Genomic DNA, 230,686 nt, shown 5'->3' on the forward strand with positions numbered 1-230,686 from the left:
GGTCTATCACGACTAAGACCATGGCTTATACAAACCACACTTTACTTCCTGAAGCATTAGAGAAGTGGTCAGTATCTTTATTTGCCCGATTACTACCGCGTATCTTAGAAATTATTTATGAAATCAATGCGCGTTTCTTAGCCGAAGTTGCGTTAGCTTGGCCTGGTGATGTTGAAAAACAGCGTGCACTGTCACTGATCGAAGAAGGCCCTGAGCCGCAAATTCGCATGGCATATTTAGCGATTGTGGGTAGTTATTCGGTTAATGGTGTGGCTGCACTTCACACTGAGCTGCTTAAAGCCGGCTTATTTAACGAGTTTTATCAGCTATGGCCAGATAAATTCAATAATAAAACCAATGGTGTAACACCGCGTCGTTGGTTAGCACATTGTAACCCTGAATTGGCAAAACTGCTTAATCAACACATTGGTGATGAATGGGTTGCTGACTTTAGCAAAATTAGCCAGTTACGCCGTCTATATGACGACCCTAAATTCCATAAACAATGGCAAGCTGTAAAGCACACTAATAAGCAACGCCTTGTTGAATTAGTAAAAAACCGCTGTGGTGTACAGTTTGACGCTGAAATGATGTTTGACGTGCAAGTTAAACGTATTCACGAATATAAGCGTCAGCTATTAAACGTACTGCACGTTATTCACCTTTACGATCGTATTCGCCAAGGCGATACAGCAAACATTGTTCCTCGCTGCGTGCTACTGGGCGGTAAAGCTGCACCAGGTTACTACATGGCGAAGAAAATTATTAAATTAATTAATAACGTAGCAGAAGTGATCAATAAAGATCCGCTTGCTAAACCGTATTTAAGAGTTGCTTTTTTACCTAACTACAACGTAACGGCCATGGAAACTATTTGCCCAGCAACTGATTTATCTGAGCAAATTTCTACAGCAGGTAAAGAAGCATCTGGCACAGGTAACATGAAGTTCATGATGAACGGTGCTTTGACTATAGGTACGTTAGATGGCGCTAACATTGAAATTCGTGATGCAGTGGGTGCTGATAACTTCTTCTTATTTGGTGCACGTGCAGAGCAAATTGACGATATCAAAGCACACTATAATCCTGAGCAGATTATTCACCAAACTGACAGCCTCTATAAAGTAATGCAATTACTTGAGAGCGGTCATTTTAACCTGTTTGAGCCTAATTTATTTGACGACATTATTGCGGCGATTAAGAGCCCGCACGATCCATGGTTAGTCGCTCATGATTTTGCCAGCTTTGTAGAAGCGCAAGAGCAAGTTGAACAAGCCTACTTAGATACTGCTCACTGGACAAAAATGAGTATTTTGAATACTGCAGCCAGTGGCATGTTTTCGAGCGATAGAACCATTAGTCAATACAGTGATGACATCTGGCATTTGGAGCCATTAATGGATACTAGTGTACAGCAAAACACACAGAAGAAAAGCAGCTAGCTTAAGACGGAGAGAGTTATGCCAAGTTATGCAAACCGATATATAAGTAGTTTAACAAGAGAAACGTATGCCCTCATCCTAGCAGGAGGGCGAGGTTCACGTTTACATGAATTAACAGACTGGCGTGCTAAACCAGCAGTCTATTTTGGTGGCAAACACCGAATCATCGACTTTCCACTGTCGAACTGTATAAATTCAGGTATTCGTCGAGTTGGTATTGCTACTCAATATAAGTCGCACTCGTTAATTCGTCACGTAAATCGTGCATGGGTCATTTCAAAAAAGAATTGGGAGAATCAGTTGAAATACTTCCTGCCTCTCAGCGAAATGGAGATGACTGGTATTGTGGTACAGCTGATGCGGTATTCCAAAATATGGATATTATCCGCCATGAGCTGCCTAAGTATGTGATGATCCTCTCGGGTGACCACGTTTATTGTATGGACTACGGTGGTTTGTTGGCTAAACACGTTGAGACAGGTGCTGATATGACGGTATGTTGTATTGAGGTACCTTGCGAAGAAGCGGCAGATACATTTGGTGTAATGACAGTTGATGAAAGCAATCGTGTTCGTCGTTTTGATGAAAAACCTGCTGAGCCTACTTCTGTGCCTGGTAAGCCAGGGACCTGTTTAGCATCAATGGGTAACTATATTTTCAATACTGAGTTCTTATTTGAACAATTGAAAAAAGACGCAGAAACTGAAGGTTCTGGCCGAGATTTCGGTCACGATATTATCCCTGCTATCATCGAAGAGCATAACGTATTTGCATACCCGTTTAGAGATGTACATGATGGTCAGCCATACTGGCGCGATGTGGGTACACTTGACTCATTCTGGGAAGCCAACATGGAGCTGGTAATGCCACAGCCACAGCTTGACCTTTATGATCCAAAATGGCCAATTTGGACTTACCAAGAGCAGTTACCACCTGCTAAATTCATTTTTGATGATGATGACAGACGTGGTATGGCTGTTGATTCAACAGTATCAGGTGGCTGTATTATTTCAGGTTCTAAAGTTAAGAAGTCACTACTTTTCTCAAATGTATATGTTCATTCATTCTGTGAAATCGAAGAATCCGTAATATTACCAGGTGTTAGAATCAACCGAAATTGTAAGATTAGGCGTGCTATTATTGACCGTAACTGTGAGATCCCCGAAGGACTTGAAATCGGTTACGATAACAAAGTCGACAAAGAAAATGGCTTTAGAGTCTCGAAAAAAGGGATTGTGCTGGTCACTCGTGATATGTTGAATGAGCTTGCAAAGAAGTTAGAGCAACAAGAGCAAGATAATAAACGCCTTGCTTAAGCAATCGCGCTAAGACAAAAAGGGAGGGCATGTCCCTCCTTTATTTATATTTGAATAATACCAGTTTGCTTAATTAAGTATTATTGCCAATTGGTATAAAAGTTTTATGGAGTACTGCAAAGCATGCATGTATTGATGGTAGCTGCAGAGAATGATGCATTACCGAATGCAAAAGTCGGTGGTGTAGCGGATGTTGTTAGAGATTGCCCTAAAGCGTTAGTAGAAAAAGGCCTTAGTGTTGATGTGGTGATCCCAGATTATGGCTTTGAGTATTTAGAGCGGCATCACATAGGTGTAGTGCACGTGCCCTTTGCAGGTCAAATGCAAAAACTGGATGTGTGGAAGCTTGCTAAAAGTGAAGAAGGTATAACGCAACTGCTTATTTCTCATCGGGAATTTAGCCGTCATAACGGCGCTGTTTATTGTAATGATGAACCGGGCCGTCCGTTTGCAACCGATGCAAGTAAGTTTGCTCTTTTTAACGCTGCTGTTTGCGAAGCCTTATTACAAGGGCTTATTCGCACGCCGGATGTTGTGCATTTACATGATTGGCACAGTGCTTGTGTTGCTCTATTACTTAAAACAGATAGCCGCTATAGAAAACTAGCTCACTTATTTTTAGCTTACACAGTACATAACCTTGCATTGCAAGGGATACGTCCTTTCAAAGGTGATAGCTCAAGCCTAGAAGCCTGGTTCCCAAGTTTAGGTTATAACGGCGAAAGGTTATGCGATCCGCGCTATTTTGATTGCTTTAACCCAATGCGTACTGCTATTAACCTGGTTGATAAAGTACACCTTGTTTCGCCAACTTATTGCCAAGAAGTACTGCGTCCAAGTGATGCTGAAAAAGGCTTTTTTGGTGGTGAGGGACTTGAAGCTGACTTGCAGGCTGCCTATGAACAAGGGCGTGTAGTGGGCATTCTTAATGGCTGCGAGTACCCAGGAATGAAGCTTGAAAACATCAGCTTAGCGAGTCTTTATCAACATGCCGAAAATGCGTTATTTCAATGGATGGCAAAAGGCCCAGTATTAAATCCAAGCTATTACATAGCGCATCAACGATTACTTCAATTTAAAACTCGGCCGTTTTCTGGGCCATTAGTAACCAGTGTGGGTCGTTTAACGGACCAAAAAGCACTGTTACTTCGTCAGCCTTATGATAAAGGGCTTGTGTTAGATGAGTTATGTCAGCGTTTAAAACAACATAACGGCTACATGATTATTTTAGGCTCAGGGGATACTGAACTTGAGCACATCATGACATCAGTTATGGCACGTCAAGATAACCTGCTATTTTTAAAAGGTTATGCGCATTATGTTGGTGAATACATGTACCACTTAGGCGATTTATTTTTAATGCCAAGTTCATTTGAGCCGTGCGGTATTAGCCAGATGTTAGCAATGCGAGCAGGACAGCCGTGCTTAGTACATGGTGTAGGTGGTTTACGTGATACAGTAGAACATCATGTGAGTGGTTTTAGTTTCCAAGGCGAGAGTTTGGCATCACAAAGCTACGAACTTGTTACTAGTTTTAGTGATGCGCTTGAGCTTAAAAAATCGCAACCAGAAAAATGGTGCTCAATATGTGAACAGGCTCGAAATGCCCGTTTTACGTGGCAATCCGTTGCAGAAGGCTATTTATCTGGCTTATATCAATAAAAAGTAAGTGATTCATGGTAATTAGGTGACTTTTTTACCAATTTCAGCTATTAATTACTTAGTGTGATATAAAATAAGAAAAGTAGGTAAAGTGGCTGTATTTGTTGCTAGGCAAGCGGTCTTTAATCGTCGTCAACAAGTTGTCGCCTATGAGCTACTATTTAGAGATAGTTTACAAAATAGTTTTCCTGATGTGTCAGAGAGCACGGCAACGGCTCGCCTAATTATGGAAAACCAGCTCAATTTAGGTACTCGTCATATAACGTCGGGTAAAAAAGCATTGATTAATATTGGTCCAGAGTCTTTGAAGCTGGACCTTTGCGCATTTTTGCCAACAAATGATGTCGTGATTGAGTTACTTGAAACCATTGAGCCAACGGACGAAAATTACGAATATTGCCGTGAGTTATTTCATAACAACTATAAATTAGCGTTGGATGATTTTGTTTACCAACCCGAATGGGACCGTTTTTTAAAACTTATTCGTTTAATAAAGTTTGATGTTCAGCAAACCCCTTTTGAAGAATTATCCGATTGTTCATAAATTAAAAAAGTATCAAAAGATAAAGCTATTAGCTGAAAAACTCGAAACAGCTGATGATTACGAAAAAGCGCATAAAATGGGCTTTGATTTTTTTCAGGGTTATTTTTTTGCTAAACCGAAGATGATTCAGCATCGTGATATTGATTACAATTATGCGCTGGTATTATCGATTTATGCACAAGTCATGCGCCCAGATCCAGATATCAGTGAAATCGCTGGTTTGTTTTCTTTAGATACTGCACTTGCTTATAAACTGTTACGTTTAATAAATAGCGGTGTTTTTCCTATAAAGAGTAAAATTGGCTCATTAAAACAAGCGCTTGTTTATTTAGGTCATGAACGACTTAAAAAGTTTGTTAGCCTAATTATTACTGCCCACAGTGCCCAGTCAAAACCAGCCGAGTTGACTCGGCTTTGTGTTGTAAGAGCCCGTTTTTGTGAATTAATCGCTCAGCGTGTTGCTAAACAGCAAACTGGTGAGGCATTTTTAACAGGGCTATTTTCATTACTTGATGCCATATTAGATCAACCTATGGAAAAGTTATTGGATAGATTGCCGTTTCCTGACGAAATTCATGCTGCTCTCATGCAAGAAAAAAATATCCTCTATTACATACTTGAAACGGTTAAAGCGTACGAAACTGGTAGCTGGTGGGCGCTTGAACAGGCTGTTGCCTATCTAAGTATTGAAAGCGCAGATCTTCCCAAGATATACGAAAATGCAGTAAATTGGAGTGATAGCTGCAGGCAAAACCTATAAGGGATTTATGCGCAATATAAATATGGATGTGTTACGGGGTATTGCGGTACTCGGCTTGATGTTTATGAACATCTACACCTTTGCTGTGTTTGAGTATGACTATACCCCAAGTGCTACGCCACCCTTTTCAGACTCGCTAATTTTCACTATTAATACCGTGTTTATTGATGGGCGTTTTAGAAGCCTTTTTTGCTTGTTATTCGGAGCATCTTTAGTTATTCAATGGCAGCTTTGGCAAAATGTTGAAAAACAACATAAACGGCTAAAAGTTTTGGCATTTATAGGCCTTGCCCATGGTTTTTTATTATGGGCTGGTGATATTTTGTTTATTTATGCTTGTGCAGGCTGGTTAACGCTTAAATTTAGTCAGCAAGATGAAGAAAAAAACTTGCGTATGGGTATGTTGTTTTTACTTCTCGGCGCCTTTATTTCATTCTTACTTACCTTTGTAGAGCCAGATTTTAACCCTGTAACGAGAAGCTCTGAGAGCTTTTTAATGGCGTATGATGCAGCGTATTCTTCTTACTTCGCAGGATTCGTCAGTAACTTTTTGGTATTTATCATAATGCTTATTGCTGTACCCCTTATCACTGTGTGGATGGCCGCAGGGTTAATGCTGATGGGTGTCTATTTATATAAGAAAGGCGTATTCATTCATGGTTTAACAAACTCCCAGTTCAAGTTGATTGTTCCAGCTGCGATAAGTTTAACGGCCCTGAGATTAATAATCGATCCAAACCAGAGTGTCTTTATGTACGCGATTGTAGAACCAATTAATTGGTTGGCTGCTTTATCCATGGCTATTTTTTATTGCCACATTATTGTGAAAGTAGTTAAGAATATCCCTAATAACTGGTTGCTGCTACAGCAAGCTGGGCGTATGTCATTGACGTTATATTTGATGCAAACAGTCATATTTATATTGTTTTTTAAAGTTGTATTTCCTACTGCTGCGCTTAGCTTTGATAGAATAGATTACTGGTTAGTTATTGCTGTTATGCTTGTTTTTCAATTGTTTTTTTGTAAAGTGTATAGTATGTATTTTAAACAAGGTCCGTGCGAGTTAATTTGGCGAAAATTATCTAATTAATTCCTCGTATACAATAATTATAATAGAGTGAGGCGGTAATGCGGATTTGCTTGTTTGTTCTAACCTTGCTTAGCTATTCACCGCTATATGCTGGCGAGCAATTCTCTGTGCTGTTAGTTAACCCCTCAGTTAAAAGTGATTTATTTTGGCAAAGAGTGACTAATGTGATGCAGGTTGCTGCCAAGCAAAATAATGTCGCTCTTACAACAATTTATGGCGGTGGAAATCGCCACATTCAATTAGCTGAGCTGAAACAATACCTTCAATATAACGCTAAACCCGACTACGCAATTTTAATTAATTACCCAGGTGGTGCAGAGCAGTCAATGACCTTGCTTGAGCAGCACAAAATTAAATTTATCACTCTTGAAGAAACGATTGTTGGCGTAGAGCGAGACGAAGTCGGTAAACCCCGTCAGCGCTTTAAGTATTGGTTAGGTGAAGTATTTCACGATAACTTCAAAGCCGGTGAGCAACTTGGCAAAGCCTTACTTGATGAGGCAATAAATACAAAGCAAACGCCTCATTTTGTTGCTATTAATGGCCATTATGGTACTGAATCTGACACCCGCAGTGATGACCTCGTTCATTATTTACGTAAACAAGATGTTGAGCTTGAGCAAGTTGTCTATGCAAATTGGAGTAAGCAGGAGGCTGCGAATAAAGTAAGCCGATTATTGCAACGACACCCTGATAGCAATGTGATTTGGTGTGCGTCTGATTTAATGGCGCAAGGCGCCCTAGAAGCTGTGAAAGGTAAAACAGATAAAGCCTATTTCATAGGTGGCATAGACTGGCTTGATGATAATTTAGACTTAATTGAACAACAAAAACTCACTGCCAGTGTTGGCGGACATTTTATGATGGGAGCGTGGGCACTAATTAGCGTGGTCGATCATCATAATGGCAACCCTTATTGGCAGAATCACGATGCGATTAAGTTTAAGCTTGGTGTGATCACAAAGCACAATATTCAAAGTTACCGCTGGCTAAGAAACATCAAAGATTGGTCGGTTATCCCTTTTGAAGCCTTCTTACTGCAAAACAGTAAAAGCACTGAGTACGCCTTCGATTTTGATACGCTACATAGTTTATTGAGCGAAAAGCCCAAAAACGCAGCGCAACAGTAAAAGTGTAGTCAAAGAGCCTAGATTCTACCTAGCTTGGTAAAGGCTTCTGGTATAAACTAGCGGCTTTAAAATCCAGACAGAAGTGTGCCATGACAGAGTTAAAGCGATTAAATAAATTTATCAGTGAAACAGGTTTTTGTTCACGCCGTGAGGCAGATAAATATATTGAAGAAGGTCGTGTTACTGTTAACGGCAACTTGCCTGAAATGGGCGTAAAAGTCAGTGACGCCGATGATGTACTCATTGATGGCAAGCCTTTAAAAGCAAAGCCTAAGCTGGTTTATATTGCCTATAACAAACCTGTTGGTATTACTTGTACGACTGAGCGAAAAATCCAAAGCAATATTGTTAAAGCAGTTAATTACCCAGAACGTATTTTCCCAATTGGACGCTTAGATAGACCTTCAGAAGGCTTAATTTTCTTAACTAACGAAGGCGACATCGTTAATAAAATTCTTCGCGCTGGTAATAATCATGAAAAAGAATACGTAGTAACGGTTGATAAACCACTTAATCGCCAGTTCGTTAATAAGATGGCAAATGGTATTCCTATCCTCGATACCGTTACTAAAAAGTGTAAGGTTAAACAAACCGATCGCAGCAATTTACCATTGTGCTAACACAAGGCTTAAACCGCCAAATACGCCGTATGTGTGAATATTTAGGCTATGAAGTGGTGACTTTAAAGCGCACACGAATTATGAACGTGACCCTAAAGGGTTTAAAAGTAGGGCAGTGGCGTCACTTAACCGAACAAGAAATGGCTGAGATCAATAACTCAATTGCCGACTCAGGTAAAACGGAAGAGCGTTCAATTGATGAAAACAAACAGCCAACGCAAGCTCGTGCGAAGCAAAAGCCACGCAATGAAGAAGAAAAAAAGCGCGACTTTTCTAAATACGTGAAAAAAGCACGCAATGATGCCAAGCAAGGTCAATCAAGATCAAAAGCTGGCAATCCACACTCATCAAAACCAAATCAAACGAAGCGTAGCAGTACTAAACGTACAGGTACATTAAGCCTGAAAAAGTAAGCTTCAGCGCATTAGAGCCCTGACTAGTCTTTACTGGTTCCCTCAGGGTTCTAAATGATACTGATTTCAACCTTAGCCTTTATTAGGGTAAATAGCATCATCTTCAAGACGGTCTCTTTTCTGTTTAAATTCTTTTTTAGTGAGTTTTTTCGAGATAATATCGATAAGTTGATGTTTTCTTACAAAGAATAGCTCTTTTGTATTGTCATCTTCAAATACTAATAGCGCTATTTCATTGTTTTTGACACTTGCTTCAATCAATTTGAGTCCATTCACAATCAAGTTAGGTCTAAAATACAGAGCAATCTGACTGTATTGTGGAAAGCCGTAATGAGATTCAACAGCGCGGCTTGAAACAGAATCACACCCAAGTTCAAAATCGGCTGATTGTTGCCCTTCACAAATATCTGCGATTGGCGTGCCGATTTCCCCAAAAATCCATCTTGAGTTAAATATCAATCCATTTTGTCCTTCAATTGCTAAAATAGCATCAGATAAAGTTTCAACGGCAACGTGAAAAGCCACATTAGACTCATGCTGATAGTATGCTTTTTCATTGGCACTTAAAGTACCACTGAGTATTGCAATCAATAAGTAAAAACCACTTCTAAACATCTTAATTCTTCAAGTACTAAATCAGCAGAAATAGGTTAGCACACAAGCTGATAAGTTAATCATTAAACAGACACCCACTTTATTTAGAGCCATAACCAGATCATCAAAATGGATAGCCACGTTAAATAAATTTCACGAAAGCTAGTGCGCTTCCCCAAAAATGGACACCCACTTTAAATGGAAATCCACTTTAAAAGTAACTAGACACCCATCTTAAATAACGTTAACTAGACACCCACCTTAACCCACCTTAAATAACAAAAATTTATTAGACACTGGCGAGCTCTCGGCACCCGACTTTACCGAGAATAATAAATAAGTTAATGATTGATAGCTGACCAATGTTTCACGACTAATAAACTGGGTTATCAATGGCTACTTTTCAGAATGCATTTATCTTTATTGCATCTCTATTGTTTGTTGGTTATGGGGTGTTGGGATTACTAACGAATAAAATTCGTGTAGGTAGCCGAAGTTATACAGGGAGCATTAGCACCACCCATAAGCACCAAGAACCAGTGCGTTTTTATTTTTGGTGTTGCTTATTTTTATTTGCTGGCTGTGGAGGATTTTATTACCTTTTAAAATAATAGGTAATAAAGAAAAAGCCCTAACAGTTTGCTGATAGGGCTTTTGGTTGAGAGTCAATCTGTATTAATTGGCGTGACGCTGTTTAGGTACTTTGATCTTAAACAGCATGGTATAGAGCACAGGCACAACAATCAGTGTTAGCACTGTCGCAAAACCAAGACCAAACATAATGGTTACCGCCATTGACTGGAAGAATACGTCAAATAGCAGTGGGATCATGCCTAAAATGGTGGTAATTGCTGCCATAGCTACAGGGCGAACACGGCTTACACCTGAGTCAAATACTGCTTTGTAAGGGGCTTTGCCGCTATCAAGTTCAAGGTTAATTTGATCAACTAATACAATGCCGTTTTTGATGAGCATACCGCTTAAGCTCAGTAAGCCAAGCAATGCCATGAAGCTAAATGCTGCATTCATTAGTAATAAACCAGCTGATACACCCACAATGGCAAGTGGCACTGTTGCCCAAATCACTAGAGGCTTTTTAACTGAATTGAACAGCAATACAGTTATAGCGAACATGGCTAAGTAACCAAGAGGTAATGAGCCAAAAATCGCTTTTTGCGCATCTGTTGATGACTCATATTCGCCGCCCCATTGCAATTCATAGCCACGAGGTAGTTCAATAGCTTCTATGTCTTTGCGAACACGTGCAAACAGCTTCGCTGGAGTTTCATCGCCAATAACATCGTGGTCAGCCATTACAGTGATGGTACGCTTACGGTCACGTCGCATGATCAAGCTGTCTTCCCATTCAACAATAAAATCATCAACTACTTGTGTCACCGGTACAAAAACACCTAACACAGGGCTGTAAATTTGTAAGTCACGCAAGCTTTCAACGTTTAAACGCTCTTCAGCAGGTGAGCGAGCAATAATTGGCAGCATTTGCGTGCCGTCTTTATATACGCCCACTTGTTTACCCGATAAGCTAGTTAACAGCAGCTGATCAAGGTCAGATTTGGCAATCCCTAAACGACGGGCTTTTTGCTCGTTAAATTGCGGACGAATTAACTTCGAGCGAGCACGCCAATCGTCACGAATATTAAATGCCCCCGCATCTTGATGCAGAATGTCTTTCGCCTCTTTTGCTAATTGGCGAAGTACCACAGGATCAGCACCAGAAAAACGCGCTTCAATTTTTGCATCTGTTGATGGATCAATTTCCATACGTTTTACTTTGAGCTGAGCATCAAGTACATGCTCGTGTTGGTAATCGCGTACTTTTTTGATCATGGTTGTAACAGCTTCGCGGTCTTTTACTCGAATAATCAATTGTCCATAGGCTGGGTATGATTTTTCAGGTGCGTAAGTCAGCATGAAACGCGGTGCACCTTGACCAACCGTTGTGGTTATTTCTTCAACCAGTGGGTCGGCTTGTAAGAATTTTTCGAGCTTTGCAACACCATCCATAGTGGTATGAATATCAGCGCCTTGCGTATGCCAATAATCAACATAAAACATAGGAGTATTCGATGCAGGGAAGAACGACTGCTTGATAAATTTAAAGCCATAAACTGAGCTAACAAGCAGGATCACCATCAGCAGTAGCGTAGTTTTACGGTAACGCATTGCTGTATGCAACACGCCTTTATAAACATTGAAAATAACACCTTGATAAGGGTCTTCATCGTGATGCGGCTGTTTTTCAGTGGCTTGTTTAAACATTAAATCAGCGAAAAAAGGCGTTAAGGTAATAGCTGTGATCCAGCTTAGTAACAAGGAAATAAATAACACCCAGAACAAGCTGCCAGCAAACTCACCACTGGCATCTGAACTCAAGCCAATCGGTGCAAAGGCAGTAATTGCAATAACCGTAGCCCCCAGTAATGGCCACTTGGTTTGATTAACAATGTTAGTCGCCGCTTGCAGTTTTGTTTGTCCGCGTTTGAGGTTTATTAATATGCCTTCGGTTACGACAATGGCATTATCTACCAGCATCCCTAAGGCAATGATTAAAGCACCAAGCGAAATTCGCTGTAAATCAATGGCAAATAACTTCATGAAAATGAAGGTACCTAGTACGGTCAGTAGCAGTATTACACCAATCAATACGCCGCTCTTAAAGCCCATGAAGACTAAAAGCACGATAATAACAATGGCAACGGCTTCAAGTAGGCTGATAATAAAGCCACTTACTGACTTTTCTACTTCAGCAGGTTGGTTATAAACGCTGTTTATTTCCATACCATGTGGTCGTTGATATTCCAGTGACGCTAAATGGGCATCAATATTTGCGCCTACATCAACAACGTTAACGCCTGTGCTAAATGACACGCCTACCAGTAATGCTTGCTGCTGGTTATAGCGAATAATATTGTTAGGGACTTCGGCGTACTCACGAAAAACGGTAGCAACATCACCTAAGTAAATAAGCTCATTTTCACCTGGCTTAGAAATAAGTAAGTTTTCGAGCTCTTTTACGTCTTTAAATTCACCGGTTGGGTGTAAGCGAATTGATTCATCGCCAACACGCACTTTACCAGCGTTCGACACGCTATTTTGAGTTTGTAAAAGCTGATAAATACGATTAGGCGAAATACCTAACTGAGCAAGCTTGCGGGTTGAAATCTCAACCATGACTTGTGCTTGTTGCTCACCACCCACGGTTACTTTACTAACGCCATCGACTAAAACGAGTTCACGTTTTAAATAATCAACGTAATCTTTAAGCTCATCGTAAGAATAACCATCGCCACTGACTGCATACATCACCCCGTATACATCGCCAAAGTCATCCATAATCTTGCTTGGATAAACACCAGAGGGCATCGACGATGCTTGATCGTTAATTTTCCGACGCAGTTCGTCCCATATTTGGCGTAAGTCTTGTTTACGGTAATTGCTTTTCATTTCGACGGTAATTTGCGATTTACCCGGTGATGAAATACTGGTTACGTAATCAACATACGGCAGCTGTTGAATTGCATTTTCAATAGGGAAGGTGACTTCTTCTTCAACCTGCTGCGGTGACGCGCCCGGATAAAGGGTGATCACCATGGCTTTTTTTAGGGTGAATTCAGGGTCTTCAAGTTGTCCTAAGCCAAAGTAAGCGACGGTTCCACCAATAAGTAGAAACAGCGCGAACATCCAGCTAATGACTTTTCTTTCAATAGCGAGTGCAGCAAAGCTCATTATAAGCCTCGCTCTTTTTGCCATGGACGCACTTTCATGCCTTCTTCTAAAAAGTGCACACCAGCAGCCACAACGATTTGGCCTTCTTTAATACCTGATAGTACTTCAATGCCATCACGGTGTAATTGGCCAACTTCAACAGCTTGCTTGTGCACTAAACCGGTGTTTTCGTCATAAATCCACACAAAGCTGTTGTCGTTTTCAGACTCAGTAGGCTCTGAGAATACCGCCTCAACAGGCAGCAATGTATAAGGTGATTGTGAACTGGTGATTTTGCTTAAGTCTATATCAACGCGGCCAGTCATACCGGCAAGTAGATTAAAATCTTCTGGCACAGGTAATGAAAACACAACTTTATACGTTAAAGTAATTGGGTCGGCTTGGGTATCAAACTCTTTAATGGTTAATTGATATGACTTGTTTGGATAACCATCAAATACAACATCAGGTTGATAGTGAACGTCTTTATCGATGCGTGCAATGAGTTTTTCAGGCACTTGAATAACCACATCCATTAGGTCGCGGGTTTCAAGGCGTAGGATGTTTTGTTTTGCTTGAATGTTTTCAAAGTTTTTCACAAATACCTTTGCCACAGTACCCGCGAACGGCGCGCGTAATTCGCTATTATCTAGGTTGGTTTTGGCAATTTTAAGCGCTGACTCAGCAACTTGTTTATTAGCAAGGGCTTGGTCTAACTCAGATTGGCTGGCAATTGAGCGGTTAAATAGCTTTTGCACACGCTCAAGTTGAGACGCTGCAAGTTCATAACGTGCTTTGCGCTCATCATATTGCAGTTGAAAATCTTCAGGATCCAGTTTGGCTAAAAGCTGGTCTTTCTCAACGTGTTGGCCCGCAAGAGCAGGGAACTCAAGTAACTCACCATTTACTCGAAAGGCAAGGTAAGATCCTTGGTTAGCAACCACTTCAGCAGGAAAGCTGCGAATGCTCTGCTCCGAATTATTACCAATATTAAACAGTTTTACAGGGCGAACTACCGGCTCTGCTTCACCTTGTTGTGCTTGCTCTGAACATGCCGCAAGTAACAGAAACATACTGCTCATTAACACGGCGGGTGCCAATCTCATTGTCTTCTCCATAGATAAGAAAGCATAAATTTGCTGCAGGATACGCTGCAAAGATATAAAATAAAAATTATTAAATTTTAGAAACAGCATAAGTTTTATTTATATAGTTTGCCATTAATGAATTTAAATCAATTAATCATTCTAGATGCTATTGTGCAAAGCTCTAGTTTGAGTCAAGCCGCACTTAAATTGCATAAGACTCAACCTGCGCTCACGCTAGCGATTAAGAAGCTGGAGTCAGAGCTAGGTTTTGAGCTGCTAGACCGTAGTCAATATCGATTACACTTAACTGAAAAAGGCCGAATTTTTTATCGAGAAGCCCGACAATTGCTTAATGCAAACAGTGAGTTAAGCTCACTCGCTAAAGAGCTTGCATTAGGTAATGAGGCCAATTACAAAATATGCTACGAGCAACTTTGTCATCAAAACAGCTATAACCAAGTGATCAGTCGTACATTTAAACGTTTTGCCAGTACAGAGTTTAGTATTTCTTCAGGTAAACGTTTTGTATCTCTTGAGCAAGTTAATAGCCATGAGGCTGATTTAGGAATTGGCCCTTGGTTTGATTTGTTTCATGCAACAGGGGATCTAGAAAGTTTGCCAATTGGTAAATTTGATATAGGTATTGTCAGCGCGCCTGATGTGGTGCCAAGTTCAATCACCTTTTCAGAAATTCAAAATTACCCGTGTTTAGCCATGTTTGAAAGCGACTTGAGCTTTGATAGCGATAGGCTTTCTTATACCTTAGGCTCTGCATTAATGAAAATTGACGATATAACCAGTGTTAAGTCGTTTTTACTCTCTGGTGCAGGCTGGGCAATGATCAGTTTGCAACATTGCCAAGCAGAAATCGACGCTGGTTTATTACAACAAATTAAAATAATCGATCGTGAACACCAGTTTGGTGCAGAAATTCGTGTATTTAGACAGCACTCGGTTCATCATGACCCTGTTGCAAGAGCTATTTGGCAAGATTTTAGCGAGGTTAGTAAACACTATTTGGAGTCGAGTCGTGCAGCAGGCAACTAAAGAAGAGTTAATTTATACCATTATTTGTGCCATTCCTGAGGGGAAAGTTGCCAGTTATGGGCAAGTAGCAAAGCTTGCGGGATACCCTAATAACTCAAGGTTGGTGGGGCGGTTATTAAAAGTGATGCCCGAGGGATTAAGCATTCCGTGGCATCGGGTGGTTAATAGTCAGGGTAAAATATCGTTTCCTGAAGGCAGCAATAAGTATCTTGAGCAACGACAAAAACTACTCAGTGAAGGTGTTACCTTTAATAAAGCTAAAATTAACATGCGCCTGTACCAGTGGGACTAATATACATACAAGCTAATTGATAAGTAGTGACAAACACAGCCAACTAACACGAATACATGCCAAATTGCATGACTGTAATGGCGGGTTTTAGCGCTGTAAAACACAGTACCTAAACTGTAGGCAATCCCGCCAGCTAGCAGCCACCATAAAGCGCTTAAATCAAGGTTCAAATAAAGTGGGTAAACAAGTGCTAAGGCAAACCAGCCCATCAATAAATAGGTAGCGAGAGAGACTTTCTTATTCGTGTTTTTGACCAGTAATTTATACGCAACCCCACTCAGCGCTAAAGACCAAATAAATACCAAAGCGGCAATTGCCCAAGCCCCAGATAACGAAATAACTAAATAAGGCGTGTAGGTACCGGCAATAAGCAAGTAAATCGCACAGTGGTCACATTTTTTATAAATGGCTCGTATACGCTCTCTGGTACTGGCGTGATATAAGGTCGAGGCTAAAAATAATACCAGTAGGCTTGAGCCGTACACGATGGCACTTACCGTAGCTGACACAACTTTAGATTGTGAAATTAAGTCCCACAGTACATATACCGCAAACAGGACTCCCATGCCGTGAGTAAGCACGTTAAGTTGTTCTTCTTGGCGTGAATAAGGGAGTTGTTCTGTCATATCTATCTACTAAAAATGAGTGAATAAAACATTTTCAGTGTACAAGTGTGCGCTGAAGTTGGCAATGCTTATTTTTTTGCTAAATATTGGTCAAAACATTTAAATTCGTTGGTTTTATTAACCAACCCTGAATGCGCTTAAAAAATTAATTTGTTTTTAAATCGTTAAAAATCAATAAATTAAAAAATATTTTCAGGATGGCACAACCTTTGATTAAGTAATTACGACTAATTACTTAAAGAGACAAGGAATACCATTATGAATAACTCACTTAAATTAACTACTGCTGCGTTACTTGTATTAGGGTCAACTCAAGCAAGTGCTACTGACTTTGAATTAGATATCAGCAACACAATTACACAATCTGTTAAAAGCTATGTTCAACAAGCGAGTAACGAGCTGAAGGAAAGTGTAATGAACAGCATTGAGTTTGATGCTCAAAAGTTACTAGATACTTACATGAGTGAAGATGCAATTGCTTCGAAAGAAGACGAAGTAAAAATTGCTCAAGCTCCTAAAGCAACAAACAAGCAGTAAGGAAACAAGACAATGAGTAGTGAAATCAGCTTATTTTTACTTATGGTTGCACCGGTTTTGAGTTTACTCAGTGCGTATGCATCAATCGAATTATTTCGTAACGTTGCGCAATGGTTCAACTTCTAGAGTACAAAGTAGATATTAAGATTTCATGAAATATTGATCGGCGGATTAAAAACGCACGTAATTAAAGGCATGTGGTTTTAGAATAGTAGACTTTATGAAGCGTGCGATTTTTCCTTTACCGGTTTTTATTTTACCAGAAGGGTTCACCAAGCTAAGAATTTTTGAGCAGCGTTACTTAACGATGGTTAAAGAAGCTGTACAAGATAATACAGGTTTTGTGCTGTGCACTTACCAACACGACACAGATCTTAACTTGCCCGAAATAGGTTGTTTAGTGCAAATAACCGACTTCAATCAAGATGATAGTGGCCAATTACTAATTGATGTTTATGCTGAACATGCAGTGTCTATGTATAACGCATATCAGGATAAGCAGCAACTACGCCATGCTGACATCGAACTAATTACATCGCCTTCATGGTATGTAAACACACCAATCAATGACGAAAACACTCTATTGAGCGACACGCTTCGTGCTGTGTTTGCAAATCAGCCTGATTTAGCTGGTCTTTATAAAACCCCACAATTTGACAATCTTGCTTGGGTTGTTGCCCGCTGGCTTGAAATTTTACCTATTTCATTAGTTAAAAAACAACAACTTGCCTTTAAATCTAATTTTGAAAACTTGCTAAGTTTCCTCCATACTCTAATTAACAACGAATTTACTGATTAATGTGATCTCACATCAACTTTTTGGCGTATAAGTTTTTACGACAATAATTGGATGACACAAAGATGGTAAGTCAACAACTTCAAACCGGTTGTAAACCTAACACAGGTCAATATTCTGCCATGCCAGATACACCAAGCAAAGAGCTTGCTGATGCCTTATTTGCTGTAGCAACGCACCGTGATAAGCGTGCGTTTGCTGTGCTGTTCCAATATTTTTCGCCAAAAATAAAACGTTTTGGGATCAAACAATTTGGCTCTGAAGCGCAAGCGATGGAATTAGTTCAAGAAACCCTTACCTCTGTATGGCGCAAAGCGCATCTTTACCACAAAGAGAAAGGTGCGGCGACAACCTGGGTGTATACCGTGATGCGTAACGCTTCTTTCGATATGCTCAGAAAAATGAAAAGCAGTAAAGAAGAGTGTATTAGCGAAGATATCTGGCCATTGATAGATGAAGCGGAGCCGGATAACACGAATTTAGTGACCATTTAGAAGATAAACAGATTAAACAATACCTTGATAAATTACCCCTTGCGCAACGAGAGGTTGTGCGCGGTGTATATTTCCAAGATATGTCGCAAGAACAGCTTGCTGAACATTTAAATATTCCCGTAGGCACAGTGAAATCTCGTCTTCGCTTAGCCTTGCAGAAGTTACGCAATGAAATGGGAGATCACCATGATTAAGCACCATCCTAGCAACGAATTACTTGCCAAGTTCAGTGAAGGTAATTTACCTGCCACTTTGAGTGTTGCAGTCGCTATTCATGTTGAAATGTGTCCTGTGTGTCAAAAAGAGCTCGCTGCGCTTGAAGCGAAAAATGCAGACAATGTATTTACTGAATCAGCTACCGACTTGGATGATATGTTCGATCAAACACTTTTTGATGCCATCACCGCTGATGAAACGATTGATGAAGTGTACGAGCAAGAGCAGGTATCGGTTAATGTTAAAGACAAAACCTACACCTTACCCAGAGCGCTCACGCGTATTGGCCACAGCAAGTTTATGCAAATTGGTAAGCTTGCCCGCTCTCGTATTGATTTAGAGGATGGTCCATTACGAGCAAGCTTGCTTCATATTGATGCGGGTGGTGAAATTCCAGATCACACACATACAGGTTTTGAGCTCACTTTATTATTAAATGGGGAGTTTAGTGATGAAGACGGACACTATGTACCAGGTGACTTTATGATGTTAGATGGTCGTCACAATCACACACCAAAAACGATTGAAGGGTGCTTGTGCTTTACAGTTGTAAGTAGTGCCCTACACTTCAATAAAGGTATTAGTAAATTACTGAACCCAATTGGTAATCTTATCTATTAGTAGAGTTTATATGCAGCAATCGACAATTAAAATTGGTTTAAGCGCCTGCTTAGCAGGCGACAAGGTTCGCTTTGACAGCGGGCACAAAAAATCTAATTTTTGCATGGATGAGTTGGCTAACCATGTTGAATATAAAAAGTTTTGTCCTGAAGTAGCGGTAGGGTTGCCAATCCCTCGGCCAACTATCCGCCAAGTGCGTGTTGGCGATACTATTAAAGTGTGCCGCCCAGATGGCACTGGCGATGTTGGTCCTAAGTTAACAGAATACGGTAAACGCGTTGCCACAGAACAAACGGCAGAATTAAGTGGCTTTGTATTTTGCGCGAAAAGTCCTAGTTGCGGTATGGAACGAATTAAAATCTACAATGAAGCGGGTACAGGTAACACCTCGGAAGGCGTTGGCTTTTTTGCAGAGCAAATAATGGCACATAACCCATTGTTACCATGCGAAGAAAACGGTCGTTTAAATGATATTCACCTTCGCGAAAACTTTGTAATGCGTGTTTATACCTACAAGCACTGGCAAACATTAAGCGAACAACCACTCACAGTACATCGATTGACTCAGTTTCATGCCCAATATAAGTACTTATTGATGGCTCATAACTACGAAGCTTACCGTAGTCTAGGAAATCTACTTGGCACTTTTGATGGCGAAGATATCCAAACTTTGGCTTATGAATATATTTTAGGGTTAATGACAGCCCTTAAAAAACCGGCTTCACGTAAAAATAACGCAAATACCTTAATGCATTTGCAAGGTTATTTTAAAAAATCGCTTTCTAAGATTGAAAAGCAAGAACTACGTGATGCCATCGATGAATATCGCCAAGGCTTGGTGCCACTATACGTACCACTTACGCTAATTAAGCATCATTTAAAAGTGCATCCAAACGAGTATCTTGCTAAGCAAGTGTATCTTGACCCCTATCCGAACGAATTAAAACTACGCTACGGAATTTAATGAATACATTATTTTGGTTTAGGCGCGATCTGCGCCTTTTTAATAACGACGCCTTGTATCATGCAATCGAAAATGGTTGCAGAAATGCGGTATTTTTTATTACTGAAAAGCAATGGCAAAAGCATGATGTGGCTGCTATCCAGCTAGATTTATTAAAGCGTAGGCTTAGCTTCTTGGGGGAGCTTTTAGCTAGCAAAGGTATTGAATTACATATTATTGATGCAGCTGATTACGCAGGCTGTGTTGAAAAATTAGCGTCATTTTGCGAGCAGCATCAAGTAAAAAATGTATACGCTAACAACGAATATGAGCTTAACGAGGTAAACCGAGATAAAGCCTTTTTACAGCACGCTGACAGCAATGGGATTGCTTTTTACGCATACGACGGCGATGTGATTGCGCCACCGGGAAGCATCAAAAATCAAAGCGGCGAAATGTTTAAAGTATTCACGCCATTTAAAAATGCATGGCTAAAAGTTTATCAAGACACCCACTTTTATTTTGCTGAGCCGCCACAGATGTTCGAGCCAATTAAGTGGCAGCCAAGTGAGTTTTTAGTCTCAGACGGCAGCTCAGAAAAATGGCCTGTTGATGATGAAACACTCAGCCACGTTTGCGCGCGCTTTATTGAAGAAAAACTCGCAACATATCAAGACCAACGAGATATCCCAAGCATTAAAGGCACCTCGGGTTTAAGCCCATATTTAGCCCTTGGTATTGTCAGCGTTCATCAATTATTGGCACTGATCCAGCAGCGCCATCCTGATGTACTACGCAGCAGTAAGAGCAATTTATTTTGTTGGGTTAACGAATTGATTTGGCGTGAGTTTTATCGCCATCTTATCGCGATTTATCCAAACTTAAATAAGTACGAAAATTTTAATGATAAATACAACGCTGTGAAATGGCGTGATGATGACAGCGACTTTAAAGCATGGTGCGAAGGTAAAACAGGCTACCCGTTAGTTGATGCTGCAATGAGGCAGCTTCTGCAAACTGGCTGGATGCATAACCGATTACGCATGGTGGTTGCGAGCTTTTTAACCAAGCATTTATTAATTGATTGGCGTAAAGGCGAGCGTTTTTTTATGCACCACCTAATAGACGGCGACCTTGCATCTAATAACGGTGGCTGGCAATGGGCTGCAAGTACGGGGTGTGATGCTCAGCCATATTTCCGAATTTTTAACCCTATCACCCAAAGCGAGCGGTTTGATCCAGATGGTGAATTTATCCGTAAATATTTACCAGAGCTGGAAAAAATACCTGCTAAGAAAATCCATTTTCCGCATGATTATCTAGCGAAACAGGGTAAGTCGAGCAGTTATTGGCCAGCAATTGTTGATCATAAAGCCGCACGAGAGCGAGCGCTTAACGCATTTAAGGTGTGACATGGATAAGGCGATCCTTGATAGGTTTATTGATGTTTATCAAACACTCAATAAAGACAATTTACAGTTACTGAATGAAATCTATCATACAGATATTCATTTCGCAGATCCCTTGCATGCGGTAAATGGTCTTGGGGAACTGCGTGAATACTTCAAAAACCTTTACGCCAATGTACTTTCTTGCGAATTTGTTATTGAAGACAGCTATGTTACTGAAAATACCGAGGGCAAAGACGACATCGCGTTTATCTATTGGACTATGCAATATCGACATCCAAAGCTTAACAAAGGCCAAGCAATCTCGGTTGCACGCCATAGCCGTTTAAAGTTTGCTGGCGATAAAATAATTAATCATCGCGACTATTTTGACGTAGGCGCTATGCTTTACAGGCATATTCCCGTGCTTGGCTCGGCTGTGAAATACATCGATAAAAGAGCGAGTGCATAATGACGACATTAATTACAGGTGCAACTTCAGGTATTGGCGAGTCATTAGCAACGCTTTATGCAGACAATAATGAACAGGTCATTGCATGCGGTAGAAATTCAGAAAAGCTTGCTAAATTGAGCCAACATCAAAATATTGAGTCTTGCCAGTTTGATGCAACAGACCTTCAAGATATTCGTTCGAGCACAGTGGCTTATACGCAATTTGACCGGGTTATTTTAAATGCTGGCAATTGTGAGTACATTGATTATGCTCGCAATTTTGACAGTAGCTTGTTTGAACGGGTAGTCACGACCAATCTGCTCAGTATGGGCTATTGTCTTGAGGCGCTATTACCAAAAATAAAGCCCGGTGGTCAGCTGGTGCTCGTAAGTTCTAGTGTGACTTATTTACCCTTACCGCGCAGCCAAGCATATGGTGCGTCTAAAGCCGGTGTAAGTTATTTAGCTAATAGCTTAGCGGTTGATTTAAAAGATATCGATGTCACTTTAGTTCACCCTGGTTTTGTTAAAACGCCGCTGACTGATAAAAACGACTTTCCTATGCCTATGGCGGTGAGTGCAGAAAAAGCGGCAAATTATATTTATAAAGGGGTCGCGAAAAGGCGCAAAGAAGTGCACTTTCCGCACCGTTTTACCTTCATTTTAAAATTTTTAAGAATGCTTCCTACGCCACTTTGGCTGAAGCTTGCAAAAGGATTATCACGTTGAAAAAAGTGGCTGTTATTGGATCTGGCATAGCGGGGTTAAGCTGTGCACACCTATTGCATAAACACTACGATGTAACCGTATTTGAAAAAAACGACTACATAGGTGGCCATACTGCAACCATAGACGTAAAAGTTGATGGCGTTGAGTACGCTGTTGATACAGGCTTTATTGTCTTTAACGACCGAACTTACCCATATTTTGAAAAGCTACTAAAGCGCTTGGGCGTTGAGCGTCAGAAGACCCAAATGAGCTTTAGTGTGCATAATGAGCAAACGGGCTTTGAATACAACGGCCACACTTTTTGGAGCTTGTTCGCACAAAAGCGCAATATCTTTCGTCCTAAATTTTGGAAACTTTTAAAAGACATTGTGCGTTTTAATGATGTGTGTAAATCATTGCATGCTGAAAAAAATTACAAAGAAAATCAAACTCTAGGCGAGTTTTTAGACGAGCATGACTTTAACGAGTTTTTCCGTTTTCATTATATCTTGCCGATGGGCGCTGCTATTTGGTCAACAAGCATTAAAGAGATGGCGCAAGTTGGCGTAGAGTTTTTTGTTAAGTTCTTTTATAACCATGGTTTGTTGGACATCACTAATCGCCCGCAGTGGTATGTTATTCCGGGTGGCTCTCGCGAATACATTAAACCTATGATCCAAGGTTTTGCTGATAAAATTCGTTTAAATAGTAATATCAGCTCGGTATCTCGAAAAGATGACAATGTGCATGTTCATTTTGATGATGGCCACAGTGAATCATTCGATAAAGTTGTGTTTGCTTGCCACTCAGATCAAGCTTTAAAGCTGTTATTAGACCCAAGCGAAGACGAAAAAAGTGTTCTCTCAGCGATACCTTATACGGCTAATTCAGTGGTACTACACACTGATACTACACTGCTACCAAAACGCAAAGCAGCATGGGCGAGTTGGAATTATCTGTTAAATAACAACACAGACAAAGCTGCTGTTGTAACTTATCAGATGAATATTTTGCAAGGCATTAAGAGCGACACGCAATTTTGTGTCACGCTTAACCACCTTGATGGCATTAAAAAAGATAAAATTTTACGCGAGTTTACCTATCATCACCCGGTATTTAATAAGCAGTCGATTGCCGCTCAGCAGCAAAAGTCTCTTATTGACGGTAAAAATAACAGCTATTTTTGCGGAGCGTACTGGTACAACGGCTTCCACGAAGATGGTGTAAGAAGCGCTGTAAATGTGGCAAAGCAACTCGGAGTCGAGTTTGAATAGCGCCATATATGTAGGTGATGTTCGCCATAGGCGCTTTGCCGTAAAAGAGCATCACTTTAAATACCCGCTTTATATGATGTGGGTCGATTTAGCTAAGCCTGATGAGCTTAATGGAGTTCATCCTTGGCTTGGCTTAAGTGGTTTCAAGGCGCTTAAATTTAATCAGAGCGACTATTTTAATTATCAAACCGATATGCAGTTGCCACTCAAGCAGCGTGCACTTAACAAAATTAAAGAGCTTGGCATTGACGATGAATTTACCCATGTTTTTATGCTCGGACAGGTGCGCTGTTTAGGAATTTATTTTAGCCCGGTTAACTTTTTCTTCTTCCAAACTAGTCATGGCGAGTTCACTCACATGCTTGCTGAAGTCAGCAACACGCCCTGGAATGAACGTCATTATTATGTCGTACCCCTTGAAAAAAAAGTGAACTTTAAAAAGGTTTTCTCCGTATCACCTTTCATGAACTTAGATATGAACTATCATTGGCATATTAGAATGAATTCTGATAACACCATGATTCATATTGAAAATAAAAAAGACGACACTCTTTTGTTTGATGCAACCCTGCGTTTGCAAAAGCAGCCTCTCACGAAAGAGCAGGTTAGTGCCGTGCTTAAACAGTTTCCGGCTATGACGTTAAGTATTTTTAAAGGTATTTACCTTCATGCTTTGAAGTTGTTTTGCAAACGTGTGCCATTTATTGACACTCGGGCAAATAAGAGAATTCAACTAGGTGATGTGATGGAAAAAGTATCAAATTTAACACAAGCCCAAACGACCGGCTGGATGACAAAGCTTTATAAAAAACTGGTAATAGGTGCATTCAACAGTATCAACATCGGTTGCATTACTCTTAAAGAGGGTAACCAAACAGAGCAATTCGGTGACAGTACAAGTGATTTACACGCAACGGTCACGGTAAATGATGCTGCTATGTATAAGTCATTTGCGTTATCTGGTAGTGTGGGTGCCGGAGAAGCGTATATTCTTGGCTATTGGGATTGTGACAACCTCACTAAACTTATTGAAATATTTGCCCTTAATCAAGATCAGCTAGATGCATTCGAGACAAAATTCGCCTTCTTAAGTGGCATTGCGCACCGAGTTAATCACATTAAAAATAAAAACTCTGCCAGTGGTTCGAAAAAGAACATCGCGGCGCACTATGATTTAGGCAACGATTTATACAGTGCATTTTTAAGTGACGAAATGATGTATTCATGTGCTGTTTACCCGTCAAAACAAGCTAGCCTTGAGCAAGCCCAAGCGCACAAACTCGCATTGATTTGTGAGCAGGTTGATTTACAACCAGGTGATTCGGTGATTGAGATTGGCACAGGGTGGGGCGCATTTGCGATTTATGCAGCAACACATTTTGATTGCCATGTAACGACGACCACCATTTCTGATGAGCAACATGCCTATGTTGAACAAAAGGTTAAAGAGCATAACCTTGAGCATAAAATAACGTTATTAAAGCAGGATTACCGCCTCTTAGAGGGCAAGTACGATAAGCTTGTATCAATTGAAATGATTGAAGCTGTTGGTCATGAGTATTTGCCTGGCTTTTTTGCAAAATGTCAGTCTTTATTAAAAGACAGTGGTGCAATGCTTATTCAAGCAATCACCATAGCTGATCAGCGTTACAGCCATTACCTTAAAAATTCCGATTTCATCCAGCAGTACATCTTCCCGGGGGGTGTTTGCCTTGTTTAGATGAAATGAATAAGCAAATAAAGCAGCAAACAGACATGGTTGTGCACAGTGTAAAAGATATTGGTGTTCACTATGCAAGAACTTTGGCTGATTGGCGTGAGCGTTTTGTGGCTAGCTGGCCTGAAATAGACAAAGTGAAATTTGACCAGCGATTCTATCGTTTATGGTTATTTTATTTAGCTTACTGTGAAGGTGCGTTTAGAACCCGTGCTATCAGTACCGTTCATTTAGTTGCCCGTAAACCTCGTTTTGGTCATTCTGGCGATGATATCGCGCTCGATTATTAACTTTGTTTTGTTTCAAGGAGTCTGGTTTATGGCCTTACTCCTTGAACATAATTCTCTGATACCCGCTTTAGCTGTTGTCGCTTTGATGATTTATCTATCAAAGCAACGCCAGCAAGATAGTTGGCTACTCTTATGTGGTTTGCCTCTCGCACTGGGCTATGAATGGCTTGCCAGCAGCTTAAATTTACTTGCCTTTAAAGTAAGCCCTTTTCCTCTATGGCTTGCTGTACTTTGGGCTGCACTACTTTTAACCATTAATACTTCGATGCACTTTCTACAAAAGCTGCCTTGGTATATTGCTTGGGGTGTTTGCGCGCTATTTGCTCCTGCTAGTTACTATGCTGGAATGCGCTTTGAAGTGCTTAATACTGAGCTCGTTCTTTGGCAGTTTTGGCTCGTTTATGGTTTGGGTTGGGCAAGTATGTTTATGGCGATAATCGCTATTAATAAGCGATTTTTAGCGGCTAAATGATCAGTTTTAAGTGGTTTTCCGTAGTGTTTGATAACACAACTTTAAGGATTATTCGATGAAACAGTCACTTAATTTAAGTTTATTTGCTGCGTTATTGTTCTCTGCGGGCGTATATGCAAATGGCTTTAAAACGGTGGGCCAAGCGAAAATGGAGTATCTGTTTTGGGATGTTTATAACGCTAAATTAGAGACCCCATCGGGTTCGTATCAGTTTGGTAACACCCCAGCAAACTTACACTGACTTATTTGCGAGATTTCGATGCGAAAGACATCGTCAAAGCAACCAACGAGCAATGGCAACATTTAAAGCTCAATGACATGGTAGGTGCTTACGATAAACAATTATTAGCCCTTTGGCCTGATATCAAAAAAAACGATTCTTTGTCGTTTCAAACCAACGAGCAAGGAATTGGTACTTTCTACTTTAATGATAAAAAGCTAGGTCAGATCGATGATAATAGATTCGCTGACAACTTCTTAGCAATTTGGTTAAGCGCCGACACGTCTGAACCATCACTTCGTAAACAGCTTATTGGAGGGAAACATGATTAAGCTCAAAGCACTCTTTATTTTTGCTATGGTATTGTTAATTACCAGCTGCTCTGCGCCAGATGTTGATTATTATCACGGAACAGAGCCTAAGTTTGACTTTAAGCAGTTTTTTAGTGGTGAGCTCAAAGCCTACGGCGTTGTGCAAGACCACAAGGGCGAGTTAACACGTAAGCTGGTAGTTGACATGCAAGCATCTTGGAACGGCAATCAGGGAGTGATTGACGAGCAATTTGTTTATGATGATGGCGAAACGCAAACCCGTGTTTGGTACATTACCATTAATGATGATGGCAGTATCACAGGAACAGCATCAGATGTGATTGGCGAAGCAAAGGGTGAGAGCAATGGAAGCGTGTTCCATTGGACATATTCTGTCGAGCTTCCATATGATGGTAGTACTTTAGTGGTAAATTTCGATGATTGGATGTACTTGGTAACACAATCACGCTTGATAAACCGTACCGCTATTGATAAGTTTGGCTTTGAGGTCGGGGAAGTTACCTTGGTTATCGAGAAAATTGAATGATGGTTTGGCTATCATAAAATTTTGTGATGGAAGTTAAATTAAGTCTTTATTAATACTGATGTCACTAACCTTGTGATTGATAGTTAAATAGTAGTCATTTTTGAATAAATTACGTAAAAATAGCAATTTGCTGTTGCTAACTTCTCAAAAATGCATAAAGATAGGTTTTGCGAAGGCAAAATAATAACGAATAGGAATCTAACAATGAATAAAGCTCAATTAGTTGAAAAAATTGCTACTGATGCAGAAATCTCAAAAGCGGCAGCAACTCGTGCACTAGATGCATTCACTGGCGCAGTTACTAACTCTCTTAAAGAAGGTAACTCAGTAGCATTAGTTGGTTTTGGTACTTTCTCAGTAAAAGAGCGTGCAGCGCGTACTGGTCGTAACCCACAAACTGGTGCAGAAATCCAAATCGCAGCAGCAACTATCCCAAGCTTTAAAGCGGGTAAAGGTCTTAAAGACCAAGTTAATCCTTAATAGGATAACTTACTAATTATTGAAAAAAGGGCTTATAGCCCTTTTTTTGTATCTTGCGTTTTGTCGCGCTAGCGAAAAAGGCTTATGCCTTTAACGCTTTATCACCACGACCAATACCAACCGCACCTGAACGTACAACTTCAATAATGTCTGATTCGTGACGCAGGGTATCAAGGAAAGATTCAATTTTTTCTGTGCTCGCTACGAGTTGTAGTGTGTAGCTGTGGCGCCCCATATCTAAAATAGCACCTTGGAATACATCAGCAACACGCGTTACTGCTGCTCGAGTGGTTTCATCTTGGGCAAAAACTTTCACCAATAATAGCTCACGCTCGATGTGCGCCATTTCGGTTAAGTCAATAATCTTAAGAACATCTACAAGCTTGTTCACTTGTTTAGTGATTTGCTCAACGATGCGATCATCACCCATGGTTGTAATGGTAATACGCGAAAGAGAATGATCGTCAGTCGTGCCAACAGTCAGGCTATCGATGTTGTAAGCGCGCTGTGAAAATAAGCCTACAATGCGCGATAACGAGCCAGGTTCGTTTTCTAATAAGATTGATAAAATACGGCGCATTATGCTTTTACTCCTTTACGTAACCACATATCATCGACTGCCCCTAGCTTGATTTGCATAGGGTAAACATGTTCTTTTTCATCTACACAGATGTCTAAAAATACCAGTCTGTCGTTAATAGACATTGCTTTTTCAATAGCAGGCTGAAGCTCATCAATATGATCAACGCGAATACCTACGTGGCCATAGCTTTCTACTAATTTCACGAAATCGGGAAGTGATTCCATGTAAGAAGATGAGTGACGACCTGAATACATCATATCTTGCCACTGACGTACCATGCCCAGTGAACGGTTATTCAACGACACAACTTTCACAGCTAAATTGTATTGTAAGCAAGTTGATAGCTCTTGAATGTTCATCTGAATTGAACCATCACCCGTCACACAGATAGACTCTTTATCAGGGAAGGCAAGCTTAACGCCCATTGCCGCAGGTAAACCAAAGCCCATGGTGCCTAAGCCACCAGAGTTAATCCATTGGCGAGGGTGTTTAAACGGATAATACTGAGCTGCAAACATTTGATGCTGACCTACATCAGAGCTAATGTAAGCATCACCATTGGTTGCTTTGTAAATTGCCTCGATAACCGCTTGTGGTTTGATTTTATCGCCATCAGTGCTGTAGCTTAGGCATTTTTGTTCACGCCAGCTAATGATTTGACGCCACCAGTCTTCTTGTGCAGAACGATCAATTGAAATAGGGCTCTTATCAATCGCCGTTTGTAACTGCTCAAGCACTGTTTTCAAGCAGCCAACAACCGGGATGTGCGCTTTAATTGTTTTAGAAATTGAGGTTGGGTCAACATCAACATGAACGATAGTGGCATTAGGGCAGAACTTTTTAACGTTATTCGTTACCCGATCATCGAATCGAGCACCTAAAGCTAAAATAACATCAGCGTTTGCCATGGCTTTATTTGCCTCAAGGCTACCATGCATACCTAACATACCAATAAAGTTAGGGTGAGTACCGCTGATACCACCTAGACCCATTAAGGTGTTAGTGATTGGCGCGTTTAATGATTCAACCAAGTGAGTTAGTTGCTCAGAGGTATTTGATAGAATAATGCCGCCACCTGAGTAAATAACCAGTTTTTTAGCTTCTAAAATTGCGTTCACTGCTTTACGAATTTGTTTTGAGTGGCCTTTAGTGTTCGGGTTATAAGTTCGAAGCTCAGTTGTTTTTGGAAATTCGAATGGGAACTTTAACTCAGGGTTAAGCATATCTTTAGGTAATTCAACCACAACCGGACCAGGGCGACGTTTGTGCTGGCTAAGTAAAATGCTTTAGCTAAGATTGTTGGAATATCTTTTGCGCTTCGACAGTTATAGCTGTGCTTTACGATAGGGCGAGAACAACCAACAATATCAGTTTCTTGGAATGCATCATCACCAATTAAACCAGTAGGAACTTGGCCAGATAACACCACCATTGGGATAGAATCCATGTACGCTGTCGCGATACCTGTTACACAGTTTGTAGCGCCAGGGCCAGAAGTTGCTAGCACCACACCGACTTCACCGGTAGCACGGGCATAACCATCAGCCATATGAGTAGCGGCTTGTTCGTGACGTACTAAGATATGTTCAATATCTTCTTGTTGAAATAACGCGTCATATAAATCAAGAACAGACCCACCAGGGTAGCCAAAAATATACTTAACATTCAATTCTTTAAGTGCCCGAACAACTAGTTCGGATCCATTGTATTCAGTTGTACTCATCCTCATTCCTCTGTGTGTGCAAGCATAAATGCATAAAAAAACCCCCGCATATGGCGGGGGTTTTTTAAAAAGCGTGCTTTCACCTTTTAATAGCCTCCCGCTGGGCTTGTAACTAAGACCAGTACGAGAACGTTGACGACTAAAAGGTGACGGCGAATATTCATTATTTTTTAATTTTCTTCTAAAAAATGCACAGCCGACTAGATGGCTGCTGTTTAAAAAATGTTAGTAGTATTTTTAAGTGTTTTGGAAACTGATGTCAACCGCAAATGCGGCTTTTTGCATTAATTTTTCTTTATTTTCATTTTTTGATATTTTTTCTGCACCCGTATGTTTTATTGTCATTGTTTTGGGGTGTAACTATGCATTTAATTGTTGGTGTGGAAAATTGGTAACTATACCAATAGTTAGTTCATTTCCATTTCTCCCACGAATAACTTAGCTACTATCAGAATAGGTTTCTTTTTTATAATTAGACACCCACTTTAACACCTCGCTACAATAAGGTTTGGATATTTTTAAATAGACACCCAACTTATATTTAATCAGTTTAATTAGACACCCAACTTATTTTTAAAAAGATGTAGCTTAAGTAAGATGTGAATTATTGAGAACAAGCTGAATTGCCAGAAAGAATAGTCATTTTTCATTGTTATTTATTAAATTTCAGCCTTATGTGCTGAGTTAATTTTTAGTTTTACATACTGGTCAGCGCTAGTTGCAAAAGTCGTTATGCTCCTAGAATTAAAAGGATTGGGTTTGCAAGGTTGATTTCTAGTGTAGAATGCGTAACTAAGTAAATAAGGCTAAGCTATTAGCTATAGAGCTTCTTCGTTTTCGTTTCATATGATTTGTATAAGCTGTGATAGCTTGTTCTTTACCTGCAGTATTTTTAAATGAGCGGGTAAAGGAAGTGGTGAGTGTAAGCCAGTTGTCAGTAGAAATGTTTAGTCTTTTAAGTATTGGTAATGCATCTTCTGGGATTTTCCCAGGCTTATTTTCTCGTATTGAGCTGTCAGTCCAATCGACGAGTTGTAGGTATGTTTTGAGCTCAAAAGGTAGTCCGTTAGGCATATGTTTACGTGGTTTACCTGCAAAACGCATAAGTGATTTTGGTTGCTTATTGTTTTGAGCTGCATTAATTCTAGATTTAATACTGGTGTAGTCAGATTGCTCAGGTAAATCAGCCGCTTTCGCTCTTACAGGGTTTAAATCTACATAAGCAAGGCAAGCTGCAAGAGCTGCTTCATCAAGTAATGCTTGTGACTTAAAGCGACCTTCCCAAAAACGACCTTTACAGTCATCTTCTTGATTTGCTTTTCGAGCAACACTCTCATTAAGAACGCGCATAAACCAACTGATGCTACTGAGCCTCTCTCGATATAAATTTACTCTGGCATTAACCGCAGAAACCTCTGCTTTTGTTAGCAATTCGCCATTTAAGAATTGTTGGCAAAGGAATGTACTTTTAAATAACTTGTGCCATCTAATCAGAATCGCTTTATTATTCAAACGATTTGCTTTTGCTATATCAATATGAAGTACTAGATGAGTATGGTTACTCATAACTGCGTAAGCACAAACATCAATACAAAATACACGACCAAGTTGAAGTAGTTTCTTTTCAACCCAATCGCGCCTGTGTTCATATGAACGACCAGTTAGTGGGTCTTGCCCGCACAAAAAAGCGCGACGAACGCAGCGTGAAATGCAGTGATAATAAGGCGTGTTTGAAACGCTAATTAAGTTTCTACGAGGGGTTGCCATGCTCTTCTCCTCCATGAGTTGAACAGTGTAAGTTTAGTCATAATTTTGAGAAGTGAGAAATATTAAATTGGATGTCTGGTTAGTATATTGAAAGAATAAATGTGGGTGTCTAGTTTTATGTGGGTGTCTAGTTTTATGTGGGTGTCTAGTTTTATGTGGGTGTCTAGTTTTATTTTTTAAATCTTGTTAGATAAAGTGGGTGTCTGGTTAAGTGGGGTAATAAAAAAGCCAGTCGTAGACTGGCTTTTACTAGGTGGTTAAGGGCTAAGTTTATTAGCCCCAAACAAGTGTTCTATTATAGACGCTCAATTACAGCTTGAGTGAAGTCTGTAGTACCGTGGCTGCCGCCTAGGTCGCGAGTTGTACGGTCGCCTGACTTGATAACATCAGCAACTGCGCTACGGATTCGCTCTGCAGTGTCGCCCATACCTAAGTGCTCCAGCATTTGGATAGATGCTAAGATCACTGACGTTGGGTTTGCAAGGTTTTTACCAGCGATGTCTGGTGCACTACCGTGTACAGCTTCGAAGATAGCAGCATCTTCACTGATGTTTGCGCCAGGAGCCATACCTAAACCACCAACAAGACCAGCACATAGGTCAGATAGGATGTCACCGAATAAGTTTGTAGTAACGATTACATCAAACTCATCAGGAGTCATAACCAGTTTCATACAAGTTGCATCAACAATCATTTCGGTTGATTCGATTTGTGGGTAACGCTCAGCTACTTCACGTGCCACTTTTAAGAATAAACCAGATGTAGATTTAAGGATATTCGCTTTGTGTACAGCAGTTACTTTTTTACGGCCTTCACGTACCGCTAGTTCGTATGCAAAAGTAACGATTTTTTCTGCACCTTCACGGGTGATTTTTGACATTGCTTCAGCTTCGTTACCATCTTCAGAAACAACTTGATTAAGACCTGAGTACATACCTTGCGTGTTTTCACGAATAGTGATGATGTCGATGTCATCGTAACGAGCTTTTGTACCTGCAAATGACTTAACAGGACGAACGTTAGCGTAAAGGCCAAACTTTTTACGTAAAGTTACGTTGATCGAAGTGAAACCTTCACCAACTGGTGTTGTTAATGGACCTTTTAAAGTGATTCTTGTTACGCGCGATTGTGTCAATTGTTTCTTGTGGAAGTAACTCACCAGTTTTTTCTAGGGCAGCAAGGCCAGCATCAACGAATTCATAATCAAAATCGCAACCTGCAGCTTTAAGGATCTCAAGTGCTGAATCAATAATGCTAGGACCAATGCCGTCGCCTTTGATCACTGTGATGGTTTGTTTAGCCATTTACTTTTCCTATTTATGAGTAGATAAACACGTAAACTTATCGCGAAATAGCATGCGATTTACTTGTTAGAGGGTTTACGTGGATGTGTTTGAAAATTTAAGCGGCTTTTATAGCAATTTATTCAGCTTTTTGCCAGTTTATCCTGTGAATACTGACTATAAATAGACTAAAGTTCATATTTATTTAACGTTTTCGCACTTTTTAACAACACAATCTAAAAATTGTCTGCAAATTCACAGTTTTTGAGATATGCATAAAAATCTGCTTTTGATTGCCATCCAGCGGCCGATAAACTATCGAAAATAATTTGTTCCTGCCAACTACTAAAAAGTGCTTTTGGCTGAAAAACATAATAAGTAAATAGCTTAATCGCGACCCAATGCTTTTCATTGATATCAAGTGTTTGTTTATCATGTTGCTCACTACCAAGTAAATGTTGCGTCCAACTGTTATCGCCAATCAGTCGATTTAAATACACCGTTAGTGGTTCTTGGTTTAATTGACTAACCCCAAACAAACAGCCAAGAGGAGGGCTAATCACTTGTTTTTCAGCTTGCTCAAATACCGTTTTACGGGAAATACTGGTTGCTTGATGTTCACAAAGATAAAGAACATAGGCATACAATGGCAAAGCAACCTGCTCAAATTGAATTGAATCGATGTGTTTAAATAACGCTTGGATAATACGTACCATGTTCTCAAGCCGCTTAGAGATATGCTGAAAAAGTGGGTGAGAGGTGGTTGCGACTAAGCGTTGAAATAATACTTTTTGAATAATCGCAGGGGCGTTATCGTATCCGACCATAGATAAACAATGGCGCAAGTCTTTAGCTCTTTGCTGCTCTTTATTATAGGGTTTAGCGGCAACAGTGAGCTGTGTTATTAATTCAGGGTAGGGGCTTAAAAGCTTATTTAAACCTTGATAGCTATATTCTTTTGATACTTTTAATGCACTAATTAACGTTAAATATTGTTGCCTACGTTGCTCATTTATTGGTTGTGGCTCAGCAAAACTTATGTTCTCACTAAACCAAACTGTGTAGAGCAAGCGAGTATCTTTACAAGGCGTTTTTGCTTAGCACAAGTCGTTAAGTTTGCCTTGATGCGATGCCAACGAATTTTTTCAGGACGACTCACATCGACTAAAATATGACGACCATGTCCATCTGTCGCTAAATAGATAAGTACTTGTTCGGCATATTTTACTTCACTGGCCGGAATGTAAGGGCCAATATGCGCAATCAGAGCTTTTATGGCATTTTGTGCAAATTCGTTCGGTGTACGCAAATATATATCAGCTAAGGCTTTGTACACGCTTATATGCCCACCTGACTCGCGATAAGTCGTATTCATCGCAATAATATTAGCCAAAGCAACTAAGGTTGTTGCACCATCGTAAATCATAATTTTTGGTGCACTGAGTAGTGCTTGTTTATATTTATTTAAACGCGCTAATAAGTGCTGAATAGGTAGCGTATGCGAGCCTGACTCTTTTAGTAGTTTTGCTGCTAATTGATGACGGCATTGCCAAAGTTTTTTATCTTGCGGGGTGAGAGCTTTACTTGCTGCCAATTTATTACTTTGCGATTGCACGCACAGGTAATTAGCTAAGCAGCAACTAATAATTTGCTCACTAATAGCTTGGTTGTAATTAAGACTACGGCATAAAATACAGGCTACAACACATTGGTTTACGACTAAATTTGTGGTGTAGCCGTGGTTCGCTACATACAAGCTTAATTGCGCTTGCATCGCTTTTGGGTAGGCTTGGTATAATAGGTAGTACCGCTCAGCAAGGTTACTTAATAAAGGGAAGATTTGAGACCATTTTTGCTTTTGATGGTAAAGTTTAAGTAATTGGTGCGTACTATCAAATAAGCGCGCTAGCTCCCGAGGGGTTACATTTTCCATCATAAGCGTTTAGGTTTCTTGTTGATAGCTTTCATAGGCACTTGGCCCCCATAACACCAACTGACCATTCTTAAAAAGTAGGCCCGTGCACTCGTCTATTGTCGTTATTCCATCGGATTTAACGTGCTGAGTGCGGTAAAAAATTATTTGCCAAACATTGTCTTCGGTGCGTTTTGCATAGGTTAGATCGGGGCTGCCTAAATAATCAAGCACCGCATTTAGATTTTCAGGTTTATCAACAGACAGCTTTGCAATATATCGCTTATTGAAGGCTTCACGGTCTTGCCAGATCATGGCTTGCGGATCATCTTTATAAAAAGTGATCACGAGGGTTGCTATCAGTGCATAAACACCTAACCCAAGTACCAGATATTGGAAAACCTTTTTAAACATGTGTAACTCTATAAAATTAACGCGAATTTTCAGTATACGCTCAGTTGGCCAACTGTGCTACGAGATTGCGACTAATTGAGCCTTAACTGCTTTAAACTAAAGCCTAAGTTAATATCAGTACGCAGCATAACGAGGTTTTTTGATATCACAAACATCTCCATTTCTGAGCTTAGCTTGCGTTTAAGAGTAGGGTTTAGCTCATCGTCGTTTATGGCCGCTTCTATCGACTCATAATCATTAATTAATTGCTGTGCCGACTTATTACCGATCCCTTTAACACCAGGAATATCATTGGTTTTATCGCCTGCCAAAGCCCAAAAATCAGCAAGTCGATGCCTGGGTACATTAAAGCGCTGTTTAATATCTTCAACTTCAATGTATTGCTTTTTAAAGTAGTCATAGATAGCTATTTGTTCAGATAAAAACGGCAAAAACCCTTTATCGGTAGACACGATAGTCGAAGCTACATTATTAGATGCGGCCTTGTAAGCAAGAGTAGCAATTATATCGTCGGCTTCATCATTATCAGGTGAAAACACCACAATGCCAGTGTCTTCAATTGCTTGTTTAAAGCGTGATAAGTTTTGCTTGAGGGTGTCAGGCATTGGTGAACGAGTGCTTTTGTAGGCCTCAAAGTAGTGATAACGCCAGCTTCTTTCACCATCAAACACGGCAATGGCATGAGTTGCATTACATTGCTGTCGTAATTTTTTGCAAGCATGTGCCACTCGGGCACAGCTTGCTTTTATCATATGTTCTTCACTGTGATGACTCTGATTACTATCAACAGCATAGATGCGCCTAATAAGATTTAGCGCATCTATTAAAAGTAATTGGGTTGTCACATAGTCTCCTGTTAAGCTTTGATCTCATAGCAAGGGATGTACTTACTGCCAGGCAACTTCATACGACCTTGATCTACAAATGCTGCCAGCAGCTTATCCATATCAGCCATTAACGAAGGCTCACCACTGAGTACAAAGCGGCCATGTTGTTTGATGGCTTGTAGACCTTCGTCTTTAACATTACCTGCAACAATGCCTGAGAATGCTCGGCGTAAGTTAGCTGCGAGTTGCTGAGTTGGTTGATCTAAATGTAAATCTAAGCTCGACATATTAGCATGAGTTGGTGCAAACGGCTGTTGGAAATCATGGTCGATTTTTAGCGTCCAGTTAAAGTAGTAAGCGTCACCTTGACTCTTTCTGTATTCACGCACATCAGCCATTTTCGCTTTGAGTGTTTTACCCACACGTTCAGGGTCATCAATAATTACTTCAAATTTCTCAAGCGCCGCTTTACCGAGTGTTTTCTCAACGAATTTACACAGCTCAATAAAGTAGTTTTCACTTTCTTTAGGCCCTGTAAGGATCACTGGTAAACATTGTTTTTCGTTATCAGGATGCAACAAAATACCTAAAAGGTATAACAACTCTTCTGCAGTGCCTGCACCACCTGGGAAAATGATAATGCCATGTGCGGTACGAATAAATGCCTCTAAGCGCTTTTCGATATCGGGTAAAATCACTAGCTCGTTGACAATCGGGTTAGGTGGCTCAGCAGCAATAATACTTGGTTCAGTTAAACCTAAGTAACGATTATCTGTAATACGCTGTTTAGCATGGCCGATGGTAGCACCTTTCATTGGGCCTTTCATTGCACCTGGGCCACAACCAGTACAAATGTTTAAGCCACGAAGGCCGAGTTCGTAGCCAACCTGTTTTGTATATTTGTATTCAACTTCGTTAATTGAGTGGCCGCCCCAGCAAACTATCATGCTCGGGTCGCTATTTACTCTCAGTGCGCCTGCATTTCGCAGCATGTCGAAGACCATATGAGTAATGGTTTTTTGCTCTGTTAAGTCTTTTTCGTATTTTTGACAAATAAACAGAATATCGCGAATAACCGAGAAGATATGTTCATGTATACCAGTGATAATTTCGCCATCAACAAAAGCGGATTCGGGTGGGTTTTCAAGTTCAATTTTAATACCACGCTCGCGGCTTAATAAGCGAATATCAAAGTCTTCGTATTTATTGTAAATTTCAGAGCTTGAATCGGTGTGGCTGCCCACATTGAGAACCGCGAGCACACAGTTCCTAAATAATTTATAGCGCTCGCTGGTGGATGACTGTTCGAGTAGATCAACTTCTAGTTGCGATAGTAAATCCAGTACACCTGTAGGATTCAGTTGTTTTAACATAAGCACTCTCCTGGCTCATCTATGAGCCTTTATCATTGTGTGTCAAAGACCTCACCATTGAGATAAGGGCTTTATTTGCTAATGCAAACTTTATTTCGTCCTTCATTTTTTGCTTTGTACAGAGCATCGTCGGCACGATCAAAAGCAATCAGCGGGGTATCACCTTTTTTAAGTTGGGTAGCACCAAGAGAAATAGTGATTTCTACTTGCTTATCTTTAAATTTAAACGGTATTGCCTGAATATTTTTGCGCAGTTTTTCAAGAGAGCTAACTGCATTTTCAATAGACATGCCTGTCATTAATAACACAAATTCCTCACCACCGTAACGGGCAATAAAGTCTGATTTACGAATTGATTTTTGTAGTGCTTTAGCAATAACTTGCAATGTTTTATCGCCAGCACTGTGGCCATACCTATCATTAATAGATTTAAAGTGATCGACATCAAGCACCACAAATGTCACATCAGACTCTTGGATGTTAAATAAATGAAATTCATGATTAAAACGTTCATCGAAAGCGGCTCTGTTTGGTAGCTTTGTTAAACCATCAAGTAAGCTTTTATAGCGTTGTTCATTTAACCGTTTTTTGTAAGTTGAGAGTTTGCTTTCTAAATGACTTATTCTTTTATTAATGTCGTTAAAGCTATTTAATAAATGCTCTCTTTCACTCTGTTCTAATTTTTCTTTTGCAATTAAATCATCACTTAATGATTTTAACTCTTCTTCGACTAGCTCTTTGAGGGACGATATTGACGTTGCTTGTTGCGTCTGAGTATTAAGGTTTTTAATTTTTGCTTCTATTTGCTTATTTAGCGACTCGTACTCAGCGCTAAGTGACTCAGAATGTTTACTGGTTGAAACAATTGAATGATGTAAATCTTCAATTGTTTGATTTAAAGAGATCAAAAAACTCTGTGCTGATTGACGCTCTTTACTCATATTACGAGTAATAATCGTGATAATTTTTAGAGCAGAATCAAGTAAATCATCAATACAGTCGTTATGTGTAATGTTATTCTTTACTGCTTTGATTTGTTCAGCGCTTTCATCCTCTAAAACGAGATCATTTGCTAGGTTAAGTAGTTCGGCTGCAAGCTCGGGTTTAATTTGTGATTCAGTTTCACTTTTTGTCGAAAGCTTTGCCTGTAAAGCTTGATGATAAATTATTACCAGCTTAGATAATAAAGGGATAAAGTCATGGTTAGATTGGATGTTATTTAACTCATGATCAAGCAAATGGCGTAAAGAACGACGGGCATCATCCGGTAAACCTTTTACTTTTTGTAGCTGCTTTCCTGCATCAGTGACACTGTTGTTAAGTTCGCGTTGTAAAGCAATTTGCTTTGCTTCTTGGTGTTTTAATAGCCCTAGAACATCATCAATAAAAGGTGAAAGAAGGTTAAAGTCAACCCCTTTTTTCAGAGCACTTCTAAACTTAGCGAGGCGATTATCTAACTCAATATCTAAGCCCTTACAACTTAGAGATAACTTTGCAGCAAACTGAGAAAGAACCTCAACTTGGTGTTTGCGTGCATCCTCAACAACCGTCCGGGCATCGATTGCTTGTTTTAACTTTTTATTAAGAAGATCATGCTGTTGCTGCACCGAGTAATACCGCCGTTATTAATCAACTGTCTATAAGCTAAGTTTACAACAAAATAGTACGAAATGTAGGTTCCAAGTCAAAAACTTAGCCATTTTGTCTATCAAACTTGTTGCAATGGCTGTTTATCGGTTTTTAATTCACATTTTTTATCGCAATTGTTAGTCTATTTGGTAATTTTGATAGTAATAAAAAGAGTTGTTATGAAAAAGTTTTTGGCCATGTCTATTTTGGCGGCCTGTTCTAGCAGTGCGTTTGCAGATGTAAACTACTCACTGTCTATTACTCAGCCTGAACACCACCTAGGTAATGTAAGTGTTGAGTTTCCGCAAACAGCACAAGCACATTTAGATATTAAACTTCCTGCTTGGCGTACTGGTCGCTACGAAATTTTAAATCTTGCCAATGGCGTGCGCTTTTTCGAAGCAAAAGATGATGATGGTAAGGCGTTAGAGTGGGAAAAAATTGACCACAGCACTTGGCGTGTTCACCTAAACGAACCTACTCAAGTCAATGTAGATTACCAAGTTTACGCTAACGAGCTAGGTAAACGTGCTCGTCATATTGATGATAGCCATGCCTTCATTGATGCTTCTGGCTTTTTCATGTTCAGCGAATCATTCCGCCAAGACCCAGTTAAAGTTGAGCTAAATGTACCAAAAGAATGGCGCTCAGTATCGGGTATGGAAAATGCGGGTTCTAAACACAGCTTTAAGGCCGCTGATTACGATATTTTAGTTGATTCACCAATCGAAACGGGTATCAACGAGCTACACAAGTTCACCGTTGATGGCCGTGAATATGAGCTCGTTATTTGGGGTGAAGGCAACTACGACGTAGATCAAATGCTAACTGACCTTAAAAAGCTAGTGACAACTGGTAATGTAATTTGGGATAGCTACCCGTATGAGCGTTATGTATTTATGGTGCATGCTACGTCAGGAGCAGGCGGTGCAACAGAGCATTTAAACTCAACAATTATCCAGCGCCCACGTGACCGTTTTGGTTCTCGTAAAGATTACCTTGCGTTTATCAGCACCGCAGCACACGAATTTATTCATACTTGGAACGTAAAAGCATACCGCCCTAAAGGTATCGCACCGTACGACTACACCAATATTAACTACGCGAAAACATTATGGATTGCAGAGGGCTCAACCAGCTACTTTGAAGATCACTTAATGGTGCGCGCTGGTATTGAAACAACCGATGAGTTCTTCGGTACGTTAACAAAAACCGTTAATCGCCACCTACAAACACCGGGTCGTGAAGTACAAAGCGCAACTGAAACCAGTTTTGATAAGTGGATTAATCAAGGCGGCGACCACGCTCGCAACTACAGCACTAATATCTATTTAGAAGGTGCGTTGATTTCAATGGCACTCGATATTGATTTGCTAGAAAAAAGCGATGGCAAAATTAGTTACCGCGATGTACACCGTGCGCTTTATAACAAGCACCGTTTACCAGATGGTTTTACGCCAGATGATGTTAAAGCGATTTTAAAAGAGCTAACAGGTCGTGATTACAGTGCTTGGTGGCAAGCGAATGTGGATGAGCCAGCTGCTATCGACTTTGATGAGCTACTTGCAAAAGTAGGCTTAGGTTTAATTCGCCCAGAAGGCGCAAAATCAGTACCGAGTATTGATTCGTTTGCTAAAAACAGCGGTGAGTTACTCACCCTAACTCATGTTCGCCGTGGTGGCGCTGCATGGCAAGCGGGCTTAACAACGGATGATAAAATCGTCGCGTTTAACAAAAAGCATGTGGGTAAAGATTTAACAGCCAGCCTCGAAACGTTCAAAGCAGGCGACACAGTGACTGTTGACTTCATTAGACGCGATGCACTGCAAAGCACAACGCTAACACTGAGCGAAGACTTTGATAAAGAGAAAAAGGTCAAAGCATTAAAAGATGCAACACCAGCTCAAATGGCATTGTTTAAAGCATGGATGGGTGTTGACCACCCAAATCAAGCTAAATAACAGCCAAGTAAATTAAATCGTTAATGATTTTTGATTGGTAAGAGAGGAGCTGCGGCTCCTTTCTGTTTGTTTGATACTAGCTGCGCTTTTACAAACTGCTTAGTGTATTTTGCGTTTAGTAGTGCACTTTGTAGCTGCTGTTTTTTACGTCGCCAAAACGACTTTTTAACTTTGACTGATCTATCCCTAATATCGCTTTGTGAATTATCGGGTTGTGATACCGGATAGGGCAGTAAAGAATACCCATAAACACCGGTTTCCCACACATGTTGTAAATCGCAGTCAACGGGGCGACCAAATGTGGCTGTGGTTTTTAATAGCGCTTTTGCTCCGGCCAAACTAACAGCCGTTGCACAGCAGCCAGACATAAGCTTTTTATGAATAACTAAATGTTGCTCATCGGCAAGGGGTTTTGTAAAAGCAATGTCGCGATTACGGTCTTTATAAGCCGCTAACTTTATTAGCTGCCAAGGCTGTTTTAATGTATTTATGTTTTCAATTGCACTGTGAATTGAGCGGTCGAGAACAAAGTCATCTTCTAAAATAATCGCGTAATCTAATTGCCTATCGACAATGGTTTGCCATGCTTTTCTGTGACTCAGGTAGCAGCCAATTTCACCTTTACTCAAGGGTTTATGGTATTTTTTTAGGTTTAAATCAGCACTATAGTGCTTGGCTATCTCTGTATCATACAGCTCTCTACCATCAATTGCATCAAGGCGTTCAAATGCCAAATTTTGTGCATTTAGCTCATGGCTTACACGGTTCAATCGTTCAGTAGAACTTGCTAAGTTGATTACAAAAATAGCGGTCATTATCGTTACCTGATGGTCAGTTTGAATCAGGCTAACAAGCTTTAATGACGCTTGGGTGTCAGAACTATTTCGCTTTTATGTCAGGGCGAGGAGTGTTTAAAATCGCTTGCTTTTCTTGCTCAGATAAAATGATCCAATCAAAAATCTCATCATTACTGCGACCACAGCCAGTGCAATAACCATTTAGGCGATGACATTGACCGATGCAATCTGTTTTGTATTGGCTGGTTGGTATTTTTGAATGTGTCATAGTGATGTGAAGGCTAATCTCTATTAGCCTTCCTAAGTGTATTACTTGCCTTCAATTGGCTTACCAATTTCAAGGGTAGTAGACCAAGGCTGTTTGCGTGATAGGGTTTTACCCGAATGAATTGAGATAACAGGGTTGTTTTCGTCAAGCACAAACGTGGTGCGTAACGATTCAGCTGACTCTTTTTGTGTTTGATGCCAATTATTACTTGCTAAACAAGCTTGGGTAAAATTAACCGCACGGGTGTGATCGGCAACAGCTTGTTGTTGTTGCTCGTAGTTGCCTACACAGCGGTAGGTAACATTGTCTTTATCAAGCGCCGTGATTTGACAGTTATCGGCAATAAGGTTGTATTTTGCTGTCCATGTTTCCATGTATTTTGTATTTACACGGCTACGTTTTAAGCCTTCAAAGCGGTTGTCGTAAGCACCTAATAGGGCGTTAATTTTCTCGCAAGGGGTTAAGTTATCAATGGCCGCTTGTTGTTCAGTTGTTAGTCCTGTACAACCGGTTAAAACAAGGCCAGTTAGTAAGGCGGCGAGTGGCTTTTTCATATCAGGCTATCCTTTTAAATAGCAGTTCCTTAAACGTTTCCTAAAGGATACCTAAGCCCTTGTAAAAATGCTAATAAAGATTGGTGATTACAAAGCAAAATGCCCTCGTAAAGGAGGGCATTTTAGTTGCGTATATGGTAAAAGCGCAGGCTTACATTTTAGTTTTACCAGCAATGTTGGTCACTTTTACTGAACCAGAGCCATCACTTAGTAACTCAAAGTTTGCTGCGGTGTCAACGCGAATGCTGCCTGAGCCATCTGAAACGACAACATCACCAGAAATATCATTTAAATCGATACCACCAGAACCATCGTGTACTTCGATATTGCCTTGTGCGTTGGCAACATCAATATTACCTGAGCCGTCATGAATTTTAATATCACGGCTGATATTACGTGCCTCTATGCTACCCGAACCATCATTGATTTCTAATGTGCCTGTAATGTCATTTGCGGTAATTGAACCTGAACCATCGTTAATCACTGTATCAGCGACTTTGCTAATAATAATTTCACCCGACCCATCGTGCACATTTACATTAAATGAACGAGGGATCGCAACAGTTAAATCAATGCGAGTTTGCTTATTGGTGTGGTAATCGCACTGACGTTTGCACTAAGTGCTGCGTTATTGCCTTTGGCTTCAAGGTTTAAGCAGTATTCATCATGAGGCTTTTCTTGATAAATCTCGGCTTTAACGGTTACTTCATCACTGTCACTTCCGGTAATGTGTAAAAAACCAGAGCCTGCTTCTACTTTTAAAGCGCTTAATGAGGCTGCATCTAGCGTTAGGTTTTTCGTGTCTTGTAGTGACATATCACCCCAAGCAAATGTTTGTGCTGATAATAAGCCTGCGGCAATGAGTGAGAGTGTTTTTACTGTACTTAACATGGTTCTTCCCTTTAATATCTGTGGTGTTATTAGCTTAGTCGCAGGTGATGATAAAAAAGGTTTAAAGGCTTTAAAAATTTTTTATAAAAATAATAGGCTGAACTTATGGATCCTAAGGATAGGGCCAACACTTACAAAGTACAGCGATAACGTGGGGTTCATAAATGTATCTGTATTTTCTATGTACGAAATAGAAGATTTGATAAGATTAACATTCTGATATACAAGATTAAGTAGAGCTTGAATCATCAAGCCCTACTAAAAAGGACAAATTTTTTAGTTTAATAATTTATTTCTATTTGACCAACTGAAACAGTTCCTTGCTGCCAAGTTGTTCTACATGTCAATGAAAGAATAGAATTGTCTTGATAATTATTATCTAAACTTGTTGTGAAATTAACACTTTGTTTAGATGAGTTATTTAGATCAGATATGCTAATCCAATCAAAACCCTGTCCAGTCCCATATTTAAGCCATACTTCACTGTTGCCATCATTTACTTTTTTAATCTGTGAAATTGAGCAACCACCAAAAGAGTTATTTAAACCTTGAGTAGTACCGTGAACTGTTAGTTGGTATTGACCAATGTTATCGTTCAATGGAATTGCACAATTGAAGTAACGTGAAGTTCTTGAAAATGTTGGGTTGAAAATAAAGTATCCGTTAGCGGTTGCGCCAACATTTTCTAAAGAGGCTTCTTTTAGTGCTGATAAATCGCCATTTGTAGCAATTAGCTCGTTTAAAGCTGAAGTTTTTTTCACAGTATCTTCACTACAATGCGCAGAGCCAGTAAAAGTAATTGTTTGTGAAAATGCTGATGTTGATGCAATCGCTAAAAGGGTAGCAATTGATAATGAAATTTTATTCATGATAAGAATCCTTCTTCTTTGTCCTTTTCAATTGAATTAGACCATAATTAGACTTACTAATCAAATAATGAAATTATATACATTGTTGAATTTATTGCATTTATTTTAAGTTGACCATCAATTCACGTTTTTACTGTTGTTGCAATGGATTCTAAAATCACACTATATGTGAGGAGGTGACCTTGCAGGACTTAAAGGCTTTAGTGAACATGACTTTACCCGTGATGTTTTAAAGCACAGGGTAGATAAGAGTGGATTTAAGAAACACTAAAAAAGATGCACCTAAAAAGGTGCATCTAACTGAACTTAATTTACTTATGGCGACCTTGTAAACAGCTCACCACATCAGTCAGCGATAGGCCTTGGCGCTGCAATAACACAGTTAAATGATACAGTAAGTCTGCCGATTCATTGGTTAATTCATCGTTATCATGTTTCATGGCTGCAAGGGCAACTTCAACACCTTCTTCACCCACTTTTTGGCAACTACGACTTAAGTCTTTTGCAAACAAAGACGCAGTGTAGCTTTTGCTTGGATCATCGTCTTTACGCGAGACAATCACTTGTTCAAGCTCAGCTAAAAACGATAAGCTAGGTTTAGCATCATCGCCGAAGCAGCTTTGTGTACCAAGGTGGCATGTTATCAAGTGGGTTTGCCAGTACTAATAGTGAGTCGTAATCGCAGTCGGTGTGTACAGAGACGACTTCAAGGTAGTTTTCTGATGTTTCGCCTTTGGTCCATAAACGCTCTTTAGAACGCGAGTAAAAGGTTACTTTTTGTTTGTCGAAAGTGGCAGCTAATGCATCTTGATTCATAAAGCCTTGCATTAAAATCACCCCAGAGCGTGCGTCTTGCACAATAGCTGGGATCAATTCGCTTTTGGCAAAATCGACTTGAGAAAGAGTGTCTTTGGTTAATTGCATAGTCTTGCCGCTACATTATTATCAGTTAAAAATTGTTTTAGTTCGCCAATATCAATGACGTTTTTGTGAAATACGCTGGCAGCGAGTGCGCCATCAACTTGACTTTGCTGAAACACATCAACAAAGTCTTGCATCTTACCTGCGCCGCCCGATGCAATCAGAGGAATATCGCACAGTGCACGCATTTTTGATAGCTGAACATTGTCGTAGCCTTTACGCACGCCGTCTTGGTTCATACAATTGAGCACGATTTCACCAGCACCTAGGTCTTGCACGCGCTTAACCCATTCTTCGGTTTTGTAGCGAGTACGGCTTGATGCATTTGGGTCGCCAGTCAGCTGGTAGACTAAATATTCGCCAGTGTTTTCATCATAAAAGCTATCAATACCCACAACTACGCATTGTTTACCAAACTCATCGTGTAACTCTTTGATAAGCTCTGGGCGAGCAATTGCAGGGCTATTAATACTGATTTTATCTGCACCACGTTCTAAAACACGTGCTGCATCGGCAACAGATTTAATGCCGCCTGCCACACAAAATGGAATATCAATGTGGCGTGCAATATTCTCTACCCAATTAACATCAAGTAGGCGTTTTTCGACGCTGGCACTGATTTCATAAAACACCAGCTCATCTGCACCGGCATCGCTGTAAGCTTTAGCAAGCGTTAAGATATCACCAACTACTTCATGGCCTTTAAATTTAACGCCTTTAACAACTTGGCCGTCTTTTACATCTAAACAAGGGATTATGCGTTTTGATAACATGCTAACGCCTCCTCAACATTAAAGGCACCATCGAGCAATGATTTACCTAAGATAACACCGCCAACGCCCAGTTTTTTCAGCTTTGCAATATCATCAAGTGAGCTTACACCGCCTGATGCTTGAACTTTAATCTCGCTGTTGTGGTTGGTTAAATCTTCATAAAGTGCAAACGAAGGACCGGTCATGGTGCCGTCTTTACTGATGTCAGTACACAGAAAATCAACTACACCCAGTGCCACGTAAAAATCAACAAGTTCGAACAAACCAAACTCAGATTCACTTAACCAACCATGTGTTGCGGGTGCCCAGCCATTGTCAGTTTTATTTACATCTAGTGCGATAACAAAGTGAGAGCTGCCAAATTTTTCAATCCACGCCTTTACTTGTTCGCGCTTTTCAACGGCCATTGAGCCGATCACGACTTGATTAGCACCGGCTTCAAGCCAGTCAGCAACATCTTGCTCTGAGCGAATACCACCGCCCACTTGATAAGGCACATTAAGCGCTTTAGTCGCAGCTTGAATATGCTGCCACTGTTTTTTATTTGGATCGCGCGCGCCTTCTAAATCAACAAGGTGCAGTTTGCCTGCGCCGCTGTTTGCGTACTCTTGTAAGCGTGCGCCAAGTTCGTAAGGGTAAAATTGTGCTGTATCATACTTACCTTGGTATAAGCGCACAATTTGGTTTTGTAATACATCGAGTGCTGGAATAATCACGTTTATTTCTCTTATTTGTTTGCTGCGCTTACAGCTGCCAATCTAAAAAGTTTTGTAAAAGTCGCGTGCCTACTTTGGCGCTTCGCTCTGGGTGGAACTGCATGCCTGCGTAGTTATCTTTAGCAACAATTGCTGAAAAAGCTTGCCCGTATTCACCGCTAACTAGGGTGGCATCGTTCACTGTGTGAGCAAAGCTATGCACAAAGTACACTTGATCTTGTGCCGATAACCCTTTGGTAAGGGCATGCTCTTTTAACACGCTTAGGTCATTCCACCCCATGTGTGGTGAGGTTAATGTGCCCACATCTAAGTGCTTAACAACACCCGGAATTTTGCCAAGGCAATCAACATTGCCTTCTTCTGTGCTGTCGCAAAGTAATTGCATGCCTAAACAAATGCCCATTAGCGGGCGCTGATATTCATCAATTGCTTGCTGCCAACCACCGTCTTTTAAACGCTTCATGGCAACAGAAGCATGACCTACGCCGGGTAAAATCGCACGTTCAAAGCCTTTTAGTTGCTCAGGTGAGGTGATCACCTCTGGCGTCTTCCCTAAGCGCTCAAAGGCAAAACGAACTGAGTTAATGTTGGCACAACCGGTATTAATTATGGCAATCATAAACACCCCTTAGAGCTGGCAGTTTGTTGTGTGGCATCTTTTGCAATCGCAGCGCGAAGTGCTCTTGCAAACGCTTTAAATAGACCTTCAACTTGGTGATGGCAGTTACCATCGCTAACCGACAAAATAAGGCTCATGGCGGCATTATCACTTAAGCTTTTAAAGAAGTGCTCAACCATTTGTACGTCTAAGTCGCCGACTTTTTCACGGCTAAAATCAGCATTTAATACAAACGAGGCACGGCCCGATAAGTCAATTTGCGCTTCTGCTTTGCATTCATCCATAGGGAGTGCAAAACCATAGCGACCAATTTGCGTTTTTGTACCTAGCGCTTGTTTAAGGGCAAGGCCAAGTGCAATGCCGATATCTTCAACTAGGTGGTGCTCATCAATGTGTAAGTCGCCAGTGGCTTGAATATTAAGTCCGATATTGGCGTGAGTACGAATTTGGTCAAGCATGTGATCGAAAAAGCCAAGGCCAGTGCTAATTTCGCCATTTTTTGTTTGGTCTAAATTAACTTGCACATCAATTTGCGTTTCTTTGGTATTACGAGTGACACGACCTTCACGGTTTGCGGTTGTCAGCTTAGTGACAATGGCATCCCAGCTGCCGTCATACAAAATGCCTTCGCAGCATAAGTTATTGGCAAGTCCAATATCAGTTTGGCGGTCACCAATCACAAATGAGCGTGCTAAATCGACTTTACCCGAGCGCATAAGCTCAGTAAGTAAACCAGTTTTTGGTTTACGGCAGTCACAATTTTGCTCATCAAAGTGCGGGCAGATCAGAACGTCATAAAATTTAATCCCTTGGCTGTTTAAGATATCCATCATCTTGTCTTGAGCAATATCAAAATCAGCGGTCGGGAAGCTATCAGTGCCTAAACCATCTTGGTTTGAAACCATAACAAGGCGGTAACCTGCCGCTTGAAGTTGTAATAGAGCAGGGATCACATTTGGCAAAAACACTAATTTTTCGAGGCTATCAACCTGTTTGTCGGTGATAGGCTCTTCGATAATCGTGCCATCGCGGTCAATAAATAAATACGGGTTGCTCATGATAATTCCTGTTCTACTGTTTTACTGGTCAGTGATAAGCCATCTAACCAAACTTTTACTTGTTCTAGTTCTTGCTCGTTACCGATAGAAATTCGTAACCAATCATCTTCGCCATATAAAGTGAAGGCACGCATTACGAGTCCTTGCTCAAGTGCGATATTAAATGATTGTTTGTCTTTTAATTTTAAAGTGACAAAGTTACCTTCACCGCTCAGTACTTTGATAACGGCAGGTGATTGCTCAAGCCAGCTTTTTAGTTTGCTTTTTAAGCTATTTAGAATTGTCACCTGACGGCGCATTGAAGCGATGTTGTCGCTACTTAATGCATCTGCGGCAATGCTCGCAACCACCGTTGATACAGGGTAAGGCGCAATCACTTTACGAATAGGTGCAAGTAGCTCGCTGTTGGCTAGCGTGAAGCCCGTTCTTAAACCTGCAAGTGCAAATGCTTTTGATAGAGTCCTTAGTACCACAAGGTTACTAAACTCGTTGATCAGGCTTGCCGCTGTTTGTTCTGGGCAAAATTCTATATAAGCTTCATCCACCACGACAATCGCTTTACCCGCAAGTTGTTGGGTGATTTTTCTGATTTTGTCTAGGCTTGTCATGCTGCCGGTAGGGTTATTTGGATTACAAATAAACACCAGCTTTGAATCAGCAACCGCAGTGACAATCTCATCAACTGTGCCTTTTAATAACAGCTCTTGAGTTAAACCGTTAATCGAGATGTTGTGGGTATCAGCAGTGACTTTGTACATGCCGTAAGTTGGTAAAAAGAGTGCAATGCTATCTTTAGCAGGGCTACAAAAAGTACGTACTAATAGCTCAATACCTTCGTCAGCTCCACGAGTCATCAATACTTGCTCTGGCTCCAAATTAGCATAGCAAGCGTAACGATTGATCACTTGCTGAGGCTGCGGATCAGGGTAGCGATTTAAATCCGTTAAATTGATATTTGGCGTACGTGAATACGGGCTTTCATTGGCATTTAACCACGTTGTGCCTGTCAGCTTTTCACTTTTCGCCGAACTATAGGCTGTTAGCGCTGCAATGTTGTCTGGCAACAGCGTTGTTATTTTTGAATTATCGCTCATTATTCATAGCCTCAAGACGAATTGAAACAGCATTAGCGTGAGCATCAAGCCCCTCTGCTGCAGCTAAAGGTAAAATTGCTTTAGATAATTCACGTAAGCCATTTTTACTGATGGTTTGCACTGTGTAAGTTCTAAAGAAGTCCAGTAAGTTTAAGCTCGAATAGGTCGCGCTGTAACCATACGTTGGTAGTACGTGGTTCGTACCCGATGCATAGTCACCGGCAGACTCCGGAGTGTAATCACCCACAAATACTGAGCCGGCATTTTTCACTAAGCTTAAATAAGGCTGCGCATCAGCAAGCTGTAGAATAAGGTGCTCAGGACCATATTGCGCAGACACTGCAAAGGCTTGATCAACCGAGTCGACTAATATCAAGCTTGAGTTAGCAAGGGCTTGCTCGGCAGTGTCTTTACGACTTAATTTTGCTAGTTGCTCTGTTAATGCTTGCTGTGTTTTTTCAATAATGCGTTCGCTGTTACACAGTAAAATAACCTGTGAATCTGCACCGTGCTCCGCTTGCGATAATAAATCTGCCGCAATAAAGTCTGGGTTTGCACGCTCATCAGCAATCACTAGCACTTCAGAAGGTATCGCTGGCATATCAATCGCCATACCCGGAATAGTTTGCGCAACAAGTTGTTTTGCCATGGTGACAAAGCTATTTCCCGGGCCAAAAATCTTGTTCACTTTAGGCACTGATTCTGTACCGTAAGCCATCGCTGCAATCGCTCCGGCGCCGCCACTTTCTACAATGGTTTTAATACCACATAGTTTTGCCGCATATAAAATGGCAGGGTTGATAGTTTCATCGGCTTTCACAGGTGTAGTAAGCACAACGGTTTGTGCACCACTCAACTGTGCAAGCACCCCTTGCATAATTACTGACGATGGCAGTGGCGCACTGCCACCTGGCACGTAAATACCTACCGCTTCAATGGCTTGATATTTAAGTTCACACAATACGCCAGGTTGCGTTGTTAACTTAATATCTTTAGGTAATTGTGCTTGGTGAAAGCGTTTTACATTGGCGTAGGCCGTTTCGATAGCGGCTTTTAACTCGTTTGATAATAACTGCTCAGCTTGGTTTATTTCTTCAACTGGCACTAATAAGCGAGGTGTTTCGCGCTTATCAAACTCTTTTGCCATCTTTAATAACGCTGCGTCACCTTGTGCTTTAACTGCATTTAAGATGTCGATGCAAATTGCTTCAACCTCTTTACTTGCAGTAACAGCAGGGCGGGTAAGTACCGCCTGCTGTGCTTGTTGATTTTCCTCATTCCAACAAAACATGGATAATTACTCCATCATTTTTTCAATTGGCATAACAAGAATTGAGTTAGCACCTAGTGCTTTTAACTGTTCCATTGTTTCCCAGAAAAGGGTTTCGCTGCTAACCATATGTAGCGCAACATAATCGTCGCTACCAGCAAGCGATAATAAAGTTGGTTGACCTGTGCCAGGTAGTAAGTCACATACTTCATCAAGCTTTGCTTTTGGTGCGTGTAGCATGATGTATTTACTTTCTTTTGCTTGGCGTACACCACGTAAACGCGGCATTAGCGTATTGATTAAATCAAGTTTGCTTTGATCAGTTAGATTCTTGTTTTGAATTAAACATGCGTTTGATTCTAAGATGGTATCGCCTTGCATTAAGCCGTTTGCTTCTAACGTTGCACCTGTAGATACTAAGTCACAAATTGCATCAGCTAAACCAGCACGCGGCGCAACTTCAACAGAGCCCGTTAACATAACTGTGCTTGCGTTAATACCTTCGCGTTTTAGGTATTGGCTTAAGATTTCTGGGTAGGTAGTGGCAATGCGTTTACCTTCGAACCAGCTTTTATCTTGTGGACCAAGTTCTTGCGGCCATGCAAGTGCAAGGCGACAGTAACCAAAATCAAGCTTAGAAAGTTTGTTTACTTCGAATTCCACACCTTGGCGTTCGCGTTCGGCTTGTACTTCAACAAGTACGTTTTCACCTACGATACCCAGATCACACACACCGTCCATTACTAGGCCCGGAATATCGTCATCGCGTACACGAAGTACATCAATTGGCATATTGGTAGAGTGTGCGATTAAACGTTGTTCACGAAGATTTAATTTCACACCAAGTTGCTTTAGCAACTCTTGGCAGTCTTTTGATAAGCGGCCGCCTTTTTGGATGGCGATTCGTAAACGGTTGGTATTGCTCATTATTCATTTTCCTTTAATTCAAAAACTAAAAACCCCGAGGGAACCTCAGGGCGAAAATAAATAATTTGGTTGATTGCTCGCCAGAGGTTCCTTTTAGGAATAACCTCTCAGCGAAAAACCTGACAGGCTATTCCGGTGAATGATGGTGATGATGGATAGTTGTCAGATTGAAGCGCATAATTTTTCCTGTATTGCACTCGTTTGTATAAACCAGTGCGTAAATCTGTTTAAATAAGTTACGTATATAGATAAACATGCTTTGCTAATATTTGGCAAGCATTTTTTTGCGAAATTAAAGTATATGCTATAACCGCCGATAATAAATGGATAGATAGGAGGTACAAATGGATATCATGATCCCCTTTTTAGGTCGAATTACACGGCTACAGTTAGAAAGTAAAGGCGCATTTCACATTGCGGGCGTAAAAGATGCGAACGTGCAGCGAATTGAACTTGAAAAACGCCAAAAACGAGAAATAGAGCGACGAAAAAAAGCTGCTAAAAAAGATGATAAAAGCGGTAAAAATGCCATAGAAGAAGATGAAGAGGGTAATAAACACCTAGATACATGGGCATAGCAGAAATTTAAGAAATTGTTTGTATGCAATAGACCATTTTTTTCTGCTAGGGTTAAGAAATACATGTGATTTTGATCAAAAGGCAATCTAATGGAACGACCAGCAGTGCCGTTAAATGAGCAAGCAAGGCTTGAAGAGCTTCGCTCTTTGGATGTATTAGACTCTCAGAGCGACCCCGCCTTTGACCGAATCACTCGCCTTGCCCAACAGTTTTTCTCTGTGCCAATTTGTGTCATTAGCTTAATTGACGAGCATAGACAGTGGTTTAAGTCATGTGTGGGGTTAGATGTGACGGAGACTGCAAGAGACATTTCTTTTTGCGCCCATGCAATTTTATATAAAGACCCCCTAGTGGTTGAAAATGCCTTAAACGATAAACGTTTTGCAGATAACCCGCTGGTAATGGGTGACCCAAATATTCGTTTTTATGCAGGTTGCCCAATCACACTTAAATCAGGAAATAGAATTGGCACTTTGTGCCTTATTGATCACCAACCTCGCAGTTTTAACAATAAAGATACTAAAGTTTTAAAAGACTTTGCAGCAATTGTCGAGCGTGAGTTTGCGGTTATGCAATTAGCAACCACAGATGAGCTTACCTTATTACCCAATCGTCGGGGTTTTATTAGCACAGCTGAACATTACCTTGATTTATGCATTCGCCAGCATTTAAAAGCAAAATTGGTATTTATAGATTTAGATAACTTTAAAGCAATTAACGACCAGTTCGGTCATGCTGCAGGAGACCGGTTGCTAAAAGATTTTGCAAGGTTGCTGGAAAGCTGCTGTCGCAAAGCGGATTTATGTGCGCGGTTGAGCGGTGATGAGTTTGTAATTTTGTTTACAGATTTAAATACCAGTGATTGCGAGGCTATTATGCAGCGTTTATTTTTGTCATTCAGTCACTTACATAATAGTTTTAATAACCAGGCTGAACTTAGCTTTTCCTATGGCATTGCCGATTTTTCAGATCAGCAGCCTTGCTCGCTGACTAAATTACTTGCTGTTGCAGACGCACGAATGTATTCCGATAAAGCACAAAAAAAGGCTCGATAATCGAGCCTTTAAAGTAAAAATCAGTGCTTAATTTTTCGCTTCTGCTGATTGAATACTGCTTTGGATCAACGGCGATATTGTCAAACCTTGTACGATAATCGAAAAGATCACCACCACATAAGTGACAATAACAATCAAGTCATGTAAATCAGAGCCTGCGATCATTACTTGATCGCGTGGGATGGCAGCTGCCATTGCCAGCGCTAAACCACCCCGTAAGCCACCCCAAGTGAGTATTTTCACTGAGTGCTTATCGTACTGGCGGTACTTTTTAAAGAATACAAATGGCGTGCCTACACTTAAAAAACGAGCCAGCAACACCACAGGCACCATGAGTAAACCTAAGCCAATTTCTTCAAGAGTAATGGGCATAGTGACAATTAGCATTCCGATGATCAAAAACAGCAAGGCATTTAAAAAGCTATCTGTGGCATGCCAAAAGTCTTTCACGTAGCGAGTATCTTCAGGTCCGGTACGCTCTGTTGCTTTTGAACGAGTAATATTGCCAAGTAAGATACCACTGGTGACCATAGCAAGGGCACCTGAGATTTCCCAAATATTTGCTGCTGCAAAGCCGGCTGTTGGAATGGTCAGGGTTAGTAGCAAACGAATGTTCACATCGCGGCTATTAATAATTAAAAAATGCCCGACTAACGCAATCACCAGACCAAACACGATACCGCCAATTGCATCAACTAAAAACAATTCTGCAACATCAGTAAAGGTAGCTTCGGTGCCATAAAAGGCCACTGAAAATATCGTTGTGAAAATCACTAAACCAATACCATCATTAAACAAAGACTCACCTTCAACTTGCACAGAAATACCTTCTGGGGCTCGCATTTGTTTAATAATGGCTAACACTGCAATCGGGTCGGTTGGGCTGATCAAAGCACCAAACAATAAACAGTAAATAAACGGTACTGGCCAGCCAACAAAAGCAAACAAATAATAGCTTAAGTAACCAACGATAACCGTTGAGGTAATGGTTGAAAATAATACTAATGCGGTAATTTCCCACCGTTGCTTACGAAGGGCTGCTAAGTTGATTTCTAGCGCACCCGCGAACAGCAAAAAGCCGAGCATCCCTTTTAATAGCAACTGATTAAAGTTGATACTGGAGACAACTTGAGTCATTTCGAGGGCGGTGGTATCACCAAGCATTTTAACGGCAAGTATAAGAAGTAGAGAAATAACAACAGAACCTGTTGTTATAGCAATTGTAGTTTGCATTTTGAGGATGAATTGGTTAGCAAAAGCAATAAAAATAGCTAATGCTGAAAGAAAACAAATGAGGTACCAAGCATTCATTGTTTGACCTTAAATATTTGTATAACAAGACGCAGAAAGCAGTCACTTTCTGGCCGCATATAGTACGCCTCTAAAATAGGTATGTCACAGTGTTTATGCGATTTTTATGACATTTTAGAGTAAAAATTCAAGGTGCTGATTGCATATGTATAATCGCTGTTAATAATGTCTCAAAAGAGACAAAAAAAACCTGATGAATGTGCAATTATGATAACTTCAGTTAGGTCAATCAGCCTGTTTAAAGTGAGCCGATTCTTGGCTGGTATTTATAGCTCTGATTGGGTAAGGGATCACAATTCCTTCTTTTGCGTAACGTTGATGTAATGCTTTGATAAACGCAGATTTTACCCAAAAGCGGTTAAAGTACTCTTTTGCTCTTAACATCACCGTAAAATTGATGCTTGATTGGTCAAAAGTATGAAAGACCACAAAGGTCTCGTAATCATCGATGCCCCATTCATGGCTTTTTAAGATTTGTCTTGCTACATCCAAAGTTACTTGCTCAACTTTTTCAAGGTCGGAGCCATAATGAACACCCACCTCAACGGGGACGCTGAGCTCTTTTTCGGGGTAAAAATAGTTAATGATGCGTGATTTAGACAGCTGACTATTGGGGATGACTATCATGTTGTTCGGCAACATTTTCACCCAGGTTGAGCGCCAACCAATTTTCTCAACAAACCCTTGGTCGCCACTTTCAAGCTCTATAAAGTCGCCGACCCGAATTGGTTTATCAATCACCAACTGCACGCCAGAAAAAAAATTTTCGAGTGTCGGTTGCAAAGCCAAAGCGACGGCAAGAGAGGTAATGCCTAATGAGGCAATAATTGGGGTGATTGATATGCCTAAAGTGCCTAATAACACCAATAAGCCAACACACACAATTGCACAGCGGATCAAGCCTTTAATGATGCTATGACTATTCGAAACCACCACCGAGCGGGCACTGTAATAATCAACGGTACCAAATAAGAAATGATCTAAAAATAACACTAAGGCAAAAATACAAATGGCTTTAGCGGTGACCGCAATAGGTAAGGGGTGCTCAGCCATAAAGCCGGTGGTGTTCAATAACTGACCAAAAATGATCACAAGCACCATCATTGTGCACAAGGTCAATGGTGTAGAGAGTGAGTCAACCAATAAAGAGTCGAACACAAAGTCAGTGCGTTGAGTCCATTTTTTTAAACAATAGATAATTACAAACCTCAATAAGAACAAAGCGATAGCGGCTAGTGCAGTGCCTCCAATGACAACCAGCCAAGGCTCATTTAGCCATTCATTTTGTATCAACTCAGTATTCATGCTTAGTCCTTAAATTCTAGGTACTTGGTATTGCTGCAAATTATGTACCCAGGCTTTTTGTGGATATTTAAGCCTTCAGCTTTGAACCACAAATAATGAAATGAGCAATATTAAATGCAAATAAAAGGTACAAATGTATACCAAATGTTATTATTTTGTATCAATAATTTTACACTTTAACTTTATTTGTTAACAATTAATAAACTTTAATTTTCTTATCCTGCTGTTAATTATAGGGTTTTAGTTTAGAGTTAATACTTTGTTTGTAAATTTTTTGTTTCATTTTCAATTTCGTTCCAATCAATCTAGGCTGGTCACTAATCGGGAACAGTGCAGTCCGGTTACTAGGAAAATATTAAATACATAACAATCTAACGGAGCGTAAACGTGAATTTATCTAAAATCACACTAGCAACTCTTGCTGCTTTTGCTTTGACTCAAGCAACAAGTGCAGTAGCTGCGAACAAGAAATACCTAAACGAACAAACAGGGATTAACCAAGCTTTGCAAACCAATGCATCATCTGTATTGAGTGCAAATCCAAATCAGTTAGTTGGTTTAGGTGCAGGGAATGATTTAGTTGTATTAAAAGAAATCAAAACCAGTAACGGCAACACCACGCGCCGTTATCAGCAGATGTATCAAGGTCTACCTGTCATCGGCGATACGGTTAGCCTTACATTTGATGGTAATGGCCAATTAAAACGCGCACATGGTGCAGCAGTGTATGACATTGCCGCCGACATCGATTCAGTGTCTCCGGCACTTAACAAGAAAAAAGCAATGGCGAAGGGCCTTGCTAACTCACCCGCTGCAATTAAATCAGTTGGGTTAAAAAAGCATAATGAACAATCCCGCTTAGCTATTTGGCTAGATGAAGACAGCGTTGCACACCTAGTGTATGAAGTATCTTATGTGACGTATGGCGATAACCCATCTCGTCCGTATCAAATTATTGATGCAAACAGCGGTGAAGTTTTATTTAGCTTCGATAACTTACAACATGCTAGTGCAACGATCAGGCGGTAACTTAAAAACCGGCAAATACATTTACGGTACTGATTTTGATAGCCTAGATGTTACTCAGTCAGGCAGTACTTGTACGATGAATAACGCTAACGTAAGAACCATTAATTTAAATGGTGGTACAAGTGGTTCGTCAGCGTATTCGTTTACATGCCCAGAAAATACCTTTAAAGAAATAAACGGAGCATACTCGCCATTAAATGATGCACATTATTTTGGTAACGTTATTTTCAATATGTATAGCGACTGGTTAGGTACCGCGCCTTTAACCTTCCAGCTAAAAATGCGTGTTCATTATGGTAATAACTACGAAAATGCATTTTGGGATGGCAGTGCCATGACATTTGGTGATGGTCAAAATACGTTTTATCCACTGGTTAGCCTTGATGTATCGGCCCATGAAGTGAGCCATGGTTTTACCGAACAAAATTCAGGGCTTATTTATTCTGGTAAATCAGGTGGTTTGAACGAAGCTTTCTCTGATATGGCAGGTGAAGCAGCTGAGTTTTACATGAAAGGCTCAAATGACTGGTTAGTGGGTCAGGAAATCTTTAAAGGTAACGGTGCATTACGTTACATGAATAACCCCACCCAAGATGGCAGCTCGATTGACCATCAAAACAATTACTACTCTGGTATGGATGTTCATTACAGCTCAGGTGTATTCAACAAGGCATTTTATAACCTTGCAACCACACCAGGTTGGGATACGCAAAAGGCATTTGTTGTGATGGCGCGTGCTAACCAACTTTACTGGACAGCCAGCACAAACTGGGATTTAGCAGGTAATGGCGTGATGGATGCGGCGTGTGATTTAAGCTATGACCCAGCAGATGTTCAAGCGGCACTTGCGGCGGTTGGTGTGACTTCAAGCTTAAGTGCGGGTAGTAGCTGTGGCACAACTGAGCCACCTCCGGGCGGTGATGAAGAGCTAACTAATGGCGTTGCTCGCACAGGGATCAGTGGTGCAGCGAAAGATCAAATGTTCTTTACTCTTGAAGTACCAGCAGGTGCAACGAATTTACAATTCAATACAACTGGTGGAAGTGGTGATGCAGACCTTTACGTTATGTACGGCGCAAAACCAACACTGAGCAACTTTGATTGTAAAAGTACTTCATCTACTAGCACAGAAAGCTGCGCTATCAGTAATGTGCAAGCGGGTACTTACTACGTAATGGTAGAAGCGTGGAATCAAATTTCAGGTGTATCACTTACTGGTAGCTTTGATTCGGGCAGCGGTGGTGGTGTAACACCAATAAACCGTACTGAGTCTAACTTAAGTGTTGGCACAAATAGCTGGACTCGTTTCACGCAAGACCTAGATGCTGGTTATTCATCACTTGATGTGACTATTTCTGGTGGCTCTGGTGATGCTGACTTGTATGTGAACTTTGGTTCTCAATCGACAACATCGAGCTATGACTGCCGTCCTTATAAAAACGGCAATAGCGAAACTTGTACATTTACAAACCCTCAAGCGGGTACTTGGTATATCGACCTTCGCGGCTACAGCGCTGCAAGTGGTGTAACTCTCACCATTTCGGCTAACTAGCCACCCTTTTAGGGAGCTTCGGCTCCCTTTTTTATTTTCATTAAAATACACATCATAAAAGGATTGATTATGACAACCCGCCTAACACAGTGCTTAGTAGGCTTTGCCACACTGTCACTGAGCCAACTAAGTTATGCAGCGCAAGACGAAACAATTTGGGTCACTATTGATGCCCTTGCTGCAGAGCACTTTCAACAAGATACCGTGAGTAAACGTAAACTAAACAGCAATTTTGCGATGCAAAAATCAGCTTTGAATCAAGTTAATTTTATGCGCGTTAACAAGCAGGATATCGCTGGTTTAAGTGAGTTTATGCACGATAACTATCATCGCTGCGGTGGTTTTGTAGCCCATGACTCATTAGAAGATGCAGAGCTCTATACTCAGCAATTAAATGCGGTTTCGCAGACTGCGATGAATGCGAGCCTAGTAAACTACAGTATTGATAATGCCGCGACAGTTAACGCGCTAATATCATCGATTGATAGTAGTGAACTGAGCGATACGGTTAATAGCATGATGAACTTTCATAACCGATATTATGCCGTGCAAAGTGGTGTTGATGCTGCTGATTGGTTAAAGAGCCATTGGCAGCAAATAGCTAGTAGCCGCAGTGATATCAGTGTTGAGTATTTTAACCATAGTTTTTCGCAATCATCAGTTATTGTGACCATTCCTGGTGCAGAAAAAGCAGATGAAATTGTCGTTATTGGTGGCCATTTAGACTCAATCAATCAGTCTAATCCAAGTAATGACCGAGCTCCTGGTGCAGATGATAATGCCTCGGGTATTGCAGTGCTCACACAAACCTTAAAAGCAATAGTGGAAAATAACTACCAACCTCAGCGGACCATACAAATTATGGGGTTTGCTGCTGAAGAAGTAGGTCTAAGGGGCTCAAAAGATATTGCTCAAAGTTATAAAACACAGGGTAAGAATGTTGTAGGCATGGTACAGTTTGATATGACTGGCAATAACGGCAGTAGCACAGATATTGTGATGATGACAGATTACACAAACTCATCGCAAAATCAGTATTTATCGCAGTTGCTCGATGCTTACCAGCCCGCAGTGAGCTATGGCTTTGATCAATGTGGTTATGGCTGCTCAGATCATGCCTCTTGGTATCAACAAGGGTTTGCCGCCTCAATGCCATTTGAATCAACGATGAGTGACATTAACCCTTTGATCCACACATCAAATGATGCCCAATTTGATGCGGCTCACGCGAGTAAGTTTGCAAAACTAGCTGTGAGTTATGTTGCTGAAATGGCAAAAAATGCCGGTGATGTAGTAACTGAGCCGACTAACCAGCTTGAAAATGGCGTAGCTAAAACAGGTTTGTCGGGCGCAGCAAAAGATCAGTTATTCTTTACACTTGATGTACCCGCAATGAGCAGTAACCTTGAGTTTGTAACCGAGGGCGGCTCGGGCGATGCCGATTTATACGTTAAATTTGGCAGTAAACCAACATTACAAGACTTTGATTGTAAAAGCACAACCTCTACAAGTAATGAAAGTTGTGTGATGTCGTCAGTTCAAACTGGCACGTATCATGTCATGGTTGAAGCGTGGAATGAGATTTCGAATGTGTCACTCACGGGAAGTTATAGCACCTCAGGTGGCGGCGAAAACGTTGACCGAACTGAGACAAACATGAGTGTCGCTACCGGTAGTTGGCAGCGCTTTACTCAACAAATACCGGCAGGCCTTAGTAATTTAACGGTGACTATATCTGGCGGTAGTGGCGATGCAGATTTGTATGTTAACTATGGCTCAGCGTCAACAAGTTCAAATTATCTATGTCGGCCCTACAAAAATGGTAACGAAGAAAGTTGTCAATTTGATAACCCACAAAGTGGAACTTGGTACATAGATTTACAGGGTTACCGAGCTGCATCGGGCGTGACATTAACGATTCAAGGACAATGATTTAAACGCAATCATACTTTTAACCATGAGGAAGCAACGCTTCCTCATTTAGTCTTGCCCTTGGCAAGTCAGTTACGTAAAATCTGCCCATCACTTTTAATCTATTGGCGAAGTTTATCAAACAACTTTTCAGTGCCACTATCCCCTTGCACTTTCTCTTGATGGATATACTCCTCGGCAGCCACAAATTGACATGGCTGTTGCAGTTGACGATGCCTTAAAAAAACGTCACCAATTAGTGGTTGAGGCGGGCACAGGCACGGGTAAAACCTATGCTTATTTAGCGCCTGCGTTAAAATCAAAAGGCAAAACCATTATCTCAACGGGTTCAAAAGCACTACAAGAGCAGTTGTTTCACCGTGATTTACCCAATTTAGTCAAAGCACTGAGCGCCACTAAAAAAGTCGCCCTTTTAAAAGGCCGCGCGAATTATTTGTGTACCTATCGTTTAAGTCAGCACGTTGCGCATGTGCCAACTGATGATCCAGATGTAATGCATCAACTTGCGATGGTGGCAAAGTTTGCAAGTGAAACCCGTTCGGGCGATTTAGCAGATTGTATAGGCATAGAAGAAGACGCCAAGGTACTGCCTTATGTTAGCTCAACGGCTGATAACTGTTTGGGTAAAGAGTGCCCCGATTTTCAAGATTGCTATATTCGTAAAGCCCGCTTAAATGCCATGGAAGCTGACGTGGTGGTGATCAACCATCATTTATTCTTTGCAGATATGGCTGTAAAAGACACAGGCTTTGCTGAATTAATGCCTACGGCAGACGCCTATATTTTTGATGAGGCGCATCAGCTCAGTGAAATTGCCAGTGACTATTTTGGTGAAAGTGTTAGCACCAAAAAGCTGGTGGATTTAATTAATGACTTACGAGCAATTTACCGTGCCGATATCCCTGATATGCTGCAATTAGGCAAAACCCTCAACAAGTTAGAAACTAGCGTGGCAGATTTACGCTTGCAGTTTGGGGTTGATGGTAGCCGTGGTGATTGGCGTGAAAAACTGGCTGATAAAGAGATTTGTGCAGCACTGCACCGGGTCATTAGCGACCTTGACTTTTTATATCAAGTGTTAAAGTTATGCTTAGACCGTAGTGAAAAAATAGAGCACCCATTTGAGCGCACACTGGCCTTTAAAGGTCAGTTAGAACGGGTATTTGATACCGCACAAACGGGTTATAGTTATTGGTACGAAACCACTCGCCGATACCTAACGGTAAACATTACACCGCTTAATGTATCGGCTAAATTTGCACAGATGATGAAAGACACAGGAGCAGGTTTTGTGTTTACATCGGCGACTTTATCGGTCGATAACGACTTAGCGCACTTTAACGCTAGTCTTGGCTTAAAGCCAACGCAAAGCATGATTGTTGAAAGTCCGTTTGATTATCAACAACAAGCATTACTTTGTTTGCCGCGCTACTTACCTGAGTCTCATGCGAATAATATGCCCCATGCAATTATCAAGCTGACCCTTGAGTTGATTAAATCAGCTAAAGGTCGCTGCTTTGTGCTGTTTACTAGCTATCGTATGATGCACTTAGTAGCGGAAGGTTTAACCACGCAGATGGATTATCCGGTTTATATGCAAGGGCAAATGTCTAAACGCATTATCCTTGAGAAGTTTACCCGTCATGGTAATGCCGTTTTACTTGGCACAGCTTCATTTTGGGAAGGCGTAGATGTTAGAGGCAGTACATTAAGTTGTGTTATCATTGATAAATTGCCGTTTGCCGCACCAGATGACCCATTATTGCAAGCAAAAATGCAAGATTGCCAGTTACAAGGCAAAGACCCATTTGCGCATATTCAATTACCCCAAGCGGTCATTGCATTAAAGCAAGGGGTAGGGCGACTTATTCGCGATAGCAAAGATAAAGGTGTGTTGGTTATTTGTGATAACCGCCTAGTAACACGCCATTACGGCCAAGTATTTTTAAAAAGTTTGCCACCTATGCGCCGCACGCGCGATTTAGCAATGGCAAACGCGTTTTTAGAACAGATCAATTAGAGTAACTTAGATGATTAAACACAATATTCTTGCCTTAGATGCATCAACTGAAGCTTTATCGCTGGTGCTACATTATCAAGGGCAAACATTTCATCATTTTGAAGAGTGCCCACAGCAGCACAGCCAAAAGATTTTGCCTTTAATTGATGAGTTACTCGCAAAGGCGCAATGTAAACTAACCGACTTAGATGTGATTGGTTTTGGTCAAGGACCGGGTAGCTTTACGGGCGTGCGTATCAGTGTTGCGATTGCACAAGGTTTAGCTTATGCCGCACGTTTACCTTTGGTTGGCGTATCAACATTGCAGATGATGGCGCAACAAGCATTTGAGCAAGACCAAGCCAGCGATGTGTTTTCTGCTATTGATGCACGTATGGGTGAGATTTATTACGCTCACTATAAAGTTGATGATAATGGCTTAATGCTGCTTGTTGATGAAGAGCAAGTCATTAAACCTGAGTTGCTAACGCTACCTGAAATGGCTGCAACAGCGGTGGGAACAGGTTGGCAGACCTATCCTGCACTTGTTACAGAACTTGCAAATGTAAGTTTAAATGAAGCCATTTTACTGCCTGATGCAAAGTACATGCTGGCCTCGATTGCAACTGCTTATGCTCACGGTGATACAGTGACTGCAGCCAATGCGCAGCCTAAATATGTTCGTGATACAGTGACTTGGAAAAAGCTACCAGGTCGAGAGTAACTGAAAGAATAACGGGACTTGCGTGCCCGTCAGTTATGGCACATAATTTAGTCATGTTTGATGTGGAATTACGAGTTTGACTTTACCTATTGGCTCAGGCTTTTATACCGGTGACATTCCCGGTCAATATAGCCGTAAAAATACCATTACTGATAAGCCTAAAGCGATATCAGACCAAACGGCTGAGCAAAAATCGTCAACAGAGTATGTTAAATCAAGTCCTCAAGCTGTTGCTATTGCCGATGAATTTAAAGCTGAGTCGCAAAGCTATCAGCAAACAATTTATGACAAACCAAGCAACCCAAAAACCAGTCGCGCGATTTCAACCTATACGGAATTTGCTAACTTAGAGCGCCGCGCCGAAGTGCAAAGCCTTATTGGCGTTGATGTATATGCATAGCTAATTGGTATGATTAATAAAAGCTAAAACTGAATTCACAAAAAAGCCTAAACAATATGTTTAGGCTTTTTTATGATTGAACAGTATTTCTAAGCAATAAAATTACTGCTTAATAAAATCTATCAGCTTGTCGGCAATCGCAGTATTGTTTTGCGAACCGTAGAAATCTTCTGCACGTTTACCATAGGCAAATACTTGTACATCAATAGCGGTGTGGTCACCAGTAGTCCACCCCGTGAAGCTGGCATGATTGATGATATCTTTTACAGCAAGTAGCAGTGCTTTATCGCCCATTTTCTTAGCTTCGCTTAGCTTGATGCTGTTTGCATCAGTAAATTCGATATCAGAATACTTTTGCCATACTGCTTTTAAGTCATCGTTTTCAAGTAGATCTTTTGTGATAGTGCCGGCAGTTGCTTTAACACCTTTAACAACGTCAGTTTCCCACTTATATTGACCATGCGCGCCCAGTGTTAAGCCACCTGTTGAGTGATCGGCAGTGATAACAAGTAGGGTATCTGGGTTTTTATCTACATACGCTTTTGCTTGTTCAATCGATTTAGCAAAGTCGTCCATTTCGCCCATTGCACATGCAATGTCGTTTGCATGACCACACCAGTCAATTTGGCTACCTTCGATCATTACAAAGAAACCTTTGTCGTTTTGACCATCAAGTAAATCAAGCGCTTTAGTCGTCATTTGCGTAAGGCGTGTTGGATTTTCGTCAAGGGCAAACGGTAAACCTACTTCAGCGAATAAACCAAGTGCAGGAACCTGTTTTAAGTCATTCATAGCTGTAAAGTCATCGCTGTACTGATAGCCAGCTGCTTTGAACTCTTCCACTAGATTACGGTCTTCACGAACGTAATATTTCGTGCCGCCACCTAACATTAAATCAACCGGTAATTTACCCGCGATTTTGTTATCGATATAGTCGTTAGCAATCTCGTCGTAGTTACGGCGTGATTCGTTATGTGAAGCAAAGCTTGCTGGTGTAGCGTGGTTGATTTGCGAAGTAGCTACGAGTGCTGTTGTCATACCGCGCTCTTTGGCAACTTCTAGCATAGTTTTTACAGGTTTTTTATCAGTATCAACGGCAATTGCGCCATTATAACTTTTATGACCACTGCTTAGCGCTGTTGCACCTGCAGCGCTATCTGTTACATAGGTATGATCGTCAGGGTAGGTATGTGCCATACCACGCAAAATAGTATCGAAAACAGTTGGGTCAACAACTTTAGTATTTGGATCATCTTTAAAGTAACGATATGCAGTTGTGTACGCCGGATCATACCATCACCAATCATATAAATGATGTTTTTTGGTGCTGATTCAGCCATTACTGAGCCTGCTGAGCATAATAATGCTAAAAGACTTAATTTTAATTTCATTGATGTAACCTTATTATTGTGCCCTTATTTATACTGCGAGGATTATTGTATACTAGCCAGACGATAAATAAACGCCTTTAAGTTGAAACGCTTAATAAATAGGAGTAATTGTGCAACCTTTTTCTTTTCAAACTGGCACTCAGGCAATGCATGGCCTAACCTTTGGTCATGGCGAAGAGGTTGTGATTGCCTTACATGGTTGGCTTGATAACGCACATAGTTACATACCTATGTTACAAAATGCGCAGCTAAATCAGCGTTGGTATTGCCTTGATTTTCCTGGCCATGGTTTATCTGATTGGCGAAGTAGTGACGCCCATTATTACTTTATTGACTACATTGATGACGTCTATAAGTTTATTGAGTCGCTTGATGTAACGAAAGTGCATTTAGTTGGCCATTCTATGGGCGCCATGGTGGCTGGCGTTTTTGCGAGCTGCTTCCCTGAAAAGGTAGCATCGGTAAACTTTATTGAGGGAATTGGCTGCGTTACAACCAACAGCAATGAAGTGAGCGGCCAACTTCGTAAAGCAATATTAAACAGAGCGCGGGTAAACAGCAAAGGCCCTCGCGCATTTGACTCAAAAGCGCACATTATTAGTGCAAGGCTTGCAAGTGGTGACCTTGAATACCCACAAGCTGAGTTATTAATGACACGAAATAGCTACGAAAAAGCAGGCAAGTGGTACTTAACAACCGATCCAAAGCTTAAAAATCACTCAGGATTTCGCTTTGATGAAGCACAATGTATTGCAACCATTAAACAAATTAACGCGCCATGTCAGCTTATTTTAGGCGATGAGGGGTTTCCTTTTGTAAAGCAAAACTTAGAAGCATATGGTAAATATTACAAAGAGTTAAAAATTCATAAGATACCTGGTGGTCACCATTGCCATATGCAATTTCCTGCATTAACCTTAGAACACGTTCATGCATTTATTGGGCAGTATAAAGCAAGTTAATTGTATAATTGCACCAAATGTGGGATTATCTGCACCATTAGAGTATTTACTCCATTGAGAAACGGCCTTAGTTAGCTTAAGGTTATTAAAAAATATAATTATAAACAGGAGCTAAGAGTGGAAAAAATCTGGCTTAAACGCTACCCAGAAGGTATGCCTGAAACAATCGACCCTGAGCATTATCACTCGCTACTCGACTTGTTTGAAAAAAGTTTTGCTGACTTTAGTGACCTTCCAGCTTTTACCAACATGGGTAAAGAGTTGACCTATCGTGAGTTAGACAGTGCTACAAGACGTGTTGCGTCGTACATTCAAAATGATCTTGGTCTTAAAAAAGGCGATAAAGTAGCGGTTATGATGCCGAACTTACTACAAACGCCTGTGACTATCTTAGGTATTCTTCGTGCAGGCTGTGTAGTGGTGAATGTAAACCCACTTTATACCGTGCGTGAATTAGAGCATCAGTTAAATGACTCAGAGTCTTCAGCAATTTTTATTCTTGCAAACTTTGCCGATACTCTAGAGAAAGCATTACCAAAAACTAACGTCAAGCACATCGTGGTTACTCAAGTGGGTGACATGGTTGGCGGCCTTAAAAAGCACATCGTTAATTTTGTGGTGAAGCACGTTAAGAAAATGGTGCCTAGCTACTCATTGCCAAATGTGATCAAATTTGCAGATGCGCTTGCTGGTGATGAAGCGGGTTACAAAAAACCTGAAGTTGATTTAAACGACTTAGCATTTTTGCAATACACAGGCGGTACAACGGGTGTATCTAAAGGCGCAATGCTATCGCATGGCAACATGGTTGGTAACCTTGAGCAAGTATCAGGTTGTCTAGACAAAGTATTAGAGCGCGGAAAAGAAGTGGTTATCACAGCACTGCCGCTTTATCACATCTTTGCACTGACAGCGAACTGCCTAACATTTATGAAATACGGTGGTTTAAACGTACTTATCACAAACCCTCGTGATATGCCGGGCTTTGTTAAAGAGCTAGCACAGCACAAATTTACGGCGGTAACGGGTGTAAATACGCTATTTAACGGTTTACTAAATACCCCAGGTTTTGCTGAACTTGATTTCTCAAGCTTAAAAATGTCACTTGGTGGTGGTATGGCGGTACAGCGTCCAGTTGCTGAAAAATGGCAAGCTGTAACGAAGACCAAATTAATGGAAGGTTATGGCTTAACTGAATGTGCGCCACTTGTAACTGTTAGCCCTTACGACCTTGAAGGTTATAACGGTTCAATCGGTTTACCTGCTCCTAGCACTGATATTAAGCTTATGCTTGAAAATGGTGAAGAAGCTGCGAAAGGTGAGCCGGGCGAGCTTTGGGTTAAAGGCCCACAAGTTATGCAAGGTTATTATAACCGCCCAGATGCAACAGCAGAATGCTTAAAAGATGGCTGGTTTGCAACAGGTGACATTGCTACTTACGATGATGAAGGCTTCTTCTACATTGTTGATCGTAAGAAAGACATGATTATCGTATCTGGTTTCAACGTGTTCCCAAATGAGATCGAAGAAGTCGTCGCTATGCACGATGGCGTGCTTGAAGTAGCAGCTATCGGTATTCCTCACGAGGTCAGTGGCGAACAAGTTAAAGTTTTTGTTGTGAAAAAAGAATCAATCTTTAACTGAAAAAGATATAATAAAGCACTGTCGTGATAATTTAACGAACTATAAGGTGCCTAAACTCGTTGAGTTTAGAGATGAACTACCAAAAACAAACGTTGGTAAGATTCTAAGAAGAGCCTTAAAGGACGAAGAAAAATAATTAAAGCCGGCATTAGCCGGCTTTTTTATGGTAAAGAAAGGGGTATAAGTGCAATATCAACTGATCGAAACGCAAAATCAATTAAATGATTTTGTAGAAAAAATTACAGGTAAACCGGTTCTGGCAATTGATACCGAGTTTATGCGTCGTCGTACGCTTTACCCTGAAGTTGCACTTATTCAAGTATACGATGGTGAGCACTTAGCGTTAATCGACCCTCTGGCTGAGCTGTCGCTTTTTGATTTTTGGCAAGTACTTAAAAACCCTGAGGTGTTAAAGGTACTACATTCACCGTCAGAAGATATTGAAGTGTTTCAAAAATACGCTGGCTTTGTACCAACACCACTGTTTGATACCCAGTTTGCACTACAAATACTAGGCCATGGTAACTGCATGGGCTTTGCGCACATGGTTAAAGAGTTACTTGATATCGAAATTGATAAAAGTGAATCGCGTACTAATTGGTTACAGCGCCCGCTCACTGAAAAGCAGCTAGATTATGCCGCTGCCGATACGTATCACTTATTGCCTTGTTTTGAAATTATTAAAAAACAAATTGATGAAGCTGGCTTTTTTGACATTGTTATCAGCGAAAGCGAGTTAGTCGCGCAAAAACGTGCTTACCAAACGCCCGCAGAGCAGCTCTACAAAGACATTAAAAATGCATGGCAATTACGACCGCACGACTTAGCGGTATTACGCGAGCTTGCTGCATGGCGCCGTGAAAAGGCTGAGCGCAAAAACCTCGCGCTTAACTTTGTGGTTAAAGAGCACAACATGGTTGAAATTGCTAAGCGCAAGCCTGCAAGTTTAAATGCGTTACGCAGAGTGCCAGGTGTTGAGCCAATGGAAGTTAACCGTTCGGGCGTTGAAATTTTAAAATGTATTGAACGTGGTAAAGCCGTTCCTGCAAGCGAACAACCTGCACAATTAAAACGATTAATTGATTTTCCGGCATATAAAAAAGCCGCGAAAGATATTAAACAAAAAATCACTAAAGCTGCAAAAGAGCGGGGCATTCCTGAAGATGTATTGGCCTCTAAAAAACAGATTAACCAGCTGATCAGCTGGAATTGGAAGCTCGATGCCGATGAGCGTAAAGCAGCATCAAAGCCAGATCTATTCAACTCATGGCGCTATGAGTATGTGAAAGACGTACTTAAAGAGTGGCAAAACTAATAAAAGCCCTTTATTGCTATTTACTTATCATTATAGGCCCTGAAACTTGCTGCGTTTATGAGTTACCTGTAACCAATGCAGCAAGTTATAATCATACCGTTTTAATCTTTGTAGTTGTCTAGACGTTAAACTATAAAAAGGGGCAAAAATAAAAAACTTTTCACCTATAATAATTACACCCGAATTCAGATAATAAGTGCACCACTCATGGTTAAACGGTGAGAAGAGATCAACTGCCTGTTGGTGGTACTCTGTAATCGCCAAAAAACAAGAGTAGATACCATGAGTTACAAGCAGTTGATCGAAGGGCAAAGATACCAGATTGAGGCCTACTTACGCGAGGGTTTTAGCTATCGAGAGATAGGGAAAAGGCTAAAAGTGAGCCACAGCACTATAAGTCGTGAAGTTAGGCGCAATAGTACTCGAAGTCATTACTTGCCTGAGGTTGCACATTCAAAGGCATGTAAACGAAAACATCTAGCTGCCAAGTATTCCATGCCAGCACTTACAATTGCGTTCGTTGAGTTTGGATTGGAGCAAAAATGGAGCCCTGAGCAGGTTGCGGGTGTAAGCAAAATTATCGGGCATCCTGTGAGTCATGAATGGATTTATGGCTATATTCAAAAAGATAAATTGAGTGGTGGCAAGCTATACAAACATCTGCGACAAGGGCACAGACGTTATCGTAAAGGCAGCCGAAGCAAACGTGTCATCATCCCAAATCGTGTTGGCATTGAACATAGACCTGCGATTGTTGACACTAAGACACGATTTGGTGATTGGGAAGCGGATACAGTACTTGGCAAGCATGGTACGGGAGCAATCGTTAGTTTAGTCGAGCGTACAAGTAAGTTTTACCTGATACGCAAAGTGCCAGCAAAAAGTGCAGCGCAAGTGAGCAGAGCAATGATAGGTATGCTGTGGCGCTATCGACGCCATGTTCATACGATAACCGCAGACAACGGGAGTGAGTTTTGTGAACATGAGCATGTTTCAGACAAGCTAAAAACCGACATCTACTTTGCTAACCCCTACTCATCATGGGAAAGAGGGTTAAATGAGAACTTTAATGGCTTGTTGCGTCAATATATTCGCAAAGGCACTGATTTACGAACGGTGACAGATAAGCAAATTGCGCACATAGAAAAGGCGCTCAATGCGAGTTCGAGAAAATGTCTAGGGTTTAGGCAACCAGCGGTAATATTCGATGAATTACGCAAAGCAGCCTAATTTAGCGAGTGGTGCACTTCGGACTTGAATTCGCGCACAATTAAACCCAAACTTAGAATATTGTTTAATCAACTTCGTTTTAGTTGCTTCTATATGCGCGTTGCCAAAAGGCGAGCTATAAAATACTCCGTGGCGACAGATTGTGAGTTCATTTTTACTACTAAGTATTAATAATGTTAGAACTAACGAAATTAACATGAATAGTATAAGAAGCGGCTCATATAAAAAGTGCTTCTGTGAAAGGGTTTTTAAAAGGTATACAAAAATAGCCTCAAGGGTAGCTAACATCAGCCATATGCTTTTTTCAGAAGTCTTTCTTAAATTCAATACTTTCATTCTCAGTCCTTGAGAGGCTTTTTTAATATAATACTTCGCAACTTAGATAAAACAATCTGCCGAAAAAATGAAAGTAAAAGCTGTTTTTAATGTTTTATTATTAATTCCTAATGGTGTGATTTATTTATCTTGTTGAAAATAAATAAGATATTAAACAATGAAAGGTATAAGATATATCTAAAAGAGGGTAGTAGAATAAGTCACGTCATATATCTCCATTAAGGATAATGAGTTATTGAAAACGGTCAAACTATTCTTTGTACATATTTTTGTGAAAATGATCGACGAGAGTATATTAATGTATTTATCTTTACATAAAAGATTTAAAAAACTTGTGATAGCAATACCTTAAGTAATTTGTTAAAACTATATCAAAGAGGTAAGCCACATAACAAACCGCTGTAGATCTGGAAGGAACATGCTGGGATTAAAGAATGTGAATCGTCCCCGCTTGTTAATATAGCCATCCTTTTTGTCCCTATGCGAGATGGGTGGTACATTTAAGGATATTCCCGCAATTAATTTTGACGTTGATATTTTTTAAATATAACAGATGCATTGAACGGAAATTTAGGAGTGCTTTTGTGAAAGGGACTGCATTCATTCTTCTCATCGTAGCAGTTTTCGGTATTCTAAAACTCATTGCTCCGAAGATTGTGGAATTTTTGCCTGAGTGGGTAAATGGACTTATTTTTCTCATTGTATTTTTAGTTTTGTGTTTTCAATTTGGGCGATTTATCTTTAAACACCGAAGAAAGGACGATTAGCTGTTCGTTTTAAAGCGTATAACAAACAATTTAAGCCGTCGTTCGGTCGTTTCCACAGTGTAATTTTGGCATCAATAGGATTAAGATATGGAAAACTATGCACTAGCTGGCTTGGGGTTGCTAATAGTGTTCAATATATTAATTAGTTTAGTAATTTCTAAAAGAAATGATTTTGAAACTTTTCAAAAATTAGCACAAACAGTGCTGGTTTGGTTACTCCCCGTCATAGGTGGAGCTGGGATCTTGATATTCTATAAAAGTATAGATAAACCAATCAGGAAACCTGAAAGCTTTGCAAAACGTTCTGAAGGCAATAGCTCCTGGCAAGATTAACCCTAATATAGAGCTGTGAGTGAACGACTATTTAAATTAAATCCGAGCCATGAGCTCACGTGTTTAAAGCGAGCTCACTTCTAAAGTAACCCTACAAACCAAGTAAAATCTTATCTAAGTTTTGTTTTGATTTAGCAACGCTTTGTAGTGGGGTTAATCCGCTTGGGTATTCTTCTTGCTCAAGCACTAACCATTTGGTGTTGCCGTGCGACTCTAAACTATCGATGATGGCAGGCCAATCAATGTCGTTTTCGCCGATAATAGGGCTCAGGTTGCTCCCCTCAATCGTACGTACTTTAATGTGCGTAGCAAGCGTGCGGTTAGGGTACTTTTTAATAAAGTAGATTGGATCTTTAGCAGCGTAATTGACCCAGCCAATATCTAACTGTAATGGCATGGTCTTGGGGGTATTACTGGCAATGTAATCCCAAAACGTTGCGTTATTAAATGCATTAAACTCTTTATTATGATTGTGAAAACCGATCTTCATATCAAAGCGGGTCGCATAATCACTGACTTTAGTAAGCTCTTTAACCAGAGACTTAACTCCCTCAGGGTGCCATGCTCTTTCATCCCAAGGTACATAAAGTGTAGTAACGCCAAGGGTCTTGTAAAACAGCAGGGTGCTATCAATGCTGTTTTCACTGAGTGCATCAAAGCCGATATGGGCGCTACTGGCAACTAAGCCTAATTCACTGAGCTTTGCTTTTAAGGCTGCTGGGTTATGTGAGTATGGGCCAAAGTCTCCGGCAAACTCCACGCCGTCAAACCCCATTTCGGCAAGAGACTTAAGTGTACCAGGAAAGTCATTTTTTAAGGTGTCTTTGACTGACCATAGCTGCACACTCACGGGCAGTTTTGCGAATAATTGACCACTAAATACAAGGCTAATAATGAGCAATAAAATGCGGGTTTTAAACATACTTCAATCCTAAAAAAGCAGGGGAGTGACCCCCTGCATTGTGTTAAAAATAACACAAGGGGGAAAGTTAATCGGTATAGGCGTACTCGCTCAGACCAAGCTCAGCTAAAACCTGATCTAAATGAGCTTTTGCTTCATCAGAAGGGCCAGGGTAATCACCTGCAATAGGCACATTACCAAGGTAACCTATGTCTTTACAGCCTTCAGGTGTACAGAAAAAGGCAGCAAGCACTAACTCTTTAAAGCGTAAAAAGGCTTTACCAATACGCTGAAATTGTAGAGGTGTTTGCTCGTTTAAAAACGCAATATCGTCTAAAATCGCGCGATGTTGCTTTTCATTAAGTGCAACAAATTGCTTTTTAAAACGAAGCTGTGCTTCATCGTCAAGCCATGCTAATGAATTTAAAATTTTAATTCTATCGCGTTGCTGGCCTTCATACGGTGCGCTTACCCATTCATTAATAACAGCCGGTACTTGTAGCTCACTGGCTGAAGGAATAGCGCCTTCGCGCGGTACAATGTAATCAGCTAAAAGCGCTACTAACGTGAGTTCGTCTGCTGTTAAGGTCAGTGGCCAAGGTGATTCTGGTGGCATCACCAAATTAGGATCTTGACCATAGCCTTTAGCGGTTACAGGCTTGATATCTAAATCAGGCCAATGCTCTTTTGCCGAGACTGCAACGTCATCTTCTAGTGCTTTTGTGCAGCCAGCAGTTAAACCAATCGCTGAGCCCGCAGCTAATAGACCAAGCCATTTTAAAGACTCACGGCGACTCATGTTAGAAACATAGTTATATGAGTCGTGTTCGTTACGATGATGCATAATTAAAGTACCCCGTTATCAATTTGTTGAGCAAGCCAAGTTGAATTACGCATTGCCAGTGTCATGATGGTGAGCGTACAGTTTTTATGAGGGTTAGAAGCAAATACCCCCGCATCCATTACAAATAGGTTATTACAATCCCATGTTTGACCCCATTGATTGGTGACTGAGTCTTTCTTTGAGCTGCCCATTCGTGTGGTGCCCACTTCGTGAATGATTTCGCCACCTTTTGAAATTGCTTTTTCAGCAGGTGGGAGCTCGCCAACAGTCGCACCCATGTTTTCGAGGATTTGCTTCGCGGTTTTTAAACCATGCTCGATTTGCTTTAATTCTCTGTCAGACCACTTAAAGTGGAACTTTGATACCGGAATACCCCATTTGTCTTTAACGTTTTCGTCAATTTCCATGTAGGTATCTTTGTTCGGTAACATCTCGCCACGCAGAGCAAAGCCAACGTAAGAGCCATATGCATCACGAACTTGCTGTTTAAGAGCTGGGCCATAGCCTTGTTTATCACCTGACACACCCGAACCCGGCTGGCCAAAGCCACTGCCAATTTCAAAGTGATAACCACGTGGGAAATCTAATTCATTGTTAGCTTGTGCTTGATGACCCCACCAAGGAATAAATAAGTGATTAGCAGTATGTCCATCTTCGTTATAACGTGGGCGACCTTTAAGTGCCGGAATTTGCGCACCTAACCATGCACCCGTCGAATCCATTAAGTTTCGACCTACTTGGTCACTTGAGTTAGCAAGGCCTTTAGGGTGCTTTTTATTCTTTGAATTTAATAAAATACGCGCTGATTCACAGGCGCTAGCCGCTAAGATAACCACATCGGCATCAACAGCGTGTTCGGTTACTGAGTGTTTATCAACATAGGTGACGCCAGTGACTTTACCTTGCACATCAACTTTGACTGATTTAACCATGGCATCAGTAATGACTTTTAAGTTACCGGTGGCTTTTGCCATTGGCAGTAATGATGTCGTAGTTTGAAAAGCTGCACCAATTGAGCAACCAGAGCCACAAGGTGTTGCATAAAAACACGCCATGCGATCATCTTTAGGGCGAGTTAATACCGCGCGATGCATAGGCACTGCTTGAATGCCCATTTTCTTTGCCGAAGCGGCAATTAAAAGCTCAGGAACACGCGGCTTTGGTGGCGGCTGTAAAATACCCGGTGACGAATCAGGCATATCTTCATGGCCAGTATTGGTGCCACATACACCCACAAGTTCTTCGGTTTTATCGTACCAAGGTGCTAAGTCAGCGTATTCAAATGGCCAGTCGGCACCGTGACCATCTCGGCTTTTGCCTTTAAAATCGTGCTCACTAAAGCGTAATGAATAGCGGCCCCAGTGGTTAGTTCGACCACCTAACATACGTGCGCGCCACCAATAAAAGTCGCTTCCTTTAGCGCTGGTATAAGGCTCATCAGGTACTTGCCAGCCGCCATCAACGGTTGCATCGTAAAAGCCAAAGTTTTTGTCTTTGTTACCAGCCCCCATAAGTGGAGCCTCACTGTTACGACGAAACATCGGGCTTTCTGTTTTCGGGTCATAATTACGGCCCGCTTCAAGTAATAACACCTTGTGACCAAGCTTGGTTAACGTGTATGCGGCCATTGCACCGCCAGCACCCGAGCCAACAACTAATACCTTATGTTTAAAATCAGACATCTTATAGCTCCTTGATTTTTATATTTTTAAACCACACTTTGTCACCATGGTCTTGAAGCCCGATATGACCTTGTTCAGCCGTTGCAAAGTTTTTCCAGGTTGCAAACTTACTGCCTTTTACAAGGGTGTTCCATGTTGTACTGCCAATCACAATGCTGGTGGTGTTAATACCGTTTTGCCAAACTTGTAAGTGGTTGTCTTGCATTTTAATGCGTACATGGTTCCAGCTATTTGCTGGTTTGTGAGCCGCAACTGGGGCTGCAAATAAATCGTAAATTGACCCCGCTAAGTGCGAGTCAATTTCGGTATCTGGGTGTTCTTCGTTATCGATAATTTGAATTTCAGGCGCATGAGAGTAAATCATCTGTCCGGTTTCATCTGCTAATACAAAAATACCGCTATTGCCTTTGGTAGAGATTTTCCAATCGATCTGTAATTCAAAGTTTTGGTACTGCTTTTTAGTAAGCAGGTCGCCACCACCTTTGGTTAATGTCATAGCGCCATCTTCAACGACCCATGCAGGATTTAAAGATTCGCTTTTAAAATTACGCCATAGCGACATATCTTTGCCGTCAAACAACAACTGCCAGCCAGCTTGCTTTTCTTGTTGTGTAAGCTGATTGTCAGCCGCATTAGCGAGTGCACAGCTACTAACGGTGAGCATTAAAGTCAGTGCTTTAAGAGATTTAAACATTGTGTGTTCCTCGACGATTTACTTGCTTAAGACGCACATTTTTCGGTGCGTTTGTTGTTATTAATTACCAAATGCAACCCAATGAATGCGACGATTAAAATAATTGGGAAGATCAGTAGGTTTTGTAATACAGCCTGTCCGGCTAAAATTTCAATTTGTTCAGCGCTTGCGCCACTTGCTTCTGCCGATGAGCGTGCCGTATCTATCCAGCTACCAATTACAGGGTTCCAGATGCTCATAGCAAACATGCCTGCACCGCCCATTAACGACATACCCAGCGCCCCTGACTTTGGAATATATTCAGCAACGCAGCCAAGCATGGTCGGCCAAAAGTAGGTAACCCCAAGAGCAAATAATATGGCCGCTATATAAATCATGCTGCCCTCGGCTTGGCTCATCATGAAGATACCTAAGCTTGCACAAATGGCAGAGCCAAGTAATACACCGGTAGGGTTGAGCTTATGCACTATAGGGACCTGCAAAGAAGCGACCAACCGCCATTAGGCCAGTGATCAAGGCTAATACCACCATAGGAGAGGCACCCGATGAACCTAAAATACGCTCAATCCATTGTTGTGTGCCAAATTCAGTGGTTGCGGTAAACGTCATACAAGCAATTAAAAAGATGTATAACGGCGTAAATAAGTGGCGAATATTGCTGCTGGTAGAGTGAGAGCGTGTATCAAAGCGTGGGAATTGTGCTTTGATCAGCATAGCGCCATAGATAACCGTAGGAATTAAAATTAACGCTACTTGCCATTGCCAGTTTAAACCTGCTCCCGACATAAAATTCGAAGCAAGTGCGCCAATCACAATGCCACCTGGGAACCAAACATGAAAACGGTTTAGCATAGTGGTAGTGTTTTTAGGGTACATTTCTGCAATTAGTGGGTTACAGCCAGCTTCAACAGCGCCGTTGGCAAAACCAATTAAAAAGGTAGAAACCAGTAAGCCCCAAAAACCATCAGCTGTTATCGTCAAAACAAGGCCAAGTAAATGACAGATAAACGCTAACGCCACTAATTTCTTAGCGCCAATGGCATTATAAATAATACCGCCGACCATAGTCGCAACCGGAAAGCCTAAAAATGCCATGGCATTAACCCAACCTAATTCGGTGTCGGTTAAGCCAAACTCACTGCCAAGTTGACCCAAAATACCAGCACGAATGGCAAAGGTCATAGAGGTCACAATCAGTGCTATACAGCAAAGCCGAAAGACAATGCGGTTATAATTATTGTTGTCCATATTGTGTGTCCTGTGTTCTATTGTTGTCGGTTTTATAAACCTAAAATTCGATTATTCCGCTCAGTGTTTGTTGCCCCACTGGCAAAATCGTCAAAGGCTTTGTCTGTTGGGTTTATTAAATGTGCTTTAATAAACTCAGCGCCTTCTCTTGCCCCATCTTCTGGGTGCTTTAAGCAGCATTCCCATTCAAGTACAGCCCAACCATCAAAACCATATTGAGTTAACTTGCTGAAGATTTGCTTAAAATCTACTTGGCCATCACCTAAAGAACGAAAACGCCCTGGTCGGTCTTGCCAGTTTTGAAATCCGCCATAAACACCTGAACGGCCATTTGCGATAAATTCGGCATCTTTGACATGAAACGCCTTAATGCGCGAATGATAAATATCGATAAACGCTAAATAGTCGAGCTGTTGCAATACAAAATGGCTCGGATCATAAAGAATATTAACGCGTGGGTGATTATTGGTTGCTGCTAAAAAGCGCTCAAATGTCACACCATCATGTAGGTCTTCACCCGGATGCAATTCATAACACACGTCCACGCCATACTCGTCAAAGCAATCTAAAATGGGTAGCCAGCGCTTAGCAAGTTCACTAAAGCCTTGTTCAACAAGTCCTTGTGGACGCTGTGGCCACGGGTAAAAGGTATGCCATAAAAAAGACCCCGAGAATGTCGCATGGGTTGTTAAGCCAAGCTTGTTACTCGCTTTCGCTGCTAGCATCAGTTGCTCTGTTGCCCACTTTGTTCGCGCTGCAGGGTTGCCTTTTACATGCTCTGCGGCAAAGTTATCGAACATTTCATCGTAGGCAGGGTGCACAGCAATTAACTGGCCTTGCAAATGTGTTGATAGCTCTGAAATTGTAAGTCCATACTCTGTAGCAATACCAGTGACTTCATCGCAGTAATGCTGGCTTTGAGCTGCTTTTTCTAAATCGAAAATTTCAGGGTTTGAGGTTGGTACTTGAATCGCTTTGTAGCCTAAACCGCTTGCCCATTCACATAAACCTTGAAAGCTATTGAACGGGGCTTGATCTGAAATAAACTGCGCCAAAAATATTGCTGGCCCTTTGATTTTATTCATTCTTTTTATCCAATCTGTAATTTGTGCCATTTAGTATCTTGCTTCGATGAAGCAACAACATGCTCAATGAATGCCATACCACGCACAGCCTCATTGATGCCTGGTACATCAAATGCTGAATTTGTTGCGTTATCGCCTTGCTTAAATGCGTGGATCTGCGCTGCAAAATTGCGGTAAATATTGGCAAATGCTTCAAGGTAGCCCTCTGGGTGACCGGCAGGGGCGCGTAGGGCATTTTGCGTGTCAGGGTGTAATTCACCCACGCCCGCTCTAAGTAATGTTGCAGCTTGATTGTGGACTCTTAGCCATAAGCTATTAGGTTCAAGTTGCGACCACTCAAGACTGGCTTTATCGCCATAAATACGCAGGCGTAAGTTGTTCTCATCGCCAATAGCAATTTGGCTTGCCAGTAAAACGCCTTTGCAACCATTATTGAATCTAAGGAGCACAGTGCCATCATCATCAAGAGCTCGGCCTTCAACCACATGATTTAAATCGGCGCAAAGCTCGGTGATTTCGAGATCAGAGACATACTCGGCCAAGTTAGCTGCATGCACGCCAATGTCGCCCATACAACAACTAATGCCAGACTTACTGGTGTCTAAACGCCAGCTTGCTTGCTTTGAACCTTCGTCTTCGCTGTGCGCTAACCAGCCTTGAGTGTACTCTACAATGACTTTACGTATGCTGCCGAGCTCGCCTGCTTTTACGCGATGCTTGGCTTCTTTGACCATAGGGTAACCGGTGTAAGTGTGGGTTAAGCCATATAAAACCTGCTGTTTTGCAATAATACTTTGTAATTGCTCTGCTTCTGCGAGAGTAAGCGTTGCAGGTTTATCTGAGAGCACATGAAAACCATGTTCAAGCGCCATTTTCGCGACCGGAAAATGTAAGTGGTTTGGGGTGACAATAGCTACAAAATCAATACGCTCATCAGCAGGTAATTTTGCTTCTTCGGAAAAAAGCGTTTGATAACTGTCGTAGCAACGGCTGCTATCAAGCCCAAGTAGTTCGCCAGTTGCTTTACATTTGTTTGCGTCTGAACTGAATGCGCCTGCAACAAGCTCTATCATTCCGTCTAATCGCGCTGCAATTCGATGAATAGCGCCAATGAAGGCACCATCGCCACCGCCTACCATTGCCATGCGGATCTTAGCTTTGCTCATCTTAAGCGCTCCTAAATTTAAATAGCGTCTGCTACTGTTAATGTCATGTTATTGATAATAGGAAAGCTTAGCCAATAAGCGCTAATAAAAATTCGGTTGACAATGCAACAAAATCGGCGTTTAAAATATATAGGGCTGTTCTTTATTGAGACAAAATTAAGCGATGGATATTCAAGAAATAATAAAAAAAGCTGGCGTAAATCAGCTAATTGCTGCATTTGATTTACTGCCAGATATCCTCTTTTGGGTAAAAGACACAGATAGTAGAATCTTGCATTGTAATCAGCATTTTATTGAGCATCAGGGTTATAAAACACTGGAGCAAATATTGCTAAAAACTGACTTTGATTTTTCGCCAAAGCACCTTGCGTTTCAGTATGTCAATGACGATAAACGGGTGATGGAAGGCTATATAGTAACTGACCGTTTAGAGCTTAACCAAACCCAACAAGGTGAGCTTGGTTGGTTTTCTACATCAAAGCATGCTTTAAAAGATCACGATGGCAATGTGATTGGCACTTACGGAGTGACACGACATCTACAAAAAACCTCAAAAGCGCTTTCTCATGTAAGGGCAATTGAAGAGCCGGTAAAATTTATTCGCGAGCATTATCATCGTCAGATCAGCATTGATGAATTAGCTGAGCTTGCACACTTGTCGGTAAGTGCTTTAGAGCGCCGCTTTAAAAAGCATTTAGCAAAAACACCTAATCAATTTATTAACGAAGTGCGTCTCGAAAATGCCCGCAAGCTACTGATTGAAACGCAACTGCCCATTTCACAAGTGGCTTACCAGTGTGGGTTTTCGGAGCCGAGTTACTTCAGCAAACAATTTCGGCGTTTGTTTGGTGAAATTCCCTCACAAATGCGCTCGCAATTAGGTGATTAAATTGCAGCTCTTGCAATTAAAATAGCCCCTTGCTCTGCACTGCCAAGGGCGGGGGTTAAATGCGCTTTACTGGCATCAGATAAGTAAGGCGTGATAGCACTAGCAATACCGCCCATCAAAGTAACGTTTTCAATAGCTTGCTTTTCAAAGTAAGTGATATAACGGGTAATGTATGCGCACGCTTCATTGATTAATTGCTGACAAAAAGCATCGTCAGAATGGCTAAAAACAAGCGGCGCAAATTTGGCAAGCTCTGCAGGGCGCGCTGATATTAAACGCTGACTTAACGCTTGGCTTGAGTTGCAGTTAAGCTGGGTGAGTAGGGAATCTATTGCGGCAGAACTTTGCGCAACACCATCAAGTGCTGCAAATGCTTTACGGCAAAGTTGTAAGCCTAACCAACCCCCACTGGCACCATCGCTCAGTAATAAACCATAGCCACCTAATTCGCTAAATTGGTTTTGCTGCTGGTAACCCGCACAAAAGCCCGTGCCCAGAATAATCACTGCGCCATCATGGTGTTGATGCGCGCCTTTACAGGCAATCAGCATATCTGTTGACAGGGTAAACTTGGCAAAAGGGTGCTGCCACTTGGTCATAGCTTGATAGGCAGAGTCGATATTAGCTCCGGCAAGTCCTGCATGCACATAGGTGTTTTTCAGCTCGCTTAAGGCAAGCCCAGCTTCATGAAATGCATGTTCAGTAGCGTGAAGTATTGACTCTTGGCTTTGTTGGCAGCTGGTGACCACATTTGCTGAACCACTTATGGCTTCACTCAGCAATGAGCCGTTTTCGTTTTCTAAACGAACTTTACACTTACTGCCGCCGCCATCAATACCTAAAAAATACGTTGCCATGTTTAATCCTTTGAAAGTAGCTTATTGATAGCCTCAGCATTAATTGCACCATTTTCGTTGTGCACACATGAGTGTACATGCACAGCCGCCTTTGCTGAATGGTTTTTTATTAATTGCCAAAGTGTTGCCGCGTTTTCTAAAGTAACGCCACCCCCCATAACAATTTCTATCTGATTAGCGCTGTGTGCTAAGTATGTGTTGAGCTGACTTAGACCATCAAATGCAGTTTTACCGCTTTGCCACGGCGTGCCTGCTGTTAAGATGCGGTCAACCTCTAAGCTAATCAGTTTCTCAAGTGCGCTTAACGGGTTTGTAAGGGTATCGAATGCACGGTGAAAGGTCACCATTAGGCCATGCTGTTTGGCTGTGGCAACTAAAGAGCGGGTCACTTTTAAATCAAGTCCACCGTTTTTAACTGCACCAAATACTACGCCACGAGCTCCCGCGTTCGCTGCCATTGTTATTTGTTTTTGCATAACTTGGTGACACTCAGCACTAACGAAAAAGTTGCCTGCTTCGGGGCGTATCATCACCACTAACTCTGCACTATTAGTCAGGTTTTTAACAGCACAGTCAATCGCATTAACACTTGGTGTTAAGCCACCTAGGTGTAAATTACTGCATAACTCAAAGCGTTTTGCGCCTAAGTTACTGGCCATTGAAATGTTGTTAACAAGCTGCTTTAAGCACCCTTCGTTTAGGCATACTTCAAGAAATTTACCATTGTTCATGGGCGTGTTTTTACCATATCTATTACACCTACTCATTAGTTAATTAATTTAACTTAAACTTAAAATTGTAATGAAAAATAATTTGGTGTTTACTATCAATTGGTTACTATTTTAACTAAGTCTGTGTTGATGAGTGAACTAGCTCTGCAACGACAGGCCTAACTATAAAGCAGAAATTATAAAAATGAATATATAATATTCCAAACGCCGATTTTGTCATATCTCTCACCGAATTTTTATTATCACTTTTTGACCGCTCACCCTATTCTGAGTTTGAGTTTAACAAGCTGTTAACTACCGATAATCAGTTTAAAAACCGACAACAATAAATCGTTTTTTGAGAGGTTATACCAATTCGCTTAATTAAATGGTCTATTTTGAGGCAAGAAAACCTTGTTGATAACAAGGCAAAAATTTCGTTATTTAGTTGTTCTAAATCAGAAATTTTTAACGCAGTTAGCGACAGGTTTAATCCCTCAAAATGACTAAGTATTATTGCGGGTTGGTATTAAAGGCTCTTAAACAAAACAGAACACACAACTGGAGATAGGCATGGGCAAGCAAACTGTAATAAAAACAAAAGGGCAAGGAAGGCATTTTAAGCGTAATGCAATTTTAATTTCGCTACTGGCGGCAATTAATACAAGCTATGCAGCAGAGCAAGCAAATGAAGATGTAGAAGTGATTGAAGTACGAGGTATTCGTTCTTCAACCGCAGAAAACTTAGCAATAAAACGACTTTCAACGGCTACAGTTGATGCAATCACCGCGGAGGATATTGGTAAGTTTCCTGATAAAAACGTCGCTGATTCATTGCAACGTGTATCTGGCGTTTTGATTGACCGCGACGGTGGCGAAGGTAGCCGCGTGAGTATTCGTGGTACGTCACCGGATTGGACTCTCACCCAATTAAACGGTAACTATATTGCTTCATCAGGTTCTGGTACTCCTACCCGTAGTTTTAATTACACGTTATTGCCTTCAAGCATGATCAAAAGTGTAGAAGTGTACAAAAGTGCAGAAGCACGCATCGATGAAGGCGGTATTGGTGGTACGGTTATTTTACACACCCGTAAACCGCTTGAGATGGAAGCAAACTCAGGGGCGTTAAGTGCCGAGGTGACTTACGATGATGTGTCTGAAGACACTAAGCCGCAAGTTAACGTGCTGTATTCATGGAAAAATGAAGACGAAAACTTTGGTGTACTGGCCGGTTTTACTCGTCAAGATCGCACTGTAACAACCATCACTAACAACGCATCACACTGGCGTTTTCACTCAGATACCGTTGAAGGTGTAGAGCGTCCTGCGCTGGTAGACCAAGCCACTGGCGAAGTGTACAACAATGTATGGGCGCCTCGTGCGATGAGTGTTAATAACTCAAACCAAGACCGTACACGCGATGGGTATCAAGTCGCTGTGCAGTGGGCACCGAGTGACAGACTTGATTTAAACTTTAACTATTTTGGTGCCAAGTTAGGCTACGACCAAACAGGGCAAAGTATTACTTTTGCCGAGTGGAACGATAACCACAACCCGTATTACGGCATTGTACTTGATGGCGATACCGTGGTTGCCTACGGTAATGGCGATAATGGTTTACTCAATGATAATAACTGGGGTGATGCCGATGTAAATGGTGGTGTGGCTGTTCGCCGTGGTTTGTTATCGCCGCAGTTAACAGGGCGTGAGCGTTTTGGCGAGTCAAAATCAAATACCTATGATTTTGAAGGTACTTATTATGGCGACACTTACAGCATTACAGTAAAACTTGGTCATACTGAAGCTGAAGGCGGAACCTCAAAAGAAACCTACGCCAATATTGATGCGCGTTTAGGCTCAGTAAATAGCTGGTTATGGTCAATTGAAAACGGTAAACCAAGCTACGAAGTGTCGACTGATTTAGCCACCGATAAAGAAGCATATCAATATTACGATTGGTTTGACTCATACTCATCTGAAAATGAGGACTCAGAAGATTACTTTCAAACAGATGTGAAATTTGACCTTGATGGTAGTTTTTTCACTCGTGTTTATGTGGGTGGTAAATACCGCGACCACGAAATTAAAGGCATTCGTAACGACTTTCGTTGGGATGACGGCATTGCTGATAACGGCGGTTACCGCGGTTACTTGCCAGGCACTGAGTGGTTCCATAATCCAGATTTTCACCCAGATGCGCCAACATTGGTAAGCGACCATGTGGTTGATAACAGTGCGGGTGATACAGGCGCATTTAACTTTTTAGCGTTTGACTTTGGAGCGCTGGATGATTACTTAAAAGAAAACTTTAGCCAGACAGTAGTGCCAACGCTTTCGGGTACCTATGCACTTGAAGAGAAAATTTGGTCTGTTTACACACAAGCTGATTTTGAATGGCAAGATTTCCGCGGTAATGTTGGTGTGCGCTATGTTAATACTGAACTAAGCACCTTGACCTACGATGATGTTATAGGTCAAGACGATGACGACACGGATCCAAATGAGCGCAGTAGCGATGGCAGTGAAGTATTACCAAGCTTTAACCTTGCATGGGATGCAACCGAAGATCTTGTGGTGCGCTTTGCAGCAGCACGTACCATGGCAAGAGTGAGTTATTCAGACTTAAGCCAAGCAGAGTCATACGGTCCTCCAGTTAACATTAACTCGCCAGATTCATGGACAGGCCGTGGTAATGGTACCTCGGTAAACACAGGGCTTGAGCCTATGTTATCTGACCAATTTGATTTAGGAATTGAATGGTATTACGGCGATGGTTCAGCACTAGGTGCCACGTTATTCTCTAAAGATATTTCTAACTTACCAATCTCGACCGTAGAAATTGTAGAGCGTGAACACGATTGCTGTAACGGCCCAATAGAAGTCGAAATGAACACCAAAGTAGGTGGGGGTGATGCAAAATCAGAAGGTTTAGAGCTGTTCTTCCAGCACTCATTTGATAATGGATTTGGTATTTTAACTAACTATACCTACACAGATACCAGCACCAGCGAAGTCTCGACAGACGGACAAAAAACAGAGGCCGAAATACCAGGCACCGCTAAGCACCAATATAATGTGTCGGTGTACTTTGAGAATGACGACTTTAGTGTTCGTGCGTCATATAACTGGAAAGATGACCGTGCCAACGGTATTCACCAAGGCTACAACTTGTATACCAAAGACTATGGTCAGCTAGATGTGAATGCCTCGTATAACCTAACAGAGGATTTTTCGTTTACTGCCTCAGTGGTGAACCTAACTGAAGAAATAGAAGAAGGATACTGGAAACAAAGCAATCGCTTTACCTATAACCAATATTCGGGCCGCCGTTTTTACTTAGGCGCAAATTATAACTTTTAACCATAGGCATGTTGTTTGTTGCAACCTAAAAAGGTACTTTTATTAAAGTACCTTTTTCTTTTTAAGACAATAATGATTGAATTTGTAACAGCTACAGAGCAAGACAAAGCCTATTTACTCGACTTAAGATTAAATACCATGGTTGAGCACTTAGAAAATCAGGGGTTATTTTTATCACTTGAGCAACATCAAGCAAGAGTGGCAGAGCATTTTGAGCACAGTCATTTAGTGTTAAATGATGGGCAATGTGTAGGCGCAGCCAAATTCATTGTGAGTGACCAAGCAATCAGTTTATTACAGCTTCAAATTGCACCTAAAGAGCAGGGCAAAGGGTTAGGCACTAAGGTGTTAGATGCACTCAAAGCACAAACAGCAGAGATTAATTTAACGGTGCTAAAAGCGAATCCAGCGTATGGGCTATATCAACGGGCAGGGTTTAAAACTCTAGGCGAAGAGGACTATGAGTTTCATATGCAGTGGCAGAAATAAAAAAAGGGCGCTGTTAAAAAACTAAGCGCCCAATTTTGACTATTTCTTTTCTTCGTCAGGTAAGGTGACGTTTAGCTCAAGTACGGCTAAGTCATCTTCGTTTTGGTCAAACTGCACCTGAACTGCATCAGTGTTTACATTCACGTATTTACGAATAACATCAAGGATGTCTTGTTTTAGCTGTGGTAGGTAATCTGGTGTACCACGCTGTGAACGTTCGTGCGCGACAATGATCTGCAATCGCTCTTTTGCTAATGACGCACTGCTTTTCTTTTCTGAGCGGAAGTAGTCAAGTAAAGACACATTAACCTCCAAAAATCCGTTTAAATAAGCCTTTTTTCTCTACGTCTAAGAAACGAAAATCAACAGTTTCGCCTAATAAACGATTGATTGTATCTGTGTATGCTTGGCCTGCATCCGATTCACCATCAAGGATAACCGGTTGACCAGAGTTCGATGCACTAAGTACAGCTTGTGATTCAGGAATAACGCCCAGTAGTTTAATCGCTAAGATTTCTTGTACGTCTTCTACCGAAAGCATTTCGCCTTTTTCAACACGCTCAGGATTATAGCGAGTTAATAGTAGATGTTCTTTTACGCTTTCAAGGCCTTCTTCAGCACGTTTTGATTTGCTGTGTAAAATGCCAAGAATACGGTCAGAGTCACGTACTGATGATACTTCTGGGTTCGTTGTTACAATCGCTTCATCAGCGAAGTACATTGCCATCATTGCACCAGCTTCGATACCCGCTGGAGAATCACACACAATGTAGTCAAAATCTTTTTTCAGCTCGTTTAATACGCGCTCAACACCGTCACGGGTTAGGGCGTCTTTATCACGGGTTTGTGAGGCAGGTAAAATATGTAACTTATCAACGCGCTTATCTTTAATAAGTGCTTGATTTAGGTTAGCTTCGCCATTGATTACGTTTACGAAATCATAAACAACACGGCGTTCACAACCCATAATAAGGTCAAGATTACGTAGACCAATATCAAAGTCGATAATAACGGTTTTAAAGCCTTTAAGCGCTAAACCTGTGCCAATCGCAGCACTCGATGTGGTTTTACCAACACCACCTTTACCAGAAGTAACGACAATCACTTTTGCCATGAGATTTATCCTTTAACCAAAGCTGAAATTTCTAATGAATCATTTTTTTGTTGGATTTGTACTGCGCTGCCCCAGTGTTCACCTTGTAGAGAGTCGCTGATCCAATAACTACCATTAATCGAAACAAGTTCTGCTTCTAATTTTTGGCAAAATATATTTGCTTCGTTGTAACCTTTAGCCCCTGCAATTGCACGGCCGCGAAGGGTGCCATAAATGTGCACGTTGCCATCGCTAATCACTTCGGCGCCATGACTTACAGCACCAATTACGATTAGGTCGCGGTCTTTTGCATACACTTGCTGGCCCGAACGTACAGTGCCATGAATAACTTGCGCAGGCAGGTGAACGGTTTTTTCAACGATAGATGTATTTGTTTGTTGTTTAGCGGTTGCACCCTTAACGTCTTGTGAATAATTTAACACCGACAGGCCCGCAGCTTTTGCGCTTTCGTTTTGCTCTTGAGAGCCATTACAAACCCCAACAGGGTTTAACGAAAGGCCGCTTAACATTGATTTTAAGAAAGAGAAATCAAGCGCTTCATCTTGTACGTCGCTTAAGTTGATTACGATAGGCGCACCGGCAAAGAACTTAGGTGCTTGGGCGATTTTCTCATCTAACTGCTTACTTAAAAGGGCTGTATCTGCTGAAAATAAATGTAAAACAGATAACGTAAAAAGGTTCCCTTTTAATTCAAAAATTTGTTCCGACATACACGCTCAATTGAATTGTCTGGATTAGCATTATTTAAGTATAAACACAGGCTGAACAAGGCATATACATTAAAAATCTAATCTATTTTTTCTAACTTATTATATCACTCATGTTATAGTGTGCGCCTTCGTTAAGCAAGATATTATAGGGCCATAATGCTAACTGCGGTGTATAAAAGTATTAAAAAAGCGGATACATACCTTTTTGTAGAAAAAAGAGATGATTTCTCACGCGTACCTGAACCATTACTAGAAACGTTTGGTCAACCTAAGTACGTGATGATGATTAATCTAGCAAGCCGTGAAAAGTTAGGTGTGGCAGACTTAGACGCGGTTAAGCAAGCGTTAATTGACCAAGGGTTCTACTTGCAATTACCTCCGCCGGAAGAAAATCTGTTAACCCAATTTAAAAAAGACAAGGGAGTTGAGAGTGATTAAAAAACTTGCCGTCATTTTACTCAGTGCTTCACTAAGTACTTCAGTATTGGCAGAACAAAAGACACAAGCTGATTTTGACGTTTACGTTGCAGCATTAAAAAAAGAAGCACTTGAAAAAGGCTATGATGAAGCCTTAGTTGATCAAGCACTTGCAACAGCTAAATTCAAAAAGAAAGTGATCTCAGCTGATAAAAACCAGCCAGAAGTAAAAGAAACCCTCGAAACTTATTTACCAAAACGTGTGCCGCAATGGAAAATTGACCGCGCGCGTAAGCTATACAAAGAAAATCAAGAGGTTCTTGAAAAAGTAGCCAAAGAATACGGCGTACAAGCACGTTTTATTGTGGCACTCTGGGGCCTTGAAAGTAACTTTGGTAAAATCCAAGGTGGTCACAGTGTCATTGCATCATTAGTTACACTTGCTTTTGATGGTCGCCGCGAAACCATGTACAAAAACCAACTTTGGGCAGCACTTGATATCTTAAAAGAGGGTCACATTACCCTAGATAAGTTCAAAGGCTCTTGGGCTGGTGCAATGGGGCAAACGCAGTTTATGCCAACTTCATTTAACGCTTACGCTGTTGATTACAACGGTGATGGCCGCAAAGACATTTGGACCACAGAAGAAGACGCCTTTGCTTCAATTGCTAACTACCTTAAGCAAGCAGGTTGGAACGATGATTTAACCTGGGGCCGCCAAGTTAAACTACCTGAAGGCTTTGATAACGCAAATATTCTTAAGCGTGGCACTAAAACGCGCAGCCAATGGTTAGAGTATTGGAAAGAGTCAGAGCGCAGCCTTGCTGATTGGCAAGCAATCGGTGTACGTAAAATGGATGGTAGTGACCTACCAAACGTTGATGTTACCGCCGCAATGGTTATGCCAGATGACGTAAACGGCCGTATGTATCTAGCCTACGATAACTACAAAGCACTTATGCACTGGAATCGCTCGTATTACTTTGCAACCAGTGTTGGTTACTTATCAGATCGCATCGGTTACCCAGCGATTAAGTAATTAGATACTAGAGCCTAGGTAACTAGGTACTAGGGGATTTGCATAAAGCGCGAGTTTATCTCGCGCTTTTTATGTTAAATATTACTACTGCAAAAGATCTCTAAGTGAATTACTCACAAAGAGGCCAAGAGACGCTGCGCTTAAGAGGAAAAATACAAAATTATTAATCTATACTTGCTAACTTTACTCCTGTAACTTTCCCTTCGATACAATTTTTAAACCTTTACCTTGAGTGCTTGTTGCAGTGCATCAACGTTTTTACAGCCAAGGTATATGTTTTTTCTGTTAGCTAAAGTTATTTTAATAGCTTGACCAACTGACGCATTGTATAACCAGCCATCACTTAGCATACGAATGCCAATTCCTTGATACCACTTTGTTTTGTAAGCTGAGGTTTCTACAATCTGAGATAATTCAACATCTTTGCTAATAATCTCAAACCCAAAATACCAACGTAGCTTTTGCTCATCTATTACGATTGTGAGCGAAAAGAACAGCAAAGTAACAAGCAGGTTTATCGATAATATAATTATTTTGAGGTCAGCCAGTTCAGGCGAGAAAATTATAAAGGCACTAATTACTAATAAAATAATAATTAACGAGTAATTTATTTCTGTCTCTTTATACATAGCTTAATATCCATTTAAGTCAGAACGTAAATAAACGCTTAATTATTAGTATAGCAAAGGCAAGAGTAGTTATGACTATCCATTCAAAACGCGCTAAAGCACGGCCTACAAGAGAGCGCGCGAAACAAGTTTCACGCCTACGGTGAGTCCCGTAGGAACGGCTTCAACCGTGAACCTCAAATATTCGGCGTTGAAACGCCTCCTACAAACTTTCCCCTAGCAACTCGCTAACTTAATCCCCTTTCCCTGGTTTTTTCAAAATCTTATCTTTAAAATCAAGCACTTTACCAATGCCAGAGCCTAGTTTCATTAGGCTTTGAAGTTGTTCAGGGCTTAAGCGTTGTAGCTCTGCAGACCATTTAGTTACAGTTTCGAGCAGGTCATGAATTTCTTGCATTTGCTGCTGAGCAAAGCGTTCATCATCATTGTGGGCTTCTTCTAAAATGTTATCGCGAAGCAGGCTAAGGGTAGGGTCTATCTCGCGCTTTTTACGCTCTTCGAATACGCGGTTGGCCATATCCCAAATGCTGCCAGCAGGGCCGTAGTATTCTTTACGGTCACCCGGAATATGATGCACTTTAATTAAGCGCCAAGACTGTAGCTCTTTAATACCCATACTTACGTTTCCGCGCGAGATACTTAAGGTATCGGCAATTTCATTGGCGGTCATTGGCTCTTTAGTAATGGTTAATAATCCACACATTTGACCAATGGTGCGGTTAAAGCCCCAACGGCTACCCATTTCACCGCAGTGCATAACAAAAGCTAAGTTTTTTTCAGATAGGCTCATAATTTTTAGTATTCAAAAATTTCAGAAATTAAATGCTAGCACGCTCGGGGTATAACTAAAAGAAATAGCCACTATGCAATCTGCTACTACTAAAGTGTATATACGCCATTGTTTATTTTTAAGTTATTGAGTTTAAAGTGTATTTTAATTAAATGCCGCAGTGATTAGCTATTTGATGTGGATCAATAATAGTGACAGTTAATGAGTTTATCGTATAGGCTGAAATCCAATAATACCATGGAGGAACGTTATGAAAGCTGCAGTAAATAAAGAGTACAAAGGTAAATTAACAATCGAAGATATCCCATGCCCAGTGGTGGGAATTAACGATGTGCTAGTTAAAATTGCCGCGTGTGGAGTGTGCCACACAGATTTACATGCTTGTCATGGAGATTGGCCAGTAAAACCGAAAATGCCATTAGTACCGGGCCATGAAGGGGTAGGTACTATCGAAAAAGTAGGCGCAAACATTAAACACCTATCAGTAGGCGACCGTGTCGGTGTTCCTTGGTTATATAGCGCCTGTGGTCATTGTGAGTTTTGTTTAGAAGGTAAAGAAACTTTATGCCTTGAGCAGCACAACACAGGTTATTCAGTCGATGGTGGTTACGCCGAGTACTGTGTAGCCCATGGCGATTACGTGGTTAAAATTCCTGAAGGATTAGGCTTTGCAGAAGCCGCACCACTATTTTGTGCGGGGGTTACAACCTATAAAGCGCTTAAAGTGACTGATGCCAAAGCGGGCGACTGGGTTGCAATTGTTGGTGTTGGGGGCCTTGGGCACTTAGCAGTGCAATACGCGAAAGCAATGGGTTTTAATGTGATTGCCGTTGATACCGGCGAGAGCAAGTTGGCACTAGCCAAAGAGCTTGGCGCAGACATCACCATAGATTTTATGAAGCAAGTGCCTTCAGAAACCATTTTTGAACAAGTAGGCGGGGCACATGGCGTTGTGTGTACGGCCGTATCAAAACCCGGTTTTGAGCAAGCTTATAAAAGCGTGCGCCGTGGCGGTAAATGCGTGCTTGTAGGTTTACCACCCGAAGATATGCCATTGCCAATTTTCGATACTGTATTAAATGGTGTGTCTGTTGTAGGCTCTATCGTTGGTACGCGCAAAGACTTACAAGAATGCCTCGACTTTGCAGCGAAAGGTAAAGTTAAAGCCATTATTGAAGAAAAACGCCTCGAAGATATCAACGATATATTTGACGACATGTTAAAAGGCGATATCACAGGCCGAATCGTGATGACGCTTTAAGCTGAGTTAGTTAATGCTGTCAGGTTTGTTGAGTAATCAATTGAATCTGACAGTTTTTCATATGCTAGAAAATAGGGGGGTTGTAACCCGTTATTACCCTAGATGAGTTAACGTAATTACTCAATAGGTCTGCTTTGAGTGATCCGATACAGTGCTATGCATTTAATGCTATTGGCTAAACTCCATAAATCTGACATACCACATAACTTTTATGTTATTACCAATACGAGGGACTGTGTAAATATATTAGTTTTCTTGTTGTGCTTCCATATTCAAAAAAATAAGCGATGAGCGCAATTTATCTTTCTGAATCTCTCTAGTATTAATAAAAAATTATAGTTGGTAATACATACGTTATTTGTTAAGAATAGATTTATTAATACATGAGCGTGACATCTGCAGAAAGATGCGCGAAGCGCGCAATATAAAATTGTTATACGTCGAACAGGCATCACAGATGATTTTTAATAAATTCATTAGAGTATTCAAAGAAACGAAAGGGATGCCAAAGTTATTCCAGTTTCAGCATATGCTTAACTCAATTACATATTCACTAATGGTACTTTTTGCTTTCTGGTTTGGCCAAACGGAGAGTATTCGTTGAATGGGCGCAGCCTTACTTACCAAGAATTTTGGTTAACAGGCATGGCACCTGGTTTCCTATTATTTTGCATACTAATCATTTCAATTTGCTTCGCTTCAGTGAATAAACACTGGGCTGGCCGTGTAGGTACTTTTTTATACTGGGCATCTATTATTGCCTTCATGTCTTTCTATTCTTTAACTGGGGTAGTAATAGGTGGGGCATTAATTGCTTTTTGGGCGTACTATGTGTTTTATAGCACTGGGATGAGGCAGTTTTTTGCTCAGTCAAAAGTATAACAAACAAATTATTGCACTCGCTACCGCTAGTTTGGAGTCAAAACCTTGGCGTGCGCTCTGGTGACTAATTTTAACCAAGTACAATAGCACATATTTTTTCGTTATCTACCTAGAGAGAGCCTGAGCTAAATGGATGCATTGAGCAAGCTTCAAGAAAAAAATAAAATCCACTCTAAGCATCAGCGTAATACTAACTGGAGCGCAGTTTGGGTGCTTTTACTAATGAGCCCATTGTTATTTAGCTATGGCAACGAATTTTACTTTTCTGTGATAAAGAACATTCAAATTGAGACTCCTCACCCATTTATAGTCTTATTTGGCTCGTTATGTTTTGGTTTACCTTTATTAGCTATCGGTGACTGCATGCTTTTCAAGCGCATTAGTAAATTACTTCTTTTAATTATCGCAGAAGCTTGGTTTATCTGGTTTTGGGTAGTTACTCCATTATCTTGGTTGGCATTTTTACCGTTGATTCCTGCATTTGTGATATTACAAATACAACTTCCTAAAATAAGGACACATAAGTAAAAGGTATATAACAAGGTAATAAAGTGGGTAAATTAATAGTTGGCTGTTTTCACTGTGTTCAATAGTGTCAGCGAACTATAAGTTTATTATAAATTAGGAGAGAGCTATCCATGGAAGCACTAGAACGAATCACTAAGAGAGTATGTCGCAACGGTCATCCAGATGACCTGGAGACACCAATACCATTACTTTCAATTGATGAGTTTTTCGATGGAAACGATGTAGTAGGAAGCATAGGATGCAATTTAATTGATATTCCGCATCCCAATGAATTTTTCAAAGTATTTAAGGCTATTAGCCACCGACCTGATGAAAGGATATTAGAATCCAAGTGTCTGCTTTTAATGATCCAGATTGGTCATTTTCGGATTCAGTGTACATAATGACCTCTGCTTCTGAATCTGAGGTAGGTTCATGGTTCCCTGAACACTTAAAACCCGACGAAATTTGGGAGGGCTTTGTTAATCAAGATTACGAGGCTTATGAAATACCCGCTGAAACCCGCCCAGTAGCAGTTTGGTGGGATTAATAAGCAATTTATCAAACGTTGATTATGTGCTTAATTATTAGAGCGTAAGATCCCGTTGTATTACTTACAACCTAAATGGGTCGTTAACTGTCAAAAGGATGTTCAAAATTAAAAAGTTAATATTGATTTGTCTTATCTATGCTTTATCGGGGTGTGCTTCTTCTGATGTGGAACCTGTTCCAAAAGGCTGGGTTTTGCTTTCGTTCGATATTGATAGCAATGGAAATCCTATTAATATCAAAGTTCTTGAGTCAAATCCGTCTATTGTTTTTGATAAAGAAGCTGTTATTGCCTTGGAGAAATGGAAATTCAAACCTAAAGTTGTAAATGGTGTTCCAGTTGTTCAAAAGGAAATGCAAGTCAGATTGGATTTTGAGTTGAATGACGAAAATTAATAACCCAATAAAAGCTCATATTACTCATTCTTTGTTTTAAACAATCACAATTGGCTAAAGCGGGTGCTAATCTTGAAATTGAAAAGGAATTTCTTTTTAAATTCGACGATACTCGTTTAAGCATATAAATGCTACACCAGTTAGAAACTATCTAACCTGTCGGGTTAATTTATAAATGAGACTGTACATACTCAAATTTATAAAACTTGAATGCTTACCAACCATCCAAATATGTACCTAGTTCTTTACCCTTTTCAATATCCTCTTTAGCTAAATAGCTGATACGACTTTGTTCATTTCGCATACTAAATCGATGAAATAAAATACATAAAAGCAAATACATCAACCAGAAAAATAACAGAAACCCTGTGAATAATAAGGCTTTTTCAGTGAGATCAAGTCCATCCCTAAAAAACACTATTGGAATACCGATTAATGCAACTAGCCAAGAGATATAAAAGAACGATGCTTTTGCTGCAGTCTTTATAATTGTCGAATTGTAGTATTTCAATGGCAGACCTTTTGGTATTTCATAACATGTATAGCTAAAGTTTGGCTGTTATCCTATCAACTCTCATCGAAGTTACAGTACAGACTGTAATAGCCTATCTAACTCTTGCAGTATTCCGCTAGTAGTGCATTAACGTAATCTGCACCAAGCTCTTTTGCTTTTTTCCAATTCTGACAAGCGGCTTTTAAATCGCCTAAAGCTTTGAAAGAGTTTGCCATATTAGCGTAAGCGCGCTGCAATGTAATTTCATCCTTCGGGATAATTTCAATTACAGTATCATAATCAGCAATTGCCCCCAGATGATCGCCGTTGTCATCTTTTAACGCTCCTCTATTTAATAATGCGCTAGAAAAGTTTGGTGCAATCTCTATCGCTTTATCATAATCAATCATTGCAGCATTAGAAGCATATAATTCATTCTTTGCTATCGCTCTCGAATAAAGAGCGTCTACGTCTTTGCTATTCACTTTAAGTGTATTTGTCCATTGCGCAATGGCAGCAGAAAGATTGCCTTGATTATAGTAATCAAAACCTTTGTTAAAAAATTCGTCTGCTGTTGTTGCCCCCGAATTCAGATAATAAGTGCACCACTCATGGTTAAACGGTGAGAAGAGATCAACTGCCTGTTGGTGGTACTCTGTAATCGCCAAAAAACAAGAGTAGATACCATGAGTTACAAGCAGTTGATCGAAGGGCAAAGATACCAGATTGAGGCCTACTTACGCGAGGGTTTTAGCTATCGAGAGATAGGGAAAAGGCTAAAAGTGAGCCACAGCACTATAAGTCGTGAAGTTAGGCGCAATAGTACTCGAAGTCATTACTTGCCTGAGGTTGCACATTCAAAGGCATGTAAACGAAAACATCTAGCTGCCAAGTATTCCATGCCAGCACTTACAATTGCGTTCGTTGAGTTTGGATTGGAGCAAAAATGGAGCCCTGAGCAGGTTGCGGGTGTAAGCAAAATTATCGGGCATCCTGTGAGTCATGAATGGATTTATGGCTATATTCAAAAAGATAAATTGAGTGGTGGCAAGCTATACAAACATCTGCGACAAGGGCACAGACGTTATCGTAAAGGCAGCCGAAGCAAACGTGTCATCATCCCAAATCGTGTTGGCATTGAACATAGACCTGCGATTGTTGACACTAAGACACGATTTGGTGATTGGGAAGCGGATACAGTACTTGGCAAGCATGGTACGGGAGCAATCGTTAGTTTAGTCGAGCGTACAAGTAAGTTTTACCTGATACGCAAAGTGCCAGCAAAAAGTGCAGCGCAAGTGAGCAGAGCAATGATAGGTATGCTGTGGCGCTATCGACGCCATGTTCATACGATAACCGCAGACAACGGGAGTGAGTTTTGTGAACATGAGCATGTTTCAGACAAGCTAAAAACCGACATCTACTTTGCTAACCCCTACTCATCATGGGAAAGAGGGTTAAATGAGAACTTTAATGGCTTGTTGCGTCAATATATTCGCAAAGGCACTGATTTACGAACGGTGACAGATAAGCAAATTGCGCACATAGAAAAGGCGCTCAATGCGACGTTCGAGAAAATGTCTAGGGTTTAGGCAACCAGCGGTAATATTCGATGAATTACGCAAAGCAGCCTAATTTAGCGAGTGGTGCACTTCGGACTTGAATTCGCGCCTCAAATGGCGGAAAAAATTGATTGTTTTTATCGAATGGCGCTCCAAACCCATCAAATTTTGCATCAAACTCGTATCCTCTTTTGTACATATCTAATGTCCAATACACCAAGTTATCTGCGGTTACAGGGAAGGGACTCGTTTTTCCTGATAAATCCCATACACCATTTTCGGTCTTAACTGGCTCTAAAACTTCATATCCGTAACTATTTTTCAGAAGTAAAGCCAAATTATTTAATTTGGCTTTACTGTCAGAAAGAAAATGAAAATCGAAAGCGAGCATTGAATACGGTGTTAAGCCATTCGACTCCATGCTGAAATAAACAGAATCTGCACTATTAATTTCATCGTTATAATTTTTAGAAAACGCCGCCCATGTGAAGTATGTGTTTTCCATTGTGATTCCTTTAAATGAAACTAGCGTTGTAACTAGAAAAATTGTCTTAAAATTCACAAAATCCCTGCAAAATTATCTGTCATTTATAATCTATCATCTTATGTTTAATATCAAAAATCCAAACAAAAAAGCGCGGCTTAACTAAGCCGCGCTTTTTGCTATCGATTCACAATTAAAGTGTGTAGCTAAAAGTTAATTTAGCATTACGCTCTTCACCTGGCATTCCGCCTAAGAACATTGCTTTTGAGTAATAGGTTTTGTTAAACAAACAATTAAAGAAAAACGCCTTGAAGATATCAACGATATTTTTGACGGCATGCTAAAAGGCGATATCACAGCTCATATTGTGATGACGCTTTAAGCTGAGCAGTTAACCCGTTTAACTTTTTTGGCAGACATTTACTTTATGTGTAAAAAATATAATCGCATATCTAGGTAAAGTTGGTGTAATGAAAACAGACTATAGCTGAACGGCTTGGCTAGTAGTACTCAATCCAACAATTGATTATGCAGCCCAAACTCGTGCCATATAAATGCTACAATAGTTATTTTTTCGATCGAAATCGATTGGTATTAACTTCGTCCGAGAGTCGGTAGAACAAGACTATGGAACGGTAGCTATGTTTTTAGAGCTACATGGAATCTTCTTCAATTAAATCTAGATCACCCAATGGAGAAAAGGTAGCATAACAAACAGTTCAAAAAGGGTTAGTACGCGTAGCATTTTGATATGCGCCGATTTCAGTATTGAAACTATGCAGCGACTTGGAAATAGCGTTTTTGCCCCTCAAATAGGTGTGAGTTTTTTAAGTTAAACTAATACATACACAACTGGTTAATAAAATGAAAAATAGAAACGGTTATATTGACGTCAATGGATCGAAGATTTATTTCGAAGTTTCGGGCAATCTTAATGGGGAACCATTATTAATGCTGCATGGTGGTCTTGGTTCATTAAATGAGCTAAGTAGTATTCACCAATATGTAGCTACTGAATATCAGTTGATAAGTGTCGACTTTCGTGGGCATGGCAAGTCCTTTTTAGGTAATAGTCCACTTAGTTACATGCAATACCAAGAAGATATTCAATATGTACTTAGCCGCGAATTCAAGTCCGAAGTGCACCACTCGCTAAATTAGGCTGCTTTGCGTAATTCATCGAATATTACCGCTGGTTGCCTAAACCCTAGACATTTTCTCGGTCTCGCATTGAGCGCCTTTTCTATGTGCGCAATTTGCTTATCTGTCACCGTTCGTAAATCAGTGCCTTTGCGAATATATTGACGCAACAAGCCATTAAAGTTCTCATTTAACCCTCTTTCCCATGATGAGTAGGGGTTAGCAAAGTAGATGTCGGTTTTTAGCTTGTCTGAAACATGCTCATGTTCACAAAACTCACTCCCGTTGTCTGCGGTTATCGTATGAACATGGCGTCGATAGCGCCACAGCATACCTATCATTGCTCTGCTCACTTGCGCTGCACTTTTTGCTGGCACTTTGCGTATCAGGTAAAACTTACTTGTACGCTCGACTAAACTAACGATTGCTCCCGTACCATGCTTGCCAAGTACTGTATCCGCTTCCCAATCACCAAATCGTGTCTTAGTGTCAACAATCGCAGGTCTATGTTCAATGCCAACACGATTTGGGATGATGACACGTTTGCTTCGGCTGCCTTTACGATAACGTCTGTGCCCTTGTCGCAGATGTTTGTATAGCTTGCCACCACTCAATTTATCTTTTTGAATATAGCCATAAATCCATTCATGACTCACAGGATGCCCGATAATTTTGCTTACACCCGCAACCTGCTCAGGGCTCCATTTTTGCTCCAATCCAAACTCAACGAACGCAATTGTAAGTGCTGGCATGGAATACTTGGCAGCTAGATGTTTTCGTTTACATGCCTTTGAATGTGCAACCTCAGGCAAGTAATGACTTCGAGTACTATTGCGCCTAACTTCACGACTTATAGTGCTGTGGCTCACTTTTAGCCTTTTCCCTATCTCTCGATAGCTAAAACCCTCGCGTAAGTAGGCCTCAATCTGGTATCTTTGCCCTTCGATCAACTGCTTGTAACTCATGGTATCTACTCTTGTTTTTTGGCGATTACAGAGTACCACCAACAGGCAGTTGATCTCTTCTCACCGTTTAACCATGAGTGGTGCACTTATTATCTGAATTCGGGGCTATCTGAATATTGACAAATATTCAATTTTTGGCTTTAGTGATGGCGGCATTGTCGGTTATCGGCTAGCTGCACAAGAGTCAGAAAGAGTGTCTTGTTTGGTTACACTCGGTTCACAGTGGCGGCTAGAGGCAAATGATCCATCAAAAGAATTGTTAAGTGGCTTAACGCCTGATTTTTGGGCTGCAAGATTTGCTGATGATGTTGCTTTTTACAAATCTTCAAACCCTGAGCCGAATTTTCCTAAATTAGTAGACGCGGTAAAAGCAGTTTGGCTTGATACAACAGAGTCGGGCTATCCGTATGACATGGTCGAAAAAATCTGCTGTCCAACATTGATCATGAGGGGAGATAACGATTTCCTATTTTCGTTAGATGAAGCTGTAGCCTTGAAGTTAAAAATTGCAGGTAGTAGCCTTGCTAATATTCCATTGACGGCTCATTCATCCCATCAAGAATCACCAAAATTAGTCGGTGAAATGCTAAAACAGTTTCTGTCGCATACAAAAATTAACAAACAATTTAAGAGTGATTCGTAACTTCAACTCTACGTTTGAAAAATAATTTATAAGAAACTAAAAACCAGTCAAAAGTTACCGAGGCTAGCTCCCAACCATGCTTACCAAAATTTACACAAACTTCTTCAAGCTCTTTCTCTTTAGTTGAGCGAAGCTTAAATATTCCATTGATATTTATTATTTGGTATTCGAATGAGTTCATTTAATTGCTTCCTTGTCACCCAAGCCTTTATGATGCTCGGTTAAATTTGTAAGTTACAATCAGGTCAACTATGTCGCTTTTGCAATTGATGGCGTTGTCACATAGCTACTGAACAAAACTAAAGCCAACAACTATCTATTGATAACAAATTTTTGCAGAGCCTACCAGTGTAAATTATATAGAGGTTGCTTTCTTGACAGTGATGGAAAATCAGACTGTTATGGATGTTTAGCATAAATTTAATGATAAGAATGACTGTTTCTTGCCGTCTGTGATCTAAACACATTTATCTTAATTCTAATATTTGACGGGCTCCTAGCTATAATTAATTCTGTGAAAACAAATAAGCGCGACCCAACTAAGCCGCGCTTTTTGCTATCGATTCACAATTAAAGTGTGTAGCTAAAAGTTAATTTAGCATTACGCTCTTCACCTGGCATACCGCCTAAGAACATTGCTTTTGAGTAATAGGTTTTGTTAAACAAGTTATTTAGGTTTAACTGTAGTTTCCAATCATCTGTTTTGTATTGAATGGCGGCGTCGTAAACCGTGTAGCTAGGTACGTAGCCATCAGGAATACCAAACGAGGTTGAGTTTGTGCTGCGGTCATCAACATATTGTACGCCTGCGCTAATTGTCAGTGGCTCGGCTAAATCAAACCATTTAGCGTCATAGCTTAACCAGCTGCTTGCTGTTACATAAGGCACACCTTTTTGGCGAGTATCGAAAGATGATGAGTTAGGGTTTTTCTTATCGCGAGCGTCTTGATACACCGCGTTTACGTTAAGTTTCCACTGCTCGTTTAAATCGGCATTTAAATCAAGCTCAACACCTTTGGTTTGCTCTTCACCATCGTAAAAGCTTTTTGGTACTGAGGCATCAGATACACCGGCTTCGTACTCTGGGTTGGCATACTCAAGGTTGGTACGGGCACTATCAAATACCACAAGTGATGCCAGTAGTTGATCGTCAAAGGCTTTTACACGCATACCAATGTCGTTACTGACTGACTCGGCGTCATCGCGGTCTGCTTCGTTACCCGATACACTACCAAGTACGCTGTAGGCAGTACGACGTTTAGAGTGGTTTACAAAGAACGAGATATCATCGCTAAGTTTGTAGGTTGCACCTAGGTTGTAGGTCATACCGCTGTCTGATGTATCTGCTTCTGGCGTTGGCTCGGCGGCACTAGCACGGTAGCGCGCATCAACACCAAAGTGTTCGTAGCTTTGTTTAATACGGTTAAACGCAACACCTACACGGGTTGTGAAAGTGTCGTGAATATAGGCAACATGTTGAATACCCACACCCCAAGCTTGAACCTTTTTGTTGTAATCGCTGGTTTTTAGCGGATCGTAGTCGTAAAAGCTGCCTTCGCCCCAGTTCGGGTTACGAATATCAAAAATGTAAGGTAATTGACCTTGGTAAATAACCTCTCCATCTTTGTTTTTAATAACCTTGTCGGCATCGTAAATTGAGTATTGTTTAAAACGAATATCGCGGTCTTCGTAGTTGGCGTTTACAAGTAGTTCGTTATCGATTCCGGCAAAGCTAAAGTCATAACGCAAGTCTGCAAAGTATTGCCATGATTTTTCGTCAGCTTCTACTTGGCGGTACTCTTGGCGACGCGCTGCAAATGGGTAAAGTACGTCATCAACCACTAAAGGAGCGCGCGGGTCGGCATTGATCACGCCATTACGGTTCCAATAAACATAGTTATAAGCACCCGTTTGGCGGGCAAAGCTCGATTCGTAATTACGATATTGTAATTGCTGATTTAAAAATAAATTATCAGTAATGAAGTAGTTATGAGTTAACTTAAAGCGCAGCTCTTCGCCTTCGTTATCATTTGCCATCGGCGAGATAATACCGTTATGACCAAAAGTGTAAGGAGTTAAGCCATCATTTGCTGCCAGTGAGTCTGCTAATTGTTGGCGTTGCTGATCGGTTAGTTGCAGGCCTTGTGCCGTTGCGTCGTTAATTAAATCGGCAGCGGTTACTTCACCTGCGGTTTTGCCATTCACTGAGTCGCTGTTAAAAATACGAATAGGGTGGCCAATTGAGTCAACGGCAATGGCATCTTTAATATAAGCGGCAGAAATCATGATGTCTTGTTTGTCGCTTAATACGTATTTTAACGCGCCATAAATTTCATCACGGTCGTCTTTTAAGTCGCGGTAGCCATCGCTGCGAGCGGTTTTTGCGTTAACGCGATAAGCAAGGTTGTCGGTTAATGCTGCTGTGCTATCAAAGCCTAATGAGTAGCTATCCCATTGACCAAGCTCTGCATTTACCGTGTGTTTTTCAGTAAATTGTGGTTTCTTTTCGATTAGGTTGATAACACCACCTGCGCTACCCATACCATATAAACCTGTTGCAGGGACTTTAAGTACTTCTACAGATTCAACATTGGTCATTGAGCGTGTAGGGTTAAAGGTGTTACCTAGGCCTGCACCGCCATACATGCCATCGTAAGTATAGTTAGCGCCTAAACCGCGGATCACTAAGTTATCGCCAATACCATAGTTGTTACCGGCTTGGGTTACACCACTGATGTTACGCACTAAGTCTTGTAAGTTAGTTGCGCCTTGCGAGTTGATAAGCTCTTGATCAACAACTACAACAGGTGCAGGTGTTTCCATTAGGGTCATATTTGACTTTGTGGCAAGGCCAGATTCAAGTACCACACGGTTTTGTTTGTCGTAAACGGTAATACGTTCAACTGAGTCTAAATCGTTGGCGTTTGCATTGAATGCGCTTAAGCAGGCTAGGGCTAAAATTGAATATTTATATGTCATGATTATAGGTAATTGTCGAAATTTTTCGGCAATGATAATGCGAGACATTTTCATTTCAAGTTTTATTTAACCATTATGAGTATTTTTTTAACCTAGATACATTTTTTTAACGGGTGTGTTTTTTGTTGGTAAATTTGTTTTCAAAATGGTTACATGAGGTGTGGTTGGCTTTGCAAGTGCAAAGCCAACATTGTCGCTTATTTTAAAACTTTACCGTCTTTCATTACAAATTGTACATCTTCAAGTACTGCAATGTTTTCAAGCGGGTTGCCTTTAACGGCAATAATATCGGCTAAGAAACCGCTTTTGATTTGCCCAAGTTGATTATCAGCTTTAAGTAGTTTGGCACTATTGATGGTGGCAGACTGCAATGCTTGCAGCGGTGTCATACCAAATTCAACCATACGCGAAAACTGCTTTGCGTTATCGCCATGAGGGTAAATCGCTGCATCGGTACCAAATACCATGTTTACACCTGCTTTTACTGCACGGCTAAAGCTATCGCGTTGCTTTTTAGATACTTGGCGTTCTTTATTGAGGTTTTCTTCTGCAACCCCGTTTTGTTCGCCAAAGGCAAGGGTGTACTCAGTGTTGTAAATATCCATTGAGAACCAAGTGCCGTGTTTTTTCGCAAGTTTAATGGCTTCGTCATCAACAAAGCTAACGTGCTCAACACTGTCTACACCGGCAACAATGGCCGCTTTAATACCACTGGTACCGTGCGCATGGGCTGCAACGGTTAGGCCACGTAAATGAGCTTCGTCAACAATGGCGCTCATTTCATCTTGGCTATATTGTTGAATACCGACTTTTGTGCCTTTTGAAAATACCCCGCCTGTAGCGCAAAACTTAATAGCATTAGCACCGTACTTAATGTTTTCCCGTACTTTAGCGCGCACTGCCCATGGGCCATCAGCAACACCTTCGGCGGTGTATTTCATTTCTGGTGGTAAACGGTTGTTATCACAGTGACCGCCAGTAACACCTAAAGACGGACAGCCGCCCAAATACGCGGGCCAATAATATCGCCTGCATTAATGCCATCGCGTACTGCAATCACGCTGTAGCCTTCTGCGCCTAAGTTACGCAGCGTTGTAAAACCTGCATACAGTGTTTTTTCGGCAAAGTGTGCCGCTTTAATTGCTTTACGCGGAATCGATTGACCAATTCGCTCACTGCGCGGCACGGTAGGATCGCTCGTTAAATGCACATGCATATCCATTAAACCCGGCAGCAAAGTCAGTTCTGGTAATTGAATGTGCTTATCGCCGTCTTTTAAGTTTGGCTGTTTATTGCTTTGTACAGCTGTAATTTGACCATTATCTATACTGATAAGTGGTGATTTAATCAATTTACCTGAATTTACATCTACCATGGCTTTTGCCGATAAGTAGGTAGTTGCGTAGGTATTTAAAGAGGTTAGGCAAGCTAGGCCTAGGCTAATAGCAAGAGCTGTATTTTTCATTTTTATTCAAAATTGGTAAGTCGAGCCGCCACTCTAGCAATCAGCTTACAAAGTGTAAATAAACTGCGATAAGTTGCAGCGATACTTGCTAAATAGGGAACTAAACCCTCATAATTTACGCGTACTTAATATAAGGGCAGGGAAAGAATGAAAAACGTAAAACTAGCACTACTTAGTTCGGCAGTGATGTTTGCATTACTTGGTTGTAATGAATCAACGCCAAGCAACGAAAAAACAACGCAGGCAGTAAGCAAACAAGCACCAAGCGCAACGTCAGCCACAGAGCAACTTGATACATTACTAGCAGATTACTTTGAAGCAGGCTTAAAGTTTAGCCCTGTTAGCGGCACTTACATTGGCCGTAGCGAATTTAACGATCAATTTATTGCACCGATTAGTAAAGCCAACCGCGACGAGCGGCTTAATTTTGTTAAAGAATACCAAAATAAATTAGCAAATATCGACAAAGCGCAATTAAAGGGTCAGTCATTATTGAGCTACGAAATTCTAGCCCGCGATTTAGACCTTGCGATTGAAGGCGCTCAGTTTCCAAGTTACTTAATGCCAATTAACCAAATGGGCGGGGCGCACAATACCTTTGCTGCGTTAGGCTCTGGGCAAAGTGCACAGCCTTTTAACACGGTTGAAGATTATCAAGCATTTGAAAAACGTGCTGACGGTTTTATCGCGTGGTTAGACAGTGTTGAGCAATCAATGCGCCAAGGCATGAAAGACAAAGTGGTTCTTCCTAAACCGCTTGCTGAAAAACTATTACCGCAATTTCAAACTCATATTGTAGAAAAACCAGAAGAGTCATTATTCTGGGGGCCAATTGCTCAGTTACCTGAATCTTTCAGCGACGAGCAAAAAGCACAGCTAACAAGCGCGTACACGGCGATGATCAGCGAGCGTTTAGTTCCTGCGTATCAAAAAATGGCTGACTTTTTAGCGAATGAATACATTCCAAATGCCCGTGAAAGCATTGGTTACAGCGACCTACCAAATGGTAAAGCATGGTATGAGTATCAAATTAAACAGCATACAACGCTGAGCCTAAACGCCGATGAAATTCATGACATTGGCTTAAGCGAAGTGTCGCGTATTTTATCTGAGATGAAAAAAGTCAAAGAGACTGTCGGTTTCGAAGGCGATTTAAAAGCGTTTTTTGAACACCTAAGAACCTCAGATGAGTTTTACTACGATACGCCAGAAGAATTAATTGCCGCGTACGAAGCAGTAAAAGAAAAGATTGATGCTAAGCTGCCGCAAATGTTCGATATTGCGCCAAAAGCGCCATACGTTGTAAAAGCAGTTGAAGATTTCCGCGCTGAATCTGCTGCGGGTGCATCTTACCAGTCGCCTGCGCCAGATGGTTCGCGCCCAGGTATTTTCTATATCAATACCTTTAACCTAAAAGCACAGCCTAAGTTTTTACTTGAAACCTTGTCTATTCACGAAGCAGCGCCGGGTCACCACTTTCAAATTGCCTTGCAACAAGAAATTGAAGGATTACCACTGTTTCGTAAATTTGGTGGCTACACGGTATTTGCAGAAGGTTGGGCATTGTATGCAGAAAGCTTAGGTAAAGAGCTTGGCTTATTCACCGACCCTTACATGTGGTACGGCCGTTTATCAGATGAACAATTACGTGCAATGCGCTTAGTACTTGATACTGGTTTCCACGCAAAAGGTTGGACACGTCAACAAGGTATTGATTATATGTTGGCGAACTCATCAATGGCCGAAAGTGACATTATCGCCGAAGTTGAGCGTTACATTGCATGGCCGGGCCAAGCGTTGTCGTACAAGTTAGGTCAGTTCAAAATTCAAGAACTACGTGACTACGCGAGCAAAGAGTTAGGCGATAAGTTCGATATTAAAGCTTTCCATACGCAAGTTCTGATTGATGGCGCATTACCTATGCCAATTCTTGAAGAGAAAATTAAGCGTTGGGTTAACGAGCAAAAATAGTATACCCAAACAACCTCAAGGTGCGAGTTTCAGTCGGAATTAAAAGCGATTTAGGCAATGCATTGATTGCAAGTAATAGTGGTTCTATTGTTAAAATCAATAACGCAGTATAAATCGCTTTTAAACCAACCCTTTGGGCGCTTCACAGGCACTTACTCTCATCGTTGTTACTTCTTAAAAGGGAATGCCATTCTTGCAAAGTAACGCCTTGATATTAAGCCACCTGTGAAACGCTGAATTCTGCATCTTGAGATGGCTTGGGTATCGCTCAAACACGCTAAACTTTGCGCGCATGCTGGCTTTACGCTAGAATGCGCGCTGTTTAGGGGCTTTGAGTAATACCATGTTAGAAGATCAGTTTTGGCTTAAGCGCTCGCTTGAGCAAATGTCACAACCCGAATGGGAAGCTATTTGTGACGGCTGTGGTAAATGTTGTTTAAACACATTTATCGACAGTGAAGACGAAGATGAATTTACCGCAACGGATCAACTTCGCGAGGGTGAAGAACTCATTTTCACTAATATCGTTTGCCAATACCTAGACAACGACACCTGTGGGTGTAGCGAATATGCGAACCGCCAAACTTTGGTGCCTTCATGTGTAAAGCTCACTAAAGAAAACCTAAAAGATATCTTTTTTATGCCGCAAAGCTGTAGCTACCGTCGCCTTTACGAAGGCCGTGGCCTTGCGTCTTGGCACCCGTTACTGAACGGTGGCAGCAAAGACATGATGCATGAGCTGGGTATTTCTGTGCGTGACAAAACAGTGAAAGACTGCGACGTAGACCTTGATGACTTTGACCTTTACGTGGCCGAATGGCCAACCAGAGACATTGATTAATGAGCGCCCTTAAAGCAAGCATTGGCCTGTTAAACCCAAAAAGCCCAACCAATGTGGGTGGCGTACTACGTGCTGCGGGTTGTTACAACGCCAAGCAGGTGTTTTTTACTGGTAGCCGCTATTTACGCGCTAATAAGTACCATACCGATACTAAAAATGTGCTTGAGCATATTCCGCTCACGCAAGTTGAAACCCTAGAGCAAGCAAAGCCTGAAGGTGCCACAACGGTGGTGATTGAGCTTGTTGAAGGTGCAACGCCGCTGCCTGAATTTAAGCACCCTGAAAACGCATTTTATGTGTTTGGCCCTGAAGATGGCTCGGTGAGTAAAGACGTGCTGAAATGGTGTGATGAAGTGGTTTATGTACCAACCATAGGTTGTATGAACCTAGCTGCAACCTGCAATGTTGTGCTGTACGACCGACTTGCCAAACTCGGTGGTATTGAGAGTTCTAACGACACCATCTGTAATAGTCGAGACACCAACAACTCACTTAAATGGCAACAAAAAAAGAGCGCTAAATAGCGCTCTTTTTAGATTCAAACTCAAAATTACTTTTTAGTAATTTGTACGTTACTCTCAAGGCCGATGCCGTTATCGGTAATGTCTGTGGCAAAATAAACACCGACAGGTTGGTCGCGAAGGGAGTCAAGCTCAGCCATTTCTTCATCACTTAATTGACCCGTTGATGCAATTGTATCAAGTAAAGGTAATAAGATTTTTTGTACGTCGAATGCCATGTTCACAAAGCCATTTTTAGTGACACTTTGCGACTCTAAGGTTTCGGCGATTTGTGCTGACTTATCACCCGTGAAAATCACAATATGATTGCCTTTAAGTGCCATTTTTATATCAAAGTTAAGTGGCACAGGCGATGGAATGTATTCATTGATCAGTACTGCATCACCATTGGCTGGTAGTTTTATGTTAGCAAGGGGCGGTACAAAACCTTGCGCAATTGAATACAAGCCATGGGCATCAGTCGCCGATAGGGTAACGATGGCATCAAGCTTGTCTATTTGTGGGCCGTTGTAGTCATCGATAGTAAGTGCAGCGTCTTGAACGCTGACACTCATACCTTGTACGCCATTAGCAAAGCCCGACATCATAGCAAGGCCAGCAGTGCTCACTTCTTGCATTTCATTTTGTAGTGCGACAATTGGGCCACAGTTAAACTCAGCTGACTTAATTGCACCGGTTAGTGTATTGGCCAGTGGCAGTACTTTTGCAACATCAATACCATAGGCAACACTCATCATTTGCCCGTCAAGCCCGGTGGTATGTTTTGGTACAAAACCACGCACAGCTTGTAGGGTATTTAGTAAGTCTTGATCTGTGCTTTGCAATACTGCTTTTACGTCAAAATCGGCGTAGTCGGCGGTAATACGTGTTCTTGTTGTGCCTGATACTGTTGCAGGCCATTTAGCGGCTATGGCTGCTATATCATCTTGACACTCAGGTGTTGAAATCATTGCTAACGCATTTGCTTGCTGGGCTCTATCAAGTAGTTCTTTGAGCATCTGGTGTAAGCGAGAGTCTTCTTTGCCTGTCACAGCATTGGCTATACGTTGATGATCAACAAAGCCAACCGAATTGCCATCAAGTGAGAAAGTTTTAATAAGCTCAGGTAGTTTTTTAGTTTCAGCCAGTGATTGAGCCGGTTTTTCTACGCCAAGGGCTATACGTAAGTCTTGGTCATTAGAAAGCGCAGTGGTCAGCGTTAAGGTAGCCCAATTATTGTGAGTTGATGCAATTAGGTTGAAGTTATCTAAGCCTTCAAGCTCAATCGCAAAGCGCGTGTAACTTACGCCTTCAAGGCTTTCCGTAGTATAAGCAATACCGGCTTCATCAGCAGATTGTTTAATGCTATTGATAATGCTGCTTTGATCAGCGACCTGAAAACGCACAATCGGCATTAAACCTTGCGCATACATCATGCCTTTGTAGTCATCACCAAAGCCCCATATCGATTTGAAGGCATCGTAAGAGCTCAATGATTGCTGGTATTTTTCCATCAGTGATGCAAGGAATAGGGCATTCTTATCATCAACTGTTTTAAGCTCAGCAATAATGGGCGTTAAATCGCTCGTGCCTTTCATTGCATCTGGCATAAGCGCAAAGTATTTGCTGTACGGAAACGGTTTAAGTTGACCATAAAAAACTGCCGTATCGGCAGGTACGTAGGCAAGCTCAGGTAAATCTACATCAACACTGGCTTTATTTTGTGAGTACAACAACGCACCTGCAACAATCGCAATTGCGCCCCCAGCAAGAAGCTTATTATTCATAGCATGAATTCCTTTTTCTAAAATTAGGAGAAAACATACCATGAAAGCCGTTTTCTGACCAATGTTGCTGTATTAAACGGATTGAATTTTTGTAACAAGTTATTCACCGCAAAGCACAGTTTTAACTTTTAACCTATGTCATATTTTAATAATACAAATAACAACATGGAGTAGATGTTTTGCAGGTAACTCAATTATTTAAAAGCGTGTCAGCCGTTGCTATGACCGCCATTCTAGCGAGCTGTAGTGTTAAACCTTTGCCACTTGAGCCAAGAGTTGGTGATACCGGTCAGCCATTATCGGCAGTTGCACTGAAAAGCGATGTGCAATTTTACGACTTATCACTTGAAGTGTTTCCTGATGATAAACGCATTAAAGGGGTGTCGAAAACGCAGTTTAAAATGCTATCTGCAAGCCAATTTGTTGAACTAAAACTTGATAGCCGGTTTTTAATCACTGCAATTACCTCAGACGATAAAACACTTAACTATACCCGCAATGCAGGTGTGCTAAACATTGATTTAGTTAAGCAATACCCTGCGGGTAGCACAGTAAGTGTTGCTGTGGCCTATGAGGGCAACCCCCATATTGCTAAAAACGCGCCTTGGGATGGCGGGTTTGTATTTGCTGAAACAGAAAGCGGCGAGCCGTGGATAGCTACCGCAGTGCAGGGCGAAGGTTGTGATTTATTCTGGCCTTGTAAAGATCATTTTGCTGACAAAGCCGATAGCATGCGCATAAGGCTCACGGTACCAAATGGCTTAAGTGCAGTAACCAACGGGGTATTGCAAAGCGTAAAACCAGTCGGAGCAAACAAACAACAATTTGATTGGCTGCTATCTGTGCCTGCAAGCGACTATAACATTGCCCTGAACATAGGCCCGTATCAACGTATTGAGCGTAGTTATACTAGTATTAATGGCACTGAGGTTCCGATTGAATTTTGGGCACTTGCTAAACACACACAGCAAGCGTCGATGCTAATAGAGCAGGATTTGCGTTCTCAAGTCGCGTTTTTTGAGCGCTTTTTAGGGCCTTACCCATGGGGGAATGACAAACTGGGCTTTGTTGAAACACCGCATTTAGGTATGGAACATCAAACGATCAATGCTTATGGTAAAAAATATAAGCGTGATGCTGGCGGTTATGATTGGTTATTACAGCATGAGTTAGCTCATGAGTGGTTTGGTAATTTAATGACCCATGAAAAACTCAACGATGCATGGCTACACGAAGGCTTTGGCAGTTACATGCAGCCAAGTTATAGCTTGTATAAATTCGGTGAAGCGGCCTATAACCACAGCATGTATAAGTCGTATTTAGGGCTTAAAAACTGTCAGGCCATTGTACTTGATGGCGACATAACCTCAGATCAAGCATTCAACCCTGATATTTATGGCAAAGGCAGTTGGACTTTACATACCTTACGCTGGTTAATTGGTGATGAGTTATTTTGGCAAGCCACCCGTGAGCTGCTTTATGGGGTGAACGACACCAAGCAATTAGCTTACCCAATTTCACCGCGATATCGAAATACCGATGAGTTTATTGCTATTGTTAACCGCTTAACGGCGAAAGATTATAGCTGGCTGTTTGATGTGTATTTAAAACAGGCTCAATTACCTGAACTTGATGTTATTCAATCAGCTAACAGCTTAACGCTGAAATGGAACAAAAACTCTTTGCAAGATAAGCCATTCCCTATGCCAGTTCCGGTGCAAATAAACGGTTCGTTGCAAACTTATTATGTTGAAAATGGCGAGATTAGCATTGCTTTAAAAGCGGGGGATCATGTGGTGATCGATCCAAACATGAAGGTGTTTAGGTATTTACCAATTATCGATAAATGTAAAACTGACCAATAGCGAAGAAGCCCAGCATAAACTACTTTATACTGGGCTTATTACTCAACCTAAACAAAGTTCTAGGCTAAATCGGCTGCGCTTGGTAAAGACGCAAATGCACCATAACGGCTTACAGCAAAAGCGCCAGCTTTAGCTGCATAAGCAATGGTTTGTTCGATGTTAGCTGGGGTTTGACAAAACGCTTTAAAACTTTGTTTGTTTTCACAGTGCTGGCCAATCTTTGACAGCATGCCGCCAATAAACGCATCGCCTGCGGCTGTGGTATCAACTACTTTTGTAGCTGGTGGGCTAACTTGACCTTTAAAGTCTGCGTGATAAAAGCTGATTGCTTCGCCGCCATTGGTAACTAGCAAACAGGTTACACCGGCCTTTAAAATGGCATCAATAGTATGCTCAAGTGGCATTTCTTGATGGCTTCTTTGATTTAAAAACTCAAGCTCTTCAAATGAGAGTTTAACGATATCTGCCAGAGAAATAACATGCCACATTCTATCAAGCGTATGGCGCATACTTGGCCACAGGTTTTCGCGCAGATTCATATCAAAGCTACAAATTGCACCTGCTTTTTTCGCCTGCGTTAAACCATAAATTGTTGTTTGATAGATATTGTGCTCAGTTAAACTGTTGCTGCATACGTGCATGATGGCGTGATTTGCAAACATTGCATGCTCAAAGTCGTCCACTCGATACAGTAAATCGGCAGCTGGTGGGCGATAAAAACTAAACGAGCGTTCGCCATTTTCATCGAGTGATACAAACGCCAATGCTGTTTTAGCCGCATCGGTGAATGTACAGTAATCAGTGTTTACCGCATGCTGCTCAAGCTCTTGTTTAATAAAGTGACCGAACATATCATCGCCTAGCATACCGCAAAAGCTGGTGTTTAGGCCTAGTTTTGCTGCTGCAACAGCCACATTGGCAGGTGCGCCACCTGCGTATTTGGTAAATGACTCTGGTTGTTTACCATCTGATAAAAAGTCGATTAATGCTTCGCCAAAACACACTAAACTCATTATGCATTCCTCAAGGTTAAGGTTCTTAATACTTCGTAGCAGGCACCCATAGTATGGTAGTCGGTTTTGCCTGCTGGCGATTTTTCGTCACTGTAGGGTTGGTTTTGTGCTGATAAAATGCGATACCACGCACCATATTGGTGATCTACCATATGTTGCCAACTGTATTGCCAAATTTTTTCGTACCATTGCCAATAGCTTTCGTCATTTGTGGCATCAGCGAGTAGGGCTGCTGCGGCTAATGATTCGTCTGCACCCAAAAGTATTTATCGCTATCACAAATTTGTTTATCTGGTGCAAAGCCATAGAAAATGCCCCCATGTTGCTGATCCCATGCAATCCTAAGGGTTTCATCAAACAGGCTTTTAGCGCGCGTTACCAGCCAAGGTTCATCAATATGGCGGTTTAAAATAAGTAACAGTTTTGCCCACTCAGTTTGATGACCTGGTTGAAATCCCCAAGGTCTAAATAAATGCTGCGGGTCATCTTTGTTGTAATCTAAATCGAGTTGCCAATTTTTAGAATAGTGTTCCCAGACAAACTGTTGGCTCTGTGCAGCCAGTTTTACTGTGAAAGTTTCGGCAAGTTGTTTAGCACGTTTTAAATAACGGGTCTCGTTGGTTGCTTCAAAACACATCAGTAAGGCTTCGCATAAATGCATATTGGCATTTTGGCCGCGATAGTCATCTGCACAGCTAAAATCGGCATTTTGCTCATCTAAATAGGCATTATGCTGGGGTTCAAAGTAGTGCTGCTCTAATAAATCCCAAACTTGCGAAAGGGTATTTTTGCAGTTGTTTACCCCTGCTTTTAAGGCTACTGCGTTTGCAAGCATAACAAAGGCAAGCCCGTAGCAATGATTGGTGTCGTCTAACACGGTTACTTTGCCGTTATCATCTTGCTCAATAAGCCAAGCATAACCACCAGATGCTTGTTTATGCGCATGTTCAAGGTGAGCTAAACCATGTTTAGTGAGGCTTAAATATTCTGGCTCTTTAAACTCTATGTACGCCATTGCATAGTTAAAAACAAAGCGGGTGCTCGAGACTAAATGGCGAGTGTGTTTATCGTAGATCGCGCCATTATTTTTAAAAAACTGATAAAAGCCAGCTAAGCCATGGGCTGAATGATCAACACAATGGGGGTGATAAAAAGCAAGGGTATCTTGAATATGCTGCTTAAGAAAATCAGGGCTTTTAAAGTTAACTGTGGCCATGCGTTATTAATAAATCTGTGTACATCTTGCAACTATAGCAGGAAATAAAAATATTGGAACGTTCCTAGTAAATCTTTGTGCTATTTTTACTTCAATGTGTAGAATCAAAGGTAACTTGTTAACGGAGTGAAAACCACGTGAGTGAAATAAATACAAACCAATCGTTTGTCGCCGATGGTTCGCAGCAAAATAAAAACTACCTGCTACCACTGACAGCAATGACAACCCTGTTCTTTTTATGGGGTTTTATTACAGTTTTAAATGACGTGTTGATCCCGCGCTTAAAAGGGGTATTCGATTTAACCTACACAGAAGCAATGCTGGTTCAGTTTTGTTTCTTTGGTGCTTACTTTATTGTGTCGCTACCAGCGGGTATGTTGGTTAAAAAAATGGGCTACAAAAATGGTGTACTAACTGGCTTAGTCGTAGCATCAATTGGCTGTATGTTATTTTACCCAGCGGTTGTAGTACATGAGTACTGGTTATTTTTAGGTGCGTTATTTGTATTAGCGGCAGGTATTACCGTATTACAGGTATCTGCTAACCCGTACGTTGTGGCGTTAGGTCCTGAAAAAACGGCGTCGTCACGTTTAAATTTAGCTCAAGCACTTAACTCACTCGGTACCACAGTTGGTCCATATGTGGGTGGTATTTTATTCTTTGGTACAGCAGGCACACTAGCTGCAAACGCGGCCACCGCTGAATCTGTCAAAGTGCCTTACCTCATGCTTGCAGCTGCACTACTGACCATTGCTGTAGTATTTGCCTTCTTTAAATTACCCGTGATTGCAGAGCACACAGAAGAGCAAGACTGCAAAGCGAAAGGCCACAGCCTAGCTGAAGCACCTCATTTAATGATGGGTGTTGTAGGTATCTTCTGTTACGTCGGTGCTGAGGTTTCAATTGGTAGCTTCTTAGTAAACTACTTTGGCGAAGCGCACATTGCAGGCTTTGAAGAGCATGCGGCGGCAAGCCTAATTGCTTATTATTGGGGCGGTGCAATGGTGGGTCGTTTCATTGGCTCTGCAGCATTGCAAAAGATTGCGCCTTCAAAAGCGTTATTCTTTAATGCCATGATGGTTATTGTATTGCTGTTAGTGACTATATTCACTGAAGGTGATGTGGCGCTTTATTCAGTACTTGCGATTGGTTTATTCAATTCAATCATGTTCCCGACTATTTTCTCTGTTGCTATTGAAGGCCTAGGTTCACTCACAAGTAAAGGTTCGGGTTGGTTATGTTTAGCAATCGTTGGTGGCGCCTTAGTACCATTAGTACAAGGTGTGGTAGCTGATACAGTAAACATTCAACAAAGCTTCTTTGTACCTGTGATTTGTTATGCTTTTATCGCTTGGTATGGCTTAAACGTTGTACGTTTAGCAGATAGCTGGAAAAAACGCATCAACTAAAAATAACTATTAATAAAAACCCCGCACAGAGTTGCGGGGTTTTTTTGTGCCATTTTTTGCTTTAGCCAACAAAATTAGATGACAGAATGATTTAATGAATACGTATTCAGGGGTGATTAAAGCAGTAATTTATAGGAACGTTCCAAAAAGTGTTTTGCTGCTTTTTATTAATGTGGCTTTAGAAGTTGAATGTGCTGCCGCTAATAAAGTAATTGATTTATAAAGAAAGCGTACTTTAATTATAAGTAACGATTTCCTAGTTTTAGCTTAATTTTATAAGACAAATGGCTTTAAATTTGTTAAATATAAAAGTGCTAACAACGAAAAAAATAACAAATAGGTTTGTCATGCAAAGCTCCAAAAGTACTTTGAAATTTACCACCAAGGTAACTGCGGCTGCATCACTGGTTTTAGTGATTGTGCTCGGATTATTTACCGTCAATAACTTCGTCTCTATGCGCAGCCAAACGCAGGAGCAGCTTTCGCTTGTTCTGCAAGAGATTTCTCAATCAGTATCGCAAAATATAGCTAACTGGTTAAACGCTAAATTAGCGATTGTTTCGTCTGTCGCAGACACCTATCAGCTAGTTGATAGTAAAGAGTTAACACTTAAACAACTAAACACAGCCGACAAAGCAGGTGATTTTAAAAATACCTATATTGGTATCACTGATGGCACTTTTGTATTGAATGATCAATCGGTTGTTTTACCACCTGATTACGATGCTACCAAACGTCCATGGTACAAACTTGTTGAAAATAAAAGCAGTACTGCGTTTACAGCCCCTTATATTGATGTAACTACCAATGAACTAACTATTTCTGCTGTAGCGCCAATGCAAGCAAACGGTGTGTTTAGTGGTGTTGCGGGTGCCGACATCGACATGAAAACGATTACCAAAATCGTCAACGAAATTGACTTTTTAGGGTTTGGTTATGGCTTTTTACTTGATAGCGAAGGGCATATTTTAAGCCACCCAGAAACGAAGTTTATCGATAAAAACATGCGTGACTTATTTGGCAAAGACTTATCGCTTCAATCTGAGTTCGTTGAAGTTCAAATTGATGACTCAGACAAATTAGTATCGTTTACCAAGGTTAAAGGTATTCAAAACGTTGATTGGTATTTAGGTGTAGTTATTAACGAAGAAATAGCTTATTCATCGGTTGCCTCATTTAGAAATATGGCAGCTATTTATATGCTGTTAGGTATTGTCGCGATTGTACTGATGATGCAGTTTTTACTTCGCTACTTAATGCGCCCAATGCAGCGCTTGAACGATGCAATTAAGGATATTGCACAAGGCGAGGGGGATTTAACCCGTCGTCTTGAAGTTGAAAATAATGACGAGTTTGGTGAGTTGAGCCATTACTTTAATGCGTTCATCGAGAAGATTCATACATCAATCGAGCAAGTTAAAAATACCACCGTTGAGCTTGAGCGCTTAGTTGAGAGTTTAGTTAATCAAACGCAAGGCACGCTCGACATGTATGCTGACCAAACAAAGCGTACAGATAACGTAGCAACTGCAATCAATGAACTGACATCGAGTGCGGTAGAAATCTCAAATAGTGCAAGTAATGCGTCAACCTTAGCAACCAGTGCTAACAGCCAATCATTACAAAGCCAATCTGCATTAGCTGATAATTTAACGGCAATTAATGCCTTGTCTCGTAATATGGAGCAGGCGCAAAAAACCATTAATAGTTTAGATGCACACACCGTAAGCATCGACCAAGTGCTTGAAGTGATCAAAGGGGTTAGTGAGCAAACTAATTTACTAGCCCTTAATGCTGCAATTGAAGCTGCCCGTGCGGGTGAAGCGGGTCGAGGCTTTGCGGTTGTCGCCGACGAAGTACGCCAACTTGCGCATCGTACACAGCAATCAACGCAAGAAATCGAAGACACAATTTCTCAGTTACAACAAGGCTCTGCGTCTGCGGTTGAAGTAATGACTGCAAGTATTCGTGATAGCGAAAAGAGTGTTGAACAAGCACATGTAGCAGGCGATAAAATGGCTGAAGTAACTCGTGCCATTGAGTCAATTGATGAGGTGAACCACAGTGTTGCAAATGCCACGACTGAGCAAAACCAAGTCATTCAAAGCCTAGACAGTGACATACACTCAATTAGCGAGCTTTCTAATCAAGGCCAGAGCAATCTGAATAACACCTTAAACGAGTGTACAAAATTAAAAGCCCAGTTTTATGAGCTCGAAAAATTAGTGCTCAAATTTAAAGTTTAGTTGTTAAGAGACTGCAATCTTGGATCAAAACTGGCTTAATGCCATTACTTTAAACAGTGTCGACACGGCGGATAAACAGCGCCGTGCCTTCACCTTATTTACCATGGCTTTTTTTGCCATTGTTTTAATCACTTCGTTGGTGTTATCTAACTATCAAATTTACGCTTTACCATTAACTATTATGTTGGTTGTGAGTGATGTAACCATCGTGCTGTGCATGCTGTATTACTTTCGCACAGGTGCTCTGGTGCCTGTTAGCTGCATTATTTTATCTATTATCTTATTGCTTTGTCTGGCCTTAGTGTACACCGGCGGTAAAGAGAATACCGCTTTATATTGGCTAATGTTTTACCCTATTGTGGCTTATGTCACCTTAGGGTTAAAAGTGGGCAGTGTGTTGGTTGGGATTATGTATGCTAGTGCAGTTGCACTGCTGTTTAGCCCTAATTTTGGTCAAGCACACTATGGGCAAGTTGAAACTTCACGCTTTTTAGCGTCCTTTAGTTTAGTAATTTTGTTCGCTGCGATTAGTGAATACTTTAGACAAAAAAGCCATCAAAAAATTGCTGGTATTACCTTAATAGAAAAACGCGATGCATTGACTGACCCACTTACAGGTCTTGCTAATCGTCGTTATATTTATGAACATATTCAACCCCGCCTTGAAGCTGAAGCGGCAAACTACTTACCTATGTCGGTATTATTAATTGATTTAGATAATTTTAAGTCACTCAACGATAGTTATGGCCATGATTTTGGTGATCAAGTACTTATTGCATTTACTTCTATGTTGCACGATAAACTGCGAGGAACCGATATAAAAGCACGCTATGGCGGCGAAGAGTTTATTATTTTGCTACCTTAAACAGGGCTAACAATTGCACACTCTGTAGCTGAAAAGTTGCGCGCTTTTGTTGCTCAAAAACAGATCCCCTATGATGTTGGGCAATCTATATCTATAACTTGCAGTATTGGTATTGCCAGCCTCGAAAGGGGAAGCCAATTTAGTAAAGCAATTAAGCATGCTGATGAAAACTTGTATAAAACGCCAAAGCAAAAGGGCGCAATCTAGTTGTATCAGGTTTAAGTGAGGTTAATTAAATGGCAAAGCTAATTTATGTTTATGACCCAATGTGTAGTTGGTGCTGGGGCTTCAGAGAAACTTGGTTAAAGCTTCAAGCAGCCATTGGCGACAAACTTGCTATTGAATATAAAGTGGGTGGCCTTGCGCCTGATTCAGATGAGCCAATGCGAAAAGAAATGCAGCAGTTTTTACAGCAAACATGGCAGCGCATTGAGCAGCAACTTGGCACACCATTTAATCATGAGTTTTGGCATACCGCGCAACCGCGCCGTTCTACTTACCCAGCATGCCGTGCAGTGCTTGTCGCAAGGCAGCAAAATAAAGAGCAAGAGATGCTTTATGCCATTCAAAAAGCCTACTACCTAGATGCACAGAATCCATCTGACATCAGCACCCTTGCAAGCCTTGCTGAGCAAATAGGGTTAGAAAAAAACGCATTCCTTAAAGAAATAGAAAGTGAAAAAATAAATTCATTACTTATGGACGAAATAAACCAAGCGAGAAACTTACCAATTCAAGGCTTTCCGTCTTTAGTCCTTGAAAATAAAGGGCTCTATGCTGCTGTCCCTGTTAATTATCAAGACTGGCAAAGTACTTATCAGCAAATAACATCTCATATTTAGTTCCCGAAACCCTGCAACTTTTGACTTATCTTTGCGCAATATAAACTAATTGTTACAGCTGTCATATTTTTGTATTTTTTGCGCAACATGCTTGTCATTTTTCATCGTTATCCTTTCGCACAATAAAACAACCCAACTAGCAAATTAAGCTAACTTAACGAGTAAAGGTGTATGCGATGAAAGGCGTTAAACCACTGATTTTAGCAGGTATTGTAGCGGCATCTGCAGCAGTACATGCAAACGATCTAGATAAAGTAATTGATAAAAGCAGCGAGATAAACAAATCTGCAGCGCAATCACAAACTAAAATCGACAAGATTGCAGATTCAATGCAAGGTCGTTTACAACAATTCAAAGCCCTTAATAAAGAAATTGACGGCTTAACTGTTTATAACGCGCAACTTACTAAGCAATTAAACAACCAAATTGCAGAAATGGACGCGTTAAACGAGTCAATGGATCAGGTATCAGTTATTGAGCGTCAAATTACGCCGTTAATGATGCGTATGATCACAGGTCTTGAGCAATTCGCTGCACTAGACGTGCCTTTCTTAACTGAAGAACGTAGCAAGCGTATTGCATCATTAAAAGAAATGATGGACCGCGCAGACATTACTTCAAGTGAAAAATTCCGCCGCTTACTTGAAGCTTACCAAGTAGAAGTAGATTACGGTCGCACTATCGAAGCGTACACAGCATTACTTAACGTAGATGGTCAAGAGCGCGAAGTGGATTTCTTACGCATCGGTCGTTTAGAACTTATTTATTTAACACGCGACGGCAAAAAAGCAGGTAGCTGGGATAAAGAAACAAAATCGTTTGTTGAATTACCAGATTCTGCAATCAGCCAAATCAACAAAGGTTTACGCATTGCACGTAAGCAACTTGCCCCAGATATGTTAACACTGCCAGTCCACGCTGCTGAATAAGAGGTTTGAGATGAAATTATTAACGAAAATGACAAAAATGGCCGTGTTTGCAGCTGGCCTTGGTTTTGCTGGTAGCAGCCTAGCAGCTGAGCCAATGGATTTAGACTCATTACTAAAAACATTAGAGCAAGGTAAAGCACAGCAAAGCGCTGAAAATAAACAACGTGAACAAGAGTTCATGGCGCGTCAAAACGAACAAGTACAAATGCTCAAAGATACACAAGCAAAACGTACTGCAATGCTTAACGAGTCGGAGCGCTTAGAAACTCAGTTTGAAGAAAACGAAGTAAAGCTAGCTAACTTAACAGACACGCTTTCAAACCGCATGGGTTCACTTAAAGAGCTATTCGGTGTGTTACAACAAGTAGCGGGTGATTCAAGCAATAAATTCATGACGTCAGTTGTTTCTGCAGAGCTTCCTGGTCGTAGTAACTTCATGGATGAGCTGGCACAAAAAATGGGTTCAACGTCAAAGCTTGCTTCTATCGATGATATCGAAAAAGTATGGTTTGAATTACAGCGCGAAATGACTGAGCAAGGTAAAGTATCTCGCTTTACAACAGATGTTATCGTCGAAGGTGGCAGCAAAGCACAAAAAGAAGTGGTGCGCGTTGGTGCATTTAACTTAATCGCTGATGGTAAATACCTAGAGTACACACCAGCTACAAATACAATCAGCCAGCTTACGCGTCAGCCTAGCAGCCGTTACACAGCAACGGCTGCTGATTTACAACAAGCAAACTCAGGTGTTGTACCGTTTGCACTTGACCCAACTGGCGGTTCAATTTTAGGTCTTTTAGTTCAAGCACCAGATACTGAGGAGCAAGTTCATCAAGGTGGTACAGTTGGTTACATTATCTTAGGTGTTGGCTTAATCGCTTTACTAATTGCACTTGAGCGCTTTGTATCTCTGATGATTATGGGTAGCAAAATCCGTCGTCAGCTTAAAGACACAGTGGCACGTGATGACAACCCTCTTGGTCGCGTAATGAAAGTGAAAGATCAGTACCCAGATGTAGCGTACGACACGCTTGAGCTTAAATTAAGCGAAGCAATCATTCGTGAAATGCCAAAAATTACTCGTAACCTGACGCTAATTAAGATTATCTCTGTGGTAGCACCACTACTTGGTCTACTAGGTACGGTAACCGGTATGATTAACACCTTCCAAGCAATTACCTTGTTTGGTACAGGTGACCCTAAACTAATGGCGGGTGGTATTTCTCAGGCACTTGTAACAACGGTACTTGGTCTGGTTGTGGCTATCCCTACAGTATTCTTATACACACTTCTTAACACGCGCTCTAAAAACATGCTGTTGATTTTACAAGAGCAAAGCGCAGGTATCATCGCAGAGCGAAGCGAGAAAGGAGCATAAATCATGGTGCTATTGATTGATGCAATCAATGCTCTACGTGATTTCCTCGACACAGGTGGCCAAGTTCTCTTGGTCATCGGGGTCCTCATCTTCGCGATGTGGTTATTGATACTTGAGCGTTTTATGTATTTTTTTGGTGGCTTTAAACGCTACAAGAAAGACGTAAAAAGCACTTGGAGCAATAGAGCAGAGCGTAACAGCTGGAACGCAGAGCAAATTCGCCAAGCGATGATTTCACGCGCTGGCATGCAACTAAATAATAACCTTGCGCTAATCAACGTAATGGTTGCGTTATGTCCACTTTTAGGTCTGTTAGGTACCGTAACTGGCATGATCGAAGTATTTGATGTAATGGCAATCACAGGCACAGGCAGTGCACGTTCGATGGCATCAGGGGTGTCTAAAGCCACTATTCCAACAATGGCCGGCATGGTGGGTGCACTTTCAGGGGTTTTCGCATCAACGTTCTTACAACGTCGTGCAAAACGCGAAGTGCAATTACTTGAAGACAACATGGTCTTAGACCACTAAACGAATTTTAGGGTGATGTGAGCATCACCCACTAGGAGACTAACAATGAGAGCGCCACTAGGTAACCTATTTCAAGAAGACGACGCTGAAGAAATCAACATGACGCCAATGCTAGACGTTGTTTTCATCATGCTTATCTTCTTTATCGTAACAGCATCATTCGTAAAAGAAGCCGGTATTGATGTAAACCGCCCTGAAGCAGCAACAGCAGTGAAAAAAGAGCGTGCCAACATCTTAGTTGCTATTTCTGACAAAGGTGAAATTTGGATCAACAAACGCCAAGTAGATGTTCGTGCAGTTCAAGCAAATATCGAGCGCTTAAAAGCTGAAAACCCACAAGGTAGCGTGGTTATTCAAGCTGATAAGAAAGCCACAACCGATGTACTTATTAAAGTAATGGATGCATCGCGTGCTGCAGGCGCATTTGATGTGTCGATTGCTGCGCAAGAAGCATCATAAGGAATGTGAGCAATGCGTTATATAGTTGCATTAATCATCGCTGGTATCGTGACTGTTATGCTGTTTTTAGGCATGCAGGCACTGATCACCGGTGGTGAAGGGGCCATGTCTGAGCCCGTAAAAGGAAACGTACTTGATTTTGTTCGTCTGAAAAAAGAAGAGACAGTGCAAAAGAAAGAACGTAAACCGCAAAAGCCACCAACGCCAAAAGAGCCACCTCCACCAATGGAATCACCGCAAATGCAAAACAGTGATCCTAACGCGAGTAATGCCAACTTTGACTTTGGTGCCAGTGTTGAAGCCGACGTTAACTTAGCTGGCGGCTTAGCCCTTGAATCAAGCGATGGTGAATACCTACCGATTGTAAAAGTAGCGCCTGTTTACCCGCGCCGAGCTTTATCGCGTGGTATCGAAGGCTATGTGATTGTTGAGTTTACAGTAACCAAGCAAGGCACAGTTCGTGACCCGAAAGTGATTAAAGCTGAACCAGAGTCACTGTTTGACCGCGCTGCGATGGATGCAGCACTTAAATTTAAATATAAACCGCGCGTTGTTAACGGTGAAGCTGTTGAAGTAGCGGGCGTACAGAACAAAATTTCTTTCCAAATTAACGGTTAGAAAAGAGGAATGCGATTATGAAACCTTTAAAAGTTGCCGTGATTTGCGCGGCTGCTTTCACAAGCAGCCTTGTAGTCCCAAGCGTTGTTAGCATGTTACCAGGTGTGACACTTGCAACAGCTTACGCTGAGGAGCAAAAAACCAAACGAGTACCTGCACTGCGTGAAAAAGTGTATAGCCAATTAGCACGAGCACAAAAGCTGGCTGATGATGGTGATGCAAAAGCAGGGCTAGAAGCACTCGATAGTATTCAAGAGCGCTCTTCAAGCATGAACTCGTATGAAATTGCCATGATGCATAATTTCTACGGTTTTATTTACTACAACGAAAACGACTTAGATAAAGCAATTGCCTCGTTTGAAAAAGTAGTAAACGAAGATGCGATTCCAGAAACATTACGTGTAAGCACCACCTTTAGCTTAGCGCAACTTGCCATGGCTAATAGCGATTACAAAAAGGTAATCAAATATTTAGCGCAGTGGGATGTGATTAACGACAAGCCGAAAACAGATGCTTATTACGTATTAAAATCTCAAGCGTATTATCAGCTTAAAGATTACCAAAAAGGCATTGAGAACATTAACCTAGCTATCGCTGAAGCCGACAGCAAAGGTGAAATGCCAAAAGAAAACTGGTTAATCTTACAACGTGCTATGTATTACTCACTTAATCAGTCTGACAAAGTGGTCGAGGTACTTGAGCGTTTAGTTAAGCTTTACAACAAGCCTGAGTACTGGGTTCAGTTAGGTGGCATGTACGGTGAAACGGGCGCAGAGAAAAAGCAATTAGCGATTTTAGAAGCGGCATATCAACAAGGTTTCATGAAATCTAAATCAGATTTACGTCAATTATCGCAAGTTTATTTATACAACAATTATGGCTTTTAAAGCGGCGAACGTGATGAGTAAAGCTATGCAAGACGGTGTCGCTGAAAAATCAGCGAAAAACTATGCCTTTGTTGCAGAAGCAATGGTACAAGCAAAAGAGGGTGAAAAGTCACTTGCTTATTTTGCAAAAGCCGCTGATTTAGTAACGCATGGTCAGTACGAACAACGTATTGCAGAGGTAAGTATTAATCTTGAAAAATACGAAGAAGCAGCGGATGCAGCACGTAAAGCCCTAGATAAAGGCGGCTTAGAGTTTGAATCAAATGTGTATGTTGCCTTAGGTATGGCGCAGTACAATTTACAAAACTTTGATGCCTCGATTTTAGCGTTTGAGCAAGCGGAAAAACACAAAAAGTCGCAGCGTTTAGCTGAGCAATGGATCAAGTATGTGAAGCGTGAAAAAGTGCACGCCGAAACATTACGTACCGCTTTACTCTAAATCGTATTCAACAGGTAAGCGTACAAAAGAACTAATTTATAATCGCAACACCAAAGCTGCCTTCGGGCGGCTTTTTTCCGTTCCTAAAATTTACTAACTTACTCTTTTTTAAATAATTAATATTGTCATTTTATGTTTATTAAAGTGTAACTAGTTTGTCATACAGCTCCCGTAAGGTAGTCGCAGTTTAAAACTCAAGTGACCCAAAAGCATTAAGTTTTAGTGCTTTTTCGGTGACTTGAGTTTATGCGCTAACACAATAATTAAATATCTATCTTAACGGAGTGAACAATGAAATTATCTGGCTTATTCAAGGTTAGTCTTGTAGCTACAGCAATCTCTTTAGCAGGTTGTGGCGGTGGTGACATCAACATCAACGTGGACGAAACAGTTGAGCAACCAACTACACCTACTAACCCAACTACACCACCAACAACTGAAGAGTTACCAGGTGTATACAGCCAAAGCCTTTCGAATGAAGTATCTGCTGCATTAGGTCGTGATGTAACAGTTCAAGTTCTTTCAGGCGTAATTACAGAAGATACAACATTATCAACAGACGCATTCTGGGCACTTGATGGTGCAGTATTTGTTGGTAACGATAAAGCAGACAGTGCAACATTAACAATTGAAGCAGGTGCGGTCGTATTCGGTAACAGCGGCTCTGATTACCTAGTTGTTAGTCGTGACTCTAAAATTGAAGCTACAGGTACTAAAAACGACCCTATCATCTTTACTTCTAAGCAAGATGTAGTGGGTGATGAAACATCTGCAACGTTAATGGGGCGGTATGGTGCTTCTTGGTAATGGTATTTCTAATAAGTGTCCTGCTGAAGGCGATTGTGCTCTTCAAGTTGAAGGTGTTGAATCAGGTGCTGTATTTGGCGGTACGGATAACACAGATAATTCAGGTACATTAAAATATGTTGTTGTTAAAAACGCTGGTTATGAAATTGCACCAGACAACGAACTAAATGGTATTACGTTTGGTGCTGTTGGTTCTGGTACTACAGTTGAATACTTACAAGTTCACAATAATTCAGATGATGGTGTTGAATTCTTCGGTGGTGCAGTAAACCTTAAGCACGTTGTATTAACAAGCATCGATGACGATAGCATCGACTGGGACAATGGTTACCAAGGTAAAATGCAATTCGTTTATGTTGAACAAGATCCTGATTCAACAGATGCAAACCGTGGTATTGAAGCAGATAACGACGGTAGCACACCTTCTAAAGAACCAAAATCATTACCAATCATCTCTAACTTAACAATCATCGGTAACAACTTTGATGGTGAAGATGATGCTGAAGGTATCTACCTTCGTGAAGGTACAGGTTTACACCTTTATAACTCAGTGATCACTGGCTCTGATGAAATGGGTGAGTGTTTAGAGATTGAAGGTGCAGAAGACGGTGCTAGCGAAACAGTAAATAACGCTAACGATGGCACTATCTTAATGCAAAACACGTTTATGTCGTGTACTAATGGCGAAAACTTCAAAAATCCAGTTGATGGTAGCGGCAACACGTTACTTGAGCTTGAAACATGGTTTACAGCACAATCTGGTAACGTAATCAATGACAAGCCAATGCTTGGTGCAAACGGTCAACCAATTGCAGGTTCTCCATTACTAGGTGCTGGCCAAGATGTAGCAAATACTGTTGATGCGTTCTTCGATACAGTTGACTTTGTTGGTGCATTAAATGACTCAGATGACTGGCGTGAAGGTTGGGCATTTGGTTACGGTGGCGGTGAAGTAACGGCACCACCAGCTGTAGCAGGTTGTCCATCAGGTACAACGTCAATTTCTCCAGTTGATGGCAGCACAACAACATGTGAAGTGTCTGGTCGCATTACTGCAGATTTAACACTTACTGCGGGTAACTACTACGCATTAAGCGGTGCAGTATTTGTAGGTGATGATAATGCAGATTCAGCTACTTTAACAATCGAGCCTGGCGTAACAGTATATGGCCGTACAGGTGATGATTACTTAGTAATTAGCCGTGGTTCAAAAATTAATGCTAACGGTACTAAAGATGAGCCAATCTCGTTCACTTCAAGCCAAGATGTTATGGGCGGCACTACAGCAGCGGGCCAATGGGGTGGTTTAGTTCTTCTTGGTAATGCACCATCGAACAAGTGTCCAGCAGAAGGCGATTGTGCACTTCAAGTTGAAGGTGTGGAGTCAGGTGCCGTGTTCGGTGGTACTGATACAACGGACAACTCAGGTACGCTGCGTTATGTTCGTGTGATGAATGGTGGTTACGAAATCGCACCAGATAACGAATTAAACGGTATTACGTTCGGTGGTGTTGGTTCTGGTACTACTGTTGAGTATGTGCAAGTTCACCAAAACGCGGATGACGGTGTTGAATTCTTCGGTGGTAACGTACAAGCGAAGTACTTAGTACTAACAAGCATTCAAGATGACAGCATCGACTGGGACAATGGTTTCCAAGGTAAAATGCAGCATATTCTTGTTAAGCAAGCAGCTGATAACTCAGATGCAAACCGTGGTATTGAAGCAGACAACGATGGTACTACACCGTCTAAAACGCCTAAGTCAAACCCAACAATTGCTAACTTAACAATCATTGGTAATACCTTTGACGGTGAAGATGACTCAGAAGGTATGTACTTCCGTGAAGGTACGGGTGCACAAATCTATAACACAATCGTAACGGGACCTGAAGGCATGGGCGAATGTCTTGAGATTGAAGGTGCAGCTTCTGGTGAAAGTGAAACAGTGAACAATGCTCAAGATGGCACCTTAATGATTAAATCATCAGTGATTGCATGTTCTGAAAACTTCAAAGACCCAAGTGGTGTAGATTTCAGCGTTGAGAACTGGTGGACAAACACATTAGGTAACTTAGTTGCTACAGGTCAAACGCAAGTTGTAAATGGTATCTTTACTATCGATACAACAACAGCGACAGACGTTAAAGCAATCGACGGTTTCTTCGATACAACAACGCACATTGGTGCAGTATCTGCTGATAACAACTGGACTGAAGGTTGGACGGTAGGTCTGGAATAACACAGTAAGCGAGGTGCTAAACAACGTGTTTAGCACCTTTAAACAACTTTCTGTAACTTATTTCAGATAGAGGTAAACATGAAACAATATTCAAAACAGTTCAGCTTAACAGCACTAAGCGCAGCTATCTTATGCGGCTTGAGTGTCTCAGCACACGCAGCTGAAGCAGACGAAGAAGCTGTTCTTGAAGAAGTTGTTGTTAGTGCAAGTCGTTTAAAAGGCACTGCAACAGCTGTTCTAGAAGAGCGTAAACAGCAAGCATTCGTTGCTGATATTATGGGTGCAGAGCAAATTTCACGAAGTGGTGATAGTGACGCTGCTGCAGCGCTACGCCGTGTAACAGGTTTAACACTTGTTGATGGTAAGTTTATTTACGTTCGTGGTTTAGGTGAGCGATATTCAAGTACACAGTTAAATAACTCTGCTGTACCAAGTCCAGATCCAACACGTTCTGTATTACCACTGGATTTATTTCCATCAGGTATTATCGAAAGTTTATCAGTACAAAAATCGTATTCACCGTCAATGCCAGCGTCTTTTGGTGGTGGTAACGTTGATATTCGTTTGAAATCAATTCCAGATCAATTTGTATTTGATGTGTCGGGTCAGCTTGGTTACAACACCAATAACTTTGATGATGGCCTTGAATACAACGGTGGTTCGGACGATTGGTACGGTGTTGATGATGGCACACGCGAAATTCCACGTCCTATCCTTGATGTATACCAAAGTGGTCAATCGCTTGATGACTTAACACCAGAGCAAAGCCGTGCTTTAGCCCTATCGTTAAATCGTGATTATGATCCAAAATCAGCAAAGGTTGACCCGAATACGAAGTTTACTGCCACATTAGGTAACAGCTTCGAATCAGATAAATGGCGCTACGGTTTCTTATCGTCGCTTAGCTACGATAATAAGCACGTTGTTGCAGATGAGTATCAAGGTCAAGGCTTCTTGATTGGTGAAAACTCAACAACCATGATCCGTGGTTATGACCAAGTACTAAGTACTGAACACACGGTTAAAACATCAGGTATGGTTACTGTTGGTGTTGAGTATGACAAAGCGCATAAAGTTGACTACACAGCTTTAATCCTACGTGATACTGAAGATAAAATTTCAGATCGTTTAGGTATTGACCAAAACAACAACACCTCAGATAACAAGCGTGTACGTTCGTATGATGTTCGTTATGAAGAGCGTGAGCTGATCGTTAATCAATTAAAAGGTATGCATACTTTTGATTGGTTGAATTACGCGGGTTTTGATTGGAAGTATTCAATTGGTCGCTCAAATCGTTACGCTCCAGGTAATATGGAAACTCGCTTTATTGTTACTGATGCCAATGAAGATGGGTTTTACGATACAGTAAACGAAAGTGCACTAACCAATGCAACAACGGCTGCGCGTTACACATTCCAAAATTTGGATGATGAAGTAGAGAACTACGGTTTTAACTTTACACTGCCTATCATGCTAGATGGCGTGGATGTTGAGCTTAAATCAGGTGCTGACTTTATCTCTAAAGAGCGTTCAGCAACTAACCGTCGTTTTGATATCAATACACGTGCATTCTCAGATGTTGACTTAAACGGAAATGAGTTAAACACTATTTTGTCTGATGATGTACTCTCGAACGCGACACTAACGCAACCAATCTTGAACGACACAACGGTTTCAGGCGATGACTATAAGTCAGCGCAGAAAGTGGATGCCTATTACTTCGAAGCAGATTTCTTCTTCAATAATACATGGCGTATTACCGGTGGTTTACGTTGGGAAGATTTCCGTCAAGTATCTGTTCCTCTTGACCCATTTACTGGTGGTCTTGCATCTTCAATTGATTATGATGAGTTAGATCAGCTCGCATTCCGTGAAGATGACGTTTATAGCGCACTTGCATTAACTTATGTACAAAGTGACGAAACGCAATGGCGCTTAAGCTATGGTGAAACTGTTGTTCGCCCAGATTTACGTGAGATTTCTGACGCAACTTACATCGATCCGCTTACTGAATACCCTGTAGGTGGTACGCCTGGTTTACGTACAACGCAAATCAAAAACTATGATTTCCGCTGGGAAAACTATTTTGATACGGGCGAGAACTTCTCTGTTGGTGTGTTCTATAAAGACATGGTTGATCCAATTGAGTCTGTTCAATCACCTGCACAAGATGGTCCACCATTGGTACGTATTGCTAATGCAGAAGATGGTTATGTTGCGGGTGTTGAATTTGAATACCTGAAAGATTTTGCTTTCTTAGGTGGATTCTGGCAAGACGTGTTCATGACAGGTAACGTGACGTTAAGTGACTCAGAAATCAACATGGACCGTCAGGCAATTGTTGAACAAACAGGAGTTTCTGCAGCGGTTACAAATACAACACGTCGCATGACGGGCCATTCAAAATATGTTGTGAATATGCAGTTAGGCTATGACGCACCTAGTGGGCAGCATGCTTCAACGCTAATCTATAACGTATTTGGTGAGCGAATTATTATTCCTGGCATTGAAGGTCAAGAAGATTGGATGGAGCAACCTTTCCACTCTCTAGACTTTAACTACACCTATTTCCCTGATTTCAACTCAAGCTTGAAGTTCAAAGTGACGAATATCTTGGGCGCAAAATCTGAAATAGAGTCAGCGGGAACTTTAACTCGCTCTAAAGAGAAAGGCACTGAGTTCTCAATTGAGTACAAATACCAGTTCTAATACTCTGACCAAGGAAGGATACAATAATAAATCCTAACGTTGATTTAGCCCTGCACTAGCAGGGCTTTTTTCTATACCCAAACCACCTCAAGATGCAGAATTCAGCGTTTCACAGGTGCTTAATATCAAGGCGTTACTTTGCAAGAATGGCAGTCCCTTTTAAGAAGTAACAACGATGAGAGTAAGTGCCTGTGAAGCGCCCAAAGGGTTGGTTTAAAAGCGATTTATACTGCGTTATTGATTTTAACAATAGAACCACTATTACTTGCAATCAATGCCTTGCCTAAATCGCTTTTAATTCCAACTGAAACTCGCATCTTGAGGTAGTTTGGGTATATTAAACCATTGCGTGTTATGGTAGTTCAACGTGTTTAAACAGGGATTAAAAATGGACTTACGGTTAATTATAAATGGTAAAAAAGCGGCTGATGAGCAGCTTCGTGACGCCATCGGTCAATTTAGAACTAGTCAGCCACTTGCAGTGCGAGTTACCTATGAAGGCGGTGACATTGAGCGCTTTATTAATGAAGCCGTCGCAGAAAGTGTAAAACGTGTTGTTGTGGCTGGTGGCGATGGCACCGTTAATGAAGCCGTTAATGCATTAATGAAACTGAAAAAGTCACAACGTTTAGAGCTTGCAATTTTACCTATGGGCACAGCAAATGATTTTGCTACAGCCGCTAATATTCCTCACGGGTACTTGCCAGCGCTTAAACTTGCCGCACAGGGTCAGCCGCATGCAATTGATACGGTAGAGGTTGATAAGCGTTATTTTGTGAATGTAGCCAGTGCTGGCTTTGGGGCAAAAATTACCGCAACCACACCGCCTGCACTGAAAAACTTACTCGGTGGTGGCGCATATACCTTGGCAGGGCTTGTACAAGCGCTAAGTTTTGTGCCTTACAGTGGCGAGTTAACGCTGCCTGATGGTGAACGAACTTCGGGCGATATTATTGCCGCTGCCGTGTGTAATGGACGCCAAGCGGGTGGCGGTCAGCCCTTTGCGCCCCATGCGTACATAAATGATGGCTTGGTTGATTTAGTGGCGTTTACCTCATTTGCAATTTCAGATGTACCAGCGGTTATCGAAGAGCTCAGCAATTACCCTAACTCATCACAGCAGTGGGTAAAACGCTTTCAAGTGCCTTGGCTTGAATGGCAAACACAAACAGAAATGCCAATAAACTTAGATGGCGAGCCAATCACCTCGAAGCAACAACGTTTCGAAGTGCATGCTGGTGCGCTAAACATGGTACTGCCAGACGCTTGTCCATTACTTAAATAAACGATGATGAAAAATTTTGATGTTACTCGGTTAGCGCTGGTTTTGCTTGGGCCGCAATGCTAGATTACTCCTGTAAAAATTAAATTCTCACGCAATGGACTTTAATTTTTAACAGTTTAGGTAATTTGAATGAATCAAACAGTGGAACAAACAATGAAAAAAGTAGGATTAGTCGGTTGGCGGGGCATGGTTGGCTCTGTGTTATTAGAACGTATGCAGCAAGAAAATGATTTTTCTAATATCGACACGACTTTTTTCACCACCTCACAAACCGGTCAATTAGGTCCTGATCTTGCTGGTCCAGCTAAACCGCTTTTAGATGCCAATGATATCGCTGAGCTTGCGAAGATGGATATTATTGTCACTTGCCAAGGCGGTGACTATACCAAAGCCGTTTACCCGCAATTACGTGAATCAGGTTGGAAAGGTTATTGGATTGATGCGGCATCGGCATTGCGTATGAGTGACGACAGTATTATTGTGCTAGACCCAGTAAACAAAGACGTTATCAGTGCGGGCTTAGAGCAAGGTGTTAAAACCTATGTGGGCGGTAACTGTACCGTATCACTTATGCTATTAGCCCTAGGCGGTTTATTTGAACAAGACTTGATTGAATGGGTAAGCCCAATGACATATCAAGCGGCTTCTGGTGCAGGCGCACGCAACATGAAAGAGTTAATTGCGCAAATGGGTGCAATTCACGAAACAGTGGCAGACAAGCTTGCAGATCCAAATGCTGCGATTCTTGAGATTGATAAGTTAGTCACCGAAAAAATTGCCTCAAGCGATTTACCACAAGACCAGTTTGGTGTTCCTCTAGCTGGTAGCCTTATCCCTTGGATTGATGTACCAATGCCAAGCGGTCAAAGTAAAGAAGAGTGGAAAGCGCAAGTTGAAGCGAACAAGATTTTAGGCAGCAGTGAACAACCTATCCCTGTTGATGGCTTATGTGTTCGCATTGGTGCAATGCGTTGTCACTCACAAGCAATGACAATTAAGCTGCGCAAAGACATTAGCGTTGAGCAAATTGAAGAAATTCTTGCTTCTCACAATGAGTGGGTCAAAGTGATCCCGAATGATCGTGACATTACCGCTACAGACTTAACGCCTGTAAAAGTAACTGGCACGCTGTCTATTCCGGTAGGTCGTATTCGTAAATTAGCGATGATCCAGAGTATATCAGTGCGTTTACGGTTGGTGACCAACTGTTATGGGGTGCTGCTGAGCCACTGCGTCGCATGTTACGTATTATTGTCGATGGCTAGAACTGGTTTTACTTGGGTATAAAACCTTATTCAACTAACTCAGAGCTTCTGTTGAAAACTCAGCTGATTTTTACTCTGTTTCTAAATTCGCCTCGTATATAGAGGCGAATTTAGTTATTACTCGTGTATGTTATTAAAAACGATATTGAGCAGTGATACTAAAGTTTCTCGGTGCGCCATATTGAAACTGGTTATAAAACCCAATTTGGCTGTAATAACGTTTATCAAATGCGTTCTCTAAATTAGCGCGCAATGTAAGTTGTTCGTTTACGTTGTATCTTGCCATTAGTCGAAAAAGCGCATAACTTTGTTGACTAACCTCAACTGAACTTCTATCAGGCTTAGTGACATTTCTATTGATTTCACTTTGCCAATTAAAACCAGCTCCCAGTTGTAGACCACTTAGTATATTATTTAATTCATAAGTACTGAAAAGCTTTACTTGGTGTTTTGGGCTAGTGGTCGTTATCTTTTCTCCATCAGGGTCTTTTGTTTCAAATTGGCTATATCCAAAATAAACATTCCAATGCTCATTAATTGAACCATTTGCTTCAAATTCGAATCCTTGCGTTTTGGTGCCATCAATACCACGGTAAATAGGCACAGTAGTACCAGGTAATGTTTCTCCTGTTGCTTCGCCAACATTATCTTGACGGATCTCAAACACTGAAAATGAGGTGTCTAGCGCTTCTTCAAATAGGCTTGCTTTAACACCTGCTTCGTAGTTTTTTCCCTTAACAGGATCTAGGTAGCTGCCATCGGATTGAACTCTACTTTGTGGTGTGAAAATATCGGTGTAGTTAGCATACAAAGATACATTTTGCCCAACAGTATAGGTAGCGCCAATGTAACTGGTAAATTCATTATCAACTTCGTAATTATGAATGGTTCCGAAATTGTCTTGCTCAGTTTCCCAATTATCAATCCGTCCGCCTATAACCATTGAAAGCGCGTCAGTTACTTCAATATCAGAAGCAAGATATATTGCTTGTTGCTTTGTTTCTCCCCATGAGCCATACAAGATTTCATCACTCCATTGAGGGGTGGGATAAGTAAAGTTTTTATCTCTAAAATCACCCAAAGGCGGTGCTTCATTTAAAGAGCCATAATATGGGTTGGCAAACTCTTGTTTCTGCTGATTTACACCAATTAGAACTTGTTGAGAACGATCGAGTAACATAAAACGGCCCGATAATTTTAAGTCGTATGTATGTTGAGTGCGATTGCCATCAATAAATGCCAGTGAGCCAGGTATCATTCCTTCATTGGTTATTGGGTCTGGGTTACCTGTTGGCCATAACACATCATATTCTAAATCGTTATCGCCATAGATGTAGCTTGCTTTAACTTGCCAGTCATCACTAAAGTTATGTTCAATCGTGGCAAAGCTGTTCAACGCTTTGGTTTTAGATGATGCCCAGCGAGGAGCAGTTGATGTGTGGTGACTGTAATTAGTTCTATTACCTTGGTTGTCAAATAGCGGTAATCCACCAGACATTGAGCCTTCAGGCTTGGTATCTTGATAATCAGTTCCTAAGGTTAGTAATGTGTCACGACCTAAATCTGCTTCAATAATACCGTAAAGGGTTTGTCTTTGTTGCTCGTAACGATGCTGATAACTTTCGCGATCTTGATATGCTATGACCACTCGACCTCGAACGCTTGCGTCTTGATTAAAACCTCCCGATAAGTCAACAATACCGCGTAACTGTTGCCATGAACCAATACTTAGGCTTACGTTTGCTTGAAATTGTTCTGTCGGACGCTTACGCACTAAATTGATAGCTGCCGATGGACTGCCCGCACCTAACATCAAACCAGTTGCTCCGCGAACAACTTCTATGCGCTGATAAATTGCGCTATCCATTAAGTTGTCACCATAGTTAAAGCGTGTATCGTAGGTTGTCGCCACACCGTCATACAAAATACTACTTACGCCAATACCGCGGGCACTGATTGAGTATCGGTCGTTGTCAGAAGGGCGGGTATTAATCCCCGCTACGCTGTTCATCACTTCAATAACAGAGTTTAGTTGTTGATCTTTTATCGCTTGCTCAGTCACGACTGTGGTTGATTGTGGTGTTTCAAGAAATGATAACTCTAAACCCGTTGCGGTACTCATTTGCTCAACTTTATAGCTTTGAGCATTGTTTTGTTCACCCACGACTGTGAGTACTTCCATATCGTGATGCTTTTTTTGCTCAGCCTGTAAAGATTGACTAAATATCGCTAAACAAGAAAGTGCGACAGGCGTGAGTTTAAAGTAGTTAGTCTTTGTCATTTTTTATCCGTAGTCCTATTACGTCTATAAGTAGTGAGGCCTATGTTTAGGCTATTGTTGTGTCATGTTGAAAGTCATGACGAGTGGAAAATCATGGAGTGGGCTTATGATATCCCCAGCAAAACGGAGGTTTTTCTCTTTAGATAGTTGGAATCATTAATCCATAGATATTGCGGCAGTTTAAAAATTTCCATTGTGTATATCCTTTAACATTGATTTAGTAACCAAGAGACAAGAAGAGTTTTTCTTCAGTCTCCAATTAATTAAAATCCGCAACACCCTGTACCGATTAGTGGGAATATATCACTTAATAAATGGTAATGTAAATTATTATCATTTATTAAGTGTGCAGTTAAAAGGCCTTTTGATTTGTTAGTTTTTTCGAATTGGTTAAAGGACATAACATTATTTGTGATTTAAGTCGTGGCTAAAGGCTAGTAGAAAACTCTTGATCAATTACAATGTTAGATTCAAGCAATCGGAGCAATTTTTAAAAAATTGAGAAAAGCATGCACACACCCAACAAGTGGAAAATGACACCAGAGCGAGTATCGCAGTTTATCAAAACCTACAGCTTTGCATTAATGGTTGATAGTGAGTTTGAGGCAACCCATCTACCATTAGTGTATAAACCCGATGAGGGCGAGTTTGGTACCTTATATGGTCATGTGTCACGGGCTAATCGTCATGGCAAAAGCTTGCAAGATACCCGTGTATTAGTGGTTTTTAATGGCCCACATAGTTATATTTCACCCACTTGGTATAGTGAGAAGCCAGCTGTATCGACCTGGAACTACGCTGCGGTGCATGCCCAAGGCATAATAGAATACCTTGATGATGACAACACCTTAGCCTGCCTAAATGAGTTAATTAGCCAATACGAGCCAAGTATTTTAAACGACACCAGTTTGTTGCCAGCTGATTATCAAGCCAAATTACTGCGTGGCATAGTGGGTATTAAAATCGAACTTGACTCAATTCAGGCAAAAGAGAAGTTAAATCAGCATAAGTCGGCGGCGGATCAACAAGGTGTTTTAACAGGGTTAAAAGCAGATAAACACCCTGATGCCCAAGCTTTACTTTGCTATATGCTTAAACATGAAGTAGGAATAGGCAGCTAATTTGCATCCAGCAAATGCTGCCAATTGGTTGGAAAGTATCTAGCAATACTTTGTTAAAAGCATGTTAATTACTAAAACTAAAGTTAGTACATTCCACGTGTCTGTCAACTAAATGTCATATTTTTAACAGGTAAGTTTTGAGTAAAAGCAAGCATAAGGGGTATAAATTTCACGTTAACTTTATGTGGTCAAGCTTGCTTTGCCCCATAAAAATAAACACTTAATTATTTGCTGAACTTCCAAGGCCTCACTATATTTTCTTAAGTGCTTAGTTGGAAGTTGGCTATGAACATTTCAAAAAAATTAAAACTCGCCTTTGCGTCAGCAATTGCGCTGCCGTTGATCATTATTGCTGTGCTTGTAATTACACAAACAAGACAACAAGCCCTCGATAGTTTCGCTGAGCTTAGTCAAAGAGAAGCGAAACAAGTTGATAACGGTATCAGTATGTTTTTTGCTGAAATAGAGAAAAACGTCAATTATCTTGCATCCCATTCCGCTATCTTAGACGCCAAGCAAGGTGTTAAAACCCATATGCAATCACCTAGTGCAGAAAAGCTTGATCATCTAAGTGGTAGTAACATCGAAAAAAACGCCTTTCGTTTATTTGATCACTTTGGTGCCACCCATCCGGGACTTGCTTATATCTACATGGGGAATGAGCAAGGTGGTTATATTCAATGGCCAGAGGGTGAAGTCACAGCGAATTATGACCCAAGAGTAAGGCCTTGGTACGAAACTGGCAAAGCAGCAAATGGTAAAACGGTAAGAACCAATGCCTATTATTGGGCAGCAGATGACATGGTAATTGTTTCTACTGTTAAAGCGATTAAACAAGCAGGAGAGCTTATTGGTGTGCAGGGCATGGATGTATCCTTGCAGGGTCTTACCGATATTATTGCGAACATTAAACTTGGTGAAACTGGCTATTTAATGTTGATTGAAGATAGTGGCAATGTACTCGTTGACGTAAAAAATGCTGATTACAGGTTTAAGCAGCTAGCACAAGTCAATAACGGAAAATACAAACAGCTCGCTGAAAATAATCAGGGTCAATTTGAAATTGACATTAATGGCAAAGATTACTTAGCGAATATTTACACCTCGCAAAAACTAGGCTGGAAATTTATAGGCTTAGTAGAAAAATCTGAAGTAATGAGTGGCGCAAATGCAATGACGATTACTATTTTAGTCATCAGTGCAATCTTGATTGCTGTATTCATTCTTGTAGCTAGCTATATTTCTAAATTAATTTCTGCACCTATTGTTGAAGTGAGTGATGGTCTAACTGAAATATCGCAAGGTGGTGGTGACTTAACTAAACGTTTAGTGATTAAAACACGCGATGAAACGGCCAAACTGGCTAACAGCTTTAATTTATTTTTGAATTTGATTTCTGATTTAGTCACGCAAATTAATGAGTGTGCGCAAAATGTGAGTGATACCTCGGCGCAAACGTCATCACAAGCGGCGCAATTATCTGGCTCAACATCTCAGCAACAACAAGCCCTCGAAATGGCGGCCACAGCGATTAATGAAATGGCAGCGACAGCCAATGAAGTCTCTGCCAGTTGTGCCAATGCAGCCGAACTTGCATCGCAAACACAACAGACCTGAGCTTGGACAAAGTGTTATATCTAAAACGGTTGATAGCGTTGTATCTCTATCTAAGGTGATCACCAAAGCAACTAAAGATATAAACCAACTCGACGCTGAAAGCGAAAATATCATGTCGATATTAAGCGTGATAAGAGGCATCGCAGAGCAAACCAATTTGTTAGCTTTAAACGCAGCAATTGAAGCGGCGAGGGCGGGTGAACATGGTCGAGGTTTTGCAGTTGTCGCAGATGAGGTGCGTGCGTTATCACAAAGAACCTCAGAATCGACAGAAGAAATAGCAAGTCAGTTAGATACGTTGCGCAAGATGTCTGATCAAGTGTCAAAAGAGATGACAACCAGCTTAGATCGCACAAACAAAACAGTGGAGTTAGCCCATTCAGCACAACAGCAATTTAGCGAAATAACTGCGTCTATCGTCAATATCAGCGATTTAAATACACAGATTGCCACTGCAGCTGAAGAGCAACAGCATGTAGCAGAAGACATTAACCGCAATGTTGTTGAAATAAAAAATGCGGCTGATGATGTAAGCGAAATTGCCCATAGTGCCAGAGGCAATGGTGAAAAACTAAACCTGTTATCGAAAACTCTAAATGATTTAGTGGGTAAGTTTAAAGTGTAAAATACTCTTTGTTTCATATACTTTGCATGCTTTAATGGAATAAATAACTAAAGCGTGTAACGAATCATTTTGTTATTTGATTAGAGAACACAAAGCACGAAAACTCCTATAAAATGGCAAATAATGAAAATAGATAGTGTGAACGCTGAAGATTACCCAGAGCTACTTGCTGTATGGGAAAACTCAGTTCGAGCAACCCATGATTTTATAACAGAAGACGACATCGCTTTTTTTAAGCCAATTATTATCGAGCAAGCGTTTCCGAATGTGACATTAAAGTGCATTAAGGATGAGCATCAGGCAATTTTAGGCTTTATAGGCGTACATGAATGCAAAATAGAAATGTTGTTCATTTTAGATGCCGCAAGAGGTAAGGGCATAGGTAAAGCACTACTCAACTATGCAGTTGAGCAATTAGCTGCCAACAAAGTGGATGTTAATGAGCAAAACCTACTTGCGGTTGGATTTTATCAACATAGGGGCTTTAAAATTGCCTCACGCTCGCCTTTAGATGATATGGGCAAACCATTTCCAATATTGCACATGGAACTCGTGTAGGAACGGCTTCAGCCGTGAAAGTCGAAATTTATAGCGACAAAACTTTAAACATTTTTCTAATTACGCGCTAAAGCACGACTTACAAACGCGCGAAACAAGTTTCACGCCTACGATGAATCTCGTAGGAACGGCTTCAGCCGTGAATTTAGATGTTCGGCGTTGAAACGCCTCCTACAAACTTGTATCTCGCAAACTTTACCCTCGTAACTCGCTAACTTTCCCCTTGAAACTCGTTAACTTTACTTTCGTCACTTATCTTTTGCTTAATTCAATGAACGCGATATGCTGAAGCAGCGAATAAATCATTACATGGGAGTAGCAAATGAATCTCAATCAGGTGACGTTACCTGTAAAGGATATGAATGAAGCGGTGGCTTTTTACTTAACATTGGGAATGATTCAGATAGTAGATACTCCGCATTACGCACGCTTTCAATGCCCTGATGGTGATGCCACATTTTCGCTGTCATTAGAAACCGGTAATTATAATAATAGTGCGGTAATTTATTTTGAACATGAGCAGCTCGATGAGCTCTATGCAAGCCTTGTTGAAAAAGGCATTCGCTTTGAACAGCCGCCTACTGCACAGCGTTATTTATGGACGGAAGCAATTCTAAAAGACCCATCAGGGAATAAAATTAAATTGTATTGGGCCGGAGAAAACCGCTTAAACCCGCCATGGAAAGTAGAAAAAGAGGGTAAAAAAAGGCGCTAAGGTCTAGCGCCTAATAGCTAAAAACAATTATTTAAAAACCTTACTGCTTTTCTTTCAGTAGTTGTTTTAGTTCGGTCATTTCAGCTTGCAGCTGAGCAATTTGCCCTTTAGTTGCAGGCATGTCGGCATCAGATGTTTGCTCTTCACGGGCGTTACGATGCTCTTCAGACATAACTTCTAAAATAGCACCAACCATCATGTTTAAAAATACAAAGGCTGTTAAAAAGATGAAGGTTAGATAAAAAATCCAGCTGAGCTCATACACAGCCATCGTTTCATACATAACATCGGTCCAATCCTCAAACGTTGCAATCCTGAATAGGGTGAGCATCGAAATAGACACATCGCCCCACAGTATTGGGTTGATGTCAGCAAACAGCATGCTACCCATGGCGGCATAAATATAGAAGATCACGAACATGAGCAGGGCGATATAGCCCATTTGCGGAATAGCTTTTAGAAGCGAGTTAACCAGCAGTCTAAGTTCTGGGATCATCGACACTAGTCGCAATACGCGGAAAATACGCAGTAATCGAGCGATAAAAATTGTTGAGCCTGCTGCAGGGTAAAGGCTACCCACCACGATTATAAAATCGAAAATGTTCCAACCTTTGCTGAAAAAGTCTTTAAAGCCTCGGCTTGCGATAAAGCGGATCACCAGTTCAACTAAAAAGAATACCGTGATACCTAAGTCCATCCAATGTAAGGCAAGCTCAACTGTTGGATGTAACGAATAGGTGTGTGCCCCCACAGTTAGTGCTGAAATAACAATGACAGCAATAACAAATGATTGAAAAATTTTACTTTTATCGATACGCTGAAACAGCTGTTGTAACTGCGACAACATCATATAGAACCCTTTGGTTGTAATATTTAAACCCACGCAATATACAGGAAATTGCAGCACCAATGTATAACTACATGAAGGAAATTTAATGTTTTTTAACGCTTTAAAATTAGCCGTGATTGCAACGCTTGCTGTGGTTTTATCAGCGTGTAGCTCTGATGCCCGTTATCATGAAATTCAATCAGCACGTTTAAGTGAATGCAATTATTTGGCAGATAAAGAATACCATGAGTGTGTTAAACGCCAGCAAGACAGTTACGAAGAATTTAAAAAACAACAAGCAGAACATGACTAAAACAGAAAAGCGTCTAGATAAGGTTATTCGAGTTGCTTTAACGCAAGCGTGCGAACTAGCAAAAGAACAAGTACACGAATTTTCATGGTTAACGCATACTGCTGATCTAAAAAAGCTACCGCAATCACTAAAAGTCAGTTGTTATTGTAAAGAGCTGCCGATAACCGCTGAGCAAACCCAGTTAATTAGCAGTCTAATTATCAAAGAATTGAGTGCAAAAGATTTAGCTATCAATGTAAAAGCAATTTCATTTTTAAAGGAATAATAATGTACTTAAATTTAGACCCTAAACAGATGGTTAGATTAAACCTGGCTCTTGCTGTGTTATTTATTTGTGTAGGTGTGTACAGCTTGCAATCAGACTCATTACCTATTTCAAGTTTTACCGGTTTTATATTTGCAATTGCTTTTATGGTGCAAGCCTATCGCTCAACAGAAAAATTTGCAGCCAAATCAGCGCTTAGTAAAACACTCACGGCAACAGACACGAGTTTAACGGTTAAGCAGGTTTATTATGGCGAGCAAGTAAAGACTGTTGAATTAAGCCGTATTACGCAACTGAAAGTTGCTGATAACTATTTAGCCGTAATTTTAGATGGCAACGGACAAGGTTATGACTTTCAAATAAAAGGTAAAGCTGAAGCCATCACTGAACGTTTAAATGAGATATTGCCAAAGGCGCTGCTTAAAAACAGCCCAATCGAACAGGTTTAATTTGGTAAGCCAGCTGCAAATGGCTATAATCGGCAAAAATTATTGAAAGAGATATAGCAATGGCAGTGCCTACGCGTTCACAAATTTCAATTGGCTGCGAAGTCAACATTGTATTAAAACAAGATCAACGAACAGGCCAGTTAACTCAAGGTGTGGTATCCCGTATTTTAACTAAATCACCAAATCACCCGCATGGTATTAAAGTACAGCTTGATGATGGTCAAGTAGGGCGCGTGAAAGAGATTTTATCATGAGTGTTTTAAGCGAAAGTGAATTTTGGCAACTCGTAACCGCCGAAGATAAAACTGCCGAGCCTGAGTCTGTTTGTAATGCATTAAAAGCAAAGCTTACTGATTTATCTGACCAACAGCTGATGGAGTTCGATAAGCAGTTTAACCTACGTATGCGCAAAGCTTATACCTGGGATTTATTTGGCGCTGCATATGTGATGGCCGGATGTAACGACGATTATGGTTTTTCTGAGTTTTTATGTTGGCTTATTTCACGTGGTGAACAGGCTTTTTTGAAAGCGCTTGAAAACCCAGACTCAATTGCTGAGTGTACGCCTGTTTATCATTTAAACGAACAGCCTTACCCGTATTTAGATGAGTACGATTTAATTGCCGGTATGCTTTACGAAGAGCGTAATGATGACGAATTACCCTTTGTACCATCTGGCGTTTGAGCAACCAAAAGGTAAACGCTTTAAAGATAAGGCCAAGTTTTTAAAGCAAACCTATCCAAATTTATACGCCAAATATTGGCAACAACCGAACTAATTAAAAGCACCTAAGGGTGCTTTTTTATGCGCTAATACTTACTTTTCTATAGCTTTCAGAAATTTTTAGTACCTATATTTAATCATTTTGTGGTATCTTATTCACGCTATATTCAGCTAATTTAACAATATAAATCAGCAAGCTAAGTTTAATTAGTTTGCTTAACACATATCAAAGGAAATGACAGTGTCAGAAAACGTATATCAAGCACCAGAAGCAAACCTTGCTACAGCGTCAACAGAAACAACTACCTTAAGCATGAAAGAAATCTTATTTTCTTTTAAAGGACGTATTCCTCGTAAGACTTATTGGTATTCTTTCTTAGGTATTATTGTAGCTTCATTTGTTTTTATGTTCGTAGTTGCATTATTAACAGGTGGTAATGAAACAGCAATCTCTGTAATCACACTCATCTTTTATATCCCGCTTATGTGGGTTTCGCTTGCGGTTCAAGTTAAACGCTGGCACGACCGTAACAAATCAGGTTGGTGGGTACTGATTGGCTTAGTTCCACTGATTGGTGGTATTTGGGCGTTAATCGAAAATGGCTTTTTAGCAGGTGATGAAGCTGAGAACCGTTTCGGTAAACCTACTAGCTTATAAGCTTTACTGTGTGCTCTGAATATCAGAGCACACAAAACAAACGTGTCTAATGAAGCATTTAACAACGATTCAAATAGCTAGATTTATTATCAGCTTTAGTTGGCTTTATCATGGGCTGATGCCAAAACTAATTCATATTGCTCCTCTTGAATTAAAAATGACGGCCAGTTTTGGCTTCAATGCTGAAATCTCAACGCTCATCACCCGAGCAGCTGGCATAGGTGAAATTATATTTGCCGTGCTGTTCTTTATTTTTTATCGTTCAATCTTTATCAATATTCTCAATATCGCCGCTTTAGTTGGGCTAGCGCTGTTTGTTGCCGTTTTACAACCCGCACTTTTAATCGAAGCGTTTAATCCTGTGACTACAAACTTTGCCATAATCGCCTTTAGTCTTGTGCTCATTAAAGAGCAAAAAGCTTTAAACAAAAACACTAGACCGAGTAACAACGCTTAATTTCGTCAATCATGGCATTTGCTAAAGGCGAGCTGGCATTTGTTTTTGAGGTGATCAATACCACAGGAATATCGTAGTGATATTTACTCGGTTGAATAGCTCTAAAAATACCTTTATCGACCCAGAACTGTGCATAGTGATCGGGTAAATAACCAATAAACTCACCCGATAAAATTAAATGTGCAATACCTTCATCATGATAAGCAACAGCACTATTTTGATAGTTTAAACCGTCGTTTCGGCTTTCTTTATCACGCATGTAGTTACTGGTAATCACTTCGGCTTCTTTAATGAGCTCATCTGTTTGTTTATCTTCACACTCAAATAATGGGTGACCGACTGCGCAATACAAAAAGTTAGTTTCATTGTGTAGGGCGGTGTAATCTAACCCGCGAATATGATGGCGGCTAACACCAATTCCTACTAATGAACGGCCATTGGCTACTGCGGTTTCTACCTCTAGTGCCTCGCACACATTAATATCGAACTGAATGTTTTTACCTTTGCCCTTTAACTTTGCGATTACGCGGGGAATGGCACAACGTGGGTCGCTGACCATGGTATCTATCATGGCAATACTTAAACGCCCCGATAACTCGTTTTTAGAGCTTGCTACGGTATTAGCAAAGGCTTCGCATTGCTGAAGCAGTTCAATCGATGCCTGATAAGTGATGGCGCCAGCGTCTGTTATTTCAAAACCACTGCGGCCACGTTTACATAATTTAATACCAAGCCTTACTTCTAAATCTGATAAATGCGCACTAATGGTGGAGCGGCCAATATTCAAACGTGACTCTGCGGCTGAAAGCCCGCCACACTCAACAATTGCTACAAAAACGCGCAATAAGCGCAGGTCTACGTCATGAACTTGCATAGCTCTTCTTTTAGTTCGATAAATCTGGAATGAATAACGATAATTATGCATTTGTAAAACAACTAGAGCAAGCTAGACTCCATCTAAATAAAACTTAATCCTGTTCTTTAGGAGTTATAAATGACATTTAAGTATGGTGTTGACCAATTAACGTTAGACAGCGTTAATGCTATTGCAGCCGGTACGTTACAGGCAGAGCTTTGCCAAGAAGCAATTGATAAAATTAATAAAAGCCGCCAAAACGTAGACAAAATGGCTGCCTCAGATAAAGCCATTTATGGTATCAATACGGGCTTTATCCATTATGTGATACACAAATTTCTCCAGAAGAAACTAACCTTTTACAAAAGAACTTATTGATCACACACGCTGTTGGTGTGGGTGAGCCAATCGCTAAACCTATTTCAAAGCTGATGCTAATCACTAAAGTACATGCATTAAGCCAAGGTTTTTCAGGTATTCGTTTAACCGTTGTTGAGCGTATGCTTAAGTTTATTGAACTTGATATTATCCCTGTTGTACCAGAGCAAGGCTCAGTAGGCGCATCAGGCGATTTAGCACCGTTATCACACTTATTCTTACCTCTTTTAGGTGAAGGTGAGTTTTGGGTAAACGACACAATCAAGCCAGCAGCAGACGTATTAAAAGAGCATGGTTTAGCGCCTTTAGATTTACATGCTAAAGAAGGCCTAGCATTAATTAACGGTACTCAGTTTATTTTATCGCATGCCATTACTGCGCTTACTAAAATGCGTTACTTATTAGACCTTGCAGATATCGCAGGTGCTATGAGCATTGAAGGTATGCAAGGTAGCGAATCACCGTTCCGTGAAGAGTTACACGCAATTCGTGCTTTTAAAGGTAATGTTGAAGTTGCAGCACGTATGCGTAGCTTTTTTGCAGGCTCTGAAAACATGGCTTCACACACTGATTGTGACCGTGTTCAAGACCCTTACTCATTACGTTGTATTCCACAAGTTCATGGTGCATCGCGTAACGCGTACTACCATTTAAAAGAGCTTGCTGAAACAGAAATGAACTCTGTAACAGATAACCCAATTGTGATCAGCGAAGAAGAAGCCATTTCGGGTGGTGGTTTCCACGGTCAACCACTTGCTATGGTATTAGATTACGCAGCAATTGCAGCGGCAGAGCTTGGTAACATTGCTGATCGTCGTTGTTACTTACTGCTTGAGGGCTTACACGGCTTACCACGTTTGTTAACGACATCGGGTGGCTTAAACTCTGGCATGATGATCCCGCAATATGTGACTGCGGCATTGGTAACAGAAAATAAATCATTGTGTTTCCCACCATCAGCAGACAGCGTACCAACATCAATGGGGCAAGAAGATCACGTATCTATGGGTAGTATCTCTGGTCGTAAGTTAAACCAGATTTTAGGTAACCTTGATAAAATCTTTGCTATTGAGCTGATGTATGCAGCGCAAGCAATCGAATTTAGACGTCCTAACAAGTGTTCAGACATCATTGAAGAAAACTTTGCGCTAATTCGCAGCAAAGTTGCCAAACTAGAAGAAGATCGCTTACTTAAGCCAGACATTGATGCCATGGTAGAACTTGTTAAATCGCAAGCGTTTAAAGTTAACTAAGGGAGCAAATAATGACTTTTCAAGAACAAATTAAGCAAGGTATCCCAAGCGTATTACCAGAGCCAAAACCGTATCCAAGTGATGCAAACCGTGCTCCAAAACGTAAAGACATTTTATCGGCTGACGAAAAGCAATTAGCGATTCGTAACGCGTTGCGTTATTTCCCTAAAGAATGGCACAAAGAATTAGCCGCTGAATTTGCCGCTGAGCTTAAGCAATTTGGCCGTATTTACATGTATCGCTTTAAGCCTAACTATGAGCTTAAAGCGCGCTCAATTAGCGATTACCCGGCTAAATGCGAACAAGCTGCCGCGATCATGTTAATGATCGACAATAACCTTGATCCTGCAGTAGCACAGCATCCTGAAGAGCTAATCACTTACGGTGGTAACGGTGCGGTATTCCAAAACTGGGCGCAGTACTTATTAACCATGAAGTACTTAAGCGAAATGGAAGAAGACCAAACGCTACACATGTACTCGGGTCACCCTATGGGGTTATTTCCATCATCAGTTGAAGCACCGCGCGTGGTTGTAACGAACGGTATGATGATCCCGAACTATTCGAAGCCGGATGACTGGGAAAAATTCAATGCACTGGGTGTAACTCAATACGGTCAAATGACTGCGGGTTCATTTATGTACATTGGCCCACAAGGTATTGTTCACGGTACAACCATTACGGTAATGAATGCGTTCCGTAAAGTGCTCGAAAAAGGCGAATCACCAAAAGGTAAGATCTTCTTAACTGCAGGTTTAGGCGGTATGAGTGGTGCGCAGCCTAAAGCGGGTAACATTGCTAACTGTATTACCGTGTGTGCCGAGGTTAACCCTAAGGCGGCTATTAAGCGTCATCAACAAGGCTGGGTTGATGAGCTAATTGATAACATGCCAGAGCTTGTTGAGCGTGTACGTACGGCTCAGCAAAATGAAGAAGTGGTTTCAATTGCCTTTATCGGTAACGTGGTTGATGTATGGGAAAGCTTCTTAGCTGAAGATATTTTCATTCACTTAGGTTCAGACCAAACTTCACTTCATAACCCTTGGTCAGGCGGTTACTACCCGATTGATATCAGCTATGAAGAGTCAAATCGTTTAATTCGTGAAGAGCCAGAAGTATTTAAAGAAAAAGTACAAGCGACGCTTAAGCGCCATGCCGATGCTGTTAACAAGCACACGGCAAAAGGAACTTACTTCTTTGATTACGGTAATGCGTTCTTGCTAGAAGCATCACGCGCTGGTGGCGATGTAATGGCTGAAAATGGGATTGATTTCAAATACCCATCGTACGTACAAGATATTCTTATCCAATGTGTTTTGACTACGGCTTTGGCCCGTTCCGATGGGTATGTACGTCAGGTAAACCTGAAGATCTTGATAAAACAGATGCGATTGCAGCAGACGTTTTAAATAAAATCATGGCGGACTCGCCAGAAGAGATCCAACAGCAAATGCAAGACAACATCACGTGGATCAAAGATGCGAAGCAGAACAAACTTGTTGTTGGTTCGCAAGCTCGTATTTTATATGCAGACGCACAAGGCCGCGCTGAAATCGCTAAAGCGTTTAATGATGCCATTAATCGTGGCGAAATTGGTCCGGTTGTTCTTGGGCGTGACCACCATGATGTAAGTGGTACTGATTCACCTTTCCGTGAAACATCAAACATTTATGATGGTAGCCGCTTCACAGCAGATATGGCGATTCACAATGTAATTGGTGATGGTTTCCGCGGTGCTACTTGGGTATCTATCCACAACGGTGGCGGTGTTGGCTGGGGCGAAGTGATCAACGGCGGTTTTGGTATGCTACTCGATGGTAGTGAAGCTGCCGAGCGTCGTTTGAAATCTATGCTCTTATTTGATGTAAACAACGGTATTGCTCGTCGTAGTTGGGCGCGTAACGAAGAAGCTAATTTTGCGATTAAACGTGAAATGGCTCGTACCCCTAAACTTAAAGTGACCTTGTCTAATAACGTTGATGATGAAGTTTTATCAAACTTAGACTTCTAAGTTGTGTCAATGCAAAAAGGCCATGTTGTAAGCGCAACATGGCCTTTTTTATTGCCAAAAATTATTAAATAGCGCATCGTTTAAGAGGCGTTTTAACGCCGAACATCTAAGGTTCACGGCTGAAGCCGTTCCTACGTGAAAATATCTACGGTTTTTGTCGCCATAAATGACGACCTACATGGGCACTCGTAGGCGTGAAACTTGTTTCGCGCGTTTGTATTTAAAAAGTAGCAGTATAAAGCTGCTGCTACTTAAGGTGCATGGTCTCAAAGATCATTGACTCGCAACTTTAATCATCTTTCTTAGCTTTTTTCGCGAGAATTTCGACTTCGGCTTTTTCGGTTACACCTGCCATACTCAGGGCTGTGCTGCCTACCGATTCATATTCAAGTTTGATTTTATCGAGTTTGGCGTCGTTTTTGTCTGGTAAACTTAAGCTACGTGATGACATTCCTTTGGTTAAAACACCAAGGTTATCAAACACCTTTTCTTCACCGGTATTCATAATAACTTTAATTTTCTTAAGATTCACAGTGCCATGAATACATTTAATTTTAATATGGCTGTAACGACTGCTAGTGATTGGGTTAACAGTATCGGTTTCGCTTTTATAGCTTACCTTTTTCTCGGCAATCGATTTCCATTCGTCATCACTCGCCAGGCTTTGCATGCTTGTTAAAGCAAGAAATGTCGTTAAGGTAATTAGTTTGATTAATTTCATAAGATTCCCTCCAAAGATGTCACTTTAAAATTTATAGCATATAAACAGCTTCGTTTCCTATGAGAAGTTAAATCACAGAACTAATTTCATGTTTTAGTCGTATTAACTAGTAGGTAATTAATTCACCAACCATAATCAGCATGCTATGCTAGTTAAGTGTCTATAAGTTTATGGATTTTCAATGAGATATTACTTTTGTTTAGTGTTTTTTTTGTTTTCAACATCGTCTTATGCAAGTGCTTTGCTTGATGTAAAGCCAAGCAATAAAACGCAGTTTTTGGCTTTGATAAAAGATAAACAAGGCAATTATAAAGTAAAAGAGGATAGCGATGCGGTTTGCCAAAACGCATCCTTTGCATTGATAAAAGAGCCTACGCAAGGCTTTAGGTTAGGAACATTGATCGACTTTAGTGACTTACATAACGGAACCCAGGTGAAGAAAATTCCTAACTATTGTGTTGTCAGTTCGAAGTTAAAATACTTTGTAAATGGCATTGTTAGAACTAAGCGCTACTTTCGCTGTGATAATGAGGACGACAACGGTTCAACAACTGAAGATTTGCGTTTTAAAGATAATGGCATTATCACTTATACACTGAGTAAACCTGACGTGTCTTGTGTGTTTGAAAAGCAATAATAGTTTGCCTCATACAATTTTAAGCCTATGATGGCTTTATTTTTTAACTGATAATTCTATGACTAGCCAATTTATTCAAGCATTTTTAGTGCTTGCTGCTTTTTATATAGCAAGCCTTATTATTGACCGCGCTATTAAACAGTTTCAACGTCGCTTTGATTCAACCGCTCTTGAAACTTTCCGGCTGATTTCTAACTCGCAGCGCGCTATTTTATTATTCATTGGTATTGTGCTGGCATTATCGAAACTGGGTTTTGACGTAGCCGCGTTAGTTGCCGGTTTAGGTTTAACAGGCTTTGCTTTGGGTTTTGCGTTGAAGGATGCTATTTCAAACCTAGTAGCAGGTGTCATGATTGTGCTTTATAAACCCATTAAGCTTGGTAATTACATTGAAGTGAGTAATTCAAAGGGCACAGTGATTGACCTTAATTTGCGCTATATCACAATTAAAGGCGAGGGAGCGGTGCATTTAATTCCTAATTCTTTGATTTTAAGTAATAAAGTGTCAATCATTGATCGCGAAGACGATTAATCACAAATTTCAGCCATAAAAAAAGCAGCCTAGGCTGCTTTTTTAAGTTTTAGCAAATTACATTTGAGATTGCAGGTAATTCTCAAGCCCTGCGGTTTTGATTAACTGCTGCTGTGTTTCAAGCCAATCAATCTGTTCTTCTTGCTCATTTAAGATGTTATCTAGCGCTTCACGGCTGATGTAATCTTTTTTCTCTTCAGCAAGTTTAATTGCCGCTTTCAGATCAGGTAATGAATCAAGTTCAAAGCTCATATTCGCTTCGATCATTTCTTCAGAGTTTTCACCTATACGTAGGCGGCCTAAATCTTGTAAGTTTGGTAAACCTTCTAAAAACAAAATACGCTCAATTAAACGGTCGGCGTTTTTCATTTTTTGAATAGATACTTTGTAATCAGCTTTGTCTAGTTTTGAAAATCCAAAATCTTTAAACATACGAGCGTGTAAAAAGTATTGGTTAATACCTACTAATTCATTCGCTAATACTTTATTAAGTGCAGCAATGACGCTTTTATCACCTTTCATACAATTAGCCTCTATTCGCCCATTTGAGATTGATGGTAGTTTTGGCTACCAATTTTGTCGATTAGACCAAGCTGTTGTTCTAACCAGTAAACATGATCTTCTTCTGTATCAAACAATAGCTTTTCAAGGACTTCGCGTGATTGATAGTCTTTTTCTTGTTCACAGATAGCAATGGCTTCTTTAACACAGTCAACCACTTCTAGTTCAAGTGTTAAATCATTTTGCATCATGCTCTTTACGTCTGAGCCAATTAATAGGTCACGACGCTTAGTCATGTTTGGTACGCCTTCTAAGAACAGAATACGTTTGATCAACCAATCAGCGTGATCTTTTTCTTCTTCCATTTCGTGGTTAAGGCGCTCATACAGCTTATTTAGGCCCCAATCGTCATACATACGAGAATGAATAAAGTATTGATCTATAGCAGCTAATTCGTTTGCGAGTAGTTTGTTAAAACTATCGATGACTTTTTGGTTACCTTTCATAATGCTGTCCTCAAATTCCAAGTTGCGGTAATTGTAGTATATAAAAACAAGATTGCAAACTTTTTCCTTTGTAAATCAGTTGTTTACTATTGATTGTGATTCTCGTTTAAGTTTGCGTTAATGGTTGATAAATGAACAGTTTATCGTTTCTATTTTTAAATGAAAAAAGCCCTTACTAAGAAGAGCTTGTTGTTCTAAACAAAGTTTAATTTAGAAACTATAGGTTGCACCAAGTGTCACAGTGGTACCTAAACCTTTAATGTTATAGCCACCGTAGGTGTATGACTGGGCACGGGCAGGGTAGTAATCATTGTTAAATAGGTTTTCTACCCCCATAAACGCTTGCCAGTTATCGCTAAAGTTATAGCGACCGCTTAGGTTAAATAGGTTGTAACTGCTAATTGGCCCTTGGTCGCCAACATAATCGCCGTCTGCATTTGGTTCAAAGCGTTTGCGTGAACCCACATATAAATAACTCACTGTCAGTGATAATTCATCATTAGGTTGCCAGTTTAAGTTAGCAGTGCCTTTTGGTGGGCTTATTTGGCGCGAACCTAAGTAAATGTCGTCTTCGGTGTTTTTACCTTCAACATAGCTGTAAGTTGCAACCAGTTTTAGAGTTGGATTAATTTTATAATCAACCAGTGTTTCGTAACCCCAAATCTCTTGCGGTGCACGTACCGGCTCATACACACCGGTTACTTCATTAAAGCTGTTTGTGGTGCCAAACTCTGATGTACTGCGATAGGCTGCAAATTCAAAACGTAAGTCATCAAACTGTGAGGTAAAACCAATTTCATAGTTATCGATGATTGATGCTTCTGTTTGAATTAAGCCAATATCATTTACCGTTGCTGCACGTAATAGGCGGCCAATATCTGAGATATCAGAGCCTTGTGAATAATTGGCAAACGGGCTGAAGGCCTCAAGTAAATTGTATTTCACACCTACATTATAAGTGGTTGCATCATAATCTATGGTGTCACCCTTTACACTAAGCGGCACTGAGCACTGTGTTTCTGAGCGGCAAAGCTTTAAGGTTTCATAGTCATCAACGGTTAAATCAATGCTCTCTTGGCGCACACCCGCTTTAATAACGAAATCATTATTGATAACCCATTTTGTTTGTAAAAAGCCTGCAAGGCTTTCCATATCCATTTCTGGTACCCAAACACGGCCATCTACAAGTGGCTGAGAAGTCACATCATTCAGTGCATCAAGGCCATAAATGAAGGTAGCTTCAACATTGTCAAAATCAACAAGGGTATTAAAGGTAGCGCGCGCCCCTTTCTTTTCAGAGCGAATAATTGATTATCGCCTTCGTAGCCTTCGTCTGGGTTCGCTAAGTTTGTAGAAAAGAAAAACACGTTCTCGATGTCTTGCATGTAAAGATCGAGCGTCATTTGGGTATTAGTAAACAGGGCGTAGTCTGTGTATTTTAAGGTAATGTTTTCGTTACCATCTGGGCCTTGTGGTTTACCTTTCTTTTGCAGCTCTTTAGGTACATGAATGGCATAGGTTTTTTCGCCATCGTTTAGGTTACCAACTACGTCACCTAAATCGGTTTTTTGTTGAGAGCTAAAGTAGTTATAGCTAAATTGCAGTTGCTTCTCATCGTCAAAATCATAACCTAGTTTGGTGAAGTAGTTTTCGGTTACTGCATCAGATAAACCATATTGTAAGCCAAGAATATCGCCTTCTGCGTCACGTTGAACACCATTTTCTTCGTAACTTGCGGTAAATAAGTAGCTAACTTTATCAGCTCTTCCGTTAATCGCTGCAGAGACACGGGCACCAGCGCTTTCTTCAAGTTTTACTGCACTAAAGCGTGAAGATAGGCTAATTTCACCTTCAGGCTGACCATCACTTGTTGCTTGTTTTGTGATGTAGTTAATAATACCGCCCGATGCACCATTACCATAAACAGAGGTAGCCCCTTTGATCACTTCAATACGTGCAATGGCACTTGGGTCGAGTGTTTTGACCCCTAACGAACCGTTTCTGAGTGGTGTAGATTGTGGCACACCATCAATCATCACAAGTGGTGCACGGCCACGTAAACTCTGACCTGTATTACTCGAACTACCTGTATCAGGTGCAAGACCAGGTACCATTTGCGCAAGTAAGCTTTGTAGTTCTGGATTAACTTTTAAATGCTCTTCAATTTGCTTTTGGCTAATAATCGTGACAGAAGCGGGTACTTCATCAATGCTTTCAAATACACGGCTGCCCGATACAACAACGTGTTCCATTTCTTCTGCGGTAAGTTTTTTATTGATGGCATTATCAGCAAATGATTGGCCGCTAATTGCAAGAGCGACCAGAGTAAGTGAGGTTTTTAACATGCTTGTCCTTGTTAAATCGGTATTTATTATGTGATTGTGCGGCAGTCTAAATGTAAAGAAGTGTAAAGGCAAGGCTAATGATAATTGTTTGCAATAATTGACTGTGTTGTTTTGTACCTACTTTTTAAATTAGTTATTTAGCAAATAGCTATTAGGTTTAGCAGGACTGTAGCTGTGTTTTTATACCAATCCGCTTAATTAAGTAGTCTATTTTGAGGCAATAAAACCTCGTTGATAACAAGGCAAAAATTTCGTTATTTAGTTGTTCTAAATGAGAAATTTTTAACGCCGTTAGCGACAGGTTTAATCCCTCAAAATGATTAAGTATTATTGCGGGTTGGTATTAGCTGGCACTAGTTTAAAAAGCGTTTTAAGTCGTCAGGTATAGGCATTGGTTTGAAAGGGCTAACATTAGTGCCGCCGGTGTTACCGAGTGGTATCCAAATACGCGAAAATACAATTGAAGCAGCCATACGAACAAATTGGCCAATTATTTCCTTGGTATTATGGGTTTTAAAACCAATTTTACACATCCACCAATGTGAGTAAGTGTGCGGAATAATATAGCTTTGACCGAGAATATGAGCCCGCTCTAAGTGATAAAAAGCGGTTGTGTAATCTGCTTTCTCATAACTAGTTCTAGCCAATATCATTTCGGTGTTAAAGGCATTTTTGAGCTCATTATTCATGGCGAATGGTATGTTTAGTAATGGTTGTTTATTTGTAATGCCGTTTGTACCAAAAGTAAACACCTGAAATCGTGAAAAACAACGGTGATAAAGCAAACAGTAACCACAGTAATTGCACGATAGAGCCTGCAAAATCACCAATATGAAACTTATATTTAAAGTTCCATGTTTGCGTGGTCCATGAGCTTTGGCTGGCATCATAGCTTGCAACAATATCTGCTGAATATGGGTTCGCCCATACCCAACTATAAGCATGGCTTTCACCCGGGTTCTCTATTCTAAAACCTATGTTATCAGTTGGTTTTTTCGGTAAATAAATTCTAAATAACTTACCCTCAGGAAATACAGTTTGTGCGTTATCAAACGCTTTTTGCACTTGAAATGGCGTAGCATCTAAAGGGGGAATAACGGCTGGTGGTTTTGGTCTATCTTCAACTGTACCTTGCATCACAAATTCTAATACGGCTTTGGTTTGTGGCTTCCAGTTAAACGCCATACCTGTGTAAGCAATTAAAATGAGTGGAATTAAAAAATACACACCCAGAACGGTATGTAGCTGATACATCAGCACTCTGAATTTTGCTTTACGCTTAATAGCCAAACGTTTAATACGATTTTTTGGCTTAACCCAAATATAAAAACCGAGCAGAATCTCAAAAATGAGTATTAGAGCACATACCGAAACCCAATTTCTTAGCGGGCGGTTCTTATCGGCATCTTCATAAAGCAACCAGCGGTGCAAAGCCATGGTAAAACCATAAATCGTGCTGTAGTAATCGTACTCATGTAGAACTTGACCATTGTATGGGTTAACACTGACATAGCGGTTATTAGCTAACTGTAATTGCCAGGCAAGATCACTGCGCTGCTCAGGCATTAACAGGGTAACCGGTTGTTTAGTTGAAGCTGAAACATGTTTTATGAGGCTATCAAAATCAAGTGCTGAAGCCGCTGGTGTTACAGTCCATTTATCGCTTTGAGTAAGGTATTGAATGTCTTTTGCGTAAATAAGCAACGCACCGGTCAAACTTAAACAAATCAAAAATAAACCGCTTACTAAGGCAAGCAATAAATGCGTACGACGTAACCACAACTTCAACAAGGTTTGTTCCTTCAGTTTGCTGTTAAAACAAAACTGAATAGTAAATGATAACGCGTAACATTTACACTAAAACTTGTTCAATGGTGCAGCTTTCAATTGCAAAGTTATCATGCAAAAAGTGACGTATTTCATCGTTATTGATGTTGTGCTTGGCACTAAACTTTAGCTCGCAATGAACGTGATGATTGTCTATTTGCCACGTTTTGAGATAATCAATATCAGTAATTGCAAATTGGGTTTTGAGCTCAGTAGTAGCTGCTGCTAAAGCAAAATTATCAGGGGCTGCCTGCATCAATATTTTACTGCTCGCTATTAACAGCAAAACACCATGGTAAATGACATATAAAGAAATCAGCATAGTGGCAATTAAATCAACAATATACCATTGATAAAGAATAATTAAGGTACCTGCTATGATCACCACCACTGAAGCTAATGCATCAGACACATTATGTATAAACGCAGCACGAATATTCATGCTGTCTTTAGCACCTGCTTTGTAAGTTAAAAGAGCGGTGACAAGATCAACAACTAGCGCAAAACCCGCAACCCAAATGATGATCCAACCATCAATGGGCTCAGGGTTTAAATAGTTGGAGATAGCTTCAACAATTAAGTAACCACCAATCACAATTAAACTTAAGCTGTTAAATAGGGTTGCTAAAATTTCAGCGCGTTTATAGCCGTATTGATAACGATCGTTGGCAGGTTTGGCACCAATTTTTCGGGCAATTAGGGCAATGAATAACGACGAGGCATCACTTAAATTATGCAGTGCATCAGCAATTAACGATAAACTGCCAGAAACAAACCGCCAATCACCTGAGCGACAGTTAATAACACATTGATTGCAACTGCCAGCATGAGTTGGCGGGTGCTTTGGTTATTTGTATCGTGATGATGGTGGTGGTGTCCGTGTCCCATAAAAATACCGAGTTATTGATTTGCTTTATTTTTATACCATGCGTGCCGTGGTATTGAAATGTTTGTAATACATTGTTCGTGTACAGATTATAATTTACTGTTCAAATGCCGGTGGATTTGTTAATTTAGCGCCGTTGTACTAATTTTTAGGCTCAATGTGAAAGCTGCATTTATTATTTTGATTAGCGTATTATTGCTCCAGCCACTGCTGGATAGCTTTGATGTGGCCGATCATAATGCTGCGTTTAATCACACCTCGGTACTGTTATCAGAAGAAATTGACCTTGAAGCCCATTGCGCAGCCAATGGCGATCACCAGTTACACCAATCAGAGCATGCCGAGCTTAGCAAACAGTTGTCTGACTCAGCCGAGAAAGGCCATTGTCATGTTTGTCACAGCCCTGCGTTTGTCGATTCGCTGCAATTGTCTGAACCTACTGATGTTTATTTCGCTAAAATTGAATCACTTGATTTCAACTTCAAATCGGCTGACTTAGCACCGCTACATCGCCCACCTATTTTAGCTCTTACTTAATCCAAAACCTTTTTTAGATTTTTTGGGCTTAGCCCATTTTAAGTAAGAGACACTCTATGTATTTAAGAAATTTTATGCGTTACGCATTGCTGTGCGTATGCTATATGACTGTGACAAATATTTATGCGACAGAGCAAGCGCATAACCACCAAGAAAATGAGCAAGCTGAGCATGCTAATGAAGTCAGTTTAACTGAGCAGCAACAGCAACTCGCTAATATCAAAGTAGAACGCCTTGTACTGAAAAAACACAAGCAACCTTGTATGCACCGGGCGAAATTAAAGCCAATGGCTATGCCAGTTATGTGGTGTCACCGCGTGTTGATTCTATCGTTGTAAAACGCCATGCCTTATTAGGGCAGCATGTAAATAAAGGAGACTCTTTAGTCACTTTATTTAGTGGCGAAGTGGCTAGCCAGCAAACAGAATTTAGATTAGCAGAAGCCGAGTGGCAACGCGTTACTAAAATGACCGCTGGCACAGTTAGCGAAAAACAAATCTTAACTGCCAAAGCCGAGTATGAAGTGGCTTATAGCCGGTTAGTTGCCTTTGGTTTATCAAAACAAGCTATTGCACAAACACTCACCATAAGCCCAGAAAAACTCGGTGAATACACCTTGTTTGCACAAACATCTGGGGTTGTTTTAACCGATAACTTTGCCCAAGGTCAGCGAGTAGATTCGGGGATTGAGCTAATGCTAATAGCCGATGAATCTGCGCTTTGGGTTGCTGCTCAGCTTTCAGCTAATCAAGACCGTACTATCAGTAATGGCTCTACGGCGCTTTTAGAAGTTAACGGCAATCGCTATCCAGCAAGGGTTATTCAAGAAGCACATACCATTGATGAACAAACACGTTCACGAACCGTTAGGCTCGAGGTAAAAAACACCCAGCATAGTTTTCACCCAGGCATGTTTGCGGATGTGTATTTTCATTTTGAAACAGACCAAGAGGTACTTGCCGTACCTGAAAACGCATTAACACGCAGTGCAGATGGTGACTGGCAATTGTTTGTCGTTGATGACGATGGTGGCTTTGCTGCGCAAGAAGTAACCATTGGCAGACGTTTTGGTGATTATCGCGAAGTGTTAGGTATTAAAGCCGGGCTTAAAGTTGTCACCCAAGGTGCTTTTTTTATTGCATCACAGCTAGCTAAAGGCGGATTTGATCCGCATAACCACTAGAGGTGATGCATGTTTAATTTATTAATTGAGGCGGTGATAAAGAACCGTCTACTGGTTGTATTGGCCTTGCTTGCAGCGATTGCAGTGAGTGCATTTATGATCCCAAAACTTAATTTAGATGCCTTTCCTGATGTGACGAATGTGCAAGTTGCAGTGAGTACCGAAGCGCCAGGGCTTGCGGCTGAAGAAGTTGAGCAGCTGATCACATACCCGATAGAAGCGGTTATGTATGCGCTGCCCGATGTAGAGCAGGTGCGTTCTATTTCTAAAACAGGGTTATCGGGCGTCACTGTGGTGTTTAAAGAAGGCGTCGATATTTACTTTGCTAGGCAACTAGTTTTTGAACGTTTGCAGTCTGCTAAAGAGTTGATCCCAGCTGGGGTGGGTATGCCAACCATGATCCAATACATCAGGACTTGGACAAGTCTATCAGTATTTACTTGAAGCAAAGCCAGGTGCCAACATAGATAGCATGGCACTGCGTAGTTTAAATGATTGGGTGGTTAAGTTACTTATATTACCTATTGATGGTGTGACCGATATTCTGTCATTTGGCGGTGAGGTAAAGCAGTATCAAGTGAACATAAACCCCAATAAGTTACTTGCTTATGACTTAACACAGCAAGATGTTAGTAACGCACTAGATGCTAACAACAGTAATGTGGGTGGCTGGTATATGAACCGTGGTCAAGAGCAGCTTGTTATTCGTGGTACAGGTTGGTTTACCCCAGGCGAAAAAGGGCTTGCTGAGATTGCACAAACACCTATCAAAACCATTGATGGGACGGTCGTTAAAGTGGCTGATGTTGCGAATGTTGAGCTTGGTAGTGAAATTCGCCAAGGCGCTGTCACCTTATCTAAACGCAATGAACAAGGCGAAATAGTCAATCGTGGTGAAGTAGTGACTGGTATCGTGCTCAAGCGAATGGGCGCTAATACCAAGCAAACAATTGATGGCATTAACGCGCGTGTCGAGATGATAAATCAAGCACTGCCAAAAGGGGTTGAATTTAAAGCCATTTACGACCAAGCAGAGCTTATAAGCCAAGCGGTACAAACGGTTGTTGATGCACTGCTTTTAGCTTTTGTATTTATTATCATTGTATTAGCGCTATTTTTGTTGGATTTAAGGGCAACATTTTTGGTGTTGTTGTCGATCCCTATCTCGATTGGCTTAGCACTGAGTGTAATGGCATGGCTTGGCTTGTCGGCAAACTTAATGTCGTTGGGTGGGATTGCTGTTGCAATCGGTATGCTAGTAGATGGCTCTGTTGTGATGGTTGAGAATGTATTTAGGCACTTAGGGCTTAAACATAATCAACATAAGCCCTCTTCGCAGCTGGTGGCTATTGCTGCAAAAGAAGTCGCACGGCCTATCTTTTTTGCCTCTTTGATCATACTAACGGTATTTTTACCGCTGTTTAGCTTTGAAGGCGTTGAGGCTAAGTTATTTCAGCCAATGGCTGTAAGTATTATGCTTGCGATTATTAGTGCTGTGATCGTTGCCTTGGTTGTGGTGCCAGCTCTGTGTGTGTACTTATTTGCTAAGGGCGTGACAGTAAAGCAAAGTATTCTGTTAAAACCTATCGATATGCTTTATCAACGGGCTTTACAAAAAGCATTGCAGGCTAAACGCAGCGTTTTAGCGATAGCAGGGTTATTACTGATTGTAGCGGCCGTTATGCTACCAAGGTTGGGTACTGAATTTGTGCCAGAGCTTGAAGAAGGTACTATTAATCTACGTGTGACACTTGCTCCATCTGCAAGTCTCGAAACGGCAATCTCAGTTGCACCAAAGCTTGAAGCTATGTTGCTTGAATTTAGTGAGGTGGAATATGCGCTGAGCCGAATCGGTCGGGCTGAAGTAGGGGGTGATCCTGAACCAGTCAACAACATTGAAATCTATTTAGGCTTAAAACCTCATGAGCAATGGGTAAACGCGAAAACGCGGGTCGAATTACAGCAGCTAATGGAAGCCAAGCTTGAACAATTTCCTGGGCTTTTGTTTAACTTTTCACAGCCTATTGCAACCCGAGTAGATGAGCTTTTATCGGGTGTTAAAGCGCAATTGGCAATAAAATTATTTGGTAGTGACCTGGGCGTTTTAACTGAAAAAGGCCAACAAATTGAGCAGTTAGTTCAGCAAATACCTGGTGCTAAAGATGTTGCTATGGAGCAAATAGGCGGTGAAGCACAGCTGATAGTTAAACCTAACCGTTTAGCATTGTCGCGCTTTGGTTTATCGGTGGCTGATTTGATGGATGTAGTTCAGCACGGTATTGGCGGGCAATCTGCAGGGCAAATCATTAATGCCAATGAGCGCTATGATATTTATGTGCGTATAGCAAAAAGCTTTCGGCAAAACCCAAATGTGATTGCTGATCTTCGACTGCGAACCCCAGCGGGTGCCATTGTTAGGGTGGGGGATGTAGCCGATGTACAAATAGAGTCTGGCGCTCCACAAGTTCGTCGCGATGATGTTCAAAGGCGGGTGGTTATTCAAGCGAATGTGCAGGGGCGAGATATGGGCTCTGTAGTTGCCGATATACGCGCTGCCATAGCCGATAAAATACAGCTACCAAGTGGTTACAGTGTAGCCATTGGTGGGCAGTTTGAAAACCAGCAACGGGCACAGCAACGGCTGATGATAGTAGTGCCAGTAGCCTTATTACTCATTGCGTTATTGCTGTATTTTGCCTTTAGTAACCTATCGCAAGTGGTACTTATTCTTGTCAATGTTCCTTTAGCTGTGATTGGGGGAGTGATTGCATTGTATATCTCTGGGCAATACTTATCTGTACCCAGCTCAGTAGGGTTTATTACACTATTTGGTGTTGCGGTATTGAATGGTGTGGTGATGGTCGAAAGCATTAATCAAAGGGTTAGTGCAGGAGATAGCAAAGATAAAGCAGTATTTGAAGGTGCTGTTTCACGGCTTAGACCCGTACTTATGACCGCGCTTACTTCAATGCTTGGGCTAATTCCAATGCTCCTTAGCACAGGAATAGGCGCCGAAATACAAAAGCCCCTTGCCACGGTTATTGTTGGCGGCTTGGTCAGTGCTACCTTTTTAACTTTATTTGTACTTCCGGTTCTTTATAAGTCGATGAGTGAATAAAATAAGTCGATGAGTAAATAAAGCATATGGGGCTAACTTTTAGTAGCCCCTTTTTAATGCCGTGTATTTCTGTAAATGGCGTTTACACCATGCTAAAGCCCTTATAAACTGGGCGTTACAATAATGATGTAAAAAAGGAATACAGAGTGAGTAACGCAATTACAATTCGTCCGGCAGTCGCAAGTGATGCTGCAACAATCCTACATTTTATTACCGAACTTGCTATCTACGAAAAAGAACCTGACGCAGTTAAAACAGACGAGCAAGCTATTTTAAAAACGTTATTCAGTGAAGGTGCTACAGCTCACAGTGTTATTTGTTTAGAGGGCGACACACCAATTGGTTTTGCTGTGTATTTTTATAATTACTCAACCTGGCTTGGTAAAAATGGTTTGTATTTAGAAGATTTTTACGTCAGTGCAGATAGCCGTGGTAAAGGTGCTGGTAAGCAAATTATGCAATATCTAGCTAAGCAAGCACTCGAAAAAGACTGTGGTCGTTTTGAGTGGGTGGTACTTGATTGGAATAAACCAGCCATTGATTTTTACGACAGCATTGGTGCTAAACCGCAAAACGAATGGATTATTTACCGCCTAACAGATTTAAGAGCTTATCGACTTTGCGCATCAATAACTAATGTTGTTATAGCTTAAAATTAACAAATAACAATATAAATAAAAATCATTTGCATTTGATCTTTTCTATGTGTAGTTTAAATACACATAGAATGATTGGTATAAGTGCAGGTGATTTTTATGACTCAAACAACACGCCACACACCGTTAACCTCGAACGCCATTGATGACGCGCTTGCCCCTTGGCAAAGTGCAATTTATCAAGGCAACTTAGCATTTGAATCTGGCGAGCTTATTACTGCGCGTGATCATTACACGGTTGCCAGCAGCTGCGCTGAAACACTACTCGCACAGTTTTCTAATATCCCAATCAACCATTCGGTAACTCGCTCGTTAGAGCACTGTATTGCAGCATTTGTTGTTGCCACTTTGAATCTTGCCGACACCTTTAAAGTCATGCAAAAACCAGATAAAGCCTGCACCTGGCTTTGCCATGCTCATCAACGATTAAGCGCGCTGTTAAATCACCCAGAGCAGCAGGTTCGCATCTTGGTGCTGCACCATCATCACAAAACCTATTATGAGCTGGTTAAATTTGCGAGCATGGCATCGGCATTTCCGACACTCATTAACCGAATCAACCAGCTATTAGCTGACCATCCCCATAAAACGCAGTTATTACATTAACGATAAGGAATCAGTATGCCTTTTACATTACCCGATTTAGCTTATGACTATGATGCACTTGAACCGCACATTGATGCGAAAACCATGGAAATACATCACACCTTGCATCATCAAACCTATATCAATAAAGCGAATGCTGCACTCGAGGGCAGCCATTACTCTGAGCAAGATGCTGAAACATTACTACGCACTATTTCATCAATGCCTGAGTCTTTACAAAAAGCAGTACAAGAGCATGTGGGTGGTCACCATAATCATTCATTATTTTGGCAAATAATGACACCAAACGGCGGTGGTCAGCCAAGTGGTGAATTAAATACAGCAATTGTTGATACATTTGGCAGCTTTGACGCATTTAAAGAGCAATTTACGAATGCAGCGGTAAGTCGCTTTGGCAGTGGCTGGGCGTGGTTATGTGTTGATGAAAATAACCAATTGATTGTTGAAAGTAGCCTCAATCAAGATAGTCCACTTATGCAAAATCACATACCTATTTTAGGGCTAGATGTGTGGGAGCATGCATATTACTTGAAGTATCAAAATCGTCGCCCTGAATATATTGCGGCATTTTACGAAGTGATCAATTGGACCGGAAGTTGAGCGCCGATATTTAGCTGCAATTAAATAGCTGTTTAATTAGTTAAGGTCCGAAACTGGCTAGTCAAAAAATAATATTCAGTTAAGCTAACGGTATTAGCGTGTAACGAGAAAAATTATGACTAGCCAACAATGGCAAACAGCAAGGCAAAGCCGCGACCCACGCTTTGATGGGGTGTTTTTTGTGGCGGTAAAAAGTACTGGCATTTATTGCAGACCCATTTGCCCCGCACCAACAGCACAAGAAAAGAACGTTGAATATTACCAATACGCGCACTTGGCTGCGCAGGATGGTTTTCGACCCTGCATTCGCTGTCGCCCAGATAGTGCACCGAATAGCCCAGCTTGGCTAGGTACTAAAACCACCGCATTACGCGCAAAACAACTGATTGATAAAGGTGAGGCCTACGATTGTGAGGTTTTAGCAGACAGGCTAGGGGTGTCGAGCCGTTATTTACGCCGTTTGTTTAACCAACATTTTGGACTCTCGATCACCCAATATCGATTATTTAACCAATGCAATTTTGCCAAGCAGCTATTACAAGAAACAGATTTGTCGGTGGCAGATATCGCATTTGCTTCTGGCTTTAATAGTATTCGTCGTTTTAATGATGCTTTTTTGAAGCAGTTAAATATCGCTCCTTCAAAGTTACGCAAGTCAGATAAAAAACCAAGCGCCACGCTAACCTTAACACTGGCATTTAGGCCGCCTTATAACTGGCAAGCACTGCATGACTTTTTGCAGCGCCGTTTAATTAGTGGCCTAGAATGGCTGAGTGCAACGAGCTATGGTCGTACTTTTAAAGACAAATATTGCCAAGGGCAATTCACTGCGCATTTTGTTGAGCATAAAAACCATTTTAAAGTGGCGATTGATATAGATAACACCCGTTATTTACAGCAAGTGATCCATAACATTCGTCGTGTGCTTGATTTAGACGCCGACACGCAAACTATTGAACAGCATTTAGATGCAGAGCTTAAAGGCGCAATGCCGCTTTGTGTTGGGCTTCGTTTGCCGGGAATTTGGTCAGACTATGAAGCGGGCATACGTGCGGTTCTTGGTCAGCAAGTGAGTGTTACTGCGGCTCACAATCTCGTAACTCAGCTTGTGAATGAATTTAATCAGCAAAGTACTAACCACTATTTTCCAAGCCCTGATTGGGTTGCCAATTCTGAACTCGACTTTTTTAAAATGCCACAATCACGCAAAGATGCACTACGGCGTTTAAGTGCTTATTGTCAGCAAAACCCAGAGAATCAAGAAGCTTGATAATTGGCTTGAGCTCAAAGGCATTGGTCCGTGGACAGTTAATTACGCCAAGCTACGCGGTCAAAGCCACCCCGACATTTTACTAGCGGGCGACTTAGGGGTTAAAAAAGCCCTCGCTGGAATAAGCGAATTTAACAGTGAGCACTGTGCACCATTTCGTTCATATTTAACTTTTCAACTATGGCAACAATTATGAGTATGCAACAAGTTATAATGCCAAGCCCCATTGGCGATATTACCATTCAAAGTACAGCAAAAGGTGTCAGTTACGTTGGCTTCTACCCAGTGGTTACGATGCAAACAGAGGCTGTTGATGAGCACACCCTTACACCTATTTTAATATGTATAAGTGAGCTTAATGAGTACTTTAATGGTGAGCGTAGGCGTTTTACTGTTCCACTCGATACCCAAGGTACCCACTTTCAAAGGAAAGTATGGCATGCACTGATGGATGTTGAATTTGGACAAACTAAAAGTTACCAAGAGATAGCACTTGCCATTAATAACCCAAAAGCGGTGCGTGCAGTGGGCGCTGCAAATGGTAAAAACCCGATTAGCATTATTGTACCGTGCCATCGGATTATTGGCGCAAACTGTAAACTCACAGGCTATGCGGGTGGCCTTGAAAGAAAAGAGTGGTTACTGAAACACGAAGGAATTTTGTAAAAAGTTAAATTGCCTTCTACACTATTTAAAGCTTAACTAAATTAGTAACTTATTATGACAGTGATGTTGTTTTTTACTAGAGTATTTTTGTGTACAGGGTTGTTTTTTACTTTTACTTGTTATGCGAAAGAGGCGTCTCCCTTACTAATTAAAATTTGTGTGGCGGATCATAATAAAGCGCCGATGTTTATCGATGCTAAAAACGAAATCCCCATTATTAATAGCCAAGCACAAATTAATACTCTAAAGGAATTAGATCTCGCAATAGATGAAGTTCAATTTCAATACCAACAAATGCCTTGGCAAGAATGTATATCATCAATAAAGCACGGCACTGTTGATGCATTTATTTCTGGTTTTAACGCGCTTAAAAGTGACTATGCTGTTTTCCCTGTTAATAAACAGGGCAAACCTCTCGATAAATATTCATTCGCATCTTTGAGCCAATGTTTAATCGGTAAACGACGTTTTCATTCAAAGTGGAATTCACGTGAGGTATTTCAATCAAAAGCATTCTCGTTAGCTGTTGCTAATGACCATTTTGTTGGTGATGCTGCAAGTGAAGATGCGTTTTTTATTGAGCACACATTTACGCTACAAACTGCGATTGAACGAGTTGCTCAGGGAAATGCTGATGCAGCACTTGTGATTTGTGAGATTTCTAAGAATAAAGTCGACCTTAGTCAGTACTACCAATTTAAACTTGCTCCACTGTTCCCACCAATCAATACCTCAATAGCATATTTGGCTTTTTCAAATGAGTTTTTCTATAAGCATAAACTAGATGCAAACCTAGTTTGGGAGCAGCTCGCTAGTAAAAAATTGGCAGGGGTTTATGCAAGAATGTTGCAAAATATGAGCTCAGAACAAAACACTCATTATGGGACAAAAGAATAAGGTAAAGGATGATGTTGTCGTTCGATTAGGGTAGCATATTGCGACTTTAAAATTTGGGCAACATCATGGCACAGCTGTACTTTTATTATTCTGCAATGAATGCAGGCAAATCTACCACACTTTTACAATCTGCATTTAACTACCGCGAACGTGGTATGGAACCGGTTATTTTAACAGCGGCTATTGATGATAGAGCAGGTGTTGGCAAGGTGTCTTCACGTATTGGCTTACAGGCTGATGCGCATATTTTTGATGCAGAGAAAGATGTATTTGAATTGATCAAATCTTTAAATGCAGAGCAAAAGCGCCATTGTATTTTAGTTGATGAGTGTCAGTTTTTATCAAAAGACCAAGTAATGCAATTAACGGATGTGGTTGATGAGCTTGGTATTCCAGTGCTGTGTTATGGCTTACGTAACGATTTTAGAGGTGAGTTATTTAGTGGTTCACAATACTTACTTGCATGGGCTGACAAACTAATTGAGTTGAAAACAGTGTGTCATTGTGGTCGTAAAGCTAATCATGTACTGCGTACCGATGAGCATGGCAATGCGATTGCAGACGGTAATCAGGTAGAAATTGGCGGCAACGACCGGTATGTATCAGTGTGCCGCAAACATTATAAAGAAGCGTTAAATCTCGGCCGCTAATGCTGAGATAAAGCTATCAATATCTTGCTTAGTGACGCCTAAATGGGTCACTAATCGCAGTGGTTTTCCTGGCGAAAATAACATATTTTGTTCTTTTAGCGCATGTGCCACTGCTTTTAAGTCGATATGTTCGGCAACGTTTGCGTAAACAATGTTGGTATCGATTTGAAAAGGTGATGTATCAAAACCAGCTAACGTGTTTAATTGCTCTGCTAAATACGCCGCGTTATCGTGATCTTCAGCAAGTCTTGTTACGTGATGCTCGAGTGCATACTGACCAGCGGCTGCCAGCATACCCGCTTGGCGCATACCACCACCAAGTACTTTACGCCAGCGGCGCGCTTTATCAATCAGAGCTTTGCTACCTAGTAATAGTGAGCCAACCGGCGCACCGAGTCCTTTTGATAAGCAAATAGACACTGAATCAAAATACTGGGTGATATCAGTGATATCAACACCTAACTTAACCGCCGCGTTATACACGCGGGCACCGTCTAAGTGCAGAGCAAGGTTATGTTTATCAACACACTCTCTGGCTTGTTTAAGATAACTTAGCGGGAGAACTTTGCCACCAATGGTGTTTTCTAAGCTAAGTAGTTTGGTTCTAGCAAAGTGAAAGTCATCAGCTTTAATTGCAGCCACAACTTTGTTTAAATCTATGCTGCCATCGGCATTATTTTCAATTGGTTGCGGCTGAATAGAACCTAATACAGCGGCACCGCCACCCTCAAATTTGTAGTTATGCGCTTGTTGACCACAAATGTATTCGTCGCCACGTTCACAATGCGCCATTAATGATAGTAAATTGGCTTGCGTACCTGAGCAACAATAAAGGGCGCTTTCAAAGCCATGGCGCTCAACAGCAAATTGTTCAAGCTGATTAACGCTTGGGTCGTCACCATAAACGTCGTCGCCTACTGGGGCGTCATTCATGACCGCGCGCATGGCTGCTGTTGGTTTTGTAACTGTGTCTGAACGAAAGTCGATCATTTTATTATCCTTATACTAGTTCGTTAAGAATGGCTTCGCGGTCGGCTTGGTCAAAATAGCTCCAAGCAATAAAGCGACTTATTTTTTGGCCTTGTGCCATTTTTATAACTTTTACTTCTTTCACATCAAGTGTGCTGAGTAACTTTTTTATATGCGGTAAAGTGTCAGACTTTGAAACAAGTGATGTAAACCAAATACATTGCTCTGCAAACTCTTGGCTCTCAATACACATTTTACTGATAAATTCGCGTTCACCGCCTTCACACCAAAGCTCGTTTTGACGGCCACCAAAATTAAGCGCTTTTTGTGGCGCTTTGTTTAAGTTTTTCCATTTACGTTCAGTACCTGCATTTGCCTGTTGCTCGCTGGCATGAAACGGTGGGTTGCATAAAGTTAGGTGAAAGACATCTTTATTCGATATTACGCCCGTAAACATTTTATTGGCGTTACTTTGCTGCTTAACATTTATTTTGAGGCGGTTAAATTGCACAATTTGCTTAGCAATTTTAACAGACAATACATCAATATCTGAGCCTGTGAAGTGCCAGCCATATTCGTGGTTACCCGTAAGCGGGTAAATCACATTTGCACCCGTGCCTACATCAAGCACTTTTACTTGCTTACCCGTAGGAATATGACCTTGGTTATCGCTTGCTAATAAATCGGCCAAGTGATGAATGTAATCCACTCTGCCAGGAACTGGCGGGCAAAGGTAGTTGTTGGGTAAATCCCAAAAATCGATTTTATAATGGCTTTTTAATAACGCTTGGTTGAGGGTTTTAACCGCTAACGCATTGGTGAAATCAATGCTATCAGTGCCCGCTGGCGTTTGCGTTATATAAGGTGTTAGGGCAGGAGTATCTTTGCATAGCAAAGTAAAGTCGTAGCCATTTAAGTGGCGATTTCGCGGATGCATTAAGGAAAACCTATCTGTTAGCCATATCAAAGGCTGATTGTACCAAATAAATTTTTAAAATGTGGGAGTGCTAATCTAATAATCACTTTATCAGTTATTCACTAATTATAGATAATTTAACTTTCGTGCGATTCAGAGCACGCTGATAATCAATTTTTTAATTTTGGCATCATTTGTGCTTTCTCTTATGTACAGTCCATTTCAAAGCGCTCAATTGCAGAGAGAAGTTAGTTTTTTATCAATTAACTTTTTCTACTCATAAGTAGTTTAATGATTGAGGTGGTTTGTTTTTTCACAATGCAGTGAATACAACTAATCTTGGGGAATTATTATATGAAGTTATCTATATTAGCAATGTCTTCACTTTTTGCTTCGCAAATTGCAATTGCAGACAATTTAATTGCAAACGGCTCATTTGAACTGGATGTCGTAAATTCAACATGGACATTGTTAGATGAAGTTAACGGATGGCAAAGTGAAGGTGCAAGATTTGAAATTCAAACATCGCGTCTAGGTCTTATTACTGCTCAGCAAGGTAATCAATATGTCGAGCTAGACTCTACTTCTAATTACAGCATCTTTCAAACAGTCGCAACTGAGGCTGGAAAAACTTATGAAGTTTCATTTTACTACTCGCCTCGTATTAACGGTAACAATGATACAAATAAAGTTGATGTGAAGTGGAATGGAACAACAGTACTAAACGTAAATGCGACGCAAAGAGGCTGGCAATCATTTACATTATCTGTAGAAGCAGATTCAAACTCTTCAGAAATTCGTTTTAGCGGCGCAGGTGCGAGTGATAGTCTAGGCGGTTTTATTGATAACGTTGTTGTCACTCAAAAGCAGGCTTGTCATTCTGGTATATTTGGTATTAACAATTTTGGTTCTTCTGAAACGGGTTATGTTTATAAATTTGACCTAGAGACAAATACTTACAGTGTGGTCGCAGGAGCGCAAAATACGGCTTCAAACATTGCAAGTTATGATGGCAAACTTTATTTTATGGAACAACTTGATTCGGGCACGAAAGCGTCAAAACTTTGGTCGTTAGATTTAGAAACGGGCGCTCAAGTTGCTGAGGCTGATGCTACATCTTGGCCAATTTATCGTTCAGCAGTCACGGCAGATGGACAATCTTTACGTGCGACAAGTAAAACTTATATGTATGACTACAACTTGCAAACTGGAGAAAAAACAGTACTAGGCAAGATGCGCTATTCGGGAGATTCTTTCTCACATGGTGATGTAGCATATTCTGCTGATAATAATGTACTTTACGTATTAACAGGTCAATCACTCTATACCATTGATGATGGTTCGATGGAGTTAACCTTAATTGGTGAACACGGCATTAATTGGGCTTCAGGATTAGCGATTGCTGATGATGGAACATTGTATGTTTCAGCAAGAAAAGCAGGCGAAAATGCGAAGATTTACAGTGTTAATCCTCAAACGGCTGACTCTAGTTACGTTATGGATGCACCAGAGCACATTAATGATTTAACTTTCGTAGATAACTACTGCGAATAGGCGGTGTTTATAAAAATAGCCAGTGGTTCTGGCTATTTTTATTTAGTCTATTAAACATGGTAAGCAAAATTATTTGATAACTGATAGGTTGCTTTGCTTAAAGTATGGGCTACTTGAGGTTAAGAGCGAAAGATCGGGTATATTGGTCATGATACAAGCTACTAAAATTAGTGTTTAAAAATTTCTACTCAAATTGGGTCACATTGGGTACTACCATAAAACACCTAAAGCTGATAAATTCGTAAGTGATTCAATCAAGGAAAAATAATAAAAATCATGGTTAAAAAGATACTTAAAGGAATTGGTATAACATTTTTAGTTTTAATTAGCTTATTTGTACTTTTAGCAATTTGGACTGCGAATAAATCCTCTGCTTACAAAGAAACTGCTATTCCTTACCTAAATTCAGCAATTACAGATATCTCTCAATGGGATCCTCAAACTCTCAAAAACTATATGACCCCATCATCAATTGAAAATGCCACAGATGAAGATATTTCTAAAATCATGCGTGCATTCTCAAAGTTGGGCGAATTAAAAGAACTAGGTGAATTTGAATTTATAAATGTTAGCTCTAAAGCTGTTACCGGAGGTGGTTCTGGTACTTATGTTACTTATTTAATTCCAGCTTCATACACGAATGGAGACGCACAAATAACCGTCACGTTAAAAGAAGAAGGTGAGTCATTCTCTATTTATAACTTCAATTTAAATTCGATGGCGCTTATTGATTAAGTTTTATCAAAAATAGCAAGCGCAACTGTTTGTATTTAAATAGTTTATTTTCAAAGGAGTGTTTATGTCTAAAATTAAAAAAATAGTGATAGCTGTAGTAATTGTGCTAAGCCTTGGCGCAATTGCTAAACAATACAATGAGCACAATCACACAGAGATGGCAATTAAAGAGTGTGGCAATAAAGACAACATCGCTAAAGTCGACTCTAAAGGTTTTGAGTGTAAAGACTAATAGAGATTAGTAAAACATATACTTCACCTGAAATTATCATACTTGGTTTAAACAGCAACCTAACCACTCAACAGTAAAATAATCATGCAGGGCTTTTAATAACATAAAGGGAAAGAATTGAAAAAAGAACAAAGCAAGGAAAGTGGTATCTTATATGCTGTATTTACAACCGTTTTATTGTACTTCCTTTTTAAAATTACGTTAATTTTTTCTATGCAGTTAAATTGGCACTCAACCTGTCTAAGCTCACTTTGGGATAATGCCAACTCTGTAGTGACACCTTTTTTAGGGTTTTCCATTGTCGCTGTACTAAGTTGTATCTGGTTTTTTTATTGCGCCATAAAATACAAACAAAAAGCAGGTAAAGCGGTATATCTTTTATTAGGCGTAGGAGCTGTGTTCTATTATTTTTGGTTTAGAGGCTTTTACGGTTTTTGGCAGCTAATGAGCTACGAACAAAAAGAAATCACAGTACAAGAGTTTTATGAAAAAACAGGTGGTACAGATAGACTCACTTCGTTGTTTGGTAACCGCCTCAGGCATCATGAATTGTGTAAGTCACTACATGACAAGATTAATTAAAATACAGATGAGACGTTTTGAGAGGTACCAATATCGGTTGCTGTAAAAATACACAGCATAGTTATTTCGCTCCCATATTCAAGAAAATTAGCGACGAGCGCATTTTCTTTTTCTGAATACCTTTAGGACTAATTAAAAATACGAGTTGCCGATGCCTTAAGTTATTTGTTACTAATAGATTTATTAAATACATGAGCGTGACATTGGTGGAAAGGTGCGCGACGCGCGCACTATGAAATTATTAGTTTTTTAGAGGATTCTATGAGTACGTTTTTCAAATTGAGCATGTTAGGTGTTGTATTTTTTGTATCAGGTTGTGCTAACTTGATTGGATTTACTGGCGCAGATACAGGTAAGCGAGTTGGTGATTGGGTGGAATATAATGTCAATCACCCAGGGCTAACCATCAAAATTATAGAACCCTATAGTGAGGAACTTATGCCTATTTCGACTGAAGGCAAAACGTCACCTTCACCTTTACGGCATACCGTAATATTTGGCACACAATCGAGTCAGCATAAATTGGAAATTGTTGGTCGGTACAGTAAAGAACTTTATTTGGACAATAAATTTTACGGTTCAGTGTGGCTTGGAGATGTCTTAATTCGCGATGGCAGTCTTTCAATTGACGGTAAATTGGTAGCGGCAGTTGAAAACTAACAAGTTAAATCACCGGAAAACCACTCTCTACGCTCGCGTTTTCCGCTGTTTAAAGCGTTATAGCGCAATGGAGAAAAGGAGTGTGCGTTGATTATTGATTTTCCAACAAAAGACGATTTTTTCAATGCAGCTACGGATTATTTAAATTCCTCTTGGGATTCAGTTGTCGAACTCATTAGTGAGTTTGAAAAAATAGTCGACCTAATTGATGATTCAAAACATTCAGTTGAGAGTAAGAGATATTGGGGATCAGCCAAACAAACACTAATTATTGCTACAGCTCTCGTGCAACAGGCTGTGGAATTCTATATAAAAGGCAGAATTGCTAATGTTTCTCCTTATTTGCTAATTTCTGGTAGCCCTCAATCTTATCAAAAGGTTGTAGTAAAAAGGATGTTGAGTTTTCACTGTTTAGAACTCTTGATGCACAAGACTTGCTAAAAGTACATGATACCGTCTGTGGAACAAGATTTACTGATCAATTTGTACAGTGGTATGAAAAACTTCGAGTTATTAGAAATAAGGTCATGCATACGGTAGACAAATCGTTAACTGTAAAGCCTGTGGAAGTTATTGAATTTATATTATTTGCTTATCATTATTTTTCTGATACAGGTAGTTGGTTTGAATCTAGAAAGCAGTATCTCGACAAAACTCCTGTAAATTCAGTCCAAATGTTTGAAGAAGATAATACTGAATCATATACCTTAAACGCATTACTAAACGAATTTAGAACTGTTATGGAAGTATTAACACCAGCAAAAGTTAAGCTTTACTTTAACTACAATAAAACGAAAAGATCACTTCATTGCCCAAGTTGCTACCAAGTCGTTTCGCAAATGGATTTCTGGGATCACGAGTTTATTCATGATTGTGCAAAGACATATCAATTAACCGAATCCGAGGGCTCGTATGAATGCTGCATTTGCAATTACAATGGAACTCTTTTAAGCAAAATGTGTGAAGAAGAGTGTTGTGAAGAAAGGCTGATTGATAGTAAATCAGGTCTTTGCCTATCATGCTTTTGTGAAAACGCGCTATAAGAAGAGACTTCAAAGGACTCAAAACGTTTGGCTTGCGCTACCCCGACCTCATTTGAGCCAGATATTTTATTGCCGCTTAGCAAAGCGTTACTAAATAAATACACCAACACGCTTTTGTCCAGATATTTATCATGCTCAACGTCTGTTCACACTTAATGATAAACTTAAGACCACGAATGGCAAAAGGCTGTCTCCTCCGTATATTTTAATTCCGTTACATAGAAATCATCAAAATTTAGCCAGATGCTTCTGTAACTAGAATTTCTAACATCGATAAATAATGGCTCTGCATTGGTGTTACTATTTAATCAAAATCTCATCGTGCCTGAGATTCTCATTTTGAGTGGCAATCGCCACGCCAAAACTTGCTTTGCTGAATAGACTGGCGTAACTTAACACTGGTACGATGAGTCTATAAAAATAAAAAGGTCAAACGTGACGATTAAACAAGAATCGGTGTTTATTAAACTCGCCGAAAGCCAAACCTTACATTTACGCCGTATCAGTAAGACTGATGCGAAGGTCCTGCGGTGTTTTTTATGCATGGTGCCGTTGAAAATGGCAAAATCTTTTACACCCACAGCAATAAAGGTTTAGCACCATTTTTAGCTGAGCATGGCTATGTTTGCTATGTGGCAGATTTACGTGGTCGTGGTGAAAGCAAACCCGCGATTTCAAAGCATGCAAAGTATGGTCAAACCGAGGCTATTTTAGAAGATATCCCTGCATTTTTAGATAAAATTAAGCAGCTTGAAGGCGAGCCTGCGCGTTATTGGGTGGCGCACTCATGGGGTGGGGTGTTAATGAACAGTGTGTTTGCCCGTTTTCCTGAGTTGATTGATGATGTGAAAGCCTGCGGCTATTTTGGTTCTAAACGGTCTTTGTATAACCATCACCCAAGCAAGTATATTCAAGGTAATTTGATTTGGTATGGGTTGGCGCCCTTAGTTGCCCGTAAGCATGGCTTTGTGCCGGCTAAAAAGCTGAAATGGGGCAGTGATGATGAAACCCGTAAGTCACATTATCAAAGTATGCAGTGGGCTAAGCGTAAACCTTGGGTCGATACTGACGATGGCTTTGATTACGCTAACGCATTAGCTGATAAGGCACTGCCGCCCATTATGCATGTGGCGGGTGTTAAAGATAAAGCTCTATGCCAGCCGATTGATATTGAAAAATTTATGGAAGAGTCCGGCATCGGTAAGCAAAAAATGACCATTTATGGCCGTAAGTTTGGCCATAAGGTCGATTATGATCACATTAATATGCTTACTCACCCACAGGCGCGTTTTGACCAGTTTTTTGACTTGTTGAACTGGTTTGAGACTCACGCATAAGCGTGTGCATTGCGCTCTCGTAGCGTTTGTATTTCTCTACTGCTTTATCACTTAACGGCTGTCTCACAGCCGTTTTGCTGAGCGTTGCCACCGGTTTTTTTGACTTATAAAAATCTAAAAACTGTGTGCTGTACTCAATGTTTAAGAACTTACACATGGCTGTTAGTGTTTGTTCGCTGTCACTGATAAGTGCTTCATAGCTTAAATCAAAAACCGCCTCTGGCATCACGTTTTGCCAATGCTCCATTAACTGCTGATACAAATCAAAGTACTGTTTAAACTCTGGGAGTGAACAAAAATAAGGTTCGTTTTCAGCAAAATAGTTGCTAAACACCGACCACGCAATTGCATCATATTCGCGCTGCATATTAATAAACTTGGCGTTAGGAAAGAGTAAGTAAATCAATCCAAGTGACTGATAGTTAGCAGGTAGCTTGTTGATCATAAAAGGGCGCACAACTGGCGCTTGTTTTATTCGTTCAATATAAATATTGCGGGCAGTGTTAATTAGCCCTTGGTTTAGCTCTGCTAGGCAATCTGGGTAGGGGAGTTGCGTTTGTTGTTCAAGGTATGCAACAACCTGATTACTGATACTGGCATCTTCGCCAAGGCTGGCAAAGTCATTGTGGCTTGCCAGCATTTGCTCTACCAGCGTTGAGCCACTTCTTGGCATGCCAATTATAAAAATGGGAGTAATTGTACCTGTAAATGTTTTGTCTCTGGCATCAATTAGCTCAGCTGTATTTTGCTCTATGATGCGCTGATAAAAAGGCACTAAGTCATGGGTTTTAAACTGCGTGAGTTTTGTTTGTAGCTTATTAGCAAGACTGAAGTAGTTAAAAGCTTGTTCTGTATCATTTAACTGATCATAGCTTTTACCAAGGGCATAATAACACACCATTTTTAAGCGCAGGTTATTGGTCAAAGTTAAAAACTGGTGTAGCTCATTTATGTAATTTTGTTCGTTGTTAAAGCGCCCAAACTGTACTAGTTCAAATAAAATGTACGCCGTCACTGGGTAATTTTCCATACCGAGTGCATGCTTTAAAATACTGTACGCTTTGTCTAACTCACCATAAGTTAAATAATGTTGGGCAAGATAGTAATGTGGCTCAGGGTTATGGCTGGCAATTGATTTAGCATATTCGAGTACAGTTAAGGCATCTTGCGGTGAATGCACGCCATTAAAAGCATCGGCAAGGGCATGGAGTGGTTCAAGCATGTGCGGTAGTCGTTCACAGGCTCTTTGTAAAAGGTAAACCGCAGCATCATAACGTTCTAAACGCAGTGCAATGCGATCCAATCCAAATAACGCTTCGCCATTTTCAGGATCTGAATCGAGAATGGTTTTAAAATGAAATTCGGCCTCTTTAAGCTTGTTTTCATTCAGTAGTTGATTCGCTTTTTCTAACAGCATAGGAATGGCGGGTTATTTGTTATTTTTATTTACTATAAAACGAAAAAGGCGAAATGTCTTTCGCCTTGGTTAACTATAAATATCCAGAAAAAATCCGGGGTATCGACTTTCTAGGTTGATTGCTCAACCTAGAAAGCTGTTCTATTTAGAAAGTATACGTAGCTTTCACGTAATAGAAGCCGCCGTTGATACCATATGGCGACGTTTCGTAGTATTTACCACCCCAGTTATTGTTAGGGATGCCAGTACTATCGAAGAAATCAAGTTTCTCTGCTTCTTGGTCGAATAAGTTTGTCGCACCAACAGAGAAGCTGAGCTCTTCAGTTAGGAAGTAAGTCACTTCTGCATCAATCGTTACTGCAGCATCAGCTGTTTTCGCTGTTGCATCGTAATCTACGTGAACGCCTTGGTATTCGCCATAGTAGTTAACACGTGTAAATGCAGAGAAGTTCTCCCATTGTTGTGCCCAGCTAAGTGTTGCACGGTGGTTTGGTAAGTCATTTTCTAAACGGCTTACTTTAAATTCACCAGTAATGTCTGTTGACTTAGTTACTTCAGTGTCGTTCCAGTTGTACGCTAAGCTGAATGTTGAGCTACCGCCTAACAAATCAGTTGAGTAGTTAGCTACTGCATCAATACCTTGCGTTGTTGTATCGAAGTCATTGGTGAAGAAGCTTACTTGCGCTAAGTTTTGTACGTTTGGTACGCCTGCTGCTTCAAGCGTGTCCTTGTCTGCTTGGCTTAACTCAATTTTATCTGATTGACTGATACGGTCATCTACTTGGATGTTGTAGTAGTCAACTGTGAAGAATAAGTCGCCAAGTGTCCATACTGCACCAAACGTGTAGCTTTGAGACTCTTCAGGTTGTAGCTCTGTACCACCTAATTGCACTGCAATTGGGTTTGTTGGTGGTAAAAGTGCCGAGTCAACAAGTACACCGCTGCTTAGGTTAGTTTGAACGTTACTTACGTTTGCTTGACCAACTGTTGGTGCACGGAAACCTGTACTGATTGAACCACGAATGTTCAAGTCTTCAGTTACGTGGTATTGACCCGTTAACTTGTAGTTAGTTGTTGAACCAAATGAATCATAATCTTCATAACGTAGTGCTAAGCCCATTAAGAAGTCTTCTGTGAATGGTGCTTCAACATCAACGTATGCAGCATAGTTACGACGTGTATACTCGCCCGCATCAGATGGTTTGAAACCAGGGAAACCATTTGAACCGATACCAAAACCTTGTTCTGTTAGTGGGCCAGCTGTGAAAGACGCTTCGTCACCAGAAACAACTGTGAATGTTTCTTCGTGCCATTCTAGACCACCGGCAACGTTTACATCGTAAGCTAAACCAAAGTCAAAACCTTTTGATAAATCTGCGTTAAAGTTTTTCTCTAACTGTGAGTATTTACCTGGGCTGAAATCGCGCGGGCTTTCTGGGCCTAATGAAGCATTGATTGTGTCATAGATGAAGTAACGCGATTCGTTGTAACCAACTGTACCGCTTAAGTCATAGTATGCACCTTCAAGGAAACCAGATGTGATTTCACCTTTAGTACCAATTGTTAATGCAGTATCAGTGATGTTACCACCGAAGTTAGGTGTAAAACCGCCCGGAAGCATTTCGTTAAACGCAAAACAGTCTGGGTTGTTAGCAACTTCATCGATGTATCTTTGGTTATCTAAAACGTTATCATCAATCATGATATCGGTAGGACAGTTACCGCTCATATCGCCAGTTAAATCACCAACAAGCAGTGTTTCACCGCCGTCATTTGAGTAAACACCTGGGCGAGTGTGTGGGTTACGATAGTAGAAACCACCACGTACATCACGCTCAGAGTAGTTACCAAACATGTAGAATTCAGATGAATTACTTAACTCAAGACCGATGTTACCAAAGATAGTAATATCATCATCAACTTCTGGTGCACCCCAAACTTGTGCTAACGAAGATACTTCAGGCACACCTGCGGCATCTAGTGCGGCTGCATCAGGGCGTTGTACTGAGCGGCTAGTCGCATCAGCTGTTTTATATTGGAAGCTTAAGTTAGCAAAACCACTATCGGTAAACGGTAGACCCACGTTACCAGAAATTTGCGTAGTATCGCCATCGCCTTCGTAGTATTCACCTTGACGTATTTCGAATGAGCCGCCTTCAGAGGCATCTTTTAATACAAAGTTCATTACACCCGCGATTGCATCAGAACCATACTGTGCAGCAGCACCATCACGAAGTACTTCTACTTGCTTTAAGGCAATACTTGGAATAACAGAGATATCGGCACCTTGAGCACCATCATTAATACCACCGCCTAAGAAAGCGATAACAGATGCACGGTGACGGCGTTTACCATTAACAAGTACTAAAGTACTGTCAGAAGGAAGGCCACGTAAGTTAGCTGGGCGAACAAGTGACGCAGCATCACTAATTGGGTTTTGGTGAACGTTAAAAGAAGGAACGGAGCCTTTTAAAAGCTCAAGCATATCGGTGTTACCACCTTTATCTAGCTCTTCACCACCAATGATATCAATGGGTACTGGTGAATCACCGATTGAACGTGGTGCTGAACGAGTACCCACCACGGCAATTTTCTCTACATTTTTGTTAACTTTCGTCTCTTCAGCTGCTTGCTCTGCAGCAACAACCGAACCCGACACAAACAGGCCTGCTGTTGTTGTCGCTAAAGCAAATTTAATTGCTTGTTGTAGCGCATTATTTTTGAATTTCATTCCGACTTCCCCAGTTAGAATAGTTATGATTATGTCACCAAATAAAGTATTAGAACTTGGTGTAAATCTCTTATACATCCTGTAAATAATTTTTGCAAATTGTTAATTTTATGTTGTTTTGTGGGTGTTTCTTTGTTTTTTGTCGTTCTTTTGTGGATTATCTTATTGAAAGTAAAGAGGATAATTTATTCTCGATATTGGATTTTAGCGTAAGAAAATATATAAATTATGCAAAAATAATTAGATAGAAGGCTTTTTTGGATGGTTTTTGAACGGTTTTTGATTTGGAACGGTCTATTAAGCTTGTTGCAAATTATTGCTTAACCGCCATTGTTGCAGTTTTTCTCGGTATTCATCCCACACGCAAGGGCAACAGCTACCACCACCACAACATTCATCTGGGGCCGGCTTTAAGGGCTTTGGCTCAGCCTGTTGTGCGGGTGTGGTCATTTTTTATACTGAAAAATAATTACGAATAGAGTATGAAGAATAGAACAAAAACTAATATAAGTAAATTGTGCTTTGTGAACTTCTTCAGCTGTGTGAAAATAACCAAATGCGATTATACAAAGTTATTCATCGAGCCCCATTCAGAGTGGCTAAAATTACCAAAAAGCGTCAGACACTACGCTTCAAGCGCGCTATGGTAGCACTTAAAATCGCATTAGCCCAAGAAAAGCAAGAAACAAAAGAGATGCTTCAAATCTATAGGCGATACACCCAAACGCCAAGCTACTAAAGAAGAATTGCATACTGCCAATGAGCAATTTTTAGATATATTAAAAGGACTCGGTTTAGGCGTATTTGCTGTATTACCCTTTGCGCCAGTGACAATCCCTTTGGTTGTAAAATTGGGTCAATGGGTTGGTGTTGATGTGCTACCTAGTTCATTCAATATCAATAAATCGATTAAAGAGATTGATCAACAAGTAGAAAAAGAAGAAAAAGAGAAGCAAAACAAAGACTGATTAGGTTTTGCTTATCTGATTTTGCCTATACCTTTTGTATCAAGATATTGGTATGCTTAAATACCTTTTCTTTATATCGAGTCGTTTAATGAGTTCATTAATTCGCCATTCTTCTTCGGGAATCCCCCTGTCATTTATTGCTAAAGCTGACCTATCAACGTGGTTAACCGAGCAGCCGCAAGCCTTACAAAATTGGCTAACAAATTGTGATTTTAAAAACAAAGGCATGGCCTTAGTTGCTAATAATGAAACCGGCTCACTTGAGCATGTTTATTGTCTGGTAAATGATTTACAAGACTTTTGGTTAGCAGGTGACTTATCAACAAAATTGCCTGCAGGTTGTTACCAAATACAAGGTGATGAAAAGTTTGTAGAGCAAGTAACACTGGGCTTTGTGTTAGGCGGTTACGAGTTTAGTGAATATAAAGAAAAACCTTCGCCACGCGCTACCCTTGCCATTAAAGACGAATCGTTAGTAAAGCGTTTATCTCAGTATGCAAGTGCAATTAATTTAGTGCGTGATTTAGTGAATACGCCTGCTGCGGATATGATGCCGCAGCATTTATCACAAGTAATGGCTGATTTAGCTGATACCTTTGATGGTGAGTTCAGTGAGTGGGTGGGTGATGAATTATTAGAGCAAAACTACCCAACGATTCATATGGTTGGTCGTGCGTCTGAGAATAAACCTCGCTTACTTGATCTACGTTGGGGCGCAAAAGATGCACCGCAAATTACCTTAGTCGGTAAAGGCGTGTGTTTTGATTCTGGCGGTTTAGATTTGAAACCAAGCTCAGGGATGCGCAACATGAAAAAAGACATGGGCGGTGCGGCACATGTTATTGGCCTTGCGCAGTTAATTATGGCTGCCAACTTACCAATTCGCTTACGTGTTCTGGTACCTGCGGTTGAAAATGCGGTTTCTCGAAATGCATTTAGACCGGGTGATGTGATCAAAACTCGTAAAGGGATCACAGTCGAAATTGATAACACGGACGCTGAGGGCCGTTTAGTGCTGTGTGATGCACTTGCTGAAGCACAAAATGATAACCCCGATCTTATCGTTGACTTTGCAACCTTAACTGGTGCTTGTCGTGTAGCCCTAGGTACAGAATTACCTGGCTTTTTCGCAAATAACCGTGAAGTGGCTAATAAACTGATGGATGCAGGTGAAAGCTGTCATGATCCTGTATGGCAACTGCCGTTATTTGATCAATACAAAGCATTATTAAAAAGTGACGTAGCAGATATTGCTAACTGTGCATCAAGCCCATTCGGTGGTGCGATCACCGCGGCACTTTACTTAAAAGAGTTTATTGAACCAAGTACGCCATGGGTTCACTTTGATGTGATGGCCTGGAACTTACGTGCATTACCGGGTCGTCCTGCAGGCGGTGAGGCACTGGGTATTCGTGCTGTGTTCAACTACCTACAAGATCGCTTCCAATAAGTTAAAGCTGGTAAAGCTCTAACGGTAATTCATCGGGATCGGCAAAAAACGTAAATTGCTTCCCGGTGATTTCATCCACTCTTATTTCTTCAACCGAAATGCCTTGTTGTTCTAAATAATGCTTAGATTTTGCAATATCGGCGACTTTAAACGCCAAATGGCGTAGCCCTTGTGCTTCTGGATAGCTTTGTCTCGGTGGCGCTCCAGGAAACGAAAAAAGCTCTATTTGGCTGCCATCAGGAAGTGCTAAATCTAATTTATACGAGTCACGTTCAGCGCGGTATTGTTCGTGAATGATTGGTAGCTTTAATATTTCATTATAAAAATGCTTTGATTTTTCATAGTTGCTACAGATGATTGCAACATGATGTATGCCTAATAGATCCATAAATTAATCCTTTTATGCCCATAAAAAAACGCGGACTAAGCCGCGCTTCTCTATAAATGATAGGGGTATTACTGTGCCGCTTTACATGCTGCAACAGCCGGTGCAACCAGTTCAAGACCTGTTTTATCACACTCAGGTAGAGCTGCATCAGAAACCGCGATAGGTGTTACACGCTCGCCCCATTTAATGTAACTCGCCGCCCAAGTTAAACCAGCACCAAAGGCTGCTGACATAATGTTTGAGTTAGGTTTGATAAGCCCTTGCTCAACCGCTTCACAAATGGCAATCGCAATTGTTGCAGCAGACGTATTACCGTAATCGGCAATGTTCACCATGACTTTTTCGTCAGCTACTTTCAAACGTTGCTGAATAGCTTGGATAATACGTAAATTGGCTTGGTGAGGAACTAATACGTCAATGTCATCAAGCTCTAACTGCGCTTGGTTCAGAACGTCGTCACAAGCTTCGCTCATCCCTTTAACAGCACGTTTGAAGATTTCGCGACCTTCGAATAATAAGTTAGAAGGGCCAATTGGCTCGTACTTATTTAAATCGCTACCGAAGTTTTCGATATGCAGAATGTCGCGATCTTCACTGTCGCAACCTGTTTTAGTGGCAAGTAAACCTGATGGTGTGTCTGAGGCTTCTAATACCACGGCACCAGCACCATCACCGAATAATACAGCACTATCGCGACGTGCCCAGTTGATGTACCACGTCATACGTTCAGCGGCAATAACGACTGCTTTTTTGATCATACCTGCACGAATTTGTGCCGTTGCTGCTTGTAATGCATATAAAAAGCCTGAACATGCAGCGTTTGTGTCCATTGCTGCAGCGCCAACCGCGCCAATGTTTTTTTGCACTAAAGAGGCCGTATTTGCCACCATAGTTGATGGTGTACAAGTCGCAAGAAGTACAAGATCAATGTCTTTACCATCAACACCAGCACAAGCAAGCGCTTGCTTTGCGGCAACGGTCGCTAAATCGGCAGTAGAAACATGGCTGACACGGCGAGATTTGATGCCTGTACGTGTTGTGATCCATTCGTCATTGGTATCAACAATATTGCTAATTTCATCATTGCTGATGCTTGCTGGTGGTATACATTTACCCCAGCCAGTAATTTGGGCATAAGACATAATGTGTTCTCTTTATGTGGTCAGACTTGTTAAATTTTCCCGAAGTTATATCAAAATTCACTTGTTAACACTAGTTCATTGCCGCGCTATGTCGTAAATAATGGCATTTACTCAGTATTTAAGTTAAACCTAGTATAAAAAAGAGGCGATTATGAAAAAAATAAATCTAAAAATAAGCACATTATCGGTACTATCTTTGTTATCTACGTTTGTGGTTAATGCACAAACCACCCTTATTCATGCAGGAAAGGTACTTGTTGGCACTGAACAGAGTGTTAAAGAGCAGCAAACGTTGGTTATTGAAGGTAATAAAATTGCTGCAATAAAAGCAGGCTACTTAACAACACAGCAGTTAGACCTCAGTGATGCAGATGTTATTGATTTAAAAAATCAGATGGTCTTGCCGGGTCTAATTGATATGCACGTTCATGTTACCTTTGAGCGAGATGCAACGCGTAACCCACATCAATGGGTCACTGAATACGAAGCAGATTATGCACTACGTTCTTTAAAATACTTAAAACACACGGTTAATGCGGGTTTTACCTCTGTGCGCGACCTAGGTAGCAGTTATCAAGTTATCTTCCCATTAAAGCGAGCGGTTGAGCGTGGCGACATTGTTGGCCCGCGCATTTTTGCAGCAGGTGATATGATCACACCGACCGGCGACCACGCTGACATGCATGGCTATCGCCGTGATATTACCAAAGCGACAGAGGGTGGGGGATTAGGTGTGTGTGATGGTGCTGACGATTGTACTCGTGCGGTACGCGATGTAATTAAAAGTGGTGCCGATGTGATCAAAATTACGGCAACAGGGGGTGTTTTAAGTAATACAGCGGCCGGGGTTAATCAGCAATTTACTGATGAAGAACTCAGTGCCATTGTTAACACTGCTCATCATTTAGGCCGAAAAGTCACCGCTCATGCTCATGGCACAGAAGGTATAAAAGCAGCTCTCAGAGCGGGTGTTGATTCAATCGAACATGGCTCTTTTTTAGATAAAGACACAGTTAAATTATTTAAAAAGCAAGACGCGTATTTAGTTCCAACCTTACTCGCTGGCGCGACAGTAAAAGAAGAAGTGCTAAATAACCCTAATATGCCAAAAGCTATTGCTGAGAAGGTTGAATTTGTGGCGCCAAAAATGGAAGAGTCGTTTAAATTAGCATTAAAAAACAAGGTTAAAATAGCCTTCGGTACTGATTCTGGCGTATCTAAGCATGGTGATAATGCTAAAGAGTTCGAGTTATTAGTTAAATATGGCATGACACCAAAACAAGCTATTAAATCAGCCACCGTTGAAGCTGCTAAACTATTAGGTCAAAGTGATAACCTCGGTGACTTGAGTGTTGGTAAGCAAGCAGATATTATCAGCGTGAATATGAATGTACTTGATAACATTAGTGAACTTAGTCAGGTTCAGTTTGTTATGAAGGGCGGTAAAGTGCTCAAACAGTAAGGGTTACTATGGGCGGTAAAATTAAAGAGACGTTATTTAATCATTTAATTGATGCTGAGCGGCAGCTACTTGAGCCAGAAGTTCGGCAATCTGCTGAAGCGCTTGATGCATTACTTGATGATGATTTTATTGAAATAGCTGCTGATGGTACGTCTTTTAATAAGTTCCAAGTGTTAACCCGTCTGCCAACTGAGGTAGTACCGCAGTTTTATAATCAACACTTTAAAGGTCGAATGCTCAGTGATGATATTGCACAGCTGAGCTATCAAGCAGCCTTTAGACGTTCTGCGCGGTCAGAGTTTAATTACTCCATTCGTATGTCACTGTGGCGTTTTAATGGTAAACAATGGCAAATGGTGTTTCATCAAGGAACGCCTTGTGCTGTTTTTACAATTTCAATGGACGATGATTAAGTTTTAAAGAGTCCGTTATGCAAACCGATCCGGCGATTAGTCGCCTACTAATTTTAAGAAGCGCCGCAATCGCCGTACAATTTGTCGCTGTTATTGCGGTGTACTTTCTATTTGAATACCAAATCCCCTTACTGCCTTTACTTGCTGTTATTTGTGTTGAAGCAATCTTTCAGCTGTTAAGTATTTTCGCTTATAGAAAAGTAACCAAAGCCAGACCAGCCGCTGTACTGATGCAGCTGACAGCCGATTTACTGTTTTTAACGATTTTGCTTTCATTAAGTGGCGGGGCTACCAATGCATTTGTGTCGTTATTACTGTTACCGATAATGATCGCTGCGGTCTCTGTTAATGCGAAAGGGCTTGCTTATACCGCAGTGCTGGCAATCGCCGCTTATAGCTTTTTACTGATAAATATGCCTGAGCACACCATGCACCAAATGCAGATGACGCATCATTTTATTGGTATGTGGATTAACTTTGTTATTAGCGCCATTGTTATTGCTTTTGTTATTGGTACATTAAACAGTACATTGAGAGCAAGAGAAGCCACCATTGCACGAACTCGTGAGCAACAATTAAGGCATGAGCAATTATTAACGCTTGATGGCGCTGCTGCACAAGTAACGCACCAACTTGCAACGCCTATCGCAAACTTACAGCTGTTATTTGAAGAACTTAAAGAACAACAAGCTGATGACCCCATTGTACAAGAAATGGCTAAGCCATTAGCCCAGTGTAAAGAGCAGCTTGCTCATTTTAGGTCACTTTCAAATGCCTTAAGGACCGGTCAAACACGGCAAGTGATCAGCGCTGAAACACTACAAAGCACCATTCAAGATGCGATGACACTGCATTTTCCGGAGCAAAACTTACAGTGGCTAAATGACGCCCCTGATTGTTCGATTTTAAGTGATGCCATGCTGTTACCGGCTATTTTAAACTTGCTGCAAAACGCCGTATCGGCGAATAACTATAATCAGCAATACTGCGTAGAAGCTAAGTGGCACATAGATCAGCAAACAGTTTCATTGTCGTTACGTGATTTCGGTCAAGGTTTTAGCGAACAACAAATGGCATCATTAGGTGGCCAACTCATGCCAAGTAACAATGGTATGGGGATGGCAGTTATGCTTTCGAATGTGACTTTAGAGCGCTTAAATGGCTCATTAACACTAAGCAATCACCCACAGCAAGGTGCAATTGCGATGGTTAGTTTAAAAATTGTATGAAACTTTTAATTATTGAAGACGATGAAAATCTTGCCAGCACACTGGCAAGGCGTTTTACAAAACAAGGCTTTATATGTTCACTCGCTCATAACGCTGAGCAAGCTTTACAGCATATAACCACTTTTGAGGCGAGCCATTTTCTGGTGGATTTAAAACTCGGGGATGATAACGGTCTTGCGCTAATTAAACCCTTAAGAGAACAATTTCCTTCAGCTCGCATTGTGTTACTCACTGGGTTTGCCAGTATTGCCAGTGCAGTCGAAGCCATACGATTAGGTGCTGACGACTATTTACCAAAACCTGTCGATTTTAATTCACTTTTAAAAACAATCTTGGGAGACACAGAGGTAAACCTATCACTTGAAGAGTCAAAGCCAAACAAAATTATGTCGCCAGAGCGCCTTGAGTGGGAGCATATCCAACATGTTTTGCACAGTAACGATGGTAATATTTCCGAAACTGCGCGCCAACTGAATATGCACAGAAGAACATTACAGCGTAAATTACAGAAAAAACCAGTTCAGCAGTAATGTGATTATTAACGTAAATAAAATAATTAGAAGGCGTAAATCAGTACAGGATTTAATTCTAAATAGGTACAAAATTACGTGTTTTAAATTTGCCGCATCGCTGATCCTTAACTAAAGTCATGTTAAACCTAATCGTTGTATGAGTCTGGTGTATGAATTTTTATCAACTTAACTTTTTCGCAATTTTTTTTGCAGGTCTTGCTTCATTCTTATTGGGAATTGTCTGGTATTCACCTTGGTTATTTAAGCGTATTTGGATGGAGAGCTGTGGTCTAACAGAGTTAGATTTGCAACAAATTAATCCATTTAAAGTTTTTGGTAGCAGTTTAATATTATGCTGTTTGATTCTCATTTAGCTTTTCATTATTTGTTGGGCCCAATGTTGCTGTTGGGGTGGCTGTTGGTACAGGTTTTATAATTGGTTTATGTTGGGTAAGCCTTGCTATAGGCATAGGCTACATATTCGAGCAGCGGCCGTTAAAACTGTTTTTGGTAAATTCAGGTTATGCTATTTTACAATTTTCATTAATTGGCTTGGTTTTGGGTCTCTGGTCATAGCGTGATAGCATGCACTTTTTGAAATAATAAATGGATTAATGGCAAAACCAAATAAAAAAGGGCCAACTAAAACGGTCGATATTTTTTGTTCACAATGTAAAACGCAGTTATTTAAATACCGTAAAGGTGGAAAAGGCGCGTTGGTTAAATGTTTTGTTGAACGGATTAGCCAAGATTTTACCAATGACACCGGTATTTGCCCTGACTGCCAACGCCCATTTGCCCGCCAGACCATGATCCGTGGTACTCCAGCTTTAAAAATAATCGGTGGTAAGGTAACGCATAAGTAGATTAGTATTTACCACATTGTTAGTATGTAATTTACAGGAACTTATTCACGGATGAAGAAGGTATTATTATTTTTCGTATTTATTTTGATTAGTGCCTGTAGTGATAAAAAGGAATATAAAGAAGACTGCATCTCGCGGGTTGAATTTGTTTGGTTAGGTGAAAGCAACAGAGATAAAAACCGAACCATAAAAATTTTCATGAATGCATTCATTTCAGAGTATATCGATATTTACAGTCGCTCCACTCCTCCTAGTTCTGCAGTGCAAGGAGAAGATTCAGAATTTATTTATCTACAATATACAGACTTCTGTGAGGATAAGTATCGAATTACAAAACACTTAACAGATAAGGTTGTTGCTACACATCCAAACTTACCTGAACTACTTATAAGCAATCAAAGGTTTAAGCCAAGTATTAATACTATTGCTGTGGATGGACCTTATTGGATAAATGATCAAGATGCAAAACATTAACTTAGTCAAAGGTTCATTTGTTATTTTTCTTATTGTTTTTTGCATTTTACCCATTTTGACTTCATGTGGAGAGGAAGCATCACATACAAAAATATACACAAATGAATATGTTTTCGTAAGATCTAAAAACCCAAGCGATAACCTATATAAATATGGTGCATTTAAACTTAAACCTTTAGAAAATGAACCTAATGTCGTCCAATTTGATTGGATTACTGTCGAGTCTCCAAGCAGCATACTGAAGATAGAAAGTGACACTACTCATTTAGGCAAATCATCTTTTTTTGTAGCAGATGGGCTAAAGTTTGATGTTTTTTATCTTTCTTTATCTATTGCTGATCAAGACTCTTGGTGGGTGGCTGAAGTGCCAGCGGAGTTTAAAACAATGTATACCACAGAATTTTGTCAATCATCTTTGACAAAGCTAGAGCAAATCAACCATGAAGATCTGAGTATTTGCTTCGAGTAATTTTTTAACTGTAATTAGAATACGGACATTTATCCTCGTTTCTTACTCATGCTCTGATACTATTGACCGGTTTGCTGTTTCAATGAATGAAAACAACCCTCCCCATGGATTGGACCAGTTGTATGGGTATAAACATATGAACAAAATGGACTCACGCACGTGATAGCACTTTTATTTGATATTATTGGCATGACAGGCACATTCTTAGTGGTTGGTGCTTTCTTTTTACTACAACTGAATAAAGCATCGCCAACCGGCCTTGTGTATAACATGATGAACTTAACGGGCGCAATTCTGTTACTGATCAGTCTTTGTTATAACTTTAACCTTGCTAGTTTTGTTATTGAGATTTTCTGGATAGCGGCGTCACTTATTGGATTATATAAGTACATCAAAGCAAAGCGTACTGGAAATGTTGAAACAGCTTAATTAAGCTCGGCTCATTAAAACAGACGTTTTTAGAAACCCATTTACAGTTGAAAATGGGTTTTTTTGTCGCTATTTAAGAAAACTTTATAAACTAAAATTATAAAAACATTGCAAGCTTACCAATCTTTTGTATTAATAGTGTAAACATGGTGTTGCTTTTGCAACACGGGCTATAAGTACAGGTATCGCTTACCGTGGATCTTTTCAGATGTTCAGCACTTTTTACTATTGCAGTTGCCTCAACCTCGCCAGTGGTTGCAAGCGCGACTGAAGAGCAAGACTTATTTTCTTTAAGTTTTGAAGACTTACTTAATGTTCAAGTCGATTTAGCAAGTAAAACCAACGAAACTTTGTCATCAGTCCCTTCTACAATAAGTGTTTTTAGTCGTAAGCAAATTCAAGCATTAGGGGTTGATAACGCCTACGAAGTGATGAATTTTGTGCCTGGTATGCAATCAACTCGAGGTGATTGGGTAGGGGCGGTGCCTAAAGATTATGCTCGGGGCGTTTATCTAGATAGCGGTAATGTTTTAGTGATGATAAATGGTGAGCGAATAAATGAATCATCATTTGGTAAGGCTTCTGTTTATTTGCCTTACATACCTGTGGAAGTTATCGAAAAAATAGAGTTTATTCGCGGCCCTGGGTCAGCACTTTATGGCAGTAATGCATTTTTAGGTGTTATGAACATTGTTACGTCTAAAGAGCGAAATGCACTGCAATTTGTAGTTGGTAACAATGGCCGATACGGCGCAACAGGTCAGTTCAACAGGATATTTAGTGACAATACACGTATTTTTGCAAATTTCGCTTATGAACAAAAGGACGGTGAAAGCTATCCGCAGGGGGTCAAAGATCCACTTGAGGCAATTTATCTAGACGCAGGTATTGATTATAAAAAACTGCAATTACGTGCCCGTTACAATGAAACATCTCTTGATGAATTTTTAAACCTCGCTGGATATTCTAAGCAAAACCAACATAACAGTGATAACACCTTTGTGGGAATTAAATACAACTGGATCAATAACGATAAGTTAAAGCTAGATTCTAGTTACTCATTCACAAAGCATAATATTTCAAGTGCAGGGTTAATCGCTACATTTGACGATATTCCAGACTTTCTCGTTGGGTCCTGCGTGGCAAACAACTGACAGTAAATTCGAAACTGAGCTAAGTTATCAATTCGATAACCAATGGCAGCTTGCTGCGGGAATTGAATACTCAGAGGCTAAGCAAACTGAAGCAGGAGTTCGCACGTCTTATTATGATTTCGATTCAGAGCAAATAATTATCGACCCTGCCTTTGAACAGCAAGGGATCGTGTCTGTGATGGACTTTCCTGAGTTTTCGTCACTTAAGTTTACATTCGAAACCATGAGTGCTTATGGGCAGCTAAAAATACCATACTCAGATGCACTTACTTTATTTATTGGCGCACGCTATGACGATGTGAAGGACATCGACAGTAAACTTTCTCCACGTCTTGCGGGTGTCTATAAAATAAATTCAGAGCATACTGTTAAGCTGCAATATGGTGAATCGTTTAGAACACCGGTTACCAATGAGCTGTTTTCAAATGATGATGTGACAATAGGTAACCCATCGCTTCGCTCTGAGTCGATAAAAACAACTGAACTTGTTTGGCATTATAAAACCTCAGAGTTACAAGCTAATGCAGTGCTTTTTTATAATGAACTTAATGATTTTATAAATATTGAGCCAACATTATCAGATGATGCATTGTTTACCTTTACGAACTCATTCAACACCCAAAACAGTGGTATCGAGCTTGATAGCACTTGGCAATCAAGTAAAGATTTTTCGATTACAGGCACTTATACGCAATACTTTGAAGATCCAATCAATGCGAGCTTTAAGCGCTTTGCAAGCATAATCAGTAGTTATAACTTATCTGATTCATGGCAGGTGAGCTTAAACTTATTGTGGCGCGATACAGTTGAAGTAAGCTCAGATACAGGTGCTCACTTTAAACAATCTGCTTACAGCTTATTGGGTGGCAGTTTAAAATGGCAGTTAAACAACAACAGCCAACTAATGCTAAAAGCAGAAAATTTGTTAGGAAAAAAATACAACGCATTTGATCCTCGCATTGACGATGGCGCAGTCGCTGGTACAACTGAGGAATTATCGTTACACTACCAATTCAATTTCTAGTTGTCCTGTTCGTAAGGTTTGAATGTCGTCATTAAGTAAAAAATTTATTGCAGCAGGTGTATTGCTAATAATGCTGTTAATATTAGTTTTTTATCTCGGTAGAAGCCATGATTACGAACAAGCTCAGCATCAAAGTCAAACACAAGCTACTCAGCTAAGCCATTATATCGCAAGTGAATTAGCACGATTTAAAACCATTCCTAGCTTAGTAAGTGCCAATGATTTGGTAAAATCATTTATTGTCGAAAAAGGTGCTGGTGGAGATGCGGTCAATGATTATCTTGAAGATATTCAACGAGCGAGTGGGGCTTCAGATGTTTACGTAATGGATTTGTCAGGCACTGTTTTAGCAAGTAGTAACTGGCAAGTTGACTATACTTTCTTAGGAAGTAATTTTGCTTTTCGGCCGTATTTTTATTTAGCCAAACAAGGTGAAAAAGTTGCTTATTTTGCTTTGGGTATGCGCTCTAGTGAGCGAGGCTTTTATTTTTCTGAGCCGTTATTTTATCAAGGCGAGGTGGTTGCGGTAGTGGCACTAAAAGTTAATGCCAAAAAATTTGAACAAGACCGCCAGCTACTCAATGCATCAGACACTTCACATTTCTACATTGCTCTTGAAGACAACGTTATTGTTATGTCTGATGTAGCTGATTGGCGTTTAAAGTCACTTAAGCCCCTTGATAATGAACAAATGGCTGCATTAGTTAAATCGCGCCGATATCTGTCACATAAACCCACTTTACTGCCCTATACCCATAAACCTCTAAATGAACAAACCATACTGCAAAAAGTTTTATTAAACGGTAAGCAATCGCGCTTTATTAGTGCTGTTGAAAGCATTGATATCATTAACGCCAAAGCGAGTGTGTTGGTGGATGTGACGAATGTCGAGCTTGCACAAATCCCTAGGCTTCTTTGGTTTAGTGTGTTTTATGCTATTGCGGTAGTACTTATTCATACGGCAATGGTACGTTTTGCTGGTTATAAAAAGCTATTGTTTTCTAGGCACAGTCTTGAGCAAGAGGTTATAGAACGTACTCAGGCTCTTGAAAAGGCTCAAAAAGCGCTGATCCAAACAGCTAAACTTGCAACTATTGGTCAGTTAAGTGCAGGCATTAACCATGAAATCAATCAGCCATTAAGTGCCATGAATACCTACTTAGTGAGTGCAAAAAGGTTGCTTATCAAAGGAAATATTGAGCAAGCCAGCGAAAATTTAGTCCTGGTGCAGTCGTTAATAGAGCGTGTACACAAAATTGTTGCACAGCTAAAGCATTTTAGTAAACCGGCACAAACTCAACTGAGACAGCAAAGCTTAGCGAGTATGTTAAAAAATGCCTTAATGATTGCAAGCGCACAGTTAAAACAAGACGATATCGAAGTTAAAGCCGCAGATATTGATGCAAACATAACAGTATGGGTCGACAGCGTTAAGTTTGAGCAAGTCTTGGTTAACGTGATCACTAATGCCAGCCAAGCAATGAGTGAATCTGACAAACGCGAACTGAGCTTTGAACTTGAACTGTTTGACGACCGAGTAAAGCTATCAATTCTCGATACTGACCGGGTATTGATCAACATGCATTAGGTAATATCTTTGAGCCATTTTATAGCACTAAAACCAGCAATGGTTTAGGCCTTGGCTTGTCTATTTCAAGGCAAATAATCGACTCATTTAATGGCCGCCTAACGGCCCATAACCGCCCTAAGGGCGGAGCACAATTTATTATAACTTTACAAACTAACAAGGAAACATCATGAGTGAAGTTGCAGCGACCTGTGATCAGGTAATCGTTATCGATGACGAAGCGGTGATCCGTGATTCATTGAAGCAGCTCCTTGAGATTGAAGGTTATCAAGTTCAGTGTTTTAGTGAGCCTACAGCGGCACTTTCAAAATTAAGTCGTCGCTTCGAAGGTATTGTACTAAGCGACATAAACATGCCAAAAATGGATGGCTTGGCATTTTTAGAGCAAGTTAAAGCCTTTGATAGCGAGCTACCGGTTATTTTTCTTACCGGCTTTGCTGATGTATCTGTGGCCGTTAAAGCCATGCAGCTTGGTGCTTATGATCTATTTGAAAAGCCGCTAACTGAGCAGTTATTAGATTGTATTGCTCGTGCTTCAGAAAAACGTGCGTTAGTAATGGAAAACCGCGCCTTAAAAATTGCTGTTGAAAAAACGTCTGCGCCCGGTGTGCGTATTTTGGGTGAAACCGAACAAATGCAACAAATGATGCATTTACTTAATGCAGTAATCGATACGCCAGCAGATGTGCTAATAGAAGGTGAAACAGGCACGGGTAAAGAGTTAGTTGCTCGCTATTTACACGATCAAAGTAATCGTTCAGCGGCTAATTTTGTTGCTATAAACTGCGGCGCAATACCTGAGCAACTTATTGAAAGTGAGCTTTTCGGTGCAGCCAGTGGTGCATACACAGGGGCGACACAATCTCGTCAAGGTAAGTTTGAATTTGCCAAAGGCGGCACTGTCTTTTTAGATGAAATAGAGTCTACGCCTGCGAGTTTACAAGTAAAGTTGTTGAGGGTGCTTGAAGAGCGCAAAGTAACCCCTGTAGGTGACAACCACGCCATTGATTTAGATGTACGTATAGTTGCTGCTACCAAAGTAGACTTAATGACACTAGTCGAAGCAGGGGAGTTTAGAGCCGATTTATATTACCGCCTAAATTTAGTAAAAGTGAGTATTCCGGCATTACGTGACAGAAAAGCTGATATTCCACTGCTTTTTAAACACTTCAGCTCGATAGCGGCGACACGTTTTCATAAGCCGCCTGCGCCATTGAGTAGTGAAGCTAAACAACGACTCCTTGCGTATGATTGACCGGGAAATGTGCGAGAGCTTAGAAATCAGGCTGAACGTGCGGTATTGCTAGGTTCTGATCTTGCGTTTGCTTCTTACAGCGACACAAATAATCAAAATGAACTTGCTCAAGATTTAAGTCTTGCTGAGAAAATTAGCTTTTATGAGCAGTCACTTATCGAAGAAGCGCTAGAGCGAAACAACGGCAACATAAAAGACACCATGGTCACATTACAAATTGCCCGTAAAACCCTTTACGACAAGATGACCAAATACGGTATTAATCGCGAAATGTTTAAAGACTAAACAAACCTCTCACATTAAACTCTTCACAATGGGTGGAACAAGTGACAGCATATTTTTATAAATGTGTGGAAATCCACCCATAAAAGCCAGCCTCTTTTACGCCAAAAAAGTTAATTCACTGTTATTTAACAGCTTTTTTAAAATTAACTAAGTTGGCAACCAACTTGCCTTATTAGTTAGGAACAACAATTTGAACCTAATAAGGGGCGCATAATGACAACAATATTCACTCATACAAAAACACGCGTAGCAGCGGCTGTGATTTTAGCGAGCACAGCTGGCTCAGCAATGGCAGCAGACTACGCGGTATACGGTAAAGCAGAAATTCAAATAGCAAACACAGATACAGGCGCTATGCGCTATGTTGATGAAGGTACGCAAATCGAAGCACCTTTTTCGCGCATTGGTATTAAAGGTAGTCACAAATTAACAGAGTCACTTAAAGCAGTATTCAAATACGAAGTACAAGTAAAAGGCTTTGAACATGATGATACCAGTGAGCCATTTTCAGCTCGTAATACTTACTTAGGCCTTGCAGGCGATTTTGGTGAAGTGGTTGTCGGTCGTAACGACACGCGTTTTAAATACTCAGAAGGTAAAGTAGACGGTTTTAACGAAACCCAAGCAGATATTGCACAGCTGATCCCGGGTCAAGATCGTATCGGCGATACCATTACTTACAGCTCAAAAACATACGGTGGCGCATCACTTGCACTAACTTATGCTCCAAAAGATGACAGCAGCAACGATGAAGATGGTTTTGCGGCAACGGTTATTTATGGTGACCGTGCATTAAAATCTAAAGACTACTATGTCGCTATCAGCCATGTTGATGCACTTAACAAGTTGACGGCAAGCCGTGTTGTTGCCGCATGGAAACTTGAAAACCTACAGTTAGCGGGTTTATTCCAGCGCAGTGAATCTACCGACGGTACGAAAGAAGGCAATGGCTATGCACTTAGCGCAAGCTATGCAATCGATAAATGGGTACCTAAACTGCAATACGTTAAAGACGACTCAAAGATTCGCCATGCTGAAGAAGGTAAACAATGGACAGCAGGTGTTGACTATGTGTTCGATAAACAAACCACTGCTTACTTATTCTATACTGATTTGGATTTAGAACTTGAATCAGATAACAGCGTTGCACTTGGCCTTAAATACAAGTTCTAAGGAGTCGGTATGTCATTAGTAAATCAAACAAAAGATGGCTCACAGCCACGCCCATTAATGAGCACAGTGATGTTACTGCTATATCCATTAGTGATGTTATTAACTTGCTTAATTGATCCACCAGCGGGTATGAGTGTATCTGCATTACGTACTGCAGGCCTTGCATTTTGGATGGCTTCTTGGTGGGTAAGCGAAGTTGTGCCAATTCCTGCTACGTCTTTATTGCCACTGGTTATATCACCTCTTGCTGGCATTGCAGCAATCAAAGGGGTCGCGTCACCTTATGCACACCCTTTGATCTTTTTATTCTTAGGCGGCTTTTTGATCTCAATCGCGATGGAGCGTTGGGGTTTACACAAGCGTATTGCACTTAATACCATGCTTCGTGCTGGTACTAAGCCAAGCCTACAAATTTTAGCCATGATGTTAGTAACGGCATTTCTATCAATGTGGATGTCAAATACAGCGACTGCTGTGATGATGTTACCGATTGCAATGTCGATTACTATGTTAGTTAAACAGTCTAACCCAGATAATGACCAATTTGGTAAAGCATTGTTATTATCAATTGCCTATGGTGCTAGTATCGGTGGTATCGCAACCTTAATCGGTACGCCACCAAACGCATTAATGGCTGCATACCTATCAGATAGCTACAAGATTGATATTGGCTTTGCTGAGTGGATGAAAGTAGGTGTACCGCTTGCGACAGTTATGCTTATTTTATGCTGGGTGTGGTTAACTAAGTTTGCCTATAAAGTAGATACACAATGTGCAAAAAGTGCAAGCAAAGACACTAAATCTTTATTCTTGTCACAGTTACAAGAGTTAGGAGCTATGCAGCGCGCTGAAAAAGGCGTAGCTGTTGTATTTGCTTTAGCTGCAGTATGCTGGATTTTTAGACCTATGATTGCTGATTTCTCTGGCCTTAAAATTTCTGATACCGGCATAGCGATTGCTGCAGCATTGATGTTATTTGTGTTACCAGCAAATAAAGGCGATGGTGAGCGAATCCTTGATTGGGAAAGTGCAGCTAAAGTGCCGTGGGGCGTGTTGCTACTATTCGGTGGCGGTTTAACACTAGCTGCGCAAATCAAGTCGTCTGGCCTTGCTGAATATATTGCCCATATGATCGAGGGCGCAAGCGCTATTCCGTTAGTTTTAAGTGTTCTAGCGGTAACGGCTCTTATTACATTCTTAACAGAAATAACCAGTAACACAGCCACAGCTGCAGGTTTCTTACCACTATTAGGCCCAGTTGCTGAGTCAGTATTTGGTACACCGCTTGTATGGGTCATTCCTGCTGCAATTGCATGTAGCTGTGCGTTTATGATGCCAGTCGCGACACCACCAAACGCGATTGTGTTTGGATCAGGGCAAATTCAAATGCGCGATATGATCCGTTCTGGGTTCGCACTTAACTTAATAGCTATTGCCATGATCACCTTAGTAACAATGACTGTAGCAGCGAGTGTATTTGCTTTTTAAATGTAAAAATTAATGAATACAGAACAATAGTTTCAACTCTTACCAACCACTCACAGCGCTCTTTATGGGCGCTGTTTTTATTTGCTCTCGATTTTATTCATCGTTATAGTTGTTTAAACCTTTTTGATGAGTACTCGTTTTGGTCGATCTAGATTCACAATTACAAGAACAATATTATCAGCTGAACGATGCATTTTTAGCTGAACCTTACTTACCAATAGATATTAGAATAAAGCTTCTAAAACGCGTCAAAGTTGCGCTTATTGAGAACGAGCAGGCTTTAGTGAATGCTGCAAGTAAAGATTTTGGATACCGTACAGCCTTCGATACTGTACTAGGCGATATTTTCCCAACAGTTAAAACAATCAGTGATGTGATTAAGCGTTTACCAAAGTGGGCAAAAAATGAATCTCGTGGTGTTGGACTTAGTTTATGGCGTTTCGTCTGCACATATCAGTTATCAGCCGAAAGGGGTTGTAGGCATCATTGCCCCATGGAATTATCCAATTCAACTTGCGTTAGTTCCTGCCATAACCGCATTAGCCGCAGGCAATCGCGTAATGCTAAAGTTAAGCGAATATACACCTCACACTAACGCAGTTATAAAAACGATTTTGGCTGATGAATTGAAAGAGCATTGTATCGTGATTGAAGGCGAAGCAGAACTTGCTGCAAAATTTTGCCAACTTCCTTTTGCTCATATGCTGTTTACTGGTTCAACCGCTGTCGGCCGTAAAGTAATGCAAAGTGCTAGTAAAAACCTTACCCCAGTGACGTTAGAGCTAGGTGGTAAGTCGCCAGTAATTGTTCTTGATGATGCAAATATCAAAGAAGCAGCGAAAACAATTTTATTTGGTAAATTGAACAATGCAGGGCAAATTTGTGTTGCTCCTGATTACGTATTTGTTCCAAAGCGCCTTGAACATCAGTTGGTAATGCAGCTTTGTGATATTTACCGAAAACATTTTAAACAAGGTGTTGAAGGTAAAAATCTGACTTCAATTATCTCCGAGAGTCAATACCAGCGATTAGCTGCTTATTTAGTTGATGCAAAAGACAAAGGCGCGCAAGTATTTGAGCCGATAGAAGGTCATCAAGTTGATGAACTAAAACACCGTATGGGCTTGCATATTTTAACGCAAGTGAATGATGATATGCGCGTCATGCAAGACGAGATCTTTGGCCCCTTACTGCCCATTATCGGTTATGAGTCATTGCAGCAGGTGATTGATACGATCAATGGTGACTCATTACCTCTTGCTTTGTATATTTTGGGGCACGATAAAGAGAAAATCAGTAAATTAAGCACATCAATCAGAAGTGGTACATTAGCAATTAATGATGTATTGATGCAGGTAACAGCAGATCAGCTACCGTTTGGTGGTATTGGTGAGTCAGGGATGGGGCACTATCATGGCATTGAAGGTTTTAAAACCTTTAGCCATGCACGAAATACCTTGGTATCCGGTAAGTTTAACCCTCGCACTAGCTTATTGCTAAAACAAAATAAATTGCTGATCAAACTATTAAAATGGTTGTACTTGCGCCCTTAAGCGCAAGTACGAAGTTTATTTATAGACGCCCGTCAGGTGCGTATAAACCAGCCTGTATTTTTGCATAAATGGCATCTGCTTTTTCTTTAGCAGCTTCAATTTCTGCAGGCATCATACTTCGCTCATCAAGCTTACGGCTATGGCTTGCATCCATGTTGCCGTTGTATTCAGCAATGGTATTCCAAATGTATGATTTTTCGAGATTCTTAGGAACTCCTAACCCTTCGTAATACATTAAAGCCATGTTGAATTGCGCAAGAGTAAAGTTATTTGCAGCCGCCTTTTGGTACCAACTAAGCGCGGTACGGTAATCTTGAATTACCCCTTCGCCATTGGCATACATAACCCCTAAATTAAACTGTGCCGCTGGATGGTTTTTTTGTGACGCCATTTCATACAATGAAATGGCTTTTTCTTTATCAAGTTTGACACCTTTACCTTCTTGATAAAGTACACCCAATGCGAACATTGAATCAGCATGCACTTTTTTTACTGCTTTTTCGTACAACTCTGCTGCTTTACGATAGTCTCGTTGCACACCAAAGCCACCTTCGTACATTTTAGCAAGCTCATACATTGCAGGGGCATAACCTCTGTCTGCAAGGTAATTAAATTCATGAAGCGCTTCTTCAAAACGGCATTCATTCGCCGCTAATTGGGCATCTTCAAGACTGGCATTTGCTAAAGGTGACAAGATTAACGTGCTAGCGAGCAATAGTGATTTAAAATTAGGCTTGATCATAGTCTGCCTCCAAATGTGTGTTAGGTATCAATAACAAAGCATTGAGCTATTGATAAAATGCCTTGCCAAACAGCCTCAGAGCAAAACATCACTTTTAGTTTAGCCCCAACAGCTGCAAATGCCCAATTTATAGACAGCGGCAAGCTTTGCAATTAACAAGTAGGCTTAAGATACAGATTTTCCAGAAAAATTAAAGAAATAAAAAAAGCCCTTAGCGGGCTTTTTCGTGTCATATCTACCGTCACCGATATGAGCAATGTAGCAAGTAAAGTGTAACGTTTTATGTCTATGTTTGGGTCGAGGAAACAGATGACAATCAAGAGTTACATCTTGAACTAACTTGGTAAAACAGCATCAAAACCTTTAACAGTATGATGTTGCTGTGAGAATAGTCTAGCGAACCAAGTTGTTGATAACGATTATTACTTAGGTTTAACCGTTCGTCAATACTCAAATGATAATTAATTTCATTTAATTTGGTTGCTGAATTTTTGTTCTTAGTGGTAAGTTTACTTTGTTTTGAAATAGGATTTGAAAAAACTACAATGAAAAAGCTATCAAAGTATCTAATAGTATTTAGTTTATTGTTTACAGCAGCAGGGTGTTCTCCGAGCTTTACTTACAATAATTTAGGTTGGTTATCAGGGTTTTGGATTGATGATTATGTTGACCTTAACAGCGACCAGGCTGATAAATTTGAGCATATTGTCAAAACCAGCCGAGATTGGCATCGAGAAACACAACTCCCCTTATATAAACGCGACCTTGAAAATTTAAAGACCATGTTAGATAAGCAAGTTGACCATAACGAGCTTAAAGCACACTTTGTACAAGCGAAGCAGCACTGGCAAACATTGATTAATAAAATTGAGCCTGAACTTATCGCTTTAGCGAATTCACTTTCTTATAAGCAGCGCGTAGAGTTTGTTGCTGCACTGCAAGAAAACATTAATGATGAGTACAAAGAGCACGAAGAAAAATCACCTGAGCAACATAAAAAAGAACGTTTAGAAGAAAACCTTGAAAATTATAAAGAGTGGTTCGGTACCAAACTCACAGCGCAGCAAAAAACACTCATAGAGAGCTCATCAAATTCTCGAGTCAGTACATTTTTAATGTGGATGCAGTACAAACAAAAGCGTTTGGATGCATTAAAAACGTTATTTATGCAAAAGCAAAAACCAACAGACTTTGATAGCCAGTTGGCTGTCATCATTAATAATCGCTTAGCTTTTATGAGCGACGAGTTAATTGCAGCCGATGATAAAAATCTCGATAACTACGTTAATTTGTTAGTGGAACTAAAACCTACATTAACCGATAAACAGCGTCGTAACGTTCGCGATGAGTTTGATGAGTTAATCGAAGAGGTAAGTGATTTGATTGATGATTAATGGGCTAGATGTGTTTGGACGTGATATGAAATCGATGGCAGCTAGCAGCTTATGTTTTTAAAATAAAAGTTAGAAAGTATCAGTTTTTCAGGATTTTATGTTAATAAACGTAGTTTAATGAGGGTTTGCTTAATAATTTGTTCCTAATTTTTTAATTTGGAGTTAAAATCTAGTCACTATAATAATAACGAGAAACTGAATGGATATTGGTGCGCTAAGAGGCACTCAAGCTTTACGTAATAACGTTCTTAAATGGATGGGCTTTTGTCTAGGTGTTTTAGCGGGCGTGTTCGCGGTTTTTAATCTATTTATAAATGACTTTGTTGTTCTAGGTGCGTTAGAAGTCGTTTTTGCTTCGTTTTGTTTTTATATCTTTTTCTATACCCGAAAACGTAATGCTCAGCTCTGGCAATCACTTACTCTGTGTTTGTTTTTAAGTTTACTCATTACATTAGGTACTTACTTAAGCAGTATTAAGAGTTTACTTTTTATCTGGACATGTTCATTGCCTGTATTGTTCTATCTACTACTTGGTAAGCAATATGGGCAAGTGTTGTCTTTGATGGTTGCACTATTACAAGCACTGATTTTATTTAGTAAAACAAGTCTAGAGCCTCTGAACAGCATTAATTTTTTACTCAATTTTTCGTTTACCTATATCTGTATTTGGGCAGTATCTCACACCTTTGAAAATAGTCGTGCTGAATATGGACAGCGACTTGAAAACTTAGCCTTGCTCGACCCTTTGACTGGCGCGGGGAACCGCTTGGCAATGACCCATTATTTTGAAGTTGAATTAAAAAACAAAAATGGCTTGTTTATCTTAATGCTCGACCTTGATTATTTTAAGAATATTAATGATCAGTATGGTCATGATGTTGGCGATCGCATTTTGATTGAAGTAACCAGTTTCTTTAGGCAACGCATTAGTAAAGGCTATGTATTTCGTATTGGCGGTGAGGAGTTTGCTATCTTCTTACCTGAGAGCGACCCGCAAAGTGCCTATGAATTTGCAGATATGCTGCGCGAGCACCTATCAACCACTATCCACAATATTGATGAGCAAGTAATTAATCTGACTATTAGTATTGGTGTTGCTTGCTACATGCCAAATCAAACCCTGAAAAACTTTATTAAACGTGCTGACGATGCGCTATACCAAGCAAAGCAGCAAGGACGAAATAAAGTTGTAACAGCTTATGAGTTGAGCCAAGAGTCAATAGAGCATAATAAAGCGAGTTAGCGTTTATAAATTTAGCTTTTGTACATAGTGTCAAAGTCAGGGATGTTTGCCTCCCAAATAGGAATATCTTTGCCTATGTATTCACGCATAGCATCAAAGAATAAACGCGTTCTTACTGGTAAGTCTCTGTGTGGGTAAACAGCATACACCGCGCTGTAATCGAGTAATTCCATATCGGTTAAAATGGGTACGAGATCGCCACGCTTAACTTCATCGTCAAGAATAAATGCCGGCGCCAAAACATACGCATTGCCTGAAATAGCTTTCATTAAAAGTACTTCTGCATCGTTCGCACGAAAGACGCTTTTAATATTTTGCTCAATAATATCGCCATCGGCATTACGATAACGAATTCCGCTGATGCGTTTACTTGGGCTTGAATAGCTGGCGGCAGGTAGCTCTTTTAAATCCTCAACCTGTTTTGGCATACCGTAAGTTTCAATAAATTCCGGTGAAGCCAACAGCAACATACGGTTGCGGGCAATTTTGCGGGCAATAAATGACGAGTCTTTTGGTTCGCCAACACGAAAAGCTAAATCATAGCCTTCTGATACTAAATCAATCAGCCTGTCGTCTAAACGTAGCTCCACCTCAACTTGCGGAAAGCGTTTTTGAAAGTCGTTAATGACTGGTTGAATATAACGTTTACCAATAATACTTGATGAGGTAATTTTTAACGTACCACGGGGTTCTTGGTGGTAATTCTCTGCAAGCCTTACTGTATCTGATAACAAATCTCTCAGTTCAGCTGCTTTTTTTACCATTTCAGCACCAGCGGCAGTCAACGAAAAAGAACGTGTAGTACGATTTAGTAAACGCACACCTAATTCATCTTCGAGGCGGCTAATTTGTTTTGAAATAACTGAGCGATCTATATTTCTAGATTCGGCGGCTTTGGCAAATGAGCCCCGCTCAATTACTTCAAGCAACATTAATAAGCGGCTGGTGGTATCCATAGCAGTTCCTTAAATTCTATTGGTGCAATTCTGGCATTAATGAATTTAAAAATCTATCATTTTTATCCACTAATTAGTTGCGTAACATTGTCTCCTATCTAAATACAGGAGAGTCGTTATGAACAAATCTATTCTTGCAGTGGCAGTGACCATTGCGAGCTTAACGTTGGCAGGATGTGGTAGCGAAGCTAGCCAATCAGCGCAACAGCAACAATTACAACCTATCGATGTAGCGCAAGTACTTGTAAAGCCAGTACAAAATTGGCACACCTACACAACGCGTTTAGAGGCACCGCAAGAGGTTGCACTTATGCCGCGTGTTTCAGGTGTGATCGATAAAATTAACTTTAAAGAAGGTGACAGTGTTAAAGAAGGTGATTTGCTTTTCACCCTTGATGCACGCCCTTTTGCAGCAGTAGTCGATAGCTTAAAAGCGCAGATAGAGAGCGCCAAGGCCGCATTAGAGCAGGCTAAAAGTGAAGCAAAACGTGCAGAGCGCTTAACTGAGCGTAAAGCAATTTCAACGGAGCAAGCGGAGTCTCGTAAATCAACGCTAAGACAACGCGAAGCGCAATTGCTAGCGCTACAGGCTGAACTTACGGCCGCAGAGCTTGATTTAGAATTTACTCAAGTGCGTTCACCTATTGATGGCGTTGTATCGCGTGCGAATATTACCAAAGGTAATAACGTGCTTGCTGGTCAAAGCGTGTTAACAAGCATTGTTTCAAACCAGCAAATGTATGCTTATTTTGATATTGATGAGCGTACATGGAATCAATCGTTTACTGATGTGACAGCGCAAAGTGAACAAGCGGTTGTGATGCAAAAAGTGGGTCAAACCAGTTTTAACTACAATGGCAAAATCAACTTCATTGATAACCAAATTAATGAAACTACCGGCACTCTTCGTGTTCGTGCGGTGTTCGAAAACGATGAACAACAATTACGTGCGGGCTCATTTGCACGTATTAAGCTTGCTGCCAATAAAGTAAGTGAAAAAGTCATTGTGCCTGAGCGTGCAATTGGGACTGATTTAAAGAATCGCTTTGTACTCACTGTAGGTGAAGGCAATGTTCTTGAATACAAATTAGTAACGGTGGGTGAGCGTTACGGCAGTTTACGTGCGATTACATCAGGACTAAACGAAAACGATGTGATTGCTGTGAATGGCCCGGCGCGTGTTGGCCCTGGTATGCCAATTTCACCAAACACAGTCACAATCAATAGCGACGGAATTGCATTTACTCTTTCAAATAATCACTCAGATTTGGTTGCTAAACAGTAGGTCAAAATGAAATTTTCACACTTTTTTATCCAGCGACCCATCTTCGCAGCGATGCTGTCGCTTATATTTCTCATTGCAGGGGCAATTTCGCTATTTCAATTGCCAGTGAGTGAGTACCCTGAGGTTGTACCGCCAACGGTTGTAGTTACAGCAAATTACCCGGGTGCTAACCCAACGGTGATTGCCGAAACAGTGGCAACGCCACTTGAGCAAGAAATCAATGGTACAGAAAACATGTTGTATATGTTTTCACAAGCAACCAGTGATGACCGCATGACTTTAACAGTTACTTTTGCATTAGGTACTGATTTAGACCGTGCACAAGTTCAAGTGCAAAACCGTGTTAACAGTGCGCTACCACGCTTACCACAAGAAGTTCAGCGTTTAGGTGTTGTAGCCGAAAAATCATCACCTGATTTAACCATGGTGGTGCATTTGTACTCGCCTGAAAAAACGCATGATACAACTTACTTAGCGAACTATGCTGATTTGTATATCAAAGACCAAATTGCGCGCTTAGGCGGCGTGGGTGATGTGCAAATGTTTGGTGGTGGTCAATATTCAATGCGTGTTTGGCTTAACCCTGATGCACTCTCTGCTCGCGATTTAACAGCAATGGACGTAGTAAATGCATTACGCGCTCAGAACCAACAGGTTGCTGCGGGTAGTTTAGGTGCGCAACCTACCTCGAAAAGTAATCAATTTCAAATTCTGATGAATGTAAAAGGGCGCTTAAGCTCACAAGAAGAATTTGAAAATGTGATCATCAAAGTAGGTGAGCAAGGTCAGCTTACACGCCTAAGTGATGTAGCACGCCTTGAATTAGGCCAAAACACCTATGCATTAAGAGCGATGTTAGATGGTCAACCTGCACTTGCAATGCCGATTTTCCAGCGCCCAGGTTCAAATGCGATTGAGCTTTCTGATCAAGTGCGTGAAACCATGAAAGTATTATCAAAAGACTTTCCGGCAGGTGTTGAATACGACATTGTTTATGACCCAACTGTATTCGTACGCGGTTCAATTGATGCTGTTATTAAAACGCTACTAGAAGCAATTGCATTAGTTGTAATCGTTGTTGTGGTGTTCTTACAAACTTGGCGTGCATCAGTAATCCCACTGATTGCAGTACCGGTATCTTTGATTGGTACGTTTGCGGTTATGCAATGGTTGGGGGTTTCGATTAATACCTTATCGCTATTCGGTTTGGTTCTTGCCATTGGTATTGTTGTTGATGATGCCATTGTTGTGGTTGAGAACGTTGAGCGTAATATCGAGCAGGGTTTATCACCACTTGAAGCAACCCGTGTTGCAATGACAGAAGTAACAGGACCAATTATCGCCATTGCACTTGTATTGTGTGCGGTATTTATTCCTACGGCATTTATTACGGGGTTATCTGGTCAATTTTACAAGCAATTTGCTTTAACCATTACTATTTCGACGGTTATCTCAGCGTTTAACTCGTTAACACTATCGCCTGCGTTATCGGCGTTACTATTAAAAGGTCATGATGCAAAACCAGATCGTTTAACTAAGCTATTAAACCGTGTATTTGGTAACTGGTTATTTAAACCTTTTAACCGCTTATTTGATAAAGGCGCCAATGGCTACGAAAAGCTGGTACAAAAGCTAATTCGTATGAGTGTGATTGTATTAGTTGCTTATGTTGCACTTGTTGGTGGCACAGTAAAATTGTTTGACGCAGTACCAGGTGGTTTTATCCCACAGCAAGATAAGCAATATTTAGTGGCTGTTGCACAGTTGCCTGATGCGGCAAGTTTAGACAGAACTCAAGAAGTCGTGCAAGAAATGGAAAAAATTACATTACAAGTACCGGGTGTTGCTAACACAGTATCGTTTCCTGGTTTATCGGTGAATGGTTTCACAAATAGCCCTAATAGCGGCATTGTATTTACACCGCTTGCCCCTTTTGAAGAGCGTCAAGATCCGAGTATGTCGGCAATGGCGATTGCGGCTCAGTTAAATCAAAAGTTTGCCAGTATTGATGAAGCATTTGTTGCGGTATTCCCGCCACCGCCAATTCAAGGTTTAGGTACAACGGGTGGCTTTAAACTGCAAATTGAAGACCGTGCAAACAAAGGCTTTGAAGCACTCTTTAACAGCTTACAAGCAACTATTGCGAAAGCGCAGCAAGACCCTGCATTAATGGGACTTTATTCAAGCTTTAGAATTCAAGTACCGCAAATGGATATCGACATTGACCGTGAGCAAGCGCTGATCCAAGGTATCCCACTTGATGAAGTATTTAATGCCTTACAAGTGTACTTAGGTTCTGTGTATGTGAATGACTTTAACTTGTTTGGTCGTACATATCAGGTTAATGCGCAAGCTGATGCTGACTACCGCCAAGATCCTGAGCAAATCTTGAATCTTAAAGTACGTAACCGCATGGGTGAAATGGTGCCATTAGGCTCTGTATTAACGGTCACACCAACAACATACCAGATCGTGTAATGCACTACAATGGTTACCCTACAGCTGAATTAAATGGTAGCCCAGCACCAGGTTATAGCTCTGATCAAGCGCAACATGCGATTGAAGCAATCCTTGCCGATACATTACCAAATGGTATTGAGTTTGAGTGGACAGAAGTAACTTATCAGCAAATATTAGCGGGTAATACCATGGTGTATGTTTTCCCACTTGTTGTATTGCTTGTGTTTATGGTACTTGCAGCGCAATACGAGAGCTTAAGATTACCACTGGCTATTATTCTGATTGTACCTATGACGATTTTCTCCGCCTTATTAGGTGTGTGGTTTGTTGGTGATGACAACAACATCTTTACGCAAATCGCATTAATCGTACTGGTTGCACTGGCAAGTAAAAATGCCATCTTGATGGTAGAGTTTGCACGAGATCAGCATAAAACGGGGTTGTCTCACCTTGAAGCCATTATTAAAGCGTGTCGCTTACGACTTCGCCCAATTTTAATGACATCAATTGCCTTTACGGCAGGCGTTGTACCTCTTGTTTTAGCCACAGGTGCAGGTGCAGAGATGCGTCATGCCATTGGTAACGCAGTGTTCTCAGGCATGATTGGTGTAACTGTGTTTGGCTTATTGTTCACCCCGGTGTTTTATATGTTAGTCACTAAAAAATCGCAGAAGGAGCAACACGATGCATAAGCCTCTTCATGGAACCTTTAAACACGGCAAACTAGTCAGTGCGATGCTGTTAGCTGGAGCACTGGCTGGCTGCGCACAAAGCGTTGATATGCAAGAGCAGCAAGTGAGCCTGACACAATTTGTTAGCGATACACAAATTGGTGAACAAAGCGAAGGTGAGAGCGAAAATAACTGGTGGCGTCGTTTAGATTCAGCGCAGTTAAACAATTTAGTGACTGATGCATTAGCAATGAATCACGACCTAAAAACCAGTCAACTTCAACTTGATGCAGCCATTGCCCGTTTAGGTGCAGCCCGCGCGGATTATTATCCGCAGGGCAGCCTAAGCGTAGGCGCAGAGCGCAGCAGCTTAGATGGCGCAATTACGCGCCAATCAAACGCAGGTGTGAACGTAAATTGGCAGCTTGATTTGTTTGGTCGTATTACTGCGCTTGTCGATGCTGCTAATGCGGGTGCACTAAACCAAGCGGAGCAGCTAAGAGCATTACAGGTTGAAGTGGTTTCTGCCGTGGTGCAAGGCTATGTCAGCTATCAAGGTAATGTACAAAAGCAAGCGATTATTGAAATGCAAATCGAGGCGCTCGAGCAAAGTATTGATGTGCTTAAAGCGCGAGTAGAAGAGGGGGTTGCGAATGAGCTTGATCTTAACCGTACTCTTGCCCAGTTAAAGCAGCAACAAGCGCTTATTCCTGAGCTTAGCTACTTGCAATATCGTGACCTCGCAACCCTTGCGGTGCTAACAGGGCGACTTGCCAGTGACATAACTTTGATAGAAGAGCCTGAGTTACTCAGTCACGAATTTAGTGTGTCGTTTAATAAAGCCAGTGAAGCAATGGCACTGAGACCAGATATCACCAGTGCTTTATACCAGTTTAGTCAGGCTTATTCGCTAAGTGTTGCCGCCTCAAAAGCATTACTGCCAGATATTAGTTTATCGGGTTTGCAGGTGTGGTGAGTTTAACCAGCAATGGCTTAGAAGATACTGTGCAACAATGGCAAGTAACCCCAAAAGTTGAATGGTCATTACTCAGCTATCCTGCATTATTAGCTCAGCGTGATGCACAGCAATTTTTAAGTGAAGCTGCTTACAGTGACTATCAAAGTAAAGTACTAAAAGCCATTAGCGATAGTGAACTTACTTTACAAAGGCTAGTCAAACAGCAGCAACAGTTAAGTTATGCTGATCAGCGTTTTAATTATGCCAATAAAGCATTTGGTCAAGCTCAAGCAATGTATCAAGAAGGACAAATTCCTTACTTAGAGTTGTTAGATGCGAGACAGGATGTTTTAATAGCGCAAGAGAACGCTGTTGATTCAACAATTGCTTCATTACAGGCCAAAGTAAGTGCTTATCAAGCATTTAATGGTCGTTGGAGCTTTGAACTAAACAACCTTTAACCCAGAGTATTCAATGTCACATATTCAACAAACTACAGAACTTCCGTCAACAATGCGCGCGCTTGCACTGATTGAGCCGAATGACGCCATAGCGTTATCTGAACTTTCTGTGCCAGTACCGAGCCCTGAAGGCAATGAGCTTTTGGTTAAAGTTGAATATGTAGGCTTAAATCATGGTGATGCCAACTTTGCAAAACAAGGTTTTTGTAAATGGCATTACCCCCATGTATTAGGTCATGATGCTGTTGGCGTGGTTGTTCAGGCAAATAAAGGTGTATTCCCAGGTGTGGGCGCGCGCGTTGTATGGCACGCCAGCCTTGGCGACCAAGGTGTGTTATCTGAATACACAACGGTGCCAAACTATGCGGTATCGGTTGTGCCAGATAACGTTTCACCGGCAGATGCTGCAACCTTACCTTGTTCAGGTATGACGGCATTCATTGCCCTTGATAAGTTGCAACTAAGCGAAGGGGATTCACTGTTTATTGACGCAGGGGCAGGCGGCGTTGGTCAATTTGCTATTCAATTTGCTAAGCAACGTGGTGCAACTGTATTTACCACTGCCAGTAAACACAATCATAAGTTACTTAAGCAATTAGGTGCTGATGTGGTGTTTGATTACAAAGACCCTAAACTTGAAGATAAAATTCGCCGTGAATTAGGCCCGCAAGGCTTTGACGCGGTGCTTGATTGTATTGGTGGCGATACCACCATTCGTAACGTTGAGCTAATGCGCTTTTGTGGCCGTATTGCCTGTTTAAATGAATTACCTAAATTTGAACAAGAACTTATGTTTAGGCGCGCACCAAATATTGGCATTGTATCCTTAGGCGGAGCGTGGCTTGCAAATAGCTTATGTGCGCAGCAAAAGCTGAGCTTTATGGGTAACTTATTACTCGATAATGCAGCCCGTGGCGAGATCAAACTGCCACAAATTCATGCCGTTGATTTTACCGCCGAGGCTGTTTCAGCTGCTTTAAATAAACAACTTGCTGGTGGCTTTACCGGTAAACAAGTTGTGCAGGTAAGCGGTTAATCTTGCAAACTCACTGCCCAGTCATCTTGTTTGATGGTCAGTGCAATCTGTGCCATTTTTGTGTGCGGTTTATTGTTCACTTTGATAAGCAAATCACCTTTAAGTTATGCCCCATGCAAAGCGATAAAGGTGAGCGTTTATTAATGGCTCACAAAGTTAAAGATCCACTTTCCTCAATGTTAGTGATTGATAAAAACCAGCTATATAAACAAAGTGACGCTGTGTTATTTATCGCAACTCAATTAGGTTTTCCATTCTCTTTAGCTAACGTGTTCAAGCTACTGCCAAAAGGTTTTCGCGATCGTATCTATGATTGGCTTGGTCGTAATCGGTATCGGTTTTTTGGCAAGCAAACACAGTGTAAGTTACTGACCGAAGAACAAAAGCAGCATTTTTTATAAACATTTAAAGCAAAGCTTGCTATTCTCGTTATTGGGAACAAATCACAATAATAAGAATATGAACATACTCTTTCTAATCCTAAGCTCGGTTTACATTGCTTTACTGCTCTTTATACCATCATTAACTCAGCCTATTATGGCGCTATTTAAAACATTACCAATCGAACATGTTGATTGTGATGGTATTAAAAGGGCGCAATCAGTTACAAAATCGCACTTTTATTACTTTATTATTCGCTCTTAGTTTTTCAGCACTAGGTGATGTGCTGCTAGCCCTTGATACGGGGCAACTGTTTATAGGCGGTTTAGCGGCATTTTTTGTCAGCCACGCTTTTTATATCATTACCATGTTGCCAATTAAAAACTGGCGACTAGACGTTGTACTTCTTTATCTCTTTTTGGCCATCATCGTTTTTTGCTTATTCTATCCAAACTTAAATGACATGCTCATTCCTGTGCTTTTCTATATGCTGGTGCTTACTATAATGGCAAGCCTTACTTGGATGACGGATCAATCGAACGGTTTTTTAGTGTTAGGTGGGGCCGTGTTTGTTATATCAGACTCTATTCTTGGCCTTAATCGTTTTTATTTAGAAATAGCACATGCAGATATCGCAATAATGTGTAGTTATTATTTAGCGCAATTTTGTTTGGTGACAGGTTTTTTGCAGGCAACAAGTAAACATAAATAGCCGTAGTGGCTCAGTGGTGATTGCCGTGATAAAATATGCGCGTTTTAATTTTCGAGATTTTCCATGGCAAATACAGCGCACGCACTGCACATCCTTGTTAAGCACAAAGAACAAGCTGAAGACATCATCAAGCAACTTAAAAAAGGTGCGAAGTTTCAGACGTTAGCTAAAAAATATTCAACCTGTCCGTCGGGTAAAAAAGGCGGCGATTTGGGGGAATTTAGACGTGGGCAAATGGTGCCACAGTTTGACAAAGTAGCATTCAGCGGCGAAATCTTAGAGCCACATTTAGTGAAAACGCGCTTTGGTTGGCATGTAATCAAAGTGCTATACAGAACGTAAAGCCAAAACCTGCCTAAATAGTGTAAGACATGTTGTTAGTCTTATACTTTTATTCTCAGTGAGTTAAAGCGCAAGGTTTAACTCACATTGCCCAAAATCAGACCATTATAGTTTGTAATTCAAAGGGCTATTTTAAGTCTTTAGTTTAAAAAACTTGTTATATTTCTTTAAATTCAGGTTTTATTAAACCAAAACACTTTAAATCATGGAATTCGTTTTTCCAGAAACCACTTGAACGCCTAATTCCTTCCTCTTTGAAACCTAGCTTTTTTAACACTGATTCAGAAGCAGCATTTCCAATCATAATATCACCTTGGATCCGGTAGAGTTCGCCTAAAGGTTGGTCATTAGAGAATGCAAATTGGACAATCTTGTTAACAGCCTCGGAAGCATAGCCAAGCCCCCAATACTTTGAGGATAATTCATAGCCAATACCTGCATTTTTCATCTTCAAGTTTATTGAGTTAAATCCACACGTACCAATTAGTTTTCCCGAACTCTTAACTCGAATAGCCCAACGAACACCTACTTTTTCAGCAAAGCGTTGATTAAAAAAATCAATTAACTCTAATGATTGTTTTTCTGAATTAAAAACATCGATATCGTAATATCGAACAACGTTTTCATCAGTGAAAATATCAAGTAAAGCCTGTCCGTCACTTTTTGATAACTTATTAAGAATTAAACGAGATGTTTCTAGCTCTGGAAATTGCATTTAGTCTTCCTTGAAATAAAACGCCGTTTTAAGCGGCAAAAATAGTTGGCTATAATTTGTGACGAAAGGCACAAGCCAGTTTTTTGAATTCTTTCTTGGGCATTTTTTGATTACAATACTCTGAAAGATTCCACCCATTGATTATAACTATCTGTATTTTCGTCTAACTTAGAAATCGGCTTTGGGTTTTCTAAAGGTAAAACTTTTGAAATAAACGCAATTCTATTTTTATATAGTTTTATGGTGCATATCCACGTGCTAGCAACGTTCTGGTATGTTCCCTTAGCTAAGAATTTGTGAGAGTTGGGATCAGGCAAATTACGTTGTTCAATAATATTGAACTCGCCAATAGAGCTAAACCTTTTATGAGAGTGTTCATTTACAATAGTGGGTAGAGCTTTCTGAAATTGCTCAGTTGTAATTTCTTTAGGAAGTGTAACCCACTGAATGGTGTGTAACCCTTGAGGAGTCCAGTAACCTGAACCAATGAAAAAATCGACGAACAATTGATTGGGATAAACAATGTCTTTTGCATTTGGATGAACCAACGCGGGTAAATCCACAATAAATTCATGATTTGGAGATGTATATGTTTCATCTTTAAAGTCTATTGTCCCTGAAAGATTTAAGGTAGAACATGACATCAAGAAAAAAGCCAAACTAAGTATTGCAGCAACTCTCAAAATTAACTCCCTATGTATAACGCCACTATATGGGACGTACAAATGCTTGGCTAAAATTAGCAAAGAATGGGCGCCAGCCAAGTTTTTTTAATCAGCCCTTGATTGCTTCGTTATGCTATTAAAACGCTTTAAATTGTATATCACTAAAAAACTCTTCTGCATTTTGAGCTAATTCAGGATATTCTTTACCCTTATAGTGACGTAGAGAGTATTCCGTATGCACACCAATAGATTTTTTAAATGGGTGTATGCAATTATATCCAAGATACTCTATCAGCATTACGGCTGTTTTATTGCCACCGACTTTAGCACTGTTATCTTGAGAAATTGTTTTGTGCTTGATGCACGTTGCACCATTAAGTTGTACCAACTCTTCTGAGTTTTCCACAAGATTAAACCTGCCAATATCCGGTGAGTTTGCTCGATGTTTGACTACATGCGACAGAAATTCTTCATCGGAGGCAAACTCGGGAATTTGATAGAGTGACAAATTTATAATGCCACTGCTGTCATCATTCAGCTTAGTTCCGAGAGCAAGCTGATACCCCGTAGACGTAATGACAGACCAACTACCATTTTTAGGTGATAACGAAGAAACACCATAAATATTAACAGGAGTACCTGAATTAAGCTGTGGGGAAGTTGATGCGCACGACGTCACAAACAACAACGATATTAAAATAGTGGTAAATTTATACATTTAACTCTCCTTGTAGCACAACCTGTTTATATCGAGCGAATCAGGCGTTTTTCTAGCATAGCGTCGGCGGAAAAACCAGAGCGAAGCGGTGGTTTTGATGTCCCAGCCCCCGCGTTTCTGGGGGCGACTTGATGCGTTTGTTAGCACTACTTAGTTGAAATGATGCTCAAACTTTATATCTGTGGCCATCAATACAACCCGATCCAAAGCAACACATAGCTCATGGCCAAGTTGAACAGTGACTAACGTGACCTGATTAAGGTAGCGATTTTCATCTACCGCTTTGAGGTAGGACAATGCGCCAGCAATATTAACCCAAATGACCATTGCTTCTCCTCTTGCTGAAAGACCTAGCTTAAGCTCATCAACATTACGTTTATTGATAGAGTATGACTCGTCGCGACAAATGAGGATTACTAAATCAGCCAGAGGGCCTTTTAATATCGGATCTACTTCTGACAATTTAGGTATCAGAATTCTCAAGTTAGTTGATATATAGCTTTCTCTGTTGTTAATTTCTGATTGTAACCTTGAAGCCTGACTCTCTTTCCATTGCATCTCGACTTGAAATGCTAAATACAGCAATGAGGTAAAGGCTAGTATTGGCCCAAGTACTCCTCCAAAAAAACTTCCAAGTTCCGCCCACTTGGAATGCTCATTCCACAACCCAAAGCCAAATTTACTCACATATACAGCGATTACTAAGGATAGGCCTAGGATCGCAATAACAAGAATTACTTTTATATTCTTCAAACGACACTCTCTGTGATGCTAACGCCTCGCTTAACCGGCGAAAAATAGCAGGCTAAAATTAGCGACGAAGGAGCGCAAGCCTGCTGTTTTGCGTCCTTTGTGGTTAAAGCGTTTGTTAGTTTACAATTACACCAGCACTATTGAAAAGGTACTTAGCCACATTAGCTGGATACCATAAGAAATACGTTGATGTATGCCTGGGTTGCTTTGTGTTTTGACGGCTTTAGCCATAGTAAAGAGATAATAAATAGCAGCGACAACAGATATAACTGAAAATACACGAAAATATAGAGGGATAATATCAGTTGTTGGGCTTATAGCTATTAATATTGGTGCCGCAACGAGAGAAAGCAACATGATAAAACCAGCCCAAGAATGTACTTTACAATTAAAAGTAGGATTTTTAGTAAATGGATCGGCGTCCATTGGGAAGTAACCTGCGACCCATGTACCAACACCATGAGCTATAACTAACCAACCCGAAACATTCACTAAAGTTGAAACATTTGATAGTTGAGCCAGGTACCAGCCGAAAAAGCAAAATAGAAAACCAAGAGGATAATTATTAATTAAAGGAGATAGTTTTTCAGTTGGGCTACCAGTCGCACCTAACTCACTACAAAATTGCTTAGAATGGCTGTAACCATCATAAAACCTACTTGCTACATAAACACCAATGAAAATCCAGATTGTTGCAATTAATCCTGAATAAACCGCAATACTCTCAAACACCACCAAACTCCTTTTGTAAACTAACGCCTTAATAAACGGCGGAAGATAGCAGGCTAAACTAAGCGAAGAATGAGCGCAAGCCTGCTGTTTTACGTCCACTGTTTAATTAATTTGTTAGGTTTATTTTTGCATACTAATTTTTTATAACATACCAATTATCAAACAAGTGCTCTAAACATTGTACTTTTGGTAAACACACATCTTTGGGGTTAATATTCTTACCTAAAGCGTAAGCACCTTCACCAATTCCGTACTCACTTTTAAAGGAAAAAGCTTTTCTTAATATCCAAGCCTCACCCTCTTTTTGAAGCCAAAGTGAATTAAAGCCATTTTCTTTATATGGAACTACAATTCTGCTTAAATCTGGGTTGGAGACTTTTTTATATTTGGCACCTGCAGCAACCCAAGCTAGTGAAACTTCGGTTTCTGCAGAGGTTTGTACCCACTGTATTGAAACATAACCTTCTTGCTCGGTTGCCCTTATAGCTTTTACAAAACTTTTTGAATTCAAAAACACATAAACTACATGCTGCAATTTGCTTTCAGGCCAGTATGGGACTGTTTTCAGTATTACAAAGCAAATTATTAAAGAGAAACTTAAATATAAAATCGGCTTCATCATAAACCTAACGCTTGCCTATCCGGCGCAAAATAGCAGGCTAAAATTAGCGACGAAGGAGCGCAAGCCTGCTGTTTTGCGTCCCTAGGTTTAGCGCGAATTCAACCCCGAAGTGCACCACTCGCTAAATTAAACGCATTGCGTAATTCGTTAAACACAACGACAGGCTGTTTGTAACCTAGGCACTTTCTAGGTCTGGCGTTTAGCGCACGTTCTATATCGGCCACCTGCTTATCCGTTACCGTTCTTAAATCCGTGCCTTTGCGTATGTACTGGCGCAGTAAACCGTTGAAGTTTTCATTCAATCCGCGCTCCCATGAGGAATACGGATTCGCAAAATAAATATCAGTGTTGAGCTTATCTGCAACTAGCTCGTGGTCACAGAACTCGCTGCCATTATCAGCGGTTATCGTATGCACATGACGGCGATATCGCCACAGCATGCCTATCATGGCTCTGCTTACGTCTGCCGCGCTCTTTGCTGGCACTTTACGTATTAAATAAAGCTTGCTTTGGCGTTCAACTAGGCTGACTATGGCACCCGTTCCATGCTTACCCAGTACGGTATCAGCTTCCCAGTCACCGAACCGTCTTTTCTTGTCAACAATCGCTGGGCGGTGCTCAATGCCCACTCGGTTCGGGATAATGACACGCTTCGCACGACGACCTTTGCGATATCGTCGATGGCCTTGTCGTAAGTGCCTAAACAACTTGCCGCCACTCAATTTATCCCGTTGCACATAACCGTAAATCCATGCATGACTCACTGAAAGCCCAATAATCCGGCCCACGCCTGCAATTTGCTCGGGACTCCACTTTTGTTTTAATCCGAACTCAACAAAGGTGATGGTCAGCTTAGATAGACACGACTTTGCGGCTTGAACGCGCCTTTTGAGTGTCTTTGCCTGGGCGACTTCGGGTAGATAGTGATTTTCCCGGATCCTATTTCGTCTGATTTCTCGGCTAATGGTGCTATGACTGACTTTCAGGCGTTTGCCTATCTCACGATAACTAAAGCCCTCGCGTAAGTAGGCTTCTATCTGGTATCTTTGTCCTGCGATCAACTGCTTGTAACTCATGGTAAATGCTTCTGTTTGTTTGGCGACGATAGAGTACCACCAACAGGCAGTTGATCTCTTCTCACCGTTTAACCATGAGTGGTGCACTTATTATCTGAATTCGGGAGGCACTTGTTATGTATTTTTTAACCTTAGCTTATACAAACCAGTTAACCTTTTTGATAAGCCCATACAAATCATCACTGCATAGAGCAATGCAACAATATTCCACCCTAGATAAATTAGAACTCCAGTATTAATAAAGCTATTAATATACAAAGCCCAACCTAAATTTCGGTCTATTGCTCCTTGGGCAAAGTCAGTACTATTTACTGTAAATAAAGCAATAGTCCCCATTAACGCAAAAATGAAGAAAAGTACTGAAACAGGATAATAAATCCACACGACTTCAAAATATGCACTTAAAGCGAAGATTATGGTGATTATTGTCCACCTAATTGTTTTCATACTCAAAACCTAAGAAATACATAACGCTCGATTAACGGGTAAAAAATTGTAGGCTAAAATTGAGCGAAGCGAATAGCCCGCAAGTTTTTTATCCCTGTTTAATTGCTTGTTAGGCAATGTGTTACGCATGAGGCTCAGTTGGGTAACTATGCATTACACACCTTTGATTACATTTGTCACAATCTGCCGAGATAACCAACTTATAGTTGATGAAATACCCAAGAATGTTGAGCAATTTTGGCATGTACTTCACTAAAAAGCGTGCAAGTATTAAATACAAAATAACTACAGGTACTAAAGACCTTAAAAGTACAGGGTTTGTGTTTACACCTGCCAAAATTGATCCAACGGCACCGACAAACAGAGATGTTACTCCGTAGACTATCGCAAACAAAATTGAGGCGAGAGGAATGCAAAGTACAAACAATCCAAAACAATCTAACAGACTAATTTTAAATTCGATTTTCCGTTTAGATTTATTTCCACAGACGCTACATTTCATCGAGTTGCCTAGACATAATGACTCCCCACGAGGTGCTAGCCTCCGCATTTTCGTGGGTTAGCTAAAAGCCAGAGCCATAATTAGTTTGTCAAATAACTAAACAGCGGAGGCTAGCATGAACAAACATAGCATACTTTTTATTGGCTTAGACACACATAAAGAATTTAATGAAATCGCTTACCTTGAGGACCATCGAGGCGCACAACCCGTGCATTATGGCCGCATCCCTTCGGCTAAAGCTGCCGTTAAAAAGCTTATCAGACAATTTGAATCCAAGTATCCGCACGTAACTTTGCACTTCGTCTATGAGGCAGGTCCTTGTGGTTATTGGATATATCGGCTCATTACCAGCCTTGGCCATTGCTGTTATGTCGTTGCCCCGTCACTTATTCCCAAAAAGCCCGGTGAGCGTGTAAAGACCGATAAACGTGATGCCATTAAGTTGGTCAAACTACTGAAATCGGAAGACCTCACTCCCATTTATGTTCCTGAGCCTGAAGATGAAGCCGTTCGAGATTTATCCCGCGCCCGAGAAACGGCTATGAAAGATTTGAAAGACGCCAAGTACCAACTTAAAGCACTGCTCCTACGCAATAATATTAACTACAGCGGCACGGCAAACTGGTCGCTTAAACACCTGCGCTGGCTCACTGAATTGGTGCTGCCTCATCCAGCCCAACAAATTGTATTACAGGAATACATTCAAACCATCAATGAGCGGATTAATAGGCTGAGACGACTCGACAATGAACTTGAGTATCAGGTCAGAAACTGGCGGTATTATCCCGTAGTGAAAGCCATACAAGCCATGCGTGGTGTCAGACTGTTGGTAGCAGCAGGTGTGATTGCAGAGCTTGGCGACTTAACACGCTTCGACCACCCAAGGAAATTAATGAGTTATGTAGGCTTAGTCCCTTCAGAGCATTCCAGTGGTGGCAAGCGCCATTTAGGGGCAATCACCAAATGTGGCAATGGCCGAGCAAGACGGTTGTTAGTGGAAGGAGCGCACAGTTATCGCTATCAAGCCGCGGTGACCACCGAGTTACAAAAGCGCCAAGAAGGGTTGCCCAAACACATTGTTGATATGGCCTGGCAGGCACAACTCAGGCTGTGTCGTCGATATCAGCGTCTGATGCATAAGGGTAAGCATTATAATGTGGTGGTAACGGCTATTGCGCGGGAAATGATTGCCTATATCTGGGCGATTGCCAGAGAAACAGTATTAAGTCCGGTTAACCCAAAACTGCGTATCGCACGGGTTCCGGCATAAAGTGAAAATCGGCTTTGAGTTAATACATTGGATCAAGCATCGGGTGTGGCACAACCACCGAGGGCGTTAGGATGGCAGTAATTAGCAATAATTATTGAACCACGAACATAGACTGAAGACAGGTGCTACGACGGGTTAAGTAAGGTAGGCTCTGCTCATAAAAGTGAGTAATCCACGGATACCAGCATGATAACCGACGACATTACTTGCTTCATTCGATGTGTTAACTCACTTTATTGAGTGAAAGACAGATTATAAAAGGCTTAAAAGTTTAGGCAGGGATCGGTGTACCCTGCTTGACATGGGGAGTCATACCAACGCCGCAATATGGGGCGCATAAATGCTTGGCTAAAATTAGCGACGAAGGAGCGCAAGCCAAGTGTTTTGCGTCCCACACATAATTGCCTTGTTATAAGCCACCGATAACTAAATGATAGATATTTGTGACTAAGGGACTAAACCAATCAAGCCCTTTAAAACTAACTATTATCCAATAAGTTAATAGTAAAGTAACTAAAAGATACATGATTGCATAAAGTTGAGCTACTTTAAAATTACCGCCTGTTTTGAAGCCATCTTTGGGTACAAATGTAGCCGCGAATGAATATAAAAAACCGCCAGTGCACCAGAAAATAAAAAATACTATATCCAACGAAAGCTGATAGTTAATGGAATATGCCAAATAAATATACGTGTATGAAAGAAACGCTCGATATAATGCATATAAATATTGGTCAGAATACTCTCCTAAATCAATAGCATCCACGAAATAACCACTTTCGCGTTTTTCAGGAAATAAGTAGCTTAAAGGAATAGCTAATAATATGAGTATTGGGCTGAATAATTGGGAATCAATTAACCCAATAACGAGGAAATACGCTAATAAAAGCCAAAAGTTAAAATATCGTTTCTCTAGTTTTAAAATACTCACAGGGTTCCAAAGTGACGGTGGCTATTGTGGCTTATAACATGTTTATAGCGAGCTAATCGCGCGTTTTTCTACCACAGCGTAGCTCGTTTTTCTTATTAGATTATTTCTAACAAACTTGTTAACCGCGAATTCAACCCCGAAGTGCACCACTCGCTAAATTAGGCCGCATTGCGTAATTCGTTAAACACAACGACAGGCTGTTTGTAACCTAGGCACTTTCTAGGTCTGGCGTTTAGCGCACGTTCTATATCGGCCACCTGCTTATCCGTTACCGTTCTTAAATCCGTGCCTTTGCGTATGTACTGGCGCAGTAAACCGTTGAAGTTTTCATTCAATCCGCGCTCCCATGAGGAATACGGATTCGCAAAATAAATATCAGTGTTGAGCTTATCTGCAACTAGCTCGTGGTCACAGAACTCGCTGCCATTATCAGCGGTTATCGTATGCACATGACGGCGATATCGCCACAGCATGCCTATCATGGCTCTGCTTACGTCTGCCGCGCTCTTTGCTGGCACTTTACGTATTAAATAAAGCTTGCTTTGGCGTTCAACTAGGCTGACTATGGCACCCGTTCCATGCTTACCCAGTACGGTATCAGCTTCCCAGTCACCGAACCGTCTTTTCTTGTCAACAATCGCTGGGCGGTGCTCAATGCCCACTCGGTTCGGGATAATGACACGCTTCGCACGACGACCTTTGCGATATCGTCGATGGCCTTGTCGTAAGTGCCTAAACAACTTGCCGCCACTCAATTTATCCCGTTGCACATAACCGTAAATCCATGCATGACCCACTGAAAGCCCAATAATCCGGTCCACGCCTGCAATTTGCTCGGGACTCCACTTTTGTTTTAATCCGAACTCAACAAAGGTGATGGTCAGCTTAGATAGACACGACTTTGCGGCTTGAACGCGCCTTTTGAGTGTCTTTGCCTGGGCGACTTCGGGTAGATAGTGATTTTCCCGGATCCTATTTCGTCTGATTTCTCGGCTAATGGTGCTATGACTGACTTTCAGGCGTTTGCCTATCTCACGATAACTAAAGCCCTCGCGTAAGTAGGCTTCTATCTGGTATCTTTGTCCTGCGATCAACTGCTTGTAACTCATGGTAAATGCTTCTGTTTGTTTGGCGACGATAGAGTACCACCAACAGGCAGTTGATCTCTTCTCACCGTTTAACCATGAGTGGTGCACTTATTATCTGAATTCGGGACTAATTACCAGTGTTATTAAAATTTAGGAGTTCTCGCTTTTACCTCAGGATAAAAACGAGCGATTGGGTCGTTTTCTTGACTATACGAGCAACTGAGCTAAAACTGTATATATATACAGCTTCTTTTCAAAGGAATGAAAATGAAAACTCGCTCTCCTTATTTAAACTACATTGCAGACTATATGCTCACTCGTCAGTATTCATTAAGAACAATTAATGCTTATTTAGGTTGGATCGCAAAATTTATTCACTTTCACAACAAACGTCACCCAAGCTCAATGGGAGATGCAGAAGTCAAAGCGTTTTTAGACCATATTGTATTAAAACGTAATATGTCACCGAGAACACAAAGTGCAGCTTTAAATGCGCTCGCTTTTTTATATAAACATATTGTCAAAAATGAGCTTTCTTTAAACTTGAATTTTGCACGAAGTAATCGACAACCCAAGCTGCCTGTAGTGATGACGCCTGATGAAGTAAAGCAATTGATGAGTCATCTTTCCAAGCGATATTACTTAATCACGGGGTTAATGTATGGAAGTGGTTTGCGTGTGATGGAAGCGGTGCAATTGCGAGTAAAGGACATTGATTTTGATTACAAAGGTTATTACGCCTCATACCTTGCGCCATTCATTTGCAACGCACCTATTGCAAAGTAGCGCCGATATTCGCACCGTTCAAGCTCAATTGGGCCATTCTGATGTAAAAACCACACAGATTTACACCCATGTTTTACAACAAGGAGCAAACGGTGTTGTAAGCCCATTAAGCAAAATTTTCTAGCTATTATTAAAGATGCGTTAACTTATCATTCAATGTGTAGGGCTTGGACCGTTTCTTGATTGCTCAAAGCAGCAGTTAGAGCATTTAACCTAACTTATTTTGGGGCGTGCGACGTGAAGTCGTATGAAGCGCTGTTCACCGCTTAATGAGTGAACCATCTGTATCACCAGATGATCCTAGGAGCCTGAATAAAGTAGCGGCTCTGACAATGTAACGAAGGTTGGTATGCGCCAATCGGGATCTTAATCGTGAGAGGACGATCCTCCTGATAACCACAAATCGGGTGAGTGCTGGACCGTCAGTATGATGAACATAAGTGAATCCGCGTAAGGTGCGTTATATGATGAAACAGCGGAAGTGGTTAATACGCTGTAGCCAAAAGGCGCGAGAGTCGGAAAGAGATTGCCCCATGCTCTTTCGTGATCACTGAACTCTCCGCACTATAGCGGGCATCTAACCTGACATTGCGCAACATACGGAACACGGTAAGCCTGTATCACTCCCTTTGGGAAAGCTTATATAGCTGATAGTGATGCAGGTAGAGGATGTTGGAGAAAGCAAAGGCTGGATTGTAATGATGCAGATACAGACGTCTGTCTGGCACGAAAGTGAGCTGACTTCCGACTGGTCTTCCTTTGCAAGAGAATTTGAAGAACTTTATTCAAGGAGAAACGCAAATGATGATTTCAAAAGAGATTAGTGCCTCTCCTGACAGTGCTCAATGGCAATCCATAAATTGGAAAACTGTTGAGTCACACGTTTTAAAGCTTCAGATGCGTATTGCAAAAGCAACAAGAGAAAGTAAACACGGCAAAGCGAAAGCATTGCAGTGGATACTGACTCACTCGCATTCGGCAAAACTTCTTGCTGTTAAGCGAGTATCACAAAACAAAGGCAGTAAAACGCCCGGAATAGACGGCGTCATCTGGAATACGGATACGCGCCGCATGAAAGCAGTCAATCAATTGAGCAGAAAAGCTTATCAAGCCAAACCGCTCAAGCGTATCTACATCCCTAAGAAAAACGGCAAGCTCAGACCTTTGGGTATCCCGTGTATGGTCGATAGAGCGCTGCAAGCGCTTCATCTTCTCGCACTAGAGCCTGTGTCAGAAACACTTGCTGACCCAAATAGTTACGGCTTTCGGCGCAACAGAAGTACTGCTGATGCTATTGCTCAGTGTTTTCTCTGTTTGAGTAAAAAGCAATCCGCACAATGGGTTCTTGAGGGAGATATTAAAGCCTGTTTCGACAAGATTGGGCATCAATGGCTTATGAATAATATAGCTGTAGATAAACGAATGTTGGAACAATGGTTAAAGTCTGGTTTTATGGACAAAGGGCTGTTCTATCGCACTGACGAGGGAACACCACAAGGCGGGATCATATCTCCAACCTTGATGCTGATGACTCTTGCAGGTCTTGAGCAACGCATAAAGTCCACCGCACTTAAAAATGGGGCGAGAGCCAACTTTATAGGATACGCTGATGATTTCGTCGTCACTTGCACTTCAAAGGACGTGCTGGAGAACGATATCAAACCGTTGATTGCTGACTTCTTAGCACACAGAGGCTTAACGCTCTCCGAAGAGAAAACGCACATTACTCACATTAGCCGTGGTTTTGACTTCCTAGGCTTTAACCATAGGAAGTACAAAGGAAAGCTGCTCATTAAACCGAGTAAATCTAACACGTTAATATTTCTGAGTAACTTGCGCGAACTCACTAAAAAGCACGCAACCACCCCCGTTAACGATCTAATCAAGTTGATAAATCCGAAACTCAGGGGTTGGTCGAATTACTATCGCCATTGCGTTGCCAAACAAGTATTCGGATATGTGAGCCACAAACTATTTCTAGCGTTATGGCATTGGGCTAAAAGGCGTCATCCAACAAAATCAAAAACTTGGATCGCCATGAAGTACTTTATCAACCGTCGAGGCCAATGGCAATTTCACGGTTGGGAGAAGAGCATGAATATGGATTGTCAGTTTAATCTATTTCAAATAGCTAAGGTGCCAATAGAGAGACATGTGAAAATCAGGAGTGAAGCTACGCCTTTTGATCCTTTATACCAAGAATACTTGGTAAAGAGAAAAGCAAAGAGGCAATGCCGCAACTCTTGGAATGAGCCTAATCTCGCTGCTTTATAAGTTGCTGGGTACCAATTAGGTGCCTTCGTGAAGGCTTGAGCCGTATGCAGTGAAAGTTGCACGTACGGTTCTTAGGAGGGCGACACTTGGTAACAGGTGTCGTCTATCCGACAGAAGCGAGTTACGCTTGAAGTTATGATTTTGTACAAAACTGACTTTCACTTAAAACTCATTTTGCCAAATATGTATTGCTAAAAAGAGCTCAAAACACAACAAAAAAGCGCCTTAGGCGCTTTTTAAAATCAACTAACTTAATTAAGTGTGGGCTGTACATCTAAGCCATAGCCAAACATTACAGCTAATACTAATACAACCGATGCTGCGACCATTAGTTTAATTAGTAGTGGTAAACAGAATCTAAACCAATGGCCGTAAGGCACACCAGCCATGCCTAAAATGCCCATCAGTACAGCATTGGTCGGTATGATCATATTTGAAAAGCCATCACCAAATTGATAAGCAAGCACAGCAACTTGTCTTGGTACACCGACTAAATCACCGAGTGGGGCCATGAGTGGCATGGTGACATAAGCTTGCCCTGAACCAGAAGGAATAAAGGTATTGAGTAGGGTTTGAATAACCAGCATGCCAATTGCAGATATTTCAGCAGATACATAAGAAAGCGGTAACGACATGCCATGGACAAGGCTATGCAGGATTTGGCCGTCTTCTAAAATAAGCGCAATACCACGTGCAACACCAATTAACACTGCGGTGGTAACAAGATCAGATACGCCTTCTATAAATTTGTTTGCTGCTTCATCAGCAGATAGTTTGCCTAAAATGGCTACAACCACACCCCAAGCAATAAAAACACCACCTAGCTCGTATAAGTACCAGCCCTTAGTTGCGATGCCCCATACTGCAATTGCTAGGGTAATAATAAAGCTACCTAAAACTAGTTTATGGCGCAGGGCAAGTGCTGGGTAACTTGTTGCTGTTTGATTTTCGAGTGGGCAAGGCACGCCAATCATCATTGATTTAGACGGATCGTGCGCTACCTTTTTGGTGTATTGCCAAACATGATGAAAACCAATGAGCACAAATGGAATAAATATAGCTAAACGTAACCACAGGCCAGAGTAAACAGGAATACCAGCAATTTGCTGTGCGATTAATACCGTAAATGGGTTAAATGCCGAAACACCATAACCAATACCATAACCTGCAACTATCATCCCTACGGCGGTCATTGCATCTAGGCGCATTGCTTTACAAAGCGCGACGAGAATAATAACAAAAGGAATATATTCGCCGGCGGTACCAATACTGCTTGATGCTAAGGCAAAGCAAAACACCACCATAAAGATTAATCGTTGCGGTTTTTTACCGTGTCTCTCTAAAAGCCTACCAATGAGCGCATCAACAGTGCCTGTGGCACGTGCAACAGCTAATACGCCGCCCACAATTAACACAAAGAAAATAACATCTTGAGCAGCAGCAAAAGCGCGAGGTATGGCTTGTAATAAATCCCATGGAGTTAAGTAATGGCGCTCAGCAACCGTTTGATAGGTGCCCGCAACAACCATTTCTCGGCCTGATTCACTTAATGTAGTAGTGAAAAAACCTTGTGGTACTAACCAGGTAGCAATAAGCGCAACAACCATCATGCCCAGCAGCAGTATCAGGGTATGTGGAACTTTAAAACGTAAACCCATTTATTCTCCGTAATTATGTTAGGTTAAATTCTTGAAATCATAACATGATAAAAGCGGATAGGTTGTCTCTAAAATGTCCACACTGTTAATGATTGTAATAATTAAGATACAAAAAAGGCCAGAAAACTGGCCTTATAAAGTTTATTTGAATTTTATTTAGCTAACCCAAATGGGTCATCGATGCTATGAGCAGGCTCGGTAAACCAACGCGGACCTTCGTCTGTCATATAAAAGTGATCTTCTAAGCGAATACCAAACTCATCAGGTACGACAATCATAGGTTCATTACTAAAACACATACCTGTTGCGAGTGGGGTAGGGTTACCACCCACGAGGTATGGGTCATTCATGAATATCTAAACCAATGCCATGGCCGGTTCTGTGTGGGCAGCCTGGTGTTTGATACTCTGGTCCCATGCCATTTTCGGCAAGGTACTGTCTTGCAGCATCGTCTACTTTGCCACATGCCACACCATTTTTTGCGGCAGCAAAAGCAGCAAGTTGGGCATTTTTCTCGTGTTGCCAAAACATACGTTGACGTTCGGTTGCTTCACCAAATACATAAGTACGGGTAATGTCAGAGAGGTAATCATGCACTTTACAGCCAGTATCAATCAGTACCACGTCACCTTTTTTAAGGGTTTGCGGGTTTTTAACACCATGCGGAAAAGACGACGCAACACCAAATAACACAATACAAAAATAGTTACCCGGTGCGCCGACTTTTTGGTGCGCTTTTTTAATAAAGGCTTCAACCTCAGTTGTGGTGATACCTTCATAAAGCATACTTGCCGTTGCTTTGTGTACTTCTAAAGTCATGTCCATAGCACGTTGCATTAAGGCAAGTTCATTGGCTGATTTATGCATACGGCAGTGCGCTGTCACGCACTGTGCGTTAACAATGTTGTAATTGCCGTTCGCTTTATTAATGCCGTCGTAGATGAAAAACTGTGCGCTTTCATCAATACCAAGGGTGCCTGTTTTGCTAATGCCCATTTCTGTAAGAACATCTACACATAGTTGATAAGGGTTTTCGTGTTCTTGCCAACCACGAATTGGGCCATCAATCACCATAAAATCGTTTAAGCTGCCGATTTCAAAAAACGGCGCTATGTATTGCACATCACCTTTTGCAGGTAAAATAGCGCCAACTAAACGCTCACTTGCGTACCAACGCATCCCTGTAAAATAGGCTAGGTTAGTGCCTGCATTTAAATAAATTGCATCAATGTTGTTTGCTTGCATATACGCTTGTGCTTTTGCGATACGCGCATCAAATTCGTCATTTTGAATAGGGGTTAAATCTGTTGTCATATCTGACAAAGAGTCAAGCGCCTGCTCTGGCGTTTGTGTGCCAATACCATATGTTGTCATTGTATACTCCTTGGTTTTTTCTGCATTGTGGCTTGAGTAAACAGTTGATGCAAACTCACTGCGACTAATCGCATAATATTCGTATTTATGGACATAACTGTTAGCATGCGCAAAAAATAAGGAGCGACAATGCAAGTTAATTACTTAAAAAGACAAGCTGAATTTAAAGCCTTGCTAGAGCAACAAGGTTACAGCGCCATGTTAGTACTTGGTCATGAAAATATTCGTTACTTAAGTGGTTTTAGCGGTAATGCTGCTTATGCATTAATTACTCAAAATGCGTGTGTGTTGATCACTGATTACCGATACCACCAACGTGCAGTTGCTGAAACAACAGGGTTTAAAGTTGTTTGTCGAGACAGAGACAACGAAACTCTTGGTCATTGTATTAACAGGCACCTTAACCCAAACAGCCATGTCGCATTTGATGCAAGTTATGTCACGGTAGCCATTTGGCAAGGTGTGGCAGATGAGCTAAGCGGACACATTAACAGCGGTAAACGGCTTAATTGAAAAACTAAGGCGCGTTAAAGATAGCTGGGAAATTGCACAAATTAAAGCTGCTGCGGCCATCGCTGATGAAGCATTAGCACAAACGCTGCCTTATTTTATACCGGGTGTAACCGAGCGTGACCTTGCCTTAGAGCTTGAATTTAGAATGCAAAAGCTTGGTTCAGAAGGAATGTCGTTTGCCACCATCATGCTGTTTGCAGAGCGCTCAGCCTTGCCGCATGGTAACCCGTCAGATCAGGTTTTAAAGCAAGGTGACTTTGTAACCCTTGATTTTGGTGCAGTTGTAAATGGCTATCGCTCTGATATGACTCGTAGTTACATTATTGGCGAAGCATCAGAAAAACAAACCCGTATTTATAATACTGTTCTTGATGCACAAAATGCGGCACTTGAAATGGTTAAACCGGGTGTAAATTGTTTAGATTTAAATGCCATCTCAAACAAGGTGATTGCTGATGCAGGTTTTGGCGAGTACGCAGGTAAAGGCCTTGGCCATGGTTTAGGGCTGTTTTTACATGAAGTGCCATTTATCAACACTCTGACAGACTACAACCTTGAAGTGGGTAATGTGATCACCATTGAGCCTGGCATTTATATACCTGGCTGTGGTGGTGTACGCCTTGAAGATGACATAGTTGTCACCGAATCTGGCTTTGAGGTGTTAACCCATGCGCCTAAGCCATTTATAATCTAGTGCTAAATTAAAGGTTACTTTTTAGCATACGCTAAGCGGGCTAATCGTTCAGTTACATGGTAACTATCAAGCCCGCTCACTGCGACTGTGTCAATGGCCTCAATATCGACAAAGCCATCTTCTTGCAAGCAAGCCTCATCTAAGTAAATATCGGTTATTTCACCTATGATCAGCTCAGTGCCATTAATGGCAAGGTGGTGGTGCTCTTTCAGCTCAAGCGCATATTTAAGCTTACTTTCTTTAACAAAAGGCGCTGTAAAGTCATTTAGGTATTCAGTACTGAGCCCTGTTGCATCAAATTCAGACTCGTCCTTGTCGTAGCGTGCCGATGTTTGATGTGCATTTTTATAAATGTCTTTGTTCACATGGTTAATCGTGTACTGCTTAGTGGCTAATAAGTTTTCTAGGGTATGGCGAGGCACTGAATGAGGCCTAATTATCATACCCACTAAAGGGGGATGTGCCCCAAGATGAAATACTGAACTTACAATCGCTAAGTTAGTTTGGCCGTTGCTATCTTGAGTGCCGACTAAGTTGGCACTTTTAAACCCCGACAAACTATTAATTAAATGAGCGCGGTAGCGGTTTTCTAAATCAGCAATGGCTTGTTTTGTAAAATGCATAAATTTCCTGTTACCAGTCTATGGGTTTTCCTTGCCAGTCAAAGTAGGCAGGGTTGTGTGATTGTTGTAAATAGTCAGCATCACTTATCAATGAATACAGCTGCTCGGCTACAAACTCAGGGGTAAATAACTTTCCTTTGGGTACATTTGCCTGAAAGGGTTTTGATAAAGGCGTATCAGTGGTACCTGGGTGAAATAACACGCAGTGGCACTTTTTATAGCGTCTGCTAAGTTCAATCGCTGCAGATTTAAATAACATATTTAATGCCGCCTTCGATGCCCGATAGCTATACCAACCGCCTAACTTGTTATCACGAATGCTACCAACACGTGCACTAAGAGCACACACCACAGTTGAAGCTTGTGGCTTTAAAAGTATTGAGAATAAAGTCACACAGCGAATTGGCAGTAGAGCATTAGTTGTCATGCTATTTATAAAGTGCTGCTCAGATATTTGCTCAAGTTTACGTTCAGGCGCATTATTTGGATCATGCAATAGGCCGTTAAATATCATCAACTGGGCTAAATCGTAGTGGTCACCGGCAAGTTCTTTAGCAATGCCACTTAAGCTTTGCTCTGAATAATCAGTAATAAAATGCTGGTGACTTATCTCATTGCTTGATGACTCATTGAAACTTGCCTTAAATTCATCTCGACTGATGGTGACGATATGACCCGTGTTGATTTGTTTATGAAGAGTAGTGAAATAGGCATTTGCAATTTCACTGCGTGCACCACACAAAATATAGAGTTGCATTTTTGACCTGTTATAAAAATATTTGAAAAAAATTTCGCTCAAACTATCACCAACTAATAAAATGATAGTAGCTCTGTTTGTCTTGAGCTAACCCTACAAACATATAAAAAAAGGCGGGTAAAGATTTGACCATGCAAACATTAAGGATGCCTTAATTTACGGGGATTTTACCTTTTAAATTGGTAAGTCCATTTTACCAATTGAGCTAGCTTTAACGCTTTGTAGCTGACTAAGCTGCGTATTTATTACACTTTTATGTTTATAGATTGGTTATTCTTTTTTACGAGTATGTTAGAAAATTCAATCTATTAAATTAACGCTGACAATGATATTAATAAAAGGGATCAGTATTTAGCTGCGCTCGTGCTTGGCTAAATACTGTGCAGTAAGTACTTTCAACTTAGTTAAAGAAAGGAGTATGAGAATGAGTGAACAATACGCTGCACTTCGCGGTAATGTTAGTATGCTTGGACAAATGCTGGGTCAAACCATTAAAGATGCACAAGGACAAGCCATTTTAGATAAGGTAGAAGAGATTCGCGCTTTATCTAAATCGTCACGTAGTGGTAACGAAGCCGACAGACAGGCTCTTATCGAAGTACTACACGCTCTAACAGATGAAGAACTATTACCGGTTGCACGCTCATTTAATCATTTTTTGAATCTTGCTAATGTTGCTGAACAATTTCATACCGTATCGCGCTTTAATGATGTTGGCTTTTGCCAACTAAACCCTCTCACTCAAACATTAAAAGCGTTAGCAACAGCTTCAAAGCAAGGTCAAGTTGATCCGAATCACTTGGCACAAACACTCTCAAAACTCCACATCAATTTAGTACTGACGGCTCACCCAACTGAGGTGACACGCCGTACAATGATCAATAAACACGTTGAATTAAGTGATTGCCTTGCCTCTTTAGAGCGTAAAGACAACTTACCTAGTGAACGTGCAGATTTATTAAATCGTATTGCCCAACTTATTAGCCAAGCGTGGCATACCGACGACATTCGTCGTTCACGCCCAACGCCAATCGACGAGGCTAAATGGGGTTTTGCGGTTATTGAAAATAGCTTATGGCATGCTGTTCCGCGTTTCTTACGCGAGTTTGGCGAAGACGTAAAAGCAGAGCTTGATCTAGAGCTGCCGATTGATTTCAGCCCAATAGAATTTACTTCTTGGATGGGCGGTGACCGTGATGGTAACCCGTTCGTCACCGCTGAAGTCACACAGCAAGTGCTTGATCATGGCCGCTGGATGGCACTCGATTTGTATTCCCGTGATATCGAAACGCTAAGCAATGAGCTATCAATGTCGGATGCAAGCGATGAGCTTATTGAGCTTGCAGGTCAAGATTTTGAACCTTATCGTGCGGTACTTAAAAAATTAAAGAATCAAATTGTCGAAACTGTGACCCATTTGGGCGCTAAAATTAAGAATAAGCGCACTGATTCTGAAGATTTAATTACCGATATTGCGCAAATTAAACACCCAATCGAAGTGTGCTATCGCTCGCTTATTAAGACCAACATGAAAGTAGTTGCCGATGGCTTGCTGCTTGATGTTTTGCGCCGTATTAATAGCTTTGGTCTACGCCTTGCAAAACTTGATGTACGTCAGGATTCATCGCGCCATGGTGATGTTTTCTCTGAGTTAACACGTTATTTAGGTTTAGGTGATTACCATCAATGGCAAGAGGAAGACAAACAAGCTTTTTTACTTGCTGAGCTAAACTCTCGACGTCCGCTCATTCCAAAACATTGGCAACCAAGCCCAGAAGTACAAGAGGTGCTAGATACATTTGATGTAATCGCAGCGCAAGATGCTCAAACATTTGGTTTGTATATTATTTCGATGGCACGCACTGCATCTGATGTGCTGGCAGTACAGTTACTGCTTAAAGAAAGTGGTTGTAAGTTTAACTTACCTGTTGCGCCATTATTTGAAACGTTAGACGACTTAAATAATGGTAAAGAGGTTATCGAATGTTTACTTGATAACACTTGGTACCGTGGTCATATTCAAAACCAACAAAATGTCATGATCGGCTACTCAGACTCAGCAAAAGATGCAGGCATGATGGCTGCTGGTTGGGCACAATATGAAGCTATGGATAAACTTGTTCAATTAGCCGAAAATCGCGGTATTGAACTTATTTTATTCCACGGCCGTGGTGGTACGGTTGGTCGTGGTGGCGCGCCAGCTGCACAAGCACTTCGTTCACAGCCTCCAGGTTCATTAAAAGGTGGCTTGCGAGTAACAGAGCAAGGTGAAATGATCCGCTTTAAGTTTGGTTTGCCTGCTGTTGCCCTGCAAAGCTTAAATATTTACGCTGGTGCAGTACTCGAGAGTAACTTGCTTCCACCACCAGAGCCGAAGAGCGAATGGCGTGATGTTATGGAACTTATTAGTGCTGATTCGTGTGAGCATTACCGCCAAGTTGTGCGCCATGATGAAAATTTTGTTCCTTACTTTAGAATGGCAACCCCAGAGCAAGAGCTTTCTAAACTACCACTTGGCTCTCGTCCTGCGAAGCGCAACCCGAACGGTGGGGTAGAAAGTCTTCGTGCTATTCCATGGATCTTTGCATGGAGCCAAAACCGTTTAATGCTGCCAGCTTGGTTAGGTGCATTAACAAACGTTTAAAGCTGCTTTAGATAAGTATGGAATCGAGACACTTCACGAAATGAGCTTAAAATGGCCATTCTTCCGTGCTCGTTTAGAGATGCTAGAAATGGTATTTAGTAAAGCCGATTCATGGTTAAGTGCGCATTACGATGATGCATTAGTAACTGAGCAATATAAGCCATTAGGCATAAAACTTCGTCAGGAGTTGAGTGAGGCTATTGAGCTTGTGCAATCGCTTAGCCCACAAAAGAGCCTGCTTGCAGATCAACCTTGGATCAAAGAGTCAATAGCGCTTCGCAACCCGTACACAGATCCACTTAACCTATTACAAGTTGAGTTACTGCGTCGTTCACGCGAAGCTGACGTGGGCTCTGAAGGCGATATTGATAATGCCTTGATGATCACTATGACAGGTATCGCTGCTGGTATGCGTAATACCGGTTAATAGCTAGTATCATCAACCAATCGAGCATCGATTGGTAGGCTAATAACAAATCGTGCGCCGTGT

At 40.9% G+C, this 230,686-nt stretch carries 188 protein-coding genes and 39 pseudogenes (2 of these 227 cut by a window edge); 138 read left to right on the plus strand and 89 right to left on the minus strand.

Features of this window, described 5'->3' with window-relative positions; all coding sequences use genetic code 11:
* From ACRWSG_RS20515 to rluF, 7 genes and pseudogenes are all read left to right on the plus strand, one after another.
* A protein-coding gene (locus ACRWSG_RS20515; RefSeq protein WP_462167405.1) for a glycogen/starch/alpha-glucan phosphorylase crosses the window boundary here: on the plus strand, positions 1-1,442 show its 3' portion. The gene continues 1,081 nt to the left of window position 1, outside the view; only the last 1,442 of its 2,523 coding nucleotides appear in the window; its start codon lies off the left edge, out of view; the stop codon is at positions 1,440-1,442.
* Between the two features lie 18 nt (positions 1,443-1,460).
* Positions 1,461-2,758 (plus strand): annotated as a pseudogene (gene glgC / locus ACRWSG_RS20520) (glucose-1-phosphate adenylyltransferase).
* 123 nt (positions 2,759-2,881) lie between these two features.
* Entirely contained in the window at positions 2,882-4,420 is a 1,539-nt protein-coding gene (locus ACRWSG_RS20525; RefSeq protein WP_462167406.1) for a glycogen synthase, read from the plus strand.
* Between the two features lie 91 nt (positions 4,421-4,511).
* A pseudogene (locus ACRWSG_RS20530) lies at positions 4,512-5,724 on the plus strand (EAL and HDOD domain-containing protein).
* A 7-nt stretch (positions 5,725-5,731) separates the two neighbouring features.
* On the plus strand, positions 5,732-6,814 hold the full coding sequence (locus ACRWSG_RS20535; protein ID WP_082389199.1) for a DUF418 domain-containing protein: 1,083 nt from the start codon (positions 5,732-5,734) through the stop codon (positions 6,812-6,814).
* Between the two features lie 50 nt (positions 6,815-6,864).
* The gene (locus ACRWSG_RS20540) at positions 6,865-7,944 is read left to right on the plus strand and encodes an ABC transporter substrate-binding protein (RefSeq protein ID WP_462167407.1); all 1,080 of its coding nucleotides are present in this window, start codon (positions 6,865-6,867) and stop codon (positions 7,942-7,944) included.
* A gap of 89 nt (positions 7,945-8,033) precedes the next feature.
* Positions 8,034-8,977, plus strand: a pseudogene (gene rluF / locus ACRWSG_RS20545) (23S rRNA pseudouridine(2604) synthase RluF).
* A 72-nt stretch (positions 8,978-9,049) separates the two neighbouring features.
* Here rluF and ACRWSG_RS20550 read toward each other — a convergent pair.
* The 3 genes from ACRWSG_RS20550 to ACRWSG_RS20560 form a co-directional block, all read right to left on the minus strand.
* Positions 9,050-9,592, minus strand: a complete 543-nt coding sequence (locus ACRWSG_RS20550) for a hypothetical protein (protein ID WP_462167408.1) — start codon at positions 9,590-9,592, stop codon at positions 9,050-9,052.
* 654 nt (positions 9,593-10,246) lie between these two features.
* Complete coding sequence (locus tag ACRWSG_RS20555) at positions 10,247-13,318, minus strand: efflux RND transporter permease subunit (RefSeq protein ID WP_462167551.1); 3,072 nt, start codon at positions 13,316-13,318, stop codon at positions 10,247-10,249.
* On the minus strand, positions 13,318-14,403 hold the full coding sequence (locus ACRWSG_RS20560; protein ID WP_462167409.1) for an efflux RND transporter periplasmic adaptor subunit: 1,086 nt from the start codon (positions 14,401-14,403) through the stop codon (positions 13,318-13,320). The genes ACRWSG_RS20555 and ACRWSG_RS20560 overlap by 1 nt, the downstream gene beginning before the upstream one ends.
* A gap of 117 nt (positions 14,404-14,520) precedes the next feature.
* On the opposite strand from ACRWSG_RS20560, the gene ACRWSG_RS20565 reads away from it, so the two are divergent.
* Both ACRWSG_RS20565 and ACRWSG_RS20570 read left to right on the plus strand, forming a co-directional pair.
* Complete coding sequence (locus tag ACRWSG_RS20565) at positions 14,521-15,432, plus strand: LysR family transcriptional regulator (RefSeq protein ID WP_462167410.1); 912 nt, start codon at positions 14,521-14,523, stop codon at positions 15,430-15,432.
* Positions 15,416-15,724: an MGMT family protein gene (locus ACRWSG_RS20570; RefSeq protein ID WP_462167411.1), complete on the plus strand. Its 309-nt coding sequence runs from the start codon at positions 15,416-15,418 to the stop codon at positions 15,722-15,724. Before ACRWSG_RS20565 ends, ACRWSG_RS20570 begins: the two co-directional genes overlap by 17 nt.
* Here the strand turns inward: ACRWSG_RS20570 and trhA are convergent.
* Positions 15,721-16,350: a PAQR family membrane homeostasis protein TrhA gene (gene trhA / locus ACRWSG_RS20575; RefSeq protein ID WP_462167412.1), complete on the minus strand. Its 630-nt coding sequence runs from the start codon at positions 16,348-16,350 to the stop codon at positions 15,721-15,723. The genes ACRWSG_RS20570 and trhA overlap by 4 nt on opposite strands.
* Positions 16,351-16,608: 258 nt before the next feature.
* Here trhA and ACRWSG_RS20580 point away from each other — a divergent pair, with 258 nt between their 5' ends.
* From ACRWSG_RS20580 to ACRWSG_RS20655, 16 genes and pseudogenes are all read left to right on the plus strand, one after another.
* Positions 16,609-16,887, plus strand: coding sequence for a hypothetical protein (locus ACRWSG_RS20580; protein WP_138616580.1), 279 nt, complete (start codon positions 16,609-16,611; stop codon positions 16,885-16,887).
* Between the two features lie 220 nt (positions 16,888-17,107).
* A complete protein-coding gene (locus ACRWSG_RS20585; RefSeq protein WP_235377312.1) occupies positions 17,108-17,686 on the plus strand; it encodes an LON peptidase substrate-binding domain-containing protein in 579 nt (192 codons plus the stop codon).
* 62 nt (positions 17,687-17,748) lie between these two features.
* A pseudogene (locus tag ACRWSG_RS20590) lies at positions 17,749-18,371 on the plus strand (sigma-70 family RNA polymerase sigma factor).
* Entirely contained in the window at positions 18,364-19,014 is a 651-nt protein-coding gene (locus ACRWSG_RS20595; protein WP_462167413.1) for a ChrR family anti-sigma-E factor, read from the plus strand. Before ACRWSG_RS20590 ends, ACRWSG_RS20595 begins: the two are co-directional and overlap by 8 nt.
* A 10-nt stretch (positions 19,015-19,024) precedes the next feature.
* Positions 19,025-19,978 carry a YbgA family protein gene (locus tag ACRWSG_RS20600; protein ID WP_462167414.1) on the plus strand — a complete coding sequence of 318 codons (954 nt, stop codon included), beginning with the start codon at positions 19,025-19,027 and terminating at the stop codon, positions 19,976-19,978.
* Entirely contained in the window at positions 19,978-21,369 is a 1,392-nt protein-coding gene (gene phrB, locus ACRWSG_RS20605; protein ID WP_462167415.1) for a deoxyribodipyrimidine photo-lyase, read from the plus strand. Before ACRWSG_RS20600 ends, phrB begins: the two co-directional genes overlap by 1 nt.
* 1 nt (position 21,370) lies before the next feature.
* The gene (locus ACRWSG_RS20610) at positions 21,371-21,817 is read left to right on the plus strand and encodes a nuclear transport factor 2 family protein (protein WP_462167416.1); all 447 of its coding nucleotides are present in this window, start codon (positions 21,371-21,373) and stop codon (positions 21,815-21,817) included.
* The gene (locus ACRWSG_RS20615) at positions 21,817-22,527 is read left to right on the plus strand and encodes an SDR family NAD(P)-dependent oxidoreductase (RefSeq protein WP_462167417.1); all 711 of its coding nucleotides are present in this window, start codon (positions 21,817-21,819) and stop codon (positions 22,525-22,527) included. Before ACRWSG_RS20610 ends, ACRWSG_RS20615 begins: the two co-directional genes overlap by 1 nt.
* A complete protein-coding gene (locus tag ACRWSG_RS20620; protein ID WP_462167418.1) occupies positions 22,524-23,780 on the plus strand; it encodes an NAD(P)/FAD-dependent oxidoreductase in 1,257 nt (418 codons plus the stop codon). The genes ACRWSG_RS20615 and ACRWSG_RS20620 overlap by 4 nt, the downstream gene beginning before the upstream one ends.
* Positions 23,773-24,486 (plus strand): annotated as a pseudogene (locus tag ACRWSG_RS20625) (DUF1365 domain-containing protein); the annotation flags it as partial. The gene ACRWSG_RS20620 and the pseudogene ACRWSG_RS20625, both read left to right, overlap by 8 nt.
* A 39-nt stretch (positions 24,487-24,525) precedes the next feature.
* Positions 24,526-25,787, plus strand: a pseudogene (locus ACRWSG_RS20630) (class I SAM-dependent methyltransferase).
* The gene (locus ACRWSG_RS20635; protein ID WP_166340824.1) at positions 25,765-26,259 is read left to right on the plus strand and encodes a DUF2878 family protein; all 495 of its coding nucleotides are present in this window, start codon (positions 25,765-25,767) and stop codon (positions 26,257-26,259) included. The pseudogene ACRWSG_RS20630 and the gene ACRWSG_RS20635 overlap by 23 nt, the downstream one beginning before the upstream one ends.
* Positions 26,260-26,314: 55 nt before the next feature.
* Positions 26,315-26,500: a hypothetical protein gene (locus tag ACRWSG_RS20640; protein WP_462167419.1), complete on the plus strand. Its 186-nt coding sequence runs from the start codon at positions 26,315-26,317 to the stop codon at positions 26,498-26,500.
* Between the two features lie 5 nt (positions 26,501-26,505).
* On the plus strand, positions 26,506-26,811 hold the full coding sequence (locus ACRWSG_RS20645; RefSeq protein WP_462167420.1) for a chalcone isomerase family protein: 306 nt from the start codon (positions 26,506-26,508) through the stop codon (positions 26,809-26,811).
* On the plus strand, positions 26,804-27,337 hold the full coding sequence (locus tag ACRWSG_RS20650; protein ID WP_054551997.1) for a DUF3833 domain-containing protein: 534 nt from the start codon (positions 26,804-26,806) through the stop codon (positions 27,335-27,337). Before ACRWSG_RS20645 ends, ACRWSG_RS20650 begins: the two co-directional genes overlap by 8 nt.
* 204 nt (positions 27,338-27,541) lie before the next feature.
* Positions 27,542-27,817: an HU family DNA-binding protein gene (locus ACRWSG_RS20655; protein WP_036972004.1), complete on the plus strand. Its 276-nt coding sequence runs from the start codon at positions 27,542-27,544 to the stop codon at positions 27,815-27,817.
* Between the two features lie 82 nt (positions 27,818-27,899).
* Here the strand turns inward: ACRWSG_RS20655 and ilvN are convergent, their stop codons facing one another.
* The 10 genes and pseudogenes from ilvN to ACRWSG_RS20705 all read right to left on the minus strand — a co-directional run bounded on the left by ilvN (position 27,900) and on the right by ACRWSG_RS20705 (position 39,306).
* Entirely contained in the window at positions 27,900-28,397 is a 498-nt protein-coding gene (gene ilvN, locus ACRWSG_RS20660) for an acetolactate synthase small subunit (RefSeq protein ID WP_054551998.1), read from the minus strand.
* Positions 28,397-30,123 (minus strand): annotated as a pseudogene (locus tag ACRWSG_RS20665) (acetolactate synthase 3 large subunit). The gene ilvN and the pseudogene ACRWSG_RS20665 overlap by 1 nt, the downstream one beginning before the upstream one ends.
* A gap of 792 nt (positions 30,124-30,915) precedes the next feature.
* Positions 30,916-31,890 (minus strand): transposase, encoded by a 975-nt coding sequence (locus ACRWSG_RS20670; RefSeq protein ID WP_462167421.1) that lies wholly within the window; start codon positions 31,888-31,890, stop codon positions 30,916-30,918.
* Positions 31,891-32,185: 295 nt separating this feature from the next.
* Positions 32,186-33,194 (minus strand): annotated as a pseudogene (locus ACRWSG_RS20675) (isocitrate dehydrogenase).
* Positions 33,195-33,409: 215 nt separating this feature from the next.
* On the minus strand, positions 33,410-34,243 hold the full coding sequence (locus tag ACRWSG_RS20680) for a hypothetical protein (RefSeq protein WP_462167422.1): 834 nt from the start codon (positions 34,241-34,243) through the stop codon (positions 33,410-33,412).
* Positions 34,210-35,109 carry a hypothetical protein gene (locus ACRWSG_RS20685; RefSeq protein ID WP_462167423.1) on the minus strand — a complete coding sequence of 300 codons (900 nt, stop codon included), beginning with the start codon at positions 35,107-35,109 and terminating at the stop codon, positions 34,210-34,212. Before ACRWSG_RS20685 ends, ACRWSG_RS20680 begins: the two co-directional genes overlap by 34 nt.
* 6 nt (positions 35,110-35,115) lie before the next feature.
* Positions 35,116-35,499 carry a DUF3192 domain-containing protein gene (locus ACRWSG_RS20690; protein ID WP_054552003.1) on the minus strand — a complete coding sequence of 128 codons (384 nt, stop codon included), beginning with the start codon at positions 35,497-35,499 and terminating at the stop codon, positions 35,116-35,118.
* A gap of 71 nt (positions 35,500-35,570) precedes the next feature.
* Positions 35,571-36,344: a flap endonuclease Xni gene (gene xni / locus ACRWSG_RS20695; protein ID WP_462167424.1), complete on the minus strand. Its 774-nt coding sequence runs from the start codon at positions 36,342-36,344 to the stop codon at positions 35,571-35,573.
* Positions 36,345-36,355: 11 nt separating this feature from the next.
* Entirely contained in the window at positions 36,356-37,699 is a 1,344-nt protein-coding gene (gene ppnN, locus ACRWSG_RS20700) for a nucleotide 5'-monophosphate nucleosidase PpnN (protein ID WP_054552005.1), read from the minus strand.
* Between the two features lie 71 nt (positions 37,700-37,770).
* Positions 37,771-39,306, minus strand: coding sequence for a GGDEF domain-containing protein (locus tag ACRWSG_RS20705; RefSeq protein ID WP_138600731.1), 1,536 nt, complete (start codon positions 39,304-39,306; stop codon positions 37,771-37,773).
* A 201-nt stretch (positions 39,307-39,507) separates the two neighbouring features.
* Here ACRWSG_RS20705 and ACRWSG_RS20710 point away from each other — a divergent pair, with 201 nt between their 5' ends.
* Positions 39,508-41,289, plus strand: a complete 1,782-nt coding sequence (locus tag ACRWSG_RS20710) for a M61 family metallopeptidase (RefSeq protein ID WP_194441023.1) — start codon at positions 39,508-39,510, stop codon at positions 41,287-41,289.
* A gap of 20 nt (positions 41,290-41,309) precedes the next feature.
* On the opposite strand, the gene ACRWSG_RS20715 is transcribed toward ACRWSG_RS20710, so the two are convergent.
* The 14 genes and pseudogenes from ACRWSG_RS20715 to hisG all read right to left on the minus strand — a co-directional run bounded on the left by ACRWSG_RS20715 (position 41,310) and on the right by hisG (position 52,046).
* The gene (locus tag ACRWSG_RS20715; RefSeq protein WP_462167425.1) at positions 41,310-42,104 is read right to left on the minus strand and encodes a glycosyltransferase family 25 protein; all 795 of its coding nucleotides are present in this window, start codon (positions 42,102-42,104) and stop codon (positions 41,310-41,312) included.
* Positions 42,105-42,168: 64 nt separating this feature from the next.
* On the minus strand, positions 42,169-42,354 hold the full coding sequence (locus ACRWSG_RS20720) for a DUF1289 domain-containing protein (protein ID WP_054552009.1): 186 nt from the start codon (positions 42,352-42,354) through the stop codon (positions 42,169-42,171).
* Positions 42,355-42,395: 41 nt separating this feature from the next.
* Positions 42,396-42,908 (minus strand): hypothetical protein, encoded by a 513-nt coding sequence (locus ACRWSG_RS20725; RefSeq protein WP_462167426.1) that lies wholly within the window; start codon positions 42,906-42,908, stop codon positions 42,396-42,398.
* Between the two features lie 151 nt (positions 42,909-43,059).
* Complete coding sequence (locus ACRWSG_RS20730) at positions 43,060-43,440, minus strand: DUF4097 family beta strand repeat-containing protein (RefSeq protein WP_462167427.1); 381 nt, start codon at positions 43,438-43,440, stop codon at positions 43,060-43,062.
* Between the two features lie 32 nt (positions 43,441-43,472).
* Positions 43,473-43,799: a hypothetical protein gene (locus ACRWSG_RS20735; protein WP_462167428.1), complete on the minus strand. Its 327-nt coding sequence runs from the start codon at positions 43,797-43,799 to the stop codon at positions 43,473-43,475.
* A 281-nt stretch (positions 43,800-44,080) separates the two neighbouring features.
* Positions 44,081-44,668, minus strand: coding sequence for a hypothetical protein (locus tag ACRWSG_RS20740; protein ID WP_462167429.1), 588 nt, complete (start codon positions 44,666-44,668; stop codon positions 44,081-44,083).
* Positions 44,669-44,979: 311 nt separating this feature from the next.
* Positions 44,980-45,592, minus strand: a pseudogene (gene hisIE / locus ACRWSG_RS20745) (bifunctional phosphoribosyl-AMP cyclohydrolase/phosphoribosyl-ATP diphosphatase HisIE).
* A complete protein-coding gene (gene hisF / locus ACRWSG_RS20750) occupies positions 45,583-46,362 on the minus strand; it encodes an imidazole glycerol phosphate synthase subunit HisF (RefSeq protein ID WP_294411924.1) in 780 nt (259 codons plus the stop codon). Before hisF ends, hisIE begins: the two are co-directional and overlap by 10 nt.
* A complete protein-coding gene (locus ACRWSG_RS20755) occupies positions 46,344-47,078 on the minus strand; it encodes a 1-(5-phosphoribosyl)-5-[(5-phosphoribosylamino)methylideneamino] imidazole-4-carboxamide isomerase (RefSeq protein WP_063707479.1) in 735 nt (244 codons plus the stop codon). The genes hisF and ACRWSG_RS20755 overlap by 19 nt, the downstream gene beginning before the upstream one ends.
* A gap of 28 nt (positions 47,079-47,106) precedes the next feature.
* Entirely contained in the window at positions 47,107-47,697 is a 591-nt protein-coding gene (gene hisH, locus ACRWSG_RS20760) for an imidazole glycerol phosphate synthase subunit HisH (protein ID WP_054552016.1), read from the minus strand.
* A complete protein-coding gene (hisB, locus tag ACRWSG_RS20765; RefSeq protein ID WP_462167430.1) occupies positions 47,694-48,755 on the minus strand; it encodes a bifunctional histidinol-phosphatase/imidazoleglycerol-phosphate dehydratase HisB in 1,062 nt (353 codons plus the stop codon). Before hisB ends, hisH begins: the two co-directional genes overlap by 4 nt.
* Positions 48,752-49,849, minus strand: a complete 1,098-nt coding sequence (hisC, locus tag ACRWSG_RS20770; RefSeq protein WP_462167431.1) for a histidinol-phosphate transaminase — start codon at positions 49,847-49,849, stop codon at positions 48,752-48,754. The genes hisB and hisC overlap by 4 nt, the downstream gene beginning before the upstream one ends.
* Complete coding sequence (hisD, locus tag ACRWSG_RS20775) at positions 49,839-51,140, minus strand: histidinol dehydrogenase (protein WP_462167432.1); 1,302 nt, start codon at positions 51,138-51,140, stop codon at positions 49,839-49,841. The genes hisC and hisD overlap by 11 nt, the downstream gene beginning before the upstream one ends.
* A 6-nt stretch (positions 51,141-51,146) precedes the next feature.
* A complete protein-coding gene (gene hisG, locus ACRWSG_RS20780; RefSeq protein WP_054552020.1) occupies positions 51,147-52,046 on the minus strand; it encodes an ATP phosphoribosyltransferase in 900 nt (299 codons plus the stop codon).
* Positions 52,047-52,390: 344 nt separating this feature from the next.
* Between hisG and ACRWSG_RS20785 the strand changes: the two genes are divergently transcribed.
* The gene (locus ACRWSG_RS20785; protein ID WP_054552021.1) at positions 52,391-52,624 is read left to right on the plus strand and encodes a hypothetical protein; all 234 of its coding nucleotides are present in this window, start codon (positions 52,391-52,393) and stop codon (positions 52,622-52,624) included.
* A gap of 90 nt (positions 52,625-52,714) precedes the next feature.
* On the plus strand, positions 52,715-53,680 hold the full coding sequence (locus ACRWSG_RS20790; protein WP_462167433.1) for a sensor domain-containing diguanylate cyclase: 966 nt from the start codon (positions 52,715-52,717) through the stop codon (positions 53,678-53,680).
* Between the two features lie 27 nt (positions 53,681-53,707).
* On the opposite strand, the gene ACRWSG_RS20795 is transcribed toward ACRWSG_RS20790, so the two are convergent.
* Complete coding sequence (locus tag ACRWSG_RS20795) at positions 53,708-54,991, minus strand: cation:proton antiporter (RefSeq protein WP_054552023.1); 1,284 nt, start codon at positions 54,989-54,991, stop codon at positions 53,708-53,710.
* Positions 54,992-55,216: 225 nt separating this feature from the next.
* On the minus strand, positions 55,217-56,296 hold the full coding sequence (locus ACRWSG_RS20800; protein ID WP_462167434.1) for a mechanosensitive ion channel family protein: 1,080 nt from the start codon (positions 56,294-56,296) through the stop codon (positions 55,217-55,219).
* Positions 56,297-56,683: 387 nt separating this feature from the next.
* Here ACRWSG_RS20800 and ACRWSG_RS20805 point away from each other — a divergent pair.
* The 5 genes and pseudogenes from ACRWSG_RS20805 (at position 56,684) to ACRWSG_RS20825 (ending at position 63,932) form a co-directional block, all read left to right on the plus strand.
* Positions 56,684-58,877: pseudogene (locus ACRWSG_RS20805) on the plus strand (M4 family metallopeptidase).
* Positions 58,878-58,946: 69 nt separating this feature from the next.
* Positions 58,947-60,809 (plus strand): M28 family metallopeptidase, encoded by a 1,863-nt coding sequence (locus tag ACRWSG_RS20810; protein ID WP_462167435.1) that lies wholly within the window; start codon positions 58,947-58,949, stop codon positions 60,807-60,809.
* A 104-nt stretch (positions 60,810-60,913) separates the two neighbouring features.
* Positions 60,914-62,829 (plus strand): annotated as a pseudogene (locus tag ACRWSG_RS20815) (ATP-dependent DNA helicase).
* 10 nt (positions 62,830-62,839) lie between these two features.
* Positions 62,840-63,532 carry a tRNA (adenosine(37)-N6)-threonylcarbamoyltransferase complex dimerization subunit type 1 TsaB gene (gene tsaB, locus ACRWSG_RS20820; RefSeq protein ID WP_462167436.1) on the plus strand — a complete coding sequence of 231 codons (693 nt, stop codon included), beginning with the start codon at positions 62,840-62,842 and terminating at the stop codon, positions 63,530-63,532.
* 76 nt (positions 63,533-63,608) lie between these two features.
* The gene (locus ACRWSG_RS20825) at positions 63,609-63,932 is read left to right on the plus strand and encodes a hypothetical protein (RefSeq protein WP_054552027.1); all 324 of its coding nucleotides are present in this window, start codon (positions 63,609-63,611) and stop codon (positions 63,930-63,932) included.
* Positions 63,933-64,034: 102 nt separating this feature from the next.
* On the opposite strand, the pseudogene ACRWSG_RS20830 reads toward ACRWSG_RS20825, so the two are convergent.
* Positions 64,035-65,323 (minus strand): annotated as a pseudogene (locus tag ACRWSG_RS20830) (alkaline phosphatase).
* Positions 65,324-65,433: 110 nt separating this feature from the next.
* Between ACRWSG_RS20830 and ACRWSG_RS20835 the strand changes: the two are divergent.
* From ACRWSG_RS20835 to ACRWSG_RS20855, 5 genes and pseudogenes are all read left to right on the plus strand, one after another.
* Positions 65,434-66,285 carry an alpha/beta fold hydrolase gene (locus tag ACRWSG_RS20835; RefSeq protein ID WP_054552029.1) on the plus strand — a complete coding sequence of 284 codons (852 nt, stop codon included), beginning with the start codon at positions 65,434-65,436 and terminating at the stop codon, positions 66,283-66,285.
* Between the two features lie 117 nt (positions 66,286-66,402).
* A pseudogene (gene fadD / locus ACRWSG_RS20840) lies at positions 66,403-68,065 on the plus strand (long-chain-fatty-acid--CoA ligase FadD).
* Positions 68,066-68,113: 48 nt separating this feature from the next.
* Positions 68,114-69,244 (plus strand): ribonuclease D, encoded by a 1,131-nt coding sequence (rnd, locus tag ACRWSG_RS20845; RefSeq protein WP_187491026.1) that lies wholly within the window; start codon positions 68,114-68,116, stop codon positions 69,242-69,244.
* Between the two features lie 282 nt (positions 69,245-69,526).
* A complete protein-coding gene (locus ACRWSG_RS20850) occupies positions 69,527-70,474 on the plus strand; it encodes an IS30 family transposase (protein WP_462167215.1) in 948 nt (315 codons plus the stop codon).
* Between the two features lie 1,190 nt (positions 70,475-71,664).
* A complete protein-coding gene (locus ACRWSG_RS20855; RefSeq protein WP_166340845.1) occupies positions 71,665-71,910 on the plus strand; it encodes a hypothetical protein in 246 nt (81 codons plus the stop codon).
* 91 nt (positions 71,911-72,001) lie between these two features.
* Here ACRWSG_RS20855 and ACRWSG_RS20860 read toward each other — a convergent pair whose 3' ends face one another.
* The 7 genes and pseudogenes from ACRWSG_RS20860 to ACRWSG_RS20890 all read right to left on the minus strand — a co-directional run bounded on the left by ACRWSG_RS20860 (position 72,002) and on the right by ACRWSG_RS20890 (position 79,530).
* Positions 72,002-72,832 carry a sugar phosphate isomerase/epimerase family protein gene (locus tag ACRWSG_RS20860; RefSeq protein ID WP_462167437.1) on the minus strand — a complete coding sequence of 277 codons (831 nt, stop codon included), beginning with the start codon at positions 72,830-72,832 and terminating at the stop codon, positions 72,002-72,004.
* Positions 72,833-72,899: 67 nt separating this feature from the next.
* Positions 72,900-73,655: a gluconate 2-dehydrogenase subunit 3 family protein gene (locus ACRWSG_RS20865; protein ID WP_462167438.1), complete on the minus strand. Its 756-nt coding sequence runs from the start codon at positions 73,653-73,655 to the stop codon at positions 72,900-72,902.
* Between the two features lie 2 nt (positions 73,656-73,657).
* Positions 73,658-75,337, minus strand: coding sequence for a GMC family oxidoreductase (locus ACRWSG_RS20870; RefSeq protein WP_462167439.1), 1,680 nt, complete (start codon positions 75,335-75,337; stop codon positions 73,658-73,660).
* Between the two features lies 1 nt (position 75,338).
* On the minus strand, positions 75,339-76,031 hold the full coding sequence (locus tag ACRWSG_RS20875) for a 3-keto-disaccharide hydrolase (protein WP_462167440.1): 693 nt from the start codon (positions 76,029-76,031) through the stop codon (positions 75,339-75,341).
* A 26-nt stretch (positions 76,032-76,057) separates the two neighbouring features.
* A pseudogene (locus tag ACRWSG_RS20880) lies at positions 76,058-77,279 on the minus strand (MFS transporter).
* Positions 77,280-77,311: 32 nt separating this feature from the next.
* Positions 77,312-78,364 carry a sugar phosphate isomerase/epimerase family protein gene (locus tag ACRWSG_RS20885; RefSeq protein WP_462167552.1) on the minus strand — a complete coding sequence of 351 codons (1,053 nt, stop codon included), beginning with the start codon at positions 78,362-78,364 and terminating at the stop codon, positions 77,312-77,314.
* Between the two features lie 5 nt (positions 78,365-78,369).
* Positions 78,370-79,530: a Gfo/Idh/MocA family protein gene (locus ACRWSG_RS20890; protein WP_462167441.1), complete on the minus strand. Its 1,161-nt coding sequence runs from the start codon at positions 79,528-79,530 to the stop codon at positions 78,370-78,372.
* A gap of 163 nt (positions 79,531-79,693) precedes the next feature.
* Here ACRWSG_RS20890 and ACRWSG_RS20895 point away from each other — a divergent pair, with 163 nt between their 5' ends.
* Entirely contained in the window at positions 79,694-80,419 is a 726-nt protein-coding gene (locus tag ACRWSG_RS20895) for an AraC family transcriptional regulator (RefSeq protein WP_054552042.1), read from the plus strand.
* On the opposite strand, the gene ACRWSG_RS20900 is transcribed toward ACRWSG_RS20895, so the two are convergent.
* Positions 80,416-81,276 carry a glucosamine kinase nucleotide-binding domain-containing protein gene (locus ACRWSG_RS20900; RefSeq protein ID WP_462167442.1) on the minus strand — a complete coding sequence of 287 codons (861 nt, stop codon included), beginning with the start codon at positions 81,274-81,276 and terminating at the stop codon, positions 80,416-80,418. The genes ACRWSG_RS20895 and ACRWSG_RS20900 overlap by 4 nt on opposite strands.
* Positions 81,277-81,278: 2 nt before the next feature.
* Complete coding sequence (locus ACRWSG_RS20905) at positions 81,279-82,007, minus strand: copper homeostasis protein CutC (RefSeq protein ID WP_462167443.1); 729 nt, start codon at positions 82,005-82,007, stop codon at positions 81,279-81,281.
* 552 nt (positions 82,008-82,559) lie between these two features.
* On the opposite strand from ACRWSG_RS20905, the gene ACRWSG_RS20910 reads away from it, so the two are divergent.
* Together ACRWSG_RS20910 and ACRWSG_RS20915 are read left to right on the plus strand one after the other, a co-directional pair.
* Positions 82,560-85,349: a TonB-dependent receptor gene (locus ACRWSG_RS20910; protein WP_462167444.1), complete on the plus strand. Its 2,790-nt coding sequence runs from the start codon at positions 82,560-82,562 to the stop codon at positions 85,347-85,349.
* Positions 85,350-85,421: 72 nt separating this feature from the next.
* Positions 85,422-85,838: a GNAT family N-acetyltransferase gene (locus ACRWSG_RS20915; protein WP_199528981.1), complete on the plus strand. Its 417-nt coding sequence runs from the start codon at positions 85,422-85,424 to the stop codon at positions 85,836-85,838.
* Between the two features lie 39 nt (positions 85,839-85,877).
* Here the strand turns inward: ACRWSG_RS20915 and minE are convergent, their stop codons facing one another.
* Genes minE through minC form a run of 3 tightly spaced genes read right to left on the minus strand, consistent with a single transcriptional unit; the run spans position 85,878 to position 87,662 of the window.
* Positions 85,878-86,141: a cell division topological specificity factor MinE gene (gene minE / locus ACRWSG_RS20920; protein ID WP_054552047.1), complete on the minus strand. Its 264-nt coding sequence runs from the start codon at positions 86,139-86,141 to the stop codon at positions 85,878-85,880.
* A 1-nt stretch (position 86,142) separates the two neighbouring features.
* Positions 86,143-86,952 (minus strand): septum site-determining protein MinD, encoded by an 810-nt coding sequence (minD, locus tag ACRWSG_RS20925; RefSeq protein ID WP_462167445.1) that lies wholly within the window; start codon positions 86,950-86,952, stop codon positions 86,143-86,145.
* Positions 86,953-86,957: 5 nt separating this feature from the next.
* Positions 86,958-87,662 carry a septum site-determining protein MinC gene (gene minC / locus ACRWSG_RS20930; RefSeq protein ID WP_054552049.1) on the minus strand — a complete coding sequence of 235 codons (705 nt, stop codon included), beginning with the start codon at positions 87,660-87,662 and terminating at the stop codon, positions 86,958-86,960.
* 156 nt (positions 87,663-87,818) lie between these two features.
* Here minC and ACRWSG_RS20935 point away from each other — a divergent pair, with 156 nt between their 5' ends.
* On the plus strand, positions 87,819-88,100 hold the full coding sequence (locus ACRWSG_RS20935; RefSeq protein ID WP_054552050.1) for a YcgL domain-containing protein: 282 nt from the start codon (positions 87,819-87,821) through the stop codon (positions 88,098-88,100).
* Positions 88,093-89,118: a lytic murein transglycosylase gene (locus ACRWSG_RS20940; protein ID WP_054552051.1), complete on the plus strand. Its 1,026-nt coding sequence runs from the start codon at positions 88,093-88,095 to the stop codon at positions 89,116-89,118. Before ACRWSG_RS20935 ends, ACRWSG_RS20940 begins: the two co-directional genes overlap by 8 nt.
* A gap of 215 nt (positions 89,119-89,333) precedes the next feature.
* Here the strand turns inward: ACRWSG_RS20940 and ACRWSG_RS20945 are convergent, their stop codons facing one another.
* Both ACRWSG_RS20945 and ACRWSG_RS20950 read right to left on the minus strand, forming a co-directional pair.
* Positions 89,334-89,747: a hypothetical protein gene (locus tag ACRWSG_RS20945; RefSeq protein WP_054552052.1), complete on the minus strand. Its 414-nt coding sequence runs from the start codon at positions 89,745-89,747 to the stop codon at positions 89,334-89,336.
* Positions 89,748-89,979: 232 nt separating this feature from the next.
* Positions 89,980-90,537, minus strand: coding sequence for a GbsR/MarR family transcriptional regulator (locus tag ACRWSG_RS20950; RefSeq protein ID WP_187490940.1), 558 nt, complete (start codon positions 90,535-90,537; stop codon positions 89,980-89,982).
* 250 nt (positions 90,538-90,787) lie between these two features.
* Here ACRWSG_RS20950 and adhP point away from each other — a divergent pair, with 250 nt between their 5' ends.
* The 4 genes from adhP to ACRWSG_RS20970 all read left to right on the plus strand — a co-directional run bounded on the left by adhP (position 90,788) and on the right by ACRWSG_RS20970 (position 94,132).
* Positions 90,788-91,798: an alcohol dehydrogenase AdhP gene (gene adhP, locus ACRWSG_RS20955; RefSeq protein ID WP_462167446.1), complete on the plus strand. Its 1,011-nt coding sequence runs from the start codon at positions 90,788-90,790 to the stop codon at positions 91,796-91,798.
* 1,011 nt (positions 91,799-92,809) lie between these two features.
* Positions 92,810-93,208 (plus strand): hypothetical protein, encoded by a 399-nt coding sequence (locus ACRWSG_RS20960; RefSeq protein WP_199528978.1) that lies wholly within the window; start codon positions 92,810-92,812, stop codon positions 93,206-93,208.
* A gap of 331 nt (positions 93,209-93,539) precedes the next feature.
* Entirely contained in the window at positions 93,540-93,737 is a 198-nt protein-coding gene (locus ACRWSG_RS20965; protein WP_462167447.1) for a hypothetical protein, read from the plus strand.
* A gap of 98 nt (positions 93,738-93,835) precedes the next feature.
* Positions 93,836-94,132 carry an energy transducer TonB gene (locus ACRWSG_RS20970; RefSeq protein ID WP_206769716.1) on the plus strand — a complete coding sequence of 99 codons (297 nt, stop codon included), beginning with the start codon at positions 93,836-93,838 and terminating at the stop codon, positions 94,130-94,132.
* 214 nt (positions 94,133-94,346) lie between these two features.
* Here ACRWSG_RS20970 and ACRWSG_RS20975 read toward each other — a convergent pair whose 3' ends face one another.
* Both ACRWSG_RS20975 and ACRWSG_RS20980 read right to left on the minus strand, forming a co-directional pair.
* The gene (locus ACRWSG_RS20975) at positions 94,347-94,643 is read right to left on the minus strand and encodes a hypothetical protein (protein WP_199528976.1); all 297 of its coding nucleotides are present in this window, start codon (positions 94,641-94,643) and stop codon (positions 94,347-94,349) included.
* A gap of 98 nt (positions 94,644-94,741) precedes the next feature.
* Positions 94,742-95,293 (minus strand): tetratricopeptide repeat protein, encoded by a 552-nt coding sequence (locus ACRWSG_RS20980; RefSeq protein ID WP_462167448.1) that lies wholly within the window; start codon positions 95,291-95,293, stop codon positions 94,742-94,744.
* 18 nt (positions 95,294-95,311) lie between these two features.
* On the opposite strand from ACRWSG_RS20980, the pseudogene ACRWSG_RS20985 reads away from it, so the two are divergent.
* Positions 95,312-96,260 (plus strand): annotated as a pseudogene (locus ACRWSG_RS20985) (IS30 family transposase).
* Here ACRWSG_RS20985 and ACRWSG_RS20990 read toward each other — a convergent pair.
* Complete coding sequence (locus ACRWSG_RS20990) at positions 96,243-96,692, minus strand: ribonuclease E inhibitor RraB (RefSeq protein WP_462167449.1); 450 nt, start codon at positions 96,690-96,692, stop codon at positions 96,243-96,245. The pseudogene ACRWSG_RS20985 and the gene ACRWSG_RS20990 overlap by 18 nt on opposite strands.
* Positions 96,693-97,535: 843 nt before the next feature.
* On the opposite strand from ACRWSG_RS20990, the gene ACRWSG_RS20995 reads away from it, so the two are divergent.
* Entirely contained in the window at positions 97,536-97,832 is a 297-nt protein-coding gene (locus ACRWSG_RS20995) for an alpha/beta fold hydrolase (protein ID WP_462167450.1), read from the plus strand.
* On the opposite strand, the gene ACRWSG_RS21000 is transcribed toward ACRWSG_RS20995, so the two are convergent.
* Entirely contained in the window at positions 97,829-98,776 is a 948-nt protein-coding gene (locus ACRWSG_RS21000) for an IS30 family transposase (protein ID WP_074989424.1), read from the minus strand. The two genes, ACRWSG_RS20995 and ACRWSG_RS21000, sit on opposite strands and share 4 nt — an antisense overlap.
* Before the next feature lie 202 nt (positions 98,777-98,978).
* Between ACRWSG_RS21000 and ACRWSG_RS21005 the strand changes: the two genes are divergently transcribed.
* Positions 98,979-99,419: an alpha/beta fold hydrolase gene (locus ACRWSG_RS21005; protein ID WP_462167451.1), complete on the plus strand. Its 441-nt coding sequence runs from the start codon at positions 98,979-98,981 to the stop codon at positions 99,417-99,419.
* Here the strand turns inward: ACRWSG_RS21005 and ACRWSG_RS21010 are convergent.
* From ACRWSG_RS21010 to ACRWSG_RS21020, 3 genes and pseudogenes are all read right to left on the minus strand, one after another.
* A complete protein-coding gene (locus ACRWSG_RS21010) occupies positions 99,403-99,600 on the minus strand; it encodes a hypothetical protein (protein WP_199528973.1) in 198 nt (65 codons plus the stop codon). The genes ACRWSG_RS21005 and ACRWSG_RS21010 overlap by 17 nt on opposite strands.
* A gap of 389 nt (positions 99,601-99,989) precedes the next feature.
* On the minus strand, positions 99,990-102,398 hold the full coding sequence (locus ACRWSG_RS21015; protein WP_462167553.1) for a TonB-dependent receptor: 2,409 nt from the start codon (positions 102,396-102,398) through the stop codon (positions 99,990-99,992).
* 197 nt (positions 102,399-102,595) lie between these two features.
* Positions 102,596-103,863, minus strand: a pseudogene (locus ACRWSG_RS21020) (Xaa-Pro dipeptidase).
* A gap of 147 nt (positions 103,864-104,010) precedes the next feature.
* Here ACRWSG_RS21020 and ACRWSG_RS21025 point away from each other — a divergent pair.
* From ACRWSG_RS21025 to ACRWSG_RS21035, 3 genes are all read left to right on the plus strand, one after another.
* Positions 104,011-105,834 (plus strand): DUF885 domain-containing protein, encoded by a 1,824-nt coding sequence (locus ACRWSG_RS21025; RefSeq protein ID WP_462167452.1) that lies wholly within the window; start codon positions 104,011-104,013, stop codon positions 105,832-105,834.
* Between the two features lie 343 nt (positions 105,835-106,177).
* Positions 106,178-106,675 carry a YcgN family cysteine cluster protein gene (locus ACRWSG_RS21030; protein ID WP_054552059.1) on the plus strand — a complete coding sequence of 166 codons (498 nt, stop codon included), beginning with the start codon at positions 106,178-106,180 and terminating at the stop codon, positions 106,673-106,675.
* Positions 106,675-107,199 carry an RNA methyltransferase gene (locus ACRWSG_RS21035; protein WP_462167453.1) on the plus strand — a complete coding sequence of 175 codons (525 nt, stop codon included), beginning with the start codon at positions 106,675-106,677 and terminating at the stop codon, positions 107,197-107,199. The genes ACRWSG_RS21030 and ACRWSG_RS21035 overlap by 1 nt, the downstream gene beginning before the upstream one ends.
* Before the next feature lie 26 nt (positions 107,200-107,225).
* Here ACRWSG_RS21035 and ACRWSG_RS21040 read toward each other — a convergent pair whose 3' ends face one another.
* Positions 107,226-108,962 (minus strand): hypothetical protein, encoded by a 1,737-nt coding sequence (locus tag ACRWSG_RS21040; protein WP_462167454.1) that lies wholly within the window; start codon positions 108,960-108,962, stop codon positions 107,226-107,228.
* Positions 108,963-109,141: 179 nt separating this feature from the next.
* Here ACRWSG_RS21040 and ACRWSG_RS21045 point away from each other — a divergent pair, with 179 nt between their 5' ends.
* Positions 109,142-110,827, plus strand: a complete 1,686-nt coding sequence (locus tag ACRWSG_RS21045; protein WP_462167455.1) for a M1 family metallopeptidase — start codon at positions 109,142-109,144, stop codon at positions 110,825-110,827.
* Positions 110,828-110,886: 59 nt separating this feature from the next.
* Here ACRWSG_RS21045 and ACRWSG_RS21050 read toward each other — a convergent pair whose 3' ends face one another.
* Together ACRWSG_RS21050 and ACRWSG_RS21055 are read right to left on the minus strand one after the other, a co-directional pair.
* Positions 110,887-111,840 (minus strand): carbohydrate kinase family protein, encoded by a 954-nt coding sequence (locus ACRWSG_RS21050; protein WP_054552062.1) that lies wholly within the window; start codon positions 111,838-111,840, stop codon positions 110,887-110,889.
* Positions 111,840-113,056: pseudogene (locus ACRWSG_RS21055) on the minus strand (AGE family epimerase/isomerase). Before ACRWSG_RS21055 ends, ACRWSG_RS21050 begins: the two are co-directional and overlap by 1 nt.
* Positions 113,057-113,193: 137 nt before the next feature.
* Here ACRWSG_RS21055 and ACRWSG_RS21060 point away from each other — a divergent pair.
* The 14 genes and pseudogenes from ACRWSG_RS21060 to asd all read left to right on the plus strand — a co-directional run bounded on the left by ACRWSG_RS21060 (position 113,194) and on the right by asd (position 131,967).
* On the plus strand, positions 113,194-114,465 hold the full coding sequence (locus ACRWSG_RS21060; RefSeq protein ID WP_462167456.1) for a sugar MFS transporter: 1,272 nt from the start codon (positions 113,194-113,196) through the stop codon (positions 114,463-114,465).
* 347 nt (positions 114,466-114,812) lie between these two features.
* Positions 114,813-116,711, plus strand: a complete 1,899-nt coding sequence (locus ACRWSG_RS21065; protein WP_462167457.1) for a methyl-accepting chemotaxis protein — start codon at positions 114,813-114,815, stop codon at positions 116,709-116,711.
* A 103-nt stretch (positions 116,712-116,814) separates the two neighbouring features.
* Positions 116,815-117,783: pseudogene (locus ACRWSG_RS21070) on the plus strand (diguanylate cyclase).
* Positions 117,784-117,812: 29 nt separating this feature from the next.
* A complete protein-coding gene (locus ACRWSG_RS21075) occupies positions 117,813-118,418 on the plus strand; it encodes a DsbA family protein (RefSeq protein WP_235373358.1) in 606 nt (201 codons plus the stop codon).
* Between the two features lie 176 nt (positions 118,419-118,594).
* The gene (locus ACRWSG_RS21080) at positions 118,595-119,347 is read left to right on the plus strand and encodes a DUF3450 domain-containing protein (protein WP_462167458.1); all 753 of its coding nucleotides are present in this window, start codon (positions 118,595-118,597) and stop codon (positions 119,345-119,347) included.
* Positions 119,348-119,357: 10 nt separating this feature from the next.
* Positions 119,358-120,725, plus strand: coding sequence for a MotA/TolQ/ExbB proton channel family protein (locus tag ACRWSG_RS21085; protein WP_054552069.1), 1,368 nt, complete (start codon positions 119,358-119,360; stop codon positions 120,723-120,725).
* Positions 120,726-120,728: 3 nt separating this feature from the next.
* On the plus strand, positions 120,729-121,256 hold the full coding sequence (locus ACRWSG_RS21090; protein WP_054552070.1) for a MotA/TolQ/ExbB proton channel family protein: 528 nt from the start codon (positions 120,729-120,731) through the stop codon (positions 121,254-121,256).
* A gap of 45 nt (positions 121,257-121,301) precedes the next feature.
* A complete protein-coding gene (locus ACRWSG_RS21095) occupies positions 121,302-121,715 on the plus strand; it encodes an ExbD/TolR family protein (RefSeq protein WP_036971869.1) in 414 nt (137 codons plus the stop codon).
* Positions 121,716-121,727: 12 nt separating this feature from the next.
* Complete coding sequence (locus tag ACRWSG_RS21100; protein WP_054552071.1) at positions 121,728-122,333, plus strand: energy transducer TonB; 606 nt, start codon at positions 121,728-121,730, stop codon at positions 122,331-122,333.
* Positions 122,334-122,350: 17 nt separating this feature from the next.
* Positions 122,351-123,659 (plus strand): annotated as a pseudogene (locus ACRWSG_RS21105) (tetratricopeptide repeat protein).
* 291 nt (positions 123,660-123,950) lie between these two features.
* Positions 123,951-126,705: pseudogene (locus tag ACRWSG_RS21110) on the plus strand (hypothetical protein).
* Between the two features lie 78 nt (positions 126,706-126,783).
* A complete protein-coding gene (locus ACRWSG_RS21115; RefSeq protein ID WP_166340878.1) occupies positions 126,784-129,417 on the plus strand; it encodes a TonB-dependent receptor domain-containing protein in 2,634 nt (877 codons plus the stop codon).
* 388 nt (positions 129,418-129,805) lie between these two features.
* A complete protein-coding gene (yegS, locus tag ACRWSG_RS21120) occupies positions 129,806-130,702 on the plus strand; it encodes a lipid kinase YegS (RefSeq protein WP_462167459.1) in 897 nt (298 codons plus the stop codon).
* Positions 130,703-130,831: 129 nt separating this feature from the next.
* A pseudogene (gene asd / locus ACRWSG_RS21125) lies at positions 130,832-131,967 on the plus strand (aspartate-semialdehyde dehydrogenase).
* A 133-nt stretch (positions 131,968-132,100) separates the two neighbouring features.
* Here the strand turns inward: asd and ACRWSG_RS21130 are convergent.
* The gene (locus ACRWSG_RS21130) at positions 132,101-134,149 is read right to left on the minus strand and encodes a TonB-dependent siderophore receptor (protein WP_244664387.1); all 2,049 of its coding nucleotides are present in this window, start codon (positions 134,147-134,149) and stop codon (positions 132,101-132,103) included.
* A gap of 608 nt (positions 134,150-134,757) precedes the next feature.
* Here ACRWSG_RS21130 and ACRWSG_RS21135 point away from each other — a divergent pair.
* From ACRWSG_RS21135 to ACRWSG_RS21155, 5 genes are all read left to right on the plus strand, one after another.
* Entirely contained in the window at positions 134,758-135,369 is a 612-nt protein-coding gene (locus ACRWSG_RS21135) for an FMN-binding negative transcriptional regulator (RefSeq protein WP_462167460.1), read from the plus strand.
* A 285-nt stretch (positions 135,370-135,654) separates the two neighbouring features.
* The gene (locus ACRWSG_RS21140) at positions 135,655-136,986 is read left to right on the plus strand and encodes a methyl-accepting chemotaxis protein (RefSeq protein ID WP_462167461.1); all 1,332 of its coding nucleotides are present in this window, start codon (positions 135,655-135,657) and stop codon (positions 136,984-136,986) included.
* Positions 136,961-137,611, plus strand: a complete 651-nt coding sequence (locus ACRWSG_RS21145) for a methyl-accepting chemotaxis protein (RefSeq protein ID WP_462167462.1) — start codon at positions 136,961-136,963, stop codon at positions 137,609-137,611. Before ACRWSG_RS21140 ends, ACRWSG_RS21145 begins: the two co-directional genes overlap by 26 nt.
* Before the next feature lie 123 nt (positions 137,612-137,734).
* The gene (locus ACRWSG_RS21150) at positions 137,735-138,169 is read left to right on the plus strand and encodes a GNAT family N-acetyltransferase (RefSeq protein ID WP_138599975.1); all 435 of its coding nucleotides are present in this window, start codon (positions 137,735-137,737) and stop codon (positions 138,167-138,169) included.
* A 322-nt stretch (positions 138,170-138,491) separates the two neighbouring features.
* Positions 138,492-138,884 (plus strand): VOC family protein, encoded by a 393-nt coding sequence (locus ACRWSG_RS21155; RefSeq protein WP_138599974.1) that lies wholly within the window; start codon positions 138,492-138,494, stop codon positions 138,882-138,884.
* Between the two features lie 40 nt (positions 138,885-138,924).
* On the opposite strand, the gene ACRWSG_RS21160 is transcribed toward ACRWSG_RS21155, so the two are convergent.
* Positions 138,925-139,731, minus strand: a complete 807-nt coding sequence (locus ACRWSG_RS21160) for an ion transporter (RefSeq protein WP_462167554.1) — start codon at positions 139,729-139,731, stop codon at positions 138,925-138,927.
* A gap of 88 nt (positions 139,732-139,819) precedes the next feature.
* Between ACRWSG_RS21160 and ACRWSG_RS21165 the strand changes: the two genes are divergently transcribed.
* The 7 genes and pseudogenes from ACRWSG_RS21165 (at position 139,820) to ACRWSG_RS21195 (ending at position 142,579) form a co-directional block, all read left to right on the plus strand.
* Positions 139,820-140,026: a hypothetical protein gene (locus ACRWSG_RS21165; protein WP_138599973.1), complete on the plus strand. Its 207-nt coding sequence runs from the start codon at positions 139,820-139,822 to the stop codon at positions 140,024-140,026.
* Positions 140,019-140,291, plus strand: coding sequence for a hypothetical protein (locus tag ACRWSG_RS21170; protein WP_138599972.1), 273 nt, complete (start codon positions 140,019-140,021; stop codon positions 140,289-140,291). Before ACRWSG_RS21165 ends, ACRWSG_RS21170 begins: the two co-directional genes overlap by 8 nt.
* 2 nt (positions 140,292-140,293) lie before the next feature.
* Positions 140,294-140,740, plus strand: a complete 447-nt coding sequence (locus ACRWSG_RS21175; RefSeq protein WP_462167463.1) for a hypothetical protein — start codon at positions 140,294-140,296, stop codon at positions 140,738-140,740.
* Positions 140,741-140,799: 59 nt separating this feature from the next.
* Positions 140,800-140,994 (plus strand): YwbE family protein, encoded by a 195-nt coding sequence (locus ACRWSG_RS21180; RefSeq protein WP_036971837.1) that lies wholly within the window; start codon positions 140,800-140,802, stop codon positions 140,992-140,994.
* Positions 140,991-141,519, plus strand: a pseudogene (locus tag ACRWSG_RS21185) (DUF4240 domain-containing protein). Before ACRWSG_RS21180 ends, ACRWSG_RS21185 begins: the two are co-directional and overlap by 4 nt.
* Positions 141,520-141,705: 186 nt before the next feature.
* On the plus strand, positions 141,706-142,122 hold the full coding sequence (locus tag ACRWSG_RS21190) for a DUF805 domain-containing protein (protein WP_138599969.1): 417 nt from the start codon (positions 141,706-141,708) through the stop codon (positions 142,120-142,122).
* A gap of 49 nt (positions 142,123-142,171) precedes the next feature.
* Positions 142,172-142,579: a DoxX-like family protein gene (locus ACRWSG_RS21195; RefSeq protein ID WP_166340886.1), complete on the plus strand. Its 408-nt coding sequence runs from the start codon at positions 142,172-142,174 to the stop codon at positions 142,577-142,579.
* On the opposite strand, the gene ACRWSG_RS21200 is transcribed toward ACRWSG_RS21195, so the two are convergent.
* Positions 142,557-143,453, minus strand: coding sequence for a LysR family transcriptional regulator (locus tag ACRWSG_RS21200; RefSeq protein WP_166340887.1), 897 nt, complete (start codon positions 143,451-143,453; stop codon positions 142,557-142,559). The genes ACRWSG_RS21195 and ACRWSG_RS21200 overlap by 23 nt on opposite strands.
* Positions 143,454-143,573: 120 nt before the next feature.
* Between ACRWSG_RS21200 and hutH the strand changes: the two are divergent.
* Positions 143,574-145,066: pseudogene (gene hutH, locus ACRWSG_RS21205) on the plus strand (histidine ammonia-lyase).
* A gap of 11 nt (positions 145,067-145,077) precedes the next feature.
* Positions 145,078-147,077 (plus strand): annotated as a pseudogene (locus ACRWSG_RS21210) (urocanate hydratase).
* Between the two features lie 289 nt (positions 147,078-147,366).
* On the opposite strand, the gene ACRWSG_RS21215 reads toward ACRWSG_RS21210, so the two are convergent.
* The gene (locus tag ACRWSG_RS21215; protein WP_462167464.1) at positions 147,367-147,798 is read right to left on the minus strand and encodes a hypothetical protein; all 432 of its coding nucleotides are present in this window, start codon (positions 147,796-147,798) and stop codon (positions 147,367-147,369) included.
* A 181-nt stretch (positions 147,799-147,979) separates the two neighbouring features.
* On the opposite strand from ACRWSG_RS21215, the gene ACRWSG_RS21220 reads away from it, so the two are divergent.
* Both ACRWSG_RS21220 and ACRWSG_RS21225 read left to right on the plus strand, forming a co-directional pair.
* Positions 147,980-148,435, plus strand: a complete 456-nt coding sequence (locus tag ACRWSG_RS21220) for a hypothetical protein (RefSeq protein WP_138617434.1) — start codon at positions 147,980-147,982, stop codon at positions 148,433-148,435.
* Between the two features lie 58 nt (positions 148,436-148,493).
* On the plus strand, positions 148,494-148,967 hold the full coding sequence (locus tag ACRWSG_RS21225) for a mechanosensitive ion channel family protein (RefSeq protein WP_054552094.1): 474 nt from the start codon (positions 148,494-148,496) through the stop codon (positions 148,965-148,967).
* 57 nt (positions 148,968-149,024) lie between these two features.
* Here the strand turns inward: ACRWSG_RS21225 and bfr (ACRWSG_RS21230) are convergent, their stop codons facing one another.
* The 6 genes and pseudogenes from bfr (ACRWSG_RS21230) to ACRWSG_RS21255 all read right to left on the minus strand — a co-directional run bounded on the left by bfr (ACRWSG_RS21230) (position 149,025) and on the right by ACRWSG_RS21255 (position 155,034).
* Positions 149,025-149,489: a bacterioferritin gene (bfr, locus tag ACRWSG_RS21230; protein ID WP_054552095.1), complete on the minus strand. Its 465-nt coding sequence runs from the start codon at positions 149,487-149,489 to the stop codon at positions 149,025-149,027.
* 11 nt (positions 149,490-149,500) lie between these two features.
* Positions 149,501-149,974 carry a bacterioferritin gene (gene bfr, locus ACRWSG_RS21235; protein WP_054552096.1) on the minus strand — a complete coding sequence of 158 codons (474 nt, stop codon included), beginning with the start codon at positions 149,972-149,974 and terminating at the stop codon, positions 149,501-149,503.
* A gap of 210 nt (positions 149,975-150,184) precedes the next feature.
* Positions 150,185-152,319, minus strand: a pseudogene (locus ACRWSG_RS21240) (TonB-dependent receptor).
* A gap of 353 nt (positions 152,320-152,672) precedes the next feature.
* On the minus strand, positions 152,673-153,008 hold the full coding sequence (locus ACRWSG_RS21245) for a DUF3703 domain-containing protein (RefSeq protein ID WP_462167465.1): 336 nt from the start codon (positions 153,006-153,008) through the stop codon (positions 152,673-152,675).
* A gap of 28 nt (positions 153,009-153,036) precedes the next feature.
* Complete coding sequence (locus ACRWSG_RS21250) at positions 153,037-154,107, minus strand: PepSY-associated TM helix domain-containing protein (protein ID WP_054552233.1); 1,071 nt, start codon at positions 154,105-154,107, stop codon at positions 153,037-153,039.
* Positions 154,108-154,171: 64 nt separating this feature from the next.
* Positions 154,172-155,034 (minus strand): annotated as a pseudogene (locus ACRWSG_RS21255) (cation diffusion facilitator family transporter).
* Between the two features lie 157 nt (positions 155,035-155,191).
* Here ACRWSG_RS21255 and ACRWSG_RS21260 point away from each other — a divergent pair.
* The 11 genes and pseudogenes from ACRWSG_RS21260 (at position 155,192) to ACRWSG_RS21310 (ending at position 165,215) form a co-directional block, all read left to right on the plus strand.
* Positions 155,192-155,569 (plus strand): hypothetical protein, encoded by a 378-nt coding sequence (locus ACRWSG_RS21260; protein WP_054552100.1) that lies wholly within the window; start codon positions 155,192-155,194, stop codon positions 155,567-155,569.
* Positions 155,570-155,625: 56 nt separating this feature from the next.
* Complete coding sequence (locus tag ACRWSG_RS21265; RefSeq protein ID WP_462167466.1) at positions 155,626-155,907, plus strand: hypothetical protein; 282 nt, start codon at positions 155,626-155,628, stop codon at positions 155,905-155,907.
* Complete coding sequence (locus ACRWSG_RS21270) at positions 155,829-156,752, plus strand: efflux RND transporter periplasmic adaptor subunit (protein WP_462167467.1); 924 nt, start codon at positions 155,829-155,831, stop codon at positions 156,750-156,752. The genes ACRWSG_RS21265 and ACRWSG_RS21270 overlap by 79 nt, the downstream gene beginning before the upstream one ends.
* Before the next feature lie 9 nt (positions 156,753-156,761).
* Positions 156,762-159,870, plus strand: a pseudogene (locus ACRWSG_RS21275) (efflux RND transporter permease subunit).
* 146 nt (positions 159,871-160,016) lie between these two features.
* Positions 160,017-160,503 (plus strand): annotated as a pseudogene (locus ACRWSG_RS21280) (N-acetyltransferase family protein).
* A 122-nt stretch (positions 160,504-160,625) separates the two neighbouring features.
* Complete coding sequence (locus ACRWSG_RS21285) at positions 160,626-161,132, plus strand: hypothetical protein (RefSeq protein ID WP_462167468.1); 507 nt, start codon at positions 160,626-160,628, stop codon at positions 161,130-161,132.
* A gap of 15 nt (positions 161,133-161,147) precedes the next feature.
* Positions 161,148-161,760: pseudogene (locus ACRWSG_RS21290) on the plus strand (superoxide dismutase).
* 87 nt (positions 161,761-161,847) lie between these two features.
* Positions 161,848-163,198: pseudogene (locus ACRWSG_RS21295) on the plus strand (DNA-3-methyladenine glycosylase 2 family protein).
* A gap of 2 nt (positions 163,199-163,200) precedes the next feature.
* Positions 163,201-163,668, plus strand: coding sequence for a methylated-DNA--[protein]-cysteine S-methyltransferase (locus ACRWSG_RS21300; protein WP_462167555.1), 468 nt, complete (start codon positions 163,201-163,203; stop codon positions 163,666-163,668).
* A gap of 159 nt (positions 163,669-163,827) precedes the next feature.
* Complete coding sequence (locus ACRWSG_RS21305) at positions 163,828-164,565, plus strand: hypothetical protein (protein WP_462167469.1); 738 nt, start codon at positions 163,828-163,830, stop codon at positions 164,563-164,565.
* Positions 164,566-164,630: 65 nt separating this feature from the next.
* Positions 164,631-165,215, plus strand: coding sequence for a thymidine kinase (locus ACRWSG_RS21310; protein ID WP_054552107.1), 585 nt, complete (start codon positions 164,631-164,633; stop codon positions 165,213-165,215).
* Here the strand turns inward: ACRWSG_RS21310 and ltaE are convergent.
* Both ltaE and rlmF read right to left on the minus strand, forming a co-directional pair.
* Positions 165,198-166,205, minus strand: a complete 1,008-nt coding sequence (gene ltaE, locus ACRWSG_RS21315) for a low-specificity L-threonine aldolase (RefSeq protein ID WP_462167470.1) — start codon at positions 166,203-166,205, stop codon at positions 165,198-165,200. The genes ACRWSG_RS21310 and ltaE overlap by 18 nt on opposite strands.
* A 10-nt stretch (positions 166,206-166,215) precedes the next feature.
* Positions 166,216-167,121 (minus strand): 23S rRNA (adenine(1618)-N(6))-methyltransferase RlmF, encoded by a 906-nt coding sequence (gene rlmF / locus ACRWSG_RS21320; RefSeq protein ID WP_462167471.1) that lies wholly within the window; start codon positions 167,119-167,121, stop codon positions 166,216-166,218.
* Positions 167,122-167,454: 333 nt separating this feature from the next.
* On the opposite strand from rlmF, the gene ACRWSG_RS21325 reads away from it, so the two are divergent.
* From ACRWSG_RS21325 to ACRWSG_RS21360, 8 genes and pseudogenes are all read left to right on the plus strand, one after another.
* Positions 167,455-168,654: a DUF642 domain-containing protein gene (locus ACRWSG_RS21325; RefSeq protein ID WP_462167472.1), complete on the plus strand. Its 1,200-nt coding sequence runs from the start codon at positions 167,455-167,457 to the stop codon at positions 168,652-168,654.
* 276 nt (positions 168,655-168,930) lie between these two features.
* Complete coding sequence (locus tag ACRWSG_RS21330; protein ID WP_055021640.1) at positions 168,931-169,389, plus strand: hypothetical protein; 459 nt, start codon at positions 168,931-168,933, stop codon at positions 169,387-169,389.
* Between the two features lie 64 nt (positions 169,390-169,453).
* Complete coding sequence (locus ACRWSG_RS21335) at positions 169,454-169,621, plus strand: hypothetical protein (protein ID WP_165385119.1); 168 nt, start codon at positions 169,454-169,456, stop codon at positions 169,619-169,621.
* A gap of 117 nt (positions 169,622-169,738) precedes the next feature.
* On the plus strand, positions 169,739-170,203 hold the full coding sequence (locus tag ACRWSG_RS21340) for a hypothetical protein (RefSeq protein WP_187491188.1): 465 nt from the start codon (positions 169,739-169,741) through the stop codon (positions 170,201-170,203).
* A 261-nt stretch (positions 170,204-170,464) separates the two neighbouring features.
* Complete coding sequence (locus tag ACRWSG_RS21345) at positions 170,465-170,863, plus strand: hypothetical protein (RefSeq protein ID WP_235373847.1); 399 nt, start codon at positions 170,465-170,467, stop codon at positions 170,861-170,863.
* Between the two features lie 87 nt (positions 170,864-170,950).
* Positions 170,951-171,304 (plus strand): hypothetical protein, encoded by a 354-nt coding sequence (locus tag ACRWSG_RS21350; protein WP_462167473.1) that lies wholly within the window; start codon positions 170,951-170,953, stop codon positions 171,302-171,304.
* Between the two features lie 86 nt (positions 171,305-171,390).
* Entirely contained in the window at positions 171,391-171,906 is a 516-nt protein-coding gene (locus tag ACRWSG_RS21355; protein WP_462167474.1) for a hypothetical protein, read from the plus strand.
* Positions 171,907-172,341: 435 nt separating this feature from the next.
* A pseudogene (locus ACRWSG_RS21360) lies at positions 172,342-173,243 on the plus strand (alpha/beta fold hydrolase).
* Here ACRWSG_RS21360 and ACRWSG_RS21365 read toward each other — a convergent pair.
* The 3 genes from ACRWSG_RS21365 to ACRWSG_RS21375 all read right to left on the minus strand — a co-directional run bounded on the left by ACRWSG_RS21365 (position 173,176) and on the right by ACRWSG_RS21375 (position 177,841).
* Positions 173,176-174,660: a tetratricopeptide repeat-containing sulfotransferase family protein gene (locus ACRWSG_RS21365; RefSeq protein WP_462167475.1), complete on the minus strand. Its 1,485-nt coding sequence runs from the start codon at positions 174,658-174,660 to the stop codon at positions 173,176-173,178. The pseudogene ACRWSG_RS21360 and the gene ACRWSG_RS21365 sit on opposite strands and share 68 nt — an antisense overlap.
* Before the next feature lie 145 nt (positions 174,661-174,805).
* Positions 174,806-177,391, minus strand: a complete 2,586-nt coding sequence (locus ACRWSG_RS21370) for a TonB-dependent receptor plug domain-containing protein (protein WP_199529427.1) — start codon at positions 177,389-177,391, stop codon at positions 174,806-174,808.
* A gap of 297 nt (positions 177,392-177,688) precedes the next feature.
* A complete protein-coding gene (locus ACRWSG_RS21375; protein ID WP_462167476.1) occupies positions 177,689-177,841 on the minus strand; it encodes an oxidoreductase-like domain-containing protein in 153 nt (50 codons plus the stop codon).
* A 106-nt stretch (positions 177,842-177,947) separates the two neighbouring features.
* Here ACRWSG_RS21375 and ACRWSG_RS21380 point away from each other — a divergent pair.
* A pseudogene (locus ACRWSG_RS21380) lies at positions 177,948-178,359 on the plus strand (hypothetical protein).
* Positions 178,360-178,447: 88 nt separating this feature from the next.
* Complete coding sequence (locus ACRWSG_RS21385) at positions 178,448-179,809, plus strand: leucyl aminopeptidase family protein (protein WP_462167477.1); 1,362 nt, start codon at positions 178,448-178,450, stop codon at positions 179,807-179,809.
* 1 nt (position 179,810) lies between these two features.
* Here ACRWSG_RS21385 and gloA2 read toward each other — a convergent pair whose 3' ends face one another.
* Together gloA2 and ACRWSG_RS21395 are read right to left on the minus strand one after the other, a co-directional pair.
* A complete protein-coding gene (gene gloA2 / locus ACRWSG_RS21390; RefSeq protein ID WP_462167478.1) occupies positions 179,811-180,197 on the minus strand; it encodes an SMU1112c/YaeR family gloxylase I-like metalloprotein in 387 nt (128 codons plus the stop codon).
* A 68-nt stretch (positions 180,198-180,265) separates the two neighbouring features.
* Positions 180,266-181,339: a ketoacyl-ACP synthase III gene (locus ACRWSG_RS21395; protein WP_166340915.1), complete on the minus strand. Its 1,074-nt coding sequence runs from the start codon at positions 181,337-181,339 to the stop codon at positions 180,266-180,268.
* 151 nt (positions 181,340-181,490) lie between these two features.
* On the opposite strand from ACRWSG_RS21395, the gene ACRWSG_RS21400 reads away from it, so the two are divergent.
* The 18 genes and pseudogenes from ACRWSG_RS21400 (at position 181,491) to ACRWSG_RS21485 (ending at position 196,713) form a co-directional block, all read left to right on the plus strand.
* Positions 181,491-182,801 carry a metal-dependent hydrolase family protein gene (locus tag ACRWSG_RS21400; protein ID WP_462167479.1) on the plus strand — a complete coding sequence of 437 codons (1,311 nt, stop codon included), beginning with the start codon at positions 181,491-181,493 and terminating at the stop codon, positions 182,799-182,801.
* Between the two features lie 8 nt (positions 182,802-182,809).
* Positions 182,810-183,214 carry a nuclear transport factor 2 family protein gene (locus ACRWSG_RS21405; RefSeq protein WP_054552122.1) on the plus strand — a complete coding sequence of 135 codons (405 nt, stop codon included), beginning with the start codon at positions 182,810-182,812 and terminating at the stop codon, positions 183,212-183,214.
* Positions 183,215-183,231: 17 nt separating this feature from the next.
* The gene (locus tag ACRWSG_RS21410) at positions 183,232-184,443 is read left to right on the plus strand and encodes a sensor histidine kinase (RefSeq protein ID WP_371351667.1); all 1,212 of its coding nucleotides are present in this window, start codon (positions 183,232-183,234) and stop codon (positions 184,441-184,443) included.
* A complete protein-coding gene (locus ACRWSG_RS21415; RefSeq protein WP_371351668.1) occupies positions 184,440-184,973 on the plus strand; it encodes a response regulator transcription factor in 534 nt (177 codons plus the stop codon). Before ACRWSG_RS21410 ends, ACRWSG_RS21415 begins: the two co-directional genes overlap by 4 nt.
* Before the next feature lie 152 nt (positions 184,974-185,125).
* A complete protein-coding gene (locus tag ACRWSG_RS21420) occupies positions 185,126-185,329 on the plus strand; it encodes a DUF1761 domain-containing protein (RefSeq protein ID WP_462167480.1) in 204 nt (67 codons plus the stop codon).
* Positions 185,330-185,366: 37 nt separating this feature from the next.
* Positions 185,367-185,531: a DUF1761 domain-containing protein gene (locus ACRWSG_RS21425; RefSeq protein WP_462167481.1), complete on the plus strand. Its 165-nt coding sequence runs from the start codon at positions 185,367-185,369 to the stop codon at positions 185,529-185,531.
* 38 nt (positions 185,532-185,569) lie between these two features.
* Positions 185,570-185,821: a hypothetical protein gene (locus ACRWSG_RS21430; protein ID WP_054552126.1), complete on the plus strand. Its 252-nt coding sequence runs from the start codon at positions 185,570-185,572 to the stop codon at positions 185,819-185,821.
* Positions 185,822-185,872: 51 nt separating this feature from the next.
* On the plus strand, positions 185,873-186,295 hold the full coding sequence (locus tag ACRWSG_RS21435) for a hypothetical protein (RefSeq protein WP_371351669.1): 423 nt from the start codon (positions 185,873-185,875) through the stop codon (positions 186,293-186,295).
* On the plus strand, positions 186,282-186,764 hold the full coding sequence (locus ACRWSG_RS21440) for a hypothetical protein (protein WP_371351670.1): 483 nt from the start codon (positions 186,282-186,284) through the stop codon (positions 186,762-186,764). Before ACRWSG_RS21435 ends, ACRWSG_RS21440 begins: the two co-directional genes overlap by 14 nt.
* A gap of 159 nt (positions 186,765-186,923) precedes the next feature.
* Positions 186,924-187,193: a CBU_0592 family membrane protein gene (locus ACRWSG_RS21445; RefSeq protein WP_054552127.1), complete on the plus strand. Its 270-nt coding sequence runs from the start codon at positions 186,924-186,926 to the stop codon at positions 187,191-187,193.
* Between the two features lie 194 nt (positions 187,194-187,387).
* The gene (locus ACRWSG_RS21450; protein ID WP_462167482.1) at positions 187,388-188,347 is read left to right on the plus strand and encodes a TonB-dependent receptor plug domain-containing protein; all 960 of its coding nucleotides are present in this window, start codon (positions 187,388-187,390) and stop codon (positions 188,345-188,347) included.
* Positions 188,298-189,371 (plus strand): TonB-dependent receptor plug domain-containing protein, encoded by a 1,074-nt coding sequence (locus ACRWSG_RS21455; protein ID WP_462167483.1) that lies wholly within the window; start codon positions 188,298-188,300, stop codon positions 189,369-189,371. Before ACRWSG_RS21450 ends, ACRWSG_RS21455 begins: the two co-directional genes overlap by 50 nt.
* Positions 189,372-189,393: 22 nt before the next feature.
* On the plus strand, positions 189,394-190,959 hold the full coding sequence (locus ACRWSG_RS21460) for a sensor histidine kinase (RefSeq protein ID WP_462167484.1): 1,566 nt from the start codon (positions 189,394-189,396) through the stop codon (positions 190,957-190,959).
* Between the two features lie 5 nt (positions 190,960-190,964).
* Complete coding sequence (locus ACRWSG_RS21465; RefSeq protein WP_462167556.1) at positions 190,965-191,132, plus strand: ATP-binding protein; 168 nt, start codon at positions 190,965-190,967, stop codon at positions 191,130-191,132.
* Positions 191,129-192,499: pseudogene (locus ACRWSG_RS21470) on the plus strand (sigma-54-dependent transcriptional regulator). The gene ACRWSG_RS21465 and the pseudogene ACRWSG_RS21470 overlap by 4 nt, the downstream one beginning before the upstream one ends.
* 213 nt (positions 192,500-192,712) lie before the next feature.
* The gene (locus ACRWSG_RS21475; RefSeq protein WP_462167485.1) at positions 192,713-193,672 is read left to right on the plus strand and encodes a porin; all 960 of its coding nucleotides are present in this window, start codon (positions 192,713-192,715) and stop codon (positions 193,670-193,672) included.
* Between the two features lie 57 nt (positions 193,673-193,729).
* Entirely contained in the window at positions 193,730-195,160 is a 1,431-nt protein-coding gene (locus tag ACRWSG_RS21480) for an SLC13 family permease (protein ID WP_462167557.1), read from the plus strand.
* Between the two features lie 139 nt (positions 195,161-195,299).
* Positions 195,300-196,713: pseudogene (locus ACRWSG_RS21485) on the plus strand (coniferyl aldehyde dehydrogenase).
* Positions 196,714-196,732: 19 nt separating this feature from the next.
* Here the strand turns inward: ACRWSG_RS21485 and ACRWSG_RS21490 are convergent.
* A complete protein-coding gene (locus ACRWSG_RS21490; protein ID WP_462167486.1) occupies positions 196,733-197,455 on the minus strand; it encodes a tetratricopeptide repeat protein in 723 nt (240 codons plus the stop codon).
* 545 nt (positions 197,456-198,000) lie between these two features.
* Between ACRWSG_RS21490 and ACRWSG_RS21495 the strand changes: the two genes are divergently transcribed.
* Both ACRWSG_RS21495 and ACRWSG_RS21500 read left to right on the plus strand, forming a co-directional pair.
* Positions 198,001-198,849, plus strand: a complete 849-nt coding sequence (locus ACRWSG_RS21495) for a DUF6279 family lipoprotein (protein WP_462167487.1) — start codon at positions 198,001-198,003, stop codon at positions 198,847-198,849.
* 199 nt (positions 198,850-199,048) lie between these two features.
* A complete protein-coding gene (locus ACRWSG_RS21500; RefSeq protein ID WP_462167488.1) occupies positions 199,049-200,092 on the plus strand; it encodes a GGDEF domain-containing protein in 1,044 nt (347 codons plus the stop codon).
* An 11-nt stretch (positions 200,093-200,103) separates the two neighbouring features.
* Here the strand turns inward: ACRWSG_RS21500 and ACRWSG_RS21505 are convergent, their stop codons facing one another.
* Positions 200,104-201,048 (minus strand): LysR family transcriptional regulator, encoded by a 945-nt coding sequence (locus tag ACRWSG_RS21505; RefSeq protein ID WP_054552136.1) that lies wholly within the window; start codon positions 201,046-201,048, stop codon positions 200,104-200,106.
* Positions 201,049-201,166: 118 nt separating this feature from the next.
* Between ACRWSG_RS21505 and ACRWSG_RS21510 the strand changes: the two genes are divergently transcribed.
* The 7 genes and pseudogenes from ACRWSG_RS21510 to ppiC all read left to right on the plus strand — a co-directional run bounded on the left by ACRWSG_RS21510 (position 201,167) and on the right by ppiC (position 209,354).
* Positions 201,167-202,333, plus strand: coding sequence for an efflux RND transporter periplasmic adaptor subunit (locus ACRWSG_RS21510; protein ID WP_054552137.1), 1,167 nt, complete (start codon positions 201,167-201,169; stop codon positions 202,331-202,333).
* Positions 202,334-202,339: 6 nt separating this feature from the next.
* Positions 202,340-205,485 (plus strand): annotated as a pseudogene (locus ACRWSG_RS21515) (efflux RND transporter permease subunit).
* A pseudogene (locus ACRWSG_RS21520) lies at positions 205,478-206,883 on the plus strand (TolC family protein). Before ACRWSG_RS21515 ends, ACRWSG_RS21520 begins: the two co-directional pseudogenes overlap by 8 nt.
* A 13-nt stretch (positions 206,884-206,896) precedes the next feature.
* Entirely contained in the window at positions 206,897-207,919 is a 1,023-nt protein-coding gene (locus tag ACRWSG_RS21525; RefSeq protein WP_462167489.1) for a zinc-binding dehydrogenase, read from the plus strand.
* A 26-nt stretch (positions 207,920-207,945) separates the two neighbouring features.
* Positions 207,946-208,320 (plus strand): DCC1-like thiol-disulfide oxidoreductase family protein, encoded by a 375-nt coding sequence (locus tag ACRWSG_RS21530; protein ID WP_268842795.1) that lies wholly within the window; start codon positions 207,946-207,948, stop codon positions 208,318-208,320.
* 167 nt (positions 208,321-208,487) lie between these two features.
* Complete coding sequence (locus ACRWSG_RS21535; protein ID WP_462167490.1) at positions 208,488-209,012, plus strand: lysoplasmalogenase; 525 nt, start codon at positions 208,488-208,490, stop codon at positions 209,010-209,012.
* Between the two features lie 63 nt (positions 209,013-209,075).
* Positions 209,076-209,354: a peptidylprolyl isomerase PpiC gene (ppiC, locus tag ACRWSG_RS21540; protein ID WP_054552145.1), complete on the plus strand. Its 279-nt coding sequence runs from the start codon at positions 209,076-209,078 to the stop codon at positions 209,352-209,354.
* 157 nt (positions 209,355-209,511) lie between these two features.
* On the opposite strand, the gene ACRWSG_RS21545 is transcribed toward ppiC, so the two are convergent.
* From ACRWSG_RS21545 to ACRWSG_RS21580, 8 genes are all read right to left on the minus strand, one after another.
* A complete protein-coding gene (locus ACRWSG_RS21545; protein WP_339980578.1) occupies positions 209,512-210,069 on the minus strand; it encodes a GNAT family N-acetyltransferase in 558 nt (185 codons plus the stop codon).
* 110 nt (positions 210,070-210,179) lie between these two features.
* Entirely contained in the window at positions 210,180-210,752 is a 573-nt protein-coding gene (locus ACRWSG_RS21550) for a hypothetical protein (protein WP_462167491.1), read from the minus strand.
* Positions 210,753-210,870: 118 nt separating this feature from the next.
* Entirely contained in the window at positions 210,871-211,452 is a 582-nt protein-coding gene (locus ACRWSG_RS21555) for a hypothetical protein (RefSeq protein ID WP_462167492.1), read from the minus strand.
* Positions 211,453-211,602: 150 nt separating this feature from the next.
* Positions 211,603-212,205, minus strand: a complete 603-nt coding sequence (locus ACRWSG_RS21560; protein WP_462167493.1) for a hypothetical protein — start codon at positions 212,203-212,205, stop codon at positions 211,603-211,605.
* A gap of 126 nt (positions 212,206-212,331) precedes the next feature.
* Positions 212,332-212,937: a DUF998 domain-containing protein gene (locus tag ACRWSG_RS21565; RefSeq protein WP_138617360.1), complete on the minus strand. Its 606-nt coding sequence runs from the start codon at positions 212,935-212,937 to the stop codon at positions 212,332-212,334.
* Between the two features lie 133 nt (positions 212,938-213,070).
* Complete coding sequence (locus ACRWSG_RS21570; protein WP_339980573.1) at positions 213,071-213,559, minus strand: hypothetical protein; 489 nt, start codon at positions 213,557-213,559, stop codon at positions 213,071-213,073.
* A gap of 98 nt (positions 213,560-213,657) precedes the next feature.
* Positions 213,658-214,635 (minus strand): IS30 family transposase, encoded by a 978-nt coding sequence (locus tag ACRWSG_RS21575; protein ID WP_462167558.1) that lies wholly within the window; start codon positions 214,633-214,635, stop codon positions 213,658-213,660.
* A 114-nt stretch (positions 214,636-214,749) separates the two neighbouring features.
* Complete coding sequence (locus tag ACRWSG_RS21580; RefSeq protein WP_235378067.1) at positions 214,750-215,082, minus strand: hypothetical protein; 333 nt, start codon at positions 215,080-215,082, stop codon at positions 214,750-214,752.
* Positions 215,083-215,699: 617 nt separating this feature from the next.
* Here ACRWSG_RS21580 and ACRWSG_RS21585 point away from each other — a divergent pair.
* Complete coding sequence (locus ACRWSG_RS21585) at positions 215,700-216,854, plus strand: IS110 family RNA-guided transposase (RefSeq protein ID WP_063707280.1); 1,155 nt, start codon at positions 215,700-215,702, stop codon at positions 216,852-216,854.
* 409 nt (positions 216,855-217,263) lie between these two features.
* Here ACRWSG_RS21585 and ACRWSG_RS21590 read toward each other — a convergent pair whose 3' ends face one another.
* Both ACRWSG_RS21590 and ACRWSG_RS21595 read right to left on the minus strand, forming a co-directional pair.
* On the minus strand, positions 217,264-217,785 hold the full coding sequence (locus ACRWSG_RS21590; RefSeq protein ID WP_462167494.1) for a hypothetical protein: 522 nt from the start codon (positions 217,783-217,785) through the stop codon (positions 217,264-217,266).
* Positions 217,786-217,943: 158 nt separating this feature from the next.
* Positions 217,944-218,894, minus strand: a complete 951-nt coding sequence (locus ACRWSG_RS21595; protein ID WP_462167559.1) for an IS30 family transposase — start codon at positions 218,892-218,894, stop codon at positions 217,944-217,946.
* A gap of 246 nt (positions 218,895-219,140) precedes the next feature.
* On the opposite strand from ACRWSG_RS21595, the pseudogene ACRWSG_RS21600 reads away from it, so the two are divergent.
* Together ACRWSG_RS21600 and ltrA are read left to right on the plus strand one after the other, a co-directional pair.
* Positions 219,141-219,783, plus strand: a pseudogene (locus ACRWSG_RS21600) (tyrosine-type recombinase/integrase).
* 677 nt (positions 219,784-220,460) lie between these two features.
* Complete coding sequence (ltrA, locus tag ACRWSG_RS21605) at positions 220,461-221,933, plus strand: group II intron reverse transcriptase/maturase (protein WP_462167495.1); 1,473 nt, start codon at positions 220,461-220,463, stop codon at positions 221,931-221,933.
* Positions 221,934-222,184: 251 nt separating this feature from the next.
* Here the strand turns inward: ltrA and ACRWSG_RS21610 are convergent, their stop codons facing one another.
* Positions 222,185-223,591 (minus strand): YfcC family protein, encoded by a 1,407-nt coding sequence (locus tag ACRWSG_RS21610; protein ID WP_294412773.1) that lies wholly within the window; start codon positions 223,589-223,591, stop codon positions 222,185-222,187.
* Between the two features lie 152 nt (positions 223,592-223,743).
* A pseudogene (locus tag ACRWSG_RS21615) lies at positions 223,744-224,965 on the minus strand (M24 family metallopeptidase).
* Positions 224,966-225,094: 129 nt separating this feature from the next.
* Here ACRWSG_RS21615 and ACRWSG_RS21620 point away from each other — a divergent pair.
* Together ACRWSG_RS21620 and ACRWSG_RS21625 are read left to right on the plus strand one after the other, a co-directional pair.
* On the plus strand, positions 225,095-225,478 hold the full coding sequence (locus ACRWSG_RS21620) for an aminopeptidase P family N-terminal domain-containing protein (RefSeq protein WP_462167496.1): 384 nt from the start codon (positions 225,095-225,097) through the stop codon (positions 225,476-225,478).
* Between the two features lie 97 nt (positions 225,479-225,575).
* Positions 225,576-226,172, plus strand: coding sequence for a M24 family metallopeptidase (locus ACRWSG_RS21625; protein ID WP_462167560.1), 597 nt, complete (start codon positions 225,576-225,578; stop codon positions 226,170-226,172).
* Between the two features lie 14 nt (positions 226,173-226,186).
* Here ACRWSG_RS21625 and ACRWSG_RS21630 read toward each other — a convergent pair whose 3' ends face one another.
* Positions 226,187-226,795: a flavin reductase family protein gene (locus tag ACRWSG_RS21630; protein ID WP_462167497.1), complete on the minus strand. Its 609-nt coding sequence runs from the start codon at positions 226,793-226,795 to the stop codon at positions 226,187-226,189.
* 10 nt (positions 226,796-226,805) lie between these two features.
* Positions 226,806-227,552, minus strand: coding sequence for an SDR family NAD(P)-dependent oxidoreductase (locus ACRWSG_RS21635; protein WP_462167498.1), 747 nt, complete (start codon positions 227,550-227,552; stop codon positions 226,806-226,808).
* 424 nt (positions 227,553-227,976) lie between these two features.
* Here ACRWSG_RS21635 and ppc point away from each other — a divergent pair.
* A pseudogene (gene ppc / locus ACRWSG_RS21640) lies at positions 227,977-230,623 on the plus strand (phosphoenolpyruvate carboxylase).
* Here ppc and ACRWSG_RS21645 read toward each other — a convergent pair.
* Positions 230,620-230,686, minus strand: the final stretch of a protein-coding gene (locus ACRWSG_RS21645; protein ID WP_462167499.1) for a sensor histidine kinase. 647 nt of this gene lie beyond the right edge of the window; only the last 67 of its 714 coding nucleotides appear in the window; its start codon lies off the right edge, out of view — the gene reads right to left on this strand; it ends in the stop codon at positions 230,620-230,622. The pseudogene ppc and the gene ACRWSG_RS21645 sit on opposite strands and share 4 nt — an antisense overlap.

The sequence above is a fragment of the Pseudoalteromonas sp. GB43 genome (genome assembly GCF_054923805.1).

Coding starts and splice junctions, on each gene's coding strand:
- ACRWSG_RS20525 (WP_462167406.1), top strand. CDS start 2,882: ATGCATGTATTGATGGTAGCTGCAGAGAATGATGCATTACCGAATGCA.
- ACRWSG_RS20535 (WP_082389199.1), top strand. CDS start 5,732: ATGCGCAATATAAATATGGATGTGTTACGGGGTATTGCGGTACTCGGC.
- ACRWSG_RS20550 (WP_462167408.1), bottom strand. CDS start 9,592: ATGTTTAGAAGTGGTTTTTACTTATTGATTGCAATACTCAGTGGTACT.
- ACRWSG_RS20555 (WP_462167551.1), bottom strand. CDS start 13,318: ATGAGCTTTGCTGCACTCGCTATTGAAAGAAAAGTCATTAGCTGGATG.
- ACRWSG_RS20560 (WP_462167409.1), bottom strand. CDS start 14,403: ATGAGATTGGCACCCGCCGTGTTAATGAGCAGTATGTTTCTGTTACTT.
- ACRWSG_RS20565 (WP_462167410.1), top strand. CDS start 14,521: ATGAATTTAAATCAATTAATCATTCTAGATGCTATTGTGCAAAGCTCT.
- trhA (WP_462167412.1), bottom strand. CDS start 16,350: ATGACAGAACAACTCCCTTATTCACGCCAAGAAGAACAACTTAACGTG.
- ACRWSG_RS20580 (WP_138616580.1), top strand. CDS start 16,609: ATGAATAACTCACTTAAATTAACTACTGCTGCGTTACTTGTATTAGGG.
- ACRWSG_RS20585 (WP_235377312.1), top strand. CDS start 17,108: ATGAAGCGTGCGATTTTTCCTTTACCGGTTTTTATTTTACCAGAAGGG.
- ACRWSG_RS20595 (WP_462167413.1), top strand. CDS start 18,364: ATGATTAAGCACCATCCTAGCAACGAATTACTTGCCAAGTTCAGTGAA.
- ACRWSG_RS20600 (WP_462167414.1), top strand. CDS start 19,025: ATGCAGCAATCGACAATTAAAATTGGTTTAAGCGCCTGCTTAGCAGGC.
- phrB (WP_462167415.1), top strand. CDS start 19,978: ATGAATACATTATTTTGGTTTAGGCGCGATCTGCGCCTTTTTAATAAC.
- ACRWSG_RS20610 (WP_462167416.1), top strand. CDS start 21,371: ATGGATAAGGCGATCCTTGATAGGTTTATTGATGTTTATCAAACACTC.
- ACRWSG_RS20615 (WP_462167417.1), top strand. CDS start 21,817: ATGACGACATTAATTACAGGTGCAACTTCAGGTATTGGCGAGTCATTA.
- ACRWSG_RS20635 (WP_166340824.1), top strand. CDS start 25,765: ATGATATCGCGCTCGATTATTAACTTTGTTTTGTTTCAAGGAGTCTGG.
- ACRWSG_RS20640 (WP_462167419.1), top strand. CDS start 26,315: ATGAAACAGTCACTTAATTTAAGTTTATTTGCTGCGTTATTGTTCTCT.
- ACRWSG_RS20650 (WP_054551997.1), top strand. CDS start 26,804: ATGATTAAGCTCAAAGCACTCTTTATTTTTGCTATGGTATTGTTAATT.
- ACRWSG_RS20655 (WP_036972004.1), top strand. CDS start 27,542: ATGAATAAAGCTCAATTAGTTGAAAAAATTGCTACTGATGCAGAAATC.
- ilvN (WP_054551998.1), bottom strand. CDS start 28,397: ATGCGCCGTATTTTATCAATCTTATTAGAAAACGAACCTGGCTCGTTA.
- ACRWSG_RS20670 (WP_462167421.1), bottom strand. CDS start 31,890: ATGGCAACCCCTCGTAGAAACTTAATTAGCGTTTCAAACACGCCTTAT.
- ACRWSG_RS20685 (WP_462167423.1), bottom strand. CDS start 35,109: ATGATGGAAAATGTAACCCCTCGGGAGCTAGCGCGCTTATTTGATAGT.
- ACRWSG_RS20690 (WP_054552003.1), bottom strand. CDS start 35,499: ATGTTTAAAAAGGTTTTCCAATATCTGGTACTTGGGTTAGGTGTTTAT.
- ppnN (WP_054552005.1), bottom strand. CDS start 37,699: ATGTTAAAACAACTGAATCCTACAGGTGTACTGGATTTACTATCGCAA.
- ACRWSG_RS20710 (WP_194441023.1), top strand. CDS start 39,508: ATGAAAAAGTTTTTGGCCATGTCTATTTTGGCGGCCTGTTCTAGCAGT.
- ACRWSG_RS20715 (WP_462167425.1), bottom strand. CDS start 42,104: ATGACCGCTATTTTTGTAATCAACTTAGCAAGTTCTACTGAACGATTG.
- ACRWSG_RS20720 (WP_054552009.1), bottom strand. CDS start 42,354: ATGACACATTCAAAAATACCAACCAGCCAATACAAAACAGATTGCATC.
- ACRWSG_RS20725 (WP_462167426.1), bottom strand. CDS start 42,908: ATGAAAAAGCCACTCGCCGCCTTACTAACTGGCCTTGTTTTAACCGGT.
- ACRWSG_RS20735 (WP_462167428.1), bottom strand. CDS start 43,799: ATGTTAAGTACAGTAAAAACACTCTCACTCATTGCCGCAGGCTTATTA.
- ACRWSG_RS20740 (WP_462167429.1), bottom strand. CDS start 44,668: ATGAATAAAATTTCATTATCAATTGCTACCCTTTTAGCGATTGCATCA.
- hisF (WP_294411924.1), bottom strand. CDS start 46,362: ATGTTATCAAAACGCATAATCCCTTGTTTAGATGTAAAAGACGGCCAA.
- hisH (WP_054552016.1), bottom strand. CDS start 47,697: ATGATTGCCATAATTAATACCGGTTGTGCCAACATTAACTCAGTTCGT.
- hisB (WP_462167430.1), bottom strand. CDS start 48,755: ATGAGCAACCCGTATTTATTTATTGACCGCGATGGCACGATTATCGAA.
- hisC (WP_462167431.1), bottom strand. CDS start 49,849: ATGAGCGATAATTCAAAAATAACAACGCTGTTGCCAGACAACATTGCA.
- hisD (WP_462167432.1), bottom strand. CDS start 51,140: ATGTTTTGTTGGAATGAGGAAAATCAACAAGCACAGCAGGCGGTACTT.
- hisG (WP_054552020.1), bottom strand. CDS start 52,046: ATGAGCAATACCAACCGTTTACGAATCGCCATCCAAAAAGGCGGCCGC.
- ACRWSG_RS20785 (WP_054552021.1), top strand. CDS start 52,391: ATGGATATCATGATCCCCTTTTTAGGTCGAATTACACGGCTACAGTTA.
- ACRWSG_RS20790 (WP_462167433.1), top strand. CDS start 52,715: ATGGAACGACCAGCAGTGCCGTTAAATGAGCAAGCAAGGCTTGAAGAG.
- ACRWSG_RS20795 (WP_054552023.1), bottom strand. CDS start 54,991: ATGAATGCTTGGTACCTCATTTGTTTTCTTTCAGCATTAGCTATTTTT.
- ACRWSG_RS20800 (WP_462167434.1), bottom strand. CDS start 56,296: ATGAATACTGAGTTGATACAAAATGAATGGCTAAATGAGCCTTGGCTG.
- ACRWSG_RS20810 (WP_462167435.1), top strand. CDS start 58,947: ATGACAACCCGCCTAACACAGTGCTTAGTAGGCTTTGCCACACTGTCA.
- tsaB (WP_462167436.1), top strand. CDS start 62,840: ATGATTAAACACAATATTCTTGCCTTAGATGCATCAACTGAAGCTTTA.
- ACRWSG_RS20850 (WP_462167215.1), top strand. CDS start 69,527: ATGAGTTACAAGCAGTTGATCGAAGGGCAAAGATACCAGATTGAGGCC.
- ACRWSG_RS20855 (WP_166340845.1), top strand. CDS start 71,665: ATGGAAAACTATGCACTAGCTGGCTTGGGGTTGCTAATAGTGTTCAAT.
- ACRWSG_RS20860 (WP_462167437.1), bottom strand. CDS start 72,832: ATGTTTAAAACCCGCATTTTATTGCTCATTATTAGCCTTGTATTTAGT.
- ACRWSG_RS20865 (WP_462167438.1), bottom strand. CDS start 73,655: ATGCATCATCGTAACGAACACGACTCATATAACTATGTTTCTAACATG.
- ACRWSG_RS20870 (WP_462167439.1), bottom strand. CDS start 75,337: ATGTCTGATTTTAAACATAAGGTATTAGTTGTTGGCTCGGGTGCTGGC.
- ACRWSG_RS20875 (WP_462167440.1), bottom strand. CDS start 76,031: ATGTTTAAATCTCTTAAAGCACTGACTTTAATGCTCACCGTTAGTAGC.
- ACRWSG_RS20885 (WP_462167552.1), bottom strand. CDS start 78,364: ATGAATAAAATCAAAGGGCCAGCAATATTTTTGGCGCAGTTTATTTCA.
- ACRWSG_RS20890 (WP_462167441.1), bottom strand. CDS start 79,530: ATGAGCAAAGCTAAGATCCGCATGGCAATGGTAGGCGGTGGCGATGGT.
- ACRWSG_RS20895 (WP_054552042.1), top strand. CDS start 79,694: ATGGATATTCAAGAAATAATAAAAAAAGCTGGCGTAAATCAGCTAATT.
- ACRWSG_RS20900 (WP_462167442.1), bottom strand. CDS start 81,276: ATGGCAACGTATTTTTTAGGTATTGATGGCGGCGGCAGTAAGTGTAAA.
- ACRWSG_RS20905 (WP_462167443.1), bottom strand. CDS start 82,007: ATGAACAATGGTAAATTTCTTGAAGTATGCCTAAACGAAGGGTGCTTA.
- ACRWSG_RS20910 (WP_462167444.1), top strand. CDS start 82,560: ATGGGCAAGCAAACTGTAATAAAAACAAAAGGGCAAGGAAGGCATTTT.
- ACRWSG_RS20915 (WP_199528981.1), top strand. CDS start 85,422: ATGATTGAATTTGTAACAGCTACAGAGCAAGACAAAGCCTATTTACTC.
- minD (WP_462167445.1), bottom strand. CDS start 86,952: ATGGCAAAAGTGATTGTCGTTACTTCTGGTAAAGGTGGTGTTGGTAAA.
- minC (WP_054552049.1), bottom strand. CDS start 87,662: ATGTCGGAACAAATTTTTGAATTAAAAGGGAACCTTTTTACGTTATCT.
- ACRWSG_RS20935 (WP_054552050.1), top strand. CDS start 87,819: ATGCTAACTGCGGTGTATAAAAGTATTAAAAAAGCGGATACATACCTT.
- ACRWSG_RS20945 (WP_054552052.1), bottom strand. CDS start 89,747: ATGTATAAAGAGACAGAAATAAATTACTCGTTAATTATTATTTTATTA.
- ACRWSG_RS20950 (WP_187490940.1), bottom strand. CDS start 90,537: ATGAGCCTATCTGAAAAAAACTTAGCTTTTGTTATGCACTGCGGTGAA.
- adhP (WP_462167446.1), top strand. CDS start 90,788: ATGAAAGCTGCAGTAAATAAAGAGTACAAAGGTAAATTAACAATCGAA.
- ACRWSG_RS20960 (WP_199528978.1), top strand. CDS start 92,810: ATGGATGCATTGAGCAAGCTTCAAGAAAAAAATAAAATCCACTCTAAG.
- ACRWSG_RS20970 (WP_206769716.1), top strand. CDS start 93,836: ATGTTCAAAATTAAAAAGTTAATATTGATTTGTCTTATCTATGCTTTA.
- ACRWSG_RS20990 (WP_462167449.1), bottom strand. CDS start 96,692: ATGGAAAACACATACTTCACATGGGCGGCGTTTTCTAAAAATTATAAC.
- ACRWSG_RS20995 (WP_462167450.1), top strand. CDS start 97,536: ATGAAAAATAGAAACGGTTATATTGACGTCAATGGATCGAAGATTTAT.
- ACRWSG_RS21000 (WP_074989424.1), bottom strand. CDS start 98,776: ATGAGTTACAAGCAGTTGATCGAAGGGCAAAGATACCAGATTGAGGCC.
- ACRWSG_RS21010 (WP_199528973.1), bottom strand. CDS start 99,600: ATGAACTCATTCGAATACCAAATAATAAATATCAATGGAATATTTAAG.
- ACRWSG_RS21015 (WP_462167553.1), bottom strand. CDS start 102,398: ATGACATATAAATATTCAATTTTAGCCCTAGCCTGCTTAAGCGCATTC.
- ACRWSG_RS21025 (WP_462167452.1), top strand. CDS start 104,011: ATGAAAAACGTAAAACTAGCACTACTTAGTTCGGCAGTGATGTTTGCA.
- ACRWSG_RS21030 (WP_054552059.1), top strand. CDS start 106,178: ATGTTAGAAGATCAGTTTTGGCTTAAGCGCTCGCTTGAGCAAATGTCA.
- ACRWSG_RS21035 (WP_462167453.1), top strand. CDS start 106,675: ATGAGCGCCCTTAAAGCAAGCATTGGCCTGTTAAACCCAAAAAGCCCA.
- ACRWSG_RS21040 (WP_462167454.1), bottom strand. CDS start 108,962: ATGAATAATAAGCTTCTTGCTGGGGGCGCAATTGCGATTGTTGCAGGT.
- ACRWSG_RS21050 (WP_054552062.1), bottom strand. CDS start 111,840: ATGAGTTTAGTGTGTTTTGGCGAAGCATTAATCGACTTTTTATCAGAT.
- ACRWSG_RS21065 (WP_462167457.1), top strand. CDS start 114,813: ATGCAAAGCTCCAAAAGTACTTTGAAATTTACCACCAAGGTAACTGCG.
- ACRWSG_RS21075 (WP_235373358.1), top strand. CDS start 117,813: ATGGCAAAGCTAATTTATGTTTATGACCCAATGTGTAGTTGGTGCTGG.
- ACRWSG_RS21080 (WP_462167458.1), top strand. CDS start 118,595: ATGAAAGGCGTTAAACCACTGATTTTAGCAGGTATTGTAGCGGCATCT.
- ACRWSG_RS21085 (WP_054552069.1), top strand. CDS start 119,358: ATGAAATTATTAACGAAAATGACAAAAATGGCCGTGTTTGCAGCTGGC.
- ACRWSG_RS21090 (WP_054552070.1), top strand. CDS start 120,729: ATGGTGCTATTGATTGATGCAATCAATGCTCTACGTGATTTCCTCGAC.
- ACRWSG_RS21095 (WP_036971869.1), top strand. CDS start 121,302: ATGAGAGCGCCACTAGGTAACCTATTTCAAGAAGACGACGCTGAAGAA.
- ACRWSG_RS21100 (WP_054552071.1), top strand. CDS start 121,728: ATGCGTTATATAGTTGCATTAATCATCGCTGGTATCGTGACTGTTATG.
- ACRWSG_RS21115 (WP_166340878.1), top strand. CDS start 126,784: ATGAAACAATATTCAAAACAGTTCAGCTTAACAGCACTAAGCGCAGCT.
- yegS (WP_462167459.1), top strand. CDS start 129,806: ATGGACTTACGGTTAATTATAAATGGTAAAAAAGCGGCTGATGAGCAG.
- ACRWSG_RS21130 (WP_244664387.1), bottom strand. CDS start 134,149: ATGGAAGTACTCACAGTCGTGGGTGAACAAAACAATGCTCAAAGCTAT.
- ACRWSG_RS21135 (WP_462167460.1), top strand. CDS start 134,758: ATGCACACACCCAACAAGTGGAAAATGACACCAGAGCGAGTATCGCAG.
- ACRWSG_RS21140 (WP_462167461.1), top strand. CDS start 135,655: ATGAACATTTCAAAAAAATTAAAACTCGCCTTTGCGTCAGCAATTGCG.
- ACRWSG_RS21150 (WP_138599975.1), top strand. CDS start 137,735: ATGAAAATAGATAGTGTGAACGCTGAAGATTACCCAGAGCTACTTGCT.
- ACRWSG_RS21155 (WP_138599974.1), top strand. CDS start 138,492: ATGAATCTCAATCAGGTGACGTTACCTGTAAAGGATATGAATGAAGCG.
- ACRWSG_RS21160 (WP_462167554.1), bottom strand. CDS start 139,731: ATGTTGTCGCAGTTACAACAGCTGTTTCAGCGTATCGATAAAAGTAAA.
- ACRWSG_RS21165 (WP_138599973.1), top strand. CDS start 139,820: ATGTTTTTTAACGCTTTAAAATTAGCCGTGATTGCAACGCTTGCTGTG.
- ACRWSG_RS21170 (WP_138599972.1), top strand. CDS start 140,019: ATGACTAAAACAGAAAAGCGTCTAGATAAGGTTATTCGAGTTGCTTTA.
- ACRWSG_RS21175 (WP_462167463.1), top strand. CDS start 140,294: ATGTACTTAAATTTAGACCCTAAACAGATGGTTAGATTAAACCTGGCT.
- ACRWSG_RS21180 (WP_036971837.1), top strand. CDS start 140,800: ATGGCAGTGCCTACGCGTTCACAAATTTCAATTGGCTGCGAAGTCAAC.
- ACRWSG_RS21195 (WP_166340886.1), top strand. CDS start 142,172: ATGAAGCATTTAACAACGATTCAAATAGCTAGATTTATTATCAGCTTT.
- ACRWSG_RS21200 (WP_166340887.1), bottom strand. CDS start 143,453: ATGCAAGTTCATGACGTAGACCTGCGCTTATTGCGCGTTTTTGTAGCA.
- ACRWSG_RS21215 (WP_462167464.1), bottom strand. CDS start 147,798: ATGAAATTAATCAAACTAATTACCTTAACGACATTTCTTGCTTTAACA.
- ACRWSG_RS21220 (WP_138617434.1), top strand. CDS start 147,980: ATGAGATATTACTTTTGTTTAGTGTTTTTTTTGTTTTCAACATCGTCT.
- ACRWSG_RS21225 (WP_054552094.1), top strand. CDS start 148,494: ATGACTAGCCAATTTATTCAAGCATTTTTAGTGCTTGCTGCTTTTTAT.
- bfr (WP_054552095.1), bottom strand. CDS start 149,489: ATGAAAGGTGATAAAAGCGTCATTGCTGCACTTAATAAAGTATTAGCG.
- bfr (WP_054552096.1), bottom strand. CDS start 149,974: ATGAAAGGTAACCAAAAAGTCATCGATAGTTTTAACAAACTACTCGCA.
- ACRWSG_RS21245 (WP_462167465.1), bottom strand. CDS start 153,008: ATGAATAATGAGCTCAAAAATGCCTTTAACACCGAAATGATATTGGCT.
- ACRWSG_RS21265 (WP_462167466.1), top strand. CDS start 155,626: ATGTATTTAAGAAATTTTATGCGTTACGCATTGCTGTGCGTATGCTAT.
- ACRWSG_RS21285 (WP_462167468.1), top strand. CDS start 160,626: ATGACTCAAACAACACGCCACACACCGTTAACCTCGAACGCCATTGAT.
- ACRWSG_RS21300 (WP_462167555.1), top strand. CDS start 163,201: ATGCAACAAGTTATAATGCCAAGCCCCATTGGCGATATTACCATTCAA.
- ACRWSG_RS21310 (WP_054552107.1), top strand. CDS start 164,631: ATGGCACAGCTGTACTTTTATTATTCTGCAATGAATGCAGGCAAATCT.
- ltaE (WP_462167470.1), bottom strand. CDS start 166,205: ATGATCGACTTTCGTTCAGACACAGTTACAAAACCAACAGCAGCCATG.
- rlmF (WP_462167471.1), bottom strand. CDS start 167,121: ATGCATCCGCGAAATCGCCACTTAAATGGCTACGACTTTACTTTGCTA.
- ACRWSG_RS21325 (WP_462167472.1), top strand. CDS start 167,455: ATGAAGTTATCTATATTAGCAATGTCTTCACTTTTTGCTTCGCAAATT.
- ACRWSG_RS21330 (WP_055021640.1), top strand. CDS start 168,931: ATGGTTAAAAAGATACTTAAAGGAATTGGTATAACATTTTTAGTTTTA.
- ACRWSG_RS21335 (WP_165385119.1), top strand. CDS start 169,454: ATGTCTAAAATTAAAAAAATAGTGATAGCTGTAGTAATTGTGCTAAGC.
- ACRWSG_RS21345 (WP_235373847.1), top strand. CDS start 170,465: ATGAGTACGTTTTTCAAATTGAGCATGTTAGGTGTTGTATTTTTTGTA.
- ACRWSG_RS21355 (WP_462167474.1), top strand. CDS start 171,391: ATGCATACGGTAGACAAATCGTTAACTGTAAAGCCTGTGGAAGTTATT.
- ACRWSG_RS21365 (WP_462167475.1), bottom strand. CDS start 174,660: ATGCTGTTAGAAAAAGCGAATCAACTACTGAATGAAAACAAGCTTAAA.
- ACRWSG_RS21370 (WP_199529427.1), bottom strand. CDS start 177,391: ATGAAATTCAAAAATAATGCGCTACAACAAGCAATTAAATTTGCTTTA.
- ACRWSG_RS21375 (WP_462167476.1), bottom strand. CDS start 177,841: ATGACCACACCCGCACAACAGGCTGAGCCAAAGCCCTTAAAGCCGGCC.
- ACRWSG_RS21385 (WP_462167477.1), top strand. CDS start 178,448: ATGAGTTCATTAATTCGCCATTCTTCTTCGGGAATCCCCCTGTCATTT.
- gloA2 (WP_462167478.1), bottom strand. CDS start 180,197: ATGGATCTATTAGGCATACATCATGTTGCAATCATCTGTAGCAACTAT.
- ACRWSG_RS21395 (WP_166340915.1), bottom strand. CDS start 181,339: ATGTCTTATGCCCAAATTACTGGCTGGGGTAAATGTATACCACCAGCA.
- ACRWSG_RS21400 (WP_462167479.1), top strand. CDS start 181,491: ATGAAAAAAATAAATCTAAAAATAAGCACATTATCGGTACTATCTTTG.
- ACRWSG_RS21405 (WP_054552122.1), top strand. CDS start 182,810: ATGGGCGGTAAAATTAAAGAGACGTTATTTAATCATTTAATTGATGCT.
- ACRWSG_RS21410 (WP_371351667.1), top strand. CDS start 183,232: ATGCAAACCGATCCGGCGATTAGTCGCCTACTAATTTTAAGAAGCGCC.
- ACRWSG_RS21415 (WP_371351668.1), top strand. CDS start 184,440: ATGAAACTTTTAATTATTGAAGACGATGAAAATCTTGCCAGCACACTG.
- ACRWSG_RS21420 (WP_462167480.1), top strand. CDS start 185,126: ATGAATTTTTATCAACTTAACTTTTTCGCAATTTTTTTTGCAGGTCTT.
- ACRWSG_RS21430 (WP_054552126.1), top strand. CDS start 185,570: ATGGCAAAACCAAATAAAAAAGGGCCAACTAAAACGGTCGATATTTTT.
- ACRWSG_RS21435 (WP_371351669.1), top strand. CDS start 185,873: ATGAAGAAGGTATTATTATTTTTCGTATTTATTTTGATTAGTGCCTGT.
- ACRWSG_RS21440 (WP_371351670.1), top strand. CDS start 186,282: ATGCAAAACATTAACTTAGTCAAAGGTTCATTTGTTATTTTTCTTATT.
- ACRWSG_RS21460 (WP_462167484.1), top strand. CDS start 189,394: ATGTCGTCATTAAGTAAAAAATTTATTGCAGCAGGTGTATTGCTAATA.
- ACRWSG_RS21475 (WP_462167485.1), top strand. CDS start 192,713: ATGACAACAATATTCACTCATACAAAAACACGCGTAGCAGCGGCTGTG.
- ACRWSG_RS21480 (WP_462167557.1), top strand. CDS start 193,730: ATGAGCACAGTGATGTTACTGCTATATCCATTAGTGATGTTATTAACT.
- ACRWSG_RS21490 (WP_462167486.1), bottom strand. CDS start 197,455: ATGATCAAGCCTAATTTTAAATCACTATTGCTCGCTAGCACGTTAATC.
- ACRWSG_RS21495 (WP_462167487.1), top strand. CDS start 198,001: ATGAAAAAGCTATCAAAGTATCTAATAGTATTTAGTTTATTGTTTACA.
- ACRWSG_RS21500 (WP_462167488.1), top strand. CDS start 199,049: ATGGATATTGGTGCGCTAAGAGGCACTCAAGCTTTACGTAATAACGTT.
- ACRWSG_RS21505 (WP_054552136.1), bottom strand. CDS start 201,048: ATGGATACCACCAGCCGCTTATTAATGTTGCTTGAAGTAATTGAGCGG.
- ACRWSG_RS21510 (WP_054552137.1), top strand. CDS start 201,167: ATGAACAAATCTATTCTTGCAGTGGCAGTGACCATTGCGAGCTTAACG.
- ACRWSG_RS21525 (WP_462167489.1), top strand. CDS start 206,897: ATGTCACATATTCAACAAACTACAGAACTTCCGTCAACAATGCGCGCG.
- ACRWSG_RS21535 (WP_462167490.1), top strand. CDS start 208,488: ATGTTGATTGTGATGGTATTAAAAGGGCGCAATCAGTTACAAAATCGC.
- ppiC (WP_054552145.1), top strand. CDS start 209,076: ATGGCAAATACAGCGCACGCACTGCACATCCTTGTTAAGCACAAAGAA.
- ACRWSG_RS21545 (WP_339980578.1), bottom strand. CDS start 210,069: ATGCAATTTCCAGAGCTAGAAACATCTCGTTTAATTCTTAATAAGTTA.
- ACRWSG_RS21555 (WP_462167492.1), bottom strand. CDS start 211,452: ATGTATAAATTTACCACTATTTTAATATCGTTGTTGTTTGTGACGTCG.
- ACRWSG_RS21570 (WP_339980573.1), bottom strand. CDS start 213,559: ATGATGAAGCCGATTTTATATTTAAGTTTCTCTTTAATAATTTGCTTT.
- ACRWSG_RS21575 (WP_462167558.1), bottom strand. CDS start 214,635: ATGAGTTACAAGCAGTTGATCGCAGGACAAAGATACCAGATAGAAGCC.
- ACRWSG_RS21580 (WP_235378067.1), bottom strand. CDS start 215,082: ATGAAAACAATTAGGTGGACAATAATCACCATAATCTTCGCTTTAAGT.
- ACRWSG_RS21585 (WP_063707280.1), top strand. CDS start 215,700: ATGAACAAACATAGCATACTTTTTATTGGCTTAGACACACATAAAGAA.
- ACRWSG_RS21595 (WP_462167559.1), bottom strand. CDS start 218,894: ATGAGTTACAAGCAGTTGATCGCAGGACAAAGATACCAGATAGAAGCC.
- ltrA (WP_462167495.1), top strand. CDS start 220,461: ATGATGATTTCAAAAGAGATTAGTGCCTCTCCTGACAGTGCTCAATGG.
- ACRWSG_RS21610 (WP_294412773.1), bottom strand. CDS start 223,591: ATGGGTTTACGTTTTAAAGTTCCACATACCCTGATACTGCTGCTGGGC.
- ACRWSG_RS21620 (WP_462167496.1), top strand. CDS start 225,095: ATGCAAGTTAATTACTTAAAAAGACAAGCTGAATTTAAAGCCTTGCTA.
- ACRWSG_RS21630 (WP_462167497.1), bottom strand. CDS start 226,795: ATGCATTTTACAAAACAAGCCATTGCTGATTTAGAAAACCGCTACCGC.
- ACRWSG_RS21635 (WP_462167498.1), bottom strand. CDS start 227,552: ATGCAACTCTATATTTTGTGTGGTGCACGCAGTGAAATTGCAAATGCC.